Source organism: Clostridiales bacterium (assembly GCA_015243575.1).
Lineage (GTDB): Bacteria > Bacillota > Clostridia > Peptostreptococcales > Anaerovoracaceae > Anoxybacterium > Anoxybacterium hadale.
Genome location: CP042469.1, coordinates 2940832 through 3171517 on the forward strand (window position 1 = coordinate 2940832; position 230686 = coordinate 3171517).

At 45.3% G+C, this 230686-nt stretch carries 210 protein-coding genes, 2 tRNA genes, 2 pseudogenes and 3 riboswitches (2 of these 217 running past the window's edge); of the genes and pseudogenes, 50 read left to right on the top strand and 164 right to left on the bottom strand.

Annotated features, from left to right (window positions below):
- The 5 genes from FRZ06_13075 to FRZ06_13095 all read right to left on the bottom strand — a co-directional run.
- Positions 1-86, bottom strand: the 5' end (the start) of a protein-coding gene (locus FRZ06_13075) for a hypothetical protein (GenBank protein ID QOX64203.1). The gene continues 811 nt to the left of window position 1, outside the view; the window shows 86 of its 897 coding nt (coding positions 1-86); its start codon is at positions 84-86; its stop codon lies off the left edge, out of view.
- Between the two features lie 15 nt (positions 87-101).
- Complete coding sequence (locus FRZ06_13080; protein ID QOX64204.1) at positions 102-677, bottom strand: TetR/AcrR family transcriptional regulator; 576 nt, start codon at positions 675-677, stop codon at positions 102-104.
- Between the two features lie 95 nt (positions 678-772).
- Positions 773-1381: a DUF4230 domain-containing protein gene (locus FRZ06_13085; GenBank protein QOX64205.1), complete on the bottom strand. Its 609-nt coding sequence runs from the start codon at positions 1379-1381 to the stop codon at positions 773-775.
- Positions 1382-1783: 402 nt separating this feature from the next.
- The gene (locus FRZ06_13090; protein ID QOX64206.1) at positions 1784-2401 is read right to left on the bottom strand and encodes a hypothetical protein; all 618 of its coding nucleotides are present in this window, start codon (positions 2399-2401) and stop codon (positions 1784-1786) included.
- A 129-nt stretch (positions 2402-2530) separates the two neighbouring features.
- On the bottom strand, positions 2531-2926 hold the full coding sequence (locus tag FRZ06_13095; GenBank protein QOX64207.1) for a zinc ribbon domain-containing protein: 396 nt from the start codon (positions 2924-2926) through the stop codon (positions 2531-2533).
- A gap of 307 nt (positions 2927-3233) precedes the next feature.
- Between FRZ06_13095 and FRZ06_13100 the strand changes: the two genes are divergently transcribed.
- Positions 3234-3605 carry an SHOCT domain-containing protein gene (locus FRZ06_13100; GenBank protein ID QOX64208.1) on the top strand — a complete coding sequence of 124 codons (372 nt, stop codon included), beginning with the start codon at positions 3234-3236 and terminating at the stop codon, positions 3603-3605.
- A gap of 306 nt (positions 3606-3911) precedes the next feature.
- Here FRZ06_13100 and FRZ06_13105 read toward each other — a convergent pair whose 3' ends face one another.
- Positions 3912-4868 (bottom strand): hypothetical protein, encoded by a 957-nt coding sequence (locus FRZ06_13105; protein QOX64209.1) that lies wholly within the window; start codon positions 4866-4868, stop codon positions 3912-3914.
- 490 nt (positions 4869-5358) lie between these two features.
- On the bottom strand, positions 5359-6327 hold the full coding sequence (locus FRZ06_13110) for a hypothetical protein (protein ID QOX64210.1): 969 nt from the start codon (positions 6325-6327) through the stop codon (positions 5359-5361).
- Positions 6328-6826: 499 nt separating this feature from the next.
- Between FRZ06_13110 and FRZ06_13115 the strand changes: the two genes are divergently transcribed.
- From FRZ06_13115 to FRZ06_13125, 3 genes are all read left to right on the top strand, one after another.
- Positions 6827-7165, top strand: a complete 339-nt coding sequence (locus FRZ06_13115; protein ID QOX64211.1) for a putative motility protein — start codon at positions 6827-6829, stop codon at positions 7163-7165.
- A 184-nt stretch (positions 7166-7349) separates the two neighbouring features.
- Positions 7350-7565, top strand: coding sequence for a hypothetical protein (locus FRZ06_13120; protein ID QOX64212.1), 216 nt, complete (start codon positions 7350-7352; stop codon positions 7563-7565).
- Positions 7566-8174: 609 nt separating this feature from the next.
- Complete coding sequence (locus FRZ06_13125) at positions 8175-8813, top strand: SHOCT domain-containing protein (GenBank protein ID QOX64213.1); 639 nt, start codon at positions 8175-8177, stop codon at positions 8811-8813.
- A gap of 153 nt (positions 8814-8966) precedes the next feature.
- On the opposite strand, the gene FRZ06_13130 is transcribed toward FRZ06_13125, so the two are convergent.
- Positions 8967-9926, bottom strand: a complete 960-nt coding sequence (locus FRZ06_13130) for a hypothetical protein (protein ID QOX64214.1) — start codon at positions 9924-9926, stop codon at positions 8967-8969.
- Positions 9927-10831: 905 nt separating this feature from the next.
- On the opposite strand from FRZ06_13130, the gene FRZ06_13135 reads away from it, so the two are divergent.
- From FRZ06_13135 to FRZ06_13145, 3 genes are all read left to right on the top strand, one after another.
- Positions 10832-11485, top strand: coding sequence for a hypothetical protein (locus FRZ06_13135; protein QOX64215.1), 654 nt, complete (start codon positions 10832-10834; stop codon positions 11483-11485).
- An 80-nt stretch (positions 11486-11565) separates the two neighbouring features.
- Positions 11566-12042, top strand: a complete 477-nt coding sequence (locus tag FRZ06_13140; protein QOX64216.1) for a hypothetical protein — start codon at positions 11566-11568, stop codon at positions 12040-12042.
- Between the two features lie 377 nt (positions 12043-12419).
- A complete protein-coding gene (locus FRZ06_13145; GenBank protein ID QOX64217.1) occupies positions 12420-12647 on the top strand; it encodes a tyrosine-type recombinase/integrase in 228 nt (75 codons plus the stop codon).
- A gap of 270 nt (positions 12648-12917) precedes the next feature.
- On the opposite strand, the gene FRZ06_13150 is transcribed toward FRZ06_13145, so the two are convergent.
- Positions 12918-13005, bottom strand: a tRNA-Ser gene (locus FRZ06_13150).
- Between the two features lie 170 nt (positions 13006-13175).
- On the opposite strand from FRZ06_13150, the gene FRZ06_13155 reads away from it, so the two are divergent.
- The gene (locus FRZ06_13155) at positions 13176-14288 is read left to right on the top strand and encodes a diguanylate cyclase (GenBank protein ID QOX64218.1); all 1113 of its coding nucleotides are present in this window, start codon (positions 13176-13178) and stop codon (positions 14286-14288) included.
- 232 nt (positions 14289-14520) lie between these two features.
- On the opposite strand, the gene FRZ06_13160 is transcribed toward FRZ06_13155, so the two are convergent.
- The gene (locus FRZ06_13160; GenBank protein ID QOX64219.1) at positions 14521-15996 is read right to left on the bottom strand and encodes a threonine synthase; all 1476 of its coding nucleotides are present in this window, start codon (positions 15994-15996) and stop codon (positions 14521-14523) included.
- Between the two features lie 119 nt (positions 15997-16115).
- Between FRZ06_13160 and FRZ06_13165 the strand changes: the two genes are divergently transcribed.
- On the top strand, positions 16116-16433 hold the full coding sequence (locus tag FRZ06_13165) for a hypothetical protein (protein QOX64220.1): 318 nt from the start codon (positions 16116-16118) through the stop codon (positions 16431-16433).
- 177 nt (positions 16434-16610) lie between these two features.
- On the opposite strand, the gene FRZ06_13170 is transcribed toward FRZ06_13165, so the two are convergent.
- The 5 genes from FRZ06_13170 to FRZ06_13190 all read right to left on the bottom strand — a co-directional run bounded on the left by FRZ06_13170 (position 16611) and on the right by FRZ06_13190 (position 21092).
- Entirely contained in the window at positions 16611-18158 is a 1548-nt protein-coding gene (locus tag FRZ06_13170) for a recombinase family protein (GenBank protein ID QOX64221.1), read from the bottom strand.
- Positions 18159-18221: 63 nt separating this feature from the next.
- Positions 18222-18413, bottom strand: a complete 192-nt coding sequence (locus FRZ06_13175) for a hypothetical protein (GenBank protein QOX64222.1) — start codon at positions 18411-18413, stop codon at positions 18222-18224.
- On the bottom strand, positions 18406-19353 hold the full coding sequence (locus FRZ06_13180; protein QOX64223.1) for a hypothetical protein: 948 nt from the start codon (positions 19351-19353) through the stop codon (positions 18406-18408). Before FRZ06_13180 ends, FRZ06_13175 begins: the two co-directional genes overlap by 8 nt.
- Before the next feature lie 134 nt (positions 19354-19487).
- Complete coding sequence (locus FRZ06_13185) at positions 19488-20324, bottom strand: hypothetical protein (protein QOX64224.1); 837 nt, start codon at positions 20322-20324, stop codon at positions 19488-19490.
- 408 nt (positions 20325-20732) lie between these two features.
- The gene (locus FRZ06_13190) at positions 20733-21092 is read right to left on the bottom strand and encodes a hypothetical protein (protein QOX64225.1); all 360 of its coding nucleotides are present in this window, start codon (positions 21090-21092) and stop codon (positions 20733-20735) included.
- A gap of 218 nt (positions 21093-21310) precedes the next feature.
- On the opposite strand from FRZ06_13190, the gene FRZ06_13195 reads away from it, so the two are divergent.
- Positions 21311-21868, top strand: a complete 558-nt coding sequence (locus tag FRZ06_13195; GenBank protein ID QOX64226.1) for a helix-turn-helix transcriptional regulator — start codon at positions 21311-21313, stop codon at positions 21866-21868.
- A 156-nt stretch (positions 21869-22024) separates the two neighbouring features.
- On the opposite strand, the gene FRZ06_13200 is transcribed toward FRZ06_13195, so the two are convergent.
- Positions 22025-22675: an SLATT domain-containing protein gene (locus tag FRZ06_13200; GenBank protein ID QOX64227.1), complete on the bottom strand. Its 651-nt coding sequence runs from the start codon at positions 22673-22675 to the stop codon at positions 22025-22027.
- Positions 22676-22680: 5 nt separating this feature from the next.
- Complete coding sequence (locus FRZ06_13205; GenBank protein ID QOX64228.1) at positions 22681-23289, bottom strand: hypothetical protein; 609 nt, start codon at positions 23287-23289, stop codon at positions 22681-22683.
- 269 nt (positions 23290-23558) lie between these two features.
- Here FRZ06_13205 and FRZ06_13210 point away from each other — a divergent pair, with 269 nt between their 5' ends.
- Positions 23559-24944 carry a hypothetical protein gene (locus FRZ06_13210; GenBank protein QOX64229.1) on the top strand — a complete coding sequence of 462 codons (1386 nt, stop codon included), beginning with the start codon at positions 23559-23561 and terminating at the stop codon, positions 24942-24944.
- 63 nt (positions 24945-25007) lie between these two features.
- Complete coding sequence (locus FRZ06_13215; GenBank protein ID QOX64230.1) at positions 25008-25988, top strand: S-layer homology domain-containing protein; 981 nt, start codon at positions 25008-25010, stop codon at positions 25986-25988.
- A gap of 156 nt (positions 25989-26144) precedes the next feature.
- Here FRZ06_13215 and FRZ06_13220 read toward each other — a convergent pair whose 3' ends face one another.
- From FRZ06_13220 to FRZ06_13240, 5 genes are all read right to left on the bottom strand, one after another.
- Complete coding sequence (locus tag FRZ06_13220) at positions 26145-26474, bottom strand: terminase small subunit (protein QOX64231.1); 330 nt, start codon at positions 26472-26474, stop codon at positions 26145-26147.
- Entirely contained in the window at positions 26462-26863 is a 402-nt protein-coding gene (locus FRZ06_13225; protein ID QOX64232.1) for a hypothetical protein, read from the bottom strand. The genes FRZ06_13220 and FRZ06_13225 overlap by 13 nt, the downstream gene beginning before the upstream one ends.
- A gap of 22 nt (positions 26864-26885) precedes the next feature.
- Complete coding sequence (locus FRZ06_13230) at positions 26886-27251, bottom strand: hypothetical protein (protein QOX64233.1); 366 nt, start codon at positions 27249-27251, stop codon at positions 26886-26888.
- Between the two features lie 365 nt (positions 27252-27616).
- Entirely contained in the window at positions 27617-27850 is a 234-nt protein-coding gene (locus tag FRZ06_13235) for a hypothetical protein (protein ID QOX64234.1), read from the bottom strand.
- Between the two features lie 283 nt (positions 27851-28133).
- On the bottom strand, positions 28134-28355 hold the full coding sequence (locus FRZ06_13240; protein QOX64235.1) for a hypothetical protein: 222 nt from the start codon (positions 28353-28355) through the stop codon (positions 28134-28136).
- A 133-nt stretch (positions 28356-28488) separates the two neighbouring features.
- On the opposite strand from FRZ06_13240, the gene FRZ06_13245 reads away from it, so the two are divergent.
- The 5 genes from FRZ06_13245 to FRZ06_13265 all read left to right on the top strand — a co-directional run bounded on the left by FRZ06_13245 (position 28489) and on the right by FRZ06_13265 (position 31046).
- A complete protein-coding gene (locus FRZ06_13245) occupies positions 28489-28857 on the top strand; it encodes a hypothetical protein (protein QOX64236.1) in 369 nt (122 codons plus the stop codon).
- A gap of 171 nt (positions 28858-29028) precedes the next feature.
- The gene (locus FRZ06_13250) at positions 29029-29208 is read left to right on the top strand and encodes a hypothetical protein (GenBank protein ID QOX64237.1); all 180 of its coding nucleotides are present in this window, start codon (positions 29029-29031) and stop codon (positions 29206-29208) included.
- 46 nt (positions 29209-29254) lie between these two features.
- The gene (locus tag FRZ06_13255; GenBank protein QOX64238.1) at positions 29255-29482 is read left to right on the top strand and encodes a hypothetical protein; all 228 of its coding nucleotides are present in this window, start codon (positions 29255-29257) and stop codon (positions 29480-29482) included.
- A 106-nt stretch (positions 29483-29588) separates the two neighbouring features.
- Positions 29589-30062, top strand: coding sequence for a hypothetical protein (locus tag FRZ06_13260; GenBank protein QOX64239.1), 474 nt, complete (start codon positions 29589-29591; stop codon positions 30060-30062).
- Positions 30063-30407: 345 nt separating this feature from the next.
- Complete coding sequence (locus FRZ06_13265) at positions 30408-31046, top strand: tyrosine-type recombinase/integrase (GenBank protein ID QOX64240.1); 639 nt, start codon at positions 30408-30410, stop codon at positions 31044-31046.
- A gap of 164 nt (positions 31047-31210) precedes the next feature.
- On the opposite strand, the gene FRZ06_13270 is transcribed toward FRZ06_13265, so the two are convergent.
- Positions 31211-31285, bottom strand: a tRNA-Glu gene (locus tag FRZ06_13270).
- A gap of 174 nt (positions 31286-31459) precedes the next feature.
- Positions 31460-32035 (bottom strand): hypothetical protein, encoded by a 576-nt coding sequence (locus FRZ06_13275; protein QOX64241.1) that lies wholly within the window; start codon positions 32033-32035, stop codon positions 31460-31462.
- A 235-nt stretch (positions 32036-32270) separates the two neighbouring features.
- On the opposite strand from FRZ06_13275, the gene FRZ06_13280 reads away from it, so the two are divergent.
- Positions 32271-33923, top strand: coding sequence for a glutamate--tRNA ligase (locus FRZ06_13280; protein QOX64242.1), 1653 nt, complete (start codon positions 32271-32273; stop codon positions 33921-33923).
- Between the two features lie 351 nt (positions 33924-34274).
- On the opposite strand, the gene FRZ06_13285 is transcribed toward FRZ06_13280, so the two are convergent.
- The 9 genes from FRZ06_13285 to FRZ06_13325 all read right to left on the bottom strand — a co-directional run bounded on the left by FRZ06_13285 (position 34275) and on the right by FRZ06_13325 (position 42566).
- Positions 34275-35462 (bottom strand): PLP-dependent aminotransferase family protein, encoded by a 1188-nt coding sequence (locus FRZ06_13285; GenBank protein ID QOX64243.1) that lies wholly within the window; start codon positions 35460-35462, stop codon positions 34275-34277.
- Positions 35463-35541: 79 nt separating this feature from the next.
- Positions 35542-36789: an adenosylhomocysteinase gene (locus FRZ06_13290; protein ID QOX65933.1), complete on the bottom strand. Its 1248-nt coding sequence runs from the start codon at positions 36787-36789 to the stop codon at positions 35542-35544.
- Between the two features lie 109 nt (positions 36790-36898).
- The gene (locus tag FRZ06_13295) at positions 36899-38113 is read right to left on the bottom strand and encodes an iron-containing alcohol dehydrogenase (protein ID QOX64244.1); all 1215 of its coding nucleotides are present in this window, start codon (positions 38111-38113) and stop codon (positions 36899-36901) included.
- Positions 38114-38167: 54 nt separating this feature from the next.
- Entirely contained in the window at positions 38168-38776 is a 609-nt protein-coding gene (locus FRZ06_13300) for a M48 family metallopeptidase (protein ID QOX64245.1), read from the bottom strand.
- Complete coding sequence (locus FRZ06_13305) at positions 38730-39284, bottom strand: GerMN domain-containing protein (protein ID QOX64246.1); 555 nt, start codon at positions 39282-39284, stop codon at positions 38730-38732. Before FRZ06_13305 ends, FRZ06_13300 begins: the two co-directional genes overlap by 47 nt.
- A gap of 249 nt (positions 39285-39533) precedes the next feature.
- Positions 39534-40826, bottom strand: a complete 1293-nt coding sequence (locus FRZ06_13310) for a hypothetical protein (protein ID QOX64247.1) — start codon at positions 40824-40826, stop codon at positions 39534-39536.
- Between the two features lie 200 nt (positions 40827-41026).
- Positions 41027-41572 carry a hypothetical protein gene (locus tag FRZ06_13315; protein QOX64248.1) on the bottom strand — a complete coding sequence of 182 codons (546 nt, stop codon included), beginning with the start codon at positions 41570-41572 and terminating at the stop codon, positions 41027-41029.
- Between the two features lie 90 nt (positions 41573-41662).
- On the bottom strand, positions 41663-41914 hold the full coding sequence (locus FRZ06_13320; protein QOX64249.1) for a hypothetical protein: 252 nt from the start codon (positions 41912-41914) through the stop codon (positions 41663-41665).
- Positions 41898-42566: a hypothetical protein gene (locus tag FRZ06_13325; protein QOX64250.1), complete on the bottom strand. Its 669-nt coding sequence runs from the start codon at positions 42564-42566 to the stop codon at positions 41898-41900. The genes FRZ06_13320 and FRZ06_13325 overlap by 17 nt, the downstream gene beginning before the upstream one ends.
- Positions 42567-42954: 388 nt before the next feature.
- Between FRZ06_13325 and FRZ06_13330 the strand changes: the two genes are divergently transcribed.
- Positions 42955-43542, top strand: a complete 588-nt coding sequence (locus tag FRZ06_13330; protein QOX64251.1) for a hypothetical protein — start codon at positions 42955-42957, stop codon at positions 43540-43542.
- Positions 43543-43626: 84 nt separating this feature from the next.
- Here FRZ06_13330 and FRZ06_13335 read toward each other — a convergent pair whose 3' ends face one another.
- The 4 genes from FRZ06_13335 to FRZ06_13350 all read right to left on the bottom strand — a co-directional run bounded on the left by FRZ06_13335 (position 43627) and on the right by FRZ06_13350 (position 48721).
- Positions 43627-45216, bottom strand: a complete 1590-nt coding sequence (locus tag FRZ06_13335; GenBank protein QOX64252.1) for a PAS domain S-box protein — start codon at positions 45214-45216, stop codon at positions 43627-43629.
- A gap of 135 nt (positions 45217-45351) precedes the next feature.
- The gene (locus FRZ06_13340; protein QOX64253.1) at positions 45352-45795 is read right to left on the bottom strand and encodes a GNAT family N-acetyltransferase; all 444 of its coding nucleotides are present in this window, start codon (positions 45793-45795) and stop codon (positions 45352-45354) included.
- A gap of 324 nt (positions 45796-46119) precedes the next feature.
- Positions 46120-47616, bottom strand: a complete 1497-nt coding sequence (locus FRZ06_13345) for a CoA-acylating methylmalonate-semialdehyde dehydrogenase (protein ID QOX64254.1) — start codon at positions 47614-47616, stop codon at positions 46120-46122.
- Positions 47617-47935: 319 nt separating this feature from the next.
- Positions 47936-48721: a hypothetical protein gene (locus tag FRZ06_13350; GenBank protein QOX64255.1), complete on the bottom strand. Its 786-nt coding sequence runs from the start codon at positions 48719-48721 to the stop codon at positions 47936-47938.
- A 223-nt stretch (positions 48722-48944) separates the two neighbouring features.
- Between FRZ06_13350 and FRZ06_13355 the strand changes: the two genes are divergently transcribed.
- Positions 48945-49826, top strand: a complete 882-nt coding sequence (locus FRZ06_13355) for a MerR family transcriptional regulator (GenBank protein ID QOX64256.1) — start codon at positions 48945-48947, stop codon at positions 49824-49826.
- 215 nt (positions 49827-50041) lie between these two features.
- Here the strand turns inward: FRZ06_13355 and glmS are convergent, their stop codons facing one another.
- From glmS to FRZ06_13470, 23 genes are all read right to left on the bottom strand, one after another.
- Entirely contained in the window at positions 50042-51871 is a 1830-nt protein-coding gene (gene glmS / locus FRZ06_13360) for a glutamine--fructose-6-phosphate transaminase (isomerizing) (GenBank protein QOX64257.1), read from the bottom strand.
- 12 nt (positions 51872-51883) lie between these two features.
- On the bottom strand, positions 51884-53233 hold the full coding sequence (locus FRZ06_13365) for a phosphoglucosamine mutase (protein QOX64258.1): 1350 nt from the start codon (positions 53231-53233) through the stop codon (positions 51884-51886).
- Positions 53234-53389: 156 nt separating this feature from the next.
- Complete coding sequence (locus FRZ06_13370; GenBank protein QOX64259.1) at positions 53390-54592, bottom strand: hypothetical protein; 1203 nt, start codon at positions 54590-54592, stop codon at positions 53390-53392.
- Entirely contained in the window at positions 54582-55424 is an 843-nt protein-coding gene (locus tag FRZ06_13375) for a TIGR00159 family protein (GenBank protein QOX64260.1), read from the bottom strand. The genes FRZ06_13370 and FRZ06_13375 overlap by 11 nt, the downstream gene beginning before the upstream one ends.
- 223 nt (positions 55425-55647) lie before the next feature.
- Positions 55648-56178 (bottom strand): ribosome-associated translation inhibitor RaiA, encoded by a 531-nt coding sequence (gene raiA, locus FRZ06_13380; GenBank protein QOX64261.1) that lies wholly within the window; start codon positions 56176-56178, stop codon positions 55648-55650.
- A 143-nt stretch (positions 56179-56321) separates the two neighbouring features.
- The gene (locus FRZ06_13385) at positions 56322-56573 is read right to left on the bottom strand and encodes a hypothetical protein (protein QOX64262.1); all 252 of its coding nucleotides are present in this window, start codon (positions 56571-56573) and stop codon (positions 56322-56324) included.
- Between the two features lie 343 nt (positions 56574-56916).
- On the bottom strand, positions 56917-57705 hold the full coding sequence (locus FRZ06_13390; protein ID QOX64263.1) for a ComF family protein: 789 nt from the start codon (positions 57703-57705) through the stop codon (positions 56917-56919).
- A 183-nt stretch (positions 57706-57888) separates the two neighbouring features.
- Positions 57889-60093, bottom strand: coding sequence for an ATP-dependent RecD-like DNA helicase (locus FRZ06_13395; protein ID QOX64264.1), 2205 nt, complete (start codon positions 60091-60093; stop codon positions 57889-57891).
- Between the two features lie 25 nt (positions 60094-60118).
- Positions 60119-61399: a hypothetical protein gene (locus FRZ06_13400; GenBank protein ID QOX64265.1), complete on the bottom strand. Its 1281-nt coding sequence runs from the start codon at positions 61397-61399 to the stop codon at positions 60119-60121.
- A gap of 18 nt (positions 61400-61417) precedes the next feature.
- Positions 61418-62380, bottom strand: a complete 963-nt coding sequence (locus FRZ06_13405) for an HD domain-containing protein (GenBank protein QOX64266.1) — start codon at positions 62378-62380, stop codon at positions 61418-61420.
- A 297-nt stretch (positions 62381-62677) separates the two neighbouring features.
- Positions 62678-63325 carry a CoA transferase subunit B gene (locus FRZ06_13410; GenBank protein QOX64267.1) on the bottom strand — a complete coding sequence of 216 codons (648 nt, stop codon included), beginning with the start codon at positions 63323-63325 and terminating at the stop codon, positions 62678-62680.
- The gene (locus tag FRZ06_13415) at positions 63313-63993 is read right to left on the bottom strand and encodes a CoA transferase subunit A (GenBank protein QOX64268.1); all 681 of its coding nucleotides are present in this window, start codon (positions 63991-63993) and stop codon (positions 63313-63315) included. The genes FRZ06_13410 and FRZ06_13415 overlap by 13 nt, the downstream gene beginning before the upstream one ends.
- A 59-nt stretch (positions 63994-64052) precedes the next feature.
- On the bottom strand, positions 64053-64868 hold the full coding sequence (locus FRZ06_13420; protein QOX64269.1) for a 3-keto-5-aminohexanoate cleavage protein: 816 nt from the start codon (positions 64866-64868) through the stop codon (positions 64053-64055).
- Between the two features lie 72 nt (positions 64869-64940).
- Positions 64941-66302, bottom strand: a complete 1362-nt coding sequence (locus FRZ06_13425) for an aminotransferase class III-fold pyridoxal phosphate-dependent enzyme (protein ID QOX64270.1) — start codon at positions 66300-66302, stop codon at positions 64941-64943.
- An 85-nt stretch (positions 66303-66387) separates the two neighbouring features.
- The gene (locus FRZ06_13430; protein QOX64271.1) at positions 66388-67752 is read right to left on the bottom strand and encodes a dicarboxylate/amino acid:cation symporter; all 1365 of its coding nucleotides are present in this window, start codon (positions 67750-67752) and stop codon (positions 66388-66390) included.
- 296 nt (positions 67753-68048) lie between these two features.
- Complete coding sequence (locus tag FRZ06_13435) at positions 68049-68411, bottom strand: DUF3870 domain-containing protein (GenBank protein QOX64272.1); 363 nt, start codon at positions 68409-68411, stop codon at positions 68049-68051.
- 344 nt (positions 68412-68755) lie between these two features.
- Complete coding sequence (gene lpdA / locus FRZ06_13440; protein QOX64273.1) at positions 68756-70144, bottom strand: dihydrolipoyl dehydrogenase; 1389 nt, start codon at positions 70142-70144, stop codon at positions 68756-68758.
- 54 nt (positions 70145-70198) lie between these two features.
- Positions 70199-71584: a 2-oxo acid dehydrogenase subunit E2 gene (locus FRZ06_13445; GenBank protein QOX64274.1), complete on the bottom strand. Its 1386-nt coding sequence runs from the start codon at positions 71582-71584 to the stop codon at positions 70199-70201.
- Positions 71584-72669: an ATP-NAD kinase gene (locus FRZ06_13450; protein ID QOX64275.1), complete on the bottom strand. Its 1086-nt coding sequence runs from the start codon at positions 72667-72669 to the stop codon at positions 71584-71586. Before FRZ06_13450 ends, FRZ06_13445 begins: the two co-directional genes overlap by 1 nt.
- Complete coding sequence (locus FRZ06_13455; protein QOX64276.1) at positions 72670-73638, bottom strand: alpha-ketoacid dehydrogenase subunit beta; 969 nt, start codon at positions 73636-73638, stop codon at positions 72670-72672.
- Positions 73635-74621 (bottom strand): thiamine pyrophosphate-dependent dehydrogenase E1 component subunit alpha, encoded by a 987-nt coding sequence (locus tag FRZ06_13460; GenBank protein QOX64277.1) that lies wholly within the window; start codon positions 74619-74621, stop codon positions 73635-73637. Before FRZ06_13460 ends, FRZ06_13455 begins: the two co-directional genes overlap by 4 nt.
- A gap of 124 nt (positions 74622-74745) precedes the next feature.
- A complete protein-coding gene (locus FRZ06_13465; GenBank protein ID QOX65934.1) occupies positions 74746-75111 on the bottom strand; it encodes a hypothetical protein in 366 nt (121 codons plus the stop codon).
- A 429-nt stretch (positions 75112-75540) separates the two neighbouring features.
- Positions 75541-77526, bottom strand: a complete 1986-nt coding sequence (locus tag FRZ06_13470) for a PAS domain-containing protein (GenBank protein QOX64278.1) — start codon at positions 77524-77526, stop codon at positions 75541-75543.
- A 438-nt stretch (positions 77527-77964) separates the two neighbouring features.
- On the opposite strand from FRZ06_13470, the gene FRZ06_13475 reads away from it, so the two are divergent.
- Complete coding sequence (locus FRZ06_13475; protein QOX64279.1) at positions 77965-79950, top strand: NAD(+) synthase; 1986 nt, start codon at positions 77965-77967, stop codon at positions 79948-79950.
- A gap of 61 nt (positions 79951-80011) precedes the next feature.
- Here the strand turns inward: FRZ06_13475 and FRZ06_13480 are convergent, their stop codons facing one another.
- From FRZ06_13480 to FRZ06_13520, 9 genes are all read right to left on the bottom strand, one after another.
- The gene (locus tag FRZ06_13480) at positions 80012-81046 is read right to left on the bottom strand and encodes a galactose mutarotase (protein QOX64280.1); all 1035 of its coding nucleotides are present in this window, start codon (positions 81044-81046) and stop codon (positions 80012-80014) included.
- A 120-nt stretch (positions 81047-81166) separates the two neighbouring features.
- The gene (locus tag FRZ06_13485) at positions 81167-81889 is read right to left on the bottom strand and encodes an alpha/beta fold hydrolase (protein ID QOX64281.1); all 723 of its coding nucleotides are present in this window, start codon (positions 81887-81889) and stop codon (positions 81167-81169) included.
- An 89-nt stretch (positions 81890-81978) separates the two neighbouring features.
- Positions 81979-82431: a helix-turn-helix domain-containing protein gene (locus FRZ06_13490; GenBank protein ID QOX64282.1), complete on the bottom strand. Its 453-nt coding sequence runs from the start codon at positions 82429-82431 to the stop codon at positions 81979-81981.
- A gap of 60 nt (positions 82432-82491) precedes the next feature.
- Entirely contained in the window at positions 82492-82650 is a 159-nt protein-coding gene (locus FRZ06_13495) for a rubredoxin (protein ID QOX64283.1), read from the bottom strand.
- 145 nt (positions 82651-82795) lie between these two features.
- On the bottom strand, positions 82796-85279 hold the full coding sequence (locus tag FRZ06_13500) for a HAMP domain-containing histidine kinase (GenBank protein ID QOX64284.1): 2484 nt from the start codon (positions 85277-85279) through the stop codon (positions 82796-82798).
- The gene (locus tag FRZ06_13505) at positions 85254-85940 is read right to left on the bottom strand and encodes a response regulator transcription factor (GenBank protein QOX64285.1); all 687 of its coding nucleotides are present in this window, start codon (positions 85938-85940) and stop codon (positions 85254-85256) included. Before FRZ06_13505 ends, FRZ06_13500 begins: the two co-directional genes overlap by 26 nt.
- A gap of 837 nt (positions 85941-86777) precedes the next feature.
- Positions 86778-87776, bottom strand: a complete 999-nt coding sequence (locus tag FRZ06_13510; GenBank protein ID QOX64286.1) for an ornithine cyclodeaminase family protein — start codon at positions 87774-87776, stop codon at positions 86778-86780.
- Complete coding sequence (locus FRZ06_13515; GenBank protein ID QOX64287.1) at positions 87777-88664, bottom strand: TSUP family transporter; 888 nt, start codon at positions 88662-88664, stop codon at positions 87777-87779. It lies immediately after the preceding gene.
- A gap of 23 nt (positions 88665-88687) precedes the next feature.
- A complete protein-coding gene (locus FRZ06_13520; protein ID QOX64288.1) occupies positions 88688-89521 on the bottom strand; it encodes a TrmB family transcriptional regulator in 834 nt (277 codons plus the stop codon).
- 1004 nt (positions 89522-90525) lie between these two features.
- Between FRZ06_13520 and FRZ06_13525 the strand changes: the two genes are divergently transcribed.
- Positions 90526-91905 carry a TrpB-like pyridoxal phosphate-dependent enzyme gene (locus tag FRZ06_13525; protein ID QOX64289.1) on the top strand — a complete coding sequence of 460 codons (1380 nt, stop codon included), beginning with the start codon at positions 90526-90528 and terminating at the stop codon, positions 91903-91905.
- A gap of 202 nt (positions 91906-92107) precedes the next feature.
- Here the strand turns inward: FRZ06_13525 and pta are convergent, their stop codons facing one another.
- From pta to FRZ06_13545, 4 genes are all read right to left on the bottom strand, one after another.
- Complete coding sequence (gene pta, locus FRZ06_13530) at positions 92108-93076, bottom strand: phosphate acetyltransferase (GenBank protein ID QOX64290.1); 969 nt, start codon at positions 93074-93076, stop codon at positions 92108-92110.
- Positions 93077-93213: 137 nt separating this feature from the next.
- Positions 93214-94032: an MBL fold metallo-hydrolase gene (locus FRZ06_13535; protein ID QOX64291.1), complete on the bottom strand. Its 819-nt coding sequence runs from the start codon at positions 94030-94032 to the stop codon at positions 93214-93216.
- A 512-nt stretch (positions 94033-94544) separates the two neighbouring features.
- Entirely contained in the window at positions 94545-95033 is a 489-nt protein-coding gene (locus FRZ06_13540) for a universal stress protein (protein ID QOX64292.1), read from the bottom strand.
- Between the two features lie 156 nt (positions 95034-95189).
- On the bottom strand, positions 95190-95402 hold the full coding sequence (locus tag FRZ06_13545; GenBank protein ID QOX64293.1) for a DNA-binding protein: 213 nt from the start codon (positions 95400-95402) through the stop codon (positions 95190-95192).
- A 224-nt stretch (positions 95403-95626) separates the two neighbouring features.
- Between FRZ06_13545 and FRZ06_13550 the strand changes: the two genes are divergently transcribed.
- Both FRZ06_13550 and FRZ06_13555 read left to right on the top strand, forming a co-directional pair.
- Complete coding sequence (locus tag FRZ06_13550; GenBank protein ID QOX64294.1) at positions 95627-97102, top strand: aminotransferase class III-fold pyridoxal phosphate-dependent enzyme; 1476 nt, start codon at positions 95627-95629, stop codon at positions 97100-97102.
- Between the two features lie 23 nt (positions 97103-97125).
- Positions 97126-98367, top strand: a complete 1242-nt coding sequence (locus tag FRZ06_13555) for a major facilitator superfamily domain-containing protein 7 (protein QOX64295.1) — start codon at positions 97126-97128, stop codon at positions 98365-98367.
- A gap of 8 nt (positions 98368-98375) precedes the next feature.
- On the opposite strand, the gene sdaAA is transcribed toward FRZ06_13555, so the two are convergent.
- Positions 98376-99275 carry an L-serine ammonia-lyase, iron-sulfur-dependent, subunit alpha gene (gene sdaAA / locus FRZ06_13560; protein QOX64296.1) on the bottom strand — a complete coding sequence of 300 codons (900 nt, stop codon included), beginning with the start codon at positions 99273-99275 and terminating at the stop codon, positions 98376-98378.
- Positions 99276-99289: 14 nt separating this feature from the next.
- Positions 99290-99949 carry an L-serine ammonia-lyase, iron-sulfur-dependent, subunit beta gene (gene sdaAB, locus FRZ06_13565; GenBank protein ID QOX64297.1) on the bottom strand — a complete coding sequence of 220 codons (660 nt, stop codon included), beginning with the start codon at positions 99947-99949 and terminating at the stop codon, positions 99290-99292.
- A gap of 403 nt (positions 99950-100352) precedes the next feature.
- Here sdaAB and FRZ06_13570 point away from each other — a divergent pair, with 403 nt between their 5' ends.
- Entirely contained in the window at positions 100353-100961 is a 609-nt protein-coding gene (locus FRZ06_13570) for a helix-turn-helix transcriptional regulator (protein ID QOX64298.1), read from the top strand.
- A 42-nt stretch (positions 100962-101003) separates the two neighbouring features.
- On the opposite strand, the gene FRZ06_13575 is transcribed toward FRZ06_13570, so the two are convergent.
- The 6 genes from FRZ06_13575 to FRZ06_13600 all read right to left on the bottom strand — a co-directional run bounded on the left by FRZ06_13575 (position 101004) and on the right by FRZ06_13600 (position 105685).
- Entirely contained in the window at positions 101004-101516 is a 513-nt protein-coding gene (locus FRZ06_13575; protein QOX64299.1) for a hypothetical protein, read from the bottom strand.
- Positions 101517-101681: 165 nt separating this feature from the next.
- On the bottom strand, positions 101682-103085 hold the full coding sequence (locus FRZ06_13580) for a hypothetical protein (protein ID QOX64300.1): 1404 nt from the start codon (positions 103083-103085) through the stop codon (positions 101682-101684).
- Positions 103086-103095: 10 nt separating this feature from the next.
- The gene (locus FRZ06_13585) at positions 103096-103827 is read right to left on the bottom strand and encodes an ABC transporter ATP-binding protein (protein QOX64301.1); all 732 of its coding nucleotides are present in this window, start codon (positions 103825-103827) and stop codon (positions 103096-103098) included.
- Between the two features lie 44 nt (positions 103828-103871).
- Positions 103872-104408 carry a hypothetical protein gene (locus tag FRZ06_13590; GenBank protein ID QOX64302.1) on the bottom strand — a complete coding sequence of 179 codons (537 nt, stop codon included), beginning with the start codon at positions 104406-104408 and terminating at the stop codon, positions 103872-103874.
- Between the two features lie 22 nt (positions 104409-104430).
- Positions 104431-105159 carry a hypothetical protein gene (locus tag FRZ06_13595; protein ID QOX64303.1) on the bottom strand — a complete coding sequence of 243 codons (729 nt, stop codon included), beginning with the start codon at positions 105157-105159 and terminating at the stop codon, positions 104431-104433.
- A gap of 151 nt (positions 105160-105310) precedes the next feature.
- Entirely contained in the window at positions 105311-105685 is a 375-nt protein-coding gene (locus FRZ06_13600) for a GntR family transcriptional regulator (GenBank protein ID QOX64304.1), read from the bottom strand.
- Between the two features lie 308 nt (positions 105686-105993).
- On the opposite strand from FRZ06_13600, the gene FRZ06_13605 reads away from it, so the two are divergent.
- Positions 105994-106491, top strand: a complete 498-nt coding sequence (locus FRZ06_13605; GenBank protein QOX64305.1) for a sigma-70 family RNA polymerase sigma factor — start codon at positions 105994-105996, stop codon at positions 106489-106491.
- Positions 106481-107605: a hypothetical protein gene (locus FRZ06_13610; GenBank protein QOX64306.1), complete on the top strand. Its 1125-nt coding sequence runs from the start codon at positions 106481-106483 to the stop codon at positions 107603-107605. Before FRZ06_13605 ends, FRZ06_13610 begins: the two co-directional genes overlap by 11 nt.
- Positions 107606-107687: 82 nt before the next feature.
- On the opposite strand, the gene FRZ06_13615 is transcribed toward FRZ06_13610, so the two are convergent.
- The 6 genes from FRZ06_13615 to FRZ06_13640 all read right to left on the bottom strand — a co-directional run bounded on the left by FRZ06_13615 (position 107688) and on the right by FRZ06_13640 (position 113779).
- Positions 107688-108059: a TIGR03987 family protein gene (locus FRZ06_13615; GenBank protein QOX65935.1), complete on the bottom strand. Its 372-nt coding sequence runs from the start codon at positions 108057-108059 to the stop codon at positions 107688-107690.
- A 357-nt stretch (positions 108060-108416) separates the two neighbouring features.
- Entirely contained in the window at positions 108417-109952 is a 1536-nt protein-coding gene (locus FRZ06_13620; protein QOX65936.1) for an ABC transporter substrate-binding protein, read from the bottom strand.
- Between the two features lie 151 nt (positions 109953-110103).
- On the bottom strand, positions 110104-110913 hold the full coding sequence (locus FRZ06_13625; protein QOX65937.1) for an ABC transporter permease: 810 nt from the start codon (positions 110911-110913) through the stop codon (positions 110104-110106).
- Positions 110913-111704 (bottom strand): ABC transporter permease, encoded by a 792-nt coding sequence (locus tag FRZ06_13630; GenBank protein ID QOX64307.1) that lies wholly within the window; start codon positions 111702-111704, stop codon positions 110913-110915. The genes FRZ06_13625 and FRZ06_13630 overlap by 1 nt, the downstream gene beginning before the upstream one ends.
- A complete protein-coding gene (locus FRZ06_13635) occupies positions 111704-113197 on the bottom strand; it encodes an ATP-binding cassette domain-containing protein (GenBank protein ID QOX64308.1) in 1494 nt (497 codons plus the stop codon). Before FRZ06_13635 ends, FRZ06_13630 begins: the two co-directional genes overlap by 1 nt.
- Before the next feature lie 78 nt (positions 113198-113275).
- Positions 113276-113779 (bottom strand): Rrf2 family transcriptional regulator, encoded by a 504-nt coding sequence (locus FRZ06_13640; protein ID QOX64309.1) that lies wholly within the window; start codon positions 113777-113779, stop codon positions 113276-113278.
- Between the two features lie 187 nt (positions 113780-113966).
- Between FRZ06_13640 and FRZ06_13645 the strand changes: the two genes are divergently transcribed.
- Positions 113967-114341, top strand: a complete 375-nt coding sequence (locus FRZ06_13645) for a pyridoxamine 5'-phosphate oxidase family protein (GenBank protein ID QOX64310.1) — start codon at positions 113967-113969, stop codon at positions 114339-114341.
- Between the two features lie 184 nt (positions 114342-114525).
- Here FRZ06_13645 and FRZ06_13650 read toward each other — a convergent pair whose 3' ends face one another.
- Positions 114526-115599 carry an alpha/beta hydrolase gene (locus FRZ06_13650; protein ID QOX64311.1) on the bottom strand — a complete coding sequence of 358 codons (1074 nt, stop codon included), beginning with the start codon at positions 115597-115599 and terminating at the stop codon, positions 114526-114528.
- Between the two features lie 195 nt (positions 115600-115794).
- Between FRZ06_13650 and FRZ06_13655 the strand changes: the two genes are divergently transcribed.
- Both FRZ06_13655 and FRZ06_13660 read left to right on the top strand, forming a co-directional pair.
- A complete protein-coding gene (locus FRZ06_13655; protein QOX64312.1) occupies positions 115795-116358 on the top strand; it encodes a winged helix-turn-helix transcriptional regulator in 564 nt (187 codons plus the stop codon).
- A gap of 2 nt (positions 116359-116360) precedes the next feature.
- Entirely contained in the window at positions 116361-117626 is a 1266-nt protein-coding gene (locus tag FRZ06_13660) for an acyl-CoA thioesterase (protein ID QOX64313.1), read from the top strand.
- A 108-nt stretch (positions 117627-117734) separates the two neighbouring features.
- On the opposite strand, the gene FRZ06_13665 is transcribed toward FRZ06_13660, so the two are convergent.
- The gene (locus tag FRZ06_13665; protein ID QOX64314.1) at positions 117735-118457 is read right to left on the bottom strand and encodes a hypothetical protein; all 723 of its coding nucleotides are present in this window, start codon (positions 118455-118457) and stop codon (positions 117735-117737) included.
- A gap of 178 nt (positions 118458-118635) precedes the next feature.
- Positions 118636-119433, bottom strand: coding sequence for a helix-turn-helix transcriptional regulator (locus FRZ06_13670; protein ID QOX64315.1), 798 nt, complete (start codon positions 119431-119433; stop codon positions 118636-118638).
- 215 nt (positions 119434-119648) lie between these two features.
- Between FRZ06_13670 and speB the strand changes: the two genes are divergently transcribed.
- From speB to FRZ06_13690, 4 genes are all read left to right on the top strand, one after another.
- On the top strand, positions 119649-120536 hold the full coding sequence (gene speB / locus FRZ06_13675; GenBank protein QOX64316.1) for an agmatinase: 888 nt from the start codon (positions 119649-119651) through the stop codon (positions 120534-120536).
- Between the two features lie 25 nt (positions 120537-120561).
- Positions 120562-120774: a hypothetical protein gene (locus FRZ06_13680; protein QOX64317.1), complete on the top strand. Its 213-nt coding sequence runs from the start codon at positions 120562-120564 to the stop codon at positions 120772-120774.
- A 14-nt stretch (positions 120775-120788) separates the two neighbouring features.
- Entirely contained in the window at positions 120789-122195 is a 1407-nt protein-coding gene (locus tag FRZ06_13685; protein ID QOX64318.1) for a hypothetical protein, read from the top strand.
- 211 nt (positions 122196-122406) lie between these two features.
- Positions 122407-123477, top strand: coding sequence for a nitronate monooxygenase (locus tag FRZ06_13690; GenBank protein QOX64319.1), 1071 nt, complete (start codon positions 122407-122409; stop codon positions 123475-123477).
- A 649-nt stretch (positions 123478-124126) separates the two neighbouring features.
- Here FRZ06_13690 and FRZ06_13695 read toward each other — a convergent pair.
- Complete coding sequence (locus tag FRZ06_13695; protein QOX64320.1) at positions 124127-124330, bottom strand: ATP-binding cassette domain-containing protein; 204 nt, start codon at positions 124328-124330, stop codon at positions 124127-124129.
- 1096 nt (positions 124331-125426) lie between these two features.
- On the opposite strand from FRZ06_13695, the gene FRZ06_13700 reads away from it, so the two are divergent.
- Positions 125427-128999 carry a family 43 glycosylhydrolase gene (locus FRZ06_13700; GenBank protein QOX64321.1) on the top strand — a complete coding sequence of 1191 codons (3573 nt, stop codon included), beginning with the start codon at positions 125427-125429 and terminating at the stop codon, positions 128997-128999.
- Positions 129000-129572: 573 nt separating this feature from the next.
- On the opposite strand, the gene FRZ06_13705 is transcribed toward FRZ06_13700, so the two are convergent.
- From FRZ06_13705 to FRZ06_13815, 23 genes are all read right to left on the bottom strand, one after another.
- Entirely contained in the window at positions 129573-130052 is a 480-nt protein-coding gene (locus FRZ06_13705; GenBank protein QOX64322.1) for a hypothetical protein, read from the bottom strand.
- A 343-nt stretch (positions 130053-130395) separates the two neighbouring features.
- Positions 130396-130827: a hypothetical protein gene (locus FRZ06_13710; GenBank protein QOX64323.1), complete on the bottom strand. Its 432-nt coding sequence runs from the start codon at positions 130825-130827 to the stop codon at positions 130396-130398.
- A gap of 16 nt (positions 130828-130843) precedes the next feature.
- The gene (locus FRZ06_13715; protein QOX64324.1) at positions 130844-131206 is read right to left on the bottom strand and encodes a hypothetical protein; all 363 of its coding nucleotides are present in this window, start codon (positions 131204-131206) and stop codon (positions 130844-130846) included.
- Between the two features lie 326 nt (positions 131207-131532).
- Entirely contained in the window at positions 131533-133098 is a 1566-nt protein-coding gene (gene guaA, locus FRZ06_13720) for a glutamine-hydrolyzing GMP synthase (GenBank protein ID QOX64325.1), read from the bottom strand.
- Between the two features lie 43 nt (positions 133099-133141).
- Positions 133142-134650, bottom strand: a complete 1509-nt coding sequence (locus tag FRZ06_13725; protein ID QOX64326.1) for an IMP dehydrogenase — start codon at positions 134648-134650, stop codon at positions 133142-133144.
- Positions 134651-134685: 35 nt separating this feature from the next.
- Positions 134686-135624 carry a D-alanyl-D-alanine carboxypeptidase family protein gene (locus FRZ06_13730; protein ID QOX64327.1) on the bottom strand — a complete coding sequence of 313 codons (939 nt, stop codon included), beginning with the start codon at positions 135622-135624 and terminating at the stop codon, positions 134686-134688.
- Positions 135625-135834: 210 nt separating this feature from the next.
- Entirely contained in the window at positions 135835-137193 is a 1359-nt protein-coding gene (locus tag FRZ06_13735; GenBank protein ID QOX64328.1) for a sigma-54-dependent Fis family transcriptional regulator, read from the bottom strand.
- Entirely contained in the window at positions 137156-139204 is a 2049-nt protein-coding gene (locus FRZ06_13740; GenBank protein ID QOX64329.1) for a transporter substrate-binding domain-containing protein, read from the bottom strand. Before FRZ06_13740 ends, FRZ06_13735 begins: the two co-directional genes overlap by 38 nt.
- On the bottom strand, positions 139197-140627 hold the full coding sequence (locus tag FRZ06_13745) for an amino acid permease (GenBank protein QOX64330.1): 1431 nt from the start codon (positions 140625-140627) through the stop codon (positions 139197-139199). Before FRZ06_13745 ends, FRZ06_13740 begins: the two co-directional genes overlap by 8 nt.
- A 212-nt stretch (positions 140628-140839) precedes the next feature.
- Positions 140840-142321 carry an APC family permease gene (locus tag FRZ06_13750; GenBank protein ID QOX64331.1) on the bottom strand — a complete coding sequence of 494 codons (1482 nt, stop codon included), beginning with the start codon at positions 142319-142321 and terminating at the stop codon, positions 140840-140842.
- Between the two features lie 253 nt (positions 142322-142574).
- A complete protein-coding gene (locus FRZ06_13755; GenBank protein ID QOX64332.1) occupies positions 142575-144629 on the bottom strand; it encodes an FAD-dependent oxidoreductase in 2055 nt (684 codons plus the stop codon).
- 175 nt (positions 144630-144804) lie between these two features.
- Positions 144805-146079: a TRAP transporter large permease gene (locus FRZ06_13760; protein ID QOX65938.1), complete on the bottom strand. Its 1275-nt coding sequence runs from the start codon at positions 146077-146079 to the stop codon at positions 144805-144807.
- Positions 146079-146582: a TRAP transporter small permease gene (locus tag FRZ06_13765; GenBank protein QOX64333.1), complete on the bottom strand. Its 504-nt coding sequence runs from the start codon at positions 146580-146582 to the stop codon at positions 146079-146081. The genes FRZ06_13760 and FRZ06_13765 overlap by 1 nt, the downstream gene beginning before the upstream one ends.
- A gap of 70 nt (positions 146583-146652) precedes the next feature.
- Positions 146653-147678 (bottom strand): TRAP transporter substrate-binding protein, encoded by a 1026-nt coding sequence (locus FRZ06_13770; GenBank protein ID QOX64334.1) that lies wholly within the window; start codon positions 147676-147678, stop codon positions 146653-146655.
- 117 nt (positions 147679-147795) lie between these two features.
- On the bottom strand, positions 147796-148557 hold the full coding sequence (locus FRZ06_13775) for a hypothetical protein (protein QOX64335.1): 762 nt from the start codon (positions 148555-148557) through the stop codon (positions 147796-147798).
- Between the two features lie 11 nt (positions 148558-148568).
- The gene (locus FRZ06_13780) at positions 148569-148904 is read right to left on the bottom strand and encodes a cupin domain-containing protein (GenBank protein ID QOX64336.1); all 336 of its coding nucleotides are present in this window, start codon (positions 148902-148904) and stop codon (positions 148569-148571) included.
- Between the two features lie 12 nt (positions 148905-148916).
- Positions 148917-149813, bottom strand: a complete 897-nt coding sequence (locus FRZ06_13785; GenBank protein QOX64337.1) for a hypothetical protein — start codon at positions 149811-149813, stop codon at positions 148917-148919.
- A gap of 283 nt (positions 149814-150096) precedes the next feature.
- Positions 150097-150744 (bottom strand): GntR family transcriptional regulator, encoded by a 648-nt coding sequence (locus FRZ06_13790; GenBank protein ID QOX64338.1) that lies wholly within the window; start codon positions 150742-150744, stop codon positions 150097-150099.
- Positions 150745-150914: 170 nt separating this feature from the next.
- Positions 150915-152540, bottom strand: a complete 1626-nt coding sequence (gene groL, locus FRZ06_13795) for a chaperonin GroEL (protein ID QOX64339.1) — start codon at positions 152538-152540, stop codon at positions 150915-150917.
- Positions 152541-152673: 133 nt separating this feature from the next.
- Positions 152674-152958 carry a co-chaperone GroES gene (locus FRZ06_13800; GenBank protein QOX64340.1) on the bottom strand — a complete coding sequence of 95 codons (285 nt, stop codon included), beginning with the start codon at positions 152956-152958 and terminating at the stop codon, positions 152674-152676.
- Between the two features lie 305 nt (positions 152959-153263).
- The gene (locus FRZ06_13805; protein ID QOX64341.1) at positions 153264-153974 is read right to left on the bottom strand and encodes a DUF554 domain-containing protein; all 711 of its coding nucleotides are present in this window, start codon (positions 153972-153974) and stop codon (positions 153264-153266) included.
- Entirely contained in the window at positions 153968-154879 is a 912-nt protein-coding gene (locus tag FRZ06_13810; protein ID QOX64342.1) for an 8-oxoguanine DNA glycosylase, read from the bottom strand. Before FRZ06_13810 ends, FRZ06_13805 begins: the two co-directional genes overlap by 7 nt.
- 74 nt (positions 154880-154953) lie before the next feature.
- Entirely contained in the window at positions 154954-155760 is an 807-nt protein-coding gene (locus FRZ06_13815) for an Asp23/Gls24 family envelope stress response protein (protein QOX64343.1), read from the bottom strand.
- A gap of 120 nt (positions 155761-155880) precedes the next feature.
- On the opposite strand from FRZ06_13815, the gene FRZ06_13820 reads away from it, so the two are divergent.
- Positions 155881-156051, top strand: coding sequence for a 4Fe-4S dicluster domain-containing protein (locus tag FRZ06_13820; protein ID QOX64344.1), 171 nt, complete (start codon positions 155881-155883; stop codon positions 156049-156051).
- 105 nt (positions 156052-156156) lie between these two features.
- On the opposite strand, the gene FRZ06_13825 is transcribed toward FRZ06_13820, so the two are convergent.
- From FRZ06_13825 to FRZ06_13925, 21 genes are all read right to left on the bottom strand, one after another.
- The gene (locus FRZ06_13825; GenBank protein QOX64345.1) at positions 156157-156807 is read right to left on the bottom strand and encodes a redox-sensing transcriptional repressor Rex; all 651 of its coding nucleotides are present in this window, start codon (positions 156805-156807) and stop codon (positions 156157-156159) included.
- A gap of 318 nt (positions 156808-157125) precedes the next feature.
- Positions 157126-157356: an acyl carrier protein gene (gene acpP / locus FRZ06_13830; protein QOX64346.1), complete on the bottom strand. Its 231-nt coding sequence runs from the start codon at positions 157354-157356 to the stop codon at positions 157126-157128.
- A 165-nt stretch (positions 157357-157521) separates the two neighbouring features.
- Positions 157522-159546 carry an ABC-F family ATP-binding cassette domain-containing protein gene (locus tag FRZ06_13835; GenBank protein ID QOX64347.1) on the bottom strand — a complete coding sequence of 675 codons (2025 nt, stop codon included), beginning with the start codon at positions 159544-159546 and terminating at the stop codon, positions 157522-157524.
- Between the two features lie 15 nt (positions 159547-159561).
- Positions 159562-160578, bottom strand: a complete 1017-nt coding sequence (gene tsaD, locus FRZ06_13840; GenBank protein ID QOX64348.1) for a tRNA (adenosine(37)-N6)-threonylcarbamoyltransferase complex transferase subunit TsaD — start codon at positions 160576-160578, stop codon at positions 159562-159564.
- Positions 160579-160590: 12 nt separating this feature from the next.
- Positions 160591-160800: a hypothetical protein gene (locus FRZ06_13845; protein QOX64349.1), complete on the bottom strand. Its 210-nt coding sequence runs from the start codon at positions 160798-160800 to the stop codon at positions 160591-160593.
- Between the two features lie 91 nt (positions 160801-160891).
- Positions 160892-161338 (bottom strand): ribosomal-protein-alanine N-acetyltransferase, encoded by a 447-nt coding sequence (rimI, locus tag FRZ06_13850; protein ID QOX64350.1) that lies wholly within the window; start codon positions 161336-161338, stop codon positions 160892-160894.
- A gap of 2 nt (positions 161339-161340) precedes the next feature.
- Positions 161341-162135 (bottom strand): tRNA (adenosine(37)-N6)-threonylcarbamoyltransferase complex dimerization subunit type 1 TsaB, encoded by a 795-nt coding sequence (gene tsaB, locus FRZ06_13855; GenBank protein QOX64351.1) that lies wholly within the window; start codon positions 162133-162135, stop codon positions 161341-161343.
- 44 nt (positions 162136-162179) lie between these two features.
- The gene (gene tsaE, locus FRZ06_13860; GenBank protein QOX64352.1) at positions 162180-162605 is read right to left on the bottom strand and encodes a tRNA (adenosine(37)-N6)-threonylcarbamoyltransferase complex ATPase subunit type 1 TsaE; all 426 of its coding nucleotides are present in this window, start codon (positions 162603-162605) and stop codon (positions 162180-162182) included.
- Positions 162606-162760: 155 nt separating this feature from the next.
- On the bottom strand, positions 162761-163339 hold the full coding sequence (locus tag FRZ06_13865) for an ECF transporter S component (protein QOX64353.1): 579 nt from the start codon (positions 163337-163339) through the stop codon (positions 162761-162763).
- A 131-nt stretch (positions 163340-163470) separates the two neighbouring features.
- Positions 163471-163600: riboswitch (FMN riboswitch) on the bottom strand.
- A 77-nt stretch (positions 163601-163677) separates the two neighbouring features.
- The gene (locus FRZ06_13870) at positions 163678-163947 is read right to left on the bottom strand and encodes a hypothetical protein (protein ID QOX64354.1); all 270 of its coding nucleotides are present in this window, start codon (positions 163945-163947) and stop codon (positions 163678-163680) included.
- A complete protein-coding gene (locus FRZ06_13875; GenBank protein QOX64355.1) occupies positions 163944-164201 on the bottom strand; it encodes a hypothetical protein in 258 nt (85 codons plus the stop codon). Before FRZ06_13875 ends, FRZ06_13870 begins: the two co-directional genes overlap by 4 nt.
- Complete coding sequence (gene pepV / locus FRZ06_13880) at positions 164201-165667, bottom strand: dipeptidase PepV (GenBank protein QOX64356.1); 1467 nt, start codon at positions 165665-165667, stop codon at positions 164201-164203. The genes FRZ06_13875 and pepV overlap by 1 nt, the downstream gene beginning before the upstream one ends.
- Before the next feature lie 80 nt (positions 165668-165747).
- A complete protein-coding gene (locus FRZ06_13885; protein QOX64357.1) occupies positions 165748-167031 on the bottom strand; it encodes a CapA family protein in 1284 nt (427 codons plus the stop codon).
- Position 167032: 1 nt separating this feature from the next.
- Entirely contained in the window at positions 167033-167254 is a 222-nt protein-coding gene (locus tag FRZ06_13890; protein ID QOX64358.1) for a NifU family protein, read from the bottom strand.
- Between the two features lie 96 nt (positions 167255-167350).
- The gene (locus tag FRZ06_13895; GenBank protein QOX64359.1) at positions 167351-168556 is read right to left on the bottom strand and encodes an ABC transporter substrate-binding protein; all 1206 of its coding nucleotides are present in this window, start codon (positions 168554-168556) and stop codon (positions 167351-167353) included.
- Between the two features lie 19 nt (positions 168557-168575).
- A complete protein-coding gene (locus FRZ06_13900) occupies positions 168576-169766 on the bottom strand; it encodes an ABC transporter substrate-binding protein (protein ID QOX64360.1) in 1191 nt (396 codons plus the stop codon).
- Positions 169767-169875: 109 nt separating this feature from the next.
- The gene (locus FRZ06_13905) at positions 169876-170580 is read right to left on the bottom strand and encodes an ABC transporter ATP-binding protein (GenBank protein ID QOX64361.1); all 705 of its coding nucleotides are present in this window, start codon (positions 170578-170580) and stop codon (positions 169876-169878) included.
- On the bottom strand, positions 170580-171425 hold the full coding sequence (locus FRZ06_13910) for an ABC transporter ATP-binding protein (protein ID QOX64362.1): 846 nt from the start codon (positions 171423-171425) through the stop codon (positions 170580-170582). Before FRZ06_13910 ends, FRZ06_13905 begins: the two co-directional genes overlap by 1 nt.
- The gene (locus tag FRZ06_13915) at positions 171418-172518 is read right to left on the bottom strand and encodes a branched-chain amino acid ABC transporter permease (GenBank protein QOX64363.1); all 1101 of its coding nucleotides are present in this window, start codon (positions 172516-172518) and stop codon (positions 171418-171420) included. Before FRZ06_13915 ends, FRZ06_13910 begins: the two co-directional genes overlap by 8 nt.
- A 3-nt stretch (positions 172519-172521) precedes the next feature.
- Positions 172522-173409, bottom strand: a complete 888-nt coding sequence (locus FRZ06_13920; GenBank protein ID QOX64364.1) for a branched-chain amino acid ABC transporter permease — start codon at positions 173407-173409, stop codon at positions 172522-172524.
- A gap of 172 nt (positions 173410-173581) precedes the next feature.
- The gene (locus FRZ06_13925) at positions 173582-174826 is read right to left on the bottom strand and encodes an ABC transporter substrate-binding protein (protein QOX64365.1); all 1245 of its coding nucleotides are present in this window, start codon (positions 174824-174826) and stop codon (positions 173582-173584) included.
- Positions 174827-175168: 342 nt separating this feature from the next.
- Between FRZ06_13925 and FRZ06_13930 the strand changes: the two genes are divergently transcribed.
- From FRZ06_13930 to FRZ06_13940, 3 genes are all read left to right on the top strand, one after another.
- Positions 175169-175768, top strand: coding sequence for a hypothetical protein (locus FRZ06_13930; GenBank protein QOX64366.1), 600 nt, complete (start codon positions 175169-175171; stop codon positions 175766-175768).
- Positions 175769-175959: 191 nt separating this feature from the next.
- On the top strand, positions 175960-176289 hold the full coding sequence (locus tag FRZ06_13935) for a rubredoxin (protein ID QOX64367.1): 330 nt from the start codon (positions 175960-175962) through the stop codon (positions 176287-176289).
- Positions 176290-176467: 178 nt separating this feature from the next.
- Positions 176468-177076, top strand: coding sequence for a spore coat protein (locus FRZ06_13940; protein ID QOX64368.1), 609 nt, complete (start codon positions 176468-176470; stop codon positions 177074-177076).
- A gap of 84 nt (positions 177077-177160) precedes the next feature.
- Here the strand turns inward: FRZ06_13940 and FRZ06_13945 are convergent, their stop codons facing one another.
- Both FRZ06_13945 and FRZ06_13950 read right to left on the bottom strand, forming a co-directional pair.
- The gene (locus FRZ06_13945; protein QOX64369.1) at positions 177161-177703 is read right to left on the bottom strand and encodes a GNAT family N-acetyltransferase; all 543 of its coding nucleotides are present in this window, start codon (positions 177701-177703) and stop codon (positions 177161-177163) included.
- 640 nt (positions 177704-178343) lie between these two features.
- A pseudogene (locus FRZ06_13950) lies at positions 178344-178469 on the bottom strand (collagen-like protein).
- A gap of 199 nt (positions 178470-178668) precedes the next feature.
- Between FRZ06_13950 and FRZ06_13955 the strand changes: the two are divergent.
- The 5 genes from FRZ06_13955 (at position 178669) to FRZ06_13975 (ending at position 181745) form a co-directional block, all read left to right on the top strand.
- On the top strand, positions 178669-179016 hold the full coding sequence (locus FRZ06_13955; GenBank protein ID QOX64370.1) for a hypothetical protein: 348 nt from the start codon (positions 178669-178671) through the stop codon (positions 179014-179016).
- 383 nt (positions 179017-179399) lie between these two features.
- Complete coding sequence (locus FRZ06_13960) at positions 179400-180221, top strand: helix-turn-helix domain-containing protein (GenBank protein ID QOX64371.1); 822 nt, start codon at positions 179400-179402, stop codon at positions 180219-180221.
- A 3-nt stretch (positions 180222-180224) separates the two neighbouring features.
- Positions 180225-180695 carry a glyoxalase/bleomycin resistance/dioxygenase family protein gene (locus tag FRZ06_13965; GenBank protein QOX64372.1) on the top strand — a complete coding sequence of 157 codons (471 nt, stop codon included), beginning with the start codon at positions 180225-180227 and terminating at the stop codon, positions 180693-180695.
- Positions 180696-180760: 65 nt separating this feature from the next.
- On the top strand, positions 180761-180967 hold the full coding sequence (locus FRZ06_13970) for a hypothetical protein (GenBank protein ID QOX64373.1): 207 nt from the start codon (positions 180761-180763) through the stop codon (positions 180965-180967).
- Between the two features lie 55 nt (positions 180968-181022).
- The gene (locus FRZ06_13975) at positions 181023-181745 is read left to right on the top strand and encodes a DUF5131 family protein (GenBank protein QOX64374.1); all 723 of its coding nucleotides are present in this window, start codon (positions 181023-181025) and stop codon (positions 181743-181745) included.
- A 233-nt stretch (positions 181746-181978) separates the two neighbouring features.
- On the opposite strand, the gene FRZ06_13980 is transcribed toward FRZ06_13975, so the two are convergent.
- From FRZ06_13980 to FRZ06_14045, 14 genes and pseudogenes are all read right to left on the bottom strand, one after another.
- Positions 181979-183580, bottom strand: coding sequence for a recombinase family protein (locus tag FRZ06_13980; GenBank protein QOX64375.1), 1602 nt, complete (start codon positions 183578-183580; stop codon positions 181979-181981).
- Complete coding sequence (locus tag FRZ06_13985; protein ID QOX64376.1) at positions 183577-185253, bottom strand: recombinase; 1677 nt, start codon at positions 185251-185253, stop codon at positions 183577-183579. The genes FRZ06_13980 and FRZ06_13985 overlap by 4 nt, the downstream gene beginning before the upstream one ends.
- 1 nt (position 185254) lies before the next feature.
- Positions 185255-186922: a recombinase family protein gene (locus FRZ06_13990; protein QOX64377.1), complete on the bottom strand. Its 1668-nt coding sequence runs from the start codon at positions 186920-186922 to the stop codon at positions 185255-185257.
- 172 nt (positions 186923-187094) lie between these two features.
- Positions 187095-187319 (bottom strand): hypothetical protein, encoded by a 225-nt coding sequence (locus tag FRZ06_13995; protein ID QOX65939.1) that lies wholly within the window; start codon positions 187317-187319, stop codon positions 187095-187097.
- 185 nt (positions 187320-187504) lie between these two features.
- Positions 187505-189535, bottom strand: a complete 2031-nt coding sequence (locus FRZ06_14000; protein QOX65940.1) for an ATP-dependent DNA helicase — start codon at positions 189533-189535, stop codon at positions 187505-187507.
- A 742-nt stretch (positions 189536-190277) separates the two neighbouring features.
- A pseudogene (locus tag FRZ06_14005) lies at positions 190278-190768 on the bottom strand (RNA polymerase subunit sigma-24).
- Between the two features lie 397 nt (positions 190769-191165).
- A riboswitch (cyclic di-GMP riboswitch) is annotated at positions 191166-191254 on the bottom strand.
- A 12-nt stretch (positions 191255-191266) separates the two neighbouring features.
- On the bottom strand, positions 191267-196888 hold the full coding sequence (locus FRZ06_14010) for a choice-of-anchor D domain-containing protein (GenBank protein QOX64378.1): 5622 nt from the start codon (positions 196886-196888) through the stop codon (positions 191267-191269).
- A complete protein-coding gene (locus FRZ06_14015; protein ID QOX65941.1) occupies positions 196885-197064 on the bottom strand; it encodes a hypothetical protein in 180 nt (59 codons plus the stop codon). The genes FRZ06_14010 and FRZ06_14015 overlap by 4 nt, the downstream gene beginning before the upstream one ends.
- A 37-nt stretch (positions 197065-197101) precedes the next feature.
- On the bottom strand, positions 197102-198010 hold the full coding sequence (locus FRZ06_14020; GenBank protein ID QOX65942.1) for a DUF4428 domain-containing protein: 909 nt from the start codon (positions 198008-198010) through the stop codon (positions 197102-197104).
- Between the two features lie 24 nt (positions 198011-198034).
- Positions 198035-199720: a DUF2207 domain-containing protein gene (locus FRZ06_14025; GenBank protein ID QOX64379.1), complete on the bottom strand. Its 1686-nt coding sequence runs from the start codon at positions 199718-199720 to the stop codon at positions 198035-198037.
- A gap of 8 nt (positions 199721-199728) precedes the next feature.
- Positions 199729-200283, bottom strand: a complete 555-nt coding sequence (locus FRZ06_14030) for a LemA family protein (protein QOX64380.1) — start codon at positions 200281-200283, stop codon at positions 199729-199731.
- Positions 200284-200367: 84 nt separating this feature from the next.
- On the bottom strand, positions 200368-200931 hold the full coding sequence (locus FRZ06_14035) for a hypothetical protein (protein ID QOX64381.1): 564 nt from the start codon (positions 200929-200931) through the stop codon (positions 200368-200370).
- Positions 200932-200983: 52 nt separating this feature from the next.
- The gene (locus FRZ06_14040) at positions 200984-201388 is read right to left on the bottom strand and encodes a hypothetical protein (GenBank protein QOX64382.1); all 405 of its coding nucleotides are present in this window, start codon (positions 201386-201388) and stop codon (positions 200984-200986) included.
- Between the two features lie 158 nt (positions 201389-201546).
- Positions 201547-203532 (bottom strand): hypothetical protein, encoded by a 1986-nt coding sequence (locus FRZ06_14045; GenBank protein QOX64383.1) that lies wholly within the window; start codon positions 203530-203532, stop codon positions 201547-201549.
- 313 nt (positions 203533-203845) lie between these two features.
- Between FRZ06_14045 and FRZ06_14050 the strand changes: the two genes are divergently transcribed.
- From FRZ06_14050 to FRZ06_14060, 3 genes are read left to right on the top strand one after another with little or no spacing between them, the layout of a single operon-like run.
- Positions 203846-204136 (top strand): helix-turn-helix transcriptional regulator, encoded by a 291-nt coding sequence (locus FRZ06_14050; protein ID QOX64384.1) that lies wholly within the window; start codon positions 203846-203848, stop codon positions 204134-204136.
- Between the two features lie 20 nt (positions 204137-204156).
- Positions 204157-204885, top strand: coding sequence for a response regulator transcription factor (locus FRZ06_14055; GenBank protein ID QOX64385.1), 729 nt, complete (start codon positions 204157-204159; stop codon positions 204883-204885).
- Position 204886: 1 nt separating this feature from the next.
- Positions 204887-206158, top strand: a complete 1272-nt coding sequence (locus FRZ06_14060; protein ID QOX64386.1) for a GHKL domain-containing protein — start codon at positions 204887-204889, stop codon at positions 206156-206158.
- 63 nt (positions 206159-206221) lie between these two features.
- Positions 206222-206310: riboswitch (cyclic di-GMP riboswitch) on the bottom strand.
- A 14-nt stretch (positions 206311-206324) separates the two neighbouring features.
- Here FRZ06_14060 and FRZ06_14065 read toward each other — a convergent pair.
- Positions 206325-213761: a LysM peptidoglycan-binding domain-containing protein gene (locus FRZ06_14065; protein ID QOX64387.1), complete on the bottom strand. Its 7437-nt coding sequence runs from the start codon at positions 213759-213761 to the stop codon at positions 206325-206327.
- Between the two features lie 144 nt (positions 213762-213905).
- Between FRZ06_14065 and FRZ06_14070 the strand changes: the two genes are divergently transcribed.
- Entirely contained in the window at positions 213906-214529 is a 624-nt protein-coding gene (locus tag FRZ06_14070) for a TetR/AcrR family transcriptional regulator (protein ID QOX64388.1), read from the top strand.
- Positions 214530-214702: 173 nt separating this feature from the next.
- On the top strand, positions 214703-215341 hold the full coding sequence (locus FRZ06_14075) for a TetR/AcrR family transcriptional regulator (protein QOX64389.1): 639 nt from the start codon (positions 214703-214705) through the stop codon (positions 215339-215341).
- A 77-nt stretch (positions 215342-215418) separates the two neighbouring features.
- Here the strand turns inward: FRZ06_14075 and FRZ06_14080 are convergent, their stop codons facing one another.
- Complete coding sequence (locus FRZ06_14080) at positions 215419-219954, bottom strand: hypothetical protein (protein QOX64390.1); 4536 nt, start codon at positions 219952-219954, stop codon at positions 215419-215421.
- Between the two features lie 228 nt (positions 219955-220182).
- Between FRZ06_14080 and FRZ06_14085 the strand changes: the two genes are divergently transcribed.
- Positions 220183-220809, top strand: a complete 627-nt coding sequence (locus tag FRZ06_14085) for a TetR/AcrR family transcriptional regulator (protein QOX64391.1) — start codon at positions 220183-220185, stop codon at positions 220807-220809.
- A 55-nt stretch (positions 220810-220864) separates the two neighbouring features.
- Here the strand turns inward: FRZ06_14085 and FRZ06_14090 are convergent, their stop codons facing one another.
- The 11 genes from FRZ06_14090 to FRZ06_14140 all read right to left on the bottom strand — a co-directional run.
- Positions 220865-221515: a helix-turn-helix domain-containing protein gene (locus FRZ06_14090; protein ID QOX65943.1), complete on the bottom strand. Its 651-nt coding sequence runs from the start codon at positions 221513-221515 to the stop codon at positions 220865-220867.
- A gap of 27 nt (positions 221516-221542) precedes the next feature.
- Positions 221543-222547 carry a hypothetical protein gene (locus FRZ06_14095; GenBank protein ID QOX64392.1) on the bottom strand — a complete coding sequence of 335 codons (1005 nt, stop codon included), beginning with the start codon at positions 222545-222547 and terminating at the stop codon, positions 221543-221545.
- Positions 222548-222562: 15 nt separating this feature from the next.
- Positions 222563-223387 (bottom strand): murein hydrolase, encoded by an 825-nt coding sequence (locus FRZ06_14100; GenBank protein ID QOX64393.1) that lies wholly within the window; start codon positions 223385-223387, stop codon positions 222563-222565.
- Positions 223388-223428: 41 nt separating this feature from the next.
- Positions 223429-225267, bottom strand: coding sequence for a DUF87 domain-containing protein (locus FRZ06_14105; protein QOX64394.1), 1839 nt, complete (start codon positions 225265-225267; stop codon positions 223429-223431).
- A complete protein-coding gene (locus tag FRZ06_14110) occupies positions 225260-225955 on the bottom strand; it encodes a hypothetical protein (protein QOX64395.1) in 696 nt (231 codons plus the stop codon). The genes FRZ06_14105 and FRZ06_14110 overlap by 8 nt, the downstream gene beginning before the upstream one ends.
- Positions 225956-226600: a hypothetical protein gene (locus tag FRZ06_14115; GenBank protein ID QOX64396.1), complete on the bottom strand. Its 645-nt coding sequence runs from the start codon at positions 226598-226600 to the stop codon at positions 225956-225958. It abuts the gene before it with no gap.
- An 8-nt stretch (positions 226601-226608) separates the two neighbouring features.
- Entirely contained in the window at positions 226609-228285 is a 1677-nt protein-coding gene (locus FRZ06_14120; protein QOX64397.1) for a hypothetical protein, read from the bottom strand.
- Between the two features lie 74 nt (positions 228286-228359).
- Entirely contained in the window at positions 228360-228902 is a 543-nt protein-coding gene (locus FRZ06_14125) for a hypothetical protein (protein QOX64398.1), read from the bottom strand.
- A gap of 137 nt (positions 228903-229039) precedes the next feature.
- The gene (locus FRZ06_14130; protein QOX64399.1) at positions 229040-229576 is read right to left on the bottom strand and encodes a hypothetical protein; all 537 of its coding nucleotides are present in this window, start codon (positions 229574-229576) and stop codon (positions 229040-229042) included.
- 9 nt (positions 229577-229585) lie between these two features.
- Complete coding sequence (locus tag FRZ06_14135; protein QOX64400.1) at positions 229586-229987, bottom strand: DUF4320 family protein; 402 nt, start codon at positions 229985-229987, stop codon at positions 229586-229588.
- Between the two features lie 12 nt (positions 229988-229999).
- Positions 230000-230686 carry the 3' portion of a secretion protein F gene (locus FRZ06_14140; GenBank protein QOX65944.1) on the bottom strand. The gene runs 180 nt beyond the window's last position, so only the last 687 of its 867 coding nucleotides appear in the window; the start codon falls outside the window, past its right edge — the gene reads right to left on this strand; it ends in the stop codon at positions 230000-230002.

A 230686-nucleotide genomic window follows, 5' to 3' on the forward strand; every position in this document is an offset into this window, starting at 1 on the left:
GGTACGAACAAAGGAGGCAGCGGGTGCTCCTCATTCACTTCGTAAATCCATGGGCCAAAAGCATCATATTCTGATACTGTAATCATTTTTCATATCACCTTTCAAACCTGTTGTTTTAACAGAACCGGTATATATTTCGCAACATGATATAGCGGTGCCATATCCTTCTTTGTTAATGCACTGATCAGTGCCCCTTCCATCATTACTTGTAATATAATACCCAGCTCGTCAGCCTTTTTCTTATCAAATCCACTCTTGACTAACTTTGCCGAGAAACCATTTTCCCATGATTCAAAGGCATTCTTGCAGCTTTCTCTTATGGGCTCGCTGATTGCTGAGGTCTCAAGTGCTAATAAACTGACGGTATAAGGAATGACTTCTTTCAGATCAATAATTTCCTGTGCAATCTGGTCGATAAAGACCTGTATGGATTCCACCGGATCATCGATCTGATCCAGATATTCCGTTATTTTCTGCCGAATAAAATCACTGGTTAGTTTTACTGCCTCTATTGCCAGTTCTTCTTTTCCATTTGGGAAGTAGTAATACAGTGAGCCTTTTGGCGTACCGCTCTCTTTGATAATTTGGCTCAATCCAGTAGCATGATATCCTTGTCTTAAAAAAAGGCGTGACGCAGTTAGCAGTATTTTGTTTCGAGTATCTGATTTGCCTTTCATTTGATGTTACCTCCAGTATTATATAGACCGATCACTATAATTATAAGCAATTAAGCTTGTGATGTAAAGTTAGAAAATTGATATCTCACTCAACATTAAAAGAATTCTATCACAATGTCCTCGTACCCTTTTGCTTTTGAAAATGATATTAATAGTTGACGCACTCTCTGATCTGCTTCTTCCAGAAAGCCTTGATTGACTTTTTCTTCTTCAAGCTGTTTCTTGTTAGCATTAATCTCGTCAAACACGATCTGTGTGGGATAATCCGAAAACAGATTTCCCGTAACATCTTCCACCTTTGTCTTCTCAGTCTCCACAACGTTGTCTAGTATTTGAGATTTGGGGATTTTGATCAATAACTCTTTGGATAACGCATCATAAGATACTTGAATTTTTGAAAGGTCGGTTCCCGCTTTTAAATATCCTGAGTATTCAATGAGCTTAATCGTCTTTCCGTAATTAATATCCGAAATACCCGGCAGGGCTAGGTTCTTTTCGGTTCTGCTGATAATAACATTACTATATTCATACTTCAGAGTCGTCCATTCAGACAACTCTAATAAATGATCCTGCAACAACGAAGTTTCTGACGTTATCTTCGTGCTTGTTTGGACCAGATCATATTTATTAGATACATAGACTCCTGCGCTGAAGATAAGTGCAATTAGAATCGTGGGTAGTATCCACTTTAACCTTTTTACCATGTAATTCTCCTCCAAGATTTATCAGATACCAGTACTGATAATCTTTTATAACCTTCCATCATCCTATCGCTTGATTTTGGGCGGGATTATTGATAGTTACGGGACTTCAATACGTTTGTAGTGCTAAAATATTAAGATTCGCTTCCTCTTATTCACTTTATGACGTAATAATACCCATTTTACAAATTTCGACACAATAATAATGTTGGGGTTGGTGCTTGATCTTTGTATCCATCTAACGTAAAACGAGTGCTAATTCTCGTCGCAAAAATAAGAACACCACCGAATCCGGTGGTATTCAAATCATTATTGATATAAATAATTCTGTAATTATTTAATAGCTACGCTCAGAATAAACAAAACATTCTCTTGATCAATGCCTGTAGCTTTATTCTGCAAATACTAAAATCCTGCTTTGTCTGCTGCGTAAGTCGCATCTCCCTCGCTAAAACCTTCGAATATCAGTTGTTCTATCAACCCACTTCTTGAGAAGCTTGAAGATTCTAAGTAGCCTTCAGCCATTGCTGCCGCTTGCTCACTCCAATTAACATCCAAACGACTTACTGCATAGTTGGCATCGTCCTCTGAAAAACCTTCAAATTCCAATTGTTCTCTTAGCCCACTTTGGGAGAAATTTGAGGATTCCAAATAACCTTTCGCCATTGTCGCGGCTTGCTCTCTCCAGTTGACATCCAGCCGGCTTACTGCATAGGCAGCATCATCCTCTGAAAAACCTTCGAATATTAATTGCTCTATTAGCCCACTTTGAGAGAAATTTGAGGATTCCAAATAATCTTTCGCCATGGACACTGCGTTTTTCTGAGACAAGGTTCCAGCAGAAGTTTCAGATGAAGTTTCTGCAGAAATAATCTCTTTTTGTGGCTCCTCGATCTTTCTCTCTGCTATTTCTTCTTGCAATTGCCCTATCTGGTTATCTTGGGATGCTTCTTGCGATTCGCCTCCTTCTCCACAGCTAGTCAAAAGGAACACCATCAATAAGAACAGAATTATCTTTTTCATGCTCTCTACCTCTCTTTTTTTGTTTCACCATTCAACCGAATATTTCTATTGCACTTTTAAAGTGTATACACTAGTACAAGCTTCTTCAATTATCGGATTGAAAAGATGCCTAAACACTAGAAAAAACTATCAAGAAACATCGACCACGAGCGCCCCAGTAAACCTATTCCATTTAACTGTAAGCTGAATATCTTTATTAACATTTACGTCAATTGTCTTTTTCCTAAACGACATAGAGAACTCAAATTTGTACCTCCCCTCTTCTAGTTCTAGCTCTACAGACCCCCCATTTTCAATTGAACGATCCATCTTATTATTAATGCTAATATTTACAGGAGGATTCACTAAATAAATTTGACTCTCTCTAAAAATCGTAACCTTGTGTTTTGTGGTAGATTCTAAAGTATGAATATTGTTCTTTGTCGGTTTCCCACATTTGGAGCAAAATAAACTTTCATCAGATAACTGAGAACCACAATTGCTGCAAAACATAAAATACTCCTTTTCAAAATAAACTTGTTCCAATTATACCTTTTTCTCACAAATTTGTATACTATATTTCACATTACTATCAATTTTGCAAATTTCGCCTGCTTATAAAAAAACCTTTGCCGATTGCAAGAGACCACTGGCTTTATAAATATGGAAGACCGTGATGGGGATGGGATGGTTGGAGAATGAAATAATGAAGCGTTCAATTGATGCTAATGGACTGGAGAATAGTTCAAATAAATCTCATTAGATTATTTTTTACTTTATAATATAATTACTTTTATAATTTTCCATGTTATAATTATACAAATATTAAGTAAAATTGAAAGGAGACATATTTATGGGATCAACTTTATTCGGTGCACTAATAGCGGGTCTAATCATAGGCGCAATCCCCGCAATTGCAGGAGGGGTAAAAGGTAAACTTGGATTAGGCATTGGAGGATTTGCTGCATGCGTTGGAGGCTCATTATTATTGGGCATGCTCCTTTCGATTCCTCTTTGCGCTATTTTTATGTTTTTAATTTTTAAAAATAACAGTGAGAATTCTAAAACAAACATAGCACATACGTCTCTGACTGATTCACCACCTAATGAGGAAGGTAGAGATGCTCTTGAACAAATACAGAAATTATCTGATTTAAAAGATTCCGGGGCATTAACCGAAGAGGAATTCCAACAAAAAAAAGCACTCCTGCTGTCTAAAATATAAAATTCATTTCGATGTAAATATTAGACTGACTACAGCCATTTCTGAATTATTTATGGTCCGATGATTTCATTCGGCCTATGAAAGAATAACATATACTAAAAAACGCCCTCTGAAGTAATCCTGTGGGCGTTTTTTTGCTGCATTAGTTAAATATCGTTTAAATTAATATCGTGATCATCTTTTACGGGATAGCTTATGATTTTGTATATGAATTTTCTTAAGCCTGGTCAAATGAATCTTCCACTGAGCATCCCCACAAAAGCCGGGTTTCTCCGACTTTCCCCTTGCAAGTTTCCTTATACTAATCTAAATAGGAAGAAGTGCACTTCCCGCTAACACTTGCACTAAGGTGGTTCCTCCACCAATATTATCAAAGCCGCTTGAGCCTATCGGCAAACCATAGACGCAGACTCTGTCACCTTCAAAGTATTCACAAGTGCCTGGATAGTACACCCAATAATAATTATAATCGCCATCAGAAACTAACAGACTTGTGTACGAGTATTTTGACCAATCATCATCAACTACATTTTCAAATATTTGCTGAATTTTACTATTGACGGAAATAATTTTATCACCGTATTTTCCAGGAGTTTTTTGTAAGTGCTTATACTCAATCGTGCCATCCAGATACGGTGCTATAGCATCATACGTATTAACAGCAAACAGGTCTTGGTGTTGTTTTAAAAAATTATAAGATATATCAGGAAGCGTAAACGGCATACTTGGCCGTCCAGATAAGTTTGAGAGCATTTCGTAAAACTCAGGTACATATTTACCTTGTTTATAGGTGCCAATTTGCGACTCAGCTTCAGGGTCGTCCCACTTCGTAGTTCCTTGCCCATCAAACAGTCCGTCTTTCCACTCTCCCTCATATGTATATTCTATCTTTTGGCTATTTTGAGTAGTAAACGTTCCGTAGCCATTCGGGATACCATCTACCAAATCTCCTTTGTACTCCCCAATTCTCTCAACATCTGCAAACTTGAATTTATAAAGATTGGTTTCCAATATACCTTGTGCCGATAAGTTTCCTTCTGCAAAAGAACCCTTATAATTTAAATACTGACTTTCTTTATTATAATTAAATTCTCCATTCCCCTGAGGAAGACCATTCTCAAAAATCCCAGTATATAGCCCCGTATAATCAACACCTTGGAAGCTAATTGTCGTTTCCTTATCTTTAACTTCTTTAGTGCAACCGGAACACAAAAAAACGAATAAGCTAAGGATTAAAAAAATTACAATTCTTTTTTTCACCATTTGATTTCCTCCACTGCCTCTCTTCTTCCACTTCAAGTACAATATTACAATATTTTTAATTATAACTATATTTTATATTCTACGCTATATTACTTAATTTTACAATATTTTTCAAGGAAGGAGAGCTAATGCCCTAAAACAGAAGCGACCGCCCAATAGATACTGGTAGTTTTCCAAGTATTGCTTTTTGTGTAAAATGTCTATTAAATTTAAAGATCTCGATGTACCAAGAATCGGGCCGACAAAGAACGATACCCATACGGAATATTTTGCTTACAGCGCTAAAGATTGATTCATATGAATATGTTTTTAAGAACCGAGATGAATCTCATATGTCCACGGTAGGCATGCGAACACGCCGGAGTAGCATCTAGCGTGAGATGAATATAGAAATGGGATGCAAAACATTTAAAAAACGCCATTGACTGCGACCATACTGGGCGCACATTAGAAAGGCGGCCCGAAGGCCGCCTAAATATAAAAAGTTTGCTTAAAATACATATCCTCGTAGGTTCATATCTGTGAAATTGCCTACGAGATTCGATGAAATTTCCATAGTGAAAGAGAACGTATTTTCCGTGTAGTTGAATTTTCCAATGCTGACATCGGAGTTGTTCACCCCGATCTCCTGGAAGAATACTCCACCACCTTCATCCCACAAGCGTCCATTACTGTGTTTACCTGCCGCAAATACATCATCTTTGCTCATTTTAATATTGTGGGCAACCCACCTGGTTTTTGCGGTATCAGTTGAGCTACGCGATATTCCAAAATAGTTCTTATCCACATATGCGTATTTTACCGAACCATCAGCATTTCTGACAATATAAAAATCTGCAACAAGCAGGTCGTTATCAAAATATTTACTGACAATTCTAATCATTTTAGGAAAATATCCAGGTATACCAGTGTCAAAACTAAATATATAGTTTTTACCTGTATTTGACCCCGAAGAGGTCCACTCATTCGTAGTTTCCTGATTCTCTTCCATATCGAAGGTACATTTATATCCGCCAATAGAGCCATACCCCAGTTCCACAAGAGAAGCTCTTATTTCATTCAATTCTGTCTGCAGCCATTTATCCTGCCCTACAATGTTGATCTGTCCCGTGCTTAACTCGGCCAAGATGTGAATGGGGGGATTTAGAAATTGGCCAGTTCCACGGTTATACCACTTTCCAATTAGAGTAGTGTCACTTGTCGAAATTCGTATTTTATTTGGATCAATGATTTCAGTCTCAGATGAGATCACTTCCGTGACGATATCTTTTGCGCCTAAAACCGCGTAATAGAACATCACCACATCTTCGAATTTTCCAGTTTGACGATTATATCTCTTGCCTATTAAGGTTTGATCGTTCGTCGGAATTGAAACATATTTTTCCCCTTCCAATGGAGAAGGCATAGCATATATCGCCTGGACGATGTCTCTACTATCTAGATAAGCATAATATAACATTGATTTCTTACTCTCCTCTTTCTATTTTCTATATCAGACAAAGAGCTCTTTATCCTGTTTTTAAAAGCGGCTCGATATCGATTAACACGCCAATTACTATTGTATAGACGGACAAAGAAAAGAGTTACAAAAAAGGGATTATTATGTTATTTACAGCTTCTTACAAATTATTGGATAAACTTACCACAATAAATTTTCGGAAAAAAATGGTAAGATGTTCTTGCATTGATCAATGTGTATAGGAGCAGGTGTAAGAGCTAAATTTAATCAGTTAAGGTTCTAGCCGTTTGCCGTTAAGTTCTTACCACTGCTTCTATCGTAGAATATGCGATATGTTTTTTACAAATACTTAACACAATCTTTATCAATCCATCACAAAGCGATAGTATACTTAGAATTACAAAAGGGCTTTTCGTTGGCCTTTCTGCTTTAAAATTCCGTCTGCCCCGTGCCGAGAATCCAACTTCACTCTCGCTCGACACATCAGGGTAGGCGTTTTTTGTTTCTTTTTCCTTATCAAGCTTGTGATCATAGACTTCTGGCTGCATCTGGTGAAATATGCAGTCATGTGGTTCTCCTTACAAACTTCCATTCAAGAAATTGCATTGCCTGTGTTCCTCTTTTGTTGTATACTATGCGCAAAGGAGGGGTTGAAATGGACGTTACATCTATCGCTGCTGCCAGCATTTATCTTCACCAAAGCCAAGTTCAAGAATCAGCTGGAATCGCCATTGCAAAACAAGTTCTTAATGTTCAAGAGGTAGCTGCCGAGGCACTGATTGAAACCATTCAAGAATCCGTCCCATCCTTTGGGCATAAACTTGATATAAGTGTCTAGCAGGGAGTTTTCCCTGCATCTTTATTTTTTGATCATGGTGAAAACGGCAGGAGTTCTTTCCCCTTTGTCCAGAAATTCTGCACGAGAAGCCTTATTAATTCCATCTCTCTGCTCCATGGTATCCTAGCTGTAACATAATTTATTGTTCTCAATATATTGTTAGTGACGAAAGGAGGTTGAGGTAATGAGTAATAATCTTTCGTCTAGCAGAGACCATATATTGGAAAGATTTGATAGAATTCTGGGATATTTAAGCAGCCTTGACAAAATCAGCGACCATGACAGAAACAGCAACTATGACAAAGACAGAAACAGTAAATATGACAGAGACAGAGACCGAGGAAGTGTAAGAGACATAGACCGTGACAGATATCAACACCGATACCGTGAAAGAGATTAGTGGCGCTTCGCTTCTTATGTATGGGACTTTCTCACCCACTGGATTCTGGTTCTACATCTAGATATAAAATAAAGGGCTATTGCAAAATGATTTTTTGATTTGATATGCTCCCTTCTAGGTAGACAAGTGAAATAATAAAACTTGTTACTTAAAGGGGAGCTTATCAATTGTCAATTCATTTTGCGACAGCCCCCTTTTTATTTTGGCGGAGAGCAACGGCCTCCGGCCTCCGACTCGCTTCGCTCCCTGCTGTCGTATTTTCCTCTGCAGCTAAAGCTGCGGAAAATACGCATGGGACTCGAACCCACGGGGCTTTATAGTAACCCAGTGTTTTCAAGGCTCGTAGAGGACAGTCCCACACCCCTTTCCACATCAAAAAAAGTCCCTTACTCTGTCAGAAGTGCAAGTCTGTAAAAGGAGTCAACCCATGAACACTATAGAAGCGCAGACAAAAACAGCCCCGGCTTGATATCGGGGCTTTTACTATGGCAACATAATTTTTACCATTTCAGTAGAAATTAGTTTTAGTTGGTTCAAAATTTAATTCTATGCGCTCAATGTCTTTTACTATATAATAAATTAAAGCAATATGGGTAAAGGAGTACAATTATGGGATCATTTCACAAATCAGAGTATCAAAAAACTAGCATAGATAATCAAGCCAATATGGATTTTAAACCAACAAAGAAAATCGGAAATGTTATCGCCGTTGACGAAATCCATCAAAGGTGGCAGCTGCTTGATGGTTTTGGTAAATGCCGCGATCCTCAAGTTTATAAGTATGACGATATTAAAGAACTTCAATTACTCGAAGATGAAGAAACTGCTCTTGATAGCATTTTAAGAGGAGCTGCTAGAGGTTCATTTGGTGGTAGTACTACTGGTGCGATTTATGGAGCTGTAAGGGGGTATAAAGAGGCGTATAAATTTATAAATAGCTTGAACATAAGAATTATGTTACATAACCCAGAAGGCGCAGTACTATTCATCCCTCTTCTTAACGACAGGACAGAACGTGATACATATGCCTATAAATCAAGGATTGAGATCGCCCAGCAAATTATGTCTATATTCTCTCCGATTGGAATTTCCGATGAAAGTCAGCAAAAGTCTCAGCCATCAGAAGATCTTAACAATGTACTTTTTTCTGCTGCTGATGAGATATTAAAATTCAAAGGCCTCCTTGATAAAGGAATCATTACTCAGGAAGAATTTGATGCTAAAAAAAAGCAGTTGCTAAATATCTAAAGAAAAGAGAGCAACAACAGCGCTCGCTTGTTTTTTTCCCTGATGCTCCTTCCATTTATAAAGAAGACTAACTCACCAAATAGAAAATGGCCCTGGCATTACGCCGGGGCCGCTTTAATAAACGTAGAAAGTTTAATGCGACGAATATTTCATTTATTTTTTTGCCCTAATAGTAAACATTGCAAGACCATCTTTTACAATATAGGAGTAGTCTGCATTGGTACCACTTGCATTAGCTATTGTATTATCTGTTGAGGAAAAATTACCAAGTGAATTTATAATTCCGTCACGTTGTTCTAAATCCACCTTTCCTACCGTTCTTACTCGCAAATATCCCATTATTCGGGCAGTTTCTGGATCTATATTGCCTTGTCCCATGAAATAGGTAAAGCTTGTAATCTTACCATCATCTGCTGTACTAAAAGATATCATAAACGATGAGTCTAATAAATATGTTACACTACCGTTTTCATCAAGCTTTTTCCATTCTGACAGCTTTTTATAGTTATTGTTTGAAAGCTCTAAATCCATTATAGATACAAATTCTTCCACTGTCATTTGAAATTTACCATCTACAGGAACAAAAGAAACTTCCGCGTCATCTGATTCCGATGATTTATTATCCCCGAAATCAACACCGTATTTTTCTGCCAGCTCACTAAGAGATGATGCAAACTCTTGTGCTCCTTCGCCTGCTTCAGCTAATTTATCATTTGCCTGTGTTATGTCCTCAGAATCCTGAGACTCAATGGCAGTAAGAACTAATTCATAAGCAGAAAATTGCATATTAAGTGCATTTAAGTATTTTTCATGCACAGCTTTTACTTCATCAGTTTTTGGTGCTATCTCTTCTGCAATACCTATCACTTCTTTTAAATCGGGCATAATATCATCTTTTATGTCAGAATACAATGTATCGTCATCGATATAGTTTTCATTTATTGCACTATAGAACGCAGCACTACTCGCAACATCTCTACCGTTTACCTTTGAATTCCATTCATTGATGTAGTTACTGAGATCATCCTCAACCGTAACATTACCACAGGAAACTAAACTTAATGTAATCAGCCCCAAAAACAAAAAAATAATACTAATTTTGACTTTCATCATACGACCTCCACTGTAAATCTACAAGACGCATTCTAAATATTACCATCATTATATAATATATTAATTTTTATTGAAATTCAACATTATTTTTCCAAATTTTGCAATCATTTAACAAATAGGGAAGAGTATCACATCAAAAAAATAGCTCCAGCATTACACCGGGGCTTTACTGATTATGGATTGCAAACCTTGCGCGGAACATATCCACCACTGACCGCGTTATCTCTGGTCTTTAAATAGACAACATGCTCTGCCTTTATTTGATCTACTGGCTAGCCTGTCAGAGTCGTGACCAAGGAAATCATCCTCCAGTACGACAGCATAGAGATCCGCCCATTGTTATACTTTATTTTTTCTTTGGCTCACCCCCAACACTTGACAGAGAGCCGTTACTTTTGAATTTTCCTTTGTATGGATTGACCATTTCATCACTTCTCAATCAATGCGAAAAATCTAATAAACAACATGCATAATGGCGTAAAATCGTCCACACTAATTTCCATATTTGATGTGAAAAAATAAGCGACATTAGACGATTTCAGCACCAGAATCATGGCAATATAAAACCGCCAAACGCATTGATTTACAGTGCTTTAGCGGTTCTTTTCTTATCTGGCGGAGAGCAACAGCCTCTGGCCGAACCGAAATATAAAAGCCCCGGTGTGGTGCCAGGACTTCCGCTTTGGCAACATAATTTTTATTAGGCTGGGTGATTATAAAAATCTTCAAGAGTTGAAGGGAAAGATATATATAAGTTAGACCTCATTTTGTGGTACCAATAATATGCTTTTTTAAATACATTATTATAAATCTAAATATTTTTATTGCATGAAATATATTCCATATAATAAAATAAATCCATAAGTAATAATGTATATGTATGTTTTCAAGAAAGGAACAAGGAAATGGATAACAATCGAACTAACTTATTTATTAATCCTAACGTTGAAAAAAACAGCAAAACTAAATACTTATTATATTCAGTAATCATACTGATTATTAGTATGACTGGATGTGGTGACAGTGGCGAAAGCAAAGAAAAAATGGGAAATAACGATACAGTACAAGTCTCTGAAGAAGAACAATCGACTGAAATAGATCCTGTAGATAAGGATGCCGTCAAAGAGTATGATAAAAAGATTTATAAGATGGTATCAGCCTCAACAAGAGTATCCGATATATTAGTTGATTCAATGGGAGAAGTAGGCGATGGTAAAATGTCCAGATCAGAACTGAAAGAACTAGCTACGCAGGCAAAAGATGCCCAATCTAGTTTACAAGGTAGTTTATTAACATATGATGATGTAGCAAAATCAATGTATTTAGAATCTGCTCACTTCTACCTAACCATGCAGTGGAAAGTTGCAAGTGATTTATTAAAATTTTGTGAAACCGATAATAAAGAGGATTTAGATAATTGCGGCGATGTTTTGAGGGATTCTCCCGATTATTTGAAAACTGTGGATAGCGCAAGAGTGAAATATTTATCAGAACAAGGCTTTTCAGAAGAGGAGATCGTTGCAATCACTACTGCAGTTGATGAAGAGCAGGTAGAATGATATTGGTAGACTAACTTTTCATGCCCGAGGAAATCAAGTCTCGGGCATTTTTATGCCCAAAATCAAAAAGAATGATACATATGCCAAGAGGAACATTTACATTTGACGGTAAGCGGTATGGCGTGACCGCCAAAACGGAGCCGGAGCTGGCAGTGAAAGTCGCCGAGAAAAAGAAGGCTCTGGAAGAAGGTTCAATCATCCTAAATAAGAGCACAACAGTAAAGAAATGGACTGAGGAATGGCTGGAGACCTACGTAGAACCGAACGTCAGCGATGCCACGCTATATGCAAATGCCGAATCAAGATATACATTACCCCGGCCATTGGCAGCATGCGCCTGGTTGATGTCAGACCGCTGCACCCTCAACGGCGCAGCTGGATGCTCCAGAGATCATATAAAGAAGGTCCGATACACCCTGGTTCAAATATTTACGAAGGCTCAGTGTAACAAGCTGATTATAAATAATCCAGCTGAAGATCTCGATATACCAAGGGGGAAAAATAATACCCGGCGGTCCATTAAGGATATAGAACGTACATATATTAAAAGTGGCTGAGAAGCACCCCGCAGATCTTTGGGTCAAGCTGATGCTGTACTGCGGACTGCGGCCACAAGAAACTGCTGCACTGCAAGGCAGGCATCTTGATCTGACAGGTGGTAACTTGAAGACCGAAAACGCATTAAAGCGGCACGATAATACCATTGGGGATACCAAGAGTCGATCCGGAAAAAGAACGATACCTATACCGGATATTTTGCTTTCAAAGCTAAGGACGATAAAGGTTTATTCATACGAGTATGTTTTTAAGAACCGAGATATGTCTACGGCAGGCATGAGAACACGCTGGAGAAGCTTCAAGCGTGAGATGAATATTGAAATGGGATGCAAGACCTTTAAAAACGCCGTTGTGCCTCCCTATCGAGTAGCAGAGGATGGTTCCCTACTGTCTACGACATACGTACTGCACAGACCTTCAGGACGCCGGTGTACCGATCAACGTCGCCAAGGAATTGATGGGTCATTCCGACATCAGCATCACCGCGAAGATCTACACGCACCACTCTGAAACGTCCTATAATAATGCGAAAAATCTAATAAACAATATGCATAATGGGACAAAAACTCCCACACTAAGTCCCACATCTCCCATACAATTATAGCCGATATTAGACGATTTCAAAATCAAAATCAGTGGAATAAAAAACCGCTAAACGCATTGTTTTACAGTGCTTTAGCGGTTCTTATCTTATCTGGCGGAGAGCAACGGCCTCTGGCCTCCGACTCGCTTCGCTCCCTGCTGTCGTATTTTCCTCTGCAGCTAAAGCTGCGGAAAATACGCATGGGACTTTCTCACCCACTCCGTGGCTTCTCGCCCCTCGCCTTGAGACAAAAAACAAAAGCATCATCCTATCGGATGATGCTTTTGTTTTTGGCGGAGAGCATGGGACTCGAACCCACGGGGCTTTAACACCTTACTCGCTTTCCAGGCGAGCTCCTTAGCCACTCGGTCAACTCTCCAGACTTATTAGACACAATTAGTAATTTAACATACATTAAGAGAAAAAGCAAGTACTATTTCAAATAAAAATTTGTAATAAAATTAAGGTTTCTGTTGAAATTTTTCCCACATGTGTTTGCTTTCAAGCTCTATATGAAGTATAATTTCTGATGCGGAGGTGCTGCAATTCATGGATGTAAAGAAGCCGAATCTATCCTTTGAGCAATGGAGAGAAAAAATCATCCGAGTCTTCTACGTTATCATTGTACTGATATTTCTGGTAGAAGTCATTGTTTTCTTGGCGTTTCGGCCATTCGGACTCCTTGCAGAAACCACAACAGACCTTCACTATATCTTGAAATATATTATGCTTCCAACCTTGATAAATCTTATTCTGGTCTATGCCTGTCATAAAATAAATACCAATCGATTCAAGGACAAAATAAAAAACACAGCAATTCCGGTGACGTTAAGTCTTCTCGCCGCAGTCATCGCATACGTTCATGTTCAGGTCGATTCCATAACAACAGCTCTTGCTATGCCAGTTTTTCTTACTGTATTGTTTGGAAAGAAAAAGATGACTAGGCTGATTACAATGCTGAATGGAGCTTTGATTCTTCTGATTTCTCTCCGCGCCGCCTTTTATTTTGAAAATAAGACTGTATTTTTTTATCTGAACATCGTTGTCGCTCTCACCCTGCTGATTACCGCATACCTGATCAGCAATGTTCTCATCGCATACAACAAGGCAAACAGTGATTACATAAATTTCAGCTATGAAACCCAGCTATCCCTGACAGAACAAGCGAGGAACGATTCTCTCACCGGACTGTTTAATCAGAAAACATTCCATGCCCTTTTGAATACAACGATGGAAAAAGCTTGGAAATCCAGAGCACCAATGTCCCTTGCCATCATTGACCTGGATGACTTTAAGGAAATCAACGACACCTACGGCCATCTGGCTGGCGACCAGGTTCTGATCCATTTCACAGACCTGATGAAAGAGCACTGCAAAGAGGGGGATGCCTTTATTGCCCGTTATGGAGGAGACGAATTTGCCGTCATCTTTCCGAGAGCATCCAGAGAACTGGCATACCTGAGATTGGAATCCTTACGAAAGCGCTGCCGACAAGTTCCGTCAGCGAAAACCGGGACAAGTTCCATCAGCTTCAGTGCCGGGATTGCAAGCTATTCGGAAGGCGAAACCAACGCGACGCTTTTATTCCATCAGGCAGATTCCGCGCTCTATCAGGCTAAGGAAAATGGCAAAGGTCAGACGATGATATATCAAGAGCAATAGGAGTCTGCGCGCTTCAACAGATCCTTCCCCATTCCATATCAAAATAAAGAACTGCCGTCTGTGAGATGCTCCTCCTAAGATTAGTTCATTTTCTAACATCTTGGATGCAAATTCAAACGGCAGCTTTTCATTAATCGGTTCTATTTTACATTCTTTAACTTTATATTCTATAGATTATATTTCTTATTTTATTTTCTGTTTCTCATTTCTCTTTACGGTAATCTCTACTATTTCATTTCAAAGCTTTTCTTACAGCTGACTGCATTTCATCCTTGCCCAGCACGCCTCTATGTCTAATCTCCTTGTCCTCCAAACCTTTCAGTCCAGCAGGGATTTTGACACCAGTCTTTTCGTGGAGCGCACGGACGTTTACAAAACCGTCTCCATCAGGCACAAGGCCTATGGATTCTGCTACACTGTCTGCAAATTTATACGCGCTGGCAGTTGAAGCAATAACTGCGGGAGTATCATCACCAGTCTCCTGTTTATAGTCTTCATAGACCTTATATGCAACTGCCGTGTGAGTATCCATCAAATAGCCGTTTTCAGCGTACATTTTTCCAATGGCAGCATTGGTCTGGGCGACTGTAGCAAAACCAGCCCAGAAGTCTTTTAAGCCTTCCTTGATGCTGCTGCTTACCTCATACTTCTTTTCGTTATCAAGGCCATTCATCAAAGCCGAAATTTCTTCACCGTTATTTCCACTCAAGTGGTATAAAAGCCGTTCCAGGTTACTGGAAATCAGAATATCCATGGATGGAGAATTGGTCAGATAAAATTCTCTTCCTGCATCGTACACCCCCGTCTGAAGGAAGTCTGTCAGGACTTTGTTTTCATTGGATGCGCAGATCAGCTTTTTTACCGGAATCCCCATCTGCTTTGCATAATAAGCTGCAAGGATATTTCCGAAGTTCCCAGTAGGTACTACTACATTGAATTCTTCGCCTGCTTTTACCGTTTCCTGCTCCATCAGCTTGGCATACGCATAAACATAATATGCCACCTGCGGAATCAATCGCCCGATATTAATAGAGTTTGCGGAAGAAAGCATACAGCCCGATTCTGCCAGTTCTGATGCGAATTGGCTGTCATTGAAGATTTTCTTCACGCCGGTCTGCGCGTCATCAAAATTACCCCGGATTGCAAAGACATGCGTGTTTGCTCCTTCTTGAGTAATCATCTGCCGTTCCTGAACCTGGCTTACTCCTTCACTGGGGTAAAATACGATGATCTCTGTATTGGGGACGTCGGCAAATCCCTCTAAAGCGGCCTTTCCTGTATCTCCTGAAGTAGCAGTCAGGATCACCACTTTTTTATCAACCTGTTCTTTCTGCATCGCTGTCGTCATGAGGTAAGGCAGAATGGATAATGCCATATCCTTAAATGCCGCTGTTCTGCCGTGATAAAGCTCCAGAAAATATGCGCCTCCTGCATTGACCAGCGGAACGATCTCAGAAGCCTCAAATTTGCTGTCGTAGGCCCCGTTCACACAATGTTTGATCTCTGCTTCCGTATAATCCGTAAAAAAGCTGTGAATGACCGCATCAGCGATTTCCTGATACGTCTTTCCCTTCATCTCTTCCAGACGAAATGGCAGTTTGGGGAAAGAATCCGGAACAAAAAGTCCTTTGTCCTGAGAAATCCCCTGTATAACAGCTTGAGCAGCATTTTTGATATCCTTACTGCCTCTTGTACTCTTGTAAAACATCCTTCTATTCCTTTCTTTTCTATATCTAAATCATCTCGGATCAAAGCTCCGAGCCTTATTCTTTGCTTAATATTTGATTTTAACAAAATAGCCGAAAATATACAAGGCGATCGGACAAAATGTATAGAAAAAATGGTTCCCTTGAAAATCAATATAAATTTAACGAAGTTTTTTCTCTGAGAACACAGATAACAAAACTTCAGACTAAGATTACAAAAATCAATAGCGGCGATGGAGACGAAGATACAAAGCAGCAGCTTATCGAAATTATTCAAACACAGATTCAGCAATTGGAGTCTCAGATCCAGAGAATTGAATCACAGCAATCAAAAGCTGCTGCAAGCACAGAAGAAGTCTCAGATCCATCTAATTTGAGCCAGAACGCATCGACAGTGAAAGACCCTTATTCCAATAATAAGTTCGACATTCTGGTATAGCGTTCGCGCCCTTGCGGGTTCGACTCCCTCTGCTTCAAAAACGAAAAAGACCGAAGCGCTGCTTCGGTTTTTTCTCTTGGTAAACTGTATCTGACTAAACTTAACCTTTTAAAACCTTTAAATTGCAATGTTCTCTGAATCTGACCTTAATTCACATTCAACGTGATATGTGTCTCTTCAGCCTGATGTTTCAAAATGCAGTTGGATTGGGGAACTTACATACTTAAAATAGATATCCAAGTCGTGGTTCTTGCACAAGACGATTTTCTCAAGAATGGAGCGATAGACTTCCGGTGTTGGTTCTTCCTGCCTTAGAATCTCCTTGATACGAGCAATAACCTTAGACAAGTTCTCTTTGGCTGCCTCATTCTTTTTCGCTTCAAGTCTGACCTTTTCAATGGTGCTTTTCAAAGCCGAAATTTCATCGTCATACTTGGACTTCATCTGATTCATTTCAGACTTTGTAATATCTCCCTCGGCATACATATCAATAATCCGTGCTTTCTTCTCCAGTGCCTTTTTTATCCGTTCTTCATACTGTTTTGTATGGTCGGGAATACCACCGTTTTGCGCTGTCTGGATTTCAGACTGCAATTCCTGTAAAATATCGGCAGAATTGAAGTTAAGTTGCCTAAGTGCAAAGCGTACACAGGTCAGCAATGCGATATCGTTTACCAGATCACTTTTGCAGCCGGAAGATTTCCCGTAGTTATAAAGTTCACGGCAATACCAGAATCGAATCATAGTACCGTCTTTGTTGTACTTGTTGCGAGAAACGCCTTTTGAGCCGCATTCACCGCATTCAATCAGGCCGGAAGCCCAATATTTCGTTGAATGCCTTGACTTTTCGCCAATTAAGGCCGCCCTGCGTTGCAGTTCCAGTTGTGCCAAGTCCCAAGTTTTGTGATCTACGATTGCAGGATGATGATTTCTGATGTATACCGTATCGTCAGGGTTTTCGTTCTTGACTGCCTTATGTGTCAGGTGTGATTCTATATACATCTTTCGTTGACGTAGATCACCGGCGTACTTTTCATCCACGAGGATGGCACGGACATTATTGACCGTCCAATTTTTACGATTTGATCCACAGGGTATATGCTCTTGCTTCAATTTTTTTACGATAGATGTAATCCCCATGCCTGACAGGAAGTCCTGATAAATCAGCTTTACTATGGAGGCTTCATCCTCATTGACGGTAAGAGCACCTTTATTCAGGTGGAAGCCTAAGACACCCGGCCCGAATACATAGCCTTTTTCCATTCCTCGCCTCATGCCCCATTTGACACGTTCAGAAGTTTTCCGGCTTTCTTCTTGTGCAACGGAGGCCATGATCGTCAGACGAAATTCCCCGTCATTTTCTCTGGTGTCTATGTTGTCGCTGATGAAAATAACACCTATACCCAAAGTCTTTAGCTTTCTTGTGACTGATAGAGTATCCACGGTGTTCCTTGCAAACCTTGAGACTTCTTTTGTAATAATCAAGTCAATTTCCCCGTTGTACGCCTTATCAATCATTTCATTAAATTTCTTTCGCTTCTTCATACAGGTTCCGGTTATTCCCTCATCAGGGAAAAGCCCCGCAAATTCCCAATCGCTGTTCGCGTTTATGTAGTTTTCAAAGTACAATTGTTGATTCTCTAATGAATTTTTCTGATCTTCATGATCGGTTGATACTCGGCAATATGCCGCTACCTTTAGCATCTCAATAACTCCTTTCCTCATTGAAATGCCTCTTGAAAATCAGTCATATCTATACTTTATTATAGCATGGAAATGGCTGAAATTTCAATGATCTTTCGTAATTTCTGCTGCTTTTTTTGCTGGTTTTTCCAAAGAGAATCCGATGGATAATGTCAACCTCCTGTAGATATTTTCCGTCAGGAATCCGTCTTTATATAGCTGACTAATAATCCCTTGCTTTATCGCCAACGTCAGCCATTTTTGATTTTCAACTTGTATTTTGGCTTCTTTATTCATCCCAATCTGTCCCCTTTTGCTTATTTGTACCCTTTAGAAATTTTTTCTTATAATACCTACGGTTAAAAACGTTATAATAATTTGTATTTTCATTGATTAACTGTATCGTCTTTTCAAAAGTCAGCTCAGAAGATTCCAATTTTTGCATTGCTTCGAAATTAGTAGTTTCATAAATAACAGGCTCCTTAATTCCTTTGCTCTTGCGAAACAAACGAAATCCTTTGGGGAGCATCCTCAGACGTGCTCCTTTTACATAAAATTTACTTTCCTTCTCGTCCCGTTCATTGGTCGTAACAATTTCTTTTATGTTATCGTTTAAAACATTATTTTTTATTGCATCGTCTAAGCTTAGATCTCCGAGATATGCGCTTAAATACGCTCCAACGTTATCAACATTTTTCAGCGATTTTGTTTTACAAAAGCCCTGTTTCCAAAGTGCCGCAATCGTATCATTCGGAATGAAAGGGGCTTTTTTATCAAATATCAGCAGTAAGTGAGCGTGAAGAGATCCTCTAGACTGGGCCTCCATTGCTACTAGGTATTCGTAATCCGGCAAATTATTTTTATGGATATAGCGCTTTAATCCTATATTAAATTTTTTAAAGTCCGTATATAGCCTATACGGGTCAGAATTATTCTCTGAATATGTGAGACAAATCCAAAGGCATTTTCGGGTATCAGTTACATTAGCGCATATAAGTTCACGTAATTTTTTTAAGCTCTTTGAAACACTGCTTAAATCATCAGCGCGTGTCTCACTATGATTAAAACTTTTGATTTCTCCCGTATCGAGTACAGCGTACTCATTAGCATTTAGTTTCTGTATCGTCTGCCTTGAATTAAATTTGCTGTATGTAACCTCTGTAAAATTGCCCATTTCTTTGACTTTCACAAAGTCATTCGCTTTAATCAGAGGATTTTCGACATTCTCTATTTTCATACATTACTGTGTCTCCTTCTACGCGAAATTTGTGTTGATGTTATTGACGTATAATCAAGTTTATACCGCCGCATTGCGGCGGTGGATGGGTCTGTCGGCTTTCACTCTGCTTCGCCGCCCGACCCACCCAAGCGTCATCGCTGCATTGCTTTCCGAATGACATTGTCGAGCGCGTCGAAGTCCTGTATCGGTGCAATTTTGATGTGCTCAATGCCTCCTTTTCCGTCCAACAACAAATAACCTTCTCCCAACCCGCAATTCTCGGTCAATTTGTCCTCAAAATCGGGTAGCAGCATCTGTTTCTGCTGCTTGGAAATATTTCCCAGCATTAGGATAGCGCGGAATTGGTCTCTAGCCCCGGAAGAGAAATGAGAAGAGTCTCCCCTTTGAAGCCCTATGATCGGAACAAAACGGTAACTTCTTCCGAGCATTAAAATTTCTGACAGACGCGCCTTTAGCTCCTCTGCCTGCCGCTTTTCTCTGGAAAGAATAAAGCTTCCCCACTCGTCGCAAAAAAGATATTGTGGGCAACCTGCCGACCCAGTGTTTTGCTGTTCTTTAAAAGCATTATAATAATCAGTAAGACCTTGAACGCAGTTTGAATAAGCGTAGTGATTGGGGTAGTTGGAAAATTCCTTAAAATCATAATTTTTAAAGTCTAGTATCCAAATCTCAGCTTCTGGTTGAAATCTTGCAATTTTTGACATTATTACTTTAAGAGCTACCGTTTTGCCTGTACCCGTAGCTCCCACCACAAGGCAGTTTATAAGGGAGCCTATAACAGCGTTGCCAAAATATTCGTCATTGGGCGAAATTATTGTTGGCTTAATAAACTTGTTAGGCGTGACATATAGTCTTGTGCGTGTAGTCTTCCGCCCATATTCCATACAGTAGATTTTCCCTTCTAGCGTTGCGTCCAGACGATCCACTCGATTATCAAAGTCTTGAATGGAAATCCCCTTGTTTTCCACCTCTAAGATTCTCCCATGGGGCTTGTTTTTGTCTTTTCTCGCGGAGATAAGTACCGGGTACTCCCCTTGGGCATTATGAAGTCCGGCCCGCCGTACTCCCCGTGCAAATCGCCACTTCTGGAATCCCGGCAAACGAATCAGTTGAACAAGACATACAAACCCTGCTAAGGCGAGGGAAAAGAAGATCATATCAGGGAGCAAATCACCAAGCAGCGTTTCCCGAAACATTGAGGGAATGTGAGGGTAAGTTATATCTCGTTTGTGCCAAACTAAAAGGATAACGACCAGATAGGGTATGACCAAAAGCCATTTTTTATATGGACAGAATAAATTAATAGTGTTTCTCATAAAACCACTCCTTTCAATAGTAAGGGCGAGACCAAAAAGTACTCGCCCTCACCCAAACAATTATTTTTTAGGCTCGACCAGTATTGCACCGTCAGCAGTAACGGTCATACCAAGATTGCCATTCATCGTGTAGAGAGACACTACTGCATTTGTGAGCTTCACCAAAGGGAACGCCATCGACGCAACCATTGAGCCAATATCGCTATCACTGAAATGTGGGAATGGGTCGGGACCCTCAATTTTTACTGTGAGGCTAACCAGTCTATTGCCTGGGGCTACGCAATCTAGCTTTGTTCCCATTCTGTTTTCTGATTTCTTGCCGTCAGAAAATCCAAAAAGGTCAGATTTTCCAACCAAAATCAAGGTATCAGAGCCACCGTTGACAGCGTGTATAGTTGTGGTAAGTTTGTTTTTTGACATAATATTTTCACCTTTCGTAATATTACTGCCTCATTCAGCTTCAATGTGGCAGCTTCGTTTGTCATGGAGCTTGCAAGTCCTTACAAACCCAGTATAAGCTCGTTTTTTTGTATCCAGTTAGCCACAAAATACGCATAAGCGGATACAATTATGAAAGATTGGATACAAGCTTGACACGTTGGGGTTAACAGTGTAGCCTAAAATAAAAAGGTGATTTTATGAATAGTGAAAAAGACTCGCGATTGAGGCAGATCCGCAAAGAATTGGGGTTAACAGTAGAAGAATTCGCAAAACAATTTTTAATAGCAAGCAAGACCCAGACCAGTTATGAAAATGGAAGCAGAATCATACCTGTTGATTATGCAATTAAGGTTTGTACCCAATATAACATCACCTTGGATTGGTTTTATGGGCGCAGTGAATACAAAAACGATAGTGATTTAATGGTGAACATTATTTTCGCTTTAGATAAAATATTTAGTCTTGGATACAAAACTACAACAAATCCTTATAACAACTATAAATATCGTGAATTAACATTATGGATGGATAAAACTTTTCGAGAGTATTTGGCGGAAATAAGAGAGTTGCAAGACGCACGCAACTTAAACAGGCAAATTACCGACGAACTATATTCATTAAGCCGCAGTAAAATACAGGAGAAGTACAAAGAATATTTTCAAGAGCTTTTGGGGGTAACCAATTGTGAAGTGAACGAAAGTAAATTCATTAACATTGAAACCATTGAAGATATGGATATTCTAAAGTTTTTATAGGATCAGCCATTGCAGCATGCCTGATTTACACCCCTGAATTCAGTAATGCAACATAGGAAAACAGCGAAAGTGTAGAAACTAAAAAATAAAGGCACTCGGGCAGTACTCAATAATACTGGCCAGAGTGCCTTTTTTATTTGCGAATAGATATGTTGGTTAATAAGCATTTAATATAAAAATCTTAATAATATTAACTAAATAAGGTGTTATAAATGGAACAGATACGAGTAGCGCGAAGAAGATAAACTTTAGAATTAGTCGATAATAATAGTATTTTTTGATTCCATCGATTGAAGATTTCTTTAGTTTTTGATCTTCTATATATGCAAATTTTTTATCTAAGGCATTATGATCATTTATTAAAAATTTATAGTAATCATACGTTGTGTGGTTTTCGCACATATTCAATAAGAGATCGTATTTTTTCGTTATCTCCTCAAAAATAGATCTAGAATTATCTGCGTCGCAATCAATTAATTTTAATTCATTATATAAAGCCCCTAATTCTATGTAATTTGCCTTAAATGAATAATATCGATCTTTAAATTGTAATGACATACATATCGCATTAAATGTAAATGTTAGGATAGATAATGAAATAAGCATAATTCCAATGCCGATTGGATTTGAATTTAACAGGAAAATAACAGATAGAATAATTAAAAATGCCGAATAGTAGGTGTTTATAGCCAATAAAAGCTGATCCAGAAATTTATATCTTTCAGCAGCATTTATTCGACATTTTCGTGTGCAGTAGATTATATCCATTTTATCGTCAACATCTTTTCGAGGAATACAATTATTCATACTATTCACTCCTTCATTTTGTCTGATATTGATTTAATGATTAACGGTGAAATCAATCTCATTTCATCCGCAGTATAGAAATCACTTTTTAAACTATTACAAATCCAGCATGATTTAACTATGTTTTCTATTGAGTACCCCTTTTTATTATCAACTCGATCTAATGTCATATCATTTATTTTAGCATGGACATCTCTTTCAAAAAATCTTTTAAACCGTAATACATCCCACTCATTGCCCTCATAATTAAGAATAAAGTCTCTAATTATTCTATACTCTTCAATGGGAGTATTGCAGTAATAACAAACGTCGGTATTGTTTTTCCACCAAGCTGATAATTCTGCTTCTGTCAGAGTAAATTCAATTCCACGGTTTTTTGCACTTTTTGATATATTCTGGATAGCCCCTTTTCCATACCTAAAATAACCTTGTGATTGTTGTTTTTTCAAAGCCTTAATAACATTTGCCTTGCCTTTTTCTGTTTTGTTATATTCTTTTGCTTTTTTACTATTACACTCTTTACAGTATGAATGTAATCCGTCTTTATTTCTTGAGTTTTTGCCAAATTCGGATATATTCTTTTCTTGACCACACAGTGCGCATTTTTTCAACATAATATCACCACTCCCCATCTTTATATTAACATAGATAACAGAAAAATAAAGAAATTCTTGGAAATAGCATATTGAATTTTGGATAATTATGGTATTATATGTGTGATGAATGAAGAGTATAGTTTGACTATGTCAAGTTTGCATACTTAATGTGCAAATAATTCTAGGGCTAATAGAGTGAACTTGTGTATCATCTATTATTTCTACATAACTTTGTAGAATAGATTCGAAAGAATATATATATCTAAAGTAGTTATTACTACGACACTATGCTCTTCATTCATAAAGGAGTAAATATGTATAAGAAATATTTTAATGAAGATGGGCTAATAAAGGCATATCAAAAAATTAAAATAGGCAAACTTTCAACGGGGATAGATAGGGTTAATAGAGCCACTTTCGAGAAACTAAAAGGACAAGCCTTAAAAGAGGTGAGCAATAAAATCTTGAATGGTACTTATTTTCCAACTCCTTATAGAGAAGTTCTGATTGTTAAAAATGCAGAATCTTGTCCAAGAAGATTATCTATACCAACCATTAGAGACAAAATTATAATGGAGGTGTTGAAAGAAATACTTAAAGACAAATATACTCCAATAATCGAAGAAGAAACCGTTCCAGATATTGTATGTAAAATCGGTGGAGTAATAAAATCAAAAAAATATGATGGATATATAAAACTGGATATTAAAGGTTATTATGATTGTATAGTTCATGACACATTACTTAAACGCGTTAAACAAACCATTAATAGTAGCTTTGTTGTAAATCTAGTTAGTCTATTTATAAAGAATATAACCATAGCAGACGGTAGCAAGAAAGAGGGAAGAGAAAAAAGTAATAACCTTGGAGTTCCTCAAGGTATTTCAATTTCAAATATACTAGGCAATATATATTTAAAGCCTTTAGATAGTAGATATTATAAATCTAAAGGAATTGTCTATTTTAGGTATGTTGACGACATACTGGTTTTTTGTAAATATTCGAAGATTGAAGAAACGCTTAATAAGATTATATCCGTTTTGGGATCCAAAGAATTTGAACTCAGTATTAATTCAAAAAAAGAGTATGGAGAAATCAAAGAATTTAATTTTTTGGGGTATAACTTTGATGAAAATGGAGTTATTGGAATAGCCGATAAAAATATTAAAAAAATAGAGAACTCTCTTGAGAAAATATTTAGTGATTTCCGGTCATCTCATGACAAGCGAATAAAAGGCAACTATGATTTGTTAGAATGGAAGTTGAATTTTAGAATAACTGGCTGTTTTAAAGATAAAAAGCGATACGGATGGGTTATTTTCTTTAGTAGAAATGAAAGGGAAATAATAATGCATCACTTGGATTGGTTGGTTGTAAAACTATGCAAACGGTTTGGGGTTGATGCACTTCTTAATAAAGACGGTGAATTTATCGGAAAGAGTTTTGTTAAAACATATATAGAATACTCTACAAAGCAAGACAATACTAAATATATTCCTACAATTGATAACTTCTCGTCAACTGAAAAAAGATATATTTTACATAAAGTCTGCCATAGAAATTATAAGTGGGTTCACTCGCTACCATTATATTTATTAGAGAAGGAATTTGACAGGTTTATATTTAGTTCAATAAGAGATATTGAAAAAGATCTAAATCAGATTTATGGATAAGTGACGGTTAATTACAGTTCTAATTTTTAGATATGACTGATTTTTTAATAGGAGAAGTGGGTAATGAAGAAAGTCTTTATAGCAGCAATGGCAATTGCATTATTTTTAGGAACAACAAATGTTTACGGAGCAGATTACACGGATGTTTGGTCTTCCAATTGGGCTTTTTTTGCGATACGCGAAATGTCAGACAAGGGAATCATTAGCGGTTATCCGGACGAAACCTTTAAACCGAACAATAAAGTCGCATATGGAGAGTTTATAAAAATGGCAGTGATTTCTATAACGGGAGAGGATTTGGGGAACACCGAGTCTGGCCACTGGGCTGAGAACTATTACAACAAAGCAATTAAACTAGGATACTTTACTACGGATGATATCAGTAAATCAGTCTTAGGTGAAGATATCCCCCGGGCGCATATGGCTCTCATTATCAGCTCGATCTTAGGTGATGTAACAATAGAAAATTACAACGAGATTCAGGGGTGGCTAAAAGATATTACTTCTAAAACAGCATATGAATATGACATTACAAAATCATATGCAACGGGTGTACTTACAGGATATACAGACGGAACCTTTAAGCCCGATGGAACTCTTACCCGAGCAGAAGCTGCTATGGCTATCTATCGACTCACTCACAAAGAAGTTCGAGTGGAACCAAGCGATCTCTCGCCTGTAAGAGATGCTGTTGCTAATTTTGATTCCCACTATACAAATAATGGGTCATTTGATTTAAAATTAGCCAAAACAAAATCTGTATCATATGCTCCAGTTTCAGTGATCGCAGGTTTTACACTTAATGAAAATCGTGGTACTAAATGGATTAAATCAACAGCAGAGTTTGAAAAAACATATTATGCGTGGATGTATCTTATCAAAGACGGAAAAGTAATAGAATCGCTAGCAAATGGTATTGTACCAGTAGGCACTCCCAACGTCTATCTCTACACACAAGATATAACAAAAGTTGATTATATTGGGTTACTTGATGTAGAAGATTACAATTTAATCCTTGTTCCAAATCCATTCAAGAGTAAATAATATTAACCTATTCGATCTAAGGATTGAGTGTCAATTGTTGATTAGATGATAGCATTATAAAAAAGTAATTATATAATTTATATGATATGACTGATTTCAAAGCATTTCATGCTCAATATAACGAAAAAGACAACCTCTGGATTTAAAGGTTGTCTTTTAGTTTGTATTGGTAACCCGTAGTGGAGTCGAACCCGCCTTAAAATTGACATATACACCGGTCAGCTTGACATTATCCATAAACATCCCCAGGTGCTTACCCAGCAGCTCCAGCGCCTTCAATTTATCAGCAAATTTTATTTCGCGCTTCGAGCGTACCGCAAGGGCTTCGTCTACACGTGCACGGACTGAAGAATTCTGAAGTTGCTGGTATCCGAGTTGTTCTGCTGTATTTGTTGAATACCCCGCTCTTATTGCGGCCTGGGTAGCATTTGAGTCAATCAGATATTCATCTACGAAGCGTTGTTGTTTTACTGTCAGTCTGGCCATCGTGCCACCTCCTTTTCTGTTCGCTTATCTACCCTGATCAGCTCCTGGGCGTTGCAGGTTGGCGCCTGCTTATAAAAAATAACCACGTCCTCAATGCAGCGGAGTGGTTGTATCTTTGCGAATGGAAATCCAGTTACCTGGTTCTTGATCCAGTACCAGCAGTACCTGAAATAGCGCCGATTGCTGTTGAGCAAAGATGTTGTGAAGGGCTGTGCAGCGGTGAACACCATCGCACCCCTTGGTTTTATGATCCTCTCGTATTGCTCCCATAATGGACCGAACGGTATTATTGAGTCCCACTTACAATTCGTTGTTCCGTACGGAAGGTCACAAAGGATCATGTCGATGCTGCCGTCAGGAATCAGTTTCATCCCCTCAAGGCAATCCATGTTATGTATCTTGTTTATTATATTAATCGCATTCCTTTCCAGGGTTATTGCGAAATTCCTTTGATTCTGTTCTTTCTTTAAGAATGTCATCTAAGACGCTTAATTTAAATTCATTATTTGCAAAAGTCTTTGACGATTTTATTCCCACAAAGGTTTCAATAGCTGCTCCAACAAGCAGAAATAAAACTAAGAACATCTTTTTTTCAGGATACATTTCGCCAATGAAAAAATAAACAGATGCAAGAATGGCGAACATCGCAAATATTAGAGTGATGCTATTTATTGATGCAGAATCCTTTTTTAGTCGCGCGCGTTCAATATTTATGCAAAGGTCTGGTTCATCTTTATATTCAGCATGTATTTTCTTGTATTTTTCACAATAATTCATTTCTAACACTCCTCCTGTTTCTCATCCATAATATCCCATTCTATTACAATGATCAACAGAAAATGCCCTGGTTCAACCGAAGGGCGTTTTCTTAAAGGAGGTTTCTGCGAAGGAAAACCTAGAACACATATTTCACCAATATCATTTTCCCACACTATTTGGGTGAATTGGGTGAAACTTAGTGTAAAATTAGGACGGGAAAAATAAAGGAAATAAAAAAATAAGAGTGACCTCATATGTTATGATGTTAATAACCACAAAAACAAATAACGGAGGCACTCTTATGAACAATAGTATAACTGAAATTGCAGAATTAAATTGAACCCATTTTAATTTTCCTTTCGTCAGCTAATAGAAGTTCAGTATCAAAACTCATGCTTCCCAACGCTCCCCCGACTTTCCTTACCTGCCGTCCAGTATGGCTCACCTTCCGCAAAATGCGTGGTAGGCTCTTCAAATGCTCTGATGCCAAGATCAAATACATCACGGACTGCAAGCTGAGCTTCAAAGGTGATTCCGCCCTGATATGGATCTGCATATTGTCCTGGAGCGATTAGCACCTCAGTCACGGTCATATCCCATAAGGTGGCCCGGTCCATGATGGTGTCTGCGCTACCGGCAGCATTCCGACATAACCGTCTCCTCGGGCTTCGGCCATGGCTACCCGGGTGACGAGCTCCTACTCCTGCCTCAGCTCCATTATCTGGTTCAGGGTGTCTTCCTAGGCCACTGAGATGCCAGCCAGATTGCCAAGGATCAGGATCGTGCAGAGGCTTACAAGTATGATCAGCCCTATCAGCAACATTGTGATCACAAAGAGCTTCCGAGTGATCTTATGTAGGTGTCCGTGGATCCGGACTGTTTGATTGTCTGTCATTCTCATCACCTCTCCTGCAGCTCAGCAATACAATCCTGACACACATTCCGTTCATGAAACCGTCTGACGCCCTTTGCATTCCCCAGTAGAGCAAACAATCTGCGAAGTTCCTTGCAGGTAAATTTGTCAGGGTTTACAAGCTTATGGTTGAAGGTTCTTTCATGCATGTACATTCTGGGAGCAAGCTCGTTATTATGGTTGTATCCGCAGAGTGTCATGTTTTTCACAACAAGGGCCTTGAAGAGCCTGTACTATGCGACTTCCGGTGAATCTTTAAGTTTTGGCAGGTTCCTCCTTAAAATAATTTCTTGTCCCTTCTTGTCTTTTATGGTAATATTTAGGCAAGAAGGAGGTATTCTTATGAAAAAAAGTAAATGTTTATTGATTTCAGCAATTTTAGGAACACTTTATCTGGTCTACGTCATCTCCTACTTTATTAATGGCGTTGCATCAACGTCGGGAAGTGATCAAATCGGTGCAGGAATCGCTACGGCTCTTGTCGCACCGCACATGTTTCTCTTAGCCCTTGCGGTTTTGTTCAACTGGATTGGCTGGGCAGCAAGAGTAAGGTGGGCAGCACTCACCGGAGGCATTTTGTATTGCGTTAGTGGACTGCTGTTCTTGCTTTACGTGGTTTTTGAAATCCCATCAATAATCTTAAGCTTTGTTGGTTTTGCCAAAATGAAAAAGGCAAAGACTAAGGTTCAAGAAGTGGTCTCCCAAGAATAATGGCTTCCAATCCCATTTGCCCCAGTGTTGAAGCGCCGGGGCATTTTTTAAATTATTTCATCATCCCTCCTTATCCCGCCTTAGGCTCTTTTGGCTCGTCTCCCGTTGTGTCGTTTGCGAATAACATATCGTAAAGCCATATGCGCTGCACTTAACATAAGCCTCGCAGATTTGGGCGAATATGAAACCGAACGCGACGAGCTTACTGAATACCTGGACGAGCTTCACAAGCGACCGGAAATGAAGATGCTTTTCAAGGTGGCCAAGAAAGCCACTAAGGAAGACGTTGAAAAGGCCGTTAAAATCATAGAAATGTTTAAAAGAGACTCCACTGGTGGTGACGATATATAATCCGTTATAGATGCAGCATACATTACATAAAAGGGGATTGATCAGATTGGATTCAATGATCGTCAGAAAAACAAATCTTTTCCCGGTTGAAGTTCTGGGGATCACAGTTCTGGACCAAAACGGAGATTACAATGTGTACTTGAACGATAAACTCTCATACGATGCACAGGCCGAAGCCTTTCGTCATGAGATTGAGCACATTAAACAAGGACATTTTTTTAGATGGGAAGATGTTGCTTTTCTTGAAGAGCAGGCAGAATATGAGGTTGTTTGATTGCCAAGATATACATCGAAATATATCGACATGTTTTTGACGAGTAATCATGATAAAATATGGTAATATCTACTTTTAAAGTTTTTACAAGAAAGGAAACAAAAGCATGCTAGCAAAATTTTTTACCAAAAGGTTTCTTGCCCAAAGTATTATTGCATTTATAATGGTTATTACCTTGGGTGGTTGCGGTAACAGCAACCACTCAGACGGTATCCCCAACGATACACCGGCAGGTGCAGAAGAATCATTCGTTTTTGATCCTGATAATTATGAATCAGTATCTTTTGACAATTTGGCTAGAACACCTGATGATTTTAATGAAAAAAGAATCACCTTGAGCGGTCGTGTTGACGTTATTGGTTATGAAACGGAAGACGAAGTTCAGTGTGTTTTTCATGTAGATGATGATTATAAGCAAAGCATTTTGATCGCATATGTTCCAGATATTCTCGACTCCAGAGTTTTAGATGAAGATTATTTTACGATATACGGTTATTCAGTAGGCATAGTTGAATACAAAACAGCTATAGGTGGAGTTTATAACTTGCCCTGCGTTATTGTAGAAAAAATTGAATATTAGAAACTAAAAACAAACGCCCCGGCGGCAACCGGAACGAATGTTATAAATCGGGCTGCAGGTGCAACCTCAACTCGTAACTGAATTGTACTATTACAGCCCGGGAAAATCAAGTCTCGGGCATTTTTATGCCCAAAATCAGAAAGGAATGGTACAATGGCAAAAGCAAAAAAATTAAAATCCGGCAGCTGGCGCATTCTAGTTTATAGCCACACCTAGGTAGCTGACGAAAATCTGATCAGACGATATGAGTCCTTTACATCTGACGATAAGAAAGAGGTTGAGTTCCTTGCAGCTCAATTTGCGCATGAAAAAAGAGAACGTCCCGTGTCCTAAGCGGGACTGTGAGTGAGGCTATCGACAGCGCTCCCGGCCAAAGAAAAGAAGATGGTGGAGCTTCCGCTGGTTGAGGATGTCATAAATGCCGTGATCGGATCTGAAATTGAACTTCCCTGCCTTCTCGCTATCTGGATGAGTTATAGTATGTCAGAGGTTCGCGGGATAAAGGCCTCAGCGATCGACGAGAAAGGCTATATCACCATTAAGGATGTGATTGTCGATGTTGATGGTAAACCGGTCTCAAAATCAAAAACAAAGGCTTTCGCCAGGACTAGAAAATCAAAGCTACCAGAATATCTTTTTAACCTCATTAAGAATCAGGAGACTTATAAACGGGCGAAAGAAACCGGAACGGACGAATATCTTATCACGCTTACCGGCAAGGGCATCTACAATCGATTTCTGACTATCCAGAAGGCCGCAGGATTGCCTCATACAAGGTTTCATGATTTGAGGCACATGAATGCTTCTGTGATGCTTAAGCTTAATATTCCGGATAAGTACGCCATGGAACGAGGCGGCTGGATTACGTCGCACACTCTAAAAAAAGTTTATCAGCACACCTTCAGCGATGAACGAAAGGTAATTGATGATAGAATTGATTCCTATTTTGAGAATATAATAAATCCTACAGAAGAGGAATCCTGATCATTCAATCTCATTTTTCGTGTTGCATTTCGTGTTGCATTTATAGATAAATCATGCAACACGAGTTGCATTTTTCTTATTTTTATGTAATGTATCTTTACATCACGAATGTTCAGAGACGTTGAAAAAATAACAAGAACCGCTATTTCTAACGGTTCTTGAGTTGGTAACCCGTAGGGGAGTCGAACCCCTGATTCCGCCGTGAGAGGGCGACGTCTTGACCACTTGACCAACGGGTCTCGTTTATTCTTACAATAGATAATAATAAAGCAACAAACAGAAAAAAGCAACCTTTTTTTGAATCACGCCAAGGTTTGGGCAGCAAAAGATTCTCTCCACGGCGCAATCCATGGAAAGGAGAGGTGCATTTGCCTATAAAATTTCATCCTGAGTCAAAGCCGTAGTCACTGATTTCAACCCTTAAAAAATTCTATCATACCCTTCGCCATGTAGTCGGCAATGTTCAGTGCCTGATCCTGCAGGTTTTCATACAAAGCAATGTCGTCTGCATAGCGGCCTGCTAGCACCATAACCATTTCCCGAATTGTCGTTTCATAATACTCGTAAAGAAGTCTCTTCCATTCTTCTTCACTCCAATAGGGGTTGATCTCCGCAAGGTATGCCGCTATCTGATCTCCATTACGATACAGCCTTACGATTCCTGCATCCACAGCTTCCCGGTCTCCCTGGCCTTCTGCTGTCAAGATTTGAATCCCCGTTATAATCTGTTCTCGAATGAGGTTTTCCACCTTTCTAGCGATCTGAAATCCAAAAAACACCTCAAGGACATTGCCAAGGTTGGTCGGGGCCTGATATAATCGGTCTGCCACTAGTTCAATATCCCCGAAGTTTGCCGCATAGCTGACCAAAAACGCTCTTCTCCACATTGCCAGTTCCATCCACAGCTTTCGCAGCGTATTAATCAGATTCATCTGCCCATATGTAAGCCGGTCGCTTCCTTCCTGCTCTGCCAATTCAAACACCTCCATTATCGTCACTCCCTCTTTGCCAATTGCGCGGACTAAAAATACTCCATTGGCATTTACTATCATATGCTGAAAACAGCACCAGAATCTCCGATTTCACCATTCCGGCTTTTTTTAATTGAATCAAATTTGGGCACAGTATATAATAGTAACGGTATCCTCTCCGGCCGCAGCACTGCAAAAGGTTGAGAGAGAGCCAATCATCACAGTTTAAAACCAATTTGGAGGATAAGATATTATGGATTATAACAAGCTTGCGGAACTGCTTTTTCCGCATATTACGAAAGACCCGGCAGAGTATGAAACCCTCTATCCGCAGCGGGAGCTTCCCGAAGGAGCCAAGGTAACCCGTCTGGGACCAAGCCCGACAGGGTTTATTCATCTGGGCAACCTCTATGGCGCATTTGTAGACGAACGTCTGGCCCATCAGAGCGGTGGGCTCTTTTATCTGCGCATAGAGGATACCGACGACAAGCGTCAGGTAGACGGCGCTGTGGAAGCCATCATTTCATCACTGGAATTCTTCGGAGTAAGCTTCGACGAAGGCGCTGCCATGGACGGGGACAAGGGTGAATACGGTCCCTACTATCAGAGTCAGCGTGCAGAAATCTACCAGACCTATGTCAAGCAGTTGGTACAGAACGGTCACGCCTATCCTTGCTTCTGCACAGAGGAAGAGCTCAGTGCTATCCGTGAAGAGCAGGAAAGTTTGAAGGAAAACCCCGGATATTACGGAAAATGGGCAAAGCACAGAGATCTGTCCTTTGAAGAAATCCAAAGCAGAATCGAAGCTGGACAGGCATTTGTTGTGAGACTTCGTTCCAAGGGCATTCCCGCCGGTTCCGGGCAAGAGGTCAGAACCATCTCGGTAGAAGACGGTATTCGAGGCACCCTGACCATGCCGGAAAACGAACAGGACGTGGTGCTGCTCAAGGCAACTGGAATCCCAACCTACCACTTTGCCCACGTAGTTGACGACCATCTGATGCGTACCACCCATGTGGTAAGAGGCGCAGAATGGCTTCCGTCCCTGCCGATCCATGTGGAACTGTTCCAGACCATGGGATGGCCCCTTCCAGTTTACTGTCATACGGCGCAGCTTATGAAGATGGAAGACGGCAATAAGAGAAAGCTTTCAAAGAGAAAGGACCCCGAGCTGTCTCTGGATTATTACCGCAGCGAGGGCTATCATCCAAAAGCTGTGCGGGAATACCTCCTGACCATTCTTAATTCCAATTATGAGGAATGGCGAATGGCAAATCCCGATGCACCCCAGGAAGAATTTTCATTTACCGTTGAAAAGATGAGCAACTCCGGCACACTTTTCGATTTGGATAAGCTGAACGATATCAGCAAAGACGTGCTGGTTAAAATTCCGGCAGCTGAGCTTGCAAGCTTCCTCATTGAATGGGCTAGAACCTACAAACCCGAGATTCTTGCGCTGCTGGAGGGCAATCAGGATTATCTGGTGAAGATTCTTGATCTGGGCAGATCCGGCGATAAACCAAGGAAGGATTTTGTCTACGCGCGTCAAATGTTTGATTTCATCAGTTATTTCTATGATGACTACTTTAAGCAGGAAGATGCATATCCTGATAATGTCACAGCCGAGGATGCAACAGTCATACTGTCGTCCTATCTGGAAAGCTACGATCATCAGGATGATCAGGCTCAGTGGTTCGATAAGATTCGTGAGATTGCAGCTACAAACGGATATGCTGCCAAGCCAAAAGACTATAAGAAGAACCCTGATCAATATAAAGGGCATGTAGGAGATGTGAGTACTGTCATCAGAATCGCTTTGATGGGCAGATCGATGTCGCCAGACCTCTGGGAGATCCAGCAGATCCTCGGAGAAGAGAAGACAAAGGATAGAATCAGAAAGAAATAACATTAATTTATTTGTTCAAAAGTTTTGTAACACATTTCACCGCAGCTTCATAAATTATACTACAAATCAATAATTTTTATAGAAGCAGGTGATTAAAAAAATGTCAGACGGATGTTGTGGACTCCTTGGTGGAGAGGGAATTGATACCAGCTTACTGTTTTTCTTCTTACTGCTGGTAATCATATTCTGTAACTGTTACACAAGATAGAAGAGTTTGCCTGCGGGCAAACTTTTTCTCTCGCCCCCTTAGGGGAGACGAAGCTGCCCTTTCTATAAAGAATGGGCAGCTTTCATTTCAGACGATAATCTTTGCCGTTTTACGGGGAAGCACGCTTCCCCTTGACGGCCGCATTATTCGGCCAGATATTCCCTGGTCAAGTGGCCAAGTATCGTCATACCTTTTATAATCTCTTCTCCTTTCATGTTGGAGAAGTTTAACCTCAGTTCGTTGTTTTTAACGCCGCTGGGGTAAAAGGACCCGCCTGGTATAAATGCTACTTTTTCAGCCAAGGCCCTCTTTAGAAGCTCTCTGGAATCTTTTCCTTCCGGGAGCTCAAGCCAAATAAACAATCCTCCTTTAGGGATCACATAACCGACCTCTTTTGGAAATTCGCGGTCGATAACCTCCATCATCAGGTTCCTGCGTTCCAGATAGAGGCTGGTTATTTTTTTGATGTGGGCATCCAGATCGTAATGGCTGAGGTAGTAAGCCATCTGCCTTTGGGCGATTGCTGAGGACGAAAGATCCGCGGCATTTTTCAGGATCAGGAACTTCTCCATCAGCTGCTCTTTGGCGCACAGCCATGCAACTCGTAGTCCCGGGCAGAAGGTTTTCGAAAAAGTCCCTACATAGACTACCTGTCCCTTTTTATCATAATAGCTGAGGGGTTTTTCCAGCTTATCCTCAAAGGACAGTTCCGAATAGGCCGCATCCTCAATGACCGGGATATCGTAATCCGCGATAAAATCCACAAACTGCTTTCTTCGCTCAGCAGACCAGCTTCTTCCCGTGGGATTCTGAAAATCAGGAATGACATAAATCAGCTTTACCCGATCACCATATTGATCCAAAGCCTGCTTCAGTGAGTCTAAAATCAAGCCTTCCCGATCCGTAGGCAGAGCCACCAGCTCCGCTTCGTATGCTTTCAAAGCGTTGACTGCACCCAAATAAGAAGGAGTCTCAAAAAGCACCACATCTCCCTTGTTGATAAAAAGCATACTGCTCATATCCAGTGCCTGCTGAGAGCCGCTGGTGATTACCACTTCGCCGGTCTTGTAATCCAAGCCGAATTTATCATACATTCTCTTTGCGATGAGCTCTCTCAGCTTGCCGAAGCCGCTGGTGGAGCAGTAACTTAACGCTTCCTCACCTTCATGATCAAGCACCTGGACGAAGGCTTCCTTGATATCTGCAACCGGGTAGGTTTCAGAAGAGGGAAAACCGGCGGAAAAGGAGATCATATCCTCCGTTTCCGTCAGCTCCATTGCATTTAACAGTGCTTTATCCTGCAGGCACTCCATTCTGCTAGCAAATCTCATACTCTATTACCTTTCTGAAAACGATGCAATGTTAAGAAAATCCATCGCGTTCGTTCTGAAATTCCAGTTATTTCATCATTTATACGTTCCAGCTATTCAGATATTTCTCCTGCTCCGGGGAAAGCCGATCGATCTCAATGCCCCAGGCTTCAAGCTTTCTTCTTGCAACCACATCATCGATTTCAGCAGAAACATCCACAACCTTGTTTTCCAGCGTTCCTTTGTTGTTCAGAATATAAAGTGCGGAAAGGGCTTGCACGGCAAAGCTCATATCCATGATTTCCGCTGGATGGCCATCAGCTGCGGCAATATTTACGAGGCGGCCTTCCGCAATGACGTTGACCCATTTTCCGTTTTCAAGGCGGTAACCCATAACGTTCTTTCTGGTTTCTTTCTTTTCTACTGCTGCCTTTTCAAGCGCTTCCATATCAACCTCGACATTGAAATGACCCGCATTTGTCAGGATAGCGCGATCCTTCATTGTCAGCATGTGCTCTACCGTAATGACCTGGCTGCAGCCTGTAGCTGCAACGAAGAGATCTCCGTGTGGAGCTGCTTCCTTCATAGTCATCACATCATAGCCGTCCATTCTTGCTTCAATGGCTTTAACCGGATCAATTTCCGTTACAATGACCTTCGCTCCAAGCGCAGCCGCTCTCATGGCAATTCCCTTGCTGCACCAGCCGTAGCCTGCAACCACCACCGTCTTTCCTGCTACGATGAGGTTTGTATTTCTCATGATGCTGTCCCAGACAGACTGGCCTGTGCCGTAACGATTATCAAAGAGATGCTTACACTGCGCATCGTTGACCGCTACCATGGGGAATTTCAGAATTCCTTCACGCTCCATGGCCTTCAGACGAATAACGCCGGTGGTAGTCTCCTCGCATCCTCCCCAGACATCTTCTCCAAGATCCGGGCGTTTGCTGTGAATCAGGCCTACCAGGTCCCCGCCATCATCAATAATAATATTGGGCTTATTGGACAGAGCCATTTCGATGTGCCTATCATATTCTTCGGCGGTAGCGCCATGATAAGCAAAGACCTTCATGCCAGTGGCCGCAAGTGCTGCTGCTACATCATCCTGGGTTGACAGAACATTGCTTCCGGTAACCGACATATCGGCTCCTCCCGCTGCTAACACTTCACACAGGTATGCGGTTTTGGCTTCAAGATGAACGGAGAGAGAGACTCTCACTCCCTGAAACGGTTTTTCTTTTAGAAACTGCTTCTCCAGACCGCTCAAAATCGGCATATTATTCTTTACCCACTCTATTTTCTGTCGCCCTGATGGTGCAAGGCCGATATCTCTGATTTCTGATTGTATCATTTCTATAAATCCCCCTATTTTACGGAATAGATCCTTATTTCTCTGCTTTTATATATATCATAATTTATGGCTAAAGTAAAGAAATCGTGAATCCACCAACTTTGATTTAAAAATCTACCACACTTCCCTCATAGATGCAGCGAAGCAGTTTTCTTAGGTCTTCTTTATCTGCATGCCTCGGGTTGGAAGCGGTGCAGGGATCCGTTGCGGCATTTTCAGCAATACTGTCTGCAAGAGACTGAAACTCCATTTTATCAATGCCAGCTTCTCTCAGCGAAGCTGGGATATGGAGGGCTCTGTTCATGGATTCGATTCGCTCAATGAGCTTTCGGGTAAGCACAGCCTGATCCTCTTCCAGCACACCAATATGGGTTGCAATCTCAGCATATTTACTTCGACCAGAATAAATGCCATTTTGCTTGTAGGTCGCTGCCTCTTTGTTTGCGTTAAAGCGGATCACATATGGCAGATAGATGGCGTTTGCCAGACCGTGTGGAATGCCAAGCGCCGCACCGGTTTTGTGTGCAAGACTGTGAGCAATGCCAAGAAGGGCGTTGCTGAACGCCATACCTGCCATACACTGAGCATAATGCATCTTTTCAGCAGCTTCCTTCTTCCCTTCATAAGACATCACCAGATTGCCAAAAATCCGCTTGATGGAGTGAAGTGCCAAAGGGTCGCTGAACTCCGAAGAGGCGGTTGCCGTGTATGCTTCAATGGCATGGGTCAGCGCATCCATTCCCGTATGTGCCACCAGCTCCTTTGGCATCGTATCCGCTAGATCCGGATCGATTATGGCCATATCGGGAGTCAGCTGATAGTCCGCCAGAGGATATTTGATTTTCGGTTCATAATCGGTGATCACGGAAAACGCCGTCACCTCAGAAGCCGTTCCGGAAGTAGAAGGAATCGCAGCAAAGATTGCTTTTTTTCTCAATGCTGGCAAGGTGAATGGACTTTTGAAAGCCTCAAAGGTCATTTCCGGGTGCTCGTAGAATATCCACATCGCCTTAGCCGCATCGATTGCAGAACCGCCGCCGATGACGACAATGACATCGGGCTCATGCTTCAACATGAAAGCCGCCCCTTTCATAACGGTCTTTATGTCGGGGTCTGGTTCAATTCCTTCCAAGAGAAAGGTCTCAAATCCCCCTTCTCCCAGAATTTTTTTCCCCTTATCCATAAATCCTGAATTCTGCATGGAGGATCCGCCGGTCACGATTACCGCACGCGTTCCTTTCAGCTCCTTCAGTGATTCAATTGCACCTCTTCCAAAATAGATATCTCGTGGAATCGTAAACCGCATGAAAATACCTCCCATAATGATTATAGGAGGTATTCTTTCCTCATCTCAGATTATTATCATAAGATCCGTTTATGTAACAATGAATTCGAACTGATGCTGATGTTCCCTCAGCCGCTTTCTCCGCTCCCTGTAATCGGGCATTGTCTGCTCTACAACCGCCCAGAAGCTTGATGAGTGATTCATCTCTTTCAGATGCGCGAGCTCGTGGACAACCACATAATCGATCAATTCCTCCGGTGCAAAAATCAGCCGAAAGGTGAAGTTGATCTCCCCTTTACCATTGCAGGAGCCCCAGCGAGTTTTTGCGCTGTTGATTCTTACTGCAGAAGGCCTTAACCCCATAAGTTCAGAGTAGTATCTGCATTTTAGCTGCAGATACTCTTTCGCCTGCTTCTTGTATCTAGCAGCGTCAGCAGCCGAGATTTGAACCGTTTTCTTTGTTTCCTGCCGATCGGAGAGTTTACTCCTAGTTGCTGTGATCCAGTCCTGCTTTTGCTTAATAAAATCTTCGATATAGCCCTTGCTTGTCTTTAAGGGCGCCCGAACCTCAAGACTTCCATCCTGGCGTACATATAGCGCCAGGGTTTTCCGTTTTGAGCGAACCAGATTATAATCCATCATTTTAACCATATTACTCAGCGAAGGCATCCTTCGTAAAGGGATCTTCCGTACCAACATGACCCATAAGGGTTTCCGGCACCTTTCCGTCCACCAAGAATTGTACCTGCTTGATTTCCTCAAAAGAGTTAATAAGCGTATCAACGATCTGGCTGATCAGGTAGAGCTCTTCCATGGATCCACCGGAAAGACCGTCAGCACCAAGATCAACAAAGGCAGTATCCCCCTCCGCATAGACACGATTCAACTTGATCTGATCGCCCAGCATGGTATCGTAACCTTTATCCGGTGAATTTCTTAAAAGCTCCAGCGTCTCCATATATACCTTTTCCGGTACGGAAGAAAGTTCTGTTTCATATACCTTGAATTTTTCAATGGCTTCATCTCCAGATGCCACATACTCTTCATTTGCATAAAACAGTGCTACTCGATACGTCTTTTCTGAAGGGTTCTCGGTATCTGGTCCTTCCGCAGCAGGTTTCTTTGTACAGCCTGTTAAACTGAAGAGCCCCGCTCCAAGGACCAAAATCATACATAGAATTATGATAGAAATTCGTTTGTGTTTCATCTTTACTTCCTCCTGTCGTACTCAATTCTGCTCTTTATCATAAGTTTATACCCTCAATCTCCAGTTTATCTCTTTATCATTGGTACTTTGTATTCAGCTTTTTCTATTCAGAGTCAAGAATTCAAGTGTTTCGATCTAGCATTTTTGAGTTTAATTTTTATTTTTCTTATTTATTATTTCTTTATTTCTTATATTTATTTTTAATCATGGATTTCCCAATTCATTACACGGCTAATCGACTTTACACGACTAATCGACTTTCAAAGCAGGGCGCTTAGCGTCCAGAACATCGGTTACGTTAAAATAATGTGCCTCCAGTTCTGCCGCCCTTTTGTTCATCGAATATCCGTCAAGATTAACTCTTGGCATTACAATGTTATCACCATTCCAGGTAATCCTTCTCCCGTTCCCTACCGGGCAGTAAATCTGATAGCCCTTTTCCATGAGATAGCGGTATCTCGGATCATCCTTCTTGAAATTCACACCAAAGGGAGATATGTAAATGTTGGTACTTCCTACATAAGGTGCAATTTTCTCAATCCATCGATCAGTATCGTATTTAATCTGCTTCATGGTTAGCGTTCCGTCCCTGAAATAACCGTTATGGGTATAGCTATGGCAGGCAATGCTCCACCCGTTTGCTTTCAAGGTATCAGCAATCTTGGTTACGGTCTGTTTCCATTCTGCTTCCTGGGGCAAACCGTCAGTGATCCGATACCCCAGCGCACCCTGATATCCTGTTAATGCCAAGGTTCCCTTTGCACCTTTCCAGGAAAAATCAGGATGGGCATCCACATAATCATCGAGAATCGGCATAACGTCACCATCTCTGGTTAACGTCGTTTTTCCTTCCGGCGTGATTACTTCGGTCCAAACCCTGCCATCATCTCCCAGAACCAGCCGATTGGCAAAGCCATCCGGCTTCATATAATCATAGTAATTGACATCATCCACCGAGAGAACCAAGGGAACCTTTCCCGGCGGCAAATAGATGTCTTTTAATTTTATCATCCCCGGATTTCCCGGATCTTGTTCTATGTATTCTGTAAGCGGGTAAAGCACATATCCTCTTTTTTGTAGCTCGGGCAGCATCTTCTTAAACTCACTGACCGTCGTCATCCACATGTTATAACCCTGTGCCGGATGCCCTTTGTTGTCAAAGGCAAGTTCAGGATAAATGATCAGACTGTGGAAAAACACATGCTCTATTGGACCTTCATACTTTATCAAAGAGGCTTCTGCCTTCGTAATTTCATCAATTTTTAGCGTGATGGCATCATCTGCCTCCGTGGTAACCAAGGTCGGATCTGATTGCAGCAGTGCAATGGCCTCATCGTAAAAGTATCCTTGATAAAGCTTCTCCGCTTTTTCCAGCAGATCCTTTTTTTTCTGTTCTTGTATCTGCTCCCGTTCCTGACGGGCTTCTTCTTCCTTGGCCTGTGCATATGACGCGGCGCTTACTGATTGATATGCGATGAGTATGCCAGCAGAAACGATGGCAACCAGGCCCAGTATAATTGCAGCTTTCATGGATTTTTTCATGTTCTACCCCCAATACCTAATGTCTCTTTATTCGAAAGCGAAAAAATTGTCGATCCGATGTGCGCACGGAATTAATCAGCATTTCCATCTCTTTTCCGGCTCTTATTAAGACGGTTTCATTGGCGATTTTGTTTCATTTACCCTGCAAGCATTCCACACTCTGCCGTGTAGGCTGCATTTCTTCCTGGCAGCGCTTCTGATTATCGAATATGGATCCCCTTCAGGTGGGGAGCTCCAAGGATTGAAAACTGAATTCGCAGGCTGGGCGTTTCAATGTGTCTGTTATATAAGTCGATGAACTGGTTATATTTCTCGCTTTGCAGCTCAATCTCTTCTTCAACATCTTTCAGCTCGTTTTTCAATTCCAAATATGAGGAATCCTCCTTCATATCCACGCTGTCATCAGCCAGCAATAAAAGCTTGTCAATCAATGGCGTAGCCGCCTCAGCCTGGGCACTTGTGACTTCCCTGTCATCTGATTTGCAGTAACCGCCGCCCAGATCAAAAAGCTCCGAAAGCAGCTCGGCCGCTTTCAGCCCGTAGTCGTCTGCAAGCTCCAGCAGCTGGAGAATGTACTGCGACCGGGTCTGCAGCAGTGAGTCAATCCTGATCCATAGGGTTCTAGCCTCATTTTTATACTTTTGCATCTTGCCGTAAGCTGCCTGCATCCAAGCCAAAAACACCATGATAATTCCTAATATGATATACAGCATGTCGTTCTCCTTTATCTCAATCATATAAAACATTCTAAATTGTCATACCATATAATATTACCATTTTTCCTACATCTTTACGAGGATTTTTTATACGAAGGAGTCGCACAGAAGAGTTCGGTACTACGGAATAGCAGGAATTACGGTTGTATCCGAATCAGAGTCGGAATCATCATTTAATTGCATTTGTGCGGCAATGTATGCCATGGAATCAGCCACCGCGGTCAAGAAGGCACTGAGCACTGTGATCTGATCAATGTCCAGTCCATCGGACAAAATAATTGCGACGATTGGTATGAACAACACACCGCATTGGGGCGATAAGCCTTCAAGAATCCAGCTGCAATCTTTAGAATCACTATCCTGTACACTCATTATGATCCCCCCCTAAAGAGTTCCTGCTTTGTACCGAGGCTGCAGATTCTGGAGGCAGTTCATATTGGGGTGGCCTTTGCATTAAGATCATGCCCGTTGACATGTAGGCGGCGAGCTCGATGGCTTTGTTCTCAAGATCATCGAATATCCTTGTCTCCATTTCGTAATTGCCATTTAGAAAAGCAATAATCTCCTGAATTTTAAATTTGATATAATCGTCTAGAAATTCACTGATTATCTCCTTATTCCAATATGGATTGATACTGGCAAGGAAAGCAGCCATTTCATCCGCCGTCTGATACCATTGCTTGGTACTTGCATCAAGGGCAGCATCGTCATTGTTTTTGTAGCCATTGACCAGGTCAATATTGATGGTAATCATCTTGGTAAGCAGATTCAAAAACTGCTGAGAAATCTCAGGACTGAAATATTTACTGAATTCCGTGTAAAAATCCATGGGAAGATCTCCAAAAAGCCTGTTTTCTACAGCTGCTTGGTTCGGATTGTTCTCTAAGGTGCTCTTAAAATAATCCCTCATCCAAACCACAAGTTCAATCCACAGCTGCTGAAAGTTCAGCATGGTATTTACATCCTCATATGTAAAAGTCAGAATGCCCGGAAGGGGCTTCACCACATCCATGACGGTAGGCATTTTATATTCAACTCCTTCTTGCTTTCTAATGCGTAATGTTTGATCAGCGTTATTAATCGTTCTTATACTGATTGCTTGATTTGCATGATCTACATTCTTATCCGGATTGCTCGATGTGCATTAATTATCATATGAAGGCAAAAGGGTTTTGTTTCATTGGACGGATAGAGTTCTATCCCTGAAGATCTGATGCAGAGCCTTGAAATATGTCGACTTTCCTCATTTTAACCGGAATGCTGATCAATTGACGGTCATTGATCATATGCTATACTGTAGATAGTACCTGGAACGAACCAACTCAAGGAGATTACATGGGGCATACAGACCGAGTTTTGCGGTTTTGGCGGCATTACCGGGTACTCAAAAGGGATTAAGGGGGGATATCTGAATGAACGATGGAAATACTTTTGTGCACACCATGGAAGAACTCCTGGCTGCCTGCAGCAGAAGCATCATTGCACCGGACAGAATCATCGTGGAAGCAAACAGACTCATGTCGATCATGAATGACGACAGCCTGGAACAAAAGTATGTAGTAGAAGGCTGCGAGTCACTTTCCTTGATCGCATCCAGCTTCATCAGAGGAGGATATGAGATTTTCTCAGACCTCTATTACAACAAAACAGGACTAAACCATCGAGCCTCTGGATTTTCCACGAAAGACGATTTGGTTCGTTTCTGTGAATTTTGCGTAGAATACGGAGACGAATGTCTGAGTCGAATCAGAATCGCTCTGCTGGCGCAGCTTGAGATTGAAAACAGTTTATCAAAAGATGAAATATTTACACTCAATGATGGTTCTTTTTATACGGGAGAAGCCGCAGAACCTGGCCACCCAGAATTGGCATATTCCGATTCATTTTATCAGAAAAATTCCGCAACAGTTCAGGATCAAATAACGGATTTCATCAAGCTTTCCATGCTGGTCAACTCACTCAAGGGATTTTTCAAAGAATATTATCGAGGTTTGAATTAGTTGCAAAAATCCGAAAAAGTCCCGGATAATGCTTGTCAAGCAGGCTGATACGGGACTTTCTTATATCAGGTAACGAGAATCCTTTCAACACAGCATGCTTTCGCTGGCTGAATAAATATCGGAGAACTCCAATTGAATTTTTTCAAAACTCATACGATTAACAACTGTATTTGCTGTGTATAGTTCGTGTTCCTGCAACACCTTAACCGGAAGAAATACGCTGAATGTGGTTCCGACACCCTCAGCACTTTCAACGGTTACACTGCCGCCATGGAGCTCGGTCAGTGATTTTACAAGGCAGAGCCCTATTCCGCTTCCTTCATGTGTCCTTGTCAGAATAGGTCTGACCTGACAAAACCTCTGAAACAGCTGCATTTGCTTCTCTTTCGGAATTCCGATCCCAGTATCTCTCACACGAATGCATACAAAGTCTCCCTGTGCTCCAATGCTCACGAAAATACGTCCCCCATCAGGAGTAAATTTGATTGCATTCGAGAGCAAATTCAACATGATTCGCTCAACCTTTTCTTCATCGCAGGAAATGAGACGCTCCTCAAATTCTGTATCAAACTCCAGACGAATTCCTTTGATGTTGGCATAATCAGCTACGGATAGCACGATCTCTTCGACCAGACAGACAATGTTCCAGTTCTTGCATCGGATCTCACTGCTGTGTTCCTCGATTTTTGAGACATCCAGCAGATTGTTTACCAAGCGCAGCAGCCGAAGACTGTTCTGCTTTATGCTCATGATATTTTTTTGCAGCTTTTCGACATGAGCCGTTCCACTGCTTTCCAGCTGCAGCTCCATCAGCTGAATCGCACCTAGAATCACGTTCAGTGGTGTTCGCAGCTCATGGGAGATATTCATGAAAAACTCTGTCTTGATACGGTCGTATTTCTTCATTTCATCAATGATTAGCTCTTCTTCTATAATGTTTAACTTCAGTTTTTCCCGTTCCTTCTGGTCGGTAATATCATGAATAACAACAACAATACCGCTGGGCAGCCCCTGTTCATCAGAAATAACAGCTTTGCTGCAGATCACATTTCGAGTCGTTCCATCCAGGAATGTAGTAGCCGTTTCTACACTCTGAGGAGTCTGTTTTGCTAAAATCTCCTGATCCATGCTGTTGAAAACCATTGCCTGATCAGCGTCCATCAAATCAAACACATTCTTTCCAGTCAGCTCCTCCTCGTTATAACCAAACCATTGTCCAAACGCATAATTGCATCCCACATACCTGCCGTCCAAATCCTTGATGCAGATAGGTGTTGGAAGCGCGCTCATCAGGCTTTGCAAAATCTCAATTTTTTCCCTCAACTCAGCATCTGCTTTTCTCCGCATTTCAATTTCACGAATTAGCTGTTCATTTCTTTGCGTCAATTTGTCTGTATTTCCACCGATAAAATAGGCGGTTCCTATGTAAGCGGCACTGCCGAGAAGCATGGACGCAACTGCATATTCATAATCAACATTAATTCCAAATATAACACAAATGGTATTGATCAAGATCAACAGTCCTGCAGTGCACATGCCGCCTTTAAAACCACTTCTAACACTGCTTACACAAATAAACGCGAGACCGGTAATTCCTTTAATCGACATTGGTATCATCGGAAGCAAATTTATTATCACTATAAATATGTAGAATAGACATCGTTTTTCCATCATGAATCTCCCGGTTATTTTTTCCAATACTATGCTACATTCTTTTCCGTGTCGATTCTACAGCATTTGTACGCACTTTTCGACAAATTACATGAAAAAAATCCATATCGGAACTATTCCGGGTCCGAAAGGTGTTGATTATTCCTCAAAAAAAGCTTGTTTTTCTATTATCATCGGCGTAACGGGTTCTCCATAAAAATCAAACGGTTCTCCGATCACTTTTCCGCCAAGCTTGATTAAGATTGATACCGAAACATCTCGTGCTTCTGTATAGATCCTCTCCGCACCAAGTTTAAAAATTTCCCCCAGTGCAAACTTCATTAATTTTTTACCAATCCCGAGGCCCCGCAGTCTGCTGTCCACTGCAAATCTGCCCAAATGCCATGTATCGTTTTCCTTCCAGCCTGCAATAACGCCAACCATCTCCGAATCATTTTCCACATACCACCAAATAGGTTCGCGTTCTTCCGGGATGCTATTCAACGTAACCGGAATGTTCTGCTCTCCTGCAAAAACGTCTTCTAACAAGGTGAGGGCAGTGCCCATATCTACTTCCTGCAATCTCTCAATCGTGAGTCCCATGTTACTTTGGCTTCCTTTCTCCCTATATAGAGTCAATAGACTTTGCACTAAAGATTACCTCCGAATATTAGCCAATAGACTTTGATCTAATGATTTCTTCCGGATATTAGCCAATAGACTTTCCTCTATGGATATTGTAACTATAGATCATAGTAACACTAAATCCCAAGTCGGTCAAAGCCTCATTGTCAACAACGATTCAGGGCTCTCTGTCATATATTGGGTGGCCCCGCAAATAAAAAAACGGCGGTTCCTATTGTGAACCGCCGCCATATCAAGCTTGGATGCTTAATTACCCCATCCGGATAGCTAAGGCTTAGAGGCTTAATTACCCCATCCGGAAAGCTTTGTCTGTGTTAATTCATCCTCTTCAAACCATCTGGTCGTAACACATTTTGTTTCCGTAAAGAATCTTACGCCGTCCTTCCCCACACAATGCAAGTCTCCGAAGAAGGAGTCCTTATGCCCTGAAAACGGGAAGATTCCATAGGGTACAGGAATCGGAACATTGACTCCGACCATTCCGCCATCCGTGTACTTTGCAAACTTTCTCGCATAGTAACCGCTCTGTGTAAAGATGATGGAGCCATTTGCAAAGGGGCTGGAATTCATTACCGCGAGTCCTTCATCAAAGTCCTTTACTCTCTTAATGCATAAAACCGGACCGAAAATTTCTCTGTTTCCAATACTCATTTTCGGGGTGACATGATCAAAGATGGTATGCCCGAGATAAAATCCGTTCTCATAACCCGGAACAGTTACATCACGCCCGTCCAGAACAAGCTTTGCCCCCTCGGCGATACCAGTCTCGATCCATTTCAGGATAGACTGCCTGTGCTTTTCCGTGACCACCGGCCCCATATCCGAGCCTTTGTCGTAGGCCGGTCCGATTTTCAGTTTGCTGATTTGCTGTACAAGCTCTTCAACCAGCTGGTCGGCAATCGCTTCTTCTGCCACAATCACCGGCAGTGCCATACATCTTTCTCCAGCGCAGCCGAACGCCGCACTGATGATGCCAGCAGCAGTCCTTGCCAAAGGAGCATCCTTTAATACCAATCCGTGATTTTTTGCTTCTGTTTGCGCCTGCACTCTTTTCCCGTGCGCCGCCGCAGTAGAATATACATGAAGTCCTACACCTGTGGTTCCTACAAAGGACACGCCCTTTACGTCTTTGTGCTTAAGAAGAATCTCCGCTTCATTCCGGCTGCAGGTCACTACATTAAACACACCGTCAGGGAATCCGGCCTCTTTATATAATTCTGCAAAACGCAGCGTCGTCAGCGGCGTTGTGCTGGATGCTTTTAAAACCATTGTGTTACCTGTTGCGATGCAGATTGGCGCCATCCAGCCAACCGGTATCATCGCCGGAAAATTAAAGGGAGCAATTCCTGCAAATACCCCGAGTGGTTCTCTGTAAGATACGGAGTCGATTCCTTTGGAGGTGTCCATAAAAGACTCTCCCATCATATGGTTTGCAATGTTGCACGCATACTCTGTAGGCTCCAGGGCTTTTGCAAGATCGCCCTGCGCTTCCTTCCATACCTTTCCATGCTCGCGGGCAATGAGGTCGGTCAATTCTTCTTCATGCTTCACAATTAACTCTCTGAGTTTGAAGAAAAGCTCCTGTCGTTTCGCTGCCGGTGTATCTCGCCATGCCGGAAAGGCAGCACTTGCCGCCTCGATGGCTTTTAGTACCTCTGCTTCCGTGCAGCAGGGGGCTTGTGCCAAGAGCTCACCTGTGCTCGGATTATACACATCCATATATTTCTCTGTTGTCGATTCAACAAATTGCCCGTTACAAAAATACTTCAGTTGGTTCATTTTTTAGTTCCTTTCTCTAGTGCCAAGCTTCCTCTCATCGATTCATGGCGACGGAAATAGACAAATCATGCTTCGTGATTCACAGTCTGAGTTCTGTCTGCGCCCTTCTGGCAGGACAGAATATTAATTTGAATAGTTTTATCATGACAGCTTCATAAATGATTGTAAATTGAACGAAAAAATGAATTCTATTCATCTTGTGTGAGCTGAATAGAACTAAAGTTCTACAAACGACAAAAGCGAGGTTAAGAATGTCCTCGCTTTTGGAAATATTATCATGAATTCACTTGTTTTTCTTGTTTGAATTGGTATCCTGCTTCTAAGCTTGCTGCATTTCAGTATTGATCAATTTAATCAGTGTTACCCGATTGCTGACTTTCATTTTCCCGTAAATGTGATTCAGGTGCTTTTTAAATGTGGATGTCGAAAAGAACAATTCCTCACAGATTTCCGAATCGACTTTACCGCTCTGAATCAATGCCAGAATTTCAAGTTCACGTTTTGAAAGCCCGTATTTATTTAATTTCCTTTCGAGCACATAAATCCTGTTATCAAGCCGGTTCATATCGACATAGGAATTTGACAGTTTATACAGCTGCAACGCGATATGATTTTTCAAATTCTCCAAAACGCATTTATCTCTCATGTTAAATTGTTCTTCCTGATCTTGGCGCAACAAGATCAGGTAACCTAAGAGCTCATCTTTATAGTTTAATACAACACTAAATGCATGCTGCTCGTCTTTAGGAATTAGATGCTCGTTTTCCAGCTTGAGACCAAGCTCACTGAACTGCGACAAATCTGGTCCTCTTGATACAACGCCGGAGGGGTCAAGCAGCAAACTTTTTAAAAATGCATTGTTGCTTAGGCCATTTTTTAACTCATTCAAATCCTTTTCGCTGATATTATGACCGTACGTATTTCCAGCGCTTACACCGTCTTGCTCTTGATCCGCCAGATGAAAAACACCTGCATCAAAGGGTACGATTATATTAATTATTTCAAGGACCTTAGATTGATATTGCAAAAAATCCTCTATGCAATTCAACCGATAAATAAGTTGAACCATGGTCATCCAATCTGCAACTGTTAATGCTAGACTCATATCGATTCTCCAAATCACTTTAATCTTGTGCGATGAAAATTAGTTAGATAATATTATACTATTGGATTGGGACATGTCAACTTGAAAAAACTCACAAATGAAAAAACTCACAAATACCGTCGTATTTGATTTTTCAATTAGAAATAATTTTAAGAAAGTATTGACCCTGACATCATGTCATAGTGTACTATAAAATCCAGGAGAACAGGAGGCGCATATTGAGATGAGAACAATTAAACATGTTTCGGATTTAACGGGTGTCAGTGTTCGCATGCTGCACTATTATGATAAGATTGGCCTGCTAAGACCAAGTGCAATAACTGAGGCGGGTTATCGGCTATATAGTGATGAGTCCCTTGAAATCTTACAGCAAATTCTATTTTTTAAGGAGCTGGACGTTCCACTGAAAAACATTCACGAGATTTTGGAAAGTTCACAGTACCACAAGATAAATACGCTACATAAACAAAAGGAGTTACTATTACTGAAACGAGATCGCCTGAACGAACTCGTTGCTCTTATCGATAAAAAACTGAAAGGCGGTAATGAAATGAGTTTTAAAGAATTTGACATGAGTGAATATTTCAATGTACTGGAAACATTTAAGCAGGAACATGAGAGTGATATCATCAAATATTATGGAAGCATAGAAGAATTTGACATAATCATTGAAACCATGAAATCCAAAGAGCTTGAGGGTGCAAAAATGGCAATTCAGCAGTTTGGCAGTATCGGAAAATACACAGAAGCAATAAAGAATAACCTTGAAAATCTGCCGACAATTATGGAAGGGTTCGAAACGATGAAAGAGAATATTGATGTGTATTCAGCTCAAGCAGATCGATTAATGGAACAATTAACGTCTGATATGAGTAAAAGCCCTTCTTCATCAGATATTCAGGGAATCGTAAAAGAAATGAATGAAATGCTCAAAGAGCACAGTCAAATTGTCAAGATGGATATGGGTGAGAACTACTGGAGGATGATGGCGGACATGTACTTGACAAAACCTGCGTTTAAAAAAGTCTATGACAAAAAGTACGGTAAGGGCGCCGCTAAATTTGTAGGGGAAGCCCTCAAGTTCTACAGTGAGAACACCATCTAGGGCAGGTTTGGGGTCATCGTTCATACTGGTTTGTAGAATCAGAATTTAAAATCACATAGCTTTTTACCTTGATGTAAAAATAATCCGGCGATAGATTTAACTTCACCGGATTAAAACGCATTTAATTCATTTTAGTTTGTCTTAAGAGCGCTACATCAGCATTTAACATAGAAACATAGTATACCTCAAGAGGACGATGTAGCCCCGCCTTTCCCCTATTCCACTGTCACCGACTTCGCTAGGTTCTTCGGCTTATCGATATCACAGCCTCTCAGCTTGGCGATGTTGTAGGCCAGAAGCTGGAGGGGTACGACGGAAAGCAGCGGAGCGATGTCGTCCATACAGTCGGGAATGTAGATCACCCGGTTCGCTTGTTTTTCAATATCACGGTTTCCTTCTTTTGCAAGACCGATGACGTAAGCCCCCCTTGCTTTGACTTCCTGTATATTGGAAAGCATCTTTTCAAAGAGGCGATCCTGGGTTGCTAGTGCGAGGACCAGGGTTCCAGGTTCGATGAGGGCGATGGTTCCGTGCTTCAGCTCACCTGCCGCAATGGCAAAGGAATTGATATAGGAGATTTCCTTCAGCTTCAGCGAGCCTTCAAAGGAAACGGCCGAGTCCAGACCTCTTCCTATGAAGAAGACCTGTTCCAGCTTATATTGCTCTTTGGCGATTTCCATCAAGGTAGTTTCATCCGCAAGCATGTCACGCAGCTTATCCGGCACCTTCTGGAGTTCGTCGATATACCGATGATAAAGCTCCATATCAATCACGCCTTTGGTGTGACCCATATATAACGCGATGAGATACATGCACATCAGCTGTGTGGTGTACGCTTTCGTGGAAGCAACTGCGATTTCCGGTCCAGCCCAGGTGTAGAACACATCGTCTGATTCTCTTGCAACGGAGCTTCCCACTACATTGACCACGGATAGAATCCGGGCACCCTTATTTTTCGCCTCACGAAGAGCCGCCAGCGTATCCAGCGTTTCACCGGACTGGCTGATGGCGATAAAGAGTGTCTTATCATCCACGAAGGGATCCCGATAACGGAATTCTGAAGCAACATCTACTTCCACCGGAATCTTTGCAAGCTTTTCAATGATATATTTGCCCACAAGTCCGGCATGGTAAGCGGTTCCGCAGGCCACAATATAAACCTTGTTGAAGCCTTCCAGATCTTCCTTGGTCAGCGAAATACCGTCGAGCTTAACGATACCATTTTCGTCAAGTCTTCGATTCAGGGTTTCATGAATCCCCTTAGGCTGCTCATAGATTTCTTTGAGCATAAAGTGATCATAGCCTTCCTTTTCAGCGGCATCTGCATCCCAGGTAACATGAAAAACGTCTCTCTTGACTTCTTTCCTGTCAGCATTATAAATCTTGACGTCGTTCTTTGTCAGAACCACAGTCTCGTTATTTTCTATGAGGTAGATCTTCCGCACATGCTTCAGCAGTGCGGGAATATCCGATGCAATAAAGTTGCAGCCTTCGCCCAGTCCAACTACCAACGGGCTGTCTTTTCTTACTGCGATGAGTTTATCCGGCTCCTTGCTGCAGATGACGCCGATTCCATAAGCACCGCGCATCATATCAACAGCTTTGTTTACAGCATCCAGCAGGTTGCCGTCATAATAGAGGCCGATCAAATGGCCGATTACTTCTGAATCCGTCTCAGAAATAAAAGCAATGCCATGCTCCTTGATCAGCCATTCTCTGAGTTCCACATAGTTTTCAATAATTCCGTTGTGGACGATGGCGATGGAATGGTCGGTATTGCTATGGGGATGTGCATTGGCATCGGAAGGTGCGCCGTGGGTAGCCCATCTGGTATGTCCGATTCCGATTGTACTGGTGAAGTGTTCCCTCTCGATGGCAGCTTCCAGGTTGGCAATTCTCCCCTTGAATTTGCGAACCTCTATTTTTCCTTCTTTGTAAAGGGCGATCCCTGAGGAGTCGTATCCCCTGTATTCCAGTTTCTTTAAACCTTCAATGATAATATCACTTGCATTGCCGTCTCCGATATAACCGACGATTCCGCACATAGTCGTTCCCCCTTATCCAAATCTTTTGGTGAGCAGAGACGCTAAATTCTCTGCCAGCTTCGTGATCTGTTCAATATCTTTACCTTCAATCATAACCCTTACCAGCGGCTCTGTTCCGGAAGGACGGATGAGGACGCGGCCTTCTCCGGCCATCATGCTTTCCAATCGTTCGATTTCAGCGCTGATTTCAGGATCTGACAGATACTTCTTCTTATTTTCATTCTTTATTCTGGCATTTTTGAGCACCTGAGGGTAGATCGTAACCTCATCCGCAAGAACCGATGGCTTGATGCCCGATTCTCTTACTGCCTTCAGCAGCTGGAGAGCCGATAAGATTCCGTCTCCTGTTGTGGTGTGATTTAAGAATATGATATGGCCGGACTGTTCGCCCCCAATAACACACCCCGTTTTGAGCATACTTTCCAGAACGTAGCGGTCGCCCACCTGAGTGGTATCTACATTACAGCCAATCTTGGCAAGCGCGCGGTGAAAGCCGATGTTGCTCATTACCGTTGCCGTTACTTTATCTCCCGGCAAGACTTCGTTATGCTTCAGCATTTTCGCACAGATATAGATCATTTTGTCGCCATCAATCAGGCGTCCCAGTTCATCCACGGCAATCAGACGGTCAGCATCACCATCAAAAGCCAGCCCCATGTCCGCCTTGCTTGAGACCACCAGCTTCTGCAATTCCTCCGGGTGGGTGGAACCGCAGCGTTCATTGATATTAACACCGTCAGGCTGGTTATGAATGGCCGTGACATCTGCCCCCAGCTCACGAAATACCTTTTCTGCTACCTTATAGGACGCTCCGTTGGCACAATCAATCACAAGTTTCATTCCGGATAGATCCATATCCGCTGTTTTCTTTAAAAACTCAGCATAAAGAGCAATGGCATCTTCTTCCGCTTCCAGACAGCGACCCAGTCGATCCCCTGTAATATGGCTGTTTACATCAATATTTCTAAGAATGATATCTTCTATTTCATCTTCGATATCGTCGTCCAGTTTAAAGCCTTCTCCGTTGAAAAACTTAATCCCGTTATATTCAAAGGGGTTGTGGGAAGCGGATATGACCACGCCGGCGTCTGCCTGATAATATTTGACAAGATATGCTACGGCCGGGGTAGGCAATACCCCTGCTTTGATTACATTTCCTCCCATTGCCAGGATGCCTGCGCTGATCGCGTCTTCAAGCATATCTCCTGAAATTCTGGTATCCTTTGCGATAAGAACCACCGGTCTTTGCTGATCCTTGCTGAGCACATAAGCTCCTGCTTTTCCAAGGTTGAATGCCAGCTCCGGAGTAAGCTCCGAATTCGCTACCCCTCTGACTCCGTCAGTTCCAAAAAGTCTGCCCATAAAATCTCCTTATCGTTTTACTACTTCTTATTTCTGTTATCTTGCTGTTTTTCTGCTATTACGGTTTCATTTCCTGCAGCCTGCTCATATCAATTACGATCCGCCTGCACTGCAGCTTCTATTGTAAAAGGTTACTTCTTATCAAGTGTTCCGTGTCTATTCTTCCTCATTCAGCGTAATATGAACTTCCTCAGGGTCAACCGTGATATAACCCAGTTCCTTCTCATATCGAAGCTGAACCTTTGCGGCAGCCGATATTAAGGACTCCGCATCCAGCATAAGATAAGGCACGAGATCTGACTTCACCAGCCCCGCGATCACAGCTTCACTGCCTGATACGGTGACCTTTATCTGTGGGGTTGTAATGGAAATATTATTTGCGCCTTCAATTCCCTCCATAAGGATTTCATCTGAAGTATACGTAAATTCCTTAATTGCAGCCGGTTTAATCGTAATGCCCACACCCATATGCTCATAACCATTTGCAAATTCCACACCCTCAGGCAAAGCGATATCAAGCGGAAGCTTTGAAGTGCTGGCGACCGTACTGATATCAATTGGTGCCGCCGTTAGGCTTGTTATATTTGCAAGGTCAGAAGCTGAGCCCTTAATTTTTACAGTTGGTGGAACATCCATACCCGTAACTTCATAGATCGGTGCTACTTGCCCAGTAATTTCTACATTCAGCGGAACCGCTACAACATTGCTCAGTTTTGCAGAGACATCGATGAAAGGAGAGGATAGTCTGACATTGGAAACCACATCCCCCTCTCTGTTTACCGCCACTGCTCTGGTCTGTACGGTAACTCCATCAGCAGTCAGCTTGACCGTATTCACATCAGCTTGGATATGAGATACTGCTCCCACTTCTGATTTTGCACCTGAAACGAGAATTTCCTCGGGCTGAGTTGTGACCTGACCCGCTTCGATTCCATTTTCAAACTGACCGATAAAATTAACCTGAATCGGTTTTGCAACTTCCACTCGTTCTTCGATCACAACGTTGATCTTGATGGGCTTGATATCCAGTATGGTAACACCCTCAGGCGCAGTAACTGTCACCGGAATGTAGTTTTTGCCCATGCTGTAGCCAAACAAATCGGCGTTGGCAATAAGGTCAGCAGCACTGATACTGGAGAGTTCCGACTTTTTAGCCTGAACCTTTACATCAACGGTATATTCAGCCTCTCCCGAAAGGGCGAGACCTCTGGCAGTAAGGCTCTCTTCGTTGAGCAGCTGCACTGTAACATCAGAGATTGTCTTTGACTGCATGGGGTTTTCTGTCTGTATTACATAAACCCAGAGCGCAAGTGCGAGTACTACCGATATAATTTTGTAAAAGGTATTATTATTCAGCATTCCTGCGCCTCCTGATTTTGTCGATAAAAGGGACTTTAACCTTTTCCGCCGGAATCTGAGTCAAATAGATATTCAGCAGCGTTTTTTCCACTGTTTTAATATCCAGAAATCTGGAGAGCTTGCCGTCTACCGCAATGGAAATAATTCCAGTTTCCTCGGAAACGATGATGGAGATCGCATCAGAGTTTTCAGTGATACCGATACCCGCCCGGTGTCTGGTGCCCAAATCTTTGCTGAGCGTTTTACTTTGGGTCAGCGGCAGGACACATCCCGCAGCCAAAACTCTATCTCCCCTGACAATAACCGCACCATCATGAAGCGGCGCCCCTTCGTAAAAGAGGTTCCCCAGCAGTTCTGTAGAAATCTCTGCATTGACCTTTGTTCCTGTTTCTGCGATATCATTCAACGTGGTTTCCCGTTCCATAATGATCAACGCACCGATTTTATTGGTCGAAAAATAATCCACTGCCTTGATAATGGCAGCGGTAAGAACCTTTACTCTTTCCTTATCCATCTGTGCAAACTGTGGGGTGATGAATTTGCTGCGTCCCACATACTCTAGGGCTCGCCGGAGCTCGGGCTGAAACACAATGACGAGTGCGATAACACCCAATTGCAGCGTATTACGCAAGATCCAGTTCAATGTATAGAAATTAAATTGTTCAGACAAAATTGTGATCAGAACTAAAACTAGCAGCCCTCTCACAAGCTGCAGCGCTCTGGTCTCCCTGATAAATCCCAAAACTTTATAGATCACAAAAGCTACGATGGCAACGTCAATGACGTCCGTGATCCCTACGCCGGAAATAATACTGTTAAATATTTCTGACATACCTCTCTACTCCCTTAATCATACTAGCTTTTATTCTATCGAAAAAAGTGCGAAAATTCAATAGGTTTTCAATATAATTCGAAAAAGAGTCCCTGACAAAATTAGAGATTTTACGCCATGGAATCGAGCAAAGTAAAACCCCTTTCCGTCACATCAACCTGTGTATTGCAAGATGCGACAAAAAGAGGCGGTTTCAAGCCGCCTCTATATCTTATTACCAATATTAATATCTGGTCTCCAGCAAACCGTAGGTGTTATCCTTCCTCTTGTACACAACATTTACTGCATCGGATTCCATGTTGAGGAAAACAAAGAAGCTATGTTCCAGAAGCTCCATCTGCATAATCGCCTCGTCAACAGACATTGGCATCAAATCAAACTTCTTTTTCCTTACAACCTGCATTTCTTCCAGTTCTTCTCCTGCAACTTCAGGCAGATTCATTAGGAGCAGCTCTTTATGATCTTTGTGCTTCCTCTGAAGCTTTGTTTTGAATCTGGACATTTGAGAAGACAGTTTTTCAGTAACTCTGTCTATGCCGCTATAAATATCATTTGTGGTTTCTTCCGCCCTAAAGATTGTACCCTTAGCATTGATCGTTGCCTCTATCTTCTGCCTCCCTTTCTCCGTTGTCAAAGTAACATTGGCTACAATGTCATTGGAGAAGTACTTACCAAGTCGATCCAATTTGGACTCGATGGTTTGTTTCAGATGGTCACTGGCATTCATGTTTTTGCTTGTAATGATAACTTTCATTTAGTGCACCCCCCTAGCTTTCGATTAAGGTAATCGTATTAGTATTGTATACTACAAAACCCATGCCATTCCTTTTTTTCATCGGCAAATAAATATACAGCTTACATTCATCGACAACGTTTCTGATAATATGACAACAACTTTCAAAAAGAACAATTTTTCAGCGTTTTATAAACGACACCACCGGCCTGTTGATATTGTGGATAAGTCTGTGTATAATTGAAATACAAAGGTTCTTGCAGTGGATATTTTTTTCGCTCAGAATATACATTCACATGCAATTCGAATCGCGCAAGGTTGATTTCCCCTTGTTTGCAACGCTTTGTCGTTGCATAATTATTCATTTCTCTTCCTTTCTTTTCAATTTTCGCTTTTTTGTTCTTCTGTAACAGCACTTGACAAGCTATCCTTGAGATTGTCGAAATTTGATGCTGGTTTTGCAGTAATACAGATTAGATATTGGAACCGCCTAGCTGACCTGGTCTTTGCCCCCACACCCGCCTTTTGGTATTTTACCAAAGGACTTACATCTAAGCTACGCCATGATCACTGCCGCCTTGCGGTCCAGCTTACGTGGGTCCTTTTGCCCGTAACTGGCCTGGACTTTCAACCACAGACCTAAGCGGCTCTAATATTTAATCTTTATATACCCTGTTCTGCTTGTCTTACTCAATATTATATGTCGAAAATTGCAATTTCGTCAACGCCGATTAAATATAGATTTCGTACCGGAGTCATTCAGCAACGTATCCCATCGTCTTCTTCGCTGATTAGGTTTGCCCCCGCTGCAAAGACAAAGACAAAAACCTCGGAAGCATCTGCCCGAAGCAGTGCGTCCGTACAGGCGTCAGCCGTGCTCCCCGTAGTAAAGATATCATCCACCAAAAGCACCTTCTTTCCCCTCAGAAGGTCTTTCTTTCTCGAAGAAACGGCGAAGGCTTCCTGAACATTTCTGCTTCTCTCTAAAGCACTCAGCTGATTCATGGCTTCTGTATCAGAACTTCTCAGAAGCAAATTACTGCTGTACGGCGTTTCCATCAACCTTGCAAGTTCCTTGGCCAGCACCGCCGCCTGATTATATCCCCGCACCTTTTCTTTTCGCCTATGCATCGGTACCGGAAGAATCAAATCCAGTTCAAGAGCTTCCGAAAGAATCCGGTCTCTCATAATTTCCGCCAGCTTTCTCCCCAGATATGCTTTATCCTTGTACTTGAATCGATGCAGAATATCTCTTTCTGCCGCACCGTATTCTGCGCAGGCAAACCCCTTCGCAAAGAGATGACCCCCATCCCTGCAGTTGGTACAGAGATCTGGAAGATAGTCGTCCTGAAGGCGCTTGCCGCAGCAGCTGCAAGTTCGTCCATTGGTCCATTTCATGGTCCGGACGCAAACATCACATAGGGAATAAGGTCTGCTGTCGTCTATAATATTCCCACAACAGATGCAATATATGTTAGAAGGATAAATTAAATCAAAAAACCCTTCCACCAAAGATGGCAAAATCCCTTTCATAACGCAAATCTCCATTACATTCCTCGAATATCCATTGGCACATCTCTGATCGCTTCCCTCGGAAACACGCTCGCTTCGCTCGGACGGTTTCCTACGAGAACCGATCGGAGACGCGCTTTGCTTACATGCGTTTGATCGTCAATCCGCATGCAACCCGAAAACACGTAACCCATGAAACCAAACCTTTCCCCCGCCACTCTAGAGGAATGCTTTCAATCGCACAGCCAGGCCGGAATAACGATCGGTAATCCTATTATTGTCAACCATTGCATGCATTTTATTTTCCGAGCCCACGATGATAACTGCCCGTTTGCCTCTAGTTACTGCAGTGTAGAGCAGATTTCTGGTGGCAAGCATGGGCGGAAACCAGGATACGGGCATGATGACAATGGGGAATTCGCTACCCTGACTTTTATGCACTGTCACAGCATAGGCAAGTTCTATCTCATCCAGCTGAGAGAAGTCATACCGCACATAGCGGTTGTCATCAAATACAATGGTGATTTCATTGAATTCTCTGTCGATGGTCTGGATATAACCCACATCTCCGTTGAAGACGCCCTGACCTTCTGTAAAATCTTCTAGTCGTTTCCATTCCATCTGATAGTTGTTCTTGATCTGCATCACCTTATCCCCCTCGCGGAAGATCCTCTCGCCGAAGACTTTTTCTTCCTGTCCCTCGGCAGGCGGATTCAGTACGTTCTGCAGTTCCTTATTGAGGTTGATGCTTCCCAGAAGGCCTTTGCGTACCGGTGTTAGCACCTGCATATCCCTGACCGCATCGCAGCCCTTGTAATATTCCGGAAGTCGTTTGACACAAAGAGATTTAATGGTTTCCAGCATCTCTTTTTCACTCTTCTGCCTGAGAAGAAAGAAGTCCTTGTCCTTTTCGTTGCAGTCCGGATATTCGCCCTGATTGATTTTATGGGCATTGACGACGATAAGACTTTCCTTGGCCTGACGGAAAATCTCTGTCAGTTTCACGGCATAAATCACCTCGCTGTCGAGCATGTCCCTCAGCACATTTCCCGCGCCTACCGAAGGAAGCTGATCTGCATCGCCCACGACGATCAGCCTTGTTCCCGGTTTTATGGCGCTCAGCAGCCCATTCATAAGAAGGATATCAATCATGGAGGCTTCGTCGATAATGATAGCGTCGTACTCCAGCTGATCCTCACTGTTCTTCCCAAAGCGCATAGTATCTTCGCCCTCGGAATAGTAGTATTCCAAAAGACGATGGATGGTGGATGCCTCATAGCCGGAGGTTTCCGTAATTCGCTTGGCAGCCCGTCCTGTCGGTGCAGCGATGGCTGTTGCAAATCCGCTGTGTTCCAGGATTTTCATAATGGTATTGATGATGGTGGTCTTTCCTGTACCGGGTCCTCCGGTAATGACGGAAACCCCGTTTTTAAGCGACGCTTTTACCGCATATTTCTGATTTTCAGACAGCAGGATACCCGTCTCCCGCTCGGTTGCAGCGATGAGCTCGTCCACATCAGAGCTGACAGGCTTTAGATCGGAACGGCTCAGAGAGAGCAAAATTTTGCAGACATTTTGCTCCGCAGTATAATAGGGCATAGAAAAGATCACAGACCTTCCTTCCAGGTTTTCAATATGTATCTCGCCTTCAAAAGCTAGCTGGACAAGGATTTCGTGTACCTGCTCAGTGCCCACCTCAAGAAGTTCCGCTGTATTCTCGCAAAACATTTTTTGAGGGACATAGGTATGGCCTTCGTTGACATACAGCCACAGCGCATATTTGATTCCGCTTTCAATCCGATACTCGGAATTCTTATTAATCCCCATTTTCTCTGCGATTTTATCGGCCTTTTTAAATCCGATCCCAAAGATATCATCCACCAATTGGTATGGGTTTTCCGTCACTGCTTGTATGGTATCGGGCCCATACACCTTGTAAAGCTTCATGGCATAAGGCGGTGCAATACCAAACTGCTGAAAAAACAGCGTAATCTCAGCAAACTCTTTATGGGCCATAAACGCCTCAGAAACTGCTGCCGCCTTTTTTTCTCCTATGCCTTCCACTTCCGTAAGCCTGTGAGGCTCTTTTTCTATGATTGCGAAGGTGTCTCCGCCAAACCTGTGCACAATGGCAGCCGCAGTCTTCTTTCCGATCCCTTTCAGCAGTCCAGACGAAAGAAAGCCCTCGATCCCTTCTTGGGAACTGGGCATTTCCTCTTGATATTCTGTAAAGCTAAATTGTTCCCCGTAGGTCGGATGGGTTTTCCATATTCCTCGAAAACGAAAGGCTCTGCCTCGATCTGCCCCAGGCAAATACCCCACAGCAGTGAATTGCTCCTCGCCGTTTTCAATCACTGCAATGGTATAATAATTCTCTTTATTATGATAAATGACCTCTGCAATAGATCCTTGTAATTCGACCATTTTTACCCTTTCAAAATCGATACAGCTATGTCTCGATCCTCTGCATTGCAAGCTCCATCAAACGAGCCTTTCGGTTTTCTTCCGGATTTTCGTGAACCCAGTCCAGCAGAATCTGAAGCAGTTCACCCAATTCTGCCCCCTGAACAGCACCTGCAAGCAAAAGATCCTTACCGCTTACTGCCAAGTCAGAAAGAAAAATCGGTTCCTGGTGTTCCGTAATCTGCCGCAGCATTTCCTCTCTTTGCTGGCTGTCGGCATGGCTCAGGCCCAGCGCCGCAGACTGCGCCAGGGAAACCGTTTCAAGATATTCATATCCATCCATGCCTATTCTAAAGATCAGGCGTTTCAGCCGTACCTTGCCTTCTTCTATTTGCATTTTTCTGTCCGGCTTCTCAGTCGCACCGATTTCTTGCAGCTCGTCCATTTTTTCTACCGCAAGAAGCAGGCGTTGTTTCATCCGGTTTGCATACCCCGGATACTCGATGGCACGTCTGCCATTTTCCTTTTGAAAGCAAAGATAAATCAGCCCCAGTCTTATGGACAGATCCTCTTTCGTATGGTCAATCCCTTCCCCGAGAAGGGATAGTTTTTTCCATTCAGTCGCAGTTGCATGGCAGAAGCATTCCTTGCCAAGAATATAACGCCATGCGCCGGTCTCAGAAAGGAGCTTCAGTCCTTTGGAGCAGCTCCCTGAGCTTATGGTTTTACAGAACTCATCCAAAACTCTCTCTAGACTGATATGGGAAAGAAGCTCTGCTTTCTCTTTCATTGCCCCCAGCGTCTCCGGCTCCACATGAAATCCCAGCTGTGCCGAAAAACGAATTCCTCGCAATATTCTCAGAGCATCTTCTTCAAAGCGCACACCGGGCTCACCAATCCCTCTGATCGTTCTGCTTGCAATATCATCACGTCCCTGATAAAGGTCCACCTCTCCCCGAAAAGGACTCACGGCAATGGCATTCATGGTGAAATCTCTTCGCTCCAGGTCTTCGCTGAGGTTCCTCGTAAAGATTACCGTTTCCGGCCGGCGATAGTCGATATACTCGCCATCGATGCGATATGCGGCCACATCAGCCGTAATTCCACCTTCCGTAATCCGCATCACACCCAGCTTTTTATTGATGATTTCTGCATCAGGAAACAGCGAAGCAAGGTTCTCCCGCGCTGCATTGGTGGTAAGATCCCAGTCCTCTGCCTGCCTGCCAAGGATCGAATCCCGAACACAGCCGCCCACCGCATATGCTTCAAAGCCTGCAGCTTCAATTGTTTGTATGATATGAACGATTTCATCAGGCAGTGGGATCATGTCAAGCTCCTATCGAAGTTAGAATGAGGTGGGCTTGTAAAGCCTTCTGTTGTCCAACGTCCATACTCTGTCAGAGAAGTCACCTTCTGTTGTTGATTCCAGCGCCTCATGCATGTCATACATCCTTGCGTCGATCATATCCAGATAGTGTAGGATTTCCGCTTCAGGGAAAAGGGGTTTTTTCGGGCTTCCGAATTCCGGCTCGTAGTGATGAGAAAGGATCATATGCTCTAGCATGACGGCCTTTTCTTTTCCGATTCCAAGTTCCTCTGCCAGCCGATCGATGGTTTTGATTCCCTGAATCAAGTGGCCCAGCATCTGTCCCTCAAAGGAGTAACCAGAAGCCATACCCAGAGTGTCCGCCTCGATTTCATTAATTTTTTCCATGTCGTGGAGGATCACACCTGCCATGACAAGATCCTTATTCAGATTGGTATAAACCTCACAAACTCTCTCCGCAGTCATCAGCATTCGCTTAACATGGTACAGCAGTCCCGAAAGCTCAGCGTGATGATTTTTTGCTGCCGCCGGGTAGTACATGAGCTTTTCCTGATTGTCTTCCAGGACGCGGACGCAAAGGCTGCGCAGATCATGATCGGTCATTCCCTCTGCCTTTTCCAGCAGGAACAGGTACATGTCATCAGCTTTCTCCGGTGCCGCTTTGATATAATCCGCCAGTTCCAGATGATCTTCTGGCACTGATTTTCTAATTTTTTGGACCCTGAGCTGCCTCATTCCGTTCCATTCCGTTACGTTTGCCTTTACTTTGACGAAATCGCCGTCTGCAATTTCATTGAGCGCAGGAAGCTCCGGATCTGAAACATCCCATTTTTTCCCGGTTATTTCTCCTGTTTTATCGCACAGGAACAGATCCAGATATTGTTTTTTATTTGATCCGATTTTTATAGCTATGGTTTTCACCATAAAAAAATCCTGTATTTCATCATCGGTCCTGAGCTGGCCTATGTAAAATTCTTTCATGCTTTCGTCTCCTCCTAATGGGGCTCTCTAAAATTTCATCATAGGGAATCCACTCATCGATTGCAAGTATGATACCCCATTGATGCGATCTATTTTATTATATACCAATTCCGGGATATCTATCAATGGAGAGATTTAGTTTTTACATAATTTTACATTCAGTATATGATGAGGCTTCCATCTTGTCAAATCATTTCAATAGCCAATCATTTCTAAATCATTTCAAGGGGTCCTCTCAAAAACTAATTTGAGAGGACCCCTTGATTATGGCTGTATTTTAAATGTGACACTCTTTGATTAAATCATCTTCAGGTCGGGGCTGATGATAAGCTCCGCTTCCGTGGCTGCCCGAATCTGCTCAACGGTATAATCTGACTGAAGCTCTGTCAGCAATATCCCAGCGGGGGTGATCTCCATAACACCCATTTCCGTGATGATCATGTCTACCACATTGATGGCGGTGTAGGGAAGTCTGCATTCCTTCAGGATTTTGTGTGCGCCTTTTTGGGTGTGCTGCATCGCAACGATTACTTTTTTTGCACCTACCACCAGGTCCATAGCCCCACCCATTCCTGGCACCATCTTTCCAGGTACGATCCAGTTTGCCAGGTTTCCGTGCTGGTCTACTTCAAGGGCTCCCAAAATCGTCGCATCCACGTGGCCTCCCCGGATAATTCCAAAGGAAGTGGCACTGTCAAAGAACATAGCGCCGGGATTCACCGTTACGTACTGGGCTCCCGCATTGACGATATCAGCGTCTTCCTTGCCCTTCTCCGCCCCAGGCCCCATACCCATGATGCCGTTTTCTGACTGGAGTACGATATTCACATTTTCAGGCAGGAAGTTTGCCACCAAGGTTGGCAGTCCGATTCCAAGATTCACAACGTCACCGTCATTGAGCTCCTTTGCTACTCTCGCAGCGATGATTTCCTTTATATCTGCCACGGCTTCTCACCTCCTGCGATAGCATCCACGAAGATGCCGGATGTTACAACATTGTTTGGATCAATCTCCCCGATCTCTACGATTTTACAGGCTCCAACAATTACATACTCTGCGGCTGCTGCCATCATCGGGTTGAAGGTTCTTGTGGTCCCGTTATATGTGGTGTTGCCGAACTTGTCAGTTACCGAGCCTCTGATCAAAGCAAACTCTGCTTTTAATGGTTTTTCCAGAAGGTAGTCTTTTCCGTCCACGTTGATGACGTTTTTCCCTTCCGCGACAATGGTTCCCACTCCTGTTGGAGTCAGAAAGCCGCCGAGGCCTGCCCCACCTGCACGGATTCTTTCCGCAAGTGTCCCCTGTGGTACCAGGATACACTCTAATTTATCTTCTTCGACATCGGTATTCATTCTCCGAGCGACCTCGGGATTGAGTCCTACATGGGATGCGATAAGCGTCTTGATTTGACCGCTCGAAAGCAGTTTCCCGACGCCTCTTCCAGGCACGCCTGCATCATTACATATAATCGTGAGATTCTTTACACCTTTTTCCACCAGAGCGTCGATGAGGATCTCGGGAGTTCCGCAAGCCATGAAGCCACCCACCATTACCGTTGCTCCGTTCTGAATACCGGCCACTGCCTCCGATGCTGTCATGATTTTCGTTTTCATTGTCCGTTGCTCCTTCTGCCTGAAATTCAACTTCTACTGATTCACTTTATCTCATTTTTTCAGGCCAGGTTCAAAATCCTTCTTGCCTCTTCAGGCGTCGCAATTGCTCTTCCCATCGCTTGGGCAAGCTTTACGATGCGTTCCACCAGCATTGCATTAGTGGCTGGAATCCCCTTTTCATATTCCACCACGTCCTCTAGACCGGTTCTCACATGGCCGCCCATGGCAATAGCCATAGCAGCAAGTTGTACGTGAGGCCTGCCAACGCCAGTCAGCGTCCAAGTCGAGCCTTCCGGAAGGCTGTCTGCCAAAAACATGAGGTTTTTCGGACTTCCTTCCACGGAGCCGGGAACATTCATTACCAGGTTAAAGTGCAGCGGCCCGACCAAAATTCCTTTTTTCAGCAGGCGTTTTGCATTGGAAATCATTGCAAGATCAAATACCTCAATTTCCGGCTTGATGCCATTATCTCTCATTTTTATGGCCAGAGCTTCGATCAGATCAGGAGAATTCCCATTAATGCTTCCTGGAAAGTTGGAAGACCCCGTGGCAAGGCTGGCCATTTGGGCGTTCAAATCCAGCATCTGACCTCGCCATTCCACGGTATTCTCACCGCCTCTGGCTCCCGTTGACAATTGGCGGATCACATCGACCCTTTCCTGATCCAGCAGGTTCAAAACCTGCTGGAAAATGGCTCTGTCACTGGTAGGCATCTGATTTTCATCTCTGACATGAATATGCGCCACAGACGCACCGAGCACGGCGCATTGTTTTATGTTATCGACAATTTCCCTCGCTGTTACCGGGGTATGGGGATTCATTGCCTTTGTCGGCACGTTTCCGGTATGAGCAACCGTTACGATCAATTTCTCCATTTTAAACTCCTTTTTCATTTTCAACAGGGCTTCCCGCTTGTTCGAAAAGACCAGATCCAGACCCCAAGGTCATTATAGGATCTCTTCGCAGGTTTTTTTAATTGCGCCTTCCAGAGCTGCAAACAATTCATCCGTTTCCTCCCTGCTGATGTTGATCGGAGGAGTGATCTGCATATGGTCACCTCTAAATCCGTCTGCGGAACCACCTCCGGGGTAGGGAGAGATTCCCAGTTCTAAACAATGGTTGTTAACGATGGTATTTACCTTTTCCGATGGCTCGAAAGGCTGCTTTGTCTTCTGATCCTTTACAAATTCGATTCCTATCATCAGCCCTTTCCCTCGGATGTCTCCCACTATGGGATATCTGTAGAGCTCCTGAAGCCTCTTCATCAGATACTCACCCTGCGCCTCGCAATGATCCACAAAACGTTCCCGCTCCATGATTTCCAGAACCTTCAGCGAGATTCCAGCCGAAAGTGGATTCCCAGCATAGGTATGACCGTGGTGAAAACTGCCGGAGCCATTCACCATGATGGTACGGAACACTTCATCGTTTGCAATTGCGGCTCCGATGGGTGTATATCCGCAGCTCATTCCTTTTGCTGTGCAGATAATATCTGGAATTGCATTGCCGAAATGCTCGATTGCCATCTTCTTTCCGGTTCTTCCAAAGCCAGCCATCACCTCATCGTCGATCCACAAAACGTCATACTTGGAGCAGATTTCTCTGACCATCTTAAAGTAAACGGGAGCAGGATGAACACCTGGAGCGGCAGACCCAACAACAGGCTCACTGATGAACGCCATGATATTTTCAGGACCTTGCTTCAGGATTTCATCCTCCAATGCCTGTGCGCACCGGATACTGGTCTGCTCCAAGGTCTCACAGCCCCATTGGTTACGATAGTGATAGAACTGCGGAATTTTGGGAAATTGAGCCAGCATCGGATCGTACATCTTTTTTCTGCCTGTGATACCGGTAATTGCAAGTGCTCCCAAGGTATTCCCATGGAAGGAAGTCCATTTTGAAATTACCTTCCATTTAGACGTCTTCCCCCCATCCCGTTCCACATAATACTGTCTTGCCAGCTTAATGGCAGCTTCCGTAGCCTCTGAGCCGCCAGAAACAAAATATACGTGGTTCAGGTCTCCCGGAGTCCATTGACATACTTTGCGGGCGCATTCTTCTATGGTGTCCACCGTCCAGCGAGATAAATGGGTGAATGCAATCCGCGACATCAGCTCCTTGGTATACTCGGCAATCTCGCTGTTTCCGTGTCCGATATTGGCTACCGCAGATCCCGAGCAGGCATCCAGATAACGTTTCCCGTCTTCTCCATACAGATATACTCCTTCACCCTTCACAATTCTGGGATAGGACCAGTTTTGATTCCTGTAAAAGACATTATTGTTTGGTGCTTTGTTTAAACTCATTTGATTTCCTCTCCATTATTATGTTTTCACATGCTGCATACGGTTTTCATTTCTTTGAATTGATCAGGCTTTTGGAATTCCTTGATCAACAGGCTTCCGACAACAGTCCGTCCTCTGCATCAATCTTCGCATCAAATTCAGCCATTTCTGCCGGAGTCATTTTAGCCGCTGCCGCCAGCTGCTCCCGATCCAATTCTCCCTGAATGGATGCGATACAAAGAGCCGTCACAATATCCCCGGTAGCATTGGTGGAGGTATGGGCCTGGTCTACGATCCGATAGATTCCAGCAACCAGCGCGATGGCATCAAGGGGAAATCCCAAAGAAGTCAGCAAGGTGGTGCTGATTACCAGACCAATTTGGGGTGTTGCTGCGCAGCCCACGCTGAGCAATGTAGCAGTTCCAGCGGCCAGAATCTGCTGACTGATGGGTAGGTCGATTCCGTAAAGCTGTGCTGCGAACAGTACGATGATTGCGAAATAAATACAGGTACCGTTCATGTTGGCTGTAGCGCCTAAAGGCAGTACAAAGTTGGAGATTTCTTTCGGCACTCCGAGCCTCGGCGCCACCTTCATCGATCGAGGCAATGCTGCATTGGTAGTACAGGCGCTGAATGCCAAAAGCCATGGCTCGAAGGCATGCTTCCAGAAGGTACGGATATTCACCTTTGCAATAAAAGTCAGGAAGAGACCGTATACACCCGCAACCATGATAAAGTTTGCCAGATAATCTACAGCAATAAACTTCAGTACCGGCCCGAAGATCTCCACACCGTAAGTGCCAAGAGCCACTGCCATCAATCCAAATACACCGAAAGGAATAATTCCGAGAATAAAGGTAATCATTCGGAACATCGCATCTGCCAATGTCTTGATGCCCTTTGCAACAGGTGCAGCCTTCTCACCTATGGCGATGAGCGCAAGGCCTAAAAATAAGGCGAAGACAATGATAGGAAGCATGTCGCCTGCTGACAGAGATGCAAAAGGATTGGTTGGTATCATATTTAATATTGTTTCATAAGGTCCGCTGATCTGATTAACAGTGATATTGCTTTCTATCTCCCCAATCTGTATTCCTCGGCCCGGTTGAATAATATTGACAAGAATCAGACCGATGCTCGCCGCAATCATTCCGCTTGCCAGAAAAAAAGCAATCGTTTTCAGCCCAATGGTTCGAAGCTTTTTGATATCTCCCAGCGAAACGGCTGCGTCAATAATGCAGAACAGCACCAGTGGCACGACCACCATTCTGATCAGGCGGATGAATAGATTTCCCAGAAACGATAAAAAGGGAAAGATATAAGCAGCAATGATTTCATTGTTGGCTCCACCAAGAAAATTGAGGATATACCCGACGATAATTCCTCCGATCAAGCCAATAAAAATTTTTTTTACCAGGGACATTTTCTTTTTCCCCGCTGTGGGTAAAACCATATTTTGTTCTCCTTTCATAATGTTAATAATCTATTTAAGCGCTTAAATTAACTCTTATAGGCAGCCATTTGCTGCTTTCTCCTTTTTGCATCATCGGGAAATGAAAAAATCCAGGAAAATGCAAATTCGCCGAAAGCGTTGCTTGCATCTCACTGGATTCTAATCCTTTATAAAGAAACGGGATCGTTCCTTTCACGATTAAAGCAGTTCTCATGATTCTGTTTTTCGATTTTAATCTTTGCGTGTATGTTCTTTGATCTATGCGCATTATGTATTTTGATCTTTGCGCGTTATGTTATCTGTTCTCTGCGCAATTACTCTGTTTTTCGATCTCTTCGCCATTGTACATATTTCTCATAGATTAGCTTTAAGGTCACACAGATCGCTTTTTGCGATGCGCCGTGATATCTCTTCTTAATTTTTGCGATCAATGGTTCAATGGAATCCTGGTTCAGATTGTATCCCAAGATGATCTGTTTTAAAAAATTTCTTGCCTCATCCGTCAGAAGCGTAACGGAAGCGTCTTCAATTTCACCGGTATCCACATTGATCACCAGCCCAATGTCGATGGCTTTGTATATCTCAGCGGAAGGCATTTCCGATGGAAGCTTGGAATAAGCGCTGAGATAGATGCTGTTTTCACTGTATTGTTTCATCGTATTCTCCGGGTATTTCATTTTTTATTCCGTCAGTAACACGTTCGGAATATTGCTCCATATAACAAAAAAACAAACATAAAAACACTTGCATATTTATGTTTGCTAGGTTTTGTCTGCTTATTCATTTATCATCTCTGATCATGACACAAACAAAGTAACAATTCGTTCATTCACTTTTACGTGATTATCATAGCATAGGAGGATTTCAAAAAGCAACACTTTTTTAATTTTTCTGAAAATTTTACCGCTATCGGTTCTAACCGCCCTCGGTTCGTACCAGAGGAGAGAAAAACCCGCCGCAGACTTCTGGCCGGCGACGGGTTTTCGGATCACGGAGGGTTTCATCCATGATTCATCTATGATCATCCTTGATTGATATAGTGTATTGCCCGGTTCTCTGCAGCAAGGGCAGCCTCGCGTACAGCCTCGCTAAGAGTAGGATGGGCATGTATTGTTGTAATCAACTCATTGAGGGTTGCCTCCAAGCGGATGGCAAGCGCCCCCTCGGCAATCAAATCTGTAGCACGTGGTCCCAGAATATGAACACCCAAAACCTCTTGGTATTTGGCATCAGCGATGACTTTGATCATTCCTTCTCCGCCATTCATAATCAGTGCCTTTCCGTTGGCGGCAAGTGGAAATCTTCCCACAATATAATCAAGGTTCAGTGCCTTTGCCTTTTCCTCCGTCAGACCCACAGCAGCAAATTCCGGCTCCGTATAGACACAGGAGGGATTGGTCTGTTCAAGATATGCTCCCGGTTGATGCCCTGCAGCATGCTCTGCCGCCAGTTCTCCCTGAGCAGATGCGATATGAGCGAGCATAATCGGACTGGCACAATCTCCTACAGCGTAAACATCAGGGCAGGAAGTTTGCATATATTCGTTGATCTTGATTCTGCCGCGTTCTGAAGCGATACTGACCCGATCCAATCCTAGAGCCTCTGTATCAGGACGTCTGCCTACACAAATCAGAACGTTATCTCCTGTAATGATCTCTTGGCTTTCTTTGGTCTCAACCTTTACGTCTGCTGCTTCTTCCCTGCCCTCTATGGAAATCACCTTGGTAGCCGTGAGGATCTTGATCCCCTTTCGCTCCAGGTTCTTTCTCACCATCTGAGTCAACTCTCCATCCATCATCGGAAGAATCTCAGGCATCATTTCCACGATGGTAATTTTCGTTCCAAAGGAGGCATATGCTGTAGCCAGTTCGACCCCTATGACTCCTCCTCCAATAATGACCATTGACGAAGGAACTTCTTGCAGGGCCAAGGCTCCGGTGCTGTCGATGCATCTGGGGTGCATCGCTCCCGGAATGGGCGGTGCAGATGGAAGGGAACCGGACGCAATGATGATCTTATCAAAGGCTTCTTCCCGCGCTCCTTTTTCTGTAACGATTCTCAGTAAATTAGTTTTCAGAAAAGAAGCCGTCCCCTGTATCACTCTGATTTTGTTGGCTTTCATCAGACCGCCCACACCGGAGACCAGACGATTTACCACCTTCGCTTTGTGGTTCTGGGTTTTGGAAAAATCAAGCTTTGCCTCAGCAATGATTCCGGCCTCAGCACCGTTTCTGATTTCATCCAGTAGACCCGCACTGTGAAGCAGTGCTTTCGTTGGGATGCAGCCCACATTCAAGCAGGTGCCGCCCAGTTTATTTTTTTCAATCAGCGTTACCTCAGCGCCGAGCTGGGCGGCTCGAATTGCCGCCACATACCCGCCGGGGCCGCCTCCGATTACTGCAATTTTCATTTGATCCTTGCCTCCTATTCATTTGATCCTTGCCTCCTAACATCTGATCGGTGCCTATAACATAAGGAAATACGGATTCTCCATCTTTTTCTTCAGCCTTGCCAGGAATTGAGCGGCAACTGCTCCGTCAACAGCTCTGTGATCTGCGGTAAGAGATACCTTCATCAGCGGTTTCGCTGTAAAGCCACCATTTTCATACACCTGTGTCATCTGGATGGTATTCACACCAAGAATCGCCACCTCCGGGAGGTTGATAATGGGGGAGAAGCTTTCAATTCCAAACATACCAAGGTTTGTAATGGTGAAGGTTCCTCCCTTCAGCGCATCCGGATCAAGCTTTCCGTTTTTTGCATCCTCTGATAGAGAAATCAGCTCCTTTGAGATCTCTGAAACACCCTTCAAATGAGCATTCCTGATTACCGGAACCACAAGGCCATCGGGCAGCGCAACCGCAATTCCCATATTCACATAATTTTTATAGATCAGCGTTTCTCCATCCACTGAACAATTCATAAGCGGAAACTCAGGAAGCGTTCTAGCTGCAATATAGGTCAGCAAATCGGTGTAGGAAACTTTAACGTTCTCTTGTTTCAAGCCGTCCTTAATGGATTTGAGCGCAGACATATCAATACTGATATCGTATGTAACCGTCGGGCACGTGCTGTGACTTGTGCTCATTCGCCTAGCAATAACCTTGCGCATGCCGCTCATGGCAGCAGTGCGCTCTGGCTGTGCGTGTACTTGTGCATCAGATTGAACAAAAGCCATCACATCTGCTTTTGTTGTTCTCTTGCCAGCTTCAGAGACTTCGCTGAGCCTCACTTGAAGCTCCGCAGCGATCTTCTCTGCCATCGGAGTTGATTTTTGTCGCGGTGCAGGATCTTCCGAGACCTGAGAGGAAACAGCAGAAGCAGCTTGAACTGCCGAAGCGTTCCACGCATCAGATGTCGCGTCAAACGCCTCCACATCCTTCAGCGTAATTCTTCCGTTTGGTCCAGTTCCGGGGATTTTCTCCAGATCAATACCTTTTTCTATTGCGAGCTTTTTTGCAGCGGGGGATGCGATGATACGCTCCCCTGGCACTCTGATCAATCCTTGTGCAAGATCAACTCCAGCAGGGCTGTTCAAGCCCGTGTCATCAGCCGCTGCCGTTTGCCCTTCCTCCGGTTTGGTGCTTCCTGCAAGTCCAGTGATATCTTCATCTGCACCGGCGATGATTGCAATGGGATCTAAACAAACGGCGGACGCCCCTTCCGGAACAATGATTTTCCGAAGGACACCTTCCTCTTTTGCCTCTATTTCATTGGTCAGCTTATCCGTTTCCACCTCATAGAGCAAGTCTCCCGCTTTCACGGGATCTCCCTCTTTTTTATGCCATTTTGCTATGGTTCCTTCTGTCATTGTCAAACCCAGTTTGGGCATTACCAACACATTGGCCACTACGATTCCTCCTTATTCCATCCCTGCTGTCTTTCTTGTGAAAGCCGAAAACCTCCTGCATAGCAGGCCTTCTCCAGGGTCTTTTTGATGTCCACACGCAGGGGCCCCTCTCTTGTTATGCGAAAGGTCAGGAGATCTCCCTCTCTCAGCCGCAGTTCCCGTTCACCGTCGAGTGCCACCATGCAGTTTTCTTTCATCTTATATTGATAGTCTCTGTTGATCTGAAGTTTGCCATGATTTCCAATTTGGAAGGGCTGCAGAAGTCCCGCAGCCACAGGGGCCAGGACCTCCGCACTGGTTGTTCCGTTCCGGCTCCCGCCGGTTTTCCGTTCTTTGCTGAAATCAGCCTTCACCGTGTAACCGAAGTCTTCTTCTGGCGTCACGACAGTGAGACTTCCCGCAATTGCGGAAAACCCGATACTGGCAGGATGGCATCTGGTAACCAGAATATCCCTAATTCGTTCCGTTTCCCAAATCGCTCTTGCTCCGATCCACTGACCCTCTACAATGACTGCATCAACCAAGGCAATGTCAACAAAATCTCCATTAAGATAGAGCTCTAGCCTCTTATCTCTGATGCAAATTTCCTCCAGCGCGCTTCCCTCTGCGAATCCCTTTGCCGCGAAAGCCGCCGCCATACCAACAACAGTTCCTTCTGCCATAACAGGATAGACATTGTTCGTTCCAGTTGAAATCGGAAGAATGGGCGTATTTTTTACACCCTTTGCTGCAGCCCGGCTCGTCCCGTCGCCGCCCAAAACGATGATGCAGCCAACATCCAGCTCTTCCATTTTTTTTGCTGCCATAGTGGTATCACCGGTGCAATCTTTACACGGCAGCTCCAAAATTTCGCAGCGTGCCTTCAAAGAATGGTCCGCATTGAGATCCTGGATCACCCGCACTCCCATCTGAAAGGAGTCAGGCATAAAATAGATCTGATCTATGCCAAAACTCTGCGCTGCAAGAACGATTCGTTTCAGCATATTCACTTTTTCCTGATTGTCGATCACCGTGGCATAGGAGACCAGGCGTCGAATATCCTTCCCCGATGCTGGATTTGCAATAATTCCTATGGATTGACCCATTTACAGAATCCCCTTGACCGCGCTTACGACATCCTTTGCATTTGGCAGCACGTACTGCTCCAGGCATACCGCAAATGGGATTGGGGTATTCAGTGCACCCACCCGAGCGATGGGCGCATCAAGCAAATCGAAGAATTCCTCGGAGATCATTGCTGAAATTTCTCCTCCGTAACCTCCTCGTTTATTCTCCTCTGAAACGATGACTGCCCGATGGGTCTTTTCCAAAGAAGTCCTGATCAGTTCCTTATCAAGAGGGTAAAGAGTCCGGGGATCCAGCACTTCACAGCTGATCCCGTCCTTCTCAAGCTCTGCGGCAGCGGATAAGGCTTCATGAACCATCTTGCCCGTTGCAATGATGGTAACATCACTGCCCTGGCGCTTGATATCACCCACGCCCAGCGGAATGGGACTGAAGTCCTTGACCTCTCCCTTTTGTGCATACATTGCTTTATGTTCAATAAACATGACAGGATCTTTATCATCGATGGCCGACAGCATCAGGCCCAATGCATCCTGGGGAGTAGCGGGATATACCACCTTCAGCCCCGGCACATGGGTCAGCCATGCTTCCAGAGATTGAGAATGCTGCGCGGCTGCGGAGACTCCTCCCCCTGCTGGAAGGCGCACAACCATAGGAAGGCTGATATGTCCGCCGAACATATATCTCATTTTTGCTGCCTGATTGACAAGCTGATCCATTCCCACTGTCAGAAAGTCGATAAACATCAGCTCAGCAATGGGTTTCAGCCCGGTAGCGGCAGCACCCACAGCGCAACCGATGATAACGCCTTCAGAAATGGGTGTATCCCGTACCCGTTTTTCACCGAACTCCTGAAACATCCCAGCAGTCACGCCGAAGCAGCCTCCAAATGCGCCCACATCTTCTCCAAATACGAGAACATTTTTGTCCTCTCTCATTCTGATACTCATACCCTCGCGTATGGCTTCTCCATAGGTCATCTTTTTCATCGTGCACGCACCTCCTCAATGATATCGTCGTAAATATCTTCAACAGCTCGGAACAGTTCGGGTTCAGGACTTTCCAGAGCAAACTTCACTGCCGCTTCAATCTCGCTGTCGATGGCCGCATCCAATTCACGGATTCCCTCTTCCGTCAGGATATCATTTTCTTTCATATAGCTGGCAAGTCTGTTGATAGGGTCCTTCTCCAGCCATTCAGCCTGCTCATCTGCAGGTTTATACGAGCCCGGATCTCCCTCAAAATGCCCTCTGTGTCGATAGGTCTTGCATTCCAGAAGGGTAGGTCCCAGACCGCTTCTTGCACGCTTGACTGCTTCTCCTGCGGCTTCTGCTACAGCAAAGACGTCATTGCCGTCTACGGTGATTCCCGGAATTCCGTAAGCCGCTCCTCTGTCAGCAACATTCTTGATGGCTTGGTGTCTTTCCTGGCTCATAGAAATACCGTAATTATTATTTTCACACACGAAAACAACAGGAATCTTCCAGATGCTGGCTAGATTGAGTGATTCATGAAAGGTTCCCTGATTCGTGGATGCGTCTCCGAAAAAGCAAACACAAACTTGATCCGTTTCTCTGTATTTTGCAGAAAGGCCCGCACCTACAGAAATGTTGTGTCCCGCTCCAACGATTCCGTTGGCACCAAGAATCCCTTTCGAAGCATCCGCAATGTGCATGGAGCCTCCCTTTCCTTTACAGTATCCCGTGGACTTTCCAAAGAGCTCTGCCATCATGTATTTCAAATCCCCGCCCTTTGCAATAATGTGACCATGCCCGCGGTGGGTACTGGTTATGTAATCGTCATCTCTCAGGTGGCTGCAGACGCCTGTTGCCACCGCTTCTTCACCAATGTATAGATGTACAAAGCCGGGAATTTTTCCTTCGGCAAACACGTCCATGGCTGTGGTTTCAAATGCGCGTATTTTTTTCATACTAAGATATAAATCCCGTATGTTTGTTTCTTTTACTTTCATCCTTCCATCTCCTTCTGTCTCTTATTTCTTATTCTATATTTCTTCTATTCTTTGTTATTTCCTGTTCCGGTCGATCCCAACAGCGCCGGCAGCAATCTTCCTTCCCAGCCCATCCTGCATCCGTTTATTCATTCTGATCAATCCAAACTTCAATACAGGCAACCGCAACTTCGATGCTGTCATCTTGATCTCCAAAACCGGGAAGATACAGCCCCGAAACTTGAAGTCCTCCTGCTGCTGCCCTGACCGAAACAGTTCCAATGGGCAAGCAGGCTTTAATATCCTCTTCTCTGATCTTAGCGGGATCAGAAACGCCAAGGATCACTTCAATCCTTACATCACGGCTGAGATCCTTCAGGTGAAGTACCTCCTCCAGTCCACAGAGACAGCTTTTAGAGATGGCATCCTTCACTGCTTTTTGAGCCGCCTTGTTCACATCCTGACCGTGGAAGTCCATTCCCAGGCCGAATTCAATCACATATCTGCCTATTTTTCCTCTCTCCCTTCCGTACCCTCCTTTGACAAGGTATAACACGGTTTGCAAAGGCAAATTTGCCCACTGCCGTTGTTCAGGCGTGTTGTATCTTGTCAAAGGAGGGTCTCAATGTCATTATAAAAACAATGTGCAATTATAATTAGCAGTTATCGTGCCAACATCATGATAAAAGTTCCGTTTTCGAAATTCTTATCCGCCGCCTTTGCAGAAACCTTGAATTATTCTGGATTTTCACAAGAAGAATTCATATCGATCATAGAGACAAAAAAGAAAAAAGTGTACTCTTCATTGCTGAAAAGCACACCATTTCTCATTTTCATAAATTTATTTTTCTCATTCAAATATATTTTTTACGATTTTGCAATTTTTTGCCTTCTGCCATTTTTCTCAGAATAAGGGTCTATAAGCTGCTGAATTCTCCTTTTATACGGTTTTTCCTCGGAGTTCCCGGGTGTTGATTCCATATTTTTTCAGCCTCCTATAGAGAGCCGCTCTGCTGATCGCCAAACGCTCAGCCGCCAGTTCCACACTGCCTCCGCAGTCCTTTAGCATCTCCATTATGTTTTCCGTCTCAATCTGTTCTAAGGTCAGCCCCGCCTTCCGATTCCTTGTCTTTTCTGTTTGCTCAAGCCCCACTGGTTCACCGGAATCAACAAGAGGAATCTGATCCGAAAGAAAGGTATTTTGACTTAAGTAAAAAGTCTTCTCAATGTAGTTTTGAAGTTCCCGAACATTTCCCGGCCAGTCGTAAGCTTGAAGAGAACGGATAAAGCCCTCTGTGATTTCCTTCTTCTGATCTGGATACCGGTCATTGAAATGATTTAAAAATCGCTGGGCACAGCAAGCAATATCTTCCGGCCGTTCCCGAAGAGGCGGTATATTCAATTTTAATACATTAAAGCGAAAATACAGGTCCTCACGAAATCGTTTTTGCAGCACTTCCTCTTTCAGATTCCGATTGGTCGCCACAATAATTCTGAGATCCAGTTTTTTTTCATATTTTCCTCCCAAACGTTGAACACTGTGCAGCTGCGCGACACGAAGCAGCTTTGCTTGAAACTCCAGCGGCATCTCCCCGATTTCATCCAGGAAGATGGTACCATGATCGGCCAGTTCAAACTTCCCCGGTTTTCCTTCTTTCAGCGCTCCAGTGAAGGCCCCCCTCTCGTAGCCAAAAAGTTCACTTTCCACAAGATCCCTGGGAAGAGATGAGGAATTCACTGCAACAAAAGGTCCTTCCGAACGGCTGCTGGCATTATGAATTGCCTGTGCAAACAGCTCTTTGCCAGTGCCGCTCTCTCCTTCGATGAGGATACAGCCATCATATTTCGCATATTTCTGTGCCATCTGAAGAGTCCTGCCCATCAGTGGATCTTTAAAATAGATATCGTCAAAGGTATAGGAGGCATGATTACCGGTAACCTTATTTACTGTTTTAAACAAGGCTTCAAGTTTGTTAAAGGATACAGAAAAACCAGTCACTCTTCCGTCAGAAAGAATCGGCGAAACACTGGCACTGCATCCAAAGATCTGATCGTTGAGCTTCAGCTTGCAATCGGTTCGGCTGGATGGTCTGCCCGACTTCCATCGTTCTTCATTCTCCCAATTGAACTCAGTCATAATCTTTCTGAAATCATACCGGCCCAATTCATCTAAGCTGGTTCCCAATATATTTTTTGCCGCTTCGTTCATCCAGATGCTGCGAAAATCAAGGTCTAAAAGAATGATTCCATCCGATGAGCTATTCAATGCAGTATACATCAAATCATAGCTATGACGCTGCCGGATCTGTGTTTCTATGGCAAAGGCTGCCGCTGCCACGATTCCAAGGGAATGACAGTGCATCTCTTCAGCATTGCCGGAAATATTAATGCAACCAACCACCTGCCCATCAAGACCGTGGATAGGCGCCGCTGCGCAGGTCCATTCATGATGGGTCAGGCAGTAATGATCCGCTCCTGCCATTTGGATCTGCAGGTTCTGATCAAGCGCGATCCCGATGGCGTTGCTGCCCACCTCCTCATCGCTCCAGAGCATGCCGCGCTCAAATCTCAGGTTTTCCGCCTTCTTATTGACGTCCGTATCTCCGATGGTATCAAGAATATAGCCACAGCTGTCGGTGATTACCAGCAAAAAGTGAGAATTCATCACAAGATTGAATAGGTTCTGCATGATCGGCTCAGCGATCTCCATCAGCCACTTGTTCTCCTTTAATATACTATCCAAGATAGCTTCAGATACCCGTTTCCCTCTTCCATCGAAAGGATCAACATTTGCCTGACGGCATTTTTTCCAGGAGATTGCTATAGCTTCCGGCACATTTTCATGAATCCTGCCATGGTAAGTATATTCCTCCCACCAATGTTTCTTTTCTTCCAGCGTAACCATAAGACCTCCCTGTTTTTTCATTATTGAGAATCATATCACACCTTATCAATTGTTTCATCTGTTTCCGCCAAAATTAATTTATGAAATTGATACAATCCATTTTTGATCGTATCATCTGTTCTTGACCATTCAGGATTCCTTCTTTACCATTCCTGATATATTTTCAATTCTTCTCATATTGATCAATTTTTTCTATGACATCTTGTGATTTTGATGGCAATTCGGCGTTTCTCTGCTTTTATTTCATACAATATTTGTTATAATAGATTTAAGGGTCATCAGGATCTTATCAGAAATTTATCACAATCTTATCAGAATAACACGCGGGACTCTGCAAACAGCCCAAAGGAAGCCAGAGAAGGATGCAGGGTACAAATCCATCTCCATATAATCAGCATAGAAACATCGAAAGATTGAAATAATAATTCATGGCATGACGTGCCATTAGGGAGGAAAACTATGAAAAATCTTGGACTCGTGCGGGCAGCTGCCGTAACGCCAGTACTGAAAGTGGCCAATCCGGAATTCAATACGGAGGAAATCATAAGGTGCATGTACGAAGCAAACAGCAACGGAGCCGGCATCATCCTTTTCCCCGAGCTTTGCCTTTCGGCATATACCTGCGGCGATTTGTTTTATCAGGACTTACTTTATAATAAGAATCTGGAAGGATTGAGGCAAATAGCAGAGGTCACAGGCAAAATCGCCTCCGTAGTAGTACTGGGTTTTTATCTGAGAATTGATAACAGTCTCTTTAACTGCGCCGCTCTCATTCAGGGAGGTAAAGTAAGAGGAATTGTCCCAAAGATGTTCCTTCCCAACTATAAGGAATTTTATGAGGCAAGATGGTTTTCTCCGGGTCTGACAAAAGCCAATCATGTCAATTCTGTCCGTCTTTTCGGCTATGACGTTCCCTTCGGACATCTTATTTTCGAAGATGAATCAATTGACCTCAAACTTGGAATCGAAGTCTGTGAGGATCTTTGGGTTCCCGTACCGCCAGGCTCCTATCTCGCACTGCGCGGCGCTCATATTCTGCTCAATCCCTCGTCCAGCGACGAGACGGTTGCCAAGTCTGAATACAGAAAGAATCTGGTGAATATGGAAAGCGCGAGGAGTATCTGTGGCTATGTCTATACCTCCAGCGGCGTTCACGAATCCACCACCGACATTGTTTACAGCGGACATAAAATCATATCGGAAAATGGTTTGAACCTTGCGGAAAGTCCCTTATTTGAGCGGAACAGTTCCATTCTTTACGGGGATATTGATTACGATAGGATTAAATTTGAGCGAACCCACAGCCGTAACTTTGAAAGCTCGGCCGCTGCCTTCAGTACCAATATCGAATACTCAAAGGTTGCTTTGGATCCTGTTCGTGTTTTGGAGAGCGGCAGCGACACACTGAAGCGTACTTACGAAAAGAATCCCTTTGTACCGTCCGACCCGGCCACCGTGGACAAAAGGTGCAACGAAATTTTCAGCATCCAGTCTTCCGGCCTGGCAAAAAGAATGGAGCATACCCGTTCCAAAAAGGCAGTTGTAGGGATCTCCGGAGGGCTCGACTCCACGCTTGCACTGCTGGTCTGTGCAGAGACATTTAAGCTTATCGGCAAGGACCCCGGTGATATCATCGCCGTTACCATGCCCGGCTTTGGAACCACTGACAAAACTTATAACAATGCCCAGACCATCATGCGGCTGCTGGGTGTTGATCAACGAGAAATATCCATCCGGGACGCAGTACTGCAGCACTTTAAAGATATTGGACACGATCCCGATCAGCATGATATCACTTACGAGAACTCTCAGGCAAGGGAGAGAACGCAGATACTCATGGATATCGCAAACAAGGAGGGGGGTCTGGTCATCGGAACTGGAGACCTGTCCGAAGTGGCCTTAGGCTGGAGCACTTATAATGGGGATCATATGTCCATGTACGGAGTTAACACCAGCGTTCCAAAGACACTGGTGCGGTTTGTCATCAAATGGGTCATGGATTATCGACTCTCCGGGCCCAGCGAAGAGAAAAACTTCAGCTCAGACAATGCGCTTCTCAAGCAGACACTGCAGGATATCATGGATACGCCCATCTCGCCGGAGCTCCTTCCTCCCGATGCAGAGGGAAAAATTGCGCAAAAGACTGAGGATACCGTGGGGCCCTATATCCTTCACGATTTCTTCATGTATTATACGATACGGTTCGGCATGCAGCCACGCAAGCTTCTTTATATAGCAAAAACAGCTTTTGCGGGTGAATATTCGGAAGATTTCATAAAGAAATGGCTCATTACATTCTACCGAAGATTCTTCTCTCAGCAGTTCAAGAGAAGCTGCATTCCCGACGGGCCAAAGGTCGGTTCCGTCAGTCTCTCCCCAAGAGGAGACTGGAGAATGCCGAGCGATGCAGATCCTGCACAGTGGCTAAAGGAACTGGAAGAGTAGAAAAGCGCGACCATATAAAAAACAGTGCAGCCTGCAATAATGGGCGGCACTGTTTTTATTTTTACTTTGTATAAAAACTAAATACGGTTTGGTTGATGACTTTCTCCCCTTTTTTTATGATCATTGATGGGAAATGCGGAATGTTAACTGCATTGGGAAAGTGCTGGGTTTCAAAACAAAGGCCGCCATTCTTTCCGTAAACCGCACCGTTCTTCCCCGGCGCCGTTCCTTCCAGATGATTCCCTGAGTAAAAATGCATTCCTTCCAGATCGGTAATCACCCGCATCCCGATTCCGCTTTGCTCCGAATACAAATCTGCAACCGGCCGATCCGGTTCGTCACGATGGTTGAGAACATAATTAAAATCATAGCCTGAGCCGTACCGCATTTGATAGTAATCGGAATCCAATTCGTGTCCGACTCTCTGCGCCTTTCTAAGATCGAGCGGTGTATTCGCAACAGGCAGGATTTTTCCTGTACTGCAGCAGTCCTCACCGATCTCGGTAAACTCATCCGCATCGATTTGAATGATATGATCTTCGATCGTTCCGGTGCCATGACCATTCAGATTAAAATAGCTGTGATTGGTGAGATTCAAAATGGTATCTTGATCGCTGATTCCCTGATAACGAATGTCCAGCCGATCTTCCCCCAATCGGTACTCCACAGTACACTCCAGATTACCGGGATATCCACCCTCTTCATCAGGACTAAAATGTTTCAGGAGAACAAAATCCTCTCCCTGATCCACGATATCCCAAACTGCATTTGAAAAACCGCTGCTGCCGCTGTGCAGATGGTTCTGGCCTTCGTTGGGCTCTACAAAATATTCCTTACCGTTGATAGCAAATCGGGAGCCTTGAATCCGATTGGCACAGCGTCCCACAACGACTCCCAGAAAACTCTTTTGCATCAAATACTCTTCCAGAGAATCAAACCCCAAAACCACATCAACGGGTTCACCGTTACGGTCAGGAACCAGGAGACTGACAAGTGCTGCTCCGTAATTCGTAACCATTGCTTTTAACTTTCCCTTTGCTAAACTGACTAAATAAACATTCCGTTCTTTTGCCTCTCCCCATGCTTGTATATTCATATCATTTCCCCCTGTGTCGTAAATTTTCGCTTATTCCAAGGTGTGGCAAGACCCCCTCGGGTGTCTGACTTCATACTAACACACCACCTCTTTATCCGCCACAGATAATTTTGCTCCTGCTTACTTTTGTGTATGAATTTTTTGAACGAAGCTTTCAATCACGCCGCAGATCTCTGGACCTCTCTGACTGCGAAACAGCATATGACCGCCATCAGCCACGCGATACAAAGATTTTTCTCCGCACAATTTCCCGTAGATGTAATCGGCACTTCTATGATGGACGGTATCATCGTCCATGGCCTGAATAATTAGCGCCCTACTGGTTATATTCGCAAACATCGGCTTTGTAAGGAACAATAATTTCTGGAATTCCACAAGAGAAGCAATCGGACTGCAGTTTGCCGCATTCAAATATTTACCAAGATATCCACGAAAGTCAGACAGGAGATTCTTGATGATATTTTTCAGATTCCAATAATACACCGGCGTATTCACTGTTATGATCCCGGCAAAACCATAATTCCAAAGATTTGCAGTGAGCAACCCTCCCATGGAGAATCCTACCGCAATAATCCGGTTTGATTTAGCCGAAATCCTGATATAAGCCTGTTCCGCTGATGTAATCCAATCAAAATACGTCGTATCAGCAAGGTCTCTCCTTGTAGTTCCGTGCCCCGGAAGCAGCGGAGCCTCAACGGTATAGCCGCATGCGGCAAGAGACTCTGCCAGCAATCTTACATCCTCAGTTTCTCCCCCAAATCCATGAAAGATAAGAATGCCTGTATCCTTTGCCGAACGTTCCATTAATTCTTCCCCCATCATATGATCCCCCTGATTCTTCATTTATTTCATCGATCCTTCAACAAATATCTCCCCTTTGGTGTAATTTTACACCAAAGGGGAGATATTTGTCAAACTTTTTATTTCCAGTTCTATCGCTGCCTTAGCTTCTCCAATCTGCCATTGAGCATCTCGCGATCAAAGGATGCGCAGATTCTTCTATCATTTTGATCCAGAATTCTATAGTGCTGTGAGATAATATTCTGCTGAAGTTTGAAAGCATCCGATTCCTCAAGGGTCTTCCACCAGATCTTCCCTCCAAGCGTTTTGGGATAGTCCGGTTCCAAATCTTCAAATGCCAGTGCAAGGATGATATCGGTGGCTTCGCCGCCTAGGGTTCCCGCCAGAACCTCGCTTCTTCGAAAGATCGTACACAGTGCAACCGCACCGGTCCACCCTAGTGAGGACCGCCCCTTTTCGATTTGCACGAGTGTTTTCTTTGACAATCCCAGAATATCCGCCATTTTTTCCTGATTATATCCATACTCAGTTCGTACTAGCTTCAGCTTGTCATCAGCCTTTTTAATAAACTCATTTCGATTCATCGCAGCATCCCATTCTGTACAAAGAATCACCCTGCTTCTGACAGGGTGATCTTCTAACTGTTATTTTAATTCAAAATCATCTTTACCTGCGCCGCATAACGGACACTCAAAGTCGTCCGGTACATCAGTCCATTTTGTTCCGGGAGCTACGCCCTGTTCATCACAGCCAGCTTCCTCATCGTAAATGTATCCGCAGAGCTTGCATTCATATTGTGCCATGGTTAATCTCCTTTCCGTTTTTGAAAAATGGTTTTTCCTATGTTTCTGCATCGTTGTCAAGAATGTCAGCAAATTTTCGCTGGACCCGGCAACAACGCGATACAAAGATATTATACCACTTTATTCAGATCTTAAAAGGAAAATATTACAACTCTTCAGTCATTTCCGATGTCCATGGTTCCAGCATCACAACGGCTTTGAACAAATCACCGTCGATCTTGATGTCAAATCGCCCGTTTTGAAGGCGTACAAGATCCTTGGCAATGGCAAGACCCAGCCCGCTCCCCTCTGTTGCGCGGGATTCATCTCCACGTTTGAAGCGTTCCATTAATTCGTCAGCATCGATATTCAGCTCCTCCTTGGAAATATTTTTCATCTCCAGAATCGTTGCAGGGTTCTGTCCTCTTCCGCCTTCCCTCACCATAAGATCCAGATAAACCCTGGAACCTTTCTGCGCGTATTTGAGCACATTGCCAAGGAGATTTTCTAACACTCTCCAGAGAAGCTGCCCGTCTGCTCTGACGTAATACCTTTCATCGGCGGCGTTGATTCGAAATTCCAGCCCCGACGCTTCGATCCGATCTCCCATCTCACCCAGACCTTGATTGATCAGAGAAAGCAGGTCAACTTTCTCAAAACGGACCGGTATTGCGCCACTGGATGCTTTTGCTGCTTCAAAGAGATCTTCTGTCAGCTTTTTCAGCCGCATACTCTTTTGATCCAAGACATCCAGGTATTTGTCTGCATCCGGGTGGTCAAAACCCTCTTTTTTCAGAAGATCAATATAGGTGATGATTGACGTCAGCGGGGTCTTTAAGTCATGGGATACATTGGAAATCAAATCCGTTTTCAGCCTCTGATTCTTAAGCTCATTTTGGATCGCAACTTCCGATGCTCTGGAGATTTCATTGATATCTCTAGCCAGATCATCCAAAACAGTATCTCCTTGGGCAGGAATCTTATAGGAGAGATTGCCGTTTTTCACTTCACGAACGCCGTTTTTCACCGCTTCAAACTTCTTGACCCATTTGGGTGCAAAGACCAGAATCAATGCAGCCACAAGAGGTGCACCAATTACCGTTGCCGAAACCAGGCATACTGCAAGGGTAATCAAAACGACCTTTCGCATCAGACTGCTCCCCGCATAAATCGCTTTCAGCCCTTTCCACAGCGCTAAAGCCGCGATCCAAATGATCGAATTGTTTAGGAATCTGCCAGTCTTCACATTTCTCACAACGGATAGAATAAAGCACAATCCAAGGCTGGCAGAAACAAATCCTACTACGACAGCCAGAAGCGTATTCAGATATAAAGGCCCACTGTAAAAATACCTCATATCGTTGTAAGCCACACCGTAGTTGACCGTATTCATCAGCAGCCCAAAGAATATTGCCCCACCTCCAAAGAAGAGGATTCCGATTGCAATCATTTGAAGCTCTGTAAAGATCCTGTCGATCCGGCTAAGCCGCAGATTGCCCTCCTCATCCCGTTCTCCGGTGAAGATCAGCAGATAGATGAGCAGGATCAAGGAAGCGAGCATACACAAAAGGGTCATGGGAACCCACTGCAGGATTTCCGCTTTCGCTTCGGTAAACTCTGCCGACTTTGCCGCGAGAAAACTCTCGTCGTACGCAATGCAGACCTGAAGTTCGTCATTGTAATACCGATCCAGTTGCTTTTCCAATTCCTTGTCAAAATTCTTCAAGGAACCATTGAATCCTTCGGGTGCGGGCGGATTTTTCATGACGCTGCCCTCCCGATAAATCATGTATGCTGATTGATCGGTAAATTTCACCAGATCGGATTCTTTCAAGCCTTTTTGCCCGTCTTCCCCTTGATTTTGCGAGCTGTCTGTTACTCTAAGCCAATCTGCATTTTGAATGGGATTGGTTGCAGATGCTTCTCCTGCCGCCGCTTCTTGAACATCGGCTGGTTCGTTTTCAGTCTCCACTTCCCTTGTGGGTACGCTCAGTTTTTTTTCTGAAGCGACGATGCTAACCGACGGTTTTCTACCCGGTAGATTTGTAATCTCGTTCTGTCCGTCCGTTGCAAAATAAGTAAATCCCTGTATGTTGTCCAGATCCCGTCGTTCCATGTAATAGGCCTGTAGATCCTCCTGAATTAGCACCTGCTTGACTTCTCCGACTTTATCCGGATAATCCCTCTGAAATCTTTCTTTCACACCGGGAGCATAGTAGTCTCCATACCGATCCGCAAAGTTCGACCCCACAACAGAACCATCTATCGTTATTGTGGTTGTCTCTCTCGAACCGTTATAATAGGTTGATTGATGATAAGCTCCCTCATAAAAAAGTGACTGCATGGCATCATCCAGTCGCTCCTGCGTGATGGTACCGCCGCTATTAATATAATCCTCTCCTTTGTATTCACTCAGGATATAGAGGATGCGATTGGTCTTCTCATCAAAATTTCTATGAAACGCCGCACTCTTTTCATAACTAGAGTATAAAAGCACATCGTCGATCCCGCTTCCGTAATCGGTATGATCCACTGCTCTGTAAATATATGCAAAGCCTGTCAGCGACCCCAAAAAAAACAGGACGCAGAGGAAAAATGCGATCCGTTTCATCGTCTTTCCGGTACTAAAGTTTTTCAATTTTATATCCAATTCCCCACACCACCTTTAAATATCTCGGCTCCTTCGGGTTGATTTCAATCTTCTCCCGAATTCTCCTGATATGCACTGCCACCGTATTTTCCGGATGAAAGGATGGTTCATTCCAAACCACTTCATAGATCCGCTCCATGGAAAACACTTTGCCTGCATTTTCTGTCAATAATTTTAAAATTCCGTACTCAATGGGTGTGACTGGCACCTGTTCCCCGTCTACTGCGACGGTCTTCGCCTCGTCATCCACTGCTAGCCCCCCTGATTTAAACACCCCTGTTTTCTTTTCCAGACTTCCAAGACTGACATACCGTCTGAGCTGAGATTTTACCCGCGCAATCAGCTCAAGCGGATTAAATGGTTTTGTAATGTAATCATCCGCTCCCAAATTCAGTCCGGTCACCTTGTCGTAATCCTCAGACTTCGCAGAAAGCATAATGATTGGGATATTTTTTTCTTCTCTGATCTTCATGGTTGTTCTCATGCCATCCATTCTGGGCATCATAATATCCATCAAGACCAGATGAAGCTCCTCTTTGCGGACGATTTCCAGCGCCTCAATTCCATCATAAGCCTTAAAAACGTTAAACCCCTCGTTTCTCAGATAGACCTCAATGGCTCCCACAATCTCTCTGTCATCATCGCAAATTAAAATATTCATCCTCACTGCTCCCTCCAACCCGAATTCATTCTATTACTCTGCGCACTGCAACAGCAAGTGACGCAAGCAGCTTAACTCCAATACCCCCTTTCCTTTCATGGCCGAGGTCGTTTTGCCCCGCTATAAAAAAGGTGGCTTCGCCACTTCCGCTAGGGAACCCTATGGTTCCCTTCAACGGCCTTCGGCCTCCGACTCGCTTCGCTCCCTGCTGTCCGTTTTTCCATTTCAGCTGAAGCTGCGGAAAAAAGGCGGCGGTTGCCTTTTTGCCCCAAGCTTGCTTGGCTAGGCAAAACGGACAGCGTAGCAAGCTTGCTTGCGTAGGAGTTCCATTTATGGAACGTTGCGAGCAGCCTGAGCACCCTTCTTTATCGGCGAGGGGTGCCCCCTCTGCACTCCCCATTTTTTATATAGTAGGAAACGATATTTCCTGCTATATAAAAAATGATATCGGGAAATTCTTAATAAATAGTCGACTGAATTCTTACGAATTTATTAACTTATGGTAAATGTTACTAACTTTGTTGCTGTTTTGCTAATGCATATACTTTTATATCATGATTTTTCTTATTTTATTTTCTGAATTAACCATTCCATTATACTATTCCCCGTGCAGCGTTTCAATTGCCAGACATTTTAAGACGCTGAGGCTTTTTAGATATCAGATATGGGAATCCAGACAAGTTTAACATCCAGTTAATTTAGAGACGGTGTACTAGTAATAAATTGATTTCAAAAAAACAACAACCGGCAGAAATCTTAAATCGAGATTCCCGCCGGTTATCTGTCAAAGCTGCCGCAGACCATCTTATGCCGCGCACCTTAACTATAATTCTATTATTAAAATTCGATGATGCTCCCTGCACCTTTTTCCAGAGCAGCTTCATAAATCCGCTGTCCTGTTACCACATCCATAACAGCGGTTCCCGTTGTCTTAAACACGGTGATTTCATCATCATTCAGACGCCCCTCGACCTTTTGGGCAATGACTTCTCCAAGTTCACCGGTGATTTGTTCCGCTCGGAAGGTTCCATTTTGAATCGGTACGATAAGGTCTCCCGATTCATTGAGAACGCCGTTTCTCGTGTCCACATATACTTTATCCGCATGGGTAATAAGGTATTCATCTATTTCATTCATTGCCGGAGTATAGGACCCTACGCCGTTAATATGACAGCCCTTTTTCGCCAGTCTGCCATCAAAAACGGGTTTTGATGAGGTCGTAACACAGGTAATGATATCGGCATCCGCTACCGCCTCTTCAGCGGAGGCTGCGGCTGTAATTGTTACGCTGAACTTCTCACCGAACAGCACTGTCATGCGCTCTGCAAAGTCCTTGGCACGTTCCGGGCTGATATCATATACTTTTACAAGCTCCACCGGCCGAACAGTAAGCACCGCCTCCAGCTGGGACTCAGCCTGGCCGCCTGTACCAAAGAGCGCAAAAACCTTGCTGTCCTTCTTTGCCAGGATATCTGTTGCCGCACCCGATACCGCTCCTGTTCTAAGGCGGGTAAGGTATGTACCGTCAATAAGGCTGCAGACCTCTCCTGTTTCCGAATTCACGAGAACCATTGTAGCAGGAACACTGGTCAATCCCTTTTCAATATTCTTAGGGAACACGGATACGATTTTAATTCCAAGAGCATTGGCATCTGCGACGTAGCCCGGCATATATAAGCTCTGTCCTTCATGCTGCGGAACGTCAAGATTATATCTCAGCGGAACATTACTCTTACCAAGAGAATATAGTTTTAATGCATCCTTATCTGCCTGGATAGCCTCTTCCATACTGAAAATACGGTTGATTTCACTTTGATTTAGCACAATGATCTTCATTTATTTTGACTCCTTTACATTCGCTTTGTTTTTTGTCGTACTGAGGAATGTCGTAAAAGCGCTGTAAAGGATCACAACAACAACTACCCACTGTAACGCGGAGACATTCATGCTCTTGACCGCATATGCCGCAATTAAAACACCAATCACCCCGAAGGTGGAGGTAAAGGCTGTAATTTTACGGGAATAGCTGTCAAGCTTGATAAACTGCATACTTCCAACAGGAACGGAGAACGTGCAGGCGCCCATCATAATGGGGAACGCAATGGCAGGGCTCAAACCAAGTGCATACACGGTAGCCATAGTCAGGGCATAAGAGCCGATACCGATATTATTCAGCGCACCGAATGCAAAGGAGAGTACGCCCAGTGCTACAAGCTTTACGCCTGTAAGACCAATTTCTTCTCCACCGGAAGGATACACGCCAAATTTACCTGCGAGAATGAGAATTGCAGCAATGAGAAGACCAGCCGACACGAATCGTTTGATGGTATCTACCGGCAGTTTAACAACGTAACGGGGGCTTAAATAGGATCCGACGATCTGCGCGACAATCGCAACGATCAGGGTTACAAGATCCACATCAATTGCAGAAATATAGACCAGTGCCATTACTGCAACGGGGATAACGCACTGGGCATTCATTGTACCCGGCAGTTTTTTATCCTCAACCCATTTTAACTTAGGGTATAAGCTTGCAGAAATGGCAAAGTCTGAAATTCCGAATGTAGAAAAGAAAAAGATAACGAAAGAAGAAAATGCCTGTGCAATAGGATTGCCGGCTTCCTTAAAAGTTTCTGCCTTGTGCGCAATCAAGTCACGAATAAATGAGATTGCAAAGGCACCGTTTACAACAACGATTAATGCCAGAACGATTTTTACGACCATGGTAAAACCTCCATATGTTTCCTTTAATGAATAGCAAACACATCTCGGACACCCTCCATATCCTCGCCAAAACGTTCACGCATCTGCTCGCCGAAGAGATCGATCATGCGAATGGCATAAGCATCATGCTGCACATACTCCTTTGCAAAGAAAACCATACTGGCATTTTTCGTATATGCCGCATCCGCCACAGCGGAATTTCGTATGGAAGCATGTAGCATTTCCATCTCATCTGTCACTACCGTCAGCCACCGGCACCCTGTTTCCTGCAGCTTGTCCTCTTCGAACCCGTGCTTGTAAACATGTTTCAACTTGGTATGATACTGCTCTTTTCTGTCATATAAAATCACCAGCAGCCTTATATTCTCTTTATGTTCCTTCTCCAACAGCAGTTTTTCAACCTCCTCGGTCAATTCCTCCTGCCAGATCTGGATCATTAGATTTTTTTCCGATGCGCGAATCATTTCCTTACACTTATCAAGTATGCATTGATATCCCGTCATCTTCCAAATTTGCTCATCATCCACTGCATGGGTGTATTTTTCTGCTTCCTGCTGGAGTTCCTGAATTCCTTCATCCACGGAAGCTTGAATCAAACTGCTCAGCCTGTCGATGGACTCTGCACGGTACAAAACAGTTTTATTTCCGGTTGTGGTTACGACCACACCGCGGCTTACAAGCATTTCAAGCGCGTTGTAAACCTTACTGCGGGGTACCCCAGAGGTTTTGCTTACCTCATATCCCGTCTGAATTCCGTTCTGTAAAAGAGCCATGTAGACCTTCGCTTCTGTTTCCGTATAATTGAAACGCCGCAGTACCTGTATAATCCGTTCCATAATTCTCACCTCCCTTCGCATTAATTATAACGCATTCGCGGAAAATTTTCGACTCCAGAAAATTTTCTTACTTCTGCGCGTCTCAACGTTACGAAGTGGAGCTTCTGCTCGTCATATCGATACGGCTCGCGGGTCCTCAAGTATCAGGAAATTTCTTGTTTCATTCTTTTTTGATTTTAAAAGATCAGTATTTAGGGAGTACTTTTTGTTATTAGCTACCCTCGGTAACTATTATATACTTCGTTATTAGTTTGTCAATATTTTTTCTATATTTTATTTTATCGAGTCAGTTTTATCCCATTAGATACAGATAGAATGTTGAATAAAATGCAATCAGTTCTATTTCTTGTGAAACTTTGTTAATTATTTAATCCTATTAGCAATCGAAGCAAAATCATATCCAATAAAAATTATCTTGACACTTAAATTTTTTCGGCATATACTACAGAAAATAGTAAAACGGAGCAATTCCATTCAGGCTCAAGCTGGGGAATTCCCGTGCAAACCGTTGAGTAAGAAGAGTAGGTGTAGACCTTCCTTTCACAGAGAGTCGCTGGCGGTGGAATAGCGACAGGGGAAACTAGACTGAATGGACTTATGAGGGCAGGACGAAATTAGCAAGATTTGCGCAGATAATTTTCCGACATACGTAAGCAAGAGCAAGCGAGTTGGCAACGCAGCATAGCGCAAAATTAACAAGCAAGAGTAGTGCCTGACGGGACCTCCACCCGTTACCAAGGGAGCATGTATGAAGTACATGGAATGAGTGGGCGCTTGCGCCAATCGGGGTGGTACCGCAGAAGTTTAGCTTTTGTCCCAGAGAAATCTGAGACGGAGGCTTTTTTTATTGTCCGGAGCCTACGGTTCTGAACACAAAAGAGTGCCAGGACTCGCCTCATCTCCAAAACAACGGACTAAAATCTTGTAAAATGGAAAGATTTATGAACAGCATCACTGTCAAGGCCGATGTGAAAGCTCTTAGAGCCACATCCCCTCGCAGCGGATAGTATGAAAGGAGAAAAACAATGAGTAAGATTCCCCACAGACTGTATTTAACCGAAGAGCAGATGCCTACGCAATGGTATAATTTGAGAGCTGATATGAAAGATCAACCGGATCCTATCATCAATCCCGGTACGATGAAGCCTGCACAGGTGGAAGATCTATATCCCGTATTCTGTGAGAAGCTGGCACAGCAGGAAATGGATGCTGAGACTCGGTATTTTGATATTCCCGAGGAAGTTCTTGAGATGTATAAAATCTATCGTCCTTCCCCATTGATCAGAGCATATAATCTTGAAAAAGCGCTGGACACTCCGGCAAAAATCTATTTCAAGTTTGAAGGCAACAACACAAGTGGAAGCCATAAGCTGAATTCCGCCATTGCTCAGGCATATTATGCAAAAGAGCAGGGACTTGCTGGGCTCACTACTGAAACCGGAGCTGGGCAATGGGGCACCGCCCTGTCCGAGGCCTGTGCATATTTTGGTCTTCCCCTTACCGTGTTCATGGTTAAGGTATCCTACGAACAGAAGCCCTTCCGTAAGGCTGTCATGGAAACCTTCGGAAGCTCAGTTATTGCAAGTCCCAGCGAGACCACCAACATCGGCCGTGAGATTCTGAAAAATGATCCCACCACCGGAGGCAGCCTTGGCTGCGCCATCTCTGAGGCGGTAGAAAAAGCAGTGACCTCACCAAACTATCGCTATGTTCTGGGCTCCGTTCTGAATCAAGTGCTGCTGCACCAATCGATCATTGGACTTGAGACGAAAGCGGCGATGGAGATACTGGGGGAATATCCCGATATCATCGTGGGCTGTGCAGGCGGCGGCTCCAATCTCGGAGGACTTATCGCACCCTTTATGCAGGATAAGCTGACCGGAAAAGCAAATCCGAGGATCGTTGCTGTTGAACCTGCATCCTGCCCTTCCTTTACAAGAGGTACCTACGCTTACGACTTCTGCGACACAGGAAGAATCACACCCATGGCCAAGATGTATACCTTAGGCAGTGACTTCAAGCCCTCGGCCAACCATGCAGGCGGCCTGAGATATCACGGAATGTCGCCGATTCTCTCCAAGCTGTATCATGATGGATACATGGAAGCGGTTGCTGTAGAACAGACAAAAGTATTCGAAGCTGCAGTTCAATTCGCTAAGCTGGAGACGATCCTACCGGCACCAGAGTCCTCCCACGCAATCCGGGGCGCAATCGACGAGGCACTGAAATGCAAGGAGTCGGGAGAAGCAAAGACGATCCTCTTTGGGCTGACTGGGACAGGATATTTTGATATGACTGCATACACTTCCTACAATGAAGGCACCATGAATGACTATATCCCCACAGACGCAGATTTGGAACGCTCCCTGGCTACCCTGCCAAAGATTCCGGGCATTCAGGAATAAGAAACAATAAACAGTAAGCTCAAATGCTACAGATGCACCGATCCAGTGGAATTTGTGCAAAAAAGCCGGAATTCAAATGGCTGAAGTTGAACGCAATTTTGCAAACTTCAATGCCCCATGAATCCCGGCTTTACATTATGATTCTTATTTCAGCGGTTCTCTCGTTATGAGTATTTTATCGAAGCAATCTCTTCCGCTATGATTACATTGACGCGGTAATGATGGCCATTTTATAGACCTCTTCCGCGTTACAACCTCTGGACAGGTCATTGATGGGAGCGTTGAGCCCCTGGAGAATCGGTCCATATGCGTCAAAGCCGCCGAGGCGTTGAGCAATCTTATAGCCGATATTTCCGGAATTGATATCCGGGAAGATAAAGGTGTTGGCCTTTCCTGCGACAAGGGAGTCAGGAGCTTTCGTCTTTGCCACTTCCGGAGCAAAGGCAGCATCGAATTGAAGCTCTCCGTCCACTGGGAAATCCACATCCATCGTCTTTATCTTTTCGACCGCTTCGCGAACGATGTCTACATCTGCCCCTTTCCCGGAGCCGTATGTGCTGTAGGACAGCATGGCCACCTTCGGATCAATGGAGAAAACTCTTGCAGTCTTGGCGCTTTCCACTGCAATCTCTGCAAGCTCATCCGCACTAGGGTTGATGTTAATGGCACAGTCACCCATAGCATACCGTTCTTCTCCGTTTTCCGTCACCCGTTGCATGATAAAGCAACTGGATACAATGCTGTTTCCAGGTTTCGTCTTAACGATCTGCAAGGCTGGGCGGACGGTATCCGCTGTTGAATAGGTTGCTCCTCCCAAAAGACCATAAGCATACCCTCTCTTTACCAGCATGGTGCCGAAGTAATTACTTTTCTGCAGGGCCTCACGGCAGGCATTTGCATCCATCTTGCCTTTGCGAAGTATAACCATTTCATCTACCATTGCATCCATTTCTTCATAATTGAGCGGGTCTATCAGCTCAATCCCTTCAATGGAAAATCCATATTTCTGTGCAGCCTGCTTGATCTCTTCGAGATTTCCAAGCAGTACCGGTTCAAGAATACCCTCCTGCTTTAAACGACTTGCCGCTTCCAGAATTCTGGGATCAGACCCTTCTGTAAAAACCAGCTTCTTCTGTTCCTTTTTTAAATTTTCGATCATTGTTTTAAACATTGCCTTGTCCTCCTTGGGAAGTCTTCTTTCTGTCTTATCCTGTTTTCAAAATAGATCTATGTTTTAATTTGAAGACAGCATGAAACGTAGATTAAATTGAAAACTGTTCTCCAGCTTAGTATATCACAACATCTGAATTAAGCGCTCTTTTTGGTTCGCTTTAATGAAATTTTTTGCATTTTGTTCAATAGCAGCTCACAGTTCACCAGTTTATTTTTCATCATGCTATAATGATATAGTGTCATCTTTCGATACATCAGCCGATCATGTTCCTCGGATGGAATGTGATAGATATACTTTTTCTCAGAATTAATCGATATGAAATTACCAATCCAACTTTTTCGGTAAAGTACCACCGGATTGAGAAATACTGCATCAAATCGCTTCCCTGAAAAAACCTTCTCTGTTTCCTCATCGTTCAGCTCAATATCTCCTGCAATGCCGATTCTGTTTACACCATCATCAATAATGATGGAGTAATGACTGTCACATTCTGCGGAAGCATAGTCTAAATGCTTGGTTCGAATCAAGTGAACCTCTGTATTCTTTACGTGAAACACCTGATGGTCCAGCTTGCGATCCAGTAAACAGATCCTCTCCTCCTGCTGGTAATATTCCCTCAGTTCCCTTCCAAAAACCGCATCCTCCGGTAGAATGAGTGAGGTACTAGGATTGTCTTCCAGATATCGTTTTACCTTTGTCCCGTCATAATGATCTTCATGGCAGTGAGTAAACAGCAGACAATCTACGCCGGCAAAAGGTCCAACCGAATCCATAATGCCGTTTTCCATTTCCGCATCCAAAGGATTAAAAAGATTATTCCTGCTGAAAATGCCGTCCACAAGAAATTTGACTCCATTCGTAGAAATTAGCAAACCGCTGTTTGTCATGTGATAGATGTACATTCCTTCTCCCTTTCTCTCGCCTGCTGCTGAGCAGCCCGAACCGCCGCTCATGTTTCTGTTCTATCACCTTACTCCCATGCAATATGGCATCGTCATAAATTGCATGATTGCCAAAGGTTCTATCTCATACATTAAAGCAATTTTCATGCCAAATTATTAAAACATTGTATTCATAACTCATCAAATCCCAGCTTTCCGCAGCAAACCAATTAACATTCAGACGATAGTTTTTTTAACATCCTGTAAAATAGGCGGTTAAGCGGTTTTAGTCATAAAATTTCTTATGCAAATCTGCAACAAAAAAGCAAATTGTGCAACTATGCCTTCAATGGATAAAAACGGAGCAATGCGCCATTTTTTCATCTATGAGCAAAAATGACACATAGGTGAGACAAAAATGACTCACCTTCCGGAGCGGTCTTGCGCACAGTTGCATCAGTTTTTTTCAATTCATTGATCAAAAGCATCACTTTAGTCACAATTGAAAAGGAGCTGTGCACTAATTTTCGTTTCGTGCGACAGCCCCATCTATTTACTTTATAGTTTACTGGCCGGAGTGCCCTCTATTCTTCCGAATCGGTATGAATCACAAGCACCGGGCATTTAGCCTCCGAGATCACTCTTTGGGTGACCGAGCCTACGAAGAAGCGCTTGATTTTGGAAAACCCACGGTTTCCCATTACCAGAAGGTCAAATCCTCCTTTTTCTGCTTCATCCAGAATGGCTTGATAAGCTTCTCCTTCCAGCACTTCTGTTTCCACTTCGATGCCCTCAAAGTCGAGCTCCTTTGTTATGGATTCCAGAAGGCTTTGTGCATTTTCCCGGAGTTCGGAGGTCAATTCCTCATCCCCTCGGGTTCTGGTAGTTCCCGCTATAATAGAGCCGTCCACCTGCCTCCAGAGTCTTTCGTTTCTATTGTGCCTGGAAAGACTTGTAGATTCTACAACGGTAATCATTTTTATAGAAAAGTGATACAGTTTCGCGATCTCAATTGATTTTTTAACTGCATTGAAGGATGCAAGGGATCCGTCAACCGGTACAAGAAGTTTCATTTCTGTTTCCTCCTTCGTATGATTGTTCTTTATAATAGTAATACCCTGTTCCTTCAGTTTAACCCCTTTTTGCAGGAAACATGAAAATTTCCGTTCCGGCTGAATTTAAGATATCAATGATCTATCCTAGCGGATGCAGTGAACTCTAAGCTTCTATTATGACCCGATGAGAAAATCTAACACATTCCATCCCGTTGAGGTCTTTAGGCTATAGAGTTCTGTATACCCACATTTCGTGCAGCTGACCGTTGCAAACTTCTTGTTTTGAATATCAAAGAGCTTTGCAAAATTTCCTCCTGTCGCTTGAAACTGATCTGCTTCATACTCCCTGTTTCCGCATTTCACGCATTCATATCGTTTTTGTTCCATCTCGATTTCCCCCTTTTTAATAATTGTTTGCCGCCATCCTTGTTTATGCGGCAGTCCTAAACATGTTTCATGTCAGTTCTATCATATCACACATCCTGTCTTCATATTCTACGTTATGATAATTCATTCCCGTTTTTCATTGACATTTCATTGGAACGTGATAGAGTAACAATAACAAGCAAAGTGAGTGATCGCTCGCTTTCGATTACAGGAGGTATTGTTCTATGAATCATACATTTTCCATCTCTGAATATCCTGATGTCACCAAGATTACAGCGCAGCTCGAGGCACTGATCAAGGCACCTATCTGGTCCATCCGCCCCGATGCTCTGAAAGTCTACGAGACAGAGTACTTTGATCAAAAGTGCGCTCGTTCCAAAAAAATGATTGAAGAAGCAAAAGCGATCATCCCTGGCGGGGTACAGCATAATCTGGCGTTCAATCACCCATTTCCCATTGCTTTTGCAAAAGCGGATGGTGCTTTTTTATACGATGTAGACGGTAATCAGTATTATGACTTCCTTCAGGCCGGAGGACCTACCGTGCTGGGAAGTAATCCCATAGAGGTTCGCAGTGAGGTATTAAAGCTGCTGGAGGAGTGCGGCCCCTCCACCGGATTGTTCCACGAGTATGAATACAAACTGGCAAAGAAAATCTGTGACAGCATTCCTTCTGTGGAGATGTTCCGAATGCTTGGTTCGGGAACAGAAGCCTGTATGGCAGCAGTTCGTGTTGCAAGACTGGCTACCAAGCACAAAAATATATTAAAAATGGGCGGAGCCTACCACGGCTGGAGCGATCAGCTTGCCTACGGGATTCGCATCCCCGGTTCAAAAGGCACTCAAGCCAGCGGTGTTCCAGGTTACATTTTCAAACATACTCAGGAATTCTTTCCCAACGATCTTGACGATCTGGAAAAAAAGCTGAAAAACAACAAGCTTACCGGAGGTACCGCGGCGGTATTCATTGAGCCTGTAGGCCCGGAAAGCGGCACACGCCCCGTCGACCGCTTCTTTAATCAGGGTGTAGAAAAGCTATGTAAAAAATATGGTGCCTTGCTCGTCTTTGATGAAGTCGTCACCGGATTCCGCATCGGCATGTCCGGTGCACAAGGCTACTTCGGCGTTTCTCCCGACCTGACCATATTTGGCAAGGTCATTGCCGGGGGATATCCCAGTGCGGGGGGTCTGGGCGGTAAACAGGAATACATGAAGTATCTTTCTACGGGAATCAGCGGCAATGCCAAACATAAAAAAGCTTTGGTGGGCGGCACGATGGCGGCAAATCCACTCAGCTGTGTTGCCGGGTATCATACCCTTTGTGAAATAGAACGAACCGGAGCCATTGAAAAAGCTGGTAAAATCGGTGATCTGCTGACCGAAGGTCTGAAAAAGCTCATCGAAAAATACAGTCTCCCCTTTGTTGCTTTTAATCAGGGGTCCATCTGCCATCTGGAAACGGTAGGTGCTCTGCATTTTGCCATCGACTGGTCGAAGCCATGGCAGATTCCGGAGATTTTGAAACAAACCTCACTTAGAAAACAGGAAATGGAGCATGTCGGCGCAGCTTATATGGCCGAGGGACTCGTTACTCTTGCAGGAAGTCGTCTATACACCAGTGCAGCTTATAGCGAGGAAATGCTGCCGGATGTACTCAGTAGGTTCGAAAAGGTATTTCAGCACATGGCAAAAGTCGTGTAACGCCATGAATCAGGAGGATTGAAATGAAAGAAAGTCAAGCATCTCCCTACCGCTGGGTGGTTCTCCTGTCCATCGTCCCCATCATCATCTCCACCGAGATGATGTGGCTCTCCCTGGCACCGATTTCCAGCCATGCCGAGTCATATTACGGGGTCACCGGGTATCTGATCACCCTATATACCATGAGTTATATGATCATGTTTGTCCTATTTTGTATCCCTGCATCCTGGGTCATCGATCGGTACGGTTACCGATGTTCCCTGATCATCGGTTCGGTTCTGACCGCAGGTTTTGGGGTATTTAGAGCCTTTTTTGCCGATGAGTTTACGGTTGTACTTGTCTCTCAGTTCTTTATCGCAGCGGGGCAGCCCTTCTTGCTGAACATATCAACCAAGGTTCCCGCTAATTGGTTTCCGATTTCAGAGCGGGCGACAGCTGCCGGAATTCTGACCATGGCACAATATGTAGGCTTCGCCCTCCCCATGGTCATTGCTCCTGCGATGGCAACGGAAAAAGGAATTCCTGCTGTTCTGACGGTTTTTGCGGCGATTGCTGCATTGTCCGCTGCAGTTTCCATTCTTCTTACAAGGGAAAGACCGGCAGTCCCACCGCCGGGCCCCGTTTGGGAAAAGGAAGATTTCAGTCTCCCCACGCTGCGGAGGCTGCTGAAGAATCAGCCTTATCTGCTGGCGCTTATGCTTTGTTTCCTGTCCATGGGCGTCTTTAACACGCTTCTGACCCTGCTGGAATCCATCCTTCTCCCAAGGGGCATCAGCTCCGTAGAAGCAGGTACCATCGGCGCTGTTTTTGTGGCCGCAGGGGTACTTGGAGCGGTGCTGCTTCCGATCATTTCTGACAAGCTCCGCATTCGCATTCCCTTCCTTATAATTTCACTAGCCGCTCTGGTTCCTCTTTATCTGGGAATCACCTTTCTGACATCATTTTCGGTTCTCCTTCTGATTGCTGCAGCAGCAGGTTTTTCTATCATGGGTGTTGCCCCCATCCTGTTTCAGCATGGTTCGGAAACCGCTTATCCGGTGCAGGAAGGAACCTCTCTTGGTATGATTCTTCTGATGGGTCAGATTTCCGGTGTGCTCTTCGTCTTCCTGTTTGAGGTTCTGCAATCGTCTGCCGGCTCGATGGTACCGCCCATGCTTACGCTCGTTGCCATTACCGCAGCCGAAATCCCTCTGGCGTTAAAAATGAAGGAATCCCCTTTTCTGGAACGCAGGCTGCCAGTTGGGAGAAACGTCTCAGACAAGTAGGGAATCAATCACTGATGGGCACTCAGCGAATCACCATTTCTTTCAAAGATCTTCTTGGTAATCTCCCTGGCGGTTTCTGTGGCTGCAATCCCACCCTGCGCTGTTTCTCTCAGCTGAACGGGAAGCATCTTGCCCGTCTTATACATCGCCTCGATCACCTCATCTGGCGGAATGGGAAATTTCATTCCGCCCAGTGCCAGATCAGCACTGAGCAGTGCATTCACTGCCTGTGAAGCATTCCGTTGCGCACAAGGGATCTGAACCAAGCCAGCCACCGGATCACAGACCAGCCCCATAATGTTCACCAGAGAAAGGGAAAAGGCTTCCAGTGCGATGGCCGGAGTCCCTCCTTTCAGCTCAGCGGCTCCTGCCGCTGCCATGGCGGCGGCCACACCGCATTCCGCTTGGCATCCCCCTTCCGAACCGGCAACAGTGGCATTTTCCATCACAATGGCACCAAGACCCGAAGCAGTAATCAGCGCTAGGATCACATCCGCTTCTGACCGTTCAAGCGTTTCTCCCACCGACATCAGCACTGCGGGAACAATACCGCATGATCCGGCGGTAGGCATTGCACAGATCCTCCCCATGGAAGCATTTACTTCGCTGCAGGACAAGGCTCTCGCCATTACCATATTGATAAAGCTTCCGCAGAGGGTATCTCTTTCCCTCGCATAACGATACTGCACGGATGCGATCCCCGTCACGAGACCACCTTCAGAAGGGAGGGGCTGTTCCAGCGCCTTTTCGGCAGAAGCCAGCATAATGCGATATCGCTCCTTCATGGTTTCCATGATTTCCGTCCGGGAAGTTCCGCTGCTCTTCATCTCTTTTACAATTACAATTTCATGGATGGGAACCCTCTGCGCTTCCGTCATCTGGAGAAGCTGCTTACAACTGTGATACATTCCTTTCCCTCCTGTTATACTCCGATAAATTTCACATCATAGATGTCGGGATGTGCTTTCATTTTGTTCAAAAGTTCTTCCGCTGCTCCCTCATCCACCTCTATGACACAGGTTGCATCCTCACTTCGGTTTTTTCTGCTGACTTTCATTGTCGCAATATTGATGCCGTGTTCTGCCAGAACCTTGGTGATATGGCTCAGTACGCCGCACTTATCCTGCTGCCGGATGAAAAACGCAGGCAGATTTCCCGTGAGCTCCACTTCGTACCCATCGATTCTGCTGATTAATACGGTTCCCCCGCCAAGGGATGAGCCATCAATCTCGCAAAGCAGCCGTCCCTCCCGATAGAAGCCGATTCGAACGGAGTTTTCATGAATTCCAGCCAGCTCGGTTCTATGAAACTCAAAATCCAGATGTTTTTCGGCAGCAAGGGCAAAAGCCTGTCCCAAGGCTTCATCATCCTCTCGGATACCCATAACTCCAGCCAGCAGTGCCTTATCCGTTCCATGCCCCTTTCCCGTATCTGCGAAGGATCCATGCAAGCCGAAGGATACAAAATCAAAACTGTCTGCAAGTTTTGCAGCAATCCTCCCCAGCCGGGCTGCTCCTGCGGTATGTGAGCTGGATGGCCCAATCATGACGGGCCCGGCAACCTGAAAAATACTAACACTCATTTCATTGCCCCTCTCTCATTTTTTATAATCTCAGCAAATTCCTGTCTAATGCCTGTCTAATGTCTGTCCATCTTTACTTATCATGGCAATTTTACAGGAATTCAATCCCCAATTCCACTGTTATCTTCTGAACTGCCTGCAAAATTTGGCCCTCGAATCTTGTTGAAATCGGTTATGGCTTGACGTAATTTGTTTATAAATTCAGAGGCAAATAAGCAATAAACGGCAAATTGTGATCTGTCTGTTACGGTAAGATACTTTTGACCGAAACATAACCGAGCAATCCCGGATATGTCTATTTCTGGAGATAGACATATCCGGAATTGGTTGCTTCTCATTGGAATTGATATAAGCTGATTCAAAAACAGCTGCGGATTTGGCTGCAGCATGGTTTCTTTTATAAATGAGGGATTTGCAGATGAGTTTGAGCTGTAATTTAAAACGGTATCGGAAAGAGGCTGGGCTAACACAGCAGGATCTTGCCAAGCGATCCTCCTTAAGCTTCAGTATGGTCAGCAAGCTTGAAAGCGGCGAACAATCCAATCCGTCCTTTGGCACGCTAAAAAAGCTTGCCGATGGTCTTGGGATCAGTCCAGCTGACCTTCTTATGAAAGCCTTGTCCATTGAAGAGCAAATCGATGAATACATCGCGTATAAACGCGGATTAAACGGGACTGACGGAATGGGAGATATCAGCAGGACGAACAGAAACAGCGGAATGGGAGATATCAGCAGGACGAGCGGGTTTGGCGGGAGCGAGGCTAGAGAGGCAGCAAGATCGAATCACACTTCAGAGCAGGTGTCTCAGAAAAGGCAAGAAGGACCCGATATTAATTTTCTCAGAAGCCTTTCTGCCATCAACACAATTCCGAAGCCCGCAGACAGCGATGAAGATTATCTCTCGTTTCTGCGCAGCCGCCCTGAACTCAAACGGCTTTTTTTCGCCTCAAAGAATGCTTCTGCAGAGGAAATCGAACGGGCGATCGAGTATTTTGAATCCGCGAAAGCATAAAAGACCGGCAAATGACTGCCGATCTTTTTTTATCGATTTTTTTTAATTCAGCCCCTGCTTATTTACAAGTCTGCCTAGACCCGCAAAGGTCTCGCTCAGACAGTTAAAAAGCAGCTGGTCTGCATACAGTTTGTTATATTCTCCCCTGATATCGATGATGGTGGGAATGTATTTCGCCAATCGGTGGAAGGGATTGTTCATACTATGGTCAAACGGCAGTGCAAGCGCTTTTATGATCTCGTCTTCCATGACCGATACGCAGTTCTTAATCATCTCTGCTTCTTCCGGAGAAAAACTGCTTTCGATCCGCTCTGTCATGAGATCAAACAGCACTGAGGAAATATCCTTGTTGAACTGTCCGTCTCTGTTCAGTATAAAATAATTGATCAGATCCACTCCGTAAATCATGTAAAAAGATGCCAACAGCGTCGCATGGTAATCTTCGCTGATGTTCTCCCGAAAAGCTTTATCATTTACTCTTGCATACTGTAAAACTGCATCAAACATTTTTGAAGCAAAGACTTCCGCCGAACGAATCTCATTCTGTCCATTCATAAGTGCTGACTCCCCAATCGTCCAATTCTACCATAGCCCCGGTTAACGAATTTCATAATAACTTACGAACCGTTGCCTATCCCCTATACTATTAATATAACCACTTTTTCGCTTTTTGTCCATTTGATTCTCCAGCGAATGCCTGATTCTCCTCCCTTTGCAGGATCACTCAAATGATACTGACAGCGGATTTTTGTCAATGGCGCGCACTGATTTACGTGTTGAATCTGCTCTGTCTGTTGGCACCGGCAGCGCATCGCTGCTTTGATCATATTTCCCCGCAAAGGTCAGGCCTTTCTCGTCATAAATCATCAGATACGTACTGTGGGAAGCAAAATACTGGTATTGACCGCCTCCCTCCCTGTAGGAGGTGTACGGCTGGTAGCCCGCCACAGCCAAATGGGAACCATCGAAATCCATTGCGGCTGTATCAAATTGTAGTTTTTCGCCAATTTTGTCGTTCTGATTGAAGTTACCCGCAAACTTGAGTACAAAAAGTCCGTCCGAATCGCGCTGAAGCAGCAGAAAACGGTAGTCGCTGAGCGTGACGACCAAAAAAGAATCATATATCTTAACATCCCACAAGCTCAGGTCTTCCACAGCTTCCTCAAGTTTAGATTTGCGGATCAGCTCCATTGTTTCCATGTCAATGACAGAAAGCATGACTGCTTCATTTTCCCTTGTAAACAGAAGTAAACGCTCTTCTTTTGGATCTTTGATCAGATGAAGCACTTGCTCGGTTTCCTTCAGAGGATAGTCTCTGCGCAATCCTTCCCAATCGGGCTCAATCCCTCCCTCTGCTTTTGTGAACGGCAGGAAATGAATGCCTGAAATGCCTTCTGGCATCGTTATCTGTCCATTGTTTTGCCCAGAGACCGATACCGCAAAGTAACCACCGGACTCGCTAATCGCTGTACTTCCGGAAGATAGCTGAAAATCACCCTCTGTCGAGGACTGTTCGATATAATTGACTGCCCCATTCTTGCCCTTTGTAATAGCAACACGCACCTTATGATTTTGTGGTACGGGAATTTTAAAATAATCCGCCATATCATGACGTGCTGAATAGACAGTCGTTTGGCCCTTTGACAGGTACAGCTCCAACGTAACAGGATAGAACCGGTAATAATCGGCAAGAGAAATCTCCTCCTCATGGGTTTCACCGTTTGGCGTCCGCTTCGCAACATCTGCTGCGACCAGGCGCGGCAGATCATTCCAATTTTCCCCGGAAAAATCAATGTCCCCGCTCATCGCGTAATTAATATTTGTATAAAGCTGCAGATCAGAGGCCCTGCCGTCATCCTCTCGCAGCTGGGCCTGAGAATACCGATAGTTACTTTCAACAGACAATTTCGATCCCACTCGATATGTTGTATTCCAGAACATATGATAGTCACAATGGGTTCGATTCAAAACGGCAACGCCCTCTGCCGCACGTCTGTCTCCGTACAGTACGGTTTCCTTCACCGTGATTGCCTCTTTCCCCTCACTCACCCAGCCGGTTGCGTAAGGAAACACCCCAATGGACAGTGCCAGCAGAACGATGGCTAATATCATACTTTTTTTCATATTCCGTCCCCTATTCTTCATCCGTCAGGTCACTCAGTGCCCTGCTGACCCGGTCTGCTCTATACTGATAGGTCTCCTTTACATACCCAACCAGAGTCTTTCCCTCATCTTCCAGATCTGTCATGAATACGTCCCCTGCAATCTGACCGTGACGAATCAGAATGGCACGGCTGATAAAAGCCTCCACCTCTTCAAGCAGATGGGTAGAAAGCAGAACCGTTTCCTCTGGTTCAAGAATACCGCTTAAAACCTTGTAGAAATCTTCCCTGTTGAAGATGTCATTGCCTGCGAAGGGTTCATCCATCAGGATGTAATCCGCACCCTGACACAGGGCCAGTATGACTTCGAACTGATTTTTCTGACCTGTCGAAAAACGCTTTAGCGGTTTATTCTCCGGAAGGTCAAAGAATTCCATCAGTCCCCGGTATCGCTTTTCTCGAAAAGACGGAAAATGCATCTCATAGAATTCTTTATGCCCGCTGGTAGTCAGGTTTGGGAAAAAGGAATGCTCACTGGTGGCAAAGGAAAGCCTGGCAATGTTTTTCCTCGTGATCGCCTCGCCGTCAAGAGTGATTTCTCCCTGATATTGCAAAAAACCAAGGATACATTTCATCAGGGTTGACTTGCCTGCACCATTTTCTCCAAAAAGACCGATGATTTCTCCCGGTGCCAATTTCAGGTCAACTTTCGTCAGCGCCGTTTTACCGATATATGATTTACTTAAATTACGAATCTCCAACATAGCTCTACTCCTAAATACGCCTTACGGCCCCAAAATCTCTACTCCTAAATACGCCTTACGGCCTCAAAATAAGCATCCCATATTTTTCTCCATTGATCCGGTGTAAGGCAAACCTCCGGAGTCACAAGCAGATAAATTCCAAAGTAGACAGTCAGCAGAAGCACTGCAATACACAGGGATAAGGCCGCAGCCAGCACAGGAAGCCCGAGGCACCTTTTCCAAAGTTCCATGCGGTCAGGCAGCCTTTTCATCAGATAGATGCTCTTGCTGCCTTGAAAGTGATAGAGGTAGTGATACCCCAGCAACCCCGCCATGCTCAGCGCCGTAATCAGAAACCCTGAAAGGCTGTTCCCCAGAAGCTCAACAAAGTCCTGCATGATTGCTCCATCGATCATTACTTTTTTACCGGCAATATACGTAAACAGCTCATGATATGCATTTGACAGGTAAATTAAGAATGTCATGCTGTAGAGAAAGCTTACTGCCAGCAAGATAGTAATCCATTTCAATTCCTGCTGCAAATCGATTCCCAGAGGAACAAATGATAATATTTGTTTTTCTTTTACGTTTATCTTCTTCATGGATTCACCTTGTCCTTGCTCCTTATTCTTGATACAGCTCAACCCTGAAGATGGAATAAAGGGAAAACGCTGCTGTTGCTAATGCTATTACCGATATGGTGATATCTGAACCAAGCAGTCCCAAATCAGAGGAGAAAAAGATGATCGTTAACGCTGCAAGCAGTACCACTGCAACACCCCGTTGCCCCCGCCGCTGTTTCTGAGCAAAGCATGATGCCGTGATTCCAAGGCTGAAAATCAGAGCAACGTTCCGGAGAAGACGGCTGGTTTCCTCCAAAGGCAGCAGGCTATGCAAAAATCCACTGCTATGAAATGCAAGAAAAAGCGTCTGGCTATTGAAATATACCGGCTCCATAATGTCAATATACAGTTTGCTCAGCAGCAGCACAATCCCCAGCTGTACTGCCCAGAAAATGTAAAGAGCGAGCATACTGTTGACTCCCCAAAGAATTACAACCGCCTCTTCCCGAACGGAAAGCCTCTGAATCGTGTATCTCACCCTGCTTCCAGAAAGCTCACAGCCCACAAGGCTTAGTATGACGCAGACAAGCAGAAACGCCCCCCCACTAACCAATGGAATTCCGCTGCTCTGAATGATCTCTTCTAAGAGAACAATTTTATTTCCACCTGTCCGCTGCAGCTGCATCCAGAACAAGACCCCTTCTGCCCCAGCCATCAGAAGAAGAACCCCTGCAATTTTGTATACCGTACTTCTCAACGCCAACAGAAAAACAGAAACATACCGATTCATGACCTAACTCCTTATCTACTACCATTTTCAAGCATATTGCTGTTCTCATTTGAAAACAGAATAAAACCCTGATAACGCTCAAGCTCCCAATCGTTTAACTCCCCATTATCCCAATTCCTATAGGCTTGCTCCAAAGAATCTCAGGCTCAAATTACTCATCCCAAAGCCTGTTGATCAAGCAAGCTGCTTCCTCCTTTGATACCCCCATCTGCTTCATGGAGGTGATCAGCGATGTTACGTCGCTTTCCAGCAATTGACTTCGGATCAAGTGTATCTGCTCATCATTGACCGTCACATAGCTTTTCGCCCCTGACCTAGATTCGATCAGATGCTCTTCCTCCAGCATTCGATACGCCTTCTGAACTGTATTTGGGTTCACGCCAAGAAGGCTGGAAAGTACGCGCCTCGAAGGAATTTCATCCTGATCCCGTATCGTTCCTGCTACAATACCCCTTTTGATATATAGGATGATTTGTGTGTAGATCGGACTTCCGTCCTCCATTTTAAAATGTTCAAAGGATATCATTGAACTCAACCCACTATCTTTCATATGAAAAAATAAAAGCAAAACCGTGTCACTGTCATAATACAGTTTAACCGTATTATATCCATGATACAGTTTACCGTCAAGTGTTTTTTTGAAACCCATGTTTTTTTTAACACGTGTATTTTTTGAAACCCATGTTTTTTTGAAAACCTGCGTATTTTTTAAAAATCGGATCTTTTTTACCAACTCTATGTTTTCACCCTGTTTCCCGATATAATATTTGAGTAGGTCATGGGCGTGTAACCTTTTGGGATTTCATTCGTTTATTAAATGAGAGGGGGAAAGAAATGGATCGCGATATTTTAGAACAGCTTTACGTTCGCAACTACAATTCTGCATTACTCTACACCCTTTCCCTCTGCCACAGCCGGGAAACTGCGGAAGATATCGTCTCTGAGGCTTTTGTAAAGGCTTATCTTTCTCTTTCTGATGAGCATACATCCTTCCAGTACTGGCTGCTTCGCGTATGCAAGAATTTATGGATTGATCTTCTACGGCGAAGAAAAAGAATTTCCGATGATCCCCATGCGCTGCATCATATTGCCGACGGTACAACGCCTGAAAAAAATCTTCTTCGTGAGGAAGGAAACGCAATCCTGTATGAATGTATCCAGCGGCTGCCCGATTCTGATCAGGAGCTGCTAGTCCTGCATTACTTTTCAAATTTGCAGTTGAAGGAAATCGCCAGGATGCTGGGTGCAACGCCGGGAAGCATCAAAACACGGATGTTTCGCGCAAGAAAGAATCTGAAACAAATAATAGAGGAGAGTGGCTATGATATTTAAAGATGCCTTTGAACGATATAAAGCGGGGGAAGCAACTCCCGAGGAAGTTGCTATGATCGAGTCTGAGCTGGAAAAGAACCAGCTTATTTCAGAATTTCTTGAGGAAGAATTGGATCAAAGCTATGCGTCAAACGCCGAGCCAAGCGTTGAATTAAATCTAGTGAAAAAAGCAATTAGACGGCGCAGTCTAAATATCGTACTGATATCAGTGATGATTATGGCTGTTCTAGCCCTGCTGATTCCCTTTGCCGTAAAGCCTCTGATCAATGACCAATACTATAATCCCATGACCATGAAATACGATGAGTTTGCATATGATATCGACTTTTCACTCATTGCATATACCGAACTTCATCAAGCAGGTTATTATTATGCAAATTCCATGATTGAAAACACAGAAATCGGAAAATACTCCCTGACTCTTTCCCGATATAATTTCTTTAAAGGAGAGCAGGAATATCTCACTGCATCTCTGGACAAGAACAAGCTGACTCTCCCTTATTCTTTTGAGGCCAGCAATCTCTCCATGAATATATTCGACAGGGCAGCAGCTCCAAGCTACTCCCTCCCGACCGACAGCAAGGAATGGTATCTGCAGAAGATAAAAGAACTTCCCGACTATATCAACGTGACCGCAGCCGTTTCTTTCTCCAGAGATCTTACCATGGAAGAACTAGTGGACTTAAAAAAGACCAGCCGCACACTGTTTGTATGGGCCGGCATCCGTAATGCACCGGAGGATGAACAACTGTATCCTCTCTGCGGTATGGAGCTTACAGGCTCCGGATATATTTACGAGGGGATCAATAAAAAATATCCTTGCTTTGAGCTCGCTACGCTCTCAAAAAGCAATGGTGATACGAAAAGTACTGATTACGAGACGCACTTCTTCAGCCTTCTAAACTATTCACTGGATCATACGAAATTTTTAGAAATGCTGCCGTCTGATCGGGATTGGCCGCGCTATTATCAGTCCGTACTGGACTACGTATCCGCCCAAGGGGTCAAGACTTACGGTGTGATGGTACAGGGATCGCCATCAGACATTCTGGCACTTCAGGAGAGCGGTATTGTCTCACAAATCTGGCCGATGGATGCGAACATCGGTTTCTAGAGGCTTCAATCGGAGTATACTCAGCCAAAATGCGGTTCGTCGGCTCTGCCTTGCTGCATTTCTCAGCAAAACGGTACCGTGGTTAGCCTCGCATCATTCCAAGCAAAGCACCCGAAACAAAGGGAATCAGCCAGATCAGCCATACCAGGATGCTGAATCTGTGAAATGTAGATTTCAGCCTTAGATCATTTTGGGCCAATACCCGGGTGGCCCATAACGTATGGATCAGCATCAGCAGAATTGCAAGAATACCGGTGATCCCGTGAAAATTCATGCGAAAGCCTTCTCCTGCAAGCCTGCTCATGTTTGCTGTACCTAACGTATCAAAAACCAAACCGGTCCAGAATAGCACCAGATGCCACCCTTTAAGGCTTCCTTGAATCTTCTCGCCCCAGACGGCCACAGTATAAAATACCAGCGCAAGATTGATAAAGATCACTGCAAAAATTAACATTGCCATGAACAACTCCTTATAATCGTTATTGTCCTTTAGCATGCCCCTCTTCAGGGAATTTAAGCCTGAACATCTCATAGGAATTAATAATTATAAGATATCCAAAAACAACGAAAAAGATGGCAGTAGCCATCTTTTTTCAAACTGCTAGTTACTCTCCTTTGACAAAGGAGGGCAACTTATGATTAACCTATTTTTGATTTTCTTTTTTTCCTTTTCAGGTTCACTTCTGCTTGCGCGTCCCTCTTTTTCTTTCGGCATTTCTCACAGATCTCATTACTTTCACCAGGTTTTAATTGACATCCGCACTGTCTGCATTTTTTTATCATGTAAATCTCCCTCCTCTTTTTTACTTTCTTAATCTGATCTGTAAAATCCCCGTTTTACAGGTCTTTTGAAGATACTATGCCGGAAACGCAGGGCCGCGATCACTAGGCCAATAAGGCCAAGGACAAGAATCACTTTCAGCCAGGTCTGACCAGATACCTGATCAAAATTGAAGCACCGTACATTGATCCACATTTGATTGAGCTCTGCGTTCACATCGTCGGGGAAATAAAGCATTACCGCGCTTCGATCAAAGACTTCAAGGGGAGGGTACTGAGCAAACAGCTGGCGCTGCGCCTGATCGGCCGGGGCTGTGATTACATAGTCCTCATCGGTGTCATCTCCGCTGAAAAAGTAGCCCAGCGGATACCGGATCGTATCCCCTTCTTCAGCACCGTAGCAATAGTCCACATAATCAAAGATTTGAGAATCCTCCCCACCGGAGATGACGGAGGTATAGCCTACATAGTACATATTCCTGACTACGTTATCCGGTCTGGAAAGGAAATTGATAAACGCTTCTGCGGCCTGCTGCTTCTCAGTATCACCCTTAATGCCCGATTTTAGCATCACCCAGCCGTCAAACCAGAGATTGGTGCATTCCTCGGGAACGGCGAACTTCAGGTAGTAGTCATCTGCTTCCGCCTGATCCAGTGTATAGGCACCGTCGCCGGACCACTGCAGATTGGCGACAACCTTTCCTGTAACCATATCGGCTTTGCCGCTTTCCGTTTCAAAGGAGTAGACATTCTGCCGAATCTCCCGCAGGATCGGCTCTGCCTTGGCCATAGTCCCGGGGCTGGTGTCATTCATCAGCTCTGCCAGTTTCTCATGATAATCCGGGCTGTTTTTGAATTCATCACTGAGCAGTCGTTCTTGATTCATTATTGCCAGAACCGGAAAGTAGGCTTCTCTTGCGCTATCCTTTATGGTCACCTGCTTCCGAAATGCAGGATTGGTCAGAATCGACCAAGTGGATGCCTCCTCATCGCTGACCTCCTCCGGGTTGTACACAATACCGATGACCCCCCACATATATCCTGCCATATAAGCACCCCAAGGTTTTCCGTTAATTTCGTTGCCGGAAAATATGTCTTCAATATACGGAGATACGCCTCTGGTGTAGTAATTATACTCCACGGAAGGATCAAAAAAGCGGGCTGACAAAGGCTGCAGCAGATCCTCTTTCATTAGCTTCATCATCATATATTCCGATGGGCATACAAGGTCAAAGGTGTCCCCCAAAGTCAATTGGCTGTATAAATCCTCATTGGTTCCATAGGTGGAATATTCAACCTTCACCTGCTTCCCATAAGTCTCATAATACCAAGCTTCGAAATCTGCAACCAGGCCATCCTTGCTTGTGATGGTTCCGCTGTCCAGCTCGATTGCTTCCTCATCATCCCAGCCGCCCTCGTCAATGTATTCTTCCCAGTTGGCCACCTTCAATACCGTGACATCGCTGGGGCTCTTTGCTTCTGCTATAAAATTCCACTGCGGCAAAGCAGCATGTCCCACTATCAAATTTTCTCTCATGGGAGCTCCAAGCGGCAAGCCCTGCAACATAGGTGAAATTGCAATCAGAACAGACAGAAAAATCGCAAGTGCTGGAACAGACAGTTGATTCAAAAGTGCTGCAACGGACAGGCGAATCCAATGGGCTGCAACAGACAGACGATTCCAACGGGCTGGAAGTTCTTTTGCCTTGAAGCTTGTTTTACCGTTCATTTTTAACACGCTTGCCACCATCCTTTCTGCCTCCGGCAAGATTCCCCATCAATACCGCCAGAAGGATGATCACAAAAATCACGGTGGACAAGGCCCATAGCGCTGTTTTGATATCAGTCTGAGCACCCTTTGTGGCATTTACCACATAGGTGCTGATGGTATCAAAGGTTGCAGGCTTCGTATAAGTTGTTATAAAATAATCATCCAGAGAAAGGGTTACCGCCAGCAGGAAGCCTGATACAATCCCTGGAATCAACTGGGGAATGACCACTTTTCTTAAAGCCGTTGCCGCATTTGCACCCAAATCCAGTGCTGCCTCATACAGATTATGATCCATCTGTTTTAGCCTGGGCACAACAGAAAGGTAGACAAAGGGCGTGGCAAGTACAACATGACCAACAATCAAGGGAATAAAGGTTTCCTTATCCACACCGAGTACAACGATCAGCAGTACGCAGATGGAAAATCCCGTTACCACATCCGCATTGACCACTGGAATCTGATTGGATGCGACAACAAAGCTTCGAAGCCCTTTTCTGGAATAGAAGGCGCCGATGGCCCCCATAGTTCCAAGAATGGTTGAAATCACTGCACTCTTCATTGCCAGTGACAGGGTTCCGGCGATCATCTCAAGCAGCTCAGGGGTTGTAAAAAGCTTACTATAATTTCGAAAGGAAAAATCTCCTGAGGTACCAATGGTAGGAGTGTCCGTAAAGCTATATACAGCAAGAATCAAAATCGGCAGGTACAAAAACAGCAATACCAGACCAAGCCAGGCTCCGCCCATAATTTTTCGCATCACAGCAAGGCCCCCCTTCTGTTATCATCTTCTCTGAATCCGTTGGTTGCCCAGGTCAGAAGAAAGATAATCAATAGCAGGATGATGGATATCATGGAACCGCTGTTCCAGTCATAAGAACTAAAATAACTGCCAATGAGGCTTCCCATGATATAGGTACTGTTGTACAGCATATCAAGGATGACATAATTGGTCATGGCCGGCAGGAATACCATGGTCACCCCACTTACGATCCCCGGTGCCGAAAGAGGCAATATGACTTTCACAAAAGCAGCAGCTTTGCCTGCACCCAGATCATACGCCGCCTCCAAAAGGCTTTCGTCCATCTTGGTCAGTGTTGTAAACAGGGGAAGGATCATAAAGGGAAGAAAATCGTAGGTCATCCCGATGATGGTGTTCAAAAACGGATGGTACGCCAGATTTCCTTCCAGCAGGGTCAGCACTTCCTTCAGCGCAACGATTCTCAGGGTAAAATTGATCCACATAGGAACGATAAATATAGCCAGCAAGATTGTTTTTCTCTTCATTTTGCTTCGGGCCAGTATGTAAGCGGCCGGATACGCAATGAGCAGGCAGGTGCAAGTGGTTGTAACGGCGATCAGTACGCTGTAGAACAGCGTCCCCACGGTATTGGGGCTGCTGAAAAATCCCGTCAAATTGCCCAGAGTGAAGCTTCCCTCTCCGTTGGTAAATGCATAATAGAGAATCACCAAAAGAGGGGCGATGACAAAGCAGATCAAAAACGCAGCGTAGGGAATGCAAAGCTGCCTTCGTGAAAAATGGTAGTTCATCAGCGTTGCTCCTCCATGATTTCCAGAGATAGCTGGATGCGCTCCGCAGGCACCGAAATGCTTACATGATCCTCTTCGTTCCAAAGATCCTTGTCATGGAGGTGAAAGTCCGCCCCACTCTTCGTACGCACTACATAATGATAATGATCTCCTTTGTAAATGAGAGAAATGATATGTCCCGTCAGATCCCCCTCTTCAAGATCATCGCTCATGGTAACAGAAGCAACCGGCACTTTCACCTTTACCGGTGTTCCGATTATGTTGATTTTCTTTCCTTCCCTGTCCATCAGACCGTTGGGTTCTATTCTTGAGCCAGGGTACAGCATTGTCACATCACAGCCAAACTCCCCGTCTGCGAAGGCCACCTTGTCGAGGGCTGTAATAACGCCTTCGTAACGATTGACACTGGTGTCCGAAGGAATGACATGAATCCCATCCGGCTCAATGGTCAGGCCCAGCACTTCACCGATGGCTGCAAGCTTGGTACTCCGCATTACGATTTCACTTTCTCCCGATTCCAGAGTAATTTCATAATGCATGCCTTTAAAGATAACCGAACGAACCACTGCATTTAATTGTCCTGCACCAGCTGGCGCCATGCCGATATCCTCCGGTCTGACAACCACGTCTACATCGGACCCTACAGGGAAGTCATCGAGACATGGAAACTCCGAACCGCAGAACAGGACCACCTTTTTGCCGGACATTTTACCGTTAAAAATATTGCTTTCCCCAATAAAGTCTGCAACAAATACGGTGTTGGGCTCATTGTAGATCTCTTCCGGCGTTCCGATTTGTTGGATCATTCCATCTGACATGACCACAACCTTATCGGACATGGTAAGGGCCTCTTCCTGGTCGTGGGTCACATAGATAAAGGTAATCCCCAGCCGCTCATGCATGGATTTTAGCTCCAGCTGCATTTCTTTACGCATTTTTAAGTCAAGCGCTCCGAGAGGCTCGTCCAGCAGCAAAATTTCCGGTTCGTTCACAATGGCTCTTGCGATGGCGATTCTTTGCTGCTGCCCGCCGGAAAGCGTGGATACATCGCGCTTTTCAAATCCCTCCAGATCAACGACCTCCAATGCCCGTTCTACCTTTTCCCGAATTTCTGCACCAGACAGCTTCTCTTTCCGCGTCATCGTTTCTCCAGCTTTGTTCCGATAGGTTACCTCTTTTGTCTTTAATTTCAAGCCGAATGCAATATTCTCAAAGATATTCAAATGGGGAAACAGTGCATACCGCTGAAACACGGTATTGATGGGCCTCTTATTGGGCGGCATCACACTGATATCTCGTCCGTTCAGCAGGATCTGCCCTTCCGTAGGCAGCTCAAATCCGGCAATCATCCGAAGTGTTGTGGTTTTCCCGCATCCCGACGGGCCCAGAAACGTTACAAATTCGCCCTTTTTTACATCCAGGCTGAAGTCCTTTACGGCGACGACATTGTCGTAGCATTTTCTGATATTTTTGAGCTCTATAATCGATTCCATTGCATTCCTTTCTGATATGAATCTGTATTTATTTTGATGATAGGCTTGGTCTTTCGACAAGATTGATCTGCACGAAGATTATCTCGCAACTGCCTTTTGAAACCATTCCATAGTAGCCCTTTTGTGCTCCTCAGGAAGCTTCTCTGCCACTTGTCCGTGCAGCCATGCAAGGGTTTTATTCCTTAGATATTGTCTCATCTGGTCTTCCGCTTCCAGCATGACGACTTTGATCAGACAAGGGCATTTCGTATGGGTGTCGGGCAGGTTGTCCTTATCCAGCAGCAGCTCATTCTGTCTGATTTCAGCACACTGGAAGAGCGGAGAAGCCCCTTCTATGGCTTCAATGATATCCCAGAACGTAATGTCCTCCGGTTTTCCAGCCAATTCGTATCCCCCGTTGACCCCTGGGATTGATTTAACAAGCCCCGATTTTCTAAGCTTTGTATATACTTTTGAAAGGTAGGTTTCAGACACACCCTGATATGCTGCCAAATCTTTTATTCCAACAGATTTACCCGCTGGAAGATCCACCATATACAGCATACAGTGCAATGCGTACTCTACTCCTATCGAAAACTGCAAAATATCACTCCTTTTCAAATGAAAGTCTCTCACCATAGTACTGCAATCTAGCTTGTCCGTCAATATTAGCGATAAATGTTATCTGGAATATATTTTATTCCTTGACACTTGAGCCCCTTCATGTTAGATTTAATGTAGATAATAGTTATCTGCGATATATCCAATAGTTTTAAGGAGGCAATCCAACATGCTTACAGAAAAGTTTTATGAAGTACTGAAAAACGAAGGCGTCGTATCCATCGTATCCTGGGGGAAAGACGAACCTCATATTGTAAACACCTGGAATTCCTATCTTGTGGTGACACCGGATGAAAGAATTTTGATTCCCGCTTACGCTATGAGAAGAACAGAGAAAAATGTGAAAGAAAACAATCGGGTTAAGCTTACATTGGGAAGCAGAGAAGTCATGGGGTTTAACGATTATCAGGGAACAGGATTTGTCTTGGAGGGAACCGCTAAGTATTTGGAGTCCGGTGCGGAATTCGATATGATGAAAGAAAAGTTCTCCTTTTTAACAAGGGTTCTGGAAATCACGCCTCTCTCTGCAAAGCAAATGCTGTAACAGGACGATGTAACGGGGGATAGCGATACGGCAAAGAGGTGCCCTGCTGTACGCTCATGGAGAAAATACGCATGCCGGAGCAGTAAGCGCTCCGGCATTGTTTTATGTTTTCGGCCTCATTTATCCAAACAGAAAAAAACATATTATATTGTGTTACTGCCTTTCCTTCTAATTAACTTTCCTTCTATTTATATCGATCAAGCAATGAAAAAACAATCTCTAAAAATAGCTTCGTTTCCTCGAAGTTTGGTGAATGCGCCGAATGCTCAAAGGAGTAAAATGCTTTTTCAGGAGCTTTCATCAATTCAAAATATTGCAATGCAAGTGAATAAGACACTTGCAGATCGTACACCCCGTGAAAAATATAAATCGGGACTTCAAACTGGTTCGTCGTTCTCATAAGATTTTCACGGGTAACAATGTGAAACATTTTATCGGTGGAGAACTTACTTCCCAATCCATACTTCATAAAATCCAGAGCGGAATAGCCTTCAAATAAGAAAACCGCTTTAATCAACTCTGCCATTTTATAGTTTTCTATATGTTTGATGCCCACTCCATATTTGTTCATATAGTTGGTACGGGCCGCTCTCAAATATTCATCTGTTGGAAAATCGTCTTTATTTGGATCTGTCTTCTTTAAATCTCTTACCGCCTTTTCATCTTTGATTTCGGTTGCATGCTGCAAGAGAAAACCATAAGCTGCTCTTTCCGATTCCAGTTGATCCGATACCTGGCCAATACCAAAATAGGCCTTATAATATTCCGGCTTCGCACTGATTACTTTTGTCCCAAGGAAAGTTCCCCAGGAATGACCCATTATGTAAATCTGTTTTTGATTGAACCGCTCCATGAGATGCTCGGTCAGCTCAATTGTATCGCTGACCATAAGTTCCAATGTCATTTTGTCTGCTTCCAGCCGGGCGCCATAGCTAAGTCCCGCCCCACGCTGCTCCCAATAGCAGACGGTGAATCGTTCCTCCAAACGTTCTCCTGGCATAAACTGATGCATTGCCACCTCCGGAGAGCCGGGGCCTCCATGCAAAAACAGCAAAACAGGGTTGTTCTTATTTTCGCCTGCGATAAAGAAATACTGCTTCTTTCCTCCAATTATGACTCCTTCACGGGTGGAGATCCCATTCTCATAGGGTTTTCCGTCATGATCCAGCAGAGTTATGGGTTTTCCTTTGCCCTTCAGCGCAATTAAGATCAGGAATGCGGCCAAAATCAAGATTAAAACTGCTATCAGGATACTCATATGTCTTTACCTACTTCTTTCATCATTATTAAGGCGGTCCGTCTCTAGTTTCCTTTATTTTACACATTCTTTTCGTCACTTGCAATAGCACAACGCCCATTAGCCTGTAAACCATTTAGACAATATATTGACTTTATTAAATCTTAGTGATATCCTCTACATAGACAATATACTGTCTTTGTAAAAGGAGGAAAAATGAATTACGAAAAAGTGATGAAGGAATATTCCCTCATGCAGCAAATATACGCAACGCTTTTTTCCATTGCGAATAAGCTTCAGATAAAGGGAGATGAACAGTTTGAGAATTTAACCTCACGTCAATTTATGGCATTGCTAGCAGTTATGCATCTACCAGAAAATAAAACAACGATCAATAACATCTCAAAAAAATTAGGAACATCAAAGCAAAATACAAATGTTCTAATCAGTGCCATAGAAAAAAAAGGCTACGCTGTGACAATACCAAGCATGCTCGATAAGCGAGCTGTAAATGTTAAAGTCACAGAACCCGGCAAAGAGGTTATGATGGAATGCGGCAAGAAAGGGATTGCCTTTTTCGCAAACCTATTTCACGGTTTTACGGAAGCAGAGCTTGAAACGCTATGGAATTTACTTAAAAAATTGTATTGTTTCGACGGTGAAGAACTTGATGGTTTTGAGGAAGACATCGATACTAAATTCAAAGTCACTGAAGATGAGCAGATTCGAGCAATTGAAGAGTTCGCCGAACTCAGAAATAAGATGGGAGGAGAGGATTAAAGATGCAATTATATGCAGAACCTAGAAAAGCACTTGCTGATGAAGAAATTGAAATTCACCTTACCGAATTACCACCATTCGGTAAGGTAAAGCTGCGTGCAAACATGCGATTGCCATGGGCAGAGAAAACAAAGTTTGAGTCCTTTGCATGTTTTACCGCTGATGCACAAGGTACATTAAACTTATCGACACAAAAGCCTGATTTCGGAACTTACGATTTTCCGGATGCGATGGGGCTGATTCTCTCAATGAAAATGGTTAAGGGAGGGCTAAAAGATATCGTAAAAAATATTTCTACAGAAAAGAGTCTTTTTATTGAAATCACCGCAGAGCACGGTAATAAACAGGCCTGTGTCACATTAGAACGATTGTATAAAAAACCTGAGGTGAAAATCCAGAAGGTCACAGATGGATTTGTTGGCGAGTTCTTTTATACGGAAAACACCAGCAATAAGACGATCGTAGCCTTGGGTGGTTCCGATGGTAATATGGCCGCTCTTTCCATTATTTCTGCCCAACTGGCATCCCATGGGTTTCATGTGCTATCGGTAGCATATTTTAATGAGACGGGCTTACCGAAAAAACTTGCGGAAGTTCCTATTGAATACTTCGAAAGAGTATTTCAATGGCTGGATCAAAATCCAATCACAAAAGGAAATGAAATTTATGTGCACGGAACCTCTAAAGGCGGCGAACTGGCACTCCTGCTCGCATCAAAATACCCTATTATTAAGAAAGTGGTCGGGTTTGCTCCACATGCCTATTGTTTTCAGGGACTGAACAATAAAAATGTTTCTTCCTGGACATATGGGAAGCACCCATTACCTTTTATCCGGCTAAAGAATCGGATTCTGTATAAGAACATGCTGGATTGCTTCATCAGAAATATACCGTTCGGTTACATGCATACCTATAAAGCCGCGGTAGCTTCCGCGCAAAACAAAGAAGCTGCCCGAATAAGGATTGAAAATGCAAAGGCGGATTTATTACTGTTTGCCGGTAAAAATGATAACATCTGGAACGCCGCCGACGGCTGTAATGAAATTATGGATACATTGACCCGATTTGATTATCCATATAATTATCAGTTTTTCTCTTATGAAGATACCGGTCATCCATTTCCTTTTCCCTATACGATTCCGTTAAGTGTCACACTCAGCATGAAACTGTTCCCTAGAATCGTTTTTGTAACAGGCGGAACAGTCAAAGGAAATACGTATGCGCAAAAGGATTCGTGGGCGAAAACCATTGCGTTTTTTAACAGTTAGAAGGCTTTCATTCTGTTTCATCTGCTGTCATATCAATACAATGTCTTACCAAACCCGCTTTATGAATACAGTGTTTGCCATCGAAGCAGATTGAGACGTCAGATCTAGCTACAGAGGATATTGAATCACTTCAAGATCATCGATCCGGTTCTCTCCATTTGCCATCCGAACCTGATAATACATGATGATCTTTTTCGAATCCTCCATCTGTCCCAAATTAAACTGAATCGATTGATAATTACTGGCATCCGACATATCCTCCAGAATCCAGGAATAACCATTCCATCTTCCCGTTGCAATTTGCTGGTCCGATGCCTTTATCTCTCCGTTATATTTACAAGTTCCAAAATTTGTTGAGACAGTATTATTCGAAAGATCGATGGTGATATTGTCGATGAGCCTTAGCCCTTCCTTTTGGCTGATTGTATATTGCTCATCATCGGTTTTTTCAATGGAAATAACCCCATCCGCCGCCTTATATAGTTTGATGTTATCCGATAATCCCAGATATTCGTCATATTCCTCTTGGCTCAATCCAAAATTGGGATGGTACGGCAGCTCTTTGCCCTCATACTCTTTCACATAATCCGTGAGCCAATCCGGATTTGCTGCAATCCCAATTTGCAGTTTATCAATCAATTCTGTCAATCGATCGCTATCCTCGGCACTTTGCAATCCCATTGCCATCAGGTCTACATTGACGGTTCCTACCGGCAGCATCTCTTCCGGCGGTATCGCACCACCAGATCCTTCAATATCCCCAGCACCCTTGCAGCTGGTAAGCGCAATGATCAAAATCATGATTAATACGAACACAAATTTTTTTTTCATTGGTTTATGCCTCCGAATATAAATCGTAGTAGTCTAGTACCATCTTACCTTATTTTTACTACTTTACCAATCATATTTTCTGACATCAATCGTTTCTATTTTACAAATATTTTGTTCCTCTAACCGATTGTCCCTACTTACGAAATAGCGGTAGAACTCCGTCCCTCTTACTTTTTGCTTATTCTTCTTTCCAAATTCCGGAAAGATTTTTGTCAATAATAAATTTTACTAGTTGCGTCCTATTCTGCACCTCCAGTTTTTCGTATATATTATATCCATGCTTCTTCACCGTATTGAGTGCAATTCCTGCCTTCTTGGCAATATCAGCGTTACTCGAGCCCATATAAATCAAACCCATGATTTCAATTTCCCGGTTGGTAAGCCTGAATTGATTTTTCAGCATATAGGAAAGACTCTTTTCGTTTTTTCGAATCGTTTCCGCATCCGCTTCAAACCTAGCATGCAAATGCGGTTGAAGCTGCTTTAATATATAAACGTCTCGTTCTGAAAAATCTCCGTTTCGTTCGCATTTGTACAGGCTTATGGCTCCGTGAAATCTTCCTTGGCAGGCAAGGACGATTCCCGAAATATAAACCAAATCATAGACTTTAAGATAGTTTAGGTAAAACGGGCTCTGCTTGCGAACTTCTTCGTTCAGAAGATCGGATTCTCTGTAAACAAGTGACTCCGGGCTCATGAAAACCCAATTCACATAATCCATCGGGGCAAAGACGTTCTCATACTGGTATATGAATTCCTCCTCGAACTTCTTGCTGAATTTACTCACTACGATAGGATCAACCAACTGAGGCGCAGATGCCTTCTTGATAATGCCGATGTCGAATTCCGAAAAATCAAAATCAATAAGGTTCATAAGCTTTTGAAGAAAAGCAGTCCTCATGGAAGCCGAGTCTCTAATATTGTTGATGGTAATCACCAAATCGTTGAGCTTTTCCCATTCGCTTTGTGATAGCATAAATCTTCCTTCCTAATTCCAGTATGATAAGCAAAGCCTATCATGTCCGGTAGTATTTGTCTACCACTAAAGTAGTATTTTTATTCCTGATAAATACCACTTAATACTGTTTTAACCCAGAAATAAAAACAGTATATTTAAGGAAAGTTATATCTAATAAAACGAGATTGTTTCTTTGCCTGCATCGTTGCCGGCAATCGGAAAGAGGTGTATGAATGGTCGACTTGAAGCCCTGGGGAGAATTAAATTGTGAAGAAATCAAAGACGCGGACGTAACCGTAATGGGCGTTCCATTTGACGGAGCAGTAAGCTGTGGGAAAGGGTCCGCTTTGGCCCCTGAAAAAATCAGAAGCCTATCCAGGTATCTTCCCGCAACGACAGAAGAGGGGTTTGTGATTGATCACCTGAAGGTATATGATCACGGTGACGTTCCTTTCAGTTTGAACTGGGAAGAATATTATGCAAAAGTAGAAAAAGAAGCACTGACTCTTTTCAGTATGGGTAAATTTTGTCTGTTCTTTGGAGGAGACCATTCCGTGACGATCCCGCTGACCAGAGCTTACGGACAGCATTATCAGGGCAAGCGAATCGGTATCATTCACTTTGACTCCCATCCTGATCTGTGCGATGAGTATGATGGCTCAAAATGGTCGCACGCCTGCCCGATTCGACGAGCGGTGGAAGATGTTATCAAACCTGCAGATCTGGCCCAGGTGGGCATCAGATCCTACGAAAACGAGGAAGTGGTGTTTTACAAGGAAAACCCCGAGCTTCTTCGAATCAGAGCATACGACATTTTCTATGAGGGCTGGCAGGCTGCCTGCGAGAAACTAAAGACAAAGTTCCAAGGGTATGATGCTTTGTACATCAGCCTTGACATTGACGTTCTGGATCCTGCCTTTGCTCCGGGAACAGGTACTCCTGAAGCCGGTGGATTATCATCAAGAGAGCTTATGGAAATCATTAAGTTTCTCATGACAAATCTTCCGATTGCAGCCCTTGATCTTGTAGAAGTTTCTCCTCCCCTTGACAGCGTGAACAATATTACTTCCTGGGCTGCCCTGAAAATTGTTTATGAGGTATTTGGTAAATTGTCAAAATGAAAAACATGAAATTTCGGAGGTATTTATGGAAAGCATAACGTCCATTCGGGAAGAACTCACGGGCAAAACAGAAATGAGCCCCGAAAATGAAAATGACTTGTTGATCAGACTGGAAGAAATCGAAAGAGACGGAAAAGTCGTTAACCCTCTGCCAAAATCGGACTGGATCGGGATTGCGATAACATTCTTTGTGCTTGGCCTCCTCCCGCTTCTGTATTATGCAATTAAGCTGTTTTAGGGAGGAAAGGAATCATGCGTAAACACGAAATGAACATCAACAGCGAAGTTCAGTTTGACCTTCTGCCAATTATGAAGAATGATCGGGAATATGGCTTTCGGGATTATTCGTTTGTCATTACCGGTTTTGCGGTCGCTACATGGTGCTTCTTGATTGGAGGCACGCTTGCACTTTTTGTAGATTTTAAGCTTGCAATCATTGCATCCATATCCGGCAATATGATTGCAATCATATTGCTCAGCATGTCAACCTCCCTGCCATCTGCAAAATATGGAATAGACGGGTTCACCTCCTCTATCAGCTACCTGGGTCATAACGGAACAAAATCCTATCTTGTGCTCAACGCGGTAGTTACCGTGGGCTGGACCATCGTTCTTTGTACTTTAGTTTCCCGATCAGTGATCCAGATTCTAAACTACATAACCGGCAAAGATTTTTCATCCAACTTATATGTTGTCGTATTTGGCCTGATTGTTGCTCTTTTCTGCTGGTTCGTAACCCTGAGAGGACCGCACCTGATCAAGATCATGAGCACCATCGTTGTTCCTGTATTCTTAGTCGTCATTGTCATTCTTATCTTTCTCATCAGCAGAAGTGTCGGTTGGGGAGAGATCGCGCAAATGTCAGCTTTGGAACCCTTTGATGATCCGTGGCTAAACTTCCTTATCGCCTTTGAGCTCAGCCTTGGCGCCGGTTTTTCATGGTGGCCTAACATCGGAGGCCTTGCAAGAATCTGTAAGACATCAAGGGCCGCTTTCTGGCCCAATATATTAGGACTTGTATTTGCAGCTACTGTCGGCACAGCACTTGGAGCCGCAGCAGCTCTGCTTATTGGAGACAGCGACCCTGCCTCATGGATGATTCCGATCTGCGGAGGGGCACTTGGAATCCTTTCCTTGATCCTTGTAAGCATAGCAAATATCTCGGCAAATTCGATTATGATTTACACCACTTCGCTTGGACTGAAGCAGGTCAGGGCTTTGTTCAGGCAGAGATGGTTCATCGTAACGGCTGTTTATATGGTACCGACTTTAATCGGCCTGTTTTGGTCAAATCTTATCTATGACCATTTCTATTTTATTCTCGGCCTGGCTTGTCTGATCTACTGTCCGATTTCGATGATGGCAGTAGTGGACTTTTTCCTCCTCAGAAATCAGAAATGGGACATGAGACAGTTCTATAACAAAACTCCGGAATCAAAGTTCTATTTCTGGAAGGGCTTTAATCCGGTTGCTGTCTTTGTATTTATTACTGCCACCCCTGTTTATTACTTCTTCCTTGATCCAATCACACTGGAGTGTACTCCCGCTTTTCGATATGCCACAGCAACAGGCGCAGTTGCTGTTTATTGCGCCATCATATATTACATCCTGAGCAAAGCAGTATGCTTTAGAATGAGCAAAGGAGGATATGAACAGTAAGCTGCGGTTTGTACAAAATATCCGCCTTGTTAAGTAGCCTGCAAAGTTTATAACTCAAATTAATCATATAAGTTTTTCACTCCTGTATTGACACTTCTCCGTCATATGCTATTATATTAAATATCACAATATGTAGTATCGATTACTCGATGTAATGATTATTATTGTTATTACATATGCATACGGTGAAAACGATCGTACGGAGGGCAATATGAAATTACCATCTCTTGTAGTAGGGGACCTAACCATACAAAAACCAATTATACAAGGCGGAATGGGGATTGGCGTTTCCAGGTCCAGGCTGGCTTCAGCAGTTGCAAATGAAGGTGGCATCGGTGTCATTTCAGGTGTGGTGCTTGGATTTTTGGAACCAGATTTCGAAACCAATCCCATGGAGGCGAATATCCGCGCGCTGAGAAAAGAAATCCGTGCCGCAAGAGAACTTAGTCCAAATGGCGTGATCGGAGTCAATTTTCTGGCTGCAGTGAATGACTATGAGGAACTCGTGAAAGCGGCAGCCGAAGAAGGGATCGATATCATCATCTCCGGTGCCGGCCTTCCTTCAAAGCTCCCCGAACTCGTGCAGGGCTACAATACGAAAATAGCTCCGATGGCTTCATCAGGAAGAACTGCTGCTGTAATCTGCAAAATGTGGGATAAGCGATACAATCGGCTTCCTGATATGATTGTTGTAGAAGGCCCGGATGCCGGAGGGCACTTAGGCTTCAGCATGGAAGAATTGACATCAGATAACAGACCCACGCTCGAGGGCGTGCTGAAAGAAGTCCTGGAAGAGATACGGCCTTTTGAGGAAAAATATGCAAAGAAGATTCCGGTCGCCGCTGCGGGTGGAATTTTTACCGGAGCAGATATCGCCAGATATATAAAACTCGGCGCCTCAGCGGTTCAGATTTCCACAAGGTTCATAACCACCGACGAATGTGATGCACATATCAATTTCAAAAATGCCATTATCCATGCAGAAGAAGGAGATATCGAGATCATAAAAAGCCCGGTTGGAATGCCAGGAAGGGCTTTGAAGAATCAATTTTCGGAGAAGATTAAAACCACTCCCTTAAAGATCGATCATTGCTCGGGCTGCATGAAATCCTGCCATGCGAAGGAAGCAAAATTTTGTATTGTAGAAGCGCTGATTCGGTCAGTAACCGGCAATGTTAATGACGGCTTGGTCTTTACTGGAACGAATGCATATCGAGTCAACGAAATCATGAGTGTTCGGAATTTGATGAATGAGCTGGTCAACGAAGCAGAGAAAGCCTAATCAGACGGTTCAACGTTTTCAATTAAAACCCCTAGAACTAATATTGATTTCTAGGGGTTTTGTGTTTATTTTATCAAATCTTTTTTATTTATCTTGAATATAGGATCAACCTGTAAGCCAATTGTACTCATTAAAGCTTCGCCTTATTTTACTTTATTTAAGCTTGCCTGTCTTTATTGAGGAAGATGCTGTAGCAGCAGAGTTCTTTTCGGATTTCTTTTCAGCGCTCTTCTTCTTCTTCTTTTCCTTGTCCTTCGGACTTTTATCTCCCATAGTAGCTACCTCCAATCATTCTGTATTTTTTTATTTAATAATGAAGTTATAGCATACCTTTTTTAATTTTTTTGTCGAAATAATAATTTATGGCTCATTATTTTTTAATATAATTTGCCTTATTCAGGATTAAAGCATCCAGATACAGCCAACAGGTGATTTAATCTTCACTTCACCGTTGACTTCCCTGATCAGTTTCTGATAATGATAAGCTTTCTCAAACGGAATATCTCCCGGGCCATTATACACTTCTTCAATTTCTCCTGTTTTTCTATCCATATGAAGCACAATTTCCCTCAACCCCAAAATTCAATCGTAAAGATAACTTTTCTAAACTTTAGCTGAATCATACCACGCTATCCCCTATCAAACAATATTAATCACCTAAAATAACCCCGCCCACATTCGGCTTGTAGATTCCAAGCAGAATATTCATCAGCGTACTTTTTCCGGAGCCGTTTTCTCCCAATAAAGCATGGCTCTCTCCCGGATACATTTTCAGGTCTATGCTGTCGTTGGCAAGGACATTTTCAAATCTTTTCGTATTCCCTTTCATCTCCAAAAGAGGGATCTTTTCCATATCATGATTTTCCGTTTTAATAAATAAAAAAGTCAAACCACAGTAAGGAAAACGCCAGGCTTCCCATCCTGAATTTGACGAATTTTGTTCAACCCTATTCAACTCTGAGAACCTGAACAAGCGGCAGCAAAAAGCTAAAAAATGGATCAAGAAACGGTGTTCTTCATCCATAACAGAAATACAACATTAAGGCGAAAACGCGCCGCCAATGCCGTACTAAGAAAAACACCATAGCGTAGATGATTTAAGGTCACCACGTCATATTTTTAGAAAATATGATGAATTATTAATCTTATATGCATAAACTGTTGAAATTTTTAGAGCTGATTTAGTTGAATCATGAGATTTGAGAGTGATATGATAAATTAAAACTTATATAAAATAGTTTTGCAAAAGTGTTTCAATAAATTAACGAAACGAAAAAGCCGGCGACCTGAAAAACGTCGGCTTCAACTTTGACGCCAGCAGCGGCTCTGCAAATCTTCGAGAGTTTGCAGAATACGCCGAAAAAATGGACAAGCCGGCTCTCCCCGGTTCCAGACATCAGAAGAGTCTTGAAAGCAGAGGTGATGAAAAAAAGCCCTTATTCCAAGCGCACAATTAATTTTTATTTTGAAAGGGAGTGTATTTTTTATGTTAAAAGGAAGAGGGTTTCTATCTATTTTTCTGGCTTTATACATGGTGCTCAGCATGTTTCCGATGAGCTCCTTCGCACAGAGCGAGAGCGACGGATGACTTCATGATGACGCTGAAAACCGTTGCAGTACAGTCCTGGGGAGCACTACCAAGATCTCCTATCTGGTAAGACCACCGGCCTGATTCCCGCCGCTCCCAGTTCTTCTATGGTGGAAAGGACGGTACCGGACGACGACCCGCAGACGCAGAATACCTGGCAAAAGCAATGGGATGAAGACAGGGGCGCATGAAATAATTAAATAAGGGGGTGTAAAAAGAAAAGCCGCGATGGCGGTCTGAACGCTGTTAACTATTGAGTAACAACAAACCAACTGAGCAATGGCAAACCACTGACCAATGACAAGCTTCTGAGATAATTATATTTTATTGGTGGTAGTATAACCACAAAAAGGAGAGTCTTATGAAAAAGTTACTAAGTATTCTTTTATCGTTTGTCATCACAGCCACTTGTTTTATGGGCGCGAGCGGCGCAGTCGAGGCCCAGGGAGGAGAGACCAGCGGCAACCAGATCACCGGAAGCGCGGTTTCAACGTCGGCTCTACCGGTAGTGCCATCGGGAAAGGAGTTCATACAAAACGCAACCACGTACTGTAATCCCATTTCGCTTACTCAGGGTTCGGGGAGAGTGTCGAGAGGCGGCGAGCCTGTTGTCAAAATATTTAATGGTGACTACTATCTATTTATAAGTTTCCAAAAGGGCTATTGGTGGTCAAATGACTTCGTAAACTGGACGTATGTCGCTGCGCCGAATTTACTGGGCGGGATAGTAGGTATTACGGAAATTGACGGCAAACTGTATAACTATGCCGGAAATACAGAAAGCAGAGTAAGGACGACTGACGATCCGAAATCGGGAATATGGTATGATTGCGGTACATTTTCCAGCAACAATTATGGTGATGCCAGTATGCTTTACGATGAAGAATCAGGCCGGCTGTTTATGTACTACGGATGGTCGCAGATTTTGGGGATTCGCGTCGTTGAATTAGATAAAACAACCTTCAAAGAAATAGATAAACCCGTTGTCTGCCTTTGGGGCGACCCCCATAAACATGGTTGGGAAACCAGATATAAAGATGACCTTATCTTTCCATATTTCACCGACAGGGAATACCGTCCCCAAGAATATGGATGGACTGAAGGTCCCCATCCGCTCAAGTACAATGGCAAATACTATGTGTTGTATTCATCTATCGGCCTCGAATTTGCCTCTTATGCGCAGGGCGTATACGTAGCAGACGATCCGTTGGGTCCATATGTATATGATGAAAATAACCCGCTTACAAGGAACACATCAGGCGTAGCGCCGGGCGCCGGCCACGGCAGTATATTCCTAGACAAGCAGGGTAAGCTTTGGACCATCTGTATGACGGCGTTCACCCAAAGTGGCGGAAACGGTAATACGCTTATCTCTCTCTACCCCTCAGATTTCGACGCAGAGGGCGTGGCGCACGGAAATGTCGAATTTGGTGATTATCCGCAATATCTGCCCGGCGTCAAGTCGGATCCGGTCAAGGATAATTTTACGGGATGGATGCTTTTATCCCTAAACAAACGGGTCGAAACATCTTCCACGCTTGTGAATTACTGGCCGGCATTGGCGGTGGATCAGGATGGGAAGTCATACTGGAGCGCTCAAACGGGCGATCCGGGCGAGTATATAACCGTCGACCTTGGCAAAGAAAGTGATATTCGCGGGATACAGACACTGTGGGACAGAGCTGGCGCCACCGCCTCATACAACGCACTTACCCAATATCACTCATATACTGTCGAAGTATCCAACGATAACAAGAACTGGACCACGATTATTGACAAAAGCAATAATACTCAGGACTTAGAGTCCGATTACATCGAACTCCCCACCGCCGTAACAGGACGGTATGTGAAGTTGACAAATGTATTTACGCCCGATAAAGGAAAGTTTGCTGTAAAGGAGTTGCGTGTTTTCGGCAATCCGAATGAGGCAACTTTCACAAAGGTGGATAATGTAATGGCTGTTCGCAGCCAATTAGACCGCCGCAACGCCAATTTGTTGTGGGAACCGGTGGATGGCGCCGACGGGTATGTGGTGCGCTACGGCATTGAACCCAACAAACTGTATAATAGCGATATGGTTTATGGGAAGAATTACTTCAACATTAAAACCCTGAACGTTGATCCGGAATATTATTTTGAAGTAGAGGCTTTCTCCAGCGGTACACCTCATTACGTGGAAAACTCGTTTGAAACGCGGGGCAGAGGCGCTGAACTCGATTTGATAAGACAACCAGCAGGGGGCACTAGAAGTACGTCCAGACAAATGACGTATGAAACTTACGGTAAAGACGAGGTGTATGTATTTAACGACATCACGCCTGGCACTTACACTTTACAACATACTTATGGGGTTGGAATCTGGGGCCCACAACAACTGACAGAAAGGCAACTGATAGGGACAGGCACCCAGCCTACGGTCACTGCGCTCAACCTGACGCAGTTTGGCAATGGTTCGACTCAATGGGGTACCGTCGAAGTAAGGGTATATCCGGGTGAGACAAGCGGACGAATAGAAGTGACCTTAAAATACGAGGAGACCTGTGCGGTGAACTTTACCGTAACAGACGGTACGAACGGAATCGGAGGAGCGGAAGTAACCGTAGGATCAGTATACGAGATCAATCCCGATACAAATGAAGTATATAAGATCGACCCCGATACGGATATAGTACAAATGACCGACTCAAATGGGAAAGCGAAATTTGACCTTGATTCGGGAGATTATGCTTATATCGTAACAAAGACCGGATACGAGACCGCTTCAGGTACCTTTAAGGTATTAAGCAGCGATGCTTCATTGACAAAAACAGTCATACTGAAACGTAATAGTGACATCGTTTCAACACCGACTGCAAGTCCGCCCGCCGGGAAATATAGTAGTACGCAGAGTGTCTCTTTATCAACCTCAACACCGGATGCCAGCATTTACTATACGACGGACGGCTCAACGCCAAGCACCTCAAGCAAATTGTATGACGGCAGCATTTCCGTTAAAAAGAGCATGATAATAAAAGCAATTGCGGTAAAGGACGGATTTGTGAACAGTGACGTCGCGACTTTTAACTATACAATTTCTTCCGGTTCCAGCGGTTCTTCCGGAGGAGGAACATCGACGCAAAAATCATCGGCCCCGACGGCCGATCCTGGAAGCGGTACTTATACCAGCGCGCAGAGCGTTCGTTTATCTACCTCAACAGGAGGTGCCAGCATCTATTACACAACAGATGGGACAACTCCGACTAGTGCAAGCACACTTTATACCAAAGCAATATCTGTCAGCAAATCAATGAAAATAAAAGCAATCGCGGTCAAGAGCGGTTATACCAACAGCAGCGTTGCGACTTTCACTTATACGATCGAGGACAAACCCGTTGAAGCAGTAACGTTCAGCGACGTATCAGGCCACTGGGCCGAGTCATATATCACAGCTGCTGTCAAAGCCGGATACGTGTCTGGTTACGAAGATGGAACCTTTAAACCCGATACTTATGTAACCAGAGCTCAGTTTGTAAAAATGATCGTGGCAGCATTTGGCTTCACCGGAACCGGCGATACTACGTTTGCCGACAGTACGAGCCACTGGGCATTGCCTCAGATCAAAATAGCTGCTAACAATAATTTAGTTACGGGAGTTGCGCAATCGAACGGTGTCAATTTCCTTCCGGACAACAATATCAGCCGTGAACAAGTGGCGGCAATATTGTACCGAGTAGCTGAAAAACGCGGGATTACGCTTCCGAAAACCTCGGATGCGATATCATTCGGCGATCAAGGGAAAATCAGCAGCTATGCTGCGGCTGCAGTAGACGCGATGCAGAAAGCCGGAATTATTGGCGGGAGCGAATCCAACGGGGAAACGGTTTTCACACCTCAAGGCAATGCGACGAGGGCGCAGGCCGTAAAAATGATACAGGGGCTTTTGGAATTGTCTTAATCTGAGCCTTTGTCATTTAATCAATCAAAAGATCGCTATCAAATAAAAAAGAGCGTAAAGCCCTTAAAATTTAAAGGTTTTACGCTCTATATTTTTATTCCCACTCAATTCCAAATAGTGTGTCATGAGTGTTTTCTGGTAGTTCTTCGTTGTAATTTGTGTTTATATTCTCATATTTTCACCAGGTAATTTTGACACGCAAAAAAAGTGGAGTCAAAATGGAGTCAGTTGAGTTCAAACGTTTTATATCTTTTTTGTCCGTTTCTATTGTCCAAAAATACACTGGCATAAAATCGATCAGGGACGATGAATACGAGGTCTTCTGTAAATTAATGAATCGCCTATCGTATTCGTAATAGCACCAGAATGCATTGAGGATCCAACACCATAACAATACCTACTAGTCGCTCTCAAACCGTACGCAGTACTTCCCAAAGCCCCTATCCCAAGAGATACTCCTGCGCCGATACCACCACAATACCTGCCTTTATAAGACTATTCTTGTCGATTTCTGAATAATATAGAATCACGCTTACAGATATTTTTTCTGTCTCAGGCTGTAACTGATAACTTTTATAGTTTTAACGCTGATGTTATTGTAAAAACGGAGAGCAGATAGAGCAGCAATGAAATTGCGGATACGCCAATCACAGCGAGGATTTTCACCGCAAGGTTAAAGTTGCTTCTCAGAATGCTGTAATTGATGATGGAACCTAATATGCCAAAGAAACCCCCGATTGCACCACCTAGGAATATGAGAAGAATCGGGAAGCCGCCAAATATGTACTGGTACCAGGTTAAAGGTGGAGTAACCTGTATTTTCTCTCCGCTCAGAAAAGCTGTTAATTCGCCGAAGAGCGAGGGTTTTAATTCAAGCGTTTTTTCTGTACCAGTTGAATCTGGAATTAAGAATTGGGGCTTACGCCGCTTGCTTTGGCCAGATTGTTTAGCGGGATGTCCGTTCACCCAAACATTTTGCTTACCTGTCCAGAGAGAAATATCTACTTCTATTACTGTCTCGGGTTGCTGGGGAATAGAGAAATTGTACTTCATAAAAAACCTCCTCCATATAATCGAAAAATATCTACTATAGTAGATGTAAAGCTATTAAGCAAATTACCGTCTGAGCAAAAGTCGCACTAATCAACCCCTATTCTTGCAAACGGTCTACAATTTCATCCCAGAGAGCCATCATCAATTTCGCACTTTGCTTTTGGACTTTATTTGTCTACGAAATTTTCCAGAAGCCGTATTACGCTGTGAGTTTTGATTTTGTGTAATCTAACTTGCCGGTATACCCGCTGCCGTAATATTAATAGCAACAGATCTACCGGCCTAAATTATTGCTGCTTTTATCATCTTCGATTGCTTTGCGGTGAAGAGCCTCCGATTTTCTTTAATATTTGATTACTTCATAATCAATAATGATTCTTGATTTTTTTAAATATTGTATTTTTACCCAACTTCCAACACGAGCTCGGATTTTAACATTCAAGTGATATGTTCCGGATTTTTCCCTCTCATTTTTTTTATTGAAAATTAAAATTCCACAAGGTAAAATGTCTCTAAATTTTGAATATTCTATCCGCTCAATCTTCCCTTCAAATGAATCCGTATCCATTTTTGATATATCCGCTATGATGATATATGTATTTTTGAAAAAGTAAGGCATTGTGATTGTCGATGCAAATAGCAATAAAATCAGACCAAATATTTTATAAATACTATACGCATAGAAAAACCCCCAAATTACAAATATAGTTAAGAAAACTGTAAAAAGAAAAAAATTACGACACATACTCAACAGTTGCATTCTACTCATAGTCATATAGCATCCCCTTTCATCAACGATAATATCGGTAAGGATACCTATAATTCATATAACCTCTATTCCATGAATTATAAAGGTAACTATTAATCCCTGGCATATAATTGTACCCGATTTCTGTACCAGTATTGGAAAATAACTCTGAAAATCCGCCAATTAACCAGCTATTTTTAGAATAATAATTTGCTATACTATTGTTTTGAGAAGAATCACTTATATTGGTTCTAATATTGAAATTACTCCTCATGAAGCTTCTCTGGGCATTTCTTGACATGTTGTCAAAAATTCCACTTTTATACATATTACCGCCTAAGCGAGATGCACCATATCCAAATGATCCACCTATTGCACCGGCAACAGCAGAATTTACGAAATCCATAGGAGTATTCATCCTTCTGTAAATGAAAAGAATCGCCTATCGTATTAGCAATGGCACCAGAAAGCATTCCGGATCCAAAACCATAACCATACCTACTACTAGTCACTTTAACGTCGTAAATTGATTATAATATTATTCCTTTAGAGATATATTTATTGTTTTCAGCAAATATATAATATATTTCTACATTTCTTGACATATATAAATGGCTATCCCTTACTGAGTACAAAAAATTAGCCGATTTCTGAGAAATACAGATAATATAAAAACGTCAGCAAACCATAGCGATTAGCTGACGTTTAAAATAACTAAGATCAATTTTTTTCTTATTCCCACTCAATCGTTGACGGTGGCTTCGATGTCACATCATAAACAATCCGATTCACGCCCTTAACCTCATTCACGATTCGGTTGCTGATCTTCTCCAGCACATCGTAGGGAATCCTTGCCCAGTCAGAGGTCATGCCATCTACTGATGTTACGGCTCTGATGCCTACGGTATAATCGTAAGTTCTGAAGTCGCCCATAACGCCTACGCTGCGGATGTTTGGAAGCACGGTAAAGTACTGCCAGATCTCTCGCTCTAGTCCGTTGAGTCTTACTTCTTCACGAAGGATCGCATCGGACTCGCGGATGATGTGAAGCTTCTCTTCTGTGATTTCGCCAAGGCAGCGGATGGCTAGTCCGGGTCCTGGGAACGGCTGACGCCATACCAGCTCGGAGGCGATGCCGATTTCCTCGCCCACCTTTCTAACCTCATCCTTGAAGAGCAGTCTCAGGGGCTCAAGAAGCTCCATCTCCATGTCGTCCGGAAGACCGCCTACGTTGTGGTGGCTCTTGATGACAGCTGCTTCGCCGGAGCCGCTTTCCACTACGTCAGGATAGATGGTACCCTGGAGCAGGAAGTCGATTCCGCCTTCTTCCTCGTACAGCTTCTTGGATTCCTCTTCAAACACGCGGATGAACTCCGCGCCGATAATCTTTCTCTTTGTTTCAGGATCGGATACCCCTGCCAGCTTGCTGAGGAAGCGTTCCTGGGCATTGACTCTTTTGATCTTCATATGGAACTGCTGGCCGTAAACCTCCATGACCTGGTCGCCCTCATCCTTACGGAGGAGGCCGTGGTCAACAAAGATACAAGTCAGGTTGTCCCCGATTGCTTTATGGGTGAGTACCGCAGCTACGGAAGAATCAACTCCGCCGGAAAGAGCGCAAAGCACCTTTCTGTCGCCTACGGTATTCTTAATTTCTTCAATCTTCGTCTTTGCAAAGTTTGCCATGGTCCAGTCAGGGGCACAGCCACAGACCTCGTACAGGAAGTTCTTCAGCAGATCCTGTCCAAAGGGTGTATGATGTACCTCAGGATGGAACTGTACTGCGTAAAGCTTCCGATCCACGTTCTCCATGGATGCGGTGGGGCAGTTTTCCGTGAAGGAAGAAACCGCAAACCCTTCCGGTACCTGCTTGATATAGTCTGTGTGGCTCATCCAGCAAATGCTGTCTGCTGCGATGCCTTTAAACAGCAGGCTGGCACAGTTTCCGGAAGCCTCCTTCTCGCCCTGAATCAGCTTGACTCTGCCGTACTCTTTATAGTCCGGGCTGACAACCTCGCCGCCCATGACATGAGCCATCAGCTGCGCACCATAGCAGATTCCCAGAATTGGAATTCCCATTTCAAAAATCTCTTTTGGCAGAGTCGGTGCTCCTGCCTCATAGACGCTGTTGGGACCTCCGGTGAAGATAATTCCCTCCGGTTTGCTCTCCTTTACCCTTTCCAGGCATTTGGAATAAGGAACGATTTCGCAATAAACGCTGGCTTCTCTGACTCTGCGCGCAATCAGCTGATTGTACTGACCGCCGAAGTCAACCACCAAAACACCATTAAAATCCATTTACTATTTCCTCTCAATTCATATGCTTACAAGCTTATATTTTTTACCTTACCTGATTTGAGCCGGTGTCTTTCAGGATAACGTCGTGGGCACCGCCTTCCACAATGCTGGTAGCGGAGACTAGAGTGATCTTCGTCTTCTTCTGCATTTCATCAATGCTCAGAACGCCGCAGTTACACATAGTGGATTTCACCTTGTTCAGAGAAAGAGATACATTGTCTTTCAGCGAACCTGCGTATGGAACGTAGGAGTCTACGCCCTCTTCAAAGGAAAGCTTTCCGTCGCCGCCGAGGTCGTAACGCTGCCAGTTTCTCGCCCTGTTGGAGCCTTCTCCCCAGTATTCCTTAACATAATTCCCGTTGATATTAAGCTTGTTAGTTGGGCTTTCGTCAAACCGAGCAAAATATCTTCCAAGCATCAGGAAGTCCGCTCCCATGGCAAGTGCAAGAGTCATATGGTAGTCATACACGATACCGCCGTCGGAGCAGATCGGAATGTAAATCCCTGTTTTCTCAAAGTATTCGTCTCTGGCTTCAGCAACCTCAATAACCGCCGTAGCCTGCCCTCTACCGATTCCCTTTTGCTCTCTCGTGATGCAGATGGAACCGCCGCCGATGCCAACTTTTACAAAGTCCGCACCCGCTTCCGCAAGGAAAAGGAATCCGTCCCGATCCACCACATTCCCGGCTCCGATTTTAACGGTTTCGCCGTATTTCTGCCGTACATAAGAAATGGTCTCCTTCTGCCACTCTGAAAAGCCCTCGGAGGAGTCAATGCAAAGAACATCTGCTCCCGCTTCAACCAGCGCTGGAATCCGTTCTTGATAATCCCTGGTGTTCACTCCGGCGCCAACCACGTATCGCTTGCCGCCATCCAGAAGTTCATTGGGATTTTCTTTATGGGAATCGTAGTCCTTTCGGAAAACGAAATAGACCAGTCTCTGATTTTTATCGATGATGGGAAGTGCATTCAGCTTATGCTCCCACAGCATGTCATTGGCCTCGGAGAGAGTCGCTCCTTCATCGGCATATACAAGGGAAGAAAAAGGAGTCATGATGTCGGCAACCTTTGTATCCATGGACAGTCTGCTGACACGGTAGTCTCTGCTGGTCACAATCCCCTGAATCTTGCCGTCTGCAGTTCCATCATCGGTTACTGCCACGGTTGAGTGCCCGCTCTGCTGCTTCAGTTCCAAAATATCCTTCAGTGTCTGGTCTGGTCTGAGGTTGGAATCGCTTTTTACAAAGCCGGCCTTGTGGCCCTTTACCCTCTTCACCATAGCAACTTGACCCTCGATGGATTGTGATGCAAAAATAAACGAAATTCCACCTTCCTTTGCCAGTGCGACCGCCAGCTTGTCGTCAGAAACCGACTGCATGATCGCAGACACCAGTGGAATATTCATCGTTATCGCTGATTGTTCCCCCTTCTTGAATTTAACCACAGGGGTCTTTAAACTTACATTTTCCGTTCTGCATTCCTTGGACGAATATCCAGGAACCAGAAGATACTCGTTAAACGTACGAGACGGTTCATTAAAATAATATGCCATTCTATTCTCATCCTCCTTTATTACTTCAATATTTCTTAGTTCTTCAGGTATTCCTCCAGCGTCTGTCCAGCTTCATAAATCTCTTTGGCTGGGGTTTTACCAACATACCTGATATGCCAGGGCTCATAGAGATAGCCCGTGATGTCCTCTTTTCCCTGAGGGAAGCGAATGATAAATCCAAACTCGTGGGCATGTTCCGCGAGCCATTTTCCCTCGGTGGTGTTTGCATACTCGCCCGTAAGCTGATAGCCTACACTCGGTGAAGATACGTCTACAGAAAGACCGGTCTGATGTTCACTTTGCCCCGGCCGCGCACTATATCTATTTGCAGCTGCCTCCCCTTCCCTTTTCACATAATTATCGAAGAGAGTCTTTTGAAAGTCATAGGAACGATAGGCAGTGGTCATCTTTAACTCGATACCCTCCGCACCGGCTTTTTCAACTAACTGATGAAAAGCCTCAGCAGCCTCAGCTCTCATATATCTACCCGCCTCGGAGCGATCCGCAGCGTAATATTTTATTTTTACAAGATCATCCGGCTTATAGTCTCGGTCTATGGGGTGTGTTTTATTTACAAGGATTAAAACACCGGCAGCTTTTGCTTCTTCTGCCGTCATAGGCGTGATGCCTTCTCCGGGATTGATGCTCCCTGGATTCTGATTTGGGGCTCCACTTTCGGGGGTTCCTACTGCATTGCCCCCACCCGGTTGTTCTGCATCTCCGGGGGAATCTGTGCCACTTCCGGGCATTTCCTGATCTCCCAGTTCGCCACCGGGCTCTGTCCCTTCATTCTCGCTTTCATTTTGCCCGTCACTTCCGTTTTCCTCACTGGATATGATTCCAGGCGATCCGTCAGGACCTCCGGAAAAACCAAGGGACCATGCCCCTCCGGGATCATTGAAGGTCCATACAAAGGCTTCCATGACAAAAAGGGATACGACGATCAATGCTTTTATTCTTTTTTCATTCAACATGGCTGGCTTGTCCTATCTATCTGTAAGGTTTGGATTCCTTTATGGTGATTATGACCGATTGTCTTCAATTTTAAATCGCTATAAGCTTTATTATGTGAAATCCGTATTAAAGTATTTTACATCAAATATCGTCAGTTTTCAACAGCAGTTTGCCATGTTGGAGCGAAATGAATTTTCCTTATTTTTCAAGACTGTCCCTGCCTCCAGCCTCTATTTGTCCAGCTGGTATTCGGCAATTTTATTAAAGAGCTGTCTTCTAGTAATTCCAAGCATTTCGGCTGTTCTGGACATGTTGTTGTTGTTTTTCAAAAGCATGCTTTGTATATATTCCCGCTCTGCCTCTTTCCGGATCTCCCGAAGCCCCCGGTCAAGGACAACTGCCTGCTTTCTTTTGTCCTCCCGTCCTGATACCGGCAAGGAATCCGTGTCCACAATTCCGTTTTCCGATAAAACCACAAGCCGTTCGATAATATTCTTCAGTTCTCGTATGTTTCCCGGATAATGATACGTCAGCAGAAAATCTGTTACGTGACTGTCAATTTTTCGAATGGGTTTTTTCATCTCGTTCTGAGATCTCTTAAAGAAATAATCAATCAAAAGAGGCAGATCCTCTTTGCGCTTCCTCAGGGGAGGGATGTTTATCGTAATGGTGCTGATCCGGTAGTAAAAGTCCTCCCGGAACCGTCCCTCCTCAATTTCCAGCTCCAAATCCTTATTTGTGGCGGTGACAAGGCGAAAATCCACCTCGATTTCCTCATTGCCGCCCATTCGGTAGATCTTTTTGTTTTCAATTGTCTTCAGCAGCTTGGCCTGCATGGATAAGGGAATATCCCCGATTTCATCAAGAAACAAGGTGCCCTGATCAGCGGCTTCGATTCTGCCGATGCGCTTATTCAAAGCTCCGGTAAAAGAGCCCTTTTCATGGCCGAAAAGTTCAGATTCCAGTACAGTCTCCGCAATGGCATGACAGTTCAAATCCATAAACTGCCGCTTGCTCCTGGAACTGTTCTGGTGAATATACCGCGCAAAAACTTCTTTGCCTGTTCCCGACTCACCAAGAATCAGAATGTTTGAGTCACTGACAGCAGCCTTGCGTGCGATGGAAAGCGTACCCTGAAATGCCGGATTGTTGCTCTCCAGCATGGCATCCACTACTGAGACCTTTTCCTTAAGCAGCTGATTTTCCAGTTTCAGACTCAGCATATCCTGAAGCTTTCCAATTTCCCTGATCAGCTCTTCCGGGTTTCCTCCCTTTGTAACGTAAGAATAGGCTCCATCCCGCATGGCTTCTACTGCGTTTTCAATACTTCCGTAAGCTGTCATCATAATGACTTCCGTTCCGGGATAAAGGCTCTTGATCTCATGCAGCAGCTGCCTCCCATCCATTTCCGGCATCATTAGATCTGAAATCACAAGATCATAGCCGCCCTGCTCCATCAGAGATAATGCAGCCGCACCGGTGGATGCAACATCCGTATGATGCCCTTTTGCCGTGAGAATCACCTTCATCACATTGCAGTAATCCTGCTCATCATCTACTACCAGTACTCTGAGTCCTCTTTTGCTCATCCTGACGCCCTCCATTCTCGATCGGTATCCTGATAAAAAATGTGGTTCCTTTGCCCACTTCACTTTCCGCTTTAATTTTCCCGCCCATCTTTTGTACTTCATTATACACAATATATAGGCCCAGTCCGTTTCCTTCCCGTTTCTTCTTTGTGGTGAAGAACGGATTATAAATTTCATCCATCAGCTCCGGCGGAATCCCGCCGCCATTGTCACTGACGGTCAGCTGAACCGATGCGCTGTCTCGGTGGCACAACACTTTGATTTCACCCTCATCAGAAATCGCATCTACCGCATTGGTGATCAGGTTGATCAGAACCAGCTCCAATGCCTCCACATTGACCATAGCCATATGATCCCCGAAATATTCATAGCATAGACTGGTCTTACTATGGACCAGCAGGCTGCGCTGCAAGTCAAGAATGGCGCTGATGTGAGACTGAAGATTAACACGCTCTTTCTTGTTGGTGGACAGTCTTGAAAAGTTCAGCAGATTTTCGATGATTCTGCTTGACTTATCCACGGATTTTTCGATGACTGCAATGGCATCATCCCTTGTGATATAATCCCTATAGTCGATTTCCTTTAGTACATAGCAGTAATTCCTGATCAAACCGAGAGGATTTCTGATCTCGTGGGCAACTCCTGCAGCCAGCTGACCAACGGCGATCATCTTGTGATTTTGCATCAGCTGTCTTTCGTTGCTTCTAGCCTCTGTAACATCCACCATCATGATCAATATTTTCTGCACCTGTTCCTTATTATTCTTGATTAAGAAGGTATGAATCTCAAAGATCTTGGCCCCCACAAGGATTTCATCATCCTTTTCTTCTTCATCCCGAAACGTTTCCGCCACTATCGCAGCAAGCTTCTCATTCTCGTTTCGTTCCAGATTGAGCAGCACTTCCAATAGAAGACCGGCAGCCTTATGACGCTTCATTCTAAGGTATTGTGAGAGGGCTTTGTTAATACTGATGATCGTTCCGTCGCGGTTTAGCTCTGCAAGATAGTAGGTAACTCCATCAAAGGTAGTCTGCATTTCGTTCTGACTCTCCACAAGGAGCTCCATTCTCTGCTGCAGCTCTTCATAGAGGCTTTTATTGGACTGATAGAACAGGAAAAAGACACAGAGCACGGAAGTAAAAATGATGATGATAATAATGCCAAGGCCTTCCAGCTTGTTTTCCACGTAGAGAGGATAAGAAATGCCGGTCCATTTCCCCTGAAGCTCGGAAATTACTTTCTCATTGTCCGCATGATAAACTGCATGATTCAGGATATCATATAAGACCGAATTCCCCTTCTTTACCGCAAGGCATTCATTTTGCTCATAAATGTAGCCTGTGACCCGTTCCCAGCTGCTGTCAAGGGCTGCCCTCCCCAGGTAGAAGGTAAGTGCGGTCTCACTTCCGGCCAAGGCATCTCCTTCACCCTGAGCAGCTCGGGCTGCCGCCTCCTCAATACTCCCGCACATCAATAGATTCTCTGCTGGCAGCTCTCTCTTGAGTGCATAGTGAGCAGCACTACCCTCTGCCATAAGAACCTTCAGATCCGCATGATTACGTTCAGAAGCAATTTCTTTTCTGACCAATAGGATCCCTTTCGTTTTCACCATTGGCATGGTATATTCAAGGCTCTGGTCAGCCGTATTATCTCTGACGGTGACAGCGGCGTCGATTCTGCCGTCGGCCAATGCGTTTTTCAATTCCTTTACAGGTAGCAGCTGGTACTGAATGGGAATGTCATATCCGCTGCTGATCCGATCCAGATACTCCTTCAAGAGTCCCTCTGCAGACCCACTTGCATCCAGTGAGATTAGTGGAGCCGAATCATCAGAAACACCTATGACAAGTTCTTTTTTCTCCCGCAGCCATTGCGTTTGTACTGGGTTCAGTCCGTATAACTTCTCTTCATTTCCCCATTCCGGCTTTCCGCTTGCATTTAAGATATTATAAGTCATCATAAGAAGAATTAATATGGCGATGGCAGCACCGTAAGCAATATTCCTATTCATCTAAAAATTCCTTTCTGGAATATTCCTCTCCAAATACAAGCAGCTCCCGTTCCGCCTTGGAAATGCTGTGATATGCTGCCCTGGAACGCAGCGCGAAGACCCCCCCAACCATGCACCAAAGGATAATGAGCATCCATTCGCCGGGCCACCTCAGAAAGATACCTCCCAAGGGAATGTAAAATATCAGAAAAACAATGCAGAAGGAGATGACCACTGCTGCAACCCATTTGCCATATTTCAGCCGAAATGGCCTCTCCAGCTCCGGTTCCGTCTGTCGGAGGACGAGGAATGCAATGGCAACCAAGAGGTAGGAAAGCACAGAGCCGAAGGCGCTGGTATTGACGAACCATACTAGGGCATTCTGACCTAGTAGCGGCGCTGTCACACAGATTCCTCCCACCAGAATGATGGCACCTGATGGAGTCTTGTATTTTTTATGAAGTCGTCCAAAGAAAGGAGGCAGCATTTTGGCTCTGCCCATGGCAAACAAGATTCGAGTGGACCCTACAATGAAGCCGTTCCAGCTGGTCATGATGCCGCAGATCCCACCCAGAATCATGATTTTTCCAAAGACAGAAGAACCATAGCAGTAGGACATGGCATCCGCTGCCGGAACCATTCCTGCATCTCTTACCTCTGGGGGTGCAGAGATACTGATGCCAATGATAATCATAAAATACCATGCTGCAGCCATAATGATGGAAACAATAAATACCTTCGCAATATGGCGAAGAGGGAGATTCATTTCTTCCGCCGATTGAGGGATAACGTCAAAGCCGACAAACATGGAGGGCACCATGAGAAGTACTGCGATGATTCCTTTTGCCGAGATCTCTGTTGAAAACATATATTCGGTATTCCCAAAGGCTATCCCGCCGAAGATAAATATAAGTCCTACGAGAAAAAGAAAAGAAGTGGCCATGACTTGAAAAATTGCCGCAGGCCTTGCTCCAAAATAGTTGAGCAGAAGCAATACCAGTGCTCCTGCGATTCCAACGAATGACCAGGAGCCGTATACAGAATACCCTGCCACATCCCAAAGATGCCATACCTTTGGAATGGGAAGAATATAATCGATTGCAGTCGCCAGTGCAATTCCTTCCCATGCAGCCACGCCCACATAGGCAAAACAGATGGACCAGCCGATGAGCCAGGCCATCCCATGTCCCATTGCGCGGTACACGTAGACCATCTCGCCTCCTGCCAGGGGAAGGGCTGCTGTCAGCTCTGCATAGGTCATCCCGACAAAAATACACACCGTGGCTCCGATGGCAAAGGCGATGAGGGAGCCCAGCATTCCAGCCTCATGGGTCCAAAACCCGGACAGTACAACCCAGCCCCACCCGATCATCGTCCCAAAAGCCAGGGTCAGTACGTCGGTTCTTCCTAATACTCTTTGAAAACTGTGATTATTCTCTTGCATCAGTTTACATCCTTTTTCAATTAACACTTCCTTATGTTCATTTAATCACAAAAATCACCGGACTTACAGTGTATCTTTTTCGTAAATGAAAAAATATGCTGCAGTATTTTTACAAACCGCAGCATATCTGTCCGGCAGACTTCCTTTCAACCCGCTTCAGGGTACGGGCTCGGTGAAATTAGCCAAAGTTTATTACGCTGTATTTTATTTCATTATTTTTTGGTCAAATAATCCTGTAAAATTTCCTTCCTGGCATATTCCTCACCAAAGACCAAATATTCTCTTTCTGCTGCAGATACTGGTCCCACAGAAGCCTTGCCGGCTGCTGCCAATATGACACCTAAAATGATCCAGAACAGAATGAAGGCCCATTCATATGGCCATACCAAACCGCTTGGTCCGAAAGGCAGATATAGAACAATGAAGAACAATGCGCTGGCAATGGCGGCTGCACCAATGAGCATCGGGCGCTTGACCTGATATGGCCTGTCGAGATTCGGTTCATTCTTACGAATGAATAGGAAGGAAATTGCAACCATCAGGTAAGCTACAACTGTTCCAAAGGAAGCTGTATCAACGAACCACACCAGTGCATTTCTTCCCATCAGCGGGGTGATCATGCAGATGATCCCTACTAAAAAGATAGCTGCAGTTGGAGTCCCATATTTGGGATGAACCTTCCCGAAAATAGGAGGAATCATCTTTGCTCTGCCCATGGAGAAAATAACTCTGGATGCGCCGATAAAAAATCCGTTCCAGCTTGTTACAATACCGCATAGTGCACCAATGATCATAATCTTGCCCCAGACTGGTGATCCAAAGGCATAAGCTGCAATTTCTGCAACGGGAACGCTACCGCTGAAACTGTTCCGGATCTCGGCAGGAGCTGACAATGATGCCGCTACGATCATGATTATGTACCATGCGGCTCCCATCAGGATGGAGAGAAATACGACATTTGCAATCTGCTTGGGGGGAATATTCATTTCCTCAGCAGACTGAGGGATTACATCAAAGCCAACGTACATTCCTGGCGCCATCATGGCAACAGCAAGGATTCCAGCCCAAGGCCCAATCCCTTCAGCCAGCCCGGTAAACATCGGTTCCATATTGGAGGGACTTCCCAGAATTGCTCCGCCTGTGATGAAAATGATTCCCGATAAAATCAAACCTGCGGTTCCTACTGTCTGAAATACAGCAGACTGCTTGATGCCCACCAGATTGATGACCATAATGACTGCAGCACCTATGATACCCACTAGAGACCAGGTCAGATAAACGGTGCTTCCGTTCAGTGTCCAAAGCTCAATGGCTTGAGGGAACGGCGCCACATAATTGATCGCTGTTGAAATAGCGATTCCCTCCCATGCCGCCACACCGATGTAAGCAAGACAAATGGCCCATGCAGTGAACCATGACCAGAAGTATCCAAGTCCTCGGTAAGAAAATACCAGTTCCCCTCCTGCAAGAGGAAGTGCAGGAGTCAGCTCCGCATAGGTTGCTCCCACAAACATACATAAAACCGCTCCGAATAAAAATGCGATAATGGCACCTACGACTCCGGCACTGGCTACCCAGCCGGCGGTAAGCATAACCCAACCCCATCCGACCATTGTTCCGAATGCAAGGGCAAGGATGTCTCTGCGGCTTAAAACTTTGCTTAAGCTCTCGCGTTGTACAGTTTCTTTGCTCATTCAATAACCTCCTTAATAATTTAAAATAAATTCGAACGGTTATCTTATGAGCAAATCCTGTGCCAACTTGAGTAAGTGTTGAAACTACTCAGAATATATCAGAATATTCTATATAGTACGCAAATTTAAGAAATTTTTTTCTCACTTTTTGGGAAATTAGTTTCCTGTCATTAAGAAAAAGGGGAGCGGACACCCGTCCGCTCCCCTTTCTCATTATTACTTACATTTCATTTTAACTACGTTCTATTTTCACTCATCTTCGGCAGAGTGCATAGGCATCCTTTAACGCCTTGCCGATATTTCCAATCTTCTGTGCATCTCCAATCACACAATGAGGGTATTGACCATTTTTTTCAAGCCACTGAATGAGCACCTGGCCTTGGGGCTCATAACCTGCCGCTACAATTACTGTATCTGCCCCGTGAAGCACAGTTCGCCCGTCCAAATTGAGTGTTACTTCTTTTTCAGAGATCTGTTCAACTCTGGCATTGTCGATCAACGCAACACCATGCCGCCTGAGCTCTTTCAGCATAATTCTCCTGAGTCCTCCCAGATCAGCACCCATCTTCGCCCCCATCTCAACGATGGTGATTCCTCCACCGCAGATTAAATTCTCCTGAATTTCCGGTGGTGCATAATCATAGAGGAAATGGCTTCCAAGTTGCTGAAGCTTTAGGCTTTTCGTCAGGTACAAAGCGGTTTCGAGCCCGACCGATCCGCCTCCCAATACAAGAATGCTGCCTTTTAGAAGCAAGCGTGCAAAGGGGTTGCCTTCTTCCAGAACCTGCTGCGCCGTAATAACATGCTTCTGATCGATGCCCGGAATGGGCGGCAGTGCAGGTCTGCTGCCAGTTGCCACCACTACAAAATCAGGCTTGTATAATTCTATAAAGGACGACTCCACCAATTGATTGCACATTACGTTTACTCGACTTCGTTCTAGTTCATCGTTCATGGCTTTCAAATTCCATGCGATGGTTTCCTTATATGGCGCTTTTGAAGCGGCATGGAGCAGACCTCCTATTTTGTTTTCTGAGGTGCAGAGCGTCACTTCATCACCTTGTTTGGCACACTGAAGCGCCGCTTCAATTCCGGCGGCCCCGCCTCCGACAACAAGAGTTTTCCGCCTCTGCTCCTTTTTTATCTGCAATGGACCTGCTTGTCCGGGCACCGTTCCTCCCCGTCTCAGCAGTTGTCCCTCTATTCTCTGTAATCCGCCTTCAACTCCTGCCTTCTCGCCTTCTCTTCCTACCTCTGGATTGAAAACGCAGGAGACTTCCTGCATTTTCAGCACTCTTTCAATGCACCCTTTGTTGCAGCCGATACACCTGCGATAGGTCATTTCACGTTCCAGCTTATTTACAAACTCGCTGTCGGCGAGAAAGGCTCTGGCACAGCCTGCAAAATCACCATAATCCTCTTCGACGATTTCTCTTGCAATATCCCCATTGTTGATTCGATTGCAGGCGATGACTGGAATCTTTATGGTTCGCTTGATTTCTCTGGCAAGAAAGGCGAAGCCTCCCTCCGGCAGATGCATTGAGATTTGAGGGACTTCAGACTCATGCCAGCCTCCCGTCACATTCACTGCATCCAAATAGGATTCCGCCTTCAGAAGAAGCCTCATAGTATCCTTGATTCCGTAACCGCCAAGCATATCCGAGGCGGAGACACGAAGAATGATAGGAAAATTGCTGCCCACAGAACGCCTTACCTCACGAATGACCTCCAATGGAAACCGCATTCGATTTTCCTCGTCTCCGCCATATTCATCAATCCTGTGATTGGTCAGCGGAGAGAAAAACTGAGATAAGAGGTAGCCTGCACTGCAGCTGATTTCAACACCGTCAACACCTGCAGCTTTGCAAAGACTTGCCGCCTGTCCGAACTGCTGTATGATTCCTGCAATTTCATCCGTCTCCAATGCTCGGGGGACTTGTTTGTAAATAGGCGACGGAATTGCAGATGGTGCTATGGGCAAAGCCTCCTTGTCCGCAAGGGAACCTCTCGCGGCATTTCTCCCTGCATGAAAAAGCTGAATGAAAAGCTTTCCCGCATCCTGGTGAATTTCATTGGTCATGGCGCGGAGTGCTTCCATGATTTCCGGTTCCAACACACACATGTTGAACGGAGCTCCCGTTTTGGATACGCCCATTACTGCAGTGACTGCAGCTGCACCACCCTTCACACGCTCTGCCAGAAATGCAGTCTCTTTTTCTATGGACAAACCGGAGTGGATTGCTGTCATAATGATGCGGTTTTTCAGCACCAAACCCCCAATTCTGCCTTCCATAAATAAATGGTTCACAGGATCCTCCTATCTCATTCGTCGCTTGACTCTCATGTTTTCCTGCATTGCGTATTTCCGCTTTGTTATTCCGAATTATATCACAACGAAATGTCACTTACCAACTGGAAATAGGGAACAAAAAATGAAAACTCCCCGCTTTTAGCGGAGAGTTTCACGAATTATATGTTAAAAATCAGAGGAGCATTTCAGGCAGAAACAACACGAGCTTTGGTATGAATGCGATGAGCAGCACTACGATAAAGCTGACCACTACAAACGGAACGATACTTCTGCTCAGTTTTCCAAGGGGTACTCCTGTAATGTTGGAGCTTACAAACAGACACATGCCGACGGGAGGTGTAATCAGCGCAACTGAAATCATCAAGCTGAAAACAATTCCAAAGTGAACATCGTTGATTCCCACTGCTAAGGCAAGTGGGGCGAACACTGGTACAAAGATAACCATGGATGCAAATGCTTCCATAAACATGCCGATAATCAGAAGTGCAAACAGGATCAAAACCAGGACAATGTATTGATTGTCGGTTATCGCAAGTATGGCGCTTGATAGCAGCTGCGGAATCTGGTCAATAGCTAAGGTCCATCCAAGTACGTTACCCATTGCGATAATCAGCATGATGGCAGAGGTTAAGATACCAGTATCCAGCAAAACTTTCGGAAGATCCGACCACTTCAGAGACTTGTAGATAAACATCCCTGCGATAAATGCTACGAAGCACGCAATGGCACCGGATTCTGTCGGGGTGAAAATCCCAGTCAGGATTCCTCCCACGATAACCAGCGGAATAATCAGTGCGGGCAGTGCATAAACAACTGCTTTTACCACCTTACTAGGTTCCAGTTTCTCTTTATACTTTGGAAAGTTCTCCTTTCTTGCTGTAAGAAAGATGACAACCATGTAGCCAATTCCAAGAAGAATCCCAGGAACAATACCACCCATGAACAGTGCATTGACAGATGTTCCTGCCAGTACGGCATAGAGTATAAACGTGACACTTGGGGGAATGATCGGCCCGATGATAGCCGAACTGGCAATCAGGCTCGTGGAAAACTCCGGCGAATACTTATCTTTCACCATTTCAGGAACAAGCACGGAGCAGAGTATGGCGCAGACAGCATTGGCGGAGCCCAGAATAGCGGAGAGGAACATTGCTACCAATACAGCAGTATAGGCCAAGCCTCCTCTTTTATGTCCGATGCACTCTCTGGCCAGATCTACAAGCTTATCCGTCACTCTGCCGCGGTTCATTAGCTCCCCCGCCAGAACGAAAAATGGAATTGCCATTAAGCTGAAAGAGTTAATTCCAGAGAACATTCTTTGTATTGCTACGGGATAAAATGCTTCATTTCCCAAGATTAGAAGATGCGTTAGTCCCGTTGCTCCTAAGACAAACGCGATGGGCAGCCCGATGATGAGCAGAACCGCGAAGACAACCGCGATAAGGATTAGCATATCTCATCCCCCCTGTTCTTCAGATCCCGGATCCGATTCCCGATATTCTCAAAGGTAAAAACAACCATAAATAATACACCTGTTGGAATTGCAGCGTAGGGCAATACCATTGGAAGGCCTAAACCTGGGCTTTTCTGCAGCAGAACGGACGGACTCATCATATAGCTGTAACCCAATTTCAACAGTACAAAAAGAAATACCAATATAATGATGCTGTTTACAATATTCAAAATATCATTATTTCGTTTAGACAATTTGTTCTGCAAGAGGTCAAAGAAAACGAGATTTGCCTTTTTATAAGCAACGCTGCCCCCAATAAAGGTGCTGCTGACCAGCAGAAAGCGAACAAGTTCTTCTGCCCACTCAAAGGAGAGGCCGAAAAAATACCTTCTGAAGACTTCAAGCAAGGTTACCACAATCATGATTCCATAGCTTGCAATGACAAACCAAATCCCAACCCTTGCAATGATTGAGGAAATGTTTTTTATAATAGACATCAATTCACCACCTAAATTCAGACTGCCGAAGCATTTGTTACATTCCGGCAGCCTGCCACACGCGTATTGTTTACAGTCCTTTTGCCATATCAACAAAGTTCTTGATCAATGGATCTTTCGCTGAATACTCCTCAAGAATCGTCGATACCTTTTCTTTAAAAGGAGCTGTATCCACGTCAGTCAAAATTTCCACTTTGCTGTTCGCCTTAATATTTTCAACCGCTTTTGCATCGATGGAAGGCAGTTCTTCAAGCAGCTCAGTCATAGCTTCGCTTGCCGCTTCACTGATGATCTTCTGATCCTCAGCAGGCAGGGATTCAAATTTTGCCTGGCTCATAACACAGATCCCTGGGAAAGGAAATAAGCCCATCTCTGTTACGTTGGTCAGTACTTCATAATGCTTTTCCGAACTGATGGAAGTCAGATTAATTTCTTCACCGTCGATCACTTTTGTCTGCAGACCGGTATATACTTCACCGTAAGCCATAGGGGTTGGATTTCCACCTAATGTTGAGATTACATTCATAACAAGGTCGCTCTGAGTTGTTCTAAGTTTTAAGCCTTTCAGATCATCTGGTGTGGTAATCGGCTTCTTTGCGTTGGCCAGATGACGCATACCTCCCTCGAACACACCCAGACCTTTCATATTGAATTGTGCCAGAGAATCCATGATTGCACCCATTTCATCACTCTGCACAGCAACAAGTTCCTTATCATATGTATTGAGCATGAAGGGCAGCTGCAGCGTATCAATAACGGGAGTATACGCACTGAAAACAGGACCGGAAATAACGCCCATATCCAGTGTATTGTTCATAATCTGCTCCAGAAGCTCCCGATCATCTCCCAGTGCTCTCGCCGGATAGATCTCTACCGTGATTCTTCCGTTGCTCTTTTCCGCTACTTTTTCCGCGAACTTTTCAGCGCCGATGTGGAATGGGTGGGTCACCTGGGTAACATGCCCCAGATTCAGCTTGTAGGATTGTCCCTCTGCTCCTGTATTGTCTTGACTGTCATTATCGTTTTTGCTTCCGCCGCATGCCGTCATTGAGAGAACCAATGCAAGGATAAGCAGAATGCTCACCATTTTTTTCATTTTTCTTTCCTCCTCAGTATTATTATTATATCGTTTTACTTCCGTGCCAGAGCCATCCAATTTTTGCCGTTTCTCCTATGGAACAAACCTATTAAGAACCTTTCAAAATACAACGCTTCAGAGATTTGATTTTATCATTTTAACAACCTGAAGCAGTTGGTTTTTTAACATGTTTAGATCGGTATCCCAAACGATAAATCGTACATCGTTTTCCAAGCAGAATTTCAGTTTTTCTTCACTGTTAATGAGCGTACCCATCATCTTTCCGTGGCGTTGTGCTGCATTCTTTATCGTAAAAAATGCCTCTGAAAGCCCGCCGTTTATAATGTCGCTGTCGCATCCCAGGGAGTAGGACAAATCAGCAGGTCCCAGGAACAGCAGATCTACTCCGTCCGTCGCCGCAATCCGGTCGACACGTTCCAAGGCTTCCTTTGTTTCTATATGTACATTGATTAACACATCATGATTTGCGGCATCCACATACGCTTTTTGATCGCAGAAGCCATACTGGCTCGCCCTGTGAGAGAAGGTAATTCCCCTGGAGCCTATGGGCTGATATTTGCATAAGGATACGATGGTGGCCGCATCAGTCTCGTCATAAAGCTGTGGAGCCTGAATACCATCAGATCCCAGATCCAAAGAGTACTGAAGACTGCTTCTTGTAAAGTCAGGAGGCCGCACCACAACCTTCATTCCCATACCCTGCGCAATAGCAGCCAGACTTTTCACCTGCCCGTAGGTAAAGGGAGAATGCTCGGTATCCACGAGTATGAAGTCAAACCCAGCCAGCCCTATCATTTCAACTATTTCAGGACTCGTGGTCTTAACAAACGTACCAAATAAGGGCTTCTCCTGAATCAGTGTTTTCATCCCTATCATTTCTGTGCCTCTTATTCCTCTACGTATTCGGGTCTTTTGGGTGTGAAAACATCCATATTCACCACATCTTTGTCTCCCACAACCTGAAGATAATGCTCCACATTCGGCGGAATTACCACAAAGCCTCCCTCAGAAAGCTTTACGACTTCATCACCCACATGAAATTCCGCTTCTCCCTCAAGGATCAACGCAATCTGCTCGTGGATGTGGCTGTGAGGCATTGGCGTATGGCCGGGTTTAAAATAGTTTGTCGCTAGAGTAGCGCCTTCCCCTGTAAATGCCTTCCTTGATACACCCTCTCGCAGTGCTGTTAATTTTAAATCCTTCCAATTTCCGCTATGTACCATTGATTTCCTCCTTTAAATTCCCATGATTTTAGATGGGTTCACCTTCATCATCGTCTCAAGCTCCTGAATTGAAAACCCATTCTCTAGCAATAACTGTGCAAAATGCTTCAGACCCTCCACCGGATGTGGGTTGCCCACTTGTCCGTAATCGGAAGCTAAGGTTACATGATCTACGCCTATGGCTCTAATGGCGGATACGGTCTGTGAGACCTCCGCATTGCAGATGGTCGACAGAGGGTCGCATGTGCAGGCACCAAATTCCATAAAAACACCTTTGGATCCCCAGTCTTTCATCGTTTCAATGTCTGCATTGATCATATACGTCGGATGATTGACCACAATTCTGCTGATCCCAAGTTCCAATGCCTTCTCCACGATGGCACTGATTTCTTTGCAGCTTCCGTGACCAGCACCCAGAACAACACTCTCATCCTTGGCAATCACTCTTAGTACCTCAACCACATCATTGGTCAATTCTCCGGTGTCCCCAAGGAGCGGAATATAATCTCTGTGGCTGGTTTCGATCTTTTTCTTAGAAGCAGGAAACTTGAGTCCCCCCTTTTCATGTTCTACATGATGGTTCTCTGTGGAGATCGTTGGCATCCAAACCATCTTGACACCCATATTGATGGCCGTTTCTACTGCCGCTTTGTTCAGCCCGCCAACTTCATGATTGAGAACGATGCTGGAAGCAATGTGAAGAGAGTCCTTTTCCTTTAAACTTTTTCTAGCCAACTCTGCTGAAGCCATGCTTGGAAACTGATGATCCTTAACAAGGATTGCTTTCATCCCTGCTGCTTCTGCTTCTAACGCACCATCTACCACATCCAGCGCGCGCGGGATGACGGATGGTCCCAGGTGCTGATGCATATCCACTGCACCAACCAATAATTCATCGATAACTGACATTTTTTCCTCCTTTTATTTCGAGCTTCTTCTATATGATTTCCCACTCACCCCCTAATGAAACGTGAATCAATTTAGCGCGTTTCCTAAATACAGAAATTGAGACAAATAGCCAATTTATCATACTTGCCAACATTTGATATTTTATCAAATAAGTTGCAAAAATAACGCCGGAGTTTCTCCGGCTCTCATTTGATATTTTATCAAATGAGATTTAAAAAATAAAGCTTGGCATTGATCGGAACCTGCATTTGATATTATATCAAATGCAGGTTCCGATAATAAGCTATGACTTATTATCAATTAATTCGATTAATTCTTTGAACGCATTTACTTTATGATTTCGGACAATCCGCTGAACCTCTTCTGCATCGCGATCCTTGATTGCCTGCAGCCAGAGCTGATGTTCTTTAAAGGAATTCTGCAGCCTGTCGTTAACTTTGCTAAATATTAATTTTGACACTTCTGATCTGCTCCATAATTCTGTAGCAAGTTCGCTAATATATGGATAGGGATTTCTCGCATAAATCATGTTATGAAAATCTTTATTTAATTTTTCATAAGCGATTTTGTCGCCTTCCTCTATTTGCTTTTTCATTTCACTAAGCAAACCTTCCAGCTTTTCAATTAGTACGTCATCAATATGCGGCACAGCCAGCTTCGCTACCAAAGGTTCAATCTCGGTTCTAAGCAAAATAATCTCCTTTATTTTGTTGAAGTCCATTGCCGTCACTCTGGCACCGATGTGCGGTTCCATCTGCACATACCCATATTTTTCGAGCTTAGTGATTGCTTCTCTGACGGGCATAGGACTGACTTTATACTTTGCAGTCACATCTGCAATGACAATTCGTTCGCCTGCCTTCAGATTTCCGTCAATGATGTCATCCTTGAGCATCTGATAAATATATTCTGCTTTTGTCAAATAAATCATGTCCAACAACCCTTTTCTCTCTATATTTGATAAAATATCAAATCCTCGTTTATCATATCATCTATTATTTGGTCTTGTCAAGATAAAATAACGATTAAAATCAGAAACTCTCCGCAGAAGTTGCGGAGAGTTTCCTCTATTTAAAATTAGAATTTTCAGCCGGTGGAAGCTTACATCATGCCGGGCATTCCGCCGCCCATTGGAGGCATCATCGGTTCATCCTTCTTGATATCTACGATGCCTGCTTCTGTAGTAAGAAGCATTGCGGATGCGGATGCAGCATTCTGAAGCGCGGATCTTGTAACCTTTGCAGGGTCAACGATACCAGCCTTGATCATATCTTCATATACCTCTGTGGATGCGTTGAAGCCTACACCCTTGTCGCTGCTCTTCACTTTAGCTACAACAACGGAACCTTCAAATCCAGCATTTTCAGCAATCTGTCTTACGGGTTCTTCCAGCGCTCTAACGATGATGGTAGCACCTGTCTTTTCATCACCGGTAAGACCGGAAACGTAGTTTTCTACAGCAGGAATTGCGTTTGCAAGAGCAACGCCTCCTCCCGATACGATACCTTCTTCAACAGCAGCTCTTGTTGCGTTGAGAGCGTCTTCGATTCTCAGCTTTCTTTCTTTCAGTTCGGTTTCTGTAGCAGCACCAACCTGGATAACAGCTACGCCGCCGGACAGCTTCGCAAGTCTCTCCTGAAGCTTTTCCCGATCAAAATCAGAAGTGGTTTCTTCAATCTGAGCCTTGATCTGAGAAATTCTTGCCTGGATTTCTTTTGCATCTCCAGCTCCGTCTACGATGACGGTGTTCTCTTTATTTACCTTTACAGTGTTCGCAGTACCCAGCATGCTGAGGTTTGCTTCCTTCAGATCATATCCCAGCTCCTCGGAGATTACCTGACCGCCTGTCAGTGCTGCGATATCGGCAAGCATAGCCTTTCTTCTGTCGCCGAAGCCGGGTGCTTTTACTGCTACGCAGTCAAAGGTTCCTCTCAGCTTATTGACAACGAGCGTAGCCAGTGCTTCGCCTTCTACGTCTTCAGCAATGATAAGGAGCTTTCTGCCCTGCTGTACGATCTGCTCAAGGATCGGAAGCAGCTCCTGGATATTGGAGATTTTCTTGTCTGTGATCAGAATATAAGGATTGGAAATTACAGCTTCCATTTTTTCTGCGTCGTTGACCATGTAAGCGGACAGATATCCTCTGTCAAACTGCATTCCTTCTACGACTTCCAGCGTAGTACCCATGGACTTCGATTCTTCAACGGTGATAACGCCGTCTTTTCCGACCTTTTCCATAGCTTCGGCAATCAGTCCGCCAATTTCTTCATCGCCTGCGGATACGGATGCAACCTGAGCGATCTTTTCTTTGGTCTCTATCTTGTGAGCGATGCTCTTGATTTCTTCAACAGCTACCTCTACAGCACCTTTGATACCCTTCTTCAGGATCATAGGATTTGCTCCGGCTGCAACGTTTTTGAAACCTTCCCTGATGATGATCTGTGCAAGAAGTGTAGCGGTTGTAGTACCGTCTCCTGCAACATCATTGGTCTTTGTTGCAACTTCCTTAACAAGCTGAGCGCCCATGTTTTCAAAAGCATCTTCAAGCTCGAATTCCTTTGCGATGGTAACACCATCATTGGTGATCAGAGGTGATCCGAATTTCTTTTCAATCAGAACGTTTCTGCCTTTAGGTCCAAGGGTGATTTTTACTGTATTGGCAAGCTGATCTACCCCAGCCTGCAATTTTCTTCTGGCGTCTTCGCCATAGTTAATTTCCTTTGCCATAGTCTCTATCTTCCTTTCGTTTCATGTTGTTATCGATTCTCATCGATTTTGTTTCAATTCTCTTTTCCAATTTCTGTATGTCTGATTCTTACATTACTGTAAGTTGCATACAGTGCGGGTAACCCGCTGTTTTCTATCCTACGATAGCGAGAATGTCTCTCTGAGATAAGATGGTATAGTCATCACCTTCATATTTGATTTCTGTTCCGGCATATTTTGAAAAGATTACGGTATCACCGGGTTTTACTTCCATAGGAACGATCTTTCCATCTTCTACTGCTCCGGGACCTACTGCTATGATCTCTGCCATCTGTGGCTGCTCTTTTGCCTGACCTGGCAGTACGATGCCGCTCTTGGTCTTCTCCTCAGCCTCTAATCTTTTAATAACAACTCTGTCACCTAATGGTTTAATGTTCATTCTTTCAATCTCCTCTCCTTGTTATTTGTGCACAAATTTTTATTTTCTCATCTGATATTCAGCGGCTTCACCGCAATAAAATCAATGATCTAACGGTTCCTTCCCCTTTCGGATCTACGAACAAAGCCTTCGGAACAATTCTATCATATCATTGTTGTCTTGTTAGCACTCGATATAAGTGAGTGCTAACTCTAATTTAATACGATACCATCAAATTGTCAATAGGTTTTTGCTAAAAATTTCAATAATACCTCTAAAAAAGTTATGCCTCGCTCACAGCCCTCACCGCTAAAAAACCGGGGCAGCTACTTCAGTATGGTTTGGTAGAATTCAACGACATAGGGTTCCGCTGCAAGGAACAGCCATGGCAGAAAAATTGCCGGGATCATATTGGCAACTTTGATCTCCCTAATTTCAAGAAAATTAAAGCCCAGCGCCGCAATCAACAAGCTTCCCACAGCCGACATCTCCGTTATAATCTCAGTGGTAAGCAGATCCTTAATAAAACCTGCACCTAATGCGATCAGTCCTTCATAAAGAAATACCGGTACTGCTGAAAACACAACTCCGATTCCCATGGTTGATGCAAAAACGATGGAGATAACTCCGTCGAGAATTGACTTTGCAAAGAGCATTTCATGATTGCCCTGAAGACCGCTTTGAAGCGCTCCTACGATGGCCATAGAGCCGGTGCAAAACAGGATGCTGGCCGTTACAAAGCCCTTTGCGAAGTTACCCTCGCTGAAACCCAATTTTCGCTCTGCCCATATTCCCAGCCGATTCATCCCTTTGTCAATATTGATCCATTCTCCGAGGATGCTCCCTAAGACAAGGCTCATAATGAGCAGCATCACCCTTTGGTTATCCAACGCACCGGAGATTCCTATGTAAATAATAGAAAGGCCTATGGCCTTTTTGATGATCTCTGCAAACCGATCGGGGAGACCCTTGATCATATATTTTCCCGCCAAGGCACAGATTACAATGACAACTCCGTTTACCGCCGGTCCTAACATGCTTCTTCTCCTCCTGACAATCCTTCTGAATCTTTTTTACTCATTTCTCTGGCATAGTAAAAGAGATATTGTTGTGCGATTCCTCCAAGCTCACCGAAATGCTTCACTGCGTAGTCCTGCATTTTCCCAGTATTGTTTTCCTCGATCCCATACACCTGATGCATGACTCTTTTAATCCAGACATCCAGCGGAAAGCTGGCGTACTTTCTCAGGCCAAAGAGCATGATGCAGTTTGCGACCTTTGGTCCCACTCCGCTAAGGCTGATCAGATACTCATATGCCTCTTCGGGATCAGCCGATACCATGCGACCCAGCGCTGCACCTCCATCTGCTGCTACCATATTTGCAGTTTCAGCAATATACTTAGCGCGATAGCCCAGTTTGCAGGAATCCAGATCCTCGGGTGCAAGTCCCGCCAGATCTTCCGGCATGGGAAAGGCATAATAGTCCCGACCGCGATAATTTCCGATCATTCTGCCATGATGAGCACAAAGCCCCTCAACGCATTTTTTAATCCTGGGAATATTGTTGTTCTGAGATATAATAAAGGAAATCACTGTTTCCCATGGGTCTTGTTTCAGAATCCGCATTCCTCCGCCGAACTCAATTGCCTTCCTCATTTTAGGATCATGCTCGGAAAGAAAGCGTTTTACTGCTTCGTAATCACGGTTTAAATCCAGATAGTCCTCCCAGATCTCCAAATAGTCTTCCTTCGTAACGTTGTTTAGGATCAGCGCACCATCAGCAGCTTCTATGTTCACGATCTTGCCAAAGGCAACGCCGGTGTAGCTTCCATCGGTTTCTTTATTCCAACGAAAACATTGCCCGTTATCAAAGGTATGATCCGGATGAAAGCCGCAAACCCCATGAAGGATCATCCTGTTATTATCTTCTATAATTTTCATTTTTATTCCATCTTTCTTCTTTGCTTTGGTGCAGACAGCCTGCCAACTAACTGACTGCCCACCGCACAGAACCCTTATCTCAGTCCCTTAATCTCAATATCCACAGCTCTGATATGAAAAGCAGTCATGGTTTCCACCATCTTTACCACCGTTCTCTGCAGCTCCTTGGCCACATCAACAATACGAACACCAAACTTACAGATCAGATATATCGTTATCTTCAGACCTTCTGCATTATTTTCAATGGAAACCTTCGTTACCGAATCCACACCTGCCATTTTCTTTCCGATATAGTACACCACATCACCGATCACCTTGTCAGAGATGGCATAATCCCCCAAGTAGCTGTAGGTTGGACGCACAACAGTTCGCTCTGAAATGGAGGCTTTACCGCCTCTCCACCCCCTGATAATGCGAAGGGGATCGAGAAAATATCCAGAGAACTCCCGCTTCAGCTGAAAGGTCGGTACCGGTATAATATGCTTGCCCAGTTCCTGTCTCTGCGTCCTTGCAGTGGCGCGCTCTTCATCGGTGGTTATCTGCTCGATCCGCACAATCTTCTCTGGTACGGGCAGCTCCAGCCGCTCTGCGATGCGGTAGATCATTTTCTCTGACGTCCCGAGAATCAGCAGGGATGCGGGTGCGGTTTCCTTTAATTTCTGTGCCACAGCTTTCCTATGCTCTTCATCTGTAAACAGGGCTGTCTTAATTGCTGCGATTTTCGTGTTCTGTCGTTTCGCTGAAACACCTTCTAAAATGGCATTTCCGCAGATGAAAAGACCGTCATCTATGAAGCTCTCAATATTCATGGCCCTGCAAAGATTCATCGCTTGATAGCTTTTGCCAGTACCGCTCTTTCCCACCAAACCGTAAACGTTCATGCTGTACCTCTAATATTTTTTTGCTTGTCTTCATCAAATTATGAAAACCATATTGTTAATTTGAAAACGTTCTGATATAATGAATCTACTTGTTTAATTCATGTTAAGGAGGATATTATTATGGCATATGTAATTAAAGATACTTGCATCAGCTGCGGAGCATGTGAACCAGAATGCCCGACAGAAGCTATTTCTGCAGGAGATTCCATATATGTAATCGAAGCTGACAAATGTATCGATTGCGGCGCATGCGCTAACGCATGTCCTGTTGATGCTCCAGTAGAAGCTTAATTTAAGCCTTATTGAAGAGAATGAATAACCGTTTCGCGAGAAACGGTTATTTTTATTCTTATATAATTTCTCTTTTTTCTTTCTCTAGATTTTAGATACGGTTTCTTAATCCTGATCTTTCATCTGTGAGTTGCGGTTGATATAATAGGCCAAGGAATGAAGACTGTCACTCAAGTGCACGTTTTCAAGAGCAACCCCCTCCGGCAGTTGAAGATCGGTAGGAGCAAAGTTCCAAATTCCTCTGACTCCACCGGCACAAAGCTTGTCAACAACCTCCTGCGCACTGTCCTTATTGGTGCAGACAATACCAATATCAACGGAATTGTCCTGCATGAATTCCTCCAAACGCTCATAATCAAGAACTTCAATGTCATTGATCCTCAGGCCGATCAGCTTGGGATTCACATCAAACATTGCGGAAACCATAAAGCCTGATTTGTAATAATGGGTGTAGTTCGCAATTGCCTGACCAAGGTTTCCGGTACCGACAATGACCATCTTGTAGTCCTTATCAAGTCCCAGAATCGAACTGATTTCATTATAAAGGCTTTGTATATTGTATCCGTACCCCTGCTGGCCAAAGCCTCCGAAGTTATTCAGGTCCTGTCTGATCTGCGATGCAGTATAGCCAATCAAGTTGCTTAATTCATTAGATGATATTCTGTCCACATTTTTCTTCTGAAGATCTGATAGATATCTTCGGTATCTTGGCAGTCTTTTAATTACTGCACTGGAAATCTTTGCGTTATCTTTCATTGCTTTTTCCCACTTTACCTATAGATTTTTAAAATGATTATAATAATGAATTTACCGGCATTGATCACGGTAAATTCATGGCGCGATAGTTCTAATAGACACTAGGCGACGCTGCTATTTCATAAGACCTTTCAATATTTCTTACGACTACAGCGCTGCACGTCAATAGTTGCAACCATTATACCATTTAATTTCTTTTGGTACAATACAAAAAGTTACATTGCTTACTCCATGATTACTCAGCGAGAGAATCCCCTGATTTAAATGTCTATTTACGCATAACGAAAAACCCGCGATTGCGGGCTTCTCATTCATGTATTAGTTTATCTTTTCTTCTACGTACTTTACGATATCTCCGACATTCTGGAACTTTTCTGCTTCTTCGTCAGGAACTTCGATTTCAAACTCGTCCTCAATCGCCATGATAATTTCAACTGCGTCGAGAGAATCGGCTTCCAAGTCTTTCATAAGGCTTGTTTCAAGAGTTACTGCTGATTCATCTACTCCTAACTGCTCTACGATAATTTCTCTTATTTTTTCAAATGTCATGTTTTACCTCCATGTTTTAAGCAATATAACTGTTCTAGCTAGCGATTCAATCTAGCTATCGGCCGACAAGGCACAAACACGCTTGAAAACCGATATATCAATGCTCAAACCTATTATAAGTTACTATATTGAATACTGCAATAACTTTTTCTATTTTTTTTCATTCTACTCCTGCATTGAAATCCATGCCTCATAAGTCTCTGCCAAAAATTCCCGCAAACCGTTCAATTCACTTTGATAAGAGGCAATTTTTTCGTGATCAGAATAGATTTCTTCACTGCACATTTCATGCTGAATCCACTCGATTTTTCCTTCTGTCTCCGCGATGGTTTCTTCCAGACGCTTCTGTTCCTTTTCCAGCCTCCTGAGCCGGGTCTGTTCTTCTTTGTCTCTCCGGCGAGTCTCCATAGAGGACAGGCCGTTCCCGTCCTCCCCGCTGACTAAGCCTTGCGATACAGCAGAACTCTGTCCGCCGCTGCTGCCGCTTCTTGCCGGAGCTCCGCTTCGCAGCTCCACGCCGGTCTTCTGGCTAAGCTCGCCAAGATAGCTTTTCCCTGAGCTGATCGACTGTTTCTTTTCCATATAATAGTCATATCCGCCCAAGAAGTTTAAAGCGCCATCACTGCTTAATTCAAGGATACGGGTAGGCACCTTATTCAGAAAATATCGGTCATGGGACACCACGATAATGGTGCCGGGAAAATCAGAAAGGGAATCCTCAAACACCTCTTTTGATGCAATATCCAGATGGTTGGTCGGCTCATCCATTACAAGAACATTAGATCCTGACAGCATCAATTTCAGCAGCGCAAGGCGTGCCTTCTCGCCGCCGCTCAAAGAGGACACCTGCTGAAATACCGAATCGTTCTTAAATAGAAAGCGCCCCAGCAAACTGCGTACCTCCGTATCGCTGTAAAGGCGATACGCGGAATGCACCTCCTCTAATACTGTATTTCCTGATCCCAGAAGGTTCTGCTCCTGATCGTAATATCCAAAGGATACATTATGGCCAAGCTTAATATGACCCTGATCCGGATCTGTCTCTCCCATTATGATTTTTAAAAGTGTTGTCTTCCCAATACCGTTTGGCCCTACAAGGCATACTCGTTCCCCTCTCTTTATGTCTAGTTCAACATTCTGAAAGAGCTGGCGCTTCTCAACGCCCCGTCCGAAGCTCTTTGAAAGCTCTTTTACGGCTACTACATCGTTGCCGCTCTGATATGCCTGTTTAAACCGTATTTTCATTTTGCCGGGCTGCGTTGAAGGCCGCTCAACCCGTTCTATCTGGTCCAGCCTCTTTTCTCTGGACTGGGCACGCTTGGCCAGCTTTTCGGTTCCATGCTGCTTAAAGCGACGGATGATTTCTTCCTGTCTTTGGATTTCCTTTTGCTGATGCTCATATTTCCGGAGCTCATCTGCTTCCTTCATCCGCTTTTTCTCGGCATAAGCAGTATAATTTCCTTCATATGTAACGAGTTTATGGTTCTCAACTTCGAAAATTCGATTCACCGTCTGATCAAGAAAGTATCTGTCATGGGAGATCACCACAATGGTTCCGGCATAGGATCTCAGATACTGCTCAAGCCATTTCAGTGTACCGATGTCCAAATGGTTGGTGGGCTCATCTAGCAGCAGCAAATCCGGTTTTTTTAACAGAAGTGATGCCAGAGCGAGCCTGGTACGTTCTCCTCCGCTCAATGTGGAGATCTTCTTTTGGAAAAACTCCTCAGGAAAAGCCATACTGTTCAAAATGCCATTGATTTCGCTTTTGTAGCCATACCCATTTCTGCGTTTGAATTCTTCTGTCAAATCATCATACTGGTGCAGGAGCTTTGACACCTCTCTGCCCTGAGATGATTCTTCCGAGATCCGGTGGGATAGTAGCTCTAGTTCGTGCTCCATTGCAATAACTTCTTCGAAAATGCCGAGCATTTCCCCATAAACTGTCTTTTCAGATTCAAAGTTATCACTCTGTCGTAAATAACCGATTTTGGTATTGGCAGACACAAAAAAATCCCCTGAATCCAAAGCAAGGCGACCGGAAAGGATGTTCAGCAGGGTAGTTTTTCCCGCTCCGTTGAGCCCTACAATACCAATTCTGTCACCTTCGTTGATATGAAAGGAAACATTGGTCAAAATAGGTGCGATGCCGTATGTTTTTGTAATATTGTTTGCCGATAATATGATCATGATATATCCTTATTGTTACAGTGCCAGATTGGGGTAGGCATCGAGGTAAAAGTCATCCTCGATACCGGCCTGATATTTATAGTATGCAGCGCAAGCGATCATCGCTGCATTGTCGGTACACAGAATGGGCGAGGGATGATATAGTCCAAGGCCTTTTTTATCGCAAGCCTCTTTCAGCATGCCGCGCAGCAGACTGTTTGCTGCAACACCTCCGGCCATGACGATCCTGTCCTTTTTCAGATTCACTGCAGCCATGATCGTCTTATTCACAATGACCTCCATGACAGCCAGCTGAAAACTGGCAGCGATGTCCTCCACACTGACAAGCTCTCCCTTCAGCTTTTGGGTGTTCAGGTAATTCAAAACCCCCGTCTTAATCCCGCTGAAGCTGAAATCAAGGCTGTCCTTCTCAAGATAGACGCGTTTGAATTCGACAGCATGAGGATTTCCCTTTTTTGCAGCCTCATCGATGAGAGGTCCTCCGGGATAACCAAGGCCGAGAACTCTCGCAACCTTGTCGAAGGCTTCTCCTGCAGCATCGTCCCTGGTACGGCCGAGTACGCGGTACTGGTTGTACCCTTCAACATCAACAATGTTGGTATGCCCACCGGAAACTACAAGGGCCAAGAAAGGTGGTTTCAGATCTTTATGCTCCAAATAATTGGCGCTGATGTGTCCCTGAATATGGTGAACCCCCACAAGAGGCTTCTTTCGTGCATACGCCATCGCTTTCGCGGTGGCAAGTCCGATGAGCAGTGCACCCACAAGGCCGGGGCCATGGGTAACGCCGATGAGATCCACCTCATCAAGCGTAACATCCGCTTCCTTTAAGGCACTGTCAATGACTGTATTAATGTTGTCCAAATGGTGGCGCGAGGCAATTTCAGGTACGACGCCGCCAAATACCTGATGTACTTTGATCTGGGATGCAATGACATTGGAGAGGGCATTTCTGCCCTCTGCCACTACTGATGCCGAGGTCTCATCACAGCTCGACTCAATTCCCAATGTTATGAACTGATTGTCCTTCATTTCTTACTCTTTCTATTCCATATTGGTAAACCTGCTTTGTAAGCCTGCAAGACACTTGTCATCCGCAGTCAGATGACTGCAGTTCTCGCAGGATTGATAGTCTATCATATTAAAGGAGGTAACGTCGTTTCTCCTGGAAAAACGGTTGCAGTGTGTAGCAGCCGTCAGCATTTCATCATTAACGTCATGATAATTTTCATAGTAATTATTTCTGACTTTCATCGTATTTCTCCTTTCAAGATCCCCTAAGGTTTGTTATTAGTATCTCTATCAAGGAAAAATTTATGAGGGAATTTATCGTTTTGGCGGAATGTTATTCTACCATTCGCCACATTATTATAGCATCTTCTCCATTATCCTCATAATAATTTTTTCGTGTTCCTGCAGGCTCAAATCCAAACTTTCTGTATAATGAAATTGCCGGTTCGTTGGATGCACGAACTTCAAGGGTGTGGCTTTTAATACCGTTCGCGATGGTATGTTCCAGCAAGACAGAAACCAGTGCTTCTCCGATATGCCGCCTTCGCCAGTCCGGATGAACCGCTACATTGGTAATATGGCCTTCATCCACGATGCACCAGAGCCCCGCATAACCAGCGAGGATTCCATCAACTTCCGCAACGATATAAAAGGCCAAATGATTTTCCCGGATCTCCTTTTCAAAGGATGTTTCACTCCAAGGTGCAGAAAAGCAGAGGACGTCCATCAGTGCCATAGGCTTTATATCTTTTTCTTCTGCTTGCCTTATGATTAGATTCATTCCTATTTTCCTTCCAGCTTTCTCTCCGCTTCAGCCTTTCTCATATAGACTGGTTTTAGGTCATAAAGGCTTTTTTGATTTCCGCTCCTGCAGAGTTCCAGAGCCAGCCTTGCAATGGAGGAAGCATTTTGGAGTCTGAGGTCATCTGATGCAAATTGAACTCGTATATTGTTATTTGACGATGCCCGCTGCCATGCCTCGATCTGTTCTCTATATGGTATGATTCCATCCCCGAAAAAGGTGACTTCTCCAGATCTGTCTTCTGCGGATTCAGAAACACCTTGGGCCGAAATAGTTTGAGCGGGAAGTGTTTGACCCTCACGGTCTGATTGAAAAGTTTGCGCAAGCAGCTCAAGAAGATCATTCAGATCATATGCATCGCCCGCCACAACTTCGCTGATTTTGGAGTCTGACCACCGATACGCTCCTCCATAGACTTGGTTTCTTCTGGCGTCAAAAATCGGACAAACCACACCTTTATATTCCGGTACGTGATAAAGGAAGGATTTCAGTGTGGGAACACCGATAGTTTTAAGCCCCAGTGCCTGAGCCAGCGCCCTTGCGGAAGATACACCGATACGAATTCCTGTGAAGGACCCCGGCCCTTCCGAAACCGCAATATAATTCAGATCGTTTATTTCTAATCCGCGCTTCGACAAAATTTGATCTACCATAGGCATCAAATGTTGCAGATGGTTCATTTTTTGATCCGAAGATTCCATGGATACCTGTCCAGCTTCGTCAATCAAGGCTACGGAGGCCAGTGCGCCAGTGGTTTCTATTGCAAGTATATTCATCTCTTGTTACCCTTCTTTGATAAAGTACAACACCTTTGAATGAATCAACGTTTCTTTTCAATGGAATAGATCCGTTCTTCCTCATGGCTTCCATATTCGATCCGAATGACAATACTGTCTTTGGGAATGAGATCCATGATCAAATCAGCCCACTCAACGATACATACTCCCTCTCCAAAAAAATACTCCTCATAACCCAGTTCATACATTTCTTCTATATCACAGATCCGATACACATCAAAATGATAGAGCGGTAAACGGCCTTTGTGGTATTCCTGAACAATGGTAAAGGTGGGACTTGTAATCATCTCTTGAATGCCAAGCCCTTTGGCAATGGATTTTGTCAAGGTAGTTTTTCCCGTTCCAAGGTCTCCAATCAGCGCTATGACAGCCCCCGGCTTTAGCTTTTCAGCCAGCGCCCTTCCATATTCTTGAGTATCATCTTCATTTTTTATGATTATTTTTTCCATCTATTTAATAATCCTTTGATATTTAATTTGATCCATTCCATTCTTATCTTACCACAAAAAGGACATATTAAAAATACTTTAATATGCCCCCGTTTTGGTGTGAATCAGTTCTTCTTCAAATGTCCACGCAGTGACGCATCAACGCTGCTCCTGCATTAACGGTGCAGGAATTTTGATATCCTTTTATAAAGAAGGAAAGTGATCACCGAATTAATTCCCGCTTTGATGAAATTAAATGCCAGAATAAAGGGCATTAATGGCTTCACAGCATCGACAGGAATACCCATAAAGATCGGTGTCACAACTAGGTTTGCACCGAACATTACAACAACCATTGTCAGCGTTCCAAAGAACAGACCTGTCACCGCTGATTTTCTGGATTTTCCTCTTTTATAAATACTTCCTGCAACCAGGACAAAGGAACCGGTCGCCAGGATATGCATGATAATTCCGTAGACACCACTTTGTGCGCTGACAGTAAAGCCTTGTATGACGGAAGCAACTACCGTGAGACCAAAACCAGCCAAAGGACCGAAGGCAAAGGCTCCCATAAAGATCGCAATATCAGCCGGATCATATTCAAGGAATGCCACTGGCGGGAATATGGGAAAATGTACAAAATATACAAGTACGATAGAGATTGCTGCGAGCATCCCAAGTTTTGCAAGCTTTACAACCTGCTGCTGAGAGCCGTGCCCTTCAGCGGAATAGTTGAGTTCAGTGTTTTTCTTCATTTCAAATTCCTCCTTTTATATATGGGAGTTTCCCATATATCCTCTTAAAGCGATTCGGAATCTGTCAGGTAACATAAAAAGCCTTGAAATTACTTTCAAGGCTTAAGGCACATCATAGGAAACAATTCCAATCAGTGTTTCTTTCATCCGGACTATACCGTCGGTATCGGAATCTAACCGATTCTGCCTGTTGGCTCGCGGACTTGTAGCATATCGCTCTTTACCGCCGGTGAGGAATTACGCCTCGCCCTGAAACAGATCTTACTGTACTATTATATTCCCACTTTATTTTGTTGTCAAACAGAAAAACAATCCAGCTTTTTAACGATTTTTTTCAATCAGGGCATCCCCCTGCTCTTCTCATGTTCCGCAGCCTTATCCTTTCCCATGAGATGGCGGATATCCCGTGTCACAATCATATGGATATCAGCACCAAGAAGAAATAATGCGGCACCCATTGCGATAATCGTAATGATATTGACTTCAAGGGAAACGTTACGCATCAGATACAAGACTGCAAATACAAGCACGGCTACTAGTCCCAAAAAGTCTACAAAAATACGAAGCCCGCAAAAAACATATGCCACTCTTCTCTGCATGGTTTTCATGATCGTTTCTCAACTTCCGTTTCATCCCTTTTTTCTTTGATAAAACGAATATCCTTGATCACAAAATGTAAATCAAATGCAATATACCCAAGGCACAGTAACAATCCAAAAATAATCCATCCCCAAACCGGCTTTGCGCCCTCCAGTTTCATCACATTGATAAAGATCAACACAGCGATACTTGCAATCACAACGTCCTGAACGATCCTTATGATACAGACACCAAGGCTAAATCGCCGGTTTGAGTGTTTCACTACTTCGCCTCCGCTCTTTTCTGGCCGTCAGCCAATCGAAAAATTGCATCTGCAAATATTTTAGCACATTTTACAAGATTTGTAATGGTAATATATTCATTTTTTTGATGGGCAAGCTCTGGTTCTCCCGGAAAGTCCGCCCCGAAAGCCACAGTATTTTTAACAGCTCTGGCATAGGTACCGCCTCCGATGACCAGAGGCTCGCAGTTTACATCTCCGGTATGCTCTTTATAGACATCCATCAGAGTACAAATCATCGGGTCGTCCTTGGGCAGGTAGATCGGCGGCTGATGGCCTTTCTTGACAATCCCCATATTGTACTTGTTAATTACAGGAAGAAGCGCTCCATAGACCTGCTCTTCATTCATGGTGACCGGATATCTGATATTGATGGTCAGGCTGGCGGATTCATCGTCGATTTTCACCATGCCCACATTTAGTATCAGCTTGCCCGAAGGTTCATCCTCAAGACCGCAGCCAAGTGAGTCACCACATAGTTCAAAACCGATGTGTTCATTATAAAATTGAATAAAATCACCCAGTTCTTCATTGTCAAAGGACAGCTCTCCAAAGAATTTCATTAAAACTGAAACCGCATTCAAGCCTTTTTCCGGCCTTGCGCCGTGGGAGGATACACCAAGTGTGGTGATTTCCAGATTTTTTCCAATTCCTTTGGCATTAATCTGGTAGCCTGTTGTCTTTTTAAATTCTGAAACCTTCTCCCGGATCGCATCATAGGAATCAAACTTTATTACTGACCTGGCATGATCCGCCACCATATTGGCAGCATTTCCACCGGTCATGCTCCTTAATTTGATTCCCTTGGCATTGGCTGGAGTTTTACTGAGCTTTTTCACAATATCAAAGATCAAAATCCCCTTCTCACCGTGGATTGCAGGGAATTCGCCATCTGGAGTAAACCCAAAATCGGGATGCTTCACCCTCTTCAGATAATAGTCCATACCTTTCCAACCGGTTTCTTCATCCAGTCCAAGAATCAGCCTCACTTTTTTTTCAGGAACAATCCCCGCGTCCTTTAGTGCTTTCATCGCATAAAATGCGGCGACGGTCGGTCCCTTATCATCAATGGCTCCTCGTCCATAGATGCGATCCTCTGAGATTTCGCCGCCATAAGGATCGAAGTCCCAGTCCTTTCCTTCCGGCACCACATCGAGATGACCCAGGATTCCCATGATTTCCTCACTGGTTCCGGCAATTTCCCCTTTCTCATCAAGAAGGAAGCCTCCAAATTCGATATGTCCGCCGTAATGATCAATGTTTTCCGTATCAAACCCTTCCGCCTTGGCCTTTTTCAGCATATATTCAAAGGCTTCCTCAACACCCTTTCCAAAGGGAGCATCTGCAGCAGGTTCTCCCGCAACGCTCTTGATGGCCAATAACTCCTGCAGGGTCTTAATCATTTCATCCTTATAATCATCAATTAAATCCAGGTATTTCTTTTCCAAGTATTCCACCTCCAATCGTTGTCTCTTTCAGAATACCCCCGTCAGTACTCTACAGCACTTTAACGCTCTTACTATTGTTCTCACGGAGCTGACCGGATATACTCTTCCCCAAGAAGTGTCTTGATATCCGTTAGCGCCTGCTGCGCTCGAGACAGATGGCCTGATTCTGCCAGAGTCTGGTTTGTGCTCATTGTGCTGTCCAGTGGAATCACCGCATAGACATCTTTTCCATTCTTCTTATATTTATCTACCCAAGTGGGTACCGCCTTCATATCGATGGTGAGGATCTGTTTTGTGCTTTTCATATACTGCAGATCAACTTCTGCAATCATACCCTGCTCCGTGTACCGGTTATCCAGGGTTTCAAGCCTCTGGTTTGAGATGAGGTTGCCCATAGAATAGTACACGGGGACTTTTTTTCCCGATGCATCGGTCAGAAGCTCCATGCCCTGCAGTACATGGGGATGAGAAGCAAAGATGATATCCGCACCAAACCCTGCTGTCTGTCTGGCAATATTCTGCTGATAATCATTGGGAGATCTTTGGTATTCTTCACCCCAATGGTAATAGCAGATTACAAGTTCTGCACCGTCTGCTCTGGCATCCTGAATGCTCTGCTTGACCTTGAGTAGATCTTGATCCAGATTCCAATAGCTGAAGGTATTCAGAAGCGGCCATGCCTCTGCTGCGATATGACTTCCGTTAATTGTGGGAACACCTCCCACCTTCGGTGTTTCATAAGAATATGCTACAACACCTATTTTTACGCCTTTCACCTCAACGATGGTATAGTTCTTTTCACCGTCCAGTCTGGTGCCTGCTGTGTTAAGTCCGGCTTTTCTGGTCATTTCCAAGGTACGCTTCATCCCCGCAAGCCCTTTATCCATAATATGATTATTTGAGGTCAGCGCCACGTCAAAGCCAGCGTTCTTCATTGCGGAGGCAAGACTTTCCGGTGCGTTGAACGCTGGATAGCCAGTATAGGTACCACCGGCAAAGGTTGTTTCCAAATTGAACAAGGCCAGATCTGCCTGATTAATATATGGGATTAGATATTGAAAGTTATTATCGAAATTATATGTTCCTGTACTGCTGTCATATTGAGCAGTCAGCTGGGATTTATGAGCCATCACATCTCCTACAGCCGAGATTCTGAGGCTGATCGCTTCCTCAGGCTCATCTGCAGGAGCAGGTTCAGCGGGGGAAGAAGGCAGTGGTATCTGACCTCCATCTTGCCCATGTAAAAGAGGTGGGAGTATAAAATATAATCCCACCGCAATAATTGATGCTGCCGCTATTATGATGATCTTCTTCCAATGGTTAAAAATTGTATCTTTCATTTGAACAATAGCCAGCTCGTCCATACTAGACGGATTCGACGCCGGCGATCTCCGGATACTGCTCCTTTAAAATTCTTTCAATTCCGTTCTTTAAAGTCATCTGTGCTCCGGGGCAACCATGGCAGGCACCCTGCAGTCTTACTTTTACAATTTTGTCTGCAGTATATTCTACAAACTCTACGTCACCGCCATCCCTTTGCAGAAATGGTCTGATCGTTTCCAGCGCGTCTTTAATATTCTGTTCCATAATAATCCTCCTTAACATTTTGCCCTGCGCTTTCGCGCTATCTGGCAGATTTTATACTAGAAAAATCACAAATTTTGGATTTGCAGATTTTCATCGTCACTGCCATGTAGGCTCTACTGTATATAAATGAACAAATGCACCATTTGTAATGGTCTTAATTACGACAGATTTGATGGGGTCCCCATTTTCATCAAAGGTTATATTGCCTGATGCACCGGGGTAATTTCGTGTCAAAGCAAGCTGAGTTCTGATGGCTTCTCCATTCACAGAGGTTCCAGCAGTGCCGATGGCATTGATAGCCAGTAAATATGCATCAAATCCGAGAGCCACTTCACTTGGCGGCTCTTTGTCCTGCCCATATTTTTCTCGATAGGCTTTTAAGAACACTTCTGTATTGGCGGTGATACCGACCTCCGCATCGAAATATGCCGAAAAAATTGCACCCTCCACAGCAGATCCACCACTTTTTAGAAAGTCCTCATTTCCCCAACTATCCGTCCCCAAAAAGGTAAGCTGAATGCCTGCTTCCTTTGCCTGACGCATAATTTCAAGCGCATCGGCTGTCCGGCTTGCAAGCAAGGCAACTGTTGCCCCGGAGTCTTTGATTTCCTTGAGCTGCTGCTTAAAATCTTTCTTCTCAGCGTGGTATTCCACCACCTTGGCCACTGCATATTCATTCCCCGTCAGCTGTACCAGCTTGTCACTAAAGGTCTGTGAAACTGCGGCGGCATAGTCGTCGTCAGCATCCTTCAGGATTGCCGCACTTGTTATCCCCAGCTGTTCCACGGTATACTTTGCCAGCGCAACCCCCTGAAAGGATTCCACGAAGCAGGTTCTGAAATAATAATCGTTGCTGCTGGTCACAAGAGGATTTGTAGCAGTGATTGCAATTGCAGGAATTTTAGCCTCAGCAAATAAATCTGCCCCTACCAAGGAAAGGGTGTTTCCATAACTTCCCAGAACCACCGAAACCTTCTGATCTACGAGCTGCCGCGCGGCAGTGGCTGCAACGTCCACATCGGACTTATTGTCAGCATAGACCAGTTCGACCTTCTTGCCGAGGACTTCGGGGAAGAGTTCATGGGCCAATTCGATTCCCTGAAGTTCCAGTTTACCGTATTCTTTGTCCTTCCCCGACAGTGGCTCGAACACACCAATTCTGGCGACAGCGGTGTTGTCCGCTTCCGTTTCAATAAATGTACTTTTAAAATTACTATAGGTTGCACAGCCTGTTAGCATTGCAGCGCACAGCACGATCAACAGAGCGGTAAATGCCGCAGTCCGTCTTTGTCTCTTTATCATGATTCTCTCCAAAAATCGCTCAATATGGTTCCACGAATGATTTGTAAACGAACTGTCCTCCCTGAATGGTTTTGATCACGGCGGGCTTAACAGCATCTCCGTTTTCATCCAGTGTAACGAATCCTGTTGCTCCCTCGAAATCCTGTGTCGAGGCAAGAGTATCTCTCAGAGCCGGTCCATCCGCAGTTCCGGCCTTCTCAATTGCTTCAAGAGCCAGCAGGTAAGCGTCAAAGCCCAATGCAGTTACGCCAACAGGCAACTCGTCTTTTCCATACTCAGCAGCAAATGCATTTTTGAATTCTGCTGCTTTATCCGTCAATGAAGCCGCGGGATCATAAAAGCCGGAAAACACGGCGCCTTCTGCTGCTTTACCGGCGAGCCGGAGTACCTCAGAATTTTCCCAAGTGTCACACCCCAGAAAAGGAAGGGTAATCCCAAGCTGTCTGGCCTGCTTCATGATCAGGGCGGATTCTGTGAGGCTGCCCGGAAAGAAGATGGCCTCAGCATCAGAGTCCTTAATCGCGGTAAGCTGGACCGTGAAGTCATTATCACCTGTGTTGTAGCCGCCTGCGTTTAGGACGCTGTTTTCATCCCCGGTCAGCAGCTTGAAATTTTCCGTAAATAGTTTCACAAGCGATACGGAATAGATGCTGGATTCTTCCTGAATAACAGCAATTTTCCTGTAACCGCCTTCCTTAAATGCGTAGTTTGCCATTACTTTGCCCTGGAACGCATCGGTGAAGCATACCCTGAAGTAATAATCGTTTCCAAACGTAACGAGCGGATTTGTACAGGATGTTCCAATTGCAGGTACCTGTGCGTCTTTAAAAACAGGCCCTGCCGCGATAGAATTAGAGCTTCCCCAGCTGCCCAGTACGACCTTTGCACCAAAATCATACACCAGTTTTTTTGCCGCATTCACAGATTCGATCTTATCCGATTTATTGTCAACATATCTGAGCTCTACAGGCATTTCTTTTCCGTCAATGGTCACGGTGGGATACAGCTTGTGAGCAAGATCAATGCCCTGCTTTTCCAGTTTTCCGTCAGCTGCATTCCTGCCGGTCAAGGGCTCAAATACACCGACTATGATCGTCTCACGCAATGGTTTTTCGGCATTGGCAGTTTCGTTATCGGCATTGTCGCTGCAGCCTGCCATGAATGCAGACAGCATGAGCGTGGCTACCATCAAAAAGGCGACCTTTTTCATTGCTTTTTCTCCTTTACCCCATTTGAAAAGTATAACACACTTGAGCAGCGGGGTTTAAACGCAGCTGCGGTCCCCTACTCGCATTGCACCCATATTGCCGCAAACTGTGTTACTCTCCCAGATACGCCTTGCGGACCTGGTCGTTGCCCAGAAGTTCTTTTCCCGTTCCTGAAATGGTGATGACTCCGGTTTCCATTACGTATCCGTAATCGGAAATTTCCAGCGCAGCCTTAGCATTCTGCTCGATCAGAAGCACATTCACTCCCGCTTTATTGATTTCCTTGATGATGCTGAAAATACTCTTTACAATAAGAGGGGCAAGTCCCAGGGACGGTTCGTCCATCATCAGGAGCTTGGGGCGTCCCATCAGGGAGCGAGCCACAGCCAGCATCTGCTGTTCTCCGCCGGAAAGCGTTCCTGCCGCCTGCCATTTTCTTTCTTCCAGCCTCGGAAAGAGTTCGAATACCCAATTCCTGTCTTTCGCGATTTCCACCTTGTCTTTTCTTGTATATGCTCCCAGAGCAATATTTTCGTCTACCGTCAGGTCGGGGAACACTCTTCTTCCTTCCGGAGTGAGTATGACGCCGCCCTTGACGATATTTTTCGTTTTTTCATTGGTGATGTCTTTTCCGTCATTAATCACCGAACCGGAGGTTTTCTGGATCAGACTCATGATCGCTTTCAGCGTCGTGCTCTTCCCCGCTCCATTTGCTCCCACCAGAGAAATGATCTTGCCTTCTTCTATGTTCAGGCTGATGCCTCTCAGTGCGTGAATTCCACCGTAGTGGACATGTAAATCTTTAATTTCCAGCATTATTCATCCACCCCCAGATACGCTTCGATTACGCGCGGATTGTTCTGAATCTCAGCCGGGTTGCCATCCGCAATCTTGATTCCGTAATCCAGAACATAGATCCTTTCACAGATTCCCATAACAAGCTGCATATGATGCTCGATCATCAAAATGGAAAGATCGAAATCGTCCCGGATCTTACCGATAAAATGCATCAGTTCATCGGATTCCTGCGGGTTCATTCCTGCCGCAGGTTCATCTAAAAGCAGCAAAGACGGCTTGGTGGCCAAGGCCCTTGCGATTTCAAGATGCCTTTGTTTGCCGTAAGGAAGCGAGGATGCGATGTCATCCTTATTTTTATCAAGGTCGAGAATACGCAGGAGATCCATGGATTCCGCTCTCATCTGCTGCTCCTCCTTACGATTTAACCGGAAGGTGGCGGAAAAGATATTCGCCTTGATATTCATGTGTTTTGCAATCAGTACATTCTCGAAAACGGTGAGATCTTTGAAAAGCCTGATATTCTGGAAGGTTCTTGCAACCCCCATTTTCGTGATCCTGTCAGGGGAAAGGATTATCGATTTTGTATATTTCCCCTTATTTTCCCCTTGGTAAAGCTCTTTCATCTTCCCGCGGGGATGGTTGGTTATGATCATCTTATCATTCAGGTAGAGAGCTCCGTTGGTCGGTGCATACACGCCGGTAACAACATTGAATGCCGTTGTTTTGCCTGCACCGTTTGGCCCGATCAAACCGATGATCTCACCTTTGCGGACTTCAAGGCTCAGATTGTTTACAGCAACGACTCCTCCAAACTGCATTGTGATGTCTTCTAGGCGAAGTACGCTCGTATTAGCATTATCCATTCAACGCACCTCCCTTTTTTGTAGAATTCCCCCATAATCTATTTTTGATTCTCTTAAAGAAATGAATCAGGCCATCCCAGGAAAATTCTTTCTGACCCATGATCCCTCTTCTCCAGAAGAGAACTACCAGCATGAGGATGATCGAAAAAACGACCATTCTAAATCCGGTACGAAGAAGCGGCACCTGAAAGTCACCGATCATCATAGGCTGATCGAGGAAACGCAGCCACCATTCCTTTGCCGCTGTAACCAAAAATGCTGCAATAATGCTTCCGGTAACGCTTCCCATTCCTCCGATTACGATAATGAGAAGGATGTTGTAGGTCAGCATGATCGGGAATGTGGTCGAAGTGATCGCTCCAAGGTACATTGCCAGCAAAGCCCCGGAAATTCCTGTAAAGAACGAGCTGATAATAAATGACATCTGCTTATGGGTTGAAAGCTTGATTCCCATTGCTTCCGCCGCGATCTCATCCTCCCGAATTGCTTTGAAGGCCCGCCCGTAGGAGCTGGTCAAAAGCAGTACGATGATGCCAATACAGATGGCGGTAACGATAAAGGGCGTATAATAGGAAGGATTGCCGGGAATGTTGTTGAGACCCAGTGATCCATTGGTGATACGGTTAAAGGGCGAGCTTCCAACGAGGATTCTGACGATTTCCGAGAATCCGAGGGTAGCAATCGCAAAATAATCGCTCTTAAGACGCAATACCGGAGCGCCTACGATGGCGGCGAGCAGCGCTGCGAGCAGTCCACCTGCAATAATGCCAAGCCATAGGGGAAGCTCCACATTTGCCAGGGAATCAGTGATTCCGTAAAGATAATATACATTGGCCTTTTTATCTACCGGTATAGTCAGTACCGCATAGGTGTAGGCTCCGATTGCCATAAAGCCTGCCTGTCCAAGGGAAAACAGTCCGGTGAAACCGTTCAGCAGGTTCATGGAAACTGCGACAAGCGCATAAATCGTACCGAGCTGCAGTACAGTCCGCAGCATCGAAGAGCTTGAGACTTCTTCTCCGACATAGAAGATAAAAGCCGCGATTACAAGTCCTGCGATGATGGAACAAATGATTTTCGTCTTTTTCTTCATAATCTACACCTTCTCCGCTAAAGTTTCGCCAAACAAGCCCGTTGGCCTGAACATAAGCACGACAATGAGCAGAACGAACGTAAAGACATCGCTAAATTCCGAATACCCTGCCGCTTTGATAAATGTTTCACTAATGCCGATCAAGAACCCGCCCAGTACTGCGCCCGGAATGCTTCCGATTCCGCCAAAAACTGCTGCGACGAAGCACTTGAGCCCGGGAAGCGAGCCCGCAAGGGGAAATACGGACGGACGCGGGGTGAAATAAAGCATGGAGCCCAGCGCCGCCAGAAAACATCCTATGATAAAGGTGACGCTGATAACGGTATTGATCTCAATCCCCATCAGCTTGGCGGTCTCAAAATCCTTGGATACAGCCCGCATTGCCATTCCGATCTTTGTTTTCTTAATAATAAGCATAAGAAGAATCAGTGCTCCGATCGTAATAATCGGTGTTATGAAGGTCACCACCGAAGTGGACACCTCTCCAAACGTCAAGGTTTTGTTCAGGATCGGAATTGACGGATACTGCTTCGGCAGTGCTGAGAATAAATATGTCGCCAGATTCTGAAGCAGAAATGAAACTCCGATGGCCGAAATCATGATGGACATTCTCGGCGAGGATCTCAGCGGCGAATATGCAAACTTTTCAATGAGAACTCCGAGAAGTATCGTGCTTATGATCACAATACCAGCAGAGATATACCAGGGTATCATGAAATCAACCATGGCAAAGATCATGAAGTAAGCCGCCATCATAAAAATATCGCCGTGAGCGAAATTGATCAGCCGCAGAATCCCGTATACCATTGTATATCCGATTGCGATGAGGGCATATATCCCGCCGATTGAAATGCCTGCCAGACAGTATTGTAAAAATGCTGTTGTGGTCATTATTTAGTTGCCTCCTAGATTAAAAATTAATTCAATTTGTAAAGATATATCAAGCTCGTAGCTTGACACATCTTTGCAAACTGCAGAAAGAGCGGTGGGAGGTCGATAAACCCCCCGCCGCCTCGCAATTTACAGAAATTTCCCGCGTCAAGCCTTTTTAGGCCTGTTGCTGTTATTTTACGGACTGAGTCTTTATGAACTTGAATTCCTTGCTTGTCACGGATTCATCCGTAATTGTCTTGATATAGGCGGTATCCTTGATTGCATCGCCGTTATCATCGAAGGAGATCTTTCCGGTCACGCCGTCAAAGCTTACCTTTGCAATCGCATCACGAATCGCCATGGAGTTCAATTCCGCGCCGCTTACATCCAATGACTGAAGAGCGTTGTAAATTGCCATATACGCGTCATATCCGAGAGCAGAAACCGCTGCAACGGTATCGGTGTTGGCATTATAGGTAATATTTTTAGGATCGGAATTTAGATATGTCTTAAAGTCGGTGACAAATTTTGCTGCTACAGGATTACTGGTATCATTTTCATCAAAGAAAGTTGAAAATGCAACGCCAACGGAATCCTTTGAAATGATTGTTGCATTTTCCCATGTGTCGCCGGCAAGTACCTGAGCATTGATTCCATTTGCCCTGATCTGGGGCAGAATCAAAGTTGCCGTGGTGATGGACGAAGGAATGAATACGACATCAGGATTTGCACTCTTAATTGTTGTCAGAATCGCATTGAAATCTGACTCATTTGTCTGATAGGTTTCGTCCGCGACAATCGTTCCGCCTTGTTCCGTAAATGCTTTTTTAAAATATCCCGCAAGACCAGTGGAATAGTCGTCGCCGTTCTGGCTGATGACTGCAGCGTTTTTAAAGCTCTGATCGGTGGCATATGTTGCCATTACAGTGCCCTGGAACGGGTCAAGGAAGCATACTCTGAAGTAAATGTCATTTCCCAGGGTAACCTGAGGATTTGTGCAGGATGCGCCTATCGCCGGAACTCCTGCATCAGCAAAGGTCTGGCTTGCAGCAATCGATACGCCGGAGCCATAGGAGCCGATCACAGCAACTACGCCCTTAGAGATCAGTGACTGTGCAGCTGTTACGGCAGCAGTCTTATCGGACTGGTTGTCAACTTCGACCAATTCGATTTTGTACTCTTTTCCATCGATCGCTACAGTAGGAGCTACGGAATTGGCAAAGCGGGCTCCAAGAACTTCCTGCATTCCGCCGCCGCCATTCTCACCTGTGGTCGGTTCGAAAACGCCGATTTTGATCGTGTCGCCTTCCACCGCGATGCTCTTGACTGCAGAGCCATCTGGTTTTTCCTCATCAGCAGCCCCGCCGCCGCCGCAACCTGTAAGGAATGCGCTGAGCAGCATTAAGACTACCAATAACAATGAGAGCTTTTTCATTATTTCTCCTCCTTAAGTTGCCACACATATTGTGCGGCATGATTCGACATCCCGCTTGTCTCTCACGGCTTTTTAGCGGCAAGAGACAACCATTTCCATTATACCAATTTTAGTGAAAAAGTAAATAGTACCGCCTAAAGTTATCCCCTGTGCGTCACTGGGAATTTATACAGGGATATCGGTTCGTGAGATTGCTTTGCCTCCAGCCCCTTTCTACCTTCATTATTGGAAAAGAATATTGCTTACAAGCACAAAAAAATTAACGCATAAAGTTACCCTCGTCATATTATTAAAAAAGGAAGTAAAAAAACAGAGCTTTTTATATATTAAAAGGGGTGTCCTATGAGATACAGACGTCAGCAGTACAATCTGCCTCAAGATAATCAAGCATGCCTTACATTTGAACAGTTTAATGTCCTGAACAATGTTATCTCCTTATGGCAGCGATTTTCGATGTGGAGATGGGTTCTTTTTCTCTCTAAACTCGAACAATCTCCCTACGTCAGTGCGGTTGATAAGCGGATTAATCAGGTCCCGGTCGATTTTTATAATACCTTGAGGGTATTTTTCGGCGAAAGGCTGGCAGAACAGTTCCTTGCATTGTTCCAAAGTTATGTCCTTATCCAGATAAAACTTATGGATGACCTAATCAGCGGTAATCAGGAGTCGGTGGATACTTTAACGCAGAATCTTTATGCAAAAGCAGACGAAATTGCGGCACTCCTATCAAAGCTTCCTTATTGGCAGCAAGAACAGTGGAAAACACTTCTTTATCAGGACATCAGCGCAAGTCTTGCAGATTACAGGGCAGCCTTATCAGGAGATTATGAAATGGAAATCAGCATTTATGAACGAATCCTTTTAAATGCCTCAGAAATAGGGCAATATATGGCGCGGGGCATCTTCTATGCAGGGAAGGATCCCATCCTATTACGAAGCTAATGTTCCAGTATCATACATTCTGCTTGGTTTGTCCTTATAGATATGCTACAATAGGTATCAAAAGGGGCACTGATAGAGATTCGAAAATATTTCGCTGCAAACCGCTGGAGAATCCAGTAGAATCAGTCCGAAGTAGACTTGAGTAATAATCGTGTCGCTTTAAATTGACAGAGCAGAAAGGAGAATAGAAAATGTTGTGGAAATGTACTGTTTGCCGTTATACTCATGAGGGCGACACCGCGCCTGAAGCATGTCCAAAATGCGGCGCTCCTGCCGAGAAATTTAACAGCTTATCGGATGAGGACACACAGAAGATTTATACCTCCGACAGAACCAATGATATCCACATGGAAATTATAAATCTGGCAATGGCTATCACGGAACTGGCAGAGGAAGGAATTGAAATCAACCTCGATCCACCCTGTGTATCCGTCTTTGAAAAAGCAAAGCAAGAAGCCTGGGTCATCAAGCAAAGATCAAAAGCAGAGCTTTCGGGACATATGGAAAAAGGAAAATGGTAGTATTGTAAAGTGATCTGCCCGAGTATTTTTAAAATACACATTAGGAATAACAGAGTCACTGTTATTTAGATCATCTGTTTTAATTTGAGCGATTAAGAAATGTTTTCTAATCGCTCTTTATTTTGCTTTGCATAATTTTACGTCGCGCTTCCAGACTATAGTATGGAGGTGATTTATTTTGCAAGGACAATTAAGTCAAAAGGAAAGAATGTTTTTAGAGGATTTAAAAACGGAAGAAGATCTTTGCGTTACAAAGTATACAAGCTATGCACAGCAAGCGCAAGATCCCCAGCTCAGTCAGCTGTTCAATCAGCTCGCGAATGCAGAGCAGCAGCATTATAATACAATCAACCAACTGATACAGAGCAACGGTCAGAACGGGGGACAACAAAGTCAAAGCGGGGGACAGCAAAATCAGAGCAGCCAGGGTGGGCAAAGCGGACAAGGCGGTCAGCAAGGCGGACAAACCTGGAAGCCTTCTGCCGGCGGAAAACAATTGAACCAATCTGCAGCGCAAGCCGCTCAGCAACAGATGCAGTCTGCCTCTGCTAACATTAAGCTGAACGGAAGCGGAGCAAGCGGTACGGCAAATAACACAGATAAAGTCTTGCTTCAGGATATGCTCTCTACAGAAAAGTACGTATCCAGTGCATATGACACAAGTATCTTTGAATCCGCACAGCCAACAGTAAGACAAGCGCTCCAGCACATTCAGAAGGAAGAGCAGCAGCATGGAGAGCAACTCTTTCAGTATATGAACAGCCATGGGATGTATCAGGTTCAGTAAATCATTTCATGAATGGCAGACAGAGAAACCCCAAACAACTAGAAATTGGTCGTTTGGGGTTTTTTATGAAATTTTCTAAAAAAATTATTGCTTGAAGATAACTTCCCACTCCCTCTTTAGAATGGCGTACTGAAAGGTGTTTTCATACTTGGGCGTTCCGTCGGGATAATTCGTAAAAGATATGAACTCTAGGAAGCAGGCTTCTTTGCGCATTCCAAGTCGTTCACAGAGTTTTTGCGAACGAATATTATCCTCTTCCACATAAGCATAAATCCTTCTTCCACTCTTTTCGTGGAACAGATAATTTAATAATGCTTTGGCGGACTCGTTTGCATATCCTTTCCCTTCAATTTTATCATTGAATTGCCAACCGACACTGTAGGTATCCGGTTCTTCTTTCATTGCAAATAGGTTTCCAATTATTACATCATTTTCTTTCAGACATACAGCAAGCTGTGTTGGATCTTGACTTCTATGCTTAACCGCAGCAAGGGCATCTTCAAAGGTATTAAGTTTTTCATCAAGAAAGCAATTTACACGCGGATGTGAAAGATAATCCAGTAGTCCAGCAGCATCTTTCTCTTGAAACTGCCTGATAATCAATCTTTCTGTTTCAATTCTCATCATAATGGCACCACCTTTTCGCTTCACTACTGAAAACGTTGGGCTGTACTGGTTTCGGGTCAATACAGCCCAAGTCTCTCCTCTATTCTATTGAAAAGCGCCATTAAATACAAGTCTGAAACTGCATATTCTAACAGGTACTTAACCACGGTGTAAGACGCAGAGTATCACTCGTACTGAGACTCTGCCCTATTGTAAAACCGGATAAATTTTGTGATCTAAAATTAATGGGCGGTGCATCCGCCGTATTAATCCCAGCAGTAATTCCCCCTATATTGGAACCATTGACTTGATTATATACTGCCAGATAGTAGATTGAATTTGCACTAAGTACAGTCGCAGCAGTTAATGGAAGCACCACAAGTCCTGCATTGATAGAAGTCACTGTCTGTGTTGCAGCGATCACTGTCGCTTGAAAGGTTGAGGTAGGCCGTAAAATTGCCATTTGGAAACTGCCGCTTCCGCCTCCCCTCTGCGTAACATATGCTGCCATTTGGCTTACTGTTCTATCGACTCCGCATTCAAACACCAAAGCTCCAACCGCTTGGTTGTTTCCACCGCCTTGATTGAAAGAAATCACAGCGTTAATGCTGCCTATTGAACAAGTCTCAATTGCAGATCTGGTTCCGTTTTCACCACGAGGTCCTGTGGGGCCTGTGGGGCCGCTTGATCCTGTTGGGCCCGTGGGGCCGCTTGATCCTGTTGGGCCCTGAATACCCTGAGCGCCAAAAGGTCCCTGGGGTCCTGTCGGACCTGTCGATCCTGCTGGTGTCAAGTCAGGACTAAAAAATATTTATCCTTATTGGCACCTTTTCAATCTATCCATTCATATTTGTTTGATTGAAAGTTCTGCTTTACTATGGTAAACTTACTTTATATATCTACCGTGTAGAACTTTTGTGAAACGGTAGCATGGGAAATTAACGCTCGGTGAGCAAGTTTATATAATGTGCGAGGTGGTGCAATAAATGTTTAATGAAATTTGTATCTATGAGGCAAAGATTGAAAAGCAAGAGGAAATTGAGCAACTTATGAAAGAGGTTGCCGCCTTTTATATGGAGCAGGATGGTGTTATTGAAGTTAGATATATCAAACGCACCCACCGCCAAACAGATTTTAATGCCGTTAAAGAAGGGGCATTGCCTGTTCGCCTCACACGCAATGTAGGCAAAGTCACTTATGTTTTACATTGGACTGTTAGAGATGAAGAAACTCACGCAAGGGTGTCAAAGTTAGGGTTAGAGCATTTTTACAAGCGGTGGAACAGATGCTTAACCACTATGCCAAAAATTATTTTGGGTGAAAACATTGTGTAAGGGTATGAGCACACCCTCTGTTAGTGTTTAACTTCACCTACACAATAAAATCCGACTTATCACGAAATTGAGCCGTTGCATCTAACTTGACGCAACGGCTCTTGCTTTGTCTACATGCCAAGAATAGTCCAGTCAATACTTGCATAAAGACGGTGAACGGATTTTAATTTTCATAGCACCGAACTCCTCCCTATTGTCTATATTTGATTGATTGAAACTTCCATTTTGCTATGGTAAACTTATTTTTATATTTACCGAGTAAAACTTTTTTGAAATAGCAGTGAGGAAAAAATGCCCCGAAGGGGTGTGTTGATATTTGCTTGATTCGCATTCGGCGGATCAGCATAATGAAAACTTTACTTTGAAAATGAGGAGGGAACAATTTGATTACCAAAAGTGGCAAGCAATTCAATATGTTTCCCTCACATGCAGGGCTGAGAAAATATATTCTATATTACAATATCGTATTTCCAGAAAATGATACGTTTACAGCGCACTATACGCTTATGCCTAACGCTTGCGGAACATTGTCCCTTGCCTTTGATGGAACCGCTGTAATTGTTGAACTATGGGGAGCATCCCTAACCCCTGTTTTGTTAGGAATGGAACCAAATAGTTATCAGGTCCTGTTGCTTATCCAACTTTCGCCCTATGGTTTGTATCAAATCACACGCCAAAGCCAAGCGGAGTTTGCAGACAAACGCCTTTCGCTTGAAGACATTGACAACGAGCTATTTCATTTGCTGTATCAAGCCTTTGTAATGTCTAGAACCGCGACAGATTTAGCAAATATTTGTGAAAAGATTTTATACAGGCGTATGGAAAAGTACGTTATTTCGGACGCTTTGTTATTAGCGTCTACTGTGATTTCTGATAGTCATGGACAAGTACAAGTGAAAGAAGTCGCCCGACAATCCGGTTATAGTGAGCGACAGCTAAACCGCTTGTTTCTTACACAAATCGGAATGAATATTAAAAACTATGCTCGTTTAACCCGTTTTAACTACGTGTTAAAACACATTCAAACGTCGCCTTGCTTTTTTGCGGCATTATCGCAACAAGCCGGATATTTTGACCAAGCCCATTTTGATAAAGATTTCAAGGCTATCAGCGGTGTTACCCCTCAAAAGTATCTGAAAACAATGTCGGATTTTTACTATGACGGAACAGAGATATACGATACAATATCCTCAAAGGAGGATTAAAAAATGAAATATCAAGGTTGTCTCTTAGCGGTTAAAGATATATCCGCTTCTAAGCATTTTTATGAAAATGTGCTTCATCAAAATTCGGTCATGGATATTGGCGTGCATGTAACCTTTAAGGGCTTTTCTCTGCAACAAGGTTATGCTGAACTCGTTGGATTGGCCGTCGATAGTGTGAAAGAACAGTCACACAACTTTCAAGTCTATTTTGAAGTGGAAGATTTAGACAAAGTGTATACTGAACTGAAAAGCATATCCGGTTTGCAATGGGTACATGAAATAAAAGAATACCCATGGGGGCAGCGTGACATTCGGGTATATGACCCAGACAAGCATATTGTGGAGATTGCAGAGGATATGAATACGGTTATCAAACGCTTTTTTAATCAGGGTATGTCGTCAGAAGAAGTCGCTACACGCACAATGTTTCCTCTTGAGGTTGTAAAACAGTATGCGTTAGGCTTTGGTATGTGATACACGGCGGCTTTGGTAAATCAAAGCCGCTATTTTATTCCAAACAAGATCGGAGGAGAGGGAGAATGAGTAAATATAAGCCGCTCTGGAAGGCGATAGGTCAACGCACGGAGAACAGCTTCGCGCTGACCTATGCCGAGATTGAACAGATTCTGGGCTTTCCCATCGATCACGCCTTTTTAACCTTCAAGAAGGAACTGCCCGCCTACGGCTACGAGGTGGGTAAGATCTCCATGAAGGCACAGACGGTGACGTTCAAACGCTGCGTTTGACAAGCGGCTGCGTTTCTGCCATCATCGGCTTCACCCATCTAAGAGGAGGAACACTATGAACTGGGAGCCATGGACAGGCTGTTATAAAATAAGTGATGGCTGTACAAATTGCTATTTTTATGGGCCGTATGCAAAACGCTACGGTCAAAGCACCATACAAAAAACAGATAAATTCGATTGGCCTGTAAGAAAAAATGCAAAAGGTGAATACAACATTAAAGGCAACAAAATTCTTGCAACCTGCTTTGCGACGGACTTTTTTCTTCCCGAAGCGGATGAATGGCGTAAAGAGGCTTGGGCGATCATCAAGGAAAGAACAGATATTGAGTTTTTGATTTTGACAAAGCGAATTGACCGCTTCCCCCAATCGCTTCCGTCTGATTGGGGGTCAGGCTATGACAATGTGAATATTGGCTGTACTGTCGAAAATCAAACACTCGCCGATTACAGGCTTCCACTCTTTTTATCCTATCCGATAAAGAGGAGGTTTATTGCTTGTGCTCCACTTTTAGAAATGATAGATTTAACGCCCTATCTTCATGGAGTAGACCATGTTACCGTTGGCGGCGAAACAGGACGAGAAGCCCGTATGTGCGATTATGATTGGGTACTTAATATCCGTGAACAATGCGTAAAAGCAGATGTAACCTTTTGGTTCAAGAATACAGGCTCACTTTTCAAACGCAACGGTGTAGTGGAAAAAATAAATCCATTTAAGCAAAACAGTGTGGCAAAAGAGCTCAATATTGATATTTCAGATGGGAAAAGGTTGTTCTGATCAAATCAATGGAGTAAAGCATTATTGCCTATTTTACTTCATGAATGTTCTGAACGAACCAAATGAGAAATCCCTCTTTTGGTGACTAAGTTCACCTACACAATCAAATGTGACTTGCCACTAAATTGAGCCGTTGCACCTTACTTAGATGCAACGGCTCTTGCTGTATCTACATCCCCAAAATCGTCCAAGCGTTCCTCGGAACACTCTTTTTATTATCTGTTTTCATCTACTCACACTCCTTTTTGGACATACTGGACAAGCCTCATATACTCATCCATATGGTTCCATACAATTTCAATCGCTTCACTTCCGTAGATATAGATGCTGTCGATTAGTTCATCTGCCATTTCTTTTGAAAGCTCCGTAATTCCCTCATATCGTTTGAAGCTCTCAATAATGGAAACCGGCTGTCCGTTTTCCTGATAACAGCTTTGCAGTGCCGTTTCAAGTTCAACGATTTGGGATTCTGTTTCCGCAATCTGCTTGCCAATATCGGCTTTTCGGCTTATGTAGCTGTCCTTGTCCAAAGTCCCATCCTTGTATTTTTCATATGCCTTAACTTTGGATGCTCTCAGTTTGGAAAGGATGGATTGTAACTGCCTGATCTGCTCTGTCAGGGCAGTCATATCTTGATGGCTTTGCGTTTTCACTCTGTCCAAAAGCCGTGCCATATCAAGCATGACCTCCATCTGCGTATGTATCACAGATAAAACAGTCTGTATCAAGCCGCTTTCGGAAATCCTGTCTTTGGTGCAGTCGCTGTCAGCTACATACTGGTGACTTTCACAATAATAATACGCCGTATCGGAGGGACTATTGCTCCTTCTCATAACGTGCCGACAAACCCCACATTTCACTTTACCCATCAGCGGTCTGATTTCAGTCGGTTCTGTCCTTATCCTCGCAGGGGCAGAGAAACGCTCCTGCACCGAAGCAAACAGTTCTTCCGAAACAATGGCTTCATGGGTATTGGGTACAACAATCCACTCACTTTTGGGAATGCGCTTACCGTGCTTACTCCCGACAAAAGGACTGCGATTTTTTCCGCTTACCATTTTCCCGGTGTAGCGTTCGTCACGGATAATGGTCAGGACGGTTGTGTTCATCCAGTGGTTTGTATTCCCAACCACATTGTATTTGCGGTCACAGCCCATAAGCCGCTTATAGACATATGGTGTAGGAATGTTTTCTGCGTTCAGAACATTGGCAATTTGCACGGCGTTTTTACCCTCATCTGCCATCGCAAAGATACGCCTGACAACGGCGGCAGCCTTTTCATCAATCACAAGTTTCTTGCGGTTTTCCGGCGACTTTGCATAGCCATAAGGAGCATGGCTGCCGATAAATTCGCCTTTCTCCATGCGGGTTTTCTTTGCACTCCGTACCTTTTGTGACAGGTCTTTGCTGTAAAGGGAATAAATCAAGTTCCTGAAACCCACATCAAGCCCGCCGGTCGTGCCGTCAAAATCATTACTGTCAAAACGGTCGTTTACAGAGATAAAGCGTACCCCTAAAAAGGGGAATATCTGCTCCAAATAATCTCCAATATCAATGTAGTTTCTTCCGAAACGGGATAGGTCTTTGACAATGATACACTGAATGTTTCCAGCACGCACTTCTTCTAGCAAGGCTTTCACGCCCGGACGGTCAAAATTCGTACCGCTGTAACCGTCATCGCAAAACTCAACCACTTCATACTGTGAGAGGTCTGGAGAGCTTTTCACAAAGGCGTTCAGAAGCTCCCGCTGGTTAATGATGCTGTTACTTTCGCCCTCGTTCTCGTCCTCTTGAGATAGCCGGATATACTCGGCAAGGATTTTCTTGATACTCACGAAACCCTCACCTCACTCTCCACCTCAATGAAGCCGAGCAAACTTTCAAATTCATCCCGATACCGAAAGCAGATGGACACGCTTTGATCGCTGAATATTTCCACCCGTTCTACCAGCTCGGAAATCATTTCTCCCGTTATCGCTTTGTTCCTCTTGAATTTCTTCAAGGCTGTGAGCCACGGATTTTGAGGTGTCAGCATGGTATTAAGCCTGTACTTTTGACTGGATAGTTCATCAAGTCGGCTGCGCAAAAGGGTGACATCTTTCTCGTACTTTGCTTTTGTAAAGAGATATTCCGCTTCATCAAGGAGCTTTTCCTGATAGTCCTCATACAAAGAGCTTCTGAGCATGGACAGTCTGGACAGCTTCTTTTCAGTTTCGGTTATTTCTGCGTCAACCTCGCTTTGGTGCTGGCAGAATCCTTCCTTTGCATTGAGCTTAGACACCATTCGGTCTATATCAACGGCAAGGTCAATCTGCTTGCGGATAGCCGTATAGAGAACAGAGAGTAAGTCCGGTTCGTCCATTCGCTTTTTGACACAGTCATTTTTGGCTATGTCCTCATAGGTGGCACAGCTAAAGTAATAGAGTGCTGGACCCTTTGATTTGGGCATTTTACGCCATTTCATGCTCCGTTTGCAATCACCACAGAACACAAGTCCTTTCAAGATATTCGACCGTTGCGGTTCCACTTGTTTTCTCTCACTGGACTCCCGTTCCTGCTTGATGCACCGTACCGTCGAAAAGGTTTTTTCATCAACCAAGGGTTCATGGGTGTTCTTTATTTCTACCCACTGATCCTGTGGTTGCTCCATACTACCACCCTTACCCCATAGGTCAGATTTTGATTTTCCTTGCACCATATGTCCGAGGTAAACCGGGTTGATCAAAATCCTGCGGACGGCGCTTTTATACCAATACCGCACATTGGCATAACGCTCACTTTTCAAGATGCCCTTTTCATAGCGATACTGACTTGGGGAGGGAATGCCCAACTCATTGAGTTTTTGAGCGATACGCATATCGCCCATACCATTACTCGCCCACTTAAAAATATCCCTGACAACCGGTGCGGTTTCTTCGTCAATTACCAATCTGCCGTTATCCGCTTTTTGATAGCCGTAGGCTGCGACACAGCCGGTAAATTCCCCTCTGCTTCTCTTGACTGCAAGCCCCGACTTTATCTTTTTTGATATATCTCTGGCATACACATCATGGATCAGGTTTTTCAGAGGAATGGCATACCCGTCATCCTGACTGCTGGCATTCAGACTGTCATAGGCATCATTTACGGAGATAAAGCGAACATGAAAGAATGGCAGTATTTTTTCAAGATAAGTTCCGGTTTCAATGTAGTTTCTGCCGAAACGGGACAGGTCTTTGACCACAATGCAGTTGATTTTTCCGCTCTTGATGGCATCCATCATTTCATTAAAGCCGGGACGGTCGAAATTCGTTCCTGTCTGATTGACATCCTTAAAAATGGATATGAGCTTCAGGTACGGCCTTACCGCGATGTAGCGTTCCAACATGGAAATTTGATTGCCGATAGAATCACTTTCTTTTTTTCGCTCATCTTCCTCTGAAAGCCGCCCATAAATACAGGTGTTCCATATCTTTTCAATGGGGACCTGGGCAAGATTATCTATTTGCTTTCTGCTTGTTCTCGCCATTTCACACCACCCCCTTTATGGGAGCCGGTGAAGCTGTTGCAATCAGGTCTTTTGCGTTCTCGGCAAAGCGTAAAGCTCTTTCATATTCATACTGATAGCGGAATCGGATTTCCACCCGACTGCCGGAGTAGATATTGACCCATTCGATTAGGGAAACAACTACCTTTCGGGATAGCTCTGTGATGTTCCGATTCTTCTTAAAGGCTTCAATCCAAACGCTGTTGGCTCCCTTACCCGCAAGGATCAGGGCAATATCCTGTTTCAGCCGTCCGGCAGCTTTTTCCGCTTCCTCGCACTTTCTACCATAGATTTCTTTGAACTCTCTGTACTCGTCGGCATCTATGATACCGCTTTTCAAGTCCTCATAGATAGACACTTTGAGGTTTTTATACTTTTCGATTTCCTCCTGTTTCATCAGCAGTTGGGTGTCAATCTTTCGGATTTCCTCCTGCTGCATAGGAAGAGTGTCGATAAACGAGAGAATCCGTTCGATATCAAGAATAGAAGCAATATGATTTTGAAGTGTTTTTAGAACTGCCTTTTCCAGTACCTTTTCACTGATGCAGTGGGTGGTACAGCCATCCCCGGCTTTATTCTTTGAACAATAATAGTAGGCGTACTTCTTACCGCCTGCGGGTACAATCTTTCGTACCATACCGCTTTTACAGTCGGCACAAAAAAGCAAGCCGGAAAACGGATAGACAACTTCTCCGTCTGGAGCGATACGGGTGTCCTGCGCCAGCACACGGTTTACTGTGTCAAAAATTTCTTGGGGGATAATAGGCTCATGGGTGTTTTCCACCCGAATCCATTTATCCTCCGGTTTCATAAACCGCTGCTTAATCTTGTAGTTTGGAGTGCTTTCCTTACCCTGCACAAGATGCCCTGCATAGATAGGGTTTTTCAAAATACGACCAACCGCCACAGCAGTCCACTTTGCCTTGGGGTTTACCTGAAAGCTGGTGGCAAAGTTAAGCCCTGAAAAGCGTTTATATTCCATGGGGGACGGCTCGCTGATCTCATTCAGCCTGTCGGCTATCCCTTGCTGGCTGAGTCCGTCCAGCTTCCATGCAAAAATATCCCGCACAATCTTTGCCGCATAGGGGTCTATCACGAGTTGATTTTTATTCTCCACTGATTTCATGTAACCGTAGACGGCAAAGGAGCCGATGAATTCGCCATTCTTGCGCTTTACATCAAGCTGGCTCCTGATTTTAACGGAGATGTCCCTGCAATACGCATCGTTGACGAGGTTCTTAAAAGGGATGATAATATCGTCTGACGGAGATTTTTCCTTTGCACTGTCGTAGCCGTCGTTGATGGCAATGAAACGCACGCCTAAGAACGGAAATATCCGTTCAATATATCGCCCTGCCTCGATGTAGTTTCTGCCGAAACGGGACAGGTCTTTAACTATGATGCAGTTGATCCGTCCGGCTCTTACGTCCTCCATCATCAAGTTAAAGGCAGGACGATTAAAGTCAACACCACTAAATCCGTCATCTATTCTTTCCGAACAGAGGCGGATTTCGGGCATTGACTTCACAAAATTGGTTATTAAATCTCTTTGATTGGCAATGCTGTCACTTTCTGCTTTATCGCCATCTTCTTTAGACAGGCGCAAATAGTCCACAGCATTGTATATGATTGTATCCTTATTTAATGGCATAACGAAACCTCCCGATTGAAAAAGTCAAGAAGCAAAACCTGACCTAATCAATGGGCGTCCGCTAATATTAGTCCATGTATAATTATAGCACCCCTTTCAGGATGCGTCCAGACAATATTGCCATATATCCGAACCCACACGATCAGGCTCTGCCCGAAGCAAACCACCCATATCACATCATCCTCAAAAAACTTTCCATCCTATCCTCCAGCGTGGCGCCGCTATCATTAAAGCTGATTTTGACTACTACTTTTCCGCACTTGTAGCAATATGGATTTTTAATCTGTTGGATAAAGTCCAGTATCCGTTCCTCTATGGGCAGTTTCGCATTGACTTTTGTATCGTTAATGTCAACCAGAGTATCCGGGTTGATTGTTCGGATGTCTATATTTTTCATAGCTTCAAAGTCTATGTTTGGTAATGAGTCCACCCAATCACTCCTTTCGGGGCGCAGGGCGATAAGGCTCCCTGCCTTACCGCCCTGATACAGTGTATTCTGGGCCAGCTTGTCAGGTGACAGCCGAGGGAAAAAAGCGATGAATAGGCTCCGTCCTTTTTCTTGGAGAAAAGACGGGCGCCCACTCAATCAAAGTAGGCGCCCGACTTCTTGGCCGCAATAAAGCGGTTCACATCGCAAAGCTGGTGCGTAACCGGCATATCTGGCAGGGCCGCCAGTATGTCGTTCCGGTAGCGTCTGCCCGCCCGACTGTCGAGGATAGAGAAAACACAGGTGTCTGTTTCCCTGCGGATGCCCCGGCCAAACCACTGGCGCAGCTTGATGAGCATACCCGGCACAATGACTTCGTTCAGATAGCCATAGAAGTCAGTATACAGGGTCTTTTCATATTCCAGCACCGGATCGGGAGCCGGAAACGGCAGCCGTACCACAATGAGGGAAGATAAAATATCCCCGGCAAGGTCAATGCCCTCTCCGGCGCTGTCACTGGCACAGAGGATGCCGTTTCCGCTTCTGCGAAAGGCATCGAGGGCGTCCAGACGGCCTTTGCCCATGCGGAACAGGGGAAATGCGGAAATTCGTCCGCACAGCTCGTCATATGCCTGCTCCATCATGCGGTAAGAAGTAAACAGAATGAGGGTATGCCCATGGGTGGCTTCAATCAGTTCCACCAGCCGGTTGACCACCGCCTGAAAATAACCGCTGTCTTTGTCTGAAGGCAGCGGCATATCCTGCGGCAAATACAGCAGGGCATGGTTCGGGTAATCAAAGGGAGATGCCTTGCTGGTTTCAAAAATACGGCGTTTCTCTGCCAGTATAATCCCGCTGTTTCGCTTGAAATGCGAAAAATCTCCCCCCACAGAGAGCGTGCCGGAGGTCAGGATATAAGGAATTTCTTCCTGCCAAATATCCTCCGATAATAGGAAATCAAGCTGCTTTGGCAGGGCGCAGACCCGGTAGGCCGTTGCCCCGGTTATTTCCAGCCAAAGAATAGAATTGGCATGATGAAACAGGATGGATAGCTTGGTTTCCTGCTGCTCCATGCGATTCACCAACCGGTCATACCGATCCCTTTTCTCACGGGCGGTCGTATAAAAAAGCACCGACAGCCTGCGCAGCACAACCATCAGTGTTTTCAAAGCTCGTATGCAGTTTAAGTCAATCTGTACGGCATAGCAGTTTTTATCATAGCTTGTGCCTGCGGCATACCGCAGGGCTTCAAAGAGCAGGGCATTTTGTTCCTGCATGGTTTCACACAGTCTGACGATCTCGGCCTTATCGGGATTGCCTGAACCTATGGCATGGTAAATGCTTGCCACCAGTCGTTCCAGCTCCACGTTTTCCATTGTCATACCGTACATCTGCCTTGCGGCATCAAGGAGCTTGTGCGCCTCGTCAAAAATCACCACGCCACGGGGAGGGAACAAGGACCTTCTCCCATTCTTCCTGCCAAGGACATCCGCCAGCACAAGGTTGTGGTTGGCAATCTGAAAGTCATAGCCAAGGGACTGTGCCTTTCGGATAAAGTCACGGTATCGGCAGACAGAGGACAACGGGCAGTTCAGATGGCAGCGCTCCACATTGATGCAGGATTTCACATAGTCCGTTAATGGGAGCTTATCCAAATCAAGGGGGCAGGCTCCGGTAAAAAGCCCGGTCAGGACAGAAAGCAGCTCCTTGTCCTCATGGCGGTCATTGTGTGCAATGGAGGAACGATACCCCTTTACCCGGCTGTCGCAGGCATAATGGGACTTCCCCTTGCGAACCACAAAGGACAGGGGCTTGTCAATGATGCGGTGTTCCATCAGAATATCGGAAATTTGAGGGATATATTCTTCTGTCAGTGCCTTTTGCAGAGCAATGGTGGAAGTAGAGATAATGGTCGGCAGTTTATTGTTGCTGAACAGGTTGTGGACCGTTACGGCCAGGATGTAGGCATGGGTTTTGCCTGTACCCACCTCGGCCTCGCAGAGCGCCAGCCTATTTTCCTGTAAAGACTCCAGCATTTCCAATGCAAGCGCCGCCTGATTTTCCCGAAAGTCCATACCATGTTCCGGCAGGATGTTTGAAAAAATGTGTGCCAGAAGATTTTTTGCTCTCGCAACAGGCTTGATGGAAAAGGTATTTTCCGGTTCCGATCCTGCCTGTGAAAGCATTTTTTCCATCGCCTTTTGGTATCCGCTTTCATTCAGCGGTGCCGCTTTGGAAAAGAGTCGCTTTGCCTTTAAGGTGGTAAGTTCCACCATGCGGTAGCTGTATGTTTTTCCGGTGTAGTATTCTAAAAGCACACAATTTTCGGCTGTCAGCACAATGCGTTCCTCTTGCCGGATTAAGCCTGCTTCATAAATCTTATTTTGAATATCTGCCATATAGACAGGTTGATTCATATCGTTTTGCCTCCTTTGCTTGCCTAAAGGAGCGACACAAGAATGCGGCGGAATCAGGAAAGAGGTTGAAAGTTTGATGACTCAAAAAACCTGTTCCGCCGCATGGTTTCTATCGCTCCGATAGAGCACGATAGATTTTTATATCAAAGCAAAGGTGTGACAGGCGATCCGGCTGGTGTTGCCGGACTCCATAAAAGCCGCCCCTCGTTCTATCTCAAACGAGGGTGATGCGTTTTCCCGGCCGTCTGCCGGGCTACTCAATGCGGTGAAGCGTTCAAAGTAGAAGTACCATGATAACCGACAGGGATCGTCGCAATCCGTCCCACCACAGGACGTAACTGCCGCAGACATAATCGCTCGGAGGGCATTGCCCTCGTCTTGGCGTGTCCCGGCGTGTCGCTCTCCCTGCCGGTGATGTACCCATCACACCCATATTCTGTTTTCAATGTTCAGGCGAAAGGAAATTGGAAAATCCTTTCACCCAATGTCAAAAAAACAGGGGGGTGACACATCATTCATCAAAAAATATTTTTAGTTTTTTTGAGGACCACTGTAAGCTCATCCAAACCGAATGTTGCTTAACAGACTCCATCCTTGCTATTTGCCGGGTAGACAAGCCTTGGAAGAAATGCAGAATAAAGCGGCGTCGCTGGATTTCTGTCAATTTTCCACTGTCCAGAAGTCGCTCTGCAGCTTGCATAGCTTTTGTGGTATCGCTTTTATGTATCAAGTCCAAATCAAGGGGTGGTGCGGCAAGCTGCTCTGTTTCCTCCAGCCCATTGATGCTCACGTCCAAACGGCTTGTCCGATTTTCATGTGTGACTTGCTGATGATAAATTTCATCCGACAAGGCTTTCAGTTCCAAAAAGTCTTGTGCTGTCTTGCCGGGGTTCTCTGCAAGGTAGTCCTCCAGTGTGATTTCTACAATACGGTCTGCAACTTATATACAATGCCCTCGCTGAATTTATTTAGGGCATAATCACTGTCTTTATAATTCTTCATGTTCCTTTTCCTCCGATCTGCTTTGCGAAATGCGAAAACAGATCGGAGGGTGGGGAACGGCAACGTGGGTTGGTCGAAATATTACTACACGACCCCGAATATGGTATAATTTGTAAAACAAATAGGAAATTTGTCGAAAAAAATAAGTCAGCACTTCGCCCTTGGCAAAATGCTAACTTTTTTAGGTTTACACTATTAAATTGTAGGTTTGAATTGGGATGCTTATAAATTGTTCTTTCTCTATTTACACCCCGAAAAGGGATAAAAGCGGAATATCTTCATATGGATACCTCTCTCGCCATAGCCATAGCGAAAGCCGGTATCACGAAGTCCAAAGCATCCATTAAAAGCCGCAAAAGCCTGCCCTCTGGGTATGAAGGGCAGGCTTTGCTTAACTGTCAGCAGCCAGACTATCATAGCGTCCTAAAACACCTTAGACCCTCGGCTTTGCGTCCCAGGCTTTTGCCGGGTTTGCCCATAGCTTATTGATTTGTTGTTTTACTTCTCTGGTACTCTGAGTACATCGCCGGGGAGGATGAGAGAAAACCGGCTCTTGTTGTTCAGTCGTTCTAGCTCGCTCATGGGGCAGCCCAGCTTGCGGAATATGCTCCAGAAGCTATCGCCCTTTTGCACGGTGTAGGTGGTGTACCGCAAATTCTTCGGCACATCCGCTGTCACGCCGTACTGGTCAAAGGTATAGGTCGCCCCGTCGATGTCCTGCTTGCCGGTGAGGGGTTTGCCATCCTTGAAGTACATCCACTGGCCAGAGTCATTCCTTGTCCAACCTTGCATGGTATCGCTAGAAATCGCCAGCTCTACAAAGCGGCGCAGCACTGCCGAAACCTCGGCGCGGGTAGCTGTACCCTGTGGATCAAAGAGATTGCCGTTCTTGCCGCTGATCACGCCTGCCATCTGCATCTGCTTTACTGCATCTTTGGCGTAGGCGCTGGTTCTGGTGCTGTCGGCAAAGGTATTTTCTTCATGGACCTTCGGTAATGTAAAGCCGATGGTCTTGGCATAGTTGCTCATAATAACCGCCATCTGCTCACGGGTGATGGACTGATCCGGGGCAAACTTTCCATTTCCAACCCCGTTTACAATATTGTTTTTGCTTGCCCACTCAATGTAGCCCATGTAGTAAGTGTCGCTTTTCACATCGGTGAAGCTGCTCTTTGCGTAGCTGCTCACATCGGCATTTGCCAGTCGTCCAAGGGCGGTAACCAACATTCCTCTTGTCATGGCCGTGTTCGGGCTGAAGGTAGTGTTGGAAGTGCCGCTAAACAATCCACGGCTCACCACAAACTCAATATCTTCCTTTGCCCAGTGAGCCGCAATGTCTGTAAATGCGGTACTCGGCTGCTTGTAGCCGATGCCATAGGTGGAAAAATGGTGGGTGCTGAAGCGCAGTACCTGTTCCACACTGTCATAGACCGAGTTTGTGAGCCAGTGTACCTTACCCTTGGCATCCACATAGACCGCCTGCACATTCCCGGCCTTTTCATTTGCGCCGAGGGTATATGGGATGGTTACCGATACGCTGCCTGCGCCGAAGCTGCTAACTGCCTTGTCGTTACCGTAGTTCACCTTGAGGTCAAATACCGGGCGGCTGCCAATGGCTTTTTTCGCATCACCGGTCAGCTTGCTACTGTCCCCACGGGTGGCGGTGATATTGACATCCGATTTTGCCTGTTTGTTGATTTCCTGCACGGTCGTTAAGTCCATACCGATTCGGATGTCGGGATTATCCACCACCACAATGGTGTTGACAATTTTCTTCGCAATGATGGTATCCTGCACGGTCTTAGGCAGATTGACCGTAACATGAGAGCCGGTCTTGCTGCCGGTATCAACACGGAGGATCACCGTGATTCCGTTTTGCTCATTACCGTTTTTCTTGGCATCCGCCAGTGCCTTGTCAAAGGCATCGGTCACAGTTTTGCCAGTGATGTTCACTGTGATGTTGCCCTTGTCGTCCACAGTGCCGGGAACCTTGATTTCTCCCTGTGTGGGGGAGTTCGGCTTATCCGGTGCGGGTGGGGTGACGATGACAGGGCTGCTGTTGTCGTTTGAGGAGCTTCCGCCGCCACTTCCAGAGCCACCGCCGCCGGTGTAAGTCCAATGGGCATAGTAGGTCACATTGGCACTGACGGTTGTGCTTGCGGAGATTTGAGTTCCGCCGCTTGCCGCCGTGTACCAGCCGTCAAAGCTGTAACTGCCGGAACGTGTCGGTGTCGGGAGTGCCCCTACCGCTGTACCGGGTGCAACCGAGCGCGTTGTTTCACTGACTGTGCCGCCGTTCGGGTTGAAGGTGACGGTGTAGTTCGGAACCGCCGTTACAGAGAAACTCAGTTCTACCGTAGCATTGGTGCTTTGGTTGGTGCTTACGGTCAGCGTTTCATTATAATTACCCACTGCAAGACCAGCTTTCGGTGCAACGGTAAAGGTAGCCGTGCCGTTTGCCGCCAGTGTGGTGGTACTGAGTGTGCCGATGGTATAGTTGGTGCTAGTCGGCTGGGTCAGCGTCACGCTGGAGTTTCCGGTATTTGTGATGGTGACAGTCTGAGCTGCCGGAGCGCTGTAGCCCACTGACAGCGAACCAAAATCCTTGGTGGTCGGATTGGCTGTGATGGTGTAGGTCGATGCCGCCGTTACAGTAAAGCTCAATTCCACTGTAGTACTGGTACTGTGGTTGGTGCTTACGGTCAGCGTTTCATTATAATTCCCCACTGCAAGACCGACTTTCGGAGCAACGGTAAAGGTAGCCGTACCGTTTGCCGCCAGTGTTGTGTCGCTGAGTGTGCCGATGGTGTAGTTGGTGCTGGTCGGCTGGGTCAGCGTCACGCTGGAGTTTCCGGTGTTTGTGATGGTGACAGTCTGTGCTGCCGGGACGCTGTAACCCACTGCTAGTGAACCAAAAGCCTTGCTGGTCGGATTCGCTGTGATGGTGTAAGTAGGAACCGCCGTCACTGCAAAACTCAATTCCACCGTAGCATTGGTACTGTGGTCGGTGCTTACGGTCAGGGTTTCATTGTAATTCCCCATCGCAAGACCGACCTTCGGTGCAACGGTAAAGGTAGCCGTACCGCCTGCCGCCAGTGTTGTGTCGCTAAGTGTTCCGATGGTGTAGTTGGTGCTGGTAGGCTGGGTCAGCGTTACGTTGGTATTTCCAGTGTTTGTGATGGTCACGGTCTGCGCTGCTGGGGCACTGTAGCCCACTTTCAGCGAACCAAAATCCTTGCTGGTCGGACTGGCTGTAATGGTGTAGCTGGGCGCAGCGTTTACCGTTAGCGTGGCTAAATTTGAGGTAGCAACAGGCGCTACCGTGCCACTGACGATGGCGCGGTATTGATAGCCGCTCATCCCTGCGGTTACCCCGGTGATAGTCAGCGTCGTCGTATTGGCTCCGCTGTATACTCCACCGTTCGTGATGTATGCAAAGCTGCTGCCAGTGTTAACCTGCCACTGGTAGGTTAAACCCGTCCCGGTCGCTGTAACCGAGAAGGTAGCCGACTGCCCTTCGTTCACCGTCTGAGGGGATGGCTGACCGGTGATGGAAGGAGCTACCAGGGGATTTACCCGTATCCCGGCCGTGCTGTTTACGTCATTGAGCGTCAAATTCGCATTGTTTCCTGCTGCATCTTGAATGGTGCCGCCGTTGAGGATTAGGGAGCCAATGCTGACGCCGTCGCTGTCGCTGTCGCCCACATTCACCGTATACCGAAAGACTAGATTTTTTGTGCCGCTGCCACTGACATAAACGGTCTGCTTTGTCATTGAACCAACCGTCAGCGCGATATACGGTGTGCCGTTTATTGTGTCTACAGTCACATTCTCGTCAAAATTTACCGTGAAGTCCAAAGTGTGTCCGTTCGAATAGTCTCCCTCTGGCGGCACCGATACCGAAGTAACTGTGGGGGCGGTGGTGTCAGGTGCGACATACGCTGCCACCGAAATTTTTAATGGGGTGCTGATATTACCCGCCGAATCCTCCACGACCACATAAATATCTTTTGCCCCCGCCGTCAGAGTAACGGCTTTGCCCGTCACTGTTCCGCTTACGGAACCGAGAGAAGTACCCGCTTTTACCTCCGCGCTCGTGGGAGCGGTTGCGTCGCTGTTCACAACAAGGTAATACGCCGTACCCGCCTTGTCGGTGGTAAAGCCGATTGTAGCCGCTGTGTCGCTTGTGCGGTTTACGCTCTCTGATGAAAGCACAGGCGATATGACGTCAGACCCAAACTTTAAGTATTTGTAGGTTGCAATATTTCCTGCGACATAAGCGACCGAACCGCCCCCGTCATAACTCGTGCTCGCCCCGCCCTGCACGCCGCTGCTCAACGTCGGCGCAAATACCATTGCTTTCGTGCCGCCTTGAATAACAACAGTTTCTTCAGTTGAAATAGTAGTGTTTGTGAAGTAAATAGCAGTACCGTTGACGGCGCTTATCGTGCCGCCTGATATGTTCAATTGGGCGAACTCGTTAGAGCTAAAAATCGCATAACTGTTACTACCTGTCGCGCTTACCGTTCCGCCGGAAATATTTAAGGTTGTGTTGGCACTATAAATCGCATAACCGCTACTACCTGTCGCGCTCACCGTTCCGCCGGAAATGTTCACGGTGCTGTGATTTCCTGCACGAATCGTCCCAATTGCCGTTTTACTTGTCACCATGCCGCCGCCCTTACTGTCGGTAATGGTCAGCGTACCGCTGCCTTCGTGTGAGATGGCAGAACCAGAGCCGCCGTTAAGCGTTTTTCCGTTTAGGTCAATGGTGATGTTATAGTTACAAGTGCTGGGAATCGTGATTGTCCCAGTGTCGCTATAACTATCGGAAAGCTTCAAATTCAAATCGCCTGCCGCACTGGTTATGGCAGACTGGAGAGCTGTGCGGTCGCCAACCTCCGAAAACACAGGCGGTGTTGCGCCCGGCTCAACCTTGATGTATTTGTAGGTTGCGAGATTCGCCGCATTATACGTATCTGCACCATCCCCGCTCTTATTGGTGCTTGCAGTAATGGAGCATCCCTCATAGCCCGAAGTTGTTAAGCTGCCGTTCAGTGCCTGCGTATCACTTTGGACTGTCACATCGCCACCCGTGATGGATACTGCACCCATTATTCCTGCCGCAGAGCCGGTTGCGGTTACTACGCCATCGGAAATCGTTACCCCACTTATGGAGACTATTGCAACGGAGATATTATCTGCCGCTGCACTGGTAGCCGTAATCTCTCCGCCTTCAATTGTAATATTTCCACGACTGTATATGCCAGAGCTAACCTTTCCTGTGCCGCCACTGACATTGAGGCTGCCGTTTCCTTTAATCACCAAATCGCCACCTGTATAAATGCCCAAGCTGGCGTTGTTTGTATAATTTTGCCCCAGGATTGTGCTATCACCAACCATATTAATATTAAGGTCTTCCGTCGCATATATGCCGTATTTGCCTTGGGTAACAGAGTCTATCCACACTGCATCATGCGCTGTGTTGATGGTCGCATTGTCAAGAGTAAGGGTAGAGGTATCTGGGTCATAGGTGACGGTTGCGCCATCGCCATCTGCTGTGCCAAGCACATCCGCTTTGTTCGCACTGGTCACCTCCACGCCGCCAACCCATATGCCGTAATTGGTGGCAGACATGGGAGTAACCAACCCAAGTGCCGCCGCGATTGGCGGCATTTCACCCACAGTCACAACAATCTCCGGCAGAGGGGCCCTTACCGTGTAGCTCTCAACCACTGGTGTAAAAACATATTCGCCCTCGGTATTCATGTCATAGTCGAGTGAAACCCATGTCACTGGAATCTCCACGGTGTTTTCCACCCATTCGGGTTCCGTTGTCGTTGCGGGGGTTGCCGTTTCCGGGCTGCCGGAATCCAGCACGGCATCCTCCCCGATAGATACGGCTGTCCGTACCGTGGCGGTCAATGTTTCGGGCAATTCTAAATCTTCAATGGATGTTCCGAGTAATACCGCTTTTTCTGTTTCTGCAAGCGGCGCAAAGCTGATAATTTCTCCGCTCCCGCCAATGGTCGTATGGATTTCTTCCGCCATTGCCGATACCGGCAGCATGGTCACAATCATGCACAGCGCAAGAAACATACTTAATAGTCGATTGTTCATAAGGTCTGTTCCTCCTTGATTTGTAAATTTGTGTTTCCTTGTTCCAAAAGTTTCTGTAGCCTATCGGCTTCTTCCTCAGTGGCGGAGCGAATATGGGGTTTCTCGCAGGAAGGGCATTCCTTTACCGCTCCCGCCCGGCAGAATAAAAAGCCGCAGTCCTCGCAGGCGTAAGTCATGTCATGTCCCCCTTCCGCATAGACAGGTTGATTTTCTTCAAATCCCAAGGAGCTGCTTTTTCTTTGCCTCAAACTCCTGCTGTGAAATCACGCCATCTTCCATGAGTGTCTTATATTTTTTGATTTCTTCGATGGCGTCGGTAGGCGGAGCCATGTTGGTATGTAACGTCCCCATTCCCATCATACCGGGGCCAACAGACTGCTCGGCCATGCCGGGGAAGGCCACCGTCCTAAGTGCAGCCACCAGCTTTTCAATTTCTTCTATGCTTTGCTGGTAGGAGCGGAGGTAGTTGTTCACATCCGGGAGGGTGTTATTAAACCGTGGGCCGTCCATATCACATTTGAGCACCGTCCAGTAGGGGTGGTCGAAATGCAGCTCCACATGAAACGCCTGAAAGGGTTCAGGAATATCAAAATATTGCACCGGTGCGGAGTTATTTACCTTGCCGTCGTCCAGCCTATCAAGGGTTCGTGCCATCCGCTTGTTCGCTGCAATCTGTGCGATTTGCGGCGCCATCGCCATAGCCCGCTCTGTTACGGTGCTGGTATAACGGCGTATGCCTGCCGCTGAACCCTCAAACAGAGGGGTGCTGTCCTCCCGGATGGTAAAGGATTTCAACTGGCTGCCTTCAAACACGGTTTTATCCGGGTTTTTGCTCATACAGAACAGCTTGTTCTGGTAATCAAAGATGATTTTGGTATCCCAAAGGCCGAAATCAATCCGCTCAGAAACCACGAACCGGTCTTTCAGTATTTGGTTTTGATTGTAGAATGCCAGATATCCCCGAAATCCCTGCATTGTCAGATTGCTTTCCTTGTCGGCATCCATATCAATCTTGTTATAACAGTCGTTACAAATATATTCGCCCTCAATTTTCGATGGCAGAATCAGTGGAATCTTGCCGCCACAGATGGGGCAAGGGGGTTTTTTAGAAAATAGACCCATCATCATTTCCTCCATTTGTTCTCATTATCTTGTTCCGCCGCCTGATCCACCGCCAATAGAGCCGCCGCCCCCGCCAAGGGAAGCAAATCCGCCGCTTCCGCCGCTGCGTTTTTCCTGCTCACGCCGCTGTTCGGCTTGCTTCATATTGCTGTAAAGCAAGTAGTGGTAGGAATAGGCGGCCGCCATGCTCCCGCTGTAATCGGTCAGCTCGACAGAAATTTGGGGGTACAGCTCTTTCATCTGCTCCGCCACCTGATCGGCGATACCAAACAGCATGGCATAGGTCAGCAGTTCCCTCCAAATCGGCATTTCCTTGACGCCGCGCTCGGCAATGAGTGAAAAATCCGTCAGATACCGTTTCAGCCCCATCAGCTCGCCCAGCTCCTGTTTACCAGTTGGCGTCAGATCCGTCAGCTTTGCGGGCATATCCCACCGTTTCAGGCAGATTTTTTGATTCAGCCAAGTTCTGCCTGCGTTTTCGCATTTCTGTATGTAGGCGCGCAGCAGTTTGTCGTTTTGACTTGCAAAGTGTTCCAGTTCCTTTGCCTGCAAAGTGGAATCCGGACCGGCCGCGCTTTCGAGCACCGTATAAAGGTACTCGTCATATTCGTTCATACTGCTATGATTGCTGCCCACCAGCCGCAGGCTCACTGTTTCTTTGGTTTTGCCCATCAAACCGATCTGCTGCGTTTCCACGGGAGACAGGCAACCAAGCTGAATCAGCCGCAGCATTCCTGTGGAAAGAATCGCACCGTCCTCACACACATCAAACAGCCGTCCCAGCGCATAGGTGGCACTCAGATTGCCGTCGTTGGGAATGTCCCTGAAATACCCGAACCGCTCTGTAAATCGTTGCCTTTTTTTCTCCGCACGTTTCTTTTTCATTCTGAAAAACCAAATTATCAGCCCAATGGGAAGTCCGATGGACAAAAGCATCGTGACAATCGCTTCAAATGTGGATACTTCTTCACCGGTATCATTGTAATCACTGCCTGAAAAGGCAGTTTCTTTTACTTCCTCAAAGCTGCCCGGTTCCTGCCGTGAGGGGGACAGGATTCCCTTATCCAGTGAAAACAGTACCGTCACATAGTTTTCGGAATAGATCGAACTTTCCGTGTAGGCGAGAATGGCGCCGTCTGAAAATTCCACCTGTCCGTCATAGCCAAACCCCCATATGTCGGCAATTTCATCAGTGATGGGCATACCGTCCGCCAGCCGGATTTCCACCTTCACATCGGTGGGGGTGGTGTTCATTCCATCATTTACAAATCGGAAATTGAACCCGTCCCTGTCGCTATAAGCACCTATCACGTTATCCAGCTTATATTCAATGGCATAACGGTTTTGTCCGTAATTACTGATGCCGAAGCAGATTTCATATCCGCTGTCGGTATGATGGATGCCGCATTTTTTCGCCTTTTCTTCAAAGCTCCAATCAATATTCCACTCCGGTACGGTTTCATAAGCACCGTTTTGGTCGGAGACCGTAAGCTGGCTGATGGTCAGATAATCAGGCGCGTTCATGGGAATATAGCTTTCTGTGCCCTCGTTAAAATCTCCCTCCCATACCTGTGTAACGTACATGGAACCGTCCTCGTAAATGACAGCCTGAATATCCATGGTATTGACCTGATTTGCCGCAAAAGCCGATAAAGGAAGGGAAAATAATAAGGCAAAGCATAGAATCAGTCCGCTTACTTTTTTGCGCATCGGGCACCTCATTTCATGCTGGGCATATCCGCCTTGTCAGCCTGCTCCACAAGATATTCTCTTTGCCCAAAGCCCAGCATCCCGGCAATGGCAGAGACCGGGAACATTCGGATTTCACGGTTTAATTTGGTCACGCTGTCGTTGTAAATCAGGCGGCTGGTGCGCACCATGTTTTCAAAGGTCTGCACCGCGTCCATGGTTTTGATGTAATTTTGATTGGCTTTCAGGTCAGGATACTGCTCCGTTACCATGGCAATCCTGCCAAGGGCTTCTGAAATAACCCCTTCCTGACGCATCACATCATCCGGCGTGGATTTCGCTGTGATGACGCTTCTTCTTGATTTGATAGTTTCAATCAGCGTTTCGCTTTCGTGCTTGGCATAGCCCTTGGTCAAATCCAAAAGGGCCGTCAGCGCATCAAAGCGGCTGGAAAGCTGCACCCCGATCTGGCTCATGGCATTGCTGATATTCTCATCCAGCACCACCAGTCTGCGCTGGGTGGAGATGATCCATAGAACAACGGCCGCAATAATTACGGCGATTGTGATGAAAGTTGGCAGCATAATAAAGTCTCCTTTTTTTATTTTTTAATGGGCAGACAGACTACGATTTTGTCCGTCTGCCCATTTTGTTGCCGGTATGCGTGATTACTCCAATGTGATACTCGGAAGTATATCGGCCAGATTTGCCTCAAGGGAGGAATTTGCCCCTGTGGTGTAAGTAAAAGCAATATGCTGCTCGCAATTCTGACCATCAATTGCGAAGTATAAAATAATTTGGCAAGTGGTTACGTTTTTGCCGCTGTTATTGCTGTCTCCTGTGCAGAGGAAGGATAAGGAATCCACTCCCCCAATGTTAGCAGGATTATCAAAGGCAAGCACCTTGATGTTGGAATAGGTATCTCCCAGTGATTCAAGCATATAGTCCTCGGTGACATCCTCAATCCATGTATCCGATGGGAATGTAGGTGTTACGACAATGCTGGCATCGGGGCCTTCAGCCACAGCGTAGCCGTCTTTATCGCTAAATTCGCCAAAATCGCTGGGAACGAGCAGAGCGGTGTAATTTGCTACCTTGTTGACAAGTGTGATGTCCGACGCGGCAGGCGCCGATGTGTCAGGCGTGGAAGTTGGTGCGGAATCGCTTCCTCCGCAGGCTGCAAGGCTCAGTGTCATGGCAAGTGCCATCATAAGTATCAATAATTTTTTCATTATAAATTCCTCCATTTTCTTTTGCTTTTGCTTTTGCGGTGTTCAGGGACTATCACTGGCTGACTTCGTCTAAAGCGGCACCGGCTTCAGCAATGAAGGAACGGCCTACCTCAATGGCTACCGTCAGGGCACCCATAACTTCCGGTGTGAGTGTTTCAGGGCTGGCAAAGTATTCGTCTGCCTTGATAATTTCACTGGAAAGGTCATTCATAGCAGTGACAAGCTCTTCATTTTCCAAAAGCTCAGGGCTTGCATTTACCTTGTCAGCAATTGCATCAAATTCCTCTGCCATACTCATAAAATCCTGTGCAAGGGCTTGCTGCTCTGCTGTAAATTCCGTATTCTCGACTTGTGCGGGTGTGGAAGGAGACGTTGCGGGAGCAGAATCGCTTCCTCCGCAGGCTGCAAGGCTCAGCGTCATGGCAAGTGCCATGATAAGTACCAGTAACTTTTTCATTTCTAAATCCTCCGTTTTCTGTTGGGTTGTATAGGGCAAAGTCCCATGCGCTCACTCTATCAAAAACCTGCCACAGAAAACCGTCCGCTGCATGAAACATGATTTTTTCGACATGAAACATGATTTTGGGGGTTAGTTTGTACCGTGGGGCGGCACGATTAGTCCTCGGTGTATGGCGACACATCAGGCTCGATCCACGCCTTGCCGTCACGCCAGTCCACATCGAAGTCAAACAGCTTTGCGATGTCCCGCAGCTTGATATAGTTGTTGCCGCCGATGGTATAGGCGGTCAGCCCCGTCACCGCCGCGCCGGTGTCGCCCCATACAAAGTCTGTGGTGCTGAGTGTCGCACTTTTACTGTCTTTGCCGATTGCGGCAAGCTCGCCGCTTGTCTTGGTGTACGCCGCATGGTTATACAGCTTTGCCTTGCCGTCCTCCCAGCGCACATCAAAGCGTGTTTTCAGCAACGCGCCCACATCCCGCAGCTTGACGTAGTTGTTGCCACCGATGCTGTAAGCGGGCAGCGCGACTTCCTCACCGTTTAACATAAACTTGGTGTTGGTGGGCGTTGCCGTAACGGTGTTGGTGGGTGTCGGCGCCGGAGCGGGTGTCTGTCCGGATGCTCTCCCAGAGGACGTTAGGTTCTTCGGCACGGCCGAAATGTGCGATTCCACCCTATCCAAAAGGCCACTCCATTCACCTAACCTCAAATGTTCTGCTGCCGCCCAATGGATGGTTTTGTATTGGAGAGCCGCTGCCTGCTCCCATGTTATTTTGGCGTTTGCACTTGTGTCGCCGCTGATGGCAAAGCTCTTGATGGTGTCATTGGTGAAAGCGGAAAATCTGGGACTGTTCCTGCTTTTGTTATAGTCCATGAGCTTAATTAAGTAAGAGGTAAACTCCCCGTAGGTGGGATTCGCACTCCAATTCATATTTTTATCAGTAAAGACACCCCAAGCGTAACAAAGCACAATACTGCCCCTGAATTCCTCAGCTTGCCCCCCTTCTTTGCGCAACCTCTCATGCAAATCTTTCGGACCTTCTGCAGGGTAATGGTATCCTAAAATACTGAACGCATCCCAGAAGAACCCCGCCATTTCAGCATTGCTGATGGGTATGCTCCAGTCCTCAAAAGTTATATCGGTATAGTTGGCTATGTATTCGGACAGGACAACCCCCGCTCCGTCTGGATATCCTTTTTCCGCAGGACGGACCATCATTTTAGGATCCTCGGAGGGGCGCATAGCAACATTGTTGCCGAAGGATATCTGCCATAGATAAGGGTTACTTACAGCCGCTACCCGCGTGCCGCCCGTATTCACTTTTGTCAGTCTGGCCACCCACATATAATACTCTCGGCCTTCATGCTTCACCTTCGCCCAGTCGCCCTTGATCTCGGTAACTTCCAGAATGGTGCCTGATGGAAACTCCCCGACAATGTCGCCATCCGGCTTTGCACGGTAGACCGGGTTCGTCCCGACTTTATACATCGCTCTGTTATCTATTTCGCCCGCAATTCCCAAATAGCGCCCATCCGCCATTTTTATGGTTATCTCAGTCCAGTCACGGTCTACAACGCGCTTTTTCTCAACATAAAATTTCGTGGCCCTTCCTCCTGTGCGTAAGAATGCCTTGCCTACGGAGTCGATATTGATAAAAGTGTCGTTCCCACCGGCGTACATCAGACCGCCACCGCCACCGCCAATGGGGCCCAGACGGATGCTGTACCAACCGTTGTCTATCGCATCATACAGTTTATAAGTAGTATCATTTGGCGTAGGTGCAGCCTGCGCGGGAGGAACATATGTGCCGGTGGCGGTGACGGTATATTTTCCCACGATTTGGCTTGTTTTTTCACCCGGAGCAGTCCACCGCAAGGTAATCTCCTGCTTTCCTGCGATGTACGCAAATACCGTACCTTGATTGAGCGTCACATTGCCGGAGTTTCTGAAACTGATTTCGCTAGAGATGTCCTTTTTTTCGCCGCCTACAATAGCCGTAGCTTTAATCCCGGTTCGATCAAATCCCTCGCCAACCGTATATTCAGTTTTTGCGGGGTATGACAGTATGGTCACAGCTTCCGCCGCAAACGCCATTGTCGGCAGCATGGTCAGCGCCATACACAGAGTGAGCAGTATGCCCATAAATTGCTTTTTCATAGTTTTTCCTCCTTTTTGATTGAACGAAATAACATTTCTTTCTCCACGTTCAATCTATCAGAAATCTCTCTGCAAAACCGTCCGCTGCATGAAACATGATTTTTTCGACATGAAACATGATTTTGGAGGAAAGTAGGCTCCTGTCTTTTTTGCTTTTAGATGTGAAGCAACACAATATCACACGAAAATCAACGAGTACGCACGAATTTCATCTTGTTTTTGCCATGATTTGATGATATACTGTAATCTGTTACTTGTATAAACGATTTTCGACTTTTAGAGGGACGTGAGGCGTGTTATGGGTGTCAGTTATAACAAATTATTCAAACTGATGATCGACAGAAAAATAAGAAAAGGCGAGCTATGCAAGGCGGCGGGCATCAGCAGCGGCTCGCTTCTGAAAATATCAAAAGATGAAAACATATATGTCGATATTTTGGTTCGGATTTGCGGCGTTTTGGGCTGCGATTTCGGCGACATCATGGAGTATGTTCCTGATGAAAATTCCGTTATAAAATCTGAACCCGGTAATCGGCAACCACCCGATTTGCAGGAGGAAAAGCCTGCGAGAGTTTCTGAAGAAGTCTAATAGAACATGGAGGGATGCTTATGCTGCAAATTGCAGTCTGTGATGACAATATTGACGAGCTGTCCAATATGGTACAGCTTATAGACCTGTACCGAACATCAAGACATCTAAACTGCGAACACGCCGCCTTTTCAAACGGCTTTGAATTGATTTCGGCCTTGGAAAAAGGAAAGAGGTTTGATATATACTGTCTGGATATTATGATGCCGGGCTTTACCGGCATTGATGCGGCAAAGGAAATTCGCACCTTTGACAAAACCGCACCGATTTTATTCTTCACCTCATCACCTGAGTTTGCTTTGGAAAGCTATTCGGTGAAAGCCATCAACTATGTACTCAAGCCAATTTCAAAGGAGAAGCTGTTCTTCACCCTTGATGAGGTGCTGGAGCAGATCAAAGCGAAAGAGGAAGAGGATGCGGTCATCGTAAAGAGCAACGAGGGGATTCAAAAAATACTGATCTCCAATTTGGTCTTTGTCGAGGTCATCGGCAGAAACGTCCTCTATCATCTGCGCTCCGGCAAGGTGGTCGAATGTATGGAGCCTTTTTCCGCTGTCTGCGACAGCCTGCTGAAATATGGGTATTTTATGAAGCCCCACCGCTCCTATCTTGTGAATATGCAGTATGTGGATACCATTGAAAACCATCAGATCACCTTACAGACCCTTTCCTCTGTTCCTGTTGCACAAGGCAAGGCAAAGGAGATGAAGCAGCAATATCTGAATTATCAAATGGAGGGGGGAGCTTAAAATGGAAGTAATAGTGATAGGACTCTTGCGATTTGGGGTTTCTCTGGTCTTTGGCATCACGGTGTCCGTTCTCTTTGCAGGAATAGAATCCACAAAGAAAAACAGGTTCACTACCGGCCTGCTCTGTGTCATTTTTCTTTTTGTTCAGACCGCCAGCTACTGGCTTTGGGGCTTGGATTTGACATCAAAGCTGTATCCGCTGATTATCCATCTGCCGCTGATCCTGATATTCTCGCTGTACTACAAACGGCCGTGGCTTATATCCGTCGTCAGCGTGCTTTCAGGATACTTATGTTGTCAGGCTCCGCGCTGGTTTGGTTTCATTGCAGGCGCCGCTTTAGACAGCAGACTTGCGGATCACGTTTTTTATGTTGGGGCGATATTTCTGTTCTACTATTTCCTGAAAAAGTATGTGGCGGCTTCCGTCCGGCATCTTATGGAGGTGTCCACTAAATCCTGCTTATTTTTAGGCGGGGTGCCGCTTTTTTACTATTTGTTCGACTACACGACCGCTATCTACACCAATGTGCTTTACAGCGGCACCGAATGGGCGGTACAGTTCATGCCCTCAACAATCTCTGTTTTCTATTTTGTGTTTGTTATCCTTTACTACGCTGAGACACAAAAACAGGCAAGCCTTCAAAGAGAAAAGGATATGCTGGATGCACAGTTTAGATTGGCGCAGACAGAGTTTGCTTCTCTGCGGCAGTTACAGCAGAACGCCGCATCCTATCGGCATGATATGCGCCATCATTTTGCGCTTTTACAGGGACTGGCCTCCAAGGAACACATCGAGGGGATTAAAGAGTACCTACGAACTGCCCAGTCCGACATGGATGCCATCACGCCCACACGCTTTTGTGAAAACGAAACCGTCAACCTGATTTTGTCCGCTTTCGCTACGAAAGCGAAACAAGCGGAAATCATGCTGACGGTGGATGCAAAACTGCCTGATTTGCTTCCCTTTAGCGATACTGAGCTTTGCTCGCTCTTGTCAAACGCTTTGGAAAATGCTATCCATGCCTGTGAACAGATACCTGACCGCAACAAACGCATCATCCGGCTGCGTATGTATTCCAAAAATAATAAGTTGTGCATTGATCTACACAATAGCTATCAGGCAGAGCCAGTATTCAGGCAAGGGCTTCCTGTATCAAAAGAACAGGGACATGGCTTCGGCACAAAAAGCATAGCCCATATCGTGGAAAAGCATGGCGGTGTATTTCAGTTTTCGGTTAAGGATGGCTGGTTTGTATTTCAGGCAACTGCATAAGAAAATATTTCATATAATAAACACAGAGCCTGCCCTCGTAAAAAAGGGCAGGCTCTGCTCGGTTTTTGCAGCCAGACTATCATAGCGCCCTAAGACACCTTAGATCCTCAGCTTTGCGTCCCCGACTTTAACCGGGTTTGCCCATAGCTTTATTGATTTGTTATTTTTACTTCTCCGGCACTCGAAGTACATCGCCGGGGTGGATGAGGGCGAAGCGGCTCTTGTTGTTCAGCCGTTCCAGCTCAGCCATAGTGCAGTTCAGCTTACGGGATATGCTCCAGAAGCTGTCGCCCTTTTGTACGGTGTAGGTGGTGTACCGCAGATTTTTCGGCACGTCCGCTGTCACACCGTACTGGTCAAAGGTATAGGTCGCTCCATCGATGTCCTGCTTGCCGGTGAGGGGCTTGCCATCCTTGAAGTACATCCATTTGCCGGAATCGTTCATTGTCCAGCCCTGCGCCGTGTCACTGGAAATCGCCAGCTCCACAAAGCGGCGCAGCACAGCAGACACCTCGGCTCTTGTGGCTGTACCCTGCGGATCAAAGAGATTGCCATTTTTGCCGCTGATGACCCCTGCCATCTGCATCTGCTTCACGGCTTCCTTGGCGTAAGTACTAATCTTGCTGTTATCGGCAAAAGTGTTTTCCACATGGACTTTCGGCAAGGTATAGCCAATAGCTTTGGCATAGTTGCTCATAATGACCGCCATCTGCTCACGGGTGATGGACTGATCCGGGGCAAACTTTCCATTTCCAATCCCGCTTACTATGCTGTTTTTGCTTGCCCACTCAATATAGCCCATATAGTAGGCATCACCCTTCACATCACTGAAGCTGCTCTTTGCGTAGCCGCTCACATCGGCGTTTGCAAGCCTCCCCAGCGCCGTGACGAACATTCCTCTTGTCATGGCGGTGTTCGGGCTGAACTTGGTTTCAGAAGTTCCGCTGAACAATCCACGGCTTGCCACAAACTCAATATCTCCCTTTGCCCAATGACCTGCAATGTCCTTAAATGCGGTATTGGTCTGCTTATAGCCGATGCCGTAAGTGGAAAAATGATTAGTGCTGAAACGCAGTACCTGTTCCACACTGTCATAGACCGAGTTTACCAGCCAATGCACCTTGCCCTTGCTGTCCACATACACAGCCTGCACATTTCCAGCCTTTTCATTTGCACCGAGGGTATATGGAATGGTTACCGATACGCTGCCTGCGCCGAAGCTGCTGACCGCCTTGCCATTGCCGTAGTTTACCTTGAGGTCGAATACCGGGCGGTTGCCAATGGCTTTTTTCGCATCTCCGATCAACTTGCCGCTATCCATGCGGGTGGCGGTGATATTCACATCCGACTTTGCTTGCTTGTTTATTTCCTGCACAGCCGCCAAATCTATGCCGACTCTGATGTCGGGATTGTCTACCACAATGATGATGCTCACGATTTTCTTCGCAATGATGGTATCCTGCACGGCCTTTGGCAGATTGACCGTAACATTGGAGTCGGTGTTGTTGCCGGTGTCCACACGGAGAACCACCGTGATTCCGTTTTGCTCCGTGCCGTTTTTCTTGGCCTCGGCCAATGCCTTGTTAAAGGCATCGGTCACAGTTTTGTCAGTGATGTTTACGGTAATGTTACCCTTCTTATCTACTGTGCCGGGAACCTTGATTTCCCCTTGTGTAGGAGAATTGGGCTTGTCGGCTGCTGGAGGAGTTATGATGATGGGACTGCTGTCTGAGGAGCTTCCTCCACCGCCACCACCGTTATAGCTCCAGCTTGCCGTAACCGTCAGATCAGCGGTCACGTTATCAAAGGATTTATCCCAGCCGGTAAGGGTATAGCCACTGCGGTAGACAGTAGGAGCCGTTGCCGCTCCGCCCTCCGCGATGGTCTGTGACAGCTCGCCCCCTCCTGTGCGGCTGCCACCGTTCAAGTTAAAGGTGACAGTATAGGTCTGCTCCGCAACGGTAAGGGTACCGTTCGTGCGAGTTGTAATGGTGTAATTACCCGTTGCCGTGCCGCCTGTGAGTGTAATGGGATAGCTGCCCACCGTATTGCCGTCAAAGGTCGGGCAAGCCAGGACAGGTTGGGTGCTTAAAGCATCCGCCTTGGTTTCCCCGGGAGCTAGATTGCCTACAGTATAGGTAAGCTCCGGCAGGCTGCCGCCCTTAGTGACCGTCTTATTATCGGTAACAAGGGTGATTTCCCGTTTTGCGATGGTAAAGTTGAATATCTCGCTACCTGCATAATCGGGGTTACTCTCCGGCACAGAAATGGTCAACTTATATGCGCCTGCGTTTGTGGGCGCGGTGCTGTTTCTGTAGCCTGCGCTATCCGTGGATTCATACAGCCATTCCAGTTGATTCACCGGAACAGAGCCGCCTGTAACGGTCGCTGTGCCACTGGGCGCATAGGATGCGCCGTCATAGGCCTTATTGGCGGTCGTGATGCCGCCAATGATAACGGCTTGTTTTGCCGTAACAGATACCTTGCGGCTGACGGTGGAGCTGTCCGGCAGGGTCAGCCAAGCAGGTGGCGTTATGTAGCTGATGGTGCCTGTAAAGGTCTGCTCGGTGCCTACAGCCGTTCTATCCAGCGCTTCGCCGCCGTTCCAATCGACAGTATAGGCAACGCTTTGGCCTTCTACCATGATGGAACCGCTTGCAGGTAGGATGGCGCTTCCTAATTCAGCGGCTGTAGCGGAGCTGTCGCTGCTTATGACCACCAACGTGTCGCTGAAGGTGGGGGTCACTGCCGTGACCGGCGTAACGGTAACAGTTAGACTCGCAGTCACGCCGTTGGGCTCAATATTGCTGTTGCCTGTGAGCGTACCGACCACCACATATATAGCAGTCTTGGCATTGTAGGCAGAGACAGTCGACCATGTAATTGGCAGCACTGCCGTACCGCCATCGGTGCTGACGTTCACACTTGAAGGCAGACCTGCCGCATCCACAACAGCCTGTGCAGTTGTGGCGGTGCGCATTTCATAGGCGGTTTTGTTTGCGTTGTCCACAGTCGTGGTGATCTCTGACACCTTAGCCTGTTCAATAGTAAAATTGACCGTGACCGGAGCAAGGGAAAGCTCGTAGTTTCCACCCGCACTTAAATTGCCGAGGGAAATGGCATAGGTCCCCACGTTTTCCCCTGCTGCACGACTGAGCTTGCCAGTGAAAGCCCCCGGAGTCAAGCCAGCGCCATTTGCAAAGGTCAATATTGGGTCAATCTCGCCATGTTTTTTGCTCTGACCGGGGTAGGGCATGATGGTGATCGTTTTTTTTGCAATGGTGTAGGTTATGTTTCTTGTACCGTAAAAGCTGCCGATGCCGGTGATGGTGAGCGTCACCGTTCCGGCGTTTGTGCCGTCGCTTGCGCTCTCGTCTGCTACCGCAACAGTATAATCCGTGTTCTTGGTCAGCGTTTCGCCGTCAAAGGTGACGGTCAGGGTTGGGATTTGCTTACTGCCGTTGTAAGTGAGGCCGTCTGTTGCTCCCACCGTGGCATACTGGATATCCCGCGCTGTCAGATACAGCCCGCCGTCTCCATGCTGCGGGCCACCGACGCCCTTTAGGGTCGGCAGCTTGTTTTCCGTAAACTGCCAGATATCCCCGTCCCACGCGGCATCCGCCCAATAGGTGGGGTTTGCCCAGAAGTCGCCGCCAAAGAGGGTCTGTGAGGTCATGTCCGCGCCGTCCTTTGCACTTAGACCCTTATTTGCCCATGTGCCGGGAATACGGCTGAACGCATAGTTGTTTAAGAGAGAGCCGGAAGTGTTTTTGCCCACCACGCGCCCGAAATTGTATGCGCCTGCGTTGATGGAAGGGTTCAGCGCCACACAATTCTTCACGGTGCCGCTGCTGAGAACACCTGCCACGCCTCCGATATACCCCTCCGAATCCGTTCCCAGAACGCTGCCGGTACTATAGCAATTTTGCACGCTGCCGCTGCTAACCTCTCCCGCAACGCCACCGACATAGAGAACGCCTTTGATATTGCCGGTGCTATAGCAATCTTGCACAGTAGCTACCCCAACTTCTCCCACAATGCCGCCGACATTGAACCTTCCGGAAACGCTGCTGCCGCTATAGCATCGCCGCACCGTAGTAGCATTGTGTTCGAGATACCCCATTATTCCGCCAACATAGTCACCGCTGCCGGTTACACTACCGGTACTGTAGCAGTTTTGCACCGTACCGCTGGAGATGCGCCCTACTGTTCCTCCGACATTATCCGCTCCGGAGATGCTGCCGACAACGGCACAGTTCTCTACTGTCGCACCCCATGCATATCCGGCTACGCCGCCGACACGGGCTTTTCCGATGACGCTTGCGTCGATGATTCTGATATTCTGCACCTTGCTATCGATGTAGAGATAGCCGAATAAACCGATGTTATCAGCCGCCGGACGGTTGATAGTCAGCCCGGTAATGGTTTTGTTGTTGCCATCAAAGATGCCCTTGAATTGCTTTGCAGAGGCGCCAATGGGCATCCAGCCCTCCCCACTTGCATAGCTGGAAAGGTCAAGGTCTTTTTCCAGCCTGTAATACCTTCCTGGATCCGCATAAGGTGAGGTTCCCTCATTCACCAGTTGGGCCAGTTTGGCAAGGTCCGCGGCGGTTTTGATGAGGTAGGGATCGCCCTCGCTGGTACCCGCGCCCTCAAAGACGCTTGCGCCCGCCGGAAGCAAGTGCTCCGGCATAGAGGCATTCTGCCCTGCGATGCCTTTGAGGATGGGCAACTTGCCGGGTGCTATTTCCCATACGGTGGTATTCCAATCTGCTGTGAAGCCGCTTGCCGTCGTCCAAAAGCTCGCCGCATTGATGTCTTCTGCGGTTTTGGGAGCGCCGTTATGATCTGTAAGCGTGCCGTCGGATACCGTGCTTCCATTGACCGTCATACCGATAAAGGCGATGTTGCCCGAAAGAGTACTGCCGTCAAAAAGTTTTGCCACGCGATGCACACTGCTAGAGGTACCGGAAACTGATGGATTAAGCGCGGCGCAGTTTTGCAAGGTGGAAGAGTAAACAACTCCCACCACACCACCAATACCGCCATTATCGTCGACGCCGTCGACGCTGCCGATGCTATAACAGTTTTTTACCGTGCCAAAGTTGATTCTCCCGATTACGCCGCCGCTCCCATTTGAGCTCGTGCTTGTCAGGCTTACCGCGCTGTAGCAGTTTTGCGCGGTGGAACCGTAAACAAATCCCACCACACCACCGATATAGTCTGCACCGCTCATAATGCCGCTTACGAAACAGCCTTGCACCATGCCCCCCTCATACACAGATCCTGTCACACCCCCGACGCTTTGACGGCCTTTGATGCTTACATTTTGCAGTGCTAGATTCTTTGCCGTGCCGCGGCTAATGCTTCCAAACAATCCAACATGAGATTGCCCGCTTTGGTTGATATACAGCTCTGTAATGGTTTTACCGTTACCATCAAAAACACCCTTGAATGGTTGTGTGTATGTGTTGCCAATGGACGTCCAACCCTTGCCGTCGTCATAATCTTTACCATAGGCAGAAAGATCGAGATCGTTCATCAGCTTATAGTGTGCGGCGTTATAGCTTGCGTTCCCCGCGTTTACAAGCTCTGCCAGCTTGGCAAGCTGGGTGGGGGTGGTAATTTGGTAGGCGGTATCGGAGCTCAAACCGTCGCCGCCCGAAAAGGGGCTTGTGTCGTCCAACAGATGCAGGGGCATATCTACCGCCGCGCCAAAGCCGGGCAGCTTGCCTTTTTCATATGTCCACGCCGTGTCATTGCCAAACAGGGCTTCAAAGAAGCCTGCGGCACTGATGGCGGCGGCGGTTTTAGGCTCACCGTCCTCCTGATCCGTGCCCTCAACAAGGGATTTAGCGCTGCCGTTCTTCGTCACCTTCATGCCGGAAAAGGCGATGTTGCCGGAGAGGGGGCCGCCGTCCACATATCCCGCCACGCGCCCCAAACCGCCTGTGCCGCTTACCGAGGGGTTCAGTGCCGCGCAGTTTTTCACAATGCCGTAAACAGTCCCCGCCACGCCGCTGACAAAGTCGCCTGTGCCGCTGACCGCGCCGGTGCTGTAGCAGTTTTCTACCGTGCTGCCGCCGACAGCAGAGCCAACCACGCCGCCGACACTGCCTATGCCGCTGACCGAGCCGGTGCTGTAGCAGTTTTCTACACTGCCCTTAACATACCCCGCCACACCGCCGACACTGTCTATACCGCTAACCGAGCCGGTGCTGTAGCAGTATTGCACACTGGCGCCGCCGTAAACAGTCCCCGCCACGCCGCCTACATAGTCGCCGCCTTCAATCTCGGTATTCACCACGCCGAGGTTTTTCACTGTGCCGCCTGCGCCGATAACCCCGAACAGCCCCTGATCCTCACTGTCGGTGCGGTCGATGGTCAGGTTGGTAATTGTTTTGCCGCCGCCGTCGAAGCTGCCCTTAAATTGGGTGGTTTCAGTTCCGATAGGCACCCAGCCCTCGCCTTTTGTGTAAGCCGAGAGGTCAATGTCGTTCATCAGCTTCAGACTGACCCTTGCGCCCGCATTGTTGAACAAAAACAACTCCAGCCCATTTTCTCGCGCATTCACCAGCGTGGCAATTTCCGCAAGCTGCGCTGCCGTGGTAATTTCCAGCGGACTGTCTGCCATGCGCGCCATCATTCTGCCGGCTGACTGCGGGATATACACCGTGATGCGCGGATATTCCACATCGTCTGCAGCGCGATAGCCATCACCCAAGACAGCGGTGAACACATACAAGCCCTTATCCGGGGATTCCGCATCATAGTCGTGGTCTGCCTCCCAAGTCACCGGGATGTCCGCCGTTTCGTCCTCGACCGTACCGCTTACGGTTTCCGGGAATTCCGGTGCGCTGGTGTTTTGCCAGCGAACATTATCGCACAACTCGTCAAAAGCCGTAACTGTGCCTATAATGGCAACCGCGCCAACGGTCACGGTGATTGCTGGGACTTCCACGCCGCTGGCAAGGGTAAGTCCCTCCGGCAGATCGGGAGTGAAAATATATGTACCCGCTGCTTCACCGTCGTATTCCGGTGATGAATTCCATGTGACAGGCATGGGGACGGTGATTTCCTTCGCACTGTCCACGGTTTTCTCCGTGGGTTCGGTTTCAAAGCTGTCCTTGGTTATTTCCGTGTCGGAGGGGGATGCGATTTCATCTCCCTCGCTGTCGCCGATTTCGGCTTCCTCTGTTTCTTCAACGTCAATCGCTGACCCACTTACCGCATCAGCACTGTCCGGTTTCGTATCAGCTTCTCCGGAATCCAGCACCGGTTCTTCCTCCAAAGCCGCAAGCGCTAACGTTGCCGTCAGGGTATCGGGCAGTTTCAACTTTGATTCGGATGTGCCCAGCGGCACGCTTTGCGCCACAATGTCGGCGTCCAGCGCCCCAAACACGATAATCTCACCGCTTGCGCCAACGGGGAGTGTGCCTGATTCAGCCAACGCTGAGACAGGCGTCATACCCACAACCATGATAACGGATAGCATCATAGCTATGAGCTTTTGAATTGGTTTCCTTTTGCTCATACCATTTCCTCCATTTCTTATCCTAAAAAACCGTGTCCAGCAAAGAGCAGAATCGCTTATCTGCTTCATGAAAATTCAAAGCGTTCTACATATGCACTTGAATTTTGATTTGACCAGTGCTAATATAATTTAAGTAACCTTATTTACAAAACCAATTTAGTTACTTAGATTATTTTACTGTACTTTTCTTAAAAAATCAAGAGGAGAAGATGCATGGAGGATAAAAAAACAGATAAGCGAAAAGCGCAGGGTGCTAAAACCAAACGGAAGCTGGTTGAAATTGCGGATAGGCTGTTTAGGGAGCGCAGCTATTCTGATGTCAGCGTTGAGGACATCACCAATGAAGCTGGAATTACCAAGGGTGCCTTTTATGTGCATTTCCCATCCAAGGATGCGCTGATTGCTTTGCTGATTGCGGAGCACGCCGCTCGCACGGATACGGATTACAAAGCTTTTTTAGAAAAGATTCCCCTTGATATGCCCGCTTCGGCAACGCTGCTGGCTTTAACCGAAAAAATAGCCGATGTGCTGGCGGACGATATCAGCTGTGATAATATTAAAAAAATCTATCAAATTCTGTTGGCGGGAACCGTGGATACCGAATCCGTGAAAAGTGATAGCAGAGCGCTGTATCTGCTGTTTCACGGCATATTGGAGCAGGGAATCCGGAAGGGAGAGTTTCAAAGCTCTTTGCCTGTTGAGGTGCTGTCCCGGCACTTTATAATGGCGATTCGAGGTATTTGCATTGGTTGGTGTATCCGGTATCTGGACGTTGATTTAAAGGCGCAGGCTCTGGAATACTGCGGAATGCTGATTCAGGGACTGCTAAAAGAATAGCAACCTGCACATTTACGGTTTTCTTTATGTGTACACTGCATCGCTGCATGCTCTCTTGAATTGCGGCCTGACAAATGCTATAATAAATTATATAAACCAGATTCACTGAACAAATTTATTAACCTTGAGTATAGCATTTTGAAAAATTCAAGAGGACCAAGAGGAGAAGAACCATGAGACAGAAAAAACCGGATAAAAGAAAGATGCAGGGAGCTGAAACTAAGAAAAAACTCTATGAAATTGCGGAAAGGTTGTTTGCGGAACACAACTTTTCTGATGTTATGGTAGAAGATATCACTGATGAAGCCGGAATTACAAAAGGGGCATTTTATGTGCATTTTGAATCCAAGGATGCATTGATTGCTCTGCTGATTGCGGACCACACCTCCCGCGCCGATACGAATTATAAAGCCTTTTTGGAAACGCTGCCCCCTGATATGCCCGCCCCCAACGTGCTTTTGGCCTTGACGGAACGGATAACCGAGGTGCTTGCGGGAACAATTGGCTGCGATAATATGAAGAAAGTGTATCAGATGCTACTGGAAGGAACCGTGGATACCGAAGCGGTGAAGAGCTATGGCCGTGAGCTGTATGTGTTGTTTCATGGAATACTGGAAAGAGGTATTCGTAAGGGAGAGCTCAAAAGCACAATGCCTGCTGAGGCGCTGGCGCGGCATTTTGTTGCAGCGTTTCGAGGAATCAGTTATGAGTGGTGCATCCGCTATCCCGACTTTGATTTGAAAGAACAGGCCGTTGAGCACATCCGGCTACTGTTAGAGGGGATACATTCTCCCACAAACAACAACGCCTAACCCTATTGAACCTGTACCGAAAGTAAATTATATATTGAAGAGAGCGCCCGCAGAGACATGCGGGCGCTCTCTTGCAGTTATTTTGCTTTCCTTGCGCCGCTTTCGTCCACTTCGTAACTGTCCACTTTGGTGCTGACCGCCAGAGAACCATCGGCATAGAAGTAGTACCATTTGCTGTCGATCTGGAGCCACTTGCCGAAAACCATCAAGCCGTCCTTGGTGAAGTAGTACCGTTTGTTGCTGATGTCCAGCCAGCCTACAGTGGCTTCGTTTCCAGAGTAATACCTCCAGTTTTCGCCGTCCTTCACCCAGCCGGTTTTCAGTGTGCCATCTGTGTTGAAGAAGTATTTTGCACCGTCGATGGTCTGTGTACCGGTGAAGGCTTTGCCGTCCTTGTAGTAGAGGTACTGTCCAGCGTCGTTCAGTGCCCAGCCCTGAGCGGTGGTGGGGTCGATGGTCAGTTTGACATAGCGGTGCAGCATGGAGGAAACCTCCGCACGGGTGGCGCTGGTTTTGGGATTGAACTTATTGTCCGTACCGCCCATCATGATACCCGCCTGCTGCATGGCCGTCACCGCCGTCTTGTAGATGCTGCCGATGCTGGATGCGTCCGCATAGGTGGTTGCTTCACGGGTGACAGGCAGCTTGTAGCCAGTGGCTTTGGCATAATTTGCGAAGATAACTGCGATTTCCTCACGGGTGATCGCCCGGTCAGGTGCAAACTGCTTGTTTCCGATGCCCTGCACAACGCCGTTCTTATATGCCCATTCAATGTAGGGACGAAAGGCGCTGTCGGCTTTTACGTCGGTAAAGCTGTTTGTGGTGTATGCTTTTACATCCACGCCTGCCAGTCTGCCGAGAGCCGTTACCAGCATTCCCCGTGTAATGGCGGTGTCAGGTGCAAAAGTAGTTTTTGATGTACCGGAGAGAAGTCCTCTGCCGACTACATAATCAATGGCTTCTTTTCCCCAATGGGTTCCGATGTCGGTAAACTTGGCGCTTGGAGCCGTATAGCCCACACCGTACACCGAGAAGTGACCGGTAGGGATCAGCAGGCTCCTGCTGTTTGCGTCATATGCGGAACCGGGGATGCGCTGCGCTTTGCCTTTTGCGTCCACATACACACCGAACAGGTAGCCGACAGCTTCATTCTTACCCGGTGTATAAGGGATGGAGAGGGTTGCTAATCCGCTGCCGAGGCTGGTGATGGTCTGTGTTTTTCCGTTTTTATCAACGTAGCTGATGGTGACGCTGTATACCGGCCTGTTTCCGAGAAGGGCTTTTGCCTCTTTGGAGAGCCCCGTCGCCGGGGCGATGGTGATGCTGATATTGCCGCTGCTCTGTTTCTGGATTTCCTTTAGGGCATTCAGGTCAAGGCCGAGGGAAATCGGCGCCCCATCCAGCTCAAGCCGGGATACTCCTGCATTCACAAGGCTGTTCAGAGAATTTTGTGTCAGCGTTACCGTCAGGGAAGTCGCACCCTTTGGCATGGTGACATTCAGCCCCACGGAAATACCGTTTGCAGTTTTGCCCTGTGCCTTTGCGTCAGCTTGCGCCTTTGCGATAGCGTCGGTGATAGCTTTTTCGGGGATGGTTGCGCCGGCTGTGCCATTTGTTCCCGTTGTTGCTGTGACAGGAGCCGTCGCCGTCACCGGTTGGTCGGGCTTCTTTTCTGGTATAATGGTTGCAGGAATATCCGGTGTATAAGAACCGCCATCACCGCCACCGCCGCCGGAACCGCCGGTAAAAGCTGTCAGGGTAATGCTCTGGCTCTCTGATGCCAGCAACGTGCCATTTGCTTTGATACGCACCAGATAAGTGCCGGGGGCAAGGCTCGTATTGCCGCTGGCAGGAGTCCATGTGCTGTCAGCTTCGGATCGGTATTCATGATTCGTTGTCATGGGGATGCTGCCGTTCCCGCCTATGGTGCTTGGCTGGGTTGCTGTCAGAACAGGGGTATCCGCCTTTGTGACGGCTATTTCCTGTGCAGAAGAATCAGCGGTAGTCGTGTCATTCCCTTTCTTTACCACTTCGATGGTGCAGGCGGAAAGGCTCGTAAGGGAAATCCCTGTGCTGTCCGTAATGTCTATCCATGACCCGGCGTCAATCCGATACTTCATACCGTCAGTCACATTGGACAGTGTGCCGGTATTCCCTCCGGTGGCGGTAAAGATTGCAGCTGGAGTGGCTTCCTCGTCAGGCACATAAGCTGTGAGAGTAATGCTCTGGCTCTCTGATACCAGCAACGTGCCATTTGCTTTGATACGCACCAGATAAGTGCCGGGGGCAAGGCTCGTATTGCCGCTGGCAGGAGTCCATGTGCTGTCAGCTTCGGATCGGTATTCATGATTCGTTGTCATGGGGATGCTGCCGTTCCCGCCTATGGTGCTTGGCTGGGTTGCTGTCAGAGCAGGGGTATCCGCCTTTGTGACGGCTACTTCCTGTGCAGGAGAGTCAGCGGTAGTCGTACCATTCCCTTTCTTTACCACTTCGATGGTGCAGGCGGAAAGGTTCGTAAGGGAAATGACTGTACTGTCCGTAATGTCTATCCATGCCCCGGTATCTATCCGATACTTCATGCCATTAGCCACACCGGATAGTATGCCGGTATCCGCTCCGGTGGAGGTAAAGACCGCAGCTGGAGTGGCTTCCTCGTCAGGCACATAAGCTTTGAGTGAAATACTCTGATTGTCTGATGCCAGCGCCGTACCGTCTGCTTTGATACGAACCAGATAAGTGCCGGGGGCAAGGGTCGTATTGCCGCTGGCAGGAGTCCATGTGCTGTCAGCTTGGGATTGGTATTCATGGTTCGTTGTCATGGGGATGCTGCCGTTCCCGCCTATGGTGCTTGGCTGGGTTGCTGTCAGAGCAGGGGTATCCGCCTTTGTGACGGTTATTTCCTGTGCAGAAGAATCAACGGTAGTCGTGTCATTCCCTTTCCTTACCACTTCGATGGTGCAGGCGGAAAGGTTCGTAAGGGAAATGACTGTACTGTCCGTAATGTCTATCCATGCCCCGGTATCTATCCGATACTTCATGCCATTAGCCACATCGGACAGCATGCCGATATCGGCTCCGGTGGCGGTAAAGATTGCAGTAGGGCTGGCCTCCGCCGGGAGTACCCACTGTGCGCTTAAACTTGTGACGGTATGTGGAACAGCCGCACCCGAAACGTAGGTTGCGGTACTATAATCGTCTTTCCAGCCAGAAAACAGCTTGCCAGCGGGCGCAGTCAGTCCCTCACTGCCCGGTGCGGTAAAACTGTTTCCTGTATAGACGATGTGAATGTCATCTGTGCTACCCTTCAGCTTCCCGCCGTTTAACTTCAAGGTGACGGTTTTCAGTCCGCCAGAGTCCAGCGTGCCAGGGCTCAGAATTTCAAGGGCGGGGCGGAACCCGTAGTACGAGTAGACGAGCGATGCGGAAGGGTAACCCCAGTGGCGGGACGAGCTGTACCCGCGAAGCGCACGGCGCGACGCACCAGCGGAAGGTGTATCCTGCCCCCAAGAAAAAATCCCACTCCAATTGTTTATGTAATCAATGTCTTTGTTCAAAATCTGATCCCATTCGTTGGTCTCGGGCGTTCCTCTCCCAGCATCGCCGGAGCCTGTGTAAATGCTTCCCTCCGACAACGAGCGCAGTGTATAGGCAACACCGCCCGAAGTGTAGTTTTTTCCAAAGATAAGGTTATTGGCATGAAGATTATTCCATGAAACTGTATGGGTTATATTATAGTCCGCCACAAACAGGCTGCGGTCTGAGGGCGTAGCATTGGCGGACGCAGTTATATTACCGCTGGAACTTGCGTCTAAGGAATAGGCATTCACCGTACCCGCATAGGTAAAGGGCACCCATTTCAGGCCGCTGTCCGGCAGGTCAGTGTTCTTCGTACCCGGAATGTTTTCTCCCGACAGATCAAAGTAATAGGTTCCGCCGGGGGTAAGGGTGAATTGCTCTGTTGCCGCATCAAACGTCCCTCTTGCAAGTAGGGCATTCAGCAGTATGCTGTCAGTCCCCACCGCCACTGTGATGGCAGGTAACTCAACCCCATCCGCCACAGTATAGCCACTTGGGAGTATCGAGGTAAAGGTATAGGTGTCCGCTGTATCAGCGTCATAGTTCGGCGAGGAACCCCATGTGACAGGCAGGGGGACGGTGATTTCCGTCACGCTGTCCACGGTTTTCTCCGTGGGTTCGGCTTCAAAGTAACCCCCATCTTCTTGTGCATCGGAGGGGGAGGCAATTTGGGCCTCTGCTCCAGCTTCGGTATCACCTATTTCATCCATACCAATCGCTGATCCGCTTACCGTATCAGCGCTGCCTGAATTCTCATCCGGTTCCCCTGAATCCAGTACCGGTTCTTCCGTAGAAGCCGCAAGCCGTATGGTCGCTGTCAGGGAATCCGGCAGCTCCAAATCCGCTTCGGATGTGCCAAGGGGAACGCTCTGCTCCGCAATCTCTGATTTCAGTGCTTCAAAGGCAATAATCTCGCCGCTTGAACCATCAGAAAGCATACCTGTATCCGCCGATGCTGGCACAGGTGTCATTCCCACAACCATGATTGCAGACAGCAGCATGGCTGTGATTTTGTGAAACGCTTTTCTTCTGCTCATACTATTTCCTCCATTTCGTACTACAAAAACTTCTATTGAATCTACAACTGCTCCCGCACACTTCGCCAAGCAAAATTTCAAGAACTGTGACCGTTTTGGCTCGACTGCTTGAATTTGAGACTGGCGAATGCTATACTAAAAGCGAAATAACCTAAATTAGTGAACCGAGTTACTTACTTAGATTATTATACTTTACTTTTTAAGAAAATTCAATAGAGGAGAGGAAACATGAGAGAGAAAAAGCCTGATAAAAGAAAAGTGCAAGGAGCAGAAACGAAAAAGAAGCTGTACGAGATTGCGAAAAAGCTGTTTTCAGAGCGCAACTTCTCTGACGTAAATGTGGAGGACATCACGGATGAAGCCGGTATCACCAAGGGGGCCTTTTATGTCCACTTCGAGTCTAAGGATGCGCTGATTGCCAGTTTAATTGCAGACTACGTAGCCAGCGCTGATATGGATTACAAAACCTTTGTGGAAGCACTGCCCAATGAGATGCCAGCCTCAGAGGTGATCCTTGCCCTGACCCAAAAGATAGCCGATGAACTTGTGGATACCATCGGCTACGAGAATATGAAAAAAATCTATCAGATGCTACTGACGGGAACCGTGGACACCGAAGCGGTCAGCTATGGCAGGGAGCTTTATTTGCTGTTTTACAGCATATTGGACAAGGGCATCCGGCGCGGTGAGATCACATCTTCATTGCCGCCCGAGGCCCTTTCCCGGCATTTTGTGATGGCGATAAGGGGCGTTAGTTATGAATGGTGCGTCCGATCTCCGGATTTTGATTTGAAAGAGCAAGCGATAGAGCATACCCGGCTGCTGATAGAGGGAATGAAAGCCCCTTGCTCATAATTGAATCCCCCATTTAACTTCCTTTTCGCTATTTCTATCCGTTCATCTGAGTAGTTCAAGGGGGCTCCAAAATGGACTCCGCCCCCGTCCACTGTAAAAAAGGAGATTGAATAGGCGGGAACAAAAGAGGGCGATTTAGTTTGTCAAATATTCTTTGAGGATTCCTATCCTTTGACAGAATAGCAACTTGAACAGGGGTGCAAAAAACAGACCGTATTGGCCTGTCATAACAATCAGAGCACCCTATTTCATCTTCGGGTACTATTTCAGATGGACTTGGTTTCTGCTCTGTTTTTGTCTTTTCAGAGAGTGTATCGAATGTGATGTGTTTTACAGCGTAGCCTTTTGACTGTTTTTCTTCGTCAGGTGTATTTATATCATCTCTGTGTTCTTTTTCAGAGGTATTATCATAATCAGATGCCGGGGGCTGCACCACAAAAAGCAAAGTATAAAGGTTTGAGCTTTGCCCACGGTTTTTATCCCGGAAACGGGCAGCTTTTTCAAGGTAGCCTGCGTCCACAAGCTCTTTTAATGCACGTTTCACGGTGGATACGGAGATGTGAAGTTGCTCGGCCATGGTTGGAATCGCCGGAAAACAGGTTAGGTCTTTATTGGAACGATCAATCAAATAAATCAGCACGGAAAGCGCACGGCTTTTCAGACTGCTGGCATATGCCTGCTTTTTCAGTTCAGCTTGCTTTGTCATAATCAAAGTCCTCCTTACGCCGGAGCATTACGCTCCGGCGATATATTTTGTCAGCATGGTTTTATATGTTTTGGCATTGCTCATACCGTCTGTAAGTTCAGGCTGGTACTCTAAAAACAATACTTTATGAAAATCATTTTGCAAAAAGGCCGCATAGTCCCCCTTTACCTTTTCATGGGTAAAAGGGCATAGCACATAGGCGTCCATGGTTTCCAGCCTTTTCATCAAAAGCATGGAATGGGGAAGCTCATAGGGCTTTGTACCGCAGACCGCCAGCAGCAGATCGACGGTCTGTACTGTTTCATTCAGGCTTGTCATAAAGCCAATATCGTGAACAATGAAGTTTGCAGACTCTTTGATGGGAGAATTGCTGTAATACACACTATCCAGCCGCCAGCCGTCACCAGCCTGCTCCATATCATAATCAGCCGCCATGCCGGTTAAAATGCCGCTGTCATTTTCCTCTATATAACAAACAGAAGCCCCCACAGCGGCAAGCCATGAGGACAGACCGATTGCCGTGGTGGTTGCTCCCATTCTCGGCTGTGAGGAAATCACGGCGATATGGATATTTTCACAGTCAAACCGATACCTTTTACAACCTTCCACTTTTTTTACTCGTTCCTTGGGCTGGTAGCGCGTCATTCCCTGCTCGCTCAGACACTCGGCTATTTCACGCTGGATAGCGGCAATCTCCGTATCGCAGACGATATTGCCCACGCCGCTGTTCAAAAGTGATTGAAATAGGCTGCTGTCCTGTCTTAACCCCTCACAAATCACCGTAATGCGTGAACTATACATGGTCAGAAATTCTTCGATGGCTTCGGCAAATTCCTCATCGCTGTCCCCAAAGGCAATGCGATCCAAAACCACCTCGGAAAAATGGGAGAAGTTGCGCATATCGTAGATGATAAACTGCTTGAGAACAAAATTACCCACCATTTTCTTGATGGGCAGTTCACTGTCATTGTCATAAAGCCCTGTGAAGTCCAGCAAGTTGGTGTGCTGTGTAGATGAAAGATATAAAATCATGTCGTTTCCCTCCTGTTAGTTTCCTATCGCCCAAAAAGGACCGCCTGCGGCAGCGCCTTTCCGGGCCTCATTCATAATCAGCGACAGCTCCCATTCCTGCTGGCTGCGTTTGTGGCTGGCAGGGTCGGCTACAAGGATTTTTCCCTCGCTGGTAACACCGCGCAGGACAATAAAATGGCCGCCGGTCGTAAAATGTCCTTTGCTCATAATGGCAACCACCAGCTTGCCGCTTGATAAGGCATCCACAATATCCTGTGCGGATAAATCCCCCTTGCAGGATAATCCATATCCTTCAGCCGCAGCCGGTATCAAACTGTGATAAGAACCGTTCCCCTCACAGCGGTGTCCGTTTTTCACAGACCAAGTGGAAAGTTCTATGGGATCGTGTGCCTTGCCGGTCAGGGTGGATATGACAATGGACATGGCGGTGGGGCCGCAGCCCGCCTCCCCGATGGTACTGGACTGTCCGTACATGACATTCGCCCAGCGTTCATCAAGTTGGTTGTAGTAGACAACCTCCATGCCCCCATCCGTAAACACCACGCCGTCATAGTTCTGTCCGCTCCCATCAATGTAATCCTGCTCATAAATGCCAAGAGTCTGATTGTATCCGTAATTGATCTGTAAATCTTTCATGGCGTCCAATTCATCACCCATTGCCCACTCTGCGAATATGGATAACGGGCTGGTCAGGATATAGAGAATCAGGGAAATCAGCAAAAGCAGGGCAATGATTGGCGCTAAAATAATACAGAGCAGGCGCTTTCGCGCCTGCTCTTCGGTTACGGCCTGTGCCGCCAGTTGTGCCAGTATTTTGGCGGTAATCGGATCTACTGCCATGGAACACCTCCTATGGTTCTGTGGATAAAGTGGGATTTCTTTTATCTTCCTCCCGCTTTTCCCATATACATCATCTTGTAATCCGGGATTTCAAAGTTGATATGCAGCCGCTTTGCCCCCACCATAAATAGGGCATGGCCTCGCTTTCTTGCCAGCAAAAGCTCCTGCTCCGCTTCGGTCAGATCGTAGAGCTTGGCGGTTTCTTTTAAGTTGGGGCCGTCCGTTCCCATCAGGAGCTTGTAGCAAGGTACATCCAGCAGGGCCTGCCCATACTGCTTGATGCTTTCCGAAAGAAAGTCAATCACGCTGTGGGAGATGATCCCCAGCGCAGCCTCATATTTTCTTGCCCTCTTTATGGCATTTCGCAGATAGACAAGGGATTGCGGCACCTTTTGGTCAATCATCAGATACGCTTCATCACAAATGAGCAGCACTCTCTCGTCACGGTTCCGGCTCATCTGCTCCCAGCAATAGGTAAGAATATTGAAATACTGTGTCCGTTTAATACTGTCGCTGGTTTCCTGCAAGGCATTGGTATCAAGGCAAATAAAGGAACTGTCACTGACAATGGTGCTGTGACCGTTCCAGATAAAACTATCCGCACCCTCGGCAATATCATACAGAAGCAAAGACAGGTCGGCATATGCCTGCCTGTCCTGCTCGGTATCCGCCTTTTCCTGAACGAGCGTATAAAGGTCGGAGAAAATCGGGAAATCCTCCGGCTTCAAAGAGGTAATGTCGGTATCCCATGTGATATGGAACTTTCTGTATAGCTCCACAAGACTTTTCTTCAAGACCGCTTTCTGCATATCCGTAAGGCTTGGGATATACAAGCTGAAAAAGATTTCAAGATTTTTCATATGCAGAGCCAGGTCATTCATACCATAGCCCTCGTCACGGTACAGGCGGTCGGGTTCTTTTTCCTGCTCATCATCACGGGGAGATGGCCGGACCTGCAAGGGGTTAATCCTACCTGTGGAACCTCCCACGGCATTAATCCAGCCACTGCCAAGGCCAAGGTTGTAGCAAAGGTCTTTATATTCGGATTCCGGGTCTACCACAAGGATTTTGGTGCCTTTCATGTACTCGGACAGGATGATATGCTTGATGGCGGTGGATTTGCCTACGCCGGAATTGCCCATGATGACAAAATTGCTGTTGGTGCGGTCGCTTCCGCGTTTCCATATGTCCACAATAACAAGGCTTCCGCTTGCGTCCTGTGCAAAATAATAGCCCTCGCCATCATTAAAGCCGGAACTGGCAAAAGGAAAGCCGCCTACAAAAGTAGACAGAGGAACGATTTTTTGCAGGATGCTTTCTATCTTACCGTCAGACGGAAAGGATGGTGAGATGTGCTGAAAACACTCTTTTTGCAGATTGGGAATGACACGCATTTTGCACTTCAAGACACTTATCATGCTTTCCGCACGGCGGCAGACTTTTTTGAAAGTGCGCTCATCCTTGGCAATGGGCATGACCGACACATTCATAAGCCCTACGGTTTCACCCTCACGGTCAATCTGCATGATGATCTTTTCGCCGTCCTCGGCCGCTTTCTCCGCACGCTGACGGGTCAGAGGGTCTTTTGCTCCCTCGGCAAAGCCGCGCTGCTGAACCACGCTTCGGGAAATGGCGTTAATTAAGGTTGCATTGTCCACCGGCTTAAAGCCGATGGATACAATAGTGGACGGTATATTCGTGATTTTGGACAGCCATTCTGTTTCCACCTTTTGGGGATAGCGGATCAGTCCGTAAATCTTACCGAAGTTCTCTCCCACGGAAAGGCTGTTTTTCGTAAATTCCAGCCCCATGGGGGTAATGACATTGAGCAAAGCTGTATTCGTAATATGGCGCTCTTGAACGGCTTGTTTTTTAGGCATAAAAGTCCTCCTTTAACATAGGGATGCTGGCCTCAAATTCCGTATCTTCCAAATGGGTGTAGGACGGATTGTTTACGAGGTTCAAAAGCCGTACAATCTCCTTTTCCGCCAGTACATCGCAGCCAATTCCATTGGTGGTAAACTTCTCTGCCAGAAGGGATGCCCGCTTAAATAAGTCCTTTTCCACGCCGTCCTCATACCGATCCCACATGGAGATATAAAACTGACGCTCCACGATTTCGCCGGACAGGGCGTAGCTGCTCATCTGCAAAATCTCCTGCCGCAACAACTCCTTGCGCCGGTCATCGGCGGTTTTAAGCATTCCCTGCATATCAGCGATCAGGGGAGAAATATCCACGGGCCTGCTGACCGCCATGAACTTAAAGGGGTACTGAATATCGGACAGCTCTGCGGTAAGCTGCCGAATCAAGACACTTTTTTCAGCTTTGCTGAATAAGTCAATGCTGATTGAGTGAATACGCAGAAAAATCAGAACCAACTCATCTTTGGTATATAGGTATTTGTCCTTTACATCCCGCACATTGATAAACTGCTGTGCGGTCTGCATGGATATGGCGGCTTCGTCTGATACCGGCCGTTTCTTAGCCGTTTTCAGGAACAGAAGCAAAAGGCCGCCACCCACAAGGGTGACGGCCAGCATAATAATCGGGAATAAAAGTCCCTGCATTTATCGTTCCTCCATTTCTTCAGCGGTTTCCTCGTCCAGCTCCTCCTGGTGATCGAGCAGCCGCCGGTAGCGTTCTCTATCCTCCTGTGCCTGCGGAGATTCCAAATATTCCTCAAAACGCATATATCCACGGGAAGATTCCAGCTTATCTTCAAGACCGGTGCTGCGATGATAGATGGTAAGCAGCCTGTCAAAATCGGTAATGCCTCTCTGCTCGGCATGAGCAAGGAGCTTTTGTACGTTTTCCAGCCCCACATCGAGGTCAATGGAGAAACTGCCCATGGTGCGATACCATGGGCAGTTGGGGTTATACTCCATCATAAAATCGTTCTGATCGAGGTCAAATACCATCCGCATTTGAAACTCTCTGCGCTGTGCATAAGCCTTGTTGTATTCCGGCATTTCAGCCGGAGGGATGCGTGCGCAGAACATATCTGAATCCTCCAGCCGAGGATTTTGGTAGACTCCCTCATAATCCAAGTGTTCAAAAATATGGCTGATGGACTGCGGCTGTGAAAAGGTTTCCTGAAGCTGCTGTGCCTGAAACATCCGCAGAAGCGGTGACAGGGCATTTGCTCCGTGATATACGGAAAAGAAGTTGTTTTCTCCGCCCTCCCGAATGATGTAAATTGCTCGGTTTCCCATAAGCCACCTCACTTGAGCGGACGGATATGCCAATCGTCAAAAAGTGATCCACGAATGGTCAAATCGTCCGTCAGATTGATTTGAAGCATACCGGCAGGCGTCCATGCGTCAAGGTATTCCGCATAGGTCGTGTACCGCCCATCCGGGAACCATACCGGCGAAAAGTGGCAGGATTGCCCATAGGTGCTGTATTTATTTTTCTGAAAGGCAAAGGTGCTGGAATAGCCGATGTTAATCCGCTTAAAAAGCCGCCAGTAGGTGGAGTAGTTAAATTCGGGGAAATAGGCCACCACGTTTTGCACCCCTGTGATGTGACTGCTGGGTGCGGAGGAACGAACCTGTGCCGATCCATCCGCATTTAATCCGTATCCGCTTTTCATTATTTTGCCAGAAGCTGTGGGGGACTTGTCATCCGGCTTGGTACGCAGTTCCGCCGTCAGGCTTGCGGAGTAGGAGAGCCAGGCATATTCCCACCAGCCGCAGTCCTCCCACCAACCGTCCTCATCCTCGTCACCGCTGTGCCAGACCCAATACTCATGCCACCAGCAGTCCCATTCGCCCCATGTCAGGGAGGTCACATTCGGTTTGACAGGTTTAGCCGGAATGGAAAATCCATCGTTGCGGTCGTTGGCCTGCGGGTCGGGCGGCGGGTTTTTATCAAGGTCTACAATCTGAGCCACAATCTCGCTGCTGCTCACGGAACAGTTGCCAGCAACGGTGATGGTGATATAGCCCGGTTCTTTTGGGGTGCGCCATTTGACCCATGCAAGCTGCGAACCTCCCTCCGGGATATAGATGCCGCTGTGGGAATAGGTCTTCCCATTGATGGAAAACCGTGCATATGCCGGATTATCCGGCGTTTTCTGTGAGCCGGTTGTAAGTGTGACGGCTGTGATGACCTCCGTATCGCAGCGGTAGGTCACATTGCTTTCCTTGGGCGGTTCCGGGTCAGGTTCTGAAAAGCGGATGATACCCATTCCCAAATATGTGATAATGGTTTCGTCGCTCTGCGCCATGGTTGTGGAGCCGCTCCATGCGGCAAAACCCAAATCAGGAGTTTCAAGGAACATAGAAAGCGGTAAATTTTTGTGGGATAGAGATACCATCTTGCTCCGCAGACCGTTTCCTACCTGTTTGTTGTATAGAGCCGCTTCGGTGGCGGTCATGGCAAACATGACGCTGTTGTATTTGAAATAGGCTATTGGCTCCAATAAAATCTTGTACTTGCCATTTATCAAGGTATCGTAATCCATGCCTGTGGCATTGGCAATGTCACGAATCGTTCCCTCACGGCAGAAATAGCTTCGGATTGCCGCAATATTACTGGAGCCGTTGGAACTGACAATCCGGGGCATGGCATTGGCTGGCTTTATAGAATAGTAATTTCCCATATGGGGAGTTAGCCCATTAGAGCGGTAGGATATTTTGCTTACGGTTCCAAAGTGAAAAGAAATATCGCCATTTGAGCCGTTTGCAAAATCAATGGGAGTGGATACTGGCATATTGTCACTGTCACGGATAACTGTAATCCGCACTCCGTCACGCCCCGGTGTCCATGAGTTTTGTGCAGTGCCTTGATTCATACCGCCGCCACCGCCGTCAATGTTTGAATCGGCGGCAAAAGCAGGCACAGCCAAAGAAAATAGCATTGCCCATAGAAGCAATGCACAGATTAGTTTCTTCAATTTTATCACCTCCGAAAATGAAAAATGGGATACAGCCGTGTATGACTGTATCCCATCGGAAAGATTATTCTGTTTTACATATCGCCAACCGCTTCGCCGGTTCCGGCATTGGGGGCAGTCCCTTGAGAGTTTTCGCCCTCATCTTCCACCCATCCAAAGCCCGGAAAGTACACCTTTCCATCCGAACGCTTTTCACCTGCCTGCGGCTGCTCCTGCTTGCTATTCGAGCTATTTTCGGAACCTTGGTTTGTTTCAGCAGGGGGCTTGGAGGGAGGAGTGGCTTCTGTCGGAGATTTCGGCTTACCATCAGAGGGCTTGCTTTGTGTCGTATCCTGTGTATCACTGCTGGCAGGCGCAGAAGGTTCCTGCAATGGTTCTGCCGGGGCTTCTGATGGAGCAGCCTCTGATATGCCGCTATCTGTTTTCGGCGTTGCCTCCGGCTTGATCTCCGGCACAACGACCTGTGTTTCCACAGGAGCCGTGCTTTCGGCAGGCGTTTCCTGCGGCTGTCCGCCCATCGTGCCAATATAATAGAAAAGTCCTCCTGCAAGGCAGACTGCCACAAGGGACAATGCGGCAATGACCGCTTTTTTCTTTGTTGTATATTCTTTTTTCATAATGATGGCCTCACTTTCATGTTAAATGAAGGTTTAAGCCTATATACCCATTTCGCTTATTTTACCCGACTCCATTATATCCTGAATCTTCCTGCGCGTCCAGACATTTTGATGGAGTGTCGGTGATTTGTGCAGACTCAGAACTTAGGCATATAGGCTGATTTTGTGCGTATCTCCATGGTAAGCGGCGGGAGTCTATCCCAGCCAAAGGACAAGGGGATTTCAATGGTAATGCGGGCGTCAGCTTCTAAATTATGCTCTGCACCGCCCGGCGTCAGGGGTGCGTTTGCAATATCCACCGAAAGCCCGGAAAGGCGGTACTCATAGCCGCCCTTATCCTCTTTGATGTGATACCCTCCAACTTCCGCAGTTCCCAGCAGGTTGTCGAGCCGGTAGTATACATCATCGTAATCAAGGTTCTCCTGCCAGCTTTCGCCGGACAGGATATACCCCCCGGAATACCCTTCCCGCAGACCGTTATAGGCTTCATCGTAATTGGTGGTTGCCACGGTAATCACGGCCTGCTGGAGTCCGTCACGGACACCGCTCACAATAATACCCAGCCTGAAGAACTCGGGAAGGGCACAGATCAGAAGCAGAATCCCTAAAATCAGGGCGATGGTGAGGGGTGTGGAATTACCTCGCCTGTCTTTCATTATCTTAATCAATTTCATGGCGTCACCTCACTTATAATAGACTTCGGACTTTCCCGTTGCCTTGGCCTGTATTTCAATGGGAAAGGAACCAAAGACGAAAAACCCGATGTCTACCGTGTCCGTCAGCAAAACCTCAATATCACCGTTTAGCTGTACTTTTTTCCCGCTGTAATAATCACAGTCCCAGCGGATGGTTGGGTTAAGCCCGGTCTGCTCTCGCATATCGGCAATTCGGGAATCCACATTGGTGCTGCCCTTGATTTCAGCCTCCCGCACAATCTCCACAGCAAAAATGTCAAGCTGCTGCTTGGCGGTAAACACAGGGAATAGCTGCACCGCAAAGGCCACCACCAGCAGCAGGCAGAGGATGCCCACCGCAACATCAATATACCCTTCGCCGCGCTTTCCTTTCAGTATCTTTCTCAGCATAGTTACACCCCCTTAAAACATTCCCGACATAGCGCCGAGAATCTGATAGCCCATAACGCCCATATACAGGAGCAGCATACAGCCAAGGAGTAGAAAGGAAAACTTACGGATTTTGGGCGGGCGCTCCATAGCCAGCCTTTTTAATCTCTGTAATTCAAGCTGCTTCATGTCATGGGATAACATTTGGAAGAAGGTAACGCCATCGTCCCCTCGAAGCACGCCGATCAGCCCCCTCACCACATCCGAGAGCATGGCGCTGGATACTCTGGCCTCAAAGCGTGTCAGCGCTCCCTCATAGTTGCCGGTACGCATATCCGAGGTGGTGATGGCAAGCTCATTTTTCAGAGCTTTCCCAGCATTTTTCTGATAGCTTTCCAAAATGGAAAGTACATCACGGGTTGCTTTCAGCTCCTGTACCAGCGTCGCAACAAAGCGGGGCAATTCGTATTCAATCTCCTGCCGCCTTACGGTAATGAGCTTTTCGGCTTTGGTGCTTTCTGTAAAATACACCGCAATGCCTATAATCGCAAACGCCGGGGAAAGGATAGGGGCAAGCAGCAGGCAGGGAAATACCCCTGCAAAGATCAGACCGGCTTTCACCATGGCCTGTGCCGCATATACCTCGGCAGTCATAGGGATTCCCGCAGATTTTAACACTGCCGTGAGCTTGCGTTTTCTGTATTCATCCATGGGCAGAAC

Bases quoted from the DNA above. Each gene is read 5' to 3' on its own strand.
- FRZ06_13080 (QOX64204.1), bottom strand. From the start codon at position 677: ATGAAAGGCAAATCAGATACTCGAAACAAAATACTGCTAACTGCGTCA.
- FRZ06_13085 (QOX64205.1), bottom strand. From the start codon at position 1,381: ATGGTAAAAAGGTTAAAGTGGATACTACCCACGATTCTAATTGCACTT.
- FRZ06_13090 (QOX64206.1), bottom strand. From the start codon at position 2,401: ATGAAAAAGATAATTCTGTTCTTATTGATGGTGTTCCTTTTGACTAGC.
- FRZ06_13100 (QOX64208.1), top strand. From the start codon at position 3,234: ATGGGATCAACTTTATTCGGTGCACTAATAGCGGGTCTAATCATAGGC.
- FRZ06_13105 (QOX64209.1), bottom strand. From the start codon at position 4,868: ATGGTGAAAAAAAGAATTGTAATTTTTTTAATCCTTAGCTTATTCGTT.
- FRZ06_13110 (QOX64210.1), bottom strand. From the start codon at position 6,327: ATGTTATATTATGCTTATCTAGATAGTAGAGACATCGTCCAGGCGATA.
- FRZ06_13120 (QOX64212.1), top strand. From the start codon at position 7,350: ATGAGTAATAATCTTTCGTCTAGCAGAGACCATATATTGGAAAGATTT.
- FRZ06_13125 (QOX64213.1), top strand. From the start codon at position 8,175: ATGGGATCATTTCACAAATCAGAGTATCAAAAAACTAGCATAGATAAT.
- FRZ06_13130 (QOX64214.1), bottom strand. From the start codon at position 9,926: ATGATGAAAGTCAAAATTAGTATTATTTTTTTGTTTTTGGGGCTGATT.
- FRZ06_13135 (QOX64215.1), top strand. From the start codon at position 10,832: ATGGATAACAATCGAACTAACTTATTTATTAATCCTAACGTTGAAAAA.
- FRZ06_13140 (QOX64216.1), top strand. From the start codon at position 11,566: ATGCCAAGAGGAACATTTACATTTGACGGTAAGCGGTATGGCGTGACC.
- FRZ06_13145 (QOX64217.1), top strand. From the start codon at position 12,420: ATGGTTCCCTACTGTCTACGACATACGTACTGCACAGACCTTCAGGAC.
- FRZ06_13155 (QOX64218.1), top strand. From the start codon at position 13,176: ATGGATGTAAAGAAGCCGAATCTATCCTTTGAGCAATGGAGAGAAAAA.
- FRZ06_13160 (QOX64219.1), bottom strand. From the start codon at position 15,996: ATGTTTTACAAGAGTACAAGAGGCAGTAAGGATATCAAAAATGCTGCT.
- FRZ06_13165 (QOX64220.1), top strand. From the start codon at position 16,116: ATGTATAGAAAAAATGGTTCCCTTGAAAATCAATATAAATTTAACGAA.
- FRZ06_13170 (QOX64221.1), bottom strand. From the start codon at position 18,158: ATGAGGAAAGGAGTTATTGAGATGCTAAAGGTAGCGGCATATTGCCGA.
- FRZ06_13175 (QOX64222.1), bottom strand. From the start codon at position 18,413: ATGAATAAAGAAGCCAAAATACAAGTTGAAAATCAAAAATGGCTGACG.
- FRZ06_13180 (QOX64223.1), bottom strand. From the start codon at position 19,353: ATGAAAATAGAGAATGTCGAAAATCCTCTGATTAAAGCGAATGACTTT.
- FRZ06_13190 (QOX64225.1), bottom strand. From the start codon at position 21,092: ATGTCAAAAAACAAACTTACCACAACTATACACGCTGTCAACGGTGGC.
- FRZ06_13195 (QOX64226.1), top strand. From the start codon at position 21,311: ATGAATAGTGAAAAAGACTCGCGATTGAGGCAGATCCGCAAAGAATTG.
- FRZ06_13200 (QOX64227.1), bottom strand. From the start codon at position 22,675: ATGAATAATTGTATTCCTCGAAAAGATGTTGACGATAAAATGGATATA.
- FRZ06_13205 (QOX64228.1), bottom strand. From the start codon at position 23,289: ATGTTGAAAAAATGCGCACTGTGTGGTCAAGAAAAGAATATATCCGAA.
- FRZ06_13210 (QOX64229.1), top strand. From the start codon at position 23,559: ATGCTCTTCATTCATAAAGGAGTAAATATGTATAAGAAATATTTTAAT.
- FRZ06_13215 (QOX64230.1), top strand. From the start codon at position 25,008: ATGAAGAAAGTCTTTATAGCAGCAATGGCAATTGCATTATTTTTAGGA.
- FRZ06_13220 (QOX64231.1), bottom strand. From the start codon at position 26,474: ATGGCCAGACTGACAGTAAAACAACAACGCTTCGTAGATGAATATCTG.
- FRZ06_13225 (QOX64232.1), bottom strand. From the start codon at position 26,863: ATGGATTGCCTTGAGGGGATGAAACTGATTCCTGACGGCAGCATCGAC.
- FRZ06_13230 (QOX64233.1), bottom strand. From the start codon at position 27,251: ATGAATTATTGTGAAAAATACAAGAAAATACATGCTGAATATAAAGAT.
- FRZ06_13235 (QOX64234.1), bottom strand. From the start codon at position 27,850: ATGGACCGGGCCACCTTATGGGATATGACCGTGACTGAGGTGCTAATC.
- FRZ06_13245 (QOX64236.1), top strand. From the start codon at position 28,489: ATGAAAAAAAGTAAATGTTTATTGATTTCAGCAATTTTAGGAACACTT.
- FRZ06_13260 (QOX64239.1), top strand. From the start codon at position 29,589: ATGCTAGCAAAATTTTTTACCAAAAGGTTTCTTGCCCAAAGTATTATT.
- FRZ06_13275 (QOX64241.1), bottom strand. From the start codon at position 32,035: ATGGAGGTGTTTGAATTGGCAGAGCAGGAAGGAAGCGACCGGCTTACA.
- FRZ06_13280 (QOX64242.1), top strand. From the start codon at position 32,271: ATGGATTATAACAAGCTTGCGGAACTGCTTTTTCCGCATATTACGAAA.
- FRZ06_13285 (QOX64243.1), bottom strand. From the start codon at position 35,462: ATGAGATTTGCTAGCAGAATGGAGTGCCTGCAGGATAAAGCACTGTTA.
- FRZ06_13295 (QOX64244.1), bottom strand. From the start codon at position 38,113: ATGGGAGGTATTTTCATGCGGTTTACGATTCCACGAGATATCTATTTT.
- FRZ06_13300 (QOX64245.1), bottom strand. From the start codon at position 38,776: ATGTTGGTACGGAAGATCCCTTTACGAAGGATGCCTTCGCTGAGTAAT.
- FRZ06_13305 (QOX64246.1), bottom strand. From the start codon at position 39,284: ATGAAACACAAACGAATTTCTATCATAATTCTATGTATGATTTTGGTC.
- FRZ06_13310 (QOX64247.1), bottom strand. From the start codon at position 40,826: ATGAAAAAATCCATGAAAGCTGCAATTATACTGGGCCTGGTTGCCATC.
- FRZ06_13315 (QOX64248.1), bottom strand. From the start codon at position 41,572: ATGTTTTATATGATTGAGATAAAGGAGAACGACATGCTGTATATCATA.
- FRZ06_13320 (QOX64249.1), bottom strand. From the start codon at position 41,914: ATGAGTGTACAGGATAGTGATTCTAAAGATTGCAGCTGGATTCTTGAA.
- FRZ06_13325 (QOX64250.1), bottom strand. From the start codon at position 42,566: ATGCCTACCGTCATGGATGTGGTGAAGCCCCTTCCGGGCATTCTGACT.
- FRZ06_13330 (QOX64251.1), top strand. From the start codon at position 42,955: ATGAACGATGGAAATACTTTTGTGCACACCATGGAAGAACTCCTGGCT.
- FRZ06_13335 (QOX64252.1), bottom strand. From the start codon at position 45,216: ATGATGGAAAAACGATGTCTATTCTACATATTTATAGTGATAATAAAT.
- FRZ06_13340 (QOX64253.1), bottom strand. From the start codon at position 45,795: ATGGGACTCACGATTGAGAGATTGCAGGAAGTAGATATGGGCACTGCC.
- FRZ06_13345 (QOX64254.1), bottom strand. From the start codon at position 47,616: ATGAACCAACTGAAGTATTTTTGTAACGGGCAATTTGTTGAATCGACA.
- FRZ06_13350 (QOX64255.1), bottom strand. From the start codon at position 48,721: ATGAGTCTAGCATTAACAGTTGCAGATTGGATGACCATGGTTCAACTT.
- FRZ06_13355 (QOX64256.1), top strand. From the start codon at position 48,945: ATGAGAACAATTAAACATGTTTCGGATTTAACGGGTGTCAGTGTTCGC.
- glmS (QOX64257.1), bottom strand. From the start codon at position 51,871: ATGTGCGGAATCGTCGGTTATATCGGAGACGGCAATGCAAGTGATATT.
- FRZ06_13365 (QOX64258.1), bottom strand. From the start codon at position 53,233: ATGGGCAGACTTTTTGGAACTGACGGAGTCAGAGGGGTAGCGAATTCG.
- FRZ06_13370 (QOX64259.1), bottom strand. From the start codon at position 54,592: ATGCTGAATAATAATACCTTTTACAAAATTATATCGGTAGTACTCGCA.
- FRZ06_13375 (QOX64260.1), bottom strand. From the start codon at position 55,424: ATGTCAGAAATATTTAACAGTATTATTTCCGGCGTAGGGATCACGGAC.
- raiA (QOX64261.1), bottom strand. From the start codon at position 56,178: ATGAAAGTTATCATTACAAGCAAAAACATGAATGCCAGTGACCATCTG.
- FRZ06_13390 (QOX64263.1), bottom strand. From the start codon at position 57,705: ATGGAGATTTGCGTTATGAAAGGGATTTTGCCATCTTTGGTGGAAGGG.
- FRZ06_13395 (QOX64264.1), bottom strand. From the start codon at position 60,093: ATGGTCGAATTACAAGGATCTATTGCAGAGGTCATTTATCATAATAAA.
- FRZ06_13400 (QOX64265.1), bottom strand. From the start codon at position 61,399: ATGATCCCACTGCCTGATGAAATCGTTCATATCATACAAACAATTGAA.
- FRZ06_13405 (QOX64266.1), bottom strand. From the start codon at position 62,380: ATGAAAGAATTTTACATAGGCCAGCTCAGGACCGATGATGAAATACAG.
- FRZ06_13415 (QOX64268.1), bottom strand. From the start codon at position 63,993: ATGAAAACGAAAATCATGACAGCATCGGAGGCAGTGGCCGGTATTCAG.
- FRZ06_13420 (QOX64269.1), bottom strand. From the start codon at position 64,868: ATGGAGAAATTGATCGTAACGGTTGCTCATACCGGAAACGTGCCGACA.
- FRZ06_13425 (QOX64270.1), bottom strand. From the start codon at position 66,302: ATGAGTTTAAACAAAGCACCAAACAATAATGTCTTTTACAGGAATCAA.
- FRZ06_13430 (QOX64271.1), bottom strand. From the start codon at position 67,752: ATGAAAGGAGAACAAAATATGGTTTTACCCACAGCGGGGAAAAAGAAA.
- FRZ06_13435 (QOX64272.1), bottom strand. From the start codon at position 68,411: ATGAAATACCCGGAGAATACGATGAAACAATACAGTGAAAACAGCATC.
- lpdA (QOX64273.1), bottom strand. From the start codon at position 70,144: ATGAAAATTGCAGTAATCGGAGGCGGCCCCGGCGGGTATGTGGCGGCA.
- FRZ06_13450 (QOX64275.1), bottom strand. From the start codon at position 72,669: ATGGGTCAATCCATAGGAATTATTGCAAATCCAGCATCGGGGAAGGAT.
- FRZ06_13455 (QOX64276.1), bottom strand. From the start codon at position 73,638: ATGAAAAAGATGACCTATGGAGAAGCCATACGCGAGGGTATGAGTATC.
- FRZ06_13460 (QOX64277.1), bottom strand. From the start codon at position 74,621: ATGAAAGTAAAAGAAACAAACATACGGGATTTATATCTTAGTATGAAA.
- FRZ06_13470 (QOX64278.1), bottom strand. From the start codon at position 77,526: ATGAAAAAACAGGGAGGTCTTATGGTTACGCTGGAAGAAAAGAAACAT.
- FRZ06_13475 (QOX64279.1), top strand. From the start codon at position 77,965: ATGAAAAATCTTGGACTCGTGCGGGCAGCTGCCGTAACGCCAGTACTG.
- FRZ06_13480 (QOX64280.1), bottom strand. From the start codon at position 81,046: ATGAATATACAAGCATGGGGAGAGGCAAAAGAACGGAATGTTTATTTA.
- FRZ06_13485 (QOX64281.1), bottom strand. From the start codon at position 81,889: ATGAAGAATCAGGGGGATCATATGATGGGGGAAGAATTAATGGAACGT.
- FRZ06_13490 (QOX64282.1), bottom strand. From the start codon at position 82,431: ATGAATCGAAATGAGTTTATTAAAAAGGCTGATGACAAGCTGAAGCTA.
- FRZ06_13495 (QOX64283.1), bottom strand. From the start codon at position 82,650: ATGGCACAATATGAATGCAAGCTCTGCGGATACATTTACGATGAGGAA.
- FRZ06_13505 (QOX64285.1), bottom strand. From the start codon at position 85,940: ATGAATATTTTAATTTGCGATGATGACAGAGAGATTGTGGGAGCCATT.
- FRZ06_13510 (QOX64286.1), bottom strand. From the start codon at position 87,776: ATGAAGATCATTGTGCTAAATCAAAGTGAAATCAACCGTATTTTCAGT.
- FRZ06_13515 (QOX64287.1), bottom strand. From the start codon at position 88,664: ATGGTCGTAAAAATCGTTCTGGCATTAATCGTTGTTGTAAACGGTGCC.
- FRZ06_13520 (QOX64288.1), bottom strand. From the start codon at position 89,521: ATGCGAAGGGAGGTGAGAATTATGGAACGGATTATACAGGTACTGCGG.
- FRZ06_13525 (QOX64289.1), top strand. From the start codon at position 90,526: ATGAGTAAGATTCCCCACAGACTGTATTTAACCGAAGAGCAGATGCCT.
- pta (QOX64290.1), bottom strand. From the start codon at position 93,076: ATGTTTAAAACAATGATCGAAAATTTAAAAAAGGAACAGAAGAAGCTG.
- FRZ06_13535 (QOX64291.1), bottom strand. From the start codon at position 94,032: ATGAGCGGCGGTTCGGGCTGCTCAGCAGCAGGCGAGAGAAAGGGAGAA.
- FRZ06_13540 (QOX64292.1), bottom strand. From the start codon at position 95,033: ATGAAACTTCTTGTACCGGTTGACGGATCCCTTGCATCCTTCAATGCA.
- FRZ06_13545 (QOX64293.1), bottom strand. From the start codon at position 95,402: ATGGAACAAAAACGATATGAATGCGTGAAATGCGGAAACAGGGAGTAT.
- FRZ06_13550 (QOX64294.1), top strand. From the start codon at position 95,627: ATGAATCATACATTTTCCATCTCTGAATATCCTGATGTCACCAAGATT.
- FRZ06_13555 (QOX64295.1), top strand. From the start codon at position 97,126: ATGAAAGAAAGTCAAGCATCTCCCTACCGCTGGGTGGTTCTCCTGTCC.
- sdaAA (QOX64296.1), bottom strand. From the start codon at position 99,275: ATGTATCACAGTTGTAAGCAGCTTCTCCAGATGACGGAAGCGCAGAGG.
- sdaAB (QOX64297.1), bottom strand. From the start codon at position 99,949: ATGAGTGTTAGTATTTTTCAGGTTGCCGGGCCCGTCATGATTGGGCCA.
- FRZ06_13570 (QOX64298.1), top strand. From the start codon at position 100,353: ATGAGGGATTTGCAGATGAGTTTGAGCTGTAATTTAAAACGGTATCGG.
- FRZ06_13575 (QOX64299.1), bottom strand. From the start codon at position 101,516: ATGAATGGACAGAATGAGATTCGTTCGGCGGAAGTCTTTGCTTCAAAA.
- FRZ06_13580 (QOX64300.1), bottom strand. From the start codon at position 103,085: ATGAAAAAAAGTATGATATTAGCCATCGTTCTGCTGGCACTGTCCATT.
- FRZ06_13585 (QOX64301.1), bottom strand. From the start codon at position 103,827: ATGTTGGAGATTCGTAATTTAAGTAAATCATATATCGGTAAAACGGCG.
- FRZ06_13590 (QOX64302.1), bottom strand. From the start codon at position 104,408: ATGAAGAAGATAAACGTAAAAGAAAAACAAATATTATCATTTGTTCCT.
- FRZ06_13595 (QOX64303.1), bottom strand. From the start codon at position 105,159: ATGAATCGGTATGTTTCTGTTTTTCTGTTGGCGTTGAGAAGTACGGTA.
- FRZ06_13600 (QOX64304.1), bottom strand. From the start codon at position 105,685: ATGATATCCTTTGAACATTTTAAAATGGAGGACGGAAGTCCGATCTAC.
- FRZ06_13605 (QOX64305.1), top strand. From the start codon at position 105,994: ATGGATCGCGATATTTTAGAACAGCTTTACGTTCGCAACTACAATTCT.
- FRZ06_13610 (QOX64306.1), top strand. From the start codon at position 106,481: ATGATATTTAAAGATGCCTTTGAACGATATAAAGCGGGGGAAGCAACT.
- FRZ06_13615 (QOX65935.1), bottom strand. From the start codon at position 108,059: ATGTTAATTTTTGCAGTGATCTTTATCAATCTTGCGCTGGTATTTTAT.
- FRZ06_13620 (QOX65936.1), bottom strand. From the start codon at position 109,952: ATGTTGCAGGGCTTGCCGCTTGGAGCTCCCATGAGAGAAAATTTGATA.
- FRZ06_13625 (QOX65937.1), bottom strand. From the start codon at position 110,913: ATGCGAAAAATTATGGGCGGAGCCTGGCTTGGTCTGGTATTGCTGTTT.
- FRZ06_13630 (QOX64307.1), bottom strand. From the start codon at position 111,704: ATGAACTACCATTTTTCACGAAGGCAGCTTTGCATTCCCTACGCTGCG.
- FRZ06_13635 (QOX64308.1), bottom strand. From the start codon at position 113,197: ATGGAATCGATTATAGAGCTCAAAAATATCAGAAAATGCTACGACAAT.
- FRZ06_13645 (QOX64310.1), top strand. From the start codon at position 113,967: ATGCTTACAGAAAAGTTTTATGAAGTACTGAAAAACGAAGGCGTCGTA.
- FRZ06_13650 (QOX64311.1), bottom strand. From the start codon at position 115,599: ATGAGTATCCTGATAGCAGTTTTAATCTTGATTTTGGCCGCATTCCTG.
- FRZ06_13655 (QOX64312.1), top strand. From the start codon at position 115,795: ATGAATTACGAAAAAGTGATGAAGGAATATTCCCTCATGCAGCAAATA.
- FRZ06_13660 (QOX64313.1), top strand. From the start codon at position 116,361: ATGCAATTATATGCAGAACCTAGAAAAGCACTTGCTGATGAAGAAATT.
- FRZ06_13665 (QOX64314.1), bottom strand. From the start codon at position 118,457: ATGAAAAAAAAATTTGTGTTCGTATTAATCATGATTTTGATCATTGCG.
- FRZ06_13670 (QOX64315.1), bottom strand. From the start codon at position 119,433: ATGCTATCACAAAGCGAATGGGAAAAGCTCAACGATTTGGTGATTACC.
- speB (QOX64316.1), top strand. From the start codon at position 119,649: ATGGTCGACTTGAAGCCCTGGGGAGAATTAAATTGTGAAGAAATCAAA.
- FRZ06_13680 (QOX64317.1), top strand. From the start codon at position 120,562: ATGGAAAGCATAACGTCCATTCGGGAAGAACTCACGGGCAAAACAGAA.
- FRZ06_13685 (QOX64318.1), top strand. From the start codon at position 120,789: ATGCGTAAACACGAAATGAACATCAACAGCGAAGTTCAGTTTGACCTT.
- FRZ06_13690 (QOX64319.1), top strand. From the start codon at position 122,407: ATGAAATTACCATCTCTTGTAGTAGGGGACCTAACCATACAAAAACCA.
- FRZ06_13695 (QOX64320.1), bottom strand. From the start codon at position 124,330: ATGGAAAAGATCCCTCTTTTGGAGATGAAAGGGAATACGAAAAGATTT.
- FRZ06_13700 (QOX64321.1), top strand. From the start codon at position 125,427: ATGAAAAAGTTACTAAGTATTCTTTTATCGTTTGTCATCACAGCCACT.
- FRZ06_13705 (QOX64322.1), bottom strand. From the start codon at position 130,052: ATGAAGTACAATTTCTCTATTCCCCAGCAACCCGAGACAGTAATAGAA.
- FRZ06_13710 (QOX64323.1), bottom strand. From the start codon at position 130,827: ATGACTATGAGTAGAATGCAACTGTTGAGTATGTGTCGTAATTTTTTT.
- FRZ06_13715 (QOX64324.1), bottom strand. From the start codon at position 131,206: ATGGATTTCGTAAATTCTGCTGTTGCCGGTGCAATAGGTGGATCATTT.
- guaA (QOX64325.1), bottom strand. From the start codon at position 133,098: ATGGATTTTAATGGTGTTTTGGTGGTTGACTTCGGCGGTCAGTACAAT.
- FRZ06_13725 (QOX64326.1), bottom strand. From the start codon at position 134,650: ATGGCATATTATTTTAATGAACCGTCTCGTACGTTTAACGAGTATCTT.
- FRZ06_13730 (QOX64327.1), bottom strand. From the start codon at position 135,624: ATGTTGAATGAAAAAAGAATAAAAGCATTGATCGTCGTATCCCTTTTT.
- FRZ06_13735 (QOX64328.1), bottom strand. From the start codon at position 137,193: ATGAGCAAAAGAGGACTCAGAGTACTGGTAGTAGATGATGAGCAGGAT.
- FRZ06_13740 (QOX64329.1), bottom strand. From the start codon at position 139,204: ATGAATAGGAATATTGCTTACGGTGCTGCCATCGCCATATTAATTCTT.
- FRZ06_13745 (QOX64330.1), bottom strand. From the start codon at position 140,627: ATGCAAGAGAATAATCACAGTTTTCAAAGAGTATTAGGAAGAACCGAC.
- FRZ06_13750 (QOX64331.1), bottom strand. From the start codon at position 142,321: ATGAGCAAAGAAACTGTACAACGCGAGAGCTTAAGCAAAGTTTTAAGC.
- FRZ06_13765 (QOX64333.1), bottom strand. From the start codon at position 146,582: ATGTCTATTATAAAAAACATTTCCTCAATCATTGCAAGGGTTGGGATT.
- FRZ06_13770 (QOX64334.1), bottom strand. From the start codon at position 147,678: ATGAAAAAAATGGTGAGCATTCTGCTTATCCTTGCATTGGTTCTCTCA.
- FRZ06_13775 (QOX64335.1), bottom strand. From the start codon at position 148,557: ATGATAGGGATGAAAACACTGATTCAGGAGAAGCCCTTATTTGGTACG.
- FRZ06_13780 (QOX64336.1), bottom strand. From the start codon at position 148,904: ATGGTACATAGCGGAAATTGGAAGGATTTAAAATTAACAGCACTGCGA.
- FRZ06_13785 (QOX64337.1), bottom strand. From the start codon at position 149,813: ATGTCAGTTATCGATGAATTATTGGTTGGTGCAGTGGATATGCATCAG.
- FRZ06_13790 (QOX64338.1), bottom strand. From the start codon at position 150,744: ATGATTTATTTGACAAAAGCAGAATATATTTATCAGATGCTCAAGGAT.
- groL (QOX64339.1), bottom strand. From the start codon at position 152,540: ATGGCAAAGGAAATTAACTATGGCGAAGACGCCAGAAGAAAATTGCAG.
- FRZ06_13800 (QOX64340.1), bottom strand. From the start codon at position 152,958: ATGAACATTAAACCATTAGGTGACAGAGTTGTTATTAAAAGATTAGAG.
- FRZ06_13805 (QOX64341.1), bottom strand. From the start codon at position 153,974: ATGTTAGGACCGGCGGTAAACGGAGTTGTCATTGTAATCTGTGCCTTG.
- FRZ06_13810 (QOX64342.1), bottom strand. From the start codon at position 154,879: ATGAAAATTATAGAAGATAATAACAGGATGATCCTTCATGGGGTTTGC.
- FRZ06_13815 (QOX64343.1), bottom strand. From the start codon at position 155,760: ATGAACGTTTACGGTTTGGTGGGAAAGAGCGGTACTGGCAAAAGCTAT.
- FRZ06_13820 (QOX64344.1), top strand. From the start codon at position 155,881: ATGGCATATGTAATTAAAGATACTTGCATCAGCTGCGGAGCATGTGAA.
- FRZ06_13825 (QOX64345.1), bottom strand. From the start codon at position 156,807: ATGAAAGATAACGCAAAGATTTCCAGTGCAGTAATTAAAAGACTGCCA.
- acpP (QOX64346.1), bottom strand. From the start codon at position 157,356: ATGACATTTGAAAAAATAAGAGAAATTATCGTAGAGCAGTTAGGAGTA.
- FRZ06_13835 (QOX64347.1), bottom strand. From the start codon at position 159,546: ATGATCATATTATCGGCAAACAATATTACAAAAACATACGGCATCGCA.
- tsaD (QOX64348.1), bottom strand. From the start codon at position 160,578: ATGAAGGACAATCAGTTCATAACATTGGGAATTGAGTCGAGCTGTGAT.
- FRZ06_13845 (QOX64349.1), bottom strand. From the start codon at position 160,800: ATGAAAGTCAGAAATAATTACTATGAAAATTATCATGACGTTAATGAT.
- rimI (QOX64350.1), bottom strand. From the start codon at position 161,338: ATGAATCTAATCATAAGGCAAGCAGAAGAAAAAGATATAAAGCCTATG.
- tsaB (QOX64351.1), bottom strand. From the start codon at position 162,135: ATGAATATACTTGCAATAGAAACCACTGGCGCACTGGCCTCCGTAGCC.
- tsaE (QOX64352.1), bottom strand. From the start codon at position 162,605: ATGGAAAAAATAATCATAAAAAATGAAGATGATACTCAAGAATATGGA.
- FRZ06_13865 (QOX64353.1), bottom strand. From the start codon at position 163,339: ATGAAGAAAAACACTGAACTCAACTATTCCGCTGAAGGGCACGGCTCT.
- FRZ06_13870 (QOX64354.1), bottom strand. From the start codon at position 163,947: ATGAAAACCATGCAGAGAAGAGTGGCATATGTTTTTTGCGGGCTTCGT.
- FRZ06_13885 (QOX64357.1), bottom strand. From the start codon at position 167,031: ATGGACGAGCTGGCTATTGTTCAAATGAAAGATACAATTTTTAACCAT.
- FRZ06_13890 (QOX64358.1), bottom strand. From the start codon at position 167,254: ATGGAACAGAATATTAAAGACGCGCTGGAAACGATCAGACCATTTCTG.
- FRZ06_13895 (QOX64359.1), bottom strand. From the start codon at position 168,556: ATGATAAAGAGACAAAGACGGACTGCGGCATTTACCGCTCTGTTGATC.
- FRZ06_13900 (QOX64360.1), bottom strand. From the start codon at position 169,766: ATGAAAAAGGTCGCCTTTTTGATGGTAGCCACGCTCATGCTGTCTGCA.
- FRZ06_13905 (QOX64361.1), bottom strand. From the start codon at position 170,580: ATGCTGGAAATTAAAGATTTACATGTCCACTACGGTGGAATTCACGCA.
- FRZ06_13910 (QOX64362.1), bottom strand. From the start codon at position 171,425: ATGGATAATGCTAATACGAGCGTACTTCGCCTAGAAGACATCACAATG.
- FRZ06_13915 (QOX64363.1), bottom strand. From the start codon at position 172,518: ATGAAGAAAAAGACGAAAATCATTTGTTCCATCATCGCAGGACTTGTA.
- FRZ06_13920 (QOX64364.1), bottom strand. From the start codon at position 173,409: ATGACCACAACAGCATTTTTACAATACTGTCTGGCAGGCATTTCAATC.
- FRZ06_13925 (QOX64365.1), bottom strand. From the start codon at position 174,826: ATGAAAAAGCTCTCATTGTTATTGGTAGTCTTAATGCTGCTCAGCGCA.
- FRZ06_13930 (QOX64366.1), top strand. From the start codon at position 175,169: ATGAGATACAGACGTCAGCAGTACAATCTGCCTCAAGATAATCAAGCA.
- FRZ06_13935 (QOX64367.1), top strand. From the start codon at position 175,960: ATGTTGTGGAAATGTACTGTTTGCCGTTATACTCATGAGGGCGACACC.
- FRZ06_13945 (QOX64369.1), bottom strand. From the start codon at position 177,703: ATGATGAGAATTGAAACAGAAAGATTGATTATCAGGCAGTTTCAAGAG.
- FRZ06_13955 (QOX64370.1), top strand. From the start codon at position 178,669: ATGTTTAATGAAATTTGTATCTATGAGGCAAAGATTGAAAAGCAAGAG.
- FRZ06_13965 (QOX64372.1), top strand. From the start codon at position 180,225: ATGAAATATCAAGGTTGTCTCTTAGCGGTTAAAGATATATCCGCTTCT.
- FRZ06_13970 (QOX64373.1), top strand. From the start codon at position 180,761: ATGAGTAAATATAAGCCGCTCTGGAAGGCGATAGGTCAACGCACGGAG.
- FRZ06_13975 (QOX64374.1), top strand. From the start codon at position 181,023: ATGAACTGGGAGCCATGGACAGGCTGTTATAAAATAAGTGATGGCTGT.
- FRZ06_13985 (QOX64376.1), bottom strand. From the start codon at position 185,253: ATGGCGAGAACAAGCAGAAAGCAAATAGATAATCTTGCCCAGGTCCCC.
- FRZ06_13990 (QOX64377.1), bottom strand. From the start codon at position 186,922: ATGCCATTAAATAAGGATACAATCATATACAATGCTGTGGACTATTTG.
- FRZ06_13995 (QOX65939.1), bottom strand. From the start codon at position 187,319: ATGAAAAATATAGACATCCGAACAATCAACCCGGATACTCTGGTTGAC.
- FRZ06_14000 (QOX65940.1), bottom strand. From the start codon at position 189,535: ATGCTTTCACAGGCAGGATCGGAACCGGAAAATACCTTTTCCATCAAG.
- FRZ06_14010 (QOX64378.1), bottom strand. From the start codon at position 196,888: ATGAACAATCGACTATTAAGTATGTTTCTTGCGCTGTGCATGATTGTG.
- FRZ06_14015 (QOX65941.1), bottom strand. From the start codon at position 197,064: ATGACTTACGCCTGCGAGGACTGCGGCTTTTTATTCTGCCGGGCGGGA.
- FRZ06_14020 (QOX65942.1), bottom strand. From the start codon at position 198,010: ATGGGTCTATTTTCTAAAAAACCCCCTTGCCCCATCTGTGGCGGCAAG.
- FRZ06_14025 (QOX64379.1), bottom strand. From the start codon at position 199,720: ATGCGCAAAAAAGTAAGCGGACTGATTCTATGCTTTGCCTTATTATTT.
- FRZ06_14030 (QOX64380.1), bottom strand. From the start codon at position 200,283: ATGCTGCCAACTTTCATCACAATCGCCGTAATTATTGCGGCCGTTGTT.
- FRZ06_14035 (QOX64381.1), bottom strand. From the start codon at position 200,931: ATGAAAAAATTATTGATACTTATGATGGCACTTGCCATGACACTGAGC.
- FRZ06_14040 (QOX64382.1), bottom strand. From the start codon at position 201,388: ATGAAAAAGTTACTGGTACTTATCATGGCACTTGCCATGACGCTGAGC.
- FRZ06_14045 (QOX64383.1), bottom strand. From the start codon at position 203,532: ATGGGCATACTGCTCACTCTGTGTATGGCGCTGACCATGCTGCCGACA.
- FRZ06_14050 (QOX64384.1), top strand. From the start codon at position 203,846: ATGGGTGTCAGTTATAACAAATTATTCAAACTGATGATCGACAGAAAA.
- FRZ06_14055 (QOX64385.1), top strand. From the start codon at position 204,157: ATGCTGCAAATTGCAGTCTGTGATGACAATATTGACGAGCTGTCCAAT.
- FRZ06_14060 (QOX64386.1), top strand. From the start codon at position 204,887: ATGGAAGTAATAGTGATAGGACTCTTGCGATTTGGGGTTTCTCTGGTC.
- FRZ06_14065 (QOX64387.1), bottom strand. From the start codon at position 213,761: ATGAAGCAGATAAGCGATTCTGCTCTTTGCTGGACACGGTTTTTTAGG.
- FRZ06_14070 (QOX64388.1), top strand. From the start codon at position 213,906: ATGGAGGATAAAAAAACAGATAAGCGAAAAGCGCAGGGTGCTAAAACC.
- FRZ06_14075 (QOX64389.1), top strand. From the start codon at position 214,703: ATGAGACAGAAAAAACCGGATAAAAGAAAGATGCAGGGAGCTGAAACT.
- FRZ06_14080 (QOX64390.1), bottom strand. From the start codon at position 219,954: ATGAGCAGAAGAAAAGCGTTTCACAAAATCACAGCCATGCTGCTGTCT.
- FRZ06_14085 (QOX64391.1), top strand. From the start codon at position 220,183: ATGAGAGAGAAAAAGCCTGATAAAAGAAAAGTGCAAGGAGCAGAAACG.
- FRZ06_14090 (QOX65943.1), bottom strand. From the start codon at position 221,515: ATGACAAAGCAAGCTGAACTGAAAAAGCAGGCATATGCCAGCAGTCTG.
- FRZ06_14095 (QOX64392.1), bottom strand. From the start codon at position 222,547: ATGATTTTATATCTTTCATCTACACAGCACACCAACTTGCTGGACTTC.
- FRZ06_14100 (QOX64393.1), bottom strand. From the start codon at position 223,387: ATGGCAGTAGATCCGATTACCGCCAAAATACTGGCACAACTGGCGGCA.
- FRZ06_14105 (QOX64394.1), bottom strand. From the start codon at position 225,267: ATGCCTAAAAAACAAGCCGTTCAAGAGCGCCATATTACGAATACAGCT.
- FRZ06_14110 (QOX64395.1), bottom strand. From the start codon at position 225,955: ATGCAGGGACTTTTATTCCCGATTATTATGCTGGCCGTCACCCTTGTG.
- FRZ06_14115 (QOX64396.1), bottom strand. From the start codon at position 226,600: ATGGGAAACCGAGCAATTTACATCATTCGGGAGGGCGGAGAAAACAAC.
- FRZ06_14125 (QOX64398.1), bottom strand. From the start codon at position 228,902: ATGAAAAAAGAATATACAACAAAGAAAAAAGCGGTCATTGCCGCATTG.
- FRZ06_14130 (QOX64399.1), bottom strand. From the start codon at position 229,576: ATGAAATTGATTAAGATAATGAAAGACAGGCGAGGTAATTCCACACCC.
- FRZ06_14135 (QOX64400.1), bottom strand. From the start codon at position 229,987: ATGCTGAGAAAGATACTGAAAGGAAAGCGCGGCGAAGGGTATATTGAT.